At 43.5% G+C, this 230686-nt stretch carries 186 protein-coding genes, 4 tRNA genes and 1 other RNA gene (2 of these 191 cut by a window edge); 119 read left to right on the forward strand and 72 right to left on the reverse strand.

Annotated elements, in window-relative coordinates; translation table 11 throughout:
• Together JMX93_RS07380 and JMX93_RS07385 are read right to left on the reverse strand one after the other, a co-directional pair.
• On the reverse strand, positions 1-187 hold the start of the coding sequence (locus tag JMX93_RS07380) for a pirin family protein (RefSeq protein ID WP_499204347.1). It extends 782 nt beyond the left edge of the window; 187 of the gene's 969 nt are visible here — the first part of the coding sequence; the start codon lies at positions 185-187; the stop codon falls past the left edge of the window.
• A gap of 240 nt (positions 188-427) precedes the next feature.
• Positions 428-1729, reverse strand: a complete 1302-nt coding sequence (locus tag JMX93_RS07385; protein WP_499204348.1) for a BaiN/RdsA family NAD(P)/FAD-dependent oxidoreductase — start codon at positions 1727-1729, stop codon at positions 428-430.
• 505 nt (positions 1730-2234) lie between these two features.
• Between JMX93_RS07385 and acs the strand changes: the two genes are divergently transcribed.
• The 6 genes from acs (at position 2235) to pgsA (ending at position 8151) form a co-directional block, all read left to right on the forward strand.
• Positions 2235-4196 carry an acetate--CoA ligase gene (gene acs, locus JMX93_RS07390; RefSeq protein WP_499204349.1) on the forward strand — a complete coding sequence of 654 codons (1962 nt, stop codon included), beginning with the start codon at positions 2235-2237 and terminating at the stop codon, positions 4194-4196.
• 226 nt (positions 4197-4422) lie between these two features.
• A complete protein-coding gene (locus tag JMX93_RS07395; protein WP_499204350.1) occupies positions 4423-5601 on the forward strand; it encodes an NAD(P)/FAD-dependent oxidoreductase in 1179 nt (392 codons plus the stop codon).
• A 149-nt stretch (positions 5602-5750) separates the two neighbouring features.
• A complete protein-coding gene (locus JMX93_RS07400; protein WP_499204351.1) occupies positions 5751-5963 on the forward strand; it encodes an MgtC/SapB family protein in 213 nt (70 codons plus the stop codon).
• Positions 5964-6176: 213 nt separating this feature from the next.
• Complete coding sequence (locus JMX93_RS07405) at positions 6177-6428, forward strand: hypothetical protein (RefSeq protein ID WP_443511407.1); 252 nt, start codon at positions 6177-6179, stop codon at positions 6426-6428.
• 133 nt (positions 6429-6561) lie between these two features.
• Positions 6562-6798 (forward strand): hypothetical protein, encoded by a 237-nt coding sequence (locus JMX93_RS07410; protein WP_227685773.1) that lies wholly within the window; start codon positions 6562-6564, stop codon positions 6796-6798.
• 672 nt (positions 6799-7470) lie between these two features.
• Positions 7471-8151, forward strand: a complete 681-nt coding sequence (pgsA, locus tag JMX93_RS07415; RefSeq protein WP_193011837.1) for a CDP-diacylglycerol--glycerol-3-phosphate 3-phosphatidyltransferase — start codon at positions 7471-7473, stop codon at positions 8149-8151.
• A gap of 92 nt (positions 8152-8243) precedes the next feature.
• On the opposite strand, the gene JMX93_RS07420 is transcribed toward pgsA, so the two are convergent.
• The gene (locus JMX93_RS07420) at positions 8244-8738 is read right to left on the reverse strand and encodes a pyridoxamine 5'-phosphate oxidase family protein (RefSeq protein WP_499204352.1); all 495 of its coding nucleotides are present in this window, start codon (positions 8736-8738) and stop codon (positions 8244-8246) included.
• Between the two features lie 446 nt (positions 8739-9184).
• On the opposite strand from JMX93_RS07420, the gene purL reads away from it, so the two are divergent.
• Positions 9185-13183 (forward strand): phosphoribosylformylglycinamidine synthase, encoded by a 3999-nt coding sequence (gene purL, locus JMX93_RS07425; protein WP_193011840.1) that lies wholly within the window; start codon positions 9185-9187, stop codon positions 13181-13183.
• A 78-nt stretch (positions 13184-13261) separates the two neighbouring features.
• Here purL and JMX93_RS07430 read toward each other — a convergent pair whose 3' ends face one another.
• The 6 genes from JMX93_RS07430 to JMX93_RS07455 form a co-directional block, all read right to left on the reverse strand.
• Positions 13262-13906, reverse strand: coding sequence for a DUF2799 domain-containing protein (locus tag JMX93_RS07430; protein WP_499204353.1), 645 nt, complete (start codon positions 13904-13906; stop codon positions 13262-13264).
• 437 nt (positions 13907-14343) lie between these two features.
• Positions 14344-15075: a WG repeat-containing protein gene (locus JMX93_RS07435; RefSeq protein ID WP_499204354.1), complete on the reverse strand. Its 732-nt coding sequence runs from the start codon at positions 15073-15075 to the stop codon at positions 14344-14346.
• 441 nt (positions 15076-15516) lie between these two features.
• Positions 15517-16542, reverse strand: a complete 1026-nt coding sequence (gene tdh, locus JMX93_RS07440) for an L-threonine 3-dehydrogenase (protein ID WP_193012263.1) — start codon at positions 16540-16542, stop codon at positions 15517-15519.
• Positions 16543-16777: 235 nt separating this feature from the next.
• A complete protein-coding gene (kbl, locus tag JMX93_RS07445; protein ID WP_499204355.1) occupies positions 16778-17968 on the reverse strand; it encodes a glycine C-acetyltransferase in 1191 nt (396 codons plus the stop codon).
• Positions 17969-18046: 78 nt separating this feature from the next.
• Complete coding sequence (locus tag JMX93_RS07450; RefSeq protein ID WP_287045458.1) at positions 18047-18802, reverse strand: pyridoxine 5'-phosphate synthase; 756 nt, start codon at positions 18800-18802, stop codon at positions 18047-18049.
• A gap of 74 nt (positions 18803-18876) precedes the next feature.
• Positions 18877-19752: an N-acetylmuramoyl-L-alanine amidase gene (locus JMX93_RS07455; protein WP_499204356.1), complete on the reverse strand. Its 876-nt coding sequence runs from the start codon at positions 19750-19752 to the stop codon at positions 18877-18879.
• Positions 19753-19856: 104 nt separating this feature from the next.
• Between JMX93_RS07455 and JMX93_RS07460 the strand changes: the two genes are divergently transcribed.
• Positions 19857-20285, forward strand: coding sequence for a hypothetical protein (locus JMX93_RS07460; protein ID WP_499204357.1), 429 nt, complete (start codon positions 19857-19859; stop codon positions 20283-20285).
• A 26-nt stretch (positions 20286-20311) separates the two neighbouring features.
• On the opposite strand, the gene JMX93_RS07465 is transcribed toward JMX93_RS07460, so the two are convergent.
• The 6 genes from JMX93_RS07465 to JMX93_RS07490 all read right to left on the reverse strand — a co-directional run bounded on the left by JMX93_RS07465 (position 20312) and on the right by JMX93_RS07490 (position 27061).
• Positions 20312-20776, reverse strand: coding sequence for a hypothetical protein (locus JMX93_RS07465; RefSeq protein WP_193012050.1), 465 nt, complete (start codon positions 20774-20776; stop codon positions 20312-20314).
• A gap of 6 nt (positions 20777-20782) precedes the next feature.
• On the reverse strand, positions 20783-21538 hold the full coding sequence (locus JMX93_RS07470; protein ID WP_499204358.1) for an MOSC domain-containing protein: 756 nt from the start codon (positions 21536-21538) through the stop codon (positions 20783-20785).
• A gap of 198 nt (positions 21539-21736) precedes the next feature.
• A complete protein-coding gene (gene rsfS / locus JMX93_RS07475; RefSeq protein WP_193012054.1) occupies positions 21737-22150 on the reverse strand; it encodes a ribosome silencing factor in 414 nt (137 codons plus the stop codon).
• A 131-nt stretch (positions 22151-22281) separates the two neighbouring features.
• A complete protein-coding gene (locus JMX93_RS07480) occupies positions 22282-23199 on the reverse strand; it encodes a nicotinate-nicotinamide nucleotide adenylyltransferase (protein WP_193012055.1) in 918 nt (305 codons plus the stop codon).
• 283 nt (positions 23200-23482) lie between these two features.
• Positions 23483-25639 (reverse strand): phosphate acetyltransferase, encoded by a 2157-nt coding sequence (gene pta, locus JMX93_RS07485; RefSeq protein WP_193012057.1) that lies wholly within the window; start codon positions 25637-25639, stop codon positions 23483-23485.
• Positions 25640-25828: 189 nt separating this feature from the next.
• Positions 25829-27061, reverse strand: a complete 1233-nt coding sequence (locus JMX93_RS07490) for an acetate/propionate family kinase (protein WP_193012059.1) — start codon at positions 27059-27061, stop codon at positions 25829-25831.
• Positions 27062-27735: 674 nt separating this feature from the next.
• Here JMX93_RS07490 and lptM point away from each other — a divergent pair.
• The 4 genes from lptM (at position 27736) to JMX93_RS07510 (ending at position 31674) form a co-directional block, all read left to right on the forward strand.
• Positions 27736-28026, forward strand: coding sequence for an LPS translocon maturation chaperone LptM (lptM, locus tag JMX93_RS07495; RefSeq protein WP_443214930.1), 291 nt, complete (start codon positions 27736-27738; stop codon positions 28024-28026).
• Between the two features lie 93 nt (positions 28027-28119).
• Entirely contained in the window at positions 28120-29475 is a 1356-nt protein-coding gene (gene lysA, locus JMX93_RS07500; RefSeq protein ID WP_499204359.1) for a diaminopimelate decarboxylase, read from the forward strand.
• 262 nt (positions 29476-29737) lie between these two features.
• Positions 29738-30625, forward strand: a complete 888-nt coding sequence (dapF, locus tag JMX93_RS07505) for a diaminopimelate epimerase (RefSeq protein ID WP_198332221.1) — start codon at positions 29738-29740, stop codon at positions 30623-30625.
• A 14-nt stretch (positions 30626-30639) separates the two neighbouring features.
• On the forward strand, positions 30640-31674 hold the full coding sequence (locus JMX93_RS07510) for a tyrosine recombinase XerC (RefSeq protein WP_499204360.1): 1035 nt from the start codon (positions 30640-30642) through the stop codon (positions 31672-31674).
• 55 nt (positions 31675-31729) lie between these two features.
• Here the strand turns inward: JMX93_RS07510 and JMX93_RS07515 are convergent, their stop codons facing one another.
• Positions 31730-32629 (reverse strand): nitrilase-related carbon-nitrogen hydrolase, encoded by a 900-nt coding sequence (locus tag JMX93_RS07515; protein ID WP_193011311.1) that lies wholly within the window; start codon positions 32627-32629, stop codon positions 31730-31732.
• A 313-nt stretch (positions 32630-32942) separates the two neighbouring features.
• Here JMX93_RS07515 and JMX93_RS07520 point away from each other — a divergent pair, with 313 nt between their 5' ends.
• On the forward strand, positions 32943-34598 hold the full coding sequence (locus JMX93_RS07520; RefSeq protein WP_443557525.1) for an RNA polymerase factor sigma-54: 1656 nt from the start codon (positions 32943-32945) through the stop codon (positions 34596-34598).
• Positions 34599-35026: 428 nt separating this feature from the next.
• Positions 35027-35395: a ribosome hibernation-promoting factor, HPF/YfiA family gene (hpf, locus tag JMX93_RS07525; protein ID WP_045443369.1), complete on the forward strand. Its 369-nt coding sequence runs from the start codon at positions 35027-35029 to the stop codon at positions 35393-35395.
• Between the two features lie 223 nt (positions 35396-35618).
• Here hpf and thiS read toward each other — a convergent pair whose 3' ends face one another.
• From thiS to JMX93_RS07545, 4 genes are all read right to left on the reverse strand, one after another.
• On the reverse strand, positions 35619-35819 hold the full coding sequence (thiS, locus tag JMX93_RS07530; RefSeq protein WP_193011308.1) for a sulfur carrier protein ThiS: 201 nt from the start codon (positions 35817-35819) through the stop codon (positions 35619-35621).
• Positions 35820-35894: 75 nt separating this feature from the next.
• A complete protein-coding gene (locus tag JMX93_RS07535; RefSeq protein ID WP_443214925.1) occupies positions 35895-36272 on the reverse strand; it encodes a DUF423 domain-containing protein in 378 nt (125 codons plus the stop codon).
• A 63-nt stretch (positions 36273-36335) separates the two neighbouring features.
• Positions 36336-37199 carry an RNA polymerase sigma factor RpoH gene (rpoH, locus tag JMX93_RS07540; protein WP_198332296.1) on the reverse strand — a complete coding sequence of 288 codons (864 nt, stop codon included), beginning with the start codon at positions 37197-37199 and terminating at the stop codon, positions 36336-36338.
• Between the two features lie 241 nt (positions 37200-37440).
• Positions 37441-37899, reverse strand: coding sequence for a sulfurtransferase TusA family protein (locus tag JMX93_RS07545; protein WP_443214924.1), 459 nt, complete (start codon positions 37897-37899; stop codon positions 37441-37443).
• A 490-nt stretch (positions 37900-38389) separates the two neighbouring features.
• On the opposite strand from JMX93_RS07545, the gene JMX93_RS07550 reads away from it, so the two are divergent.
• The gene (locus JMX93_RS07550) at positions 38390-40057 is read left to right on the forward strand and encodes a M48 family metalloprotease (RefSeq protein ID WP_499204361.1); all 1668 of its coding nucleotides are present in this window, start codon (positions 38390-38392) and stop codon (positions 40055-40057) included.
• A gap of 47 nt (positions 40058-40104) precedes the next feature.
• Here JMX93_RS07550 and JMX93_RS07555 read toward each other — a convergent pair whose 3' ends face one another.
• On the reverse strand, positions 40105-40554 hold the full coding sequence (locus JMX93_RS07555) for a GatB/YqeY domain-containing protein (protein ID WP_193011303.1): 450 nt from the start codon (positions 40552-40554) through the stop codon (positions 40105-40107).
• A 144-nt stretch (positions 40555-40698) separates the two neighbouring features.
• Entirely contained in the window at positions 40699-40914 is a 216-nt protein-coding gene (gene rpsU, locus JMX93_RS07560; protein WP_010195908.1) for a 30S ribosomal protein S21, read from the reverse strand.
• Between the two features lie 409 nt (positions 40915-41323).
• On the opposite strand from rpsU, the gene JMX93_RS07565 reads away from it, so the two are divergent.
• The 4 genes from JMX93_RS07565 (at position 41324) to crcB (ending at position 43920) form a co-directional block, all read left to right on the forward strand.
• The gene (locus tag JMX93_RS07565; RefSeq protein ID WP_443214923.1) at positions 41324-41701 is read left to right on the forward strand and encodes a hypothetical protein; all 378 of its coding nucleotides are present in this window, start codon (positions 41324-41326) and stop codon (positions 41699-41701) included.
• 84 nt (positions 41702-41785) lie between these two features.
• Positions 41786-42274, forward strand: a complete 489-nt coding sequence (locus JMX93_RS07570; RefSeq protein WP_499204362.1) for a c-type cytochrome — start codon at positions 41786-41788, stop codon at positions 42272-42274.
• 159 nt (positions 42275-42433) lie between these two features.
• Complete coding sequence (gene tsaD / locus JMX93_RS07575; protein WP_499204363.1) at positions 42434-43492, forward strand: tRNA (adenosine(37)-N6)-threonylcarbamoyltransferase complex transferase subunit TsaD; 1059 nt, start codon at positions 42434-42436, stop codon at positions 43490-43492.
• 56 nt (positions 43493-43548) lie between these two features.
• Entirely contained in the window at positions 43549-43920 is a 372-nt protein-coding gene (crcB, locus tag JMX93_RS07580; RefSeq protein ID WP_443557513.1) for a fluoride efflux transporter CrcB, read from the forward strand.
• Between the two features lie 83 nt (positions 43921-44003).
• Here crcB and JMX93_RS07585 read toward each other — a convergent pair whose 3' ends face one another.
• The 4 genes from JMX93_RS07585 to potA form a co-directional block, all read right to left on the reverse strand.
• A complete protein-coding gene (locus JMX93_RS07585; protein ID WP_193011298.1) occupies positions 44004-44894 on the reverse strand; it encodes a LysR family transcriptional regulator in 891 nt (296 codons plus the stop codon).
• A gap of 93 nt (positions 44895-44987) precedes the next feature.
• Positions 44988-45818 carry a spermidine/putrescine ABC transporter permease PotC gene (potC, locus tag JMX93_RS07590; RefSeq protein ID WP_443518554.1) on the reverse strand — a complete coding sequence of 277 codons (831 nt, stop codon included), beginning with the start codon at positions 45816-45818 and terminating at the stop codon, positions 44988-44990.
• The gene (gene potB, locus JMX93_RS07595; RefSeq protein WP_193011296.1) at positions 45818-46696 is read right to left on the reverse strand and encodes a spermidine/putrescine ABC transporter permease PotB; all 879 of its coding nucleotides are present in this window, start codon (positions 46694-46696) and stop codon (positions 45818-45820) included. The genes potC and potB overlap by 1 nt, the downstream gene beginning before the upstream one ends.
• Positions 46696-47958, reverse strand: coding sequence for a spermidine/putrescine ABC transporter ATP-binding protein PotA (potA, locus tag JMX93_RS07600; protein ID WP_499204364.1), 1263 nt, complete (start codon positions 47956-47958; stop codon positions 46696-46698). The genes potB and potA overlap by 1 nt, the downstream gene beginning before the upstream one ends.
• A gap of 405 nt (positions 47959-48363) precedes the next feature.
• Between potA and JMX93_RS07605 the strand changes: the two genes are divergently transcribed.
• Both JMX93_RS07605 and gloA read left to right on the forward strand, forming a co-directional pair.
• Positions 48364-49002 (forward strand): carbonic anhydrase, encoded by a 639-nt coding sequence (locus tag JMX93_RS07605; protein WP_193011294.1) that lies wholly within the window; start codon positions 48364-48366, stop codon positions 49000-49002.
• A gap of 151 nt (positions 49003-49153) precedes the next feature.
• Entirely contained in the window at positions 49154-49735 is a 582-nt protein-coding gene (gloA, locus tag JMX93_RS07610; RefSeq protein WP_314885370.1) for a lactoylglutathione lyase, read from the forward strand.
• Positions 49736-49931: 196 nt separating this feature from the next.
• Here the strand turns inward: gloA and JMX93_RS07615 are convergent, their stop codons facing one another.
• The 3 genes from JMX93_RS07615 to ribA all read right to left on the reverse strand — a co-directional run bounded on the left by JMX93_RS07615 (position 49932) and on the right by ribA (position 52479).
• On the reverse strand, positions 49932-50402 hold the full coding sequence (locus JMX93_RS07615) for a c-type cytochrome (RefSeq protein ID WP_426137716.1): 471 nt from the start codon (positions 50400-50402) through the stop codon (positions 49932-49934).
• Positions 50403-50781: 379 nt separating this feature from the next.
• A complete protein-coding gene (gene hemF / locus JMX93_RS07620) occupies positions 50782-51777 on the reverse strand; it encodes an oxygen-dependent coproporphyrinogen oxidase (protein WP_443214915.1) in 996 nt (331 codons plus the stop codon).
• A gap of 30 nt (positions 51778-51807) precedes the next feature.
• On the reverse strand, positions 51808-52479 hold the full coding sequence (gene ribA, locus JMX93_RS07625) for a GTP cyclohydrolase II (protein ID WP_193011290.1): 672 nt from the start codon (positions 52477-52479) through the stop codon (positions 51808-51810).
• A gap of 552 nt (positions 52480-53031) precedes the next feature.
• On the opposite strand from ribA, the gene dxs reads away from it, so the two are divergent.
• On the forward strand, positions 53032-55089 hold the full coding sequence (gene dxs, locus JMX93_RS07630; protein WP_499204365.1) for a 1-deoxy-D-xylulose-5-phosphate synthase: 2058 nt from the start codon (positions 53032-53034) through the stop codon (positions 55087-55089).
• A gap of 347 nt (positions 55090-55436) precedes the next feature.
• Entirely contained in the window at positions 55437-56264 is an 828-nt protein-coding gene (locus JMX93_RS07635) for an inositol monophosphatase family protein (RefSeq protein ID WP_193011288.1), read from the forward strand.
• 58 nt (positions 56265-56322) lie between these two features.
• Here the strand turns inward: JMX93_RS07635 and JMX93_RS07640 are convergent, their stop codons facing one another.
• Both JMX93_RS07640 and JMX93_RS07645 read right to left on the reverse strand, forming a co-directional pair.
• Positions 56323-57762, reverse strand: coding sequence for a WS/DGAT/MGAT family O-acyltransferase (locus JMX93_RS07640; RefSeq protein ID WP_499204366.1), 1440 nt, complete (start codon positions 57760-57762; stop codon positions 56323-56325).
• A gap of 118 nt (positions 57763-57880) precedes the next feature.
• The gene (locus JMX93_RS07645) at positions 57881-58705 is read right to left on the reverse strand and encodes a thiazole synthase (RefSeq protein ID WP_198332200.1); all 825 of its coding nucleotides are present in this window, start codon (positions 58703-58705) and stop codon (positions 57881-57883) included.
• Between the two features lie 161 nt (positions 58706-58866).
• On the opposite strand from JMX93_RS07645, the gene gspE reads away from it, so the two are divergent.
• Entirely contained in the window at positions 58867-60420 is a 1554-nt protein-coding gene (gene gspE / locus JMX93_RS07650; RefSeq protein WP_499204367.1) for a type II secretion system ATPase GspE, read from the forward strand.
• Positions 60421-60580: 160 nt separating this feature from the next.
• Here gspE and JMX93_RS07655 read toward each other — a convergent pair whose 3' ends face one another.
• Both JMX93_RS07655 and JMX93_RS07660 read right to left on the reverse strand, forming a co-directional pair.
• Entirely contained in the window at positions 60581-61069 is a 489-nt protein-coding gene (locus JMX93_RS07655) for a RidA family protein (RefSeq protein ID WP_499204368.1), read from the reverse strand.
• A 120-nt stretch (positions 61070-61189) separates the two neighbouring features.
• Positions 61190-61891 (reverse strand): DUF4442 domain-containing protein, encoded by a 702-nt coding sequence (locus JMX93_RS07660; protein ID WP_443557492.1) that lies wholly within the window; start codon positions 61889-61891, stop codon positions 61190-61192.
• Between the two features lie 345 nt (positions 61892-62236).
• Between JMX93_RS07660 and JMX93_RS07665 the strand changes: the two genes are divergently transcribed.
• From JMX93_RS07665 to JMX93_RS07770, 22 genes are all read left to right on the forward strand, one after another.
• Positions 62237-63697 (forward strand): McrB family protein, encoded by a 1461-nt coding sequence (locus JMX93_RS07665; RefSeq protein WP_499204369.1) that lies wholly within the window; start codon positions 62237-62239, stop codon positions 63695-63697.
• 12 nt (positions 63698-63709) lie between these two features.
• Complete coding sequence (locus tag JMX93_RS07670; RefSeq protein WP_499204370.1) at positions 63710-65293, forward strand: McrC family protein; 1584 nt, start codon at positions 63710-63712, stop codon at positions 65291-65293.
• A gap of 243 nt (positions 65294-65536) precedes the next feature.
• Positions 65537-65613: transfer RNA gene (locus JMX93_RS07675), tRNA-Pro, on the forward strand.
• A gap of 96 nt (positions 65614-65709) precedes the next feature.
• Positions 65710-65786 (forward strand) — tRNA-Arg (locus JMX93_RS07680).
• Positions 65787-65825: 39 nt separating this feature from the next.
• Positions 65826-65901, forward strand: a tRNA-His gene (locus JMX93_RS07685).
• 504 nt (positions 65902-66405) lie between these two features.
• Positions 66406-67341: an AraC family transcriptional regulator gene (locus JMX93_RS07690; RefSeq protein WP_443214906.1), complete on the forward strand. Its 936-nt coding sequence runs from the start codon at positions 66406-66408 to the stop codon at positions 67339-67341.
• A gap of 291 nt (positions 67342-67632) precedes the next feature.
• Entirely contained in the window at positions 67633-68688 is a 1056-nt protein-coding gene (locus JMX93_RS07695; protein WP_193011281.1) for a hypothetical protein, read from the forward strand.
• An 81-nt stretch (positions 68689-68769) separates the two neighbouring features.
• The gene (gspF, locus tag JMX93_RS07700) at positions 68770-69972 is read left to right on the forward strand and encodes a type II secretion system inner membrane protein GspF (RefSeq protein ID WP_443510409.1); all 1203 of its coding nucleotides are present in this window, start codon (positions 68770-68772) and stop codon (positions 69970-69972) included.
• Between the two features lie 470 nt (positions 69973-70442).
• A complete protein-coding gene (gene gspG, locus JMX93_RS07705) occupies positions 70443-70910 on the forward strand; it encodes a type II secretion system major pseudopilin GspG (protein WP_443214943.1) in 468 nt (155 codons plus the stop codon).
• A 280-nt stretch (positions 70911-71190) separates the two neighbouring features.
• The gene (locus JMX93_RS07710; RefSeq protein WP_499204371.1) at positions 71191-71754 is read left to right on the forward strand and encodes a protein-disulfide reductase DsbD domain-containing protein; all 564 of its coding nucleotides are present in this window, start codon (positions 71191-71193) and stop codon (positions 71752-71754) included.
• A gap of 67 nt (positions 71755-71821) precedes the next feature.
• Complete coding sequence (locus JMX93_RS07715; protein WP_499204372.1) at positions 71822-73993, forward strand: cytochrome c biogenesis protein CcdA; 2172 nt, start codon at positions 71822-71824, stop codon at positions 73991-73993.
• 359 nt (positions 73994-74352) lie between these two features.
• Positions 74353-75780: a phospholipase A gene (locus tag JMX93_RS07720; RefSeq protein WP_499204373.1), complete on the forward strand. Its 1428-nt coding sequence runs from the start codon at positions 74353-74355 to the stop codon at positions 75778-75780.
• 27 nt (positions 75781-75807) lie between these two features.
• Positions 75808-76659, forward strand: a complete 852-nt coding sequence (locus JMX93_RS07725) for a ComF family protein (protein ID WP_499204374.1) — start codon at positions 75808-75810, stop codon at positions 76657-76659.
• 378 nt (positions 76660-77037) lie between these two features.
• On the forward strand, positions 77038-77523 hold the full coding sequence (locus JMX93_RS07730) for a GspH/FimT family pseudopilin (protein WP_499204375.1): 486 nt from the start codon (positions 77038-77040) through the stop codon (positions 77521-77523).
• A complete protein-coding gene (gene pilV, locus JMX93_RS07735; protein WP_443214900.1) occupies positions 77517-78212 on the forward strand; it encodes a type IV pilus modification protein PilV in 696 nt (231 codons plus the stop codon). The genes JMX93_RS07730 and pilV overlap by 7 nt, the downstream gene beginning before the upstream one ends.
• The gene (locus tag JMX93_RS07740; RefSeq protein WP_443214899.1) at positions 78212-79153 is read left to right on the forward strand and encodes a PilW family protein; all 942 of its coding nucleotides are present in this window, start codon (positions 78212-78214) and stop codon (positions 79151-79153) included. The genes pilV and JMX93_RS07740 overlap by 1 nt, the downstream gene beginning before the upstream one ends.
• 28 nt (positions 79154-79181) lie before the next feature.
• Positions 79182-80012, forward strand: a complete 831-nt coding sequence (locus tag JMX93_RS07745) for a PilX N-terminal domain-containing pilus assembly protein (protein ID WP_499204376.1) — start codon at positions 79182-79184, stop codon at positions 80010-80012.
• 109 nt (positions 80013-80121) lie between these two features.
• Complete coding sequence (locus tag JMX93_RS07750; protein ID WP_499204377.1) at positions 80122-84075, forward strand: pilus assembly protein; 3954 nt, start codon at positions 80122-80124, stop codon at positions 84073-84075.
• A gap of 107 nt (positions 84076-84182) precedes the next feature.
• Complete coding sequence (locus tag JMX93_RS07755) at positions 84183-84764, forward strand: type IV pilin protein (protein ID WP_499204378.1); 582 nt, start codon at positions 84183-84185, stop codon at positions 84762-84764.
• Positions 84764-85219, forward strand: coding sequence for a type IV pilin protein (locus JMX93_RS07760; protein WP_499204379.1), 456 nt, complete (start codon positions 84764-84766; stop codon positions 85217-85219). Before JMX93_RS07755 ends, JMX93_RS07760 begins: the two co-directional genes overlap by 1 nt.
• 319 nt (positions 85220-85538) lie before the next feature.
• Complete coding sequence (locus JMX93_RS07765; protein WP_499204380.1) at positions 85539-86000, forward strand: pilin; 462 nt, start codon at positions 85539-85541, stop codon at positions 85998-86000.
• Positions 86001-86166: 166 nt separating this feature from the next.
• Positions 86167-86685: a pilin gene (locus JMX93_RS07770; RefSeq protein WP_499204381.1), complete on the forward strand. Its 519-nt coding sequence runs from the start codon at positions 86167-86169 to the stop codon at positions 86683-86685.
• A gap of 104 nt (positions 86686-86789) precedes the next feature.
• On the opposite strand, the gene fdxA is transcribed toward JMX93_RS07770, so the two are convergent.
• Both fdxA and mutS read right to left on the reverse strand, forming a co-directional pair.
• Positions 86790-87113 carry a ferredoxin FdxA gene (gene fdxA / locus JMX93_RS07775; protein WP_011279554.1) on the reverse strand — a complete coding sequence of 108 codons (324 nt, stop codon included), beginning with the start codon at positions 87111-87113 and terminating at the stop codon, positions 86790-86792.
• Between the two features lie 206 nt (positions 87114-87319).
• Positions 87320-90469: a DNA mismatch repair protein MutS gene (gene mutS, locus JMX93_RS07780; protein ID WP_499204382.1), complete on the reverse strand. Its 3150-nt coding sequence runs from the start codon at positions 90467-90469 to the stop codon at positions 87320-87322.
• A 507-nt stretch (positions 90470-90976) separates the two neighbouring features.
• Here mutS and secA point away from each other — a divergent pair.
• Entirely contained in the window at positions 90977-93742 is a 2766-nt protein-coding gene (secA, locus tag JMX93_RS07785; protein WP_499204383.1) for a preprotein translocase subunit SecA, read from the forward strand.
• A gap of 234 nt (positions 93743-93976) precedes the next feature.
• Entirely contained in the window at positions 93977-94510 is a 534-nt protein-coding gene (locus tag JMX93_RS07790) for a hypothetical protein (RefSeq protein ID WP_193011269.1), read from the forward strand.
• Positions 94511-94582: 72 nt separating this feature from the next.
• Here the strand turns inward: JMX93_RS07790 and JMX93_RS07795 are convergent, their stop codons facing one another.
• The 5 genes from JMX93_RS07795 to JMX93_RS07815 form a co-directional block, all read right to left on the reverse strand.
• Positions 94583-95227 carry a YsnF/AvaK domain-containing protein gene (locus JMX93_RS07795; protein ID WP_499204384.1) on the reverse strand — a complete coding sequence of 215 codons (645 nt, stop codon included), beginning with the start codon at positions 95225-95227 and terminating at the stop codon, positions 94583-94585.
• Positions 95228-95478: 251 nt separating this feature from the next.
• A complete protein-coding gene (locus tag JMX93_RS07800) occupies positions 95479-96327 on the reverse strand; it encodes a DUF2382 domain-containing protein (protein WP_443214890.1) in 849 nt (282 codons plus the stop codon).
• 424 nt (positions 96328-96751) lie between these two features.
• Entirely contained in the window at positions 96752-97933 is a 1182-nt protein-coding gene (locus tag JMX93_RS07805; protein ID WP_499204385.1) for a thiolase family protein, read from the reverse strand.
• Positions 97934-98029: 96 nt separating this feature from the next.
• On the reverse strand, positions 98030-99388 hold the full coding sequence (locus JMX93_RS07810) for a homoserine dehydrogenase (protein WP_198332560.1): 1359 nt from the start codon (positions 99386-99388) through the stop codon (positions 98030-98032).
• A gap of 269 nt (positions 99389-99657) precedes the next feature.
• On the reverse strand, positions 99658-100512 hold the full coding sequence (locus JMX93_RS07815) for a DsbC family protein (RefSeq protein WP_499204386.1): 855 nt from the start codon (positions 100510-100512) through the stop codon (positions 99658-99660).
• Between the two features lie 400 nt (positions 100513-100912).
• Here JMX93_RS07815 and JMX93_RS07820 point away from each other — a divergent pair, with 400 nt between their 5' ends.
• Positions 100913-101842, forward strand: coding sequence for a DUF808 domain-containing protein (locus tag JMX93_RS07820; protein WP_499204387.1), 930 nt, complete (start codon positions 100913-100915; stop codon positions 101840-101842).
• A 104-nt stretch (positions 101843-101946) separates the two neighbouring features.
• On the opposite strand, the gene JMX93_RS07825 is transcribed toward JMX93_RS07820, so the two are convergent.
• A complete protein-coding gene (locus tag JMX93_RS07825; protein WP_499204388.1) occupies positions 101947-106224 on the reverse strand; it encodes an Rne/Rng family ribonuclease in 4278 nt (1425 codons plus the stop codon).
• Between the two features lie 1215 nt (positions 106225-107439).
• On the opposite strand from JMX93_RS07825, the gene JMX93_RS07830 reads away from it, so the two are divergent.
• Together JMX93_RS07830 and JMX93_RS07835 are read left to right on the forward strand one after the other, a co-directional pair.
• Positions 107440-108450, forward strand: a complete 1011-nt coding sequence (locus JMX93_RS07830) for an RluA family pseudouridine synthase (RefSeq protein WP_193011261.1) — start codon at positions 107440-107442, stop codon at positions 108448-108450.
• A gap of 126 nt (positions 108451-108576) precedes the next feature.
• Entirely contained in the window at positions 108577-109290 is a 714-nt protein-coding gene (locus JMX93_RS07835; RefSeq protein WP_499204389.1) for an HAD family hydrolase, read from the forward strand.
• Positions 109291-109424: 134 nt separating this feature from the next.
• On the opposite strand, the gene yihA is transcribed toward JMX93_RS07835, so the two are convergent.
• Positions 109425-110210 (reverse strand): ribosome biogenesis GTP-binding protein YihA/YsxC, encoded by a 786-nt coding sequence (gene yihA / locus JMX93_RS07840; protein WP_198332555.1) that lies wholly within the window; start codon positions 110208-110210, stop codon positions 109425-109427.
• Between the two features lie 496 nt (positions 110211-110706).
• On the opposite strand from yihA, the gene JMX93_RS07845 reads away from it, so the two are divergent.
• The 4 genes from JMX93_RS07845 to JMX93_RS07860 all read left to right on the forward strand — a co-directional run bounded on the left by JMX93_RS07845 (position 110707) and on the right by JMX93_RS07860 (position 113898).
• Positions 110707-110958: a c-type cytochrome gene (locus JMX93_RS07845; protein WP_443214882.1), complete on the forward strand. Its 252-nt coding sequence runs from the start codon at positions 110707-110709 to the stop codon at positions 110956-110958.
• 328 nt (positions 110959-111286) lie between these two features.
• Positions 111287-111955: a c-type cytochrome gene (locus tag JMX93_RS07850; RefSeq protein ID WP_443214881.1), complete on the forward strand. Its 669-nt coding sequence runs from the start codon at positions 111287-111289 to the stop codon at positions 111953-111955.
• 432 nt (positions 111956-112387) lie between these two features.
• Positions 112388-113530, forward strand: coding sequence for a hypothetical protein (locus JMX93_RS07855; protein WP_443214880.1), 1143 nt, complete (start codon positions 112388-112390; stop codon positions 113528-113530).
• A complete protein-coding gene (locus JMX93_RS07860) occupies positions 113518-113898 on the forward strand; it encodes an RnfH family protein (RefSeq protein WP_287045562.1) in 381 nt (126 codons plus the stop codon). The genes JMX93_RS07855 and JMX93_RS07860 overlap by 13 nt, the downstream gene beginning before the upstream one ends.
• Positions 113899-113942: 44 nt before the next feature.
• On the opposite strand, the gene JMX93_RS07865 is transcribed toward JMX93_RS07860, so the two are convergent.
• Positions 113943-114362: an outer membrane protein assembly factor BamE gene (locus JMX93_RS07865; protein ID WP_193011255.1), complete on the reverse strand. Its 420-nt coding sequence runs from the start codon at positions 114360-114362 to the stop codon at positions 113943-113945.
• A 327-nt stretch (positions 114363-114689) separates the two neighbouring features.
• On the opposite strand from JMX93_RS07865, the gene fur reads away from it, so the two are divergent.
• On the forward strand, positions 114690-115124 hold the full coding sequence (gene fur, locus JMX93_RS07870; protein ID WP_193011254.1) for a ferric iron uptake transcriptional regulator: 435 nt from the start codon (positions 114690-114692) through the stop codon (positions 115122-115124).
• A 148-nt stretch (positions 115125-115272) separates the two neighbouring features.
• Here fur and JMX93_RS07875 read toward each other — a convergent pair whose 3' ends face one another.
• Both JMX93_RS07875 and JMX93_RS07880 read right to left on the reverse strand, forming a co-directional pair.
• A complete protein-coding gene (locus tag JMX93_RS07875) occupies positions 115273-116394 on the reverse strand; it encodes a PilT/PilU family type 4a pilus ATPase (protein ID WP_193011253.1) in 1122 nt (373 codons plus the stop codon).
• Between the two features lie 171 nt (positions 116395-116565).
• Positions 116566-117621, reverse strand: coding sequence for a type IV pilus twitching motility protein PilT (locus JMX93_RS07880; protein WP_045443495.1), 1056 nt, complete (start codon positions 117619-117621; stop codon positions 116566-116568).
• A gap of 382 nt (positions 117622-118003) precedes the next feature.
• On the opposite strand from JMX93_RS07880, the gene JMX93_RS07885 reads away from it, so the two are divergent.
• Positions 118004-118720 carry a YggS family pyridoxal phosphate-dependent enzyme gene (locus JMX93_RS07885; protein ID WP_443517907.1) on the forward strand — a complete coding sequence of 239 codons (717 nt, stop codon included), beginning with the start codon at positions 118004-118006 and terminating at the stop codon, positions 118718-118720.
• Between the two features lie 97 nt (positions 118721-118817).
• Here JMX93_RS07885 and paeA read toward each other — a convergent pair whose 3' ends face one another.
• Together paeA and JMX93_RS07895 are read right to left on the reverse strand one after the other, a co-directional pair.
• Positions 118818-120092 (reverse strand): polyamine export protein PaeA, encoded by a 1275-nt coding sequence (paeA, locus tag JMX93_RS07890; RefSeq protein ID WP_193011250.1) that lies wholly within the window; start codon positions 120090-120092, stop codon positions 118818-118820.
• A 249-nt stretch (positions 120093-120341) separates the two neighbouring features.
• Positions 120342-122033, reverse strand: a complete 1692-nt coding sequence (locus JMX93_RS07895) for an NAD+ synthase (protein ID WP_443517909.1) — start codon at positions 122031-122033, stop codon at positions 120342-120344.
• A gap of 849 nt (positions 122034-122882) precedes the next feature.
• Here JMX93_RS07895 and JMX93_RS07900 point away from each other — a divergent pair.
• The 3 genes from JMX93_RS07900 (at position 122883) to epmA (ending at position 126281) form a co-directional block, all read left to right on the forward strand.
• The gene (locus JMX93_RS07900) at positions 122883-124010 is read left to right on the forward strand and encodes an AI-2E family transporter (RefSeq protein ID WP_193011248.1); all 1128 of its coding nucleotides are present in this window, start codon (positions 122883-122885) and stop codon (positions 124008-124010) included.
• Positions 124011-124070: 60 nt separating this feature from the next.
• Positions 124071-125183, forward strand: a complete 1113-nt coding sequence (locus JMX93_RS07905) for a 4-phosphoerythronate dehydrogenase (protein ID WP_499204459.1) — start codon at positions 124071-124073, stop codon at positions 125181-125183.
• A 72-nt stretch (positions 125184-125255) separates the two neighbouring features.
• Positions 125256-126281 (forward strand): EF-P lysine aminoacylase EpmA, encoded by a 1026-nt coding sequence (gene epmA / locus JMX93_RS07910; RefSeq protein ID WP_443517911.1) that lies wholly within the window; start codon positions 125256-125258, stop codon positions 126279-126281.
• Positions 126282-126418: 137 nt separating this feature from the next.
• Here epmA and JMX93_RS07915 read toward each other — a convergent pair whose 3' ends face one another.
• The 6 genes from JMX93_RS07915 to JMX93_RS07940 form a co-directional block, all read right to left on the reverse strand.
• Complete coding sequence (locus JMX93_RS07915) at positions 126419-127057, reverse strand: NAD(P)H-binding protein (RefSeq protein ID WP_193011246.1); 639 nt, start codon at positions 127055-127057, stop codon at positions 126419-126421.
• 174 nt (positions 127058-127231) lie between these two features.
• Positions 127232-127681: a YaiI/YqxD family protein gene (locus tag JMX93_RS07920; RefSeq protein ID WP_087813938.1), complete on the reverse strand. Its 450-nt coding sequence runs from the start codon at positions 127679-127681 to the stop codon at positions 127232-127234.
• A complete protein-coding gene (locus JMX93_RS07925) occupies positions 127681-129033 on the reverse strand; it encodes a 5-(carboxyamino)imidazole ribonucleotide synthase (RefSeq protein ID WP_443517913.1) in 1353 nt (450 codons plus the stop codon). The genes JMX93_RS07920 and JMX93_RS07925 overlap by 1 nt, the downstream gene beginning before the upstream one ends.
• A gap of 188 nt (positions 129034-129221) precedes the next feature.
• Positions 129222-129782 carry a 5-(carboxyamino)imidazole ribonucleotide mutase gene (purE, locus tag JMX93_RS07930; protein ID WP_193011244.1) on the reverse strand — a complete coding sequence of 187 codons (561 nt, stop codon included), beginning with the start codon at positions 129780-129782 and terminating at the stop codon, positions 129222-129224.
• A gap of 99 nt (positions 129783-129881) precedes the next feature.
• Positions 129882-130847: a metallophosphoesterase gene (locus tag JMX93_RS07935; RefSeq protein WP_443517914.1), complete on the reverse strand. Its 966-nt coding sequence runs from the start codon at positions 130845-130847 to the stop codon at positions 129882-129884.
• 144 nt (positions 130848-130991) lie between these two features.
• A complete protein-coding gene (locus tag JMX93_RS07940; protein ID WP_193011242.1) occupies positions 130992-131600 on the reverse strand; it encodes a rhomboid family intramembrane serine protease in 609 nt (202 codons plus the stop codon).
• Between the two features lie 370 nt (positions 131601-131970).
• On the opposite strand from JMX93_RS07940, the gene JMX93_RS07945 reads away from it, so the two are divergent.
• On the forward strand, positions 131971-133566 hold the full coding sequence (locus JMX93_RS07945) for a hypothetical protein (RefSeq protein WP_499204390.1): 1596 nt from the start codon (positions 131971-131973) through the stop codon (positions 133564-133566).
• A 462-nt stretch (positions 133567-134028) separates the two neighbouring features.
• The gene (locus tag JMX93_RS07950) at positions 134029-135624 is read left to right on the forward strand and encodes an OmpA family protein (protein ID WP_443517916.1); all 1596 of its coding nucleotides are present in this window, start codon (positions 134029-134031) and stop codon (positions 135622-135624) included.
• An 82-nt stretch (positions 135625-135706) separates the two neighbouring features.
• Here JMX93_RS07950 and nagZ read toward each other — a convergent pair whose 3' ends face one another.
• Positions 135707-136792, reverse strand: a complete 1086-nt coding sequence (gene nagZ / locus JMX93_RS07955; RefSeq protein WP_499204391.1) for a beta-N-acetylhexosaminidase — start codon at positions 136790-136792, stop codon at positions 135707-135709.
• Between the two features lie 517 nt (positions 136793-137309).
• Between nagZ and JMX93_RS07960 the strand changes: the two genes are divergently transcribed.
• Entirely contained in the window at positions 137310-139520 is a 2211-nt protein-coding gene (locus tag JMX93_RS07960; protein WP_443517918.1) for a carboxy terminal-processing peptidase, read from the forward strand.
• Positions 139521-140088: 568 nt separating this feature from the next.
• Here the strand turns inward: JMX93_RS07960 and JMX93_RS07965 are convergent.
• Positions 140089-140574, reverse strand: coding sequence for an FKBP-type peptidyl-prolyl cis-trans isomerase (locus JMX93_RS07965; protein ID WP_193012469.1), 486 nt, complete (start codon positions 140572-140574; stop codon positions 140089-140091).
• Positions 140575-140907: 333 nt separating this feature from the next.
• On the opposite strand from JMX93_RS07965, the gene JMX93_RS07970 reads away from it, so the two are divergent.
• Positions 140908-142926, forward strand: coding sequence for a M61 family metallopeptidase (locus JMX93_RS07970; protein WP_443517986.1), 2019 nt, complete (start codon positions 140908-140910; stop codon positions 142924-142926).
• A 169-nt stretch (positions 142927-143095) separates the two neighbouring features.
• Here JMX93_RS07970 and copM read toward each other — a convergent pair whose 3' ends face one another.
• Positions 143096-143914: a CopM family metallochaperone gene (copM, locus tag JMX93_RS07975; protein ID WP_443517919.1), complete on the reverse strand. Its 819-nt coding sequence runs from the start codon at positions 143912-143914 to the stop codon at positions 143096-143098.
• Between the two features lie 203 nt (positions 143915-144117).
• Positions 144118-144735, reverse strand: coding sequence for a pseudouridine synthase (locus JMX93_RS07980; RefSeq protein WP_198332536.1), 618 nt, complete (start codon positions 144733-144735; stop codon positions 144118-144120).
• Between the two features lie 572 nt (positions 144736-145307).
• On the opposite strand from JMX93_RS07980, the gene icd reads away from it, so the two are divergent.
• Positions 145308-146567 carry an NADP-dependent isocitrate dehydrogenase gene (gene icd, locus JMX93_RS07985; RefSeq protein WP_443517920.1) on the forward strand — a complete coding sequence of 420 codons (1260 nt, stop codon included), beginning with the start codon at positions 145308-145310 and terminating at the stop codon, positions 146565-146567.
• Between the two features lie 331 nt (positions 146568-146898).
• Here the strand turns inward: icd and JMX93_RS07990 are convergent, their stop codons facing one another.
• Positions 146899-149118, reverse strand: coding sequence for an NADP-dependent isocitrate dehydrogenase (locus tag JMX93_RS07990; RefSeq protein ID WP_198332534.1), 2220 nt, complete (start codon positions 149116-149118; stop codon positions 146899-146901).
• 736 nt (positions 149119-149854) lie between these two features.
• Here JMX93_RS07990 and JMX93_RS07995 point away from each other — a divergent pair.
• The 5 genes from JMX93_RS07995 (at position 149855) to JMX93_RS08015 (ending at position 154952) form a co-directional block, all read left to right on the forward strand.
• Positions 149855-151153, forward strand: coding sequence for a GNAT family N-acetyltransferase (locus JMX93_RS07995; protein WP_198332533.1), 1299 nt, complete (start codon positions 149855-149857; stop codon positions 151151-151153).
• A 63-nt stretch (positions 151154-151216) separates the two neighbouring features.
• Positions 151217-151735 carry a chorismate--pyruvate lyase family protein gene (locus JMX93_RS08000; protein ID WP_443517921.1) on the forward strand — a complete coding sequence of 173 codons (519 nt, stop codon included), beginning with the start codon at positions 151217-151219 and terminating at the stop codon, positions 151733-151735.
• 430 nt (positions 151736-152165) lie between these two features.
• Positions 152166-153422 (forward strand): serine hydroxymethyltransferase, encoded by a 1257-nt coding sequence (glyA, locus tag JMX93_RS08005; protein ID WP_193012461.1) that lies wholly within the window; start codon positions 152166-152168, stop codon positions 153420-153422.
• A 90-nt stretch (positions 153423-153512) separates the two neighbouring features.
• Positions 153513-154253, forward strand: a complete 741-nt coding sequence (locus JMX93_RS08010) for a type 1 glutamine amidotransferase (RefSeq protein WP_499204392.1) — start codon at positions 153513-153515, stop codon at positions 154251-154253.
• A 240-nt stretch (positions 154254-154493) separates the two neighbouring features.
• Complete coding sequence (locus JMX93_RS08015; protein WP_198332530.1) at positions 154494-154952, forward strand: hypothetical protein; 459 nt, start codon at positions 154494-154496, stop codon at positions 154950-154952.
• A gap of 124 nt (positions 154953-155076) precedes the next feature.
• Here JMX93_RS08015 and JMX93_RS08020 read toward each other — a convergent pair whose 3' ends face one another.
• The 5 genes from JMX93_RS08020 to JMX93_RS08040 all read right to left on the reverse strand — a co-directional run bounded on the left by JMX93_RS08020 (position 155077) and on the right by JMX93_RS08040 (position 159561).
• Positions 155077-155325 carry a DUF2164 domain-containing protein gene (locus tag JMX93_RS08020; RefSeq protein ID WP_499204393.1) on the reverse strand — a complete coding sequence of 83 codons (249 nt, stop codon included), beginning with the start codon at positions 155323-155325 and terminating at the stop codon, positions 155077-155079.
• A 142-nt stretch (positions 155326-155467) separates the two neighbouring features.
• Positions 155468-156742: a sodium/glutamate symporter gene (gltS, locus tag JMX93_RS08025; RefSeq protein WP_193012457.1), complete on the reverse strand. Its 1275-nt coding sequence runs from the start codon at positions 156740-156742 to the stop codon at positions 155468-155470.
• A gap of 89 nt (positions 156743-156831) precedes the next feature.
• Positions 156832-157200, reverse strand: coding sequence for a barstar family protein (locus tag JMX93_RS08030; RefSeq protein ID WP_499204394.1), 369 nt, complete (start codon positions 157198-157200; stop codon positions 156832-156834).
• A gap of 1 nt (position 157201) precedes the next feature.
• Positions 157202-158077, reverse strand: coding sequence for a ribonuclease domain-containing protein (locus tag JMX93_RS08035; RefSeq protein WP_499204395.1), 876 nt, complete (start codon positions 158075-158077; stop codon positions 157202-157204).
• Between the two features lie 182 nt (positions 158078-158259).
• The gene (locus tag JMX93_RS08040; protein ID WP_499204396.1) at positions 158260-159561 is read right to left on the reverse strand and encodes a glutamate-5-semialdehyde dehydrogenase; all 1302 of its coding nucleotides are present in this window, start codon (positions 159559-159561) and stop codon (positions 158260-158262) included.
• Between the two features lie 455 nt (positions 159562-160016).
• Here JMX93_RS08040 and JMX93_RS08045 point away from each other — a divergent pair, with 455 nt between their 5' ends.
• From JMX93_RS08045 to JMX93_RS08090, 10 genes are all read left to right on the forward strand, one after another.
• A complete protein-coding gene (locus tag JMX93_RS08045; protein ID WP_499204397.1) occupies positions 160017-160340 on the forward strand; it encodes a hypothetical protein in 324 nt (107 codons plus the stop codon).
• 441 nt (positions 160341-160781) lie between these two features.
• Complete coding sequence (locus JMX93_RS08050; RefSeq protein ID WP_193012452.1) at positions 160782-161579, forward strand: ABC transporter ATP-binding protein; 798 nt, start codon at positions 160782-160784, stop codon at positions 161577-161579.
• 311 nt (positions 161580-161890) lie between these two features.
• Entirely contained in the window at positions 161891-162691 is an 801-nt protein-coding gene (locus JMX93_RS08055) for a transporter substrate-binding domain-containing protein (protein ID WP_193012451.1), read from the forward strand.
• Positions 162692-162723: 32 nt separating this feature from the next.
• On the forward strand, positions 162724-163650 hold the full coding sequence (locus JMX93_RS08060; RefSeq protein ID WP_499204398.1) for a transporter substrate-binding domain-containing protein: 927 nt from the start codon (positions 162724-162726) through the stop codon (positions 163648-163650).
• A gap of 103 nt (positions 163651-163753) precedes the next feature.
• Positions 163754-164665, forward strand: coding sequence for an ABC transporter substrate-binding protein (locus JMX93_RS08065; protein ID WP_499204399.1), 912 nt, complete (start codon positions 163754-163756; stop codon positions 164663-164665).
• Between the two features lie 458 nt (positions 164666-165123).
• On the forward strand, positions 165124-165858 hold the full coding sequence (locus JMX93_RS08070; RefSeq protein WP_193007751.1) for an ABC transporter permease: 735 nt from the start codon (positions 165124-165126) through the stop codon (positions 165856-165858).
• Between the two features lie 12 nt (positions 165859-165870).
• Complete coding sequence (locus JMX93_RS08075) at positions 165871-166596, forward strand: ABC transporter permease (protein WP_193007750.1); 726 nt, start codon at positions 165871-165873, stop codon at positions 166594-166596.
• Between the two features lie 200 nt (positions 166597-166796).
• Positions 166797-167513 (forward strand): fumarylacetoacetate hydrolase family protein, encoded by a 717-nt coding sequence (locus JMX93_RS08080; RefSeq protein ID WP_499204400.1) that lies wholly within the window; start codon positions 166797-166799, stop codon positions 167511-167513.
• Positions 167514-167766: 253 nt separating this feature from the next.
• Positions 167767-169968, forward strand: coding sequence for a PhoX family protein (locus JMX93_RS08085; RefSeq protein ID WP_499204401.1), 2202 nt, complete (start codon positions 167767-167769; stop codon positions 169966-169968).
• A gap of 227 nt (positions 169969-170195) precedes the next feature.
• On the forward strand, positions 170196-171665 hold the full coding sequence (locus JMX93_RS08090) for an esterase/lipase family protein (protein WP_443214861.1): 1470 nt from the start codon (positions 170196-170198) through the stop codon (positions 171663-171665).
• Positions 171666-171780: 115 nt separating this feature from the next.
• On the opposite strand, the gene hslO is transcribed toward JMX93_RS08090, so the two are convergent.
• Positions 171781-172761: an Hsp33 family molecular chaperone HslO gene (gene hslO / locus JMX93_RS08095; RefSeq protein WP_443214860.1), complete on the reverse strand. Its 981-nt coding sequence runs from the start codon at positions 172759-172761 to the stop codon at positions 171781-171783.
• Between the two features lie 562 nt (positions 172762-173323).
• Between hslO and JMX93_RS08100 the strand changes: the two genes are divergently transcribed.
• The 13 genes from JMX93_RS08100 to JMX93_RS08160 all read left to right on the forward strand — a co-directional run bounded on the left by JMX93_RS08100 (position 173324) and on the right by JMX93_RS08160 (position 190017).
• Positions 173324-174319 (forward strand): glutamate/aspartate ABC transporter substrate-binding protein, encoded by a 996-nt coding sequence (locus JMX93_RS08100; protein ID WP_193012443.1) that lies wholly within the window; start codon positions 173324-173326, stop codon positions 174317-174319.
• 95 nt (positions 174320-174414) lie between these two features.
• Positions 174415-175161: an amino acid ABC transporter permease gene (locus JMX93_RS08105; protein WP_193012442.1), complete on the forward strand. Its 747-nt coding sequence runs from the start codon at positions 174415-174417 to the stop codon at positions 175159-175161.
• Entirely contained in the window at positions 175158-175829 is a 672-nt protein-coding gene (locus tag JMX93_RS08110) for an ABC transporter permease subunit (RefSeq protein WP_193012441.1), read from the forward strand. Before JMX93_RS08105 ends, JMX93_RS08110 begins: the two co-directional genes overlap by 4 nt.
• 183 nt (positions 175830-176012) lie before the next feature.
• The gene (locus JMX93_RS08115) at positions 176013-176744 is read left to right on the forward strand and encodes an amino acid ABC transporter ATP-binding protein (protein WP_193012473.1); all 732 of its coding nucleotides are present in this window, start codon (positions 176013-176015) and stop codon (positions 176742-176744) included.
• A 193-nt stretch (positions 176745-176937) separates the two neighbouring features.
• Entirely contained in the window at positions 176938-178173 is a 1236-nt protein-coding gene (locus JMX93_RS08120) for an FAD-dependent oxidoreductase (RefSeq protein ID WP_499204402.1), read from the forward strand.
• 300 nt (positions 178174-178473) lie between these two features.
• Positions 178474-180246, forward strand: a complete 1773-nt coding sequence (locus JMX93_RS08125) for an AMP-binding protein (RefSeq protein WP_499204403.1) — start codon at positions 178474-178476, stop codon at positions 180244-180246.
• A gap of 278 nt (positions 180247-180524) precedes the next feature.
• Positions 180525-182303, forward strand: coding sequence for an AMP-binding protein (locus JMX93_RS08130; protein WP_499204404.1), 1779 nt, complete (start codon positions 180525-180527; stop codon positions 182301-182303).
• 129 nt (positions 182304-182432) lie between these two features.
• A complete protein-coding gene (locus JMX93_RS08135) occupies positions 182433-184043 on the forward strand; it encodes a carboxyl transferase domain-containing protein (RefSeq protein WP_499204405.1) in 1611 nt (536 codons plus the stop codon).
• Positions 184044-184217: 174 nt separating this feature from the next.
• Positions 184218-185036, forward strand: a complete 819-nt coding sequence (locus JMX93_RS08140; protein WP_499204406.1) for an enoyl-CoA hydratase/isomerase family protein — start codon at positions 184218-184220, stop codon at positions 185034-185036.
• 77 nt (positions 185037-185113) lie between these two features.
• A complete protein-coding gene (locus JMX93_RS08145; RefSeq protein ID WP_499204407.1) occupies positions 185114-187213 on the forward strand; it encodes an acetyl/propionyl/methylcrotonyl-CoA carboxylase subunit alpha in 2100 nt (699 codons plus the stop codon).
• Positions 187214-187228: 15 nt separating this feature from the next.
• Entirely contained in the window at positions 187229-188149 is a 921-nt protein-coding gene (locus JMX93_RS08150; protein WP_499204408.1) for a hydroxymethylglutaryl-CoA lyase, read from the forward strand.
• A 42-nt stretch (positions 188150-188191) separates the two neighbouring features.
• On the forward strand, positions 188192-189379 hold the full coding sequence (locus tag JMX93_RS08155; protein WP_499204409.1) for an isovaleryl-CoA dehydrogenase: 1188 nt from the start codon (positions 188192-188194) through the stop codon (positions 189377-189379).
• A gap of 125 nt (positions 189380-189504) precedes the next feature.
• Positions 189505-190017, forward strand: a complete 513-nt coding sequence (locus JMX93_RS08160) for an energy transducer TonB (RefSeq protein WP_499204410.1) — start codon at positions 189505-189507, stop codon at positions 190015-190017.
• Positions 190018-190124: 107 nt separating this feature from the next.
• Here JMX93_RS08160 and JMX93_RS08165 read toward each other — a convergent pair whose 3' ends face one another.
• Both JMX93_RS08165 and JMX93_RS08170 read right to left on the reverse strand, forming a co-directional pair.
• Positions 190125-190853, reverse strand: coding sequence for a pantothenate kinase (locus JMX93_RS08165; RefSeq protein WP_045453617.1), 729 nt, complete (start codon positions 190851-190853; stop codon positions 190125-190127).
• A 37-nt stretch (positions 190854-190890) separates the two neighbouring features.
• A complete protein-coding gene (locus tag JMX93_RS08170) occupies positions 190891-191859 on the reverse strand; it encodes a biotin--[acetyl-CoA-carboxylase] ligase (protein WP_499204411.1) in 969 nt (322 codons plus the stop codon).
• A gap of 196 nt (positions 191860-192055) precedes the next feature.
• On the opposite strand from JMX93_RS08170, the gene JMX93_RS08175 reads away from it, so the two are divergent.
• The 7 genes from JMX93_RS08175 (at position 192056) to JMX93_RS08205 (ending at position 204171) form a co-directional block, all read left to right on the forward strand.
• Positions 192056-192859, forward strand: a complete 804-nt coding sequence (locus JMX93_RS08175; RefSeq protein ID WP_499204460.1) for a sulfite exporter TauE/SafE family protein — start codon at positions 192056-192058, stop codon at positions 192857-192859.
• Between the two features lie 38 nt (positions 192860-192897).
• Entirely contained in the window at positions 192898-193833 is a 936-nt protein-coding gene (locus JMX93_RS08180) for an abortive infection family protein (RefSeq protein WP_499204412.1), read from the forward strand.
• A 124-nt stretch (positions 193834-193957) separates the two neighbouring features.
• The gene (locus tag JMX93_RS08185) at positions 193958-197887 is read left to right on the forward strand and encodes an AAA family ATPase (protein WP_499204413.1); all 3930 of its coding nucleotides are present in this window, start codon (positions 193958-193960) and stop codon (positions 197885-197887) included.
• Positions 197888-198090: 203 nt separating this feature from the next.
• Positions 198091-199107, forward strand: coding sequence for a cell division protein ZipA (locus tag JMX93_RS08190; RefSeq protein ID WP_499204414.1), 1017 nt, complete (start codon positions 198091-198093; stop codon positions 199105-199107).
• A gap of 242 nt (positions 199108-199349) precedes the next feature.
• A complete protein-coding gene (gene ligA / locus JMX93_RS08195) occupies positions 199350-201425 on the forward strand; it encodes an NAD-dependent DNA ligase LigA (RefSeq protein WP_499204415.1) in 2076 nt (691 codons plus the stop codon).
• Between the two features lie 3 nt (positions 201426-201428).
• Positions 201429-203078, forward strand: coding sequence for a hypothetical protein (locus JMX93_RS08200; protein WP_193013248.1), 1650 nt, complete (start codon positions 201429-201431; stop codon positions 203076-203078).
• A 232-nt stretch (positions 203079-203310) separates the two neighbouring features.
• Positions 203311-204171 (forward strand): MauE/DoxX family redox-associated membrane protein, encoded by an 861-nt coding sequence (locus JMX93_RS08205; RefSeq protein ID WP_226914700.1) that lies wholly within the window; start codon positions 203311-203313, stop codon positions 204169-204171.
• 36 nt (positions 204172-204207) lie between these two features.
• On the opposite strand, the gene JMX93_RS08210 is transcribed toward JMX93_RS08205, so the two are convergent.
• From JMX93_RS08210 to JMX93_RS08230, 5 genes are all read right to left on the reverse strand, one after another.
• Complete coding sequence (locus JMX93_RS08210; RefSeq protein ID WP_226914698.1) at positions 204208-204771, reverse strand: hypothetical protein; 564 nt, start codon at positions 204769-204771, stop codon at positions 204208-204210.
• Between the two features lie 239 nt (positions 204772-205010).
• Positions 205011-205424 carry a hypothetical protein gene (locus JMX93_RS08215; protein ID WP_193013247.1) on the reverse strand — a complete coding sequence of 138 codons (414 nt, stop codon included), beginning with the start codon at positions 205422-205424 and terminating at the stop codon, positions 205011-205013.
• Between the two features lie 337 nt (positions 205425-205761).
• Complete coding sequence (locus tag JMX93_RS08220; RefSeq protein ID WP_193013246.1) at positions 205762-208221, reverse strand: YgiQ family radical SAM protein; 2460 nt, start codon at positions 208219-208221, stop codon at positions 205762-205764.
• A 220-nt stretch (positions 208222-208441) separates the two neighbouring features.
• Entirely contained in the window at positions 208442-209242 is an 801-nt protein-coding gene (locus JMX93_RS08225) for a YidX family protein (RefSeq protein WP_499204416.1), read from the reverse strand.
• Between the two features lie 144 nt (positions 209243-209386).
• Positions 209387-209854: an Lrp/AsnC family transcriptional regulator gene (locus JMX93_RS08230; protein WP_193013245.1), complete on the reverse strand. Its 468-nt coding sequence runs from the start codon at positions 209852-209854 to the stop codon at positions 209387-209389.
• A 263-nt stretch (positions 209855-210117) separates the two neighbouring features.
• Here JMX93_RS08230 and rarD point away from each other — a divergent pair, with 263 nt between their 5' ends.
• On the forward strand, positions 210118-211140 hold the full coding sequence (gene rarD / locus JMX93_RS08235) for an EamA family transporter RarD (protein ID WP_499204417.1): 1023 nt from the start codon (positions 210118-210120) through the stop codon (positions 211138-211140).
• Positions 211141-211242: 102 nt separating this feature from the next.
• Here rarD and smpB read toward each other — a convergent pair whose 3' ends face one another.
• Positions 211243-211719 (reverse strand): SsrA-binding protein SmpB, encoded by a 477-nt coding sequence (smpB, locus tag JMX93_RS08240; RefSeq protein WP_193013243.1) that lies wholly within the window; start codon positions 211717-211719, stop codon positions 211243-211245.
• A gap of 358 nt (positions 211720-212077) precedes the next feature.
• Here smpB and coaD point away from each other — a divergent pair, with 358 nt between their 5' ends.
• From coaD to recO, 18 genes are all read left to right on the forward strand, one after another.
• Positions 212078-212596 (forward strand): pantetheine-phosphate adenylyltransferase, encoded by a 519-nt coding sequence (gene coaD / locus JMX93_RS08245; RefSeq protein WP_060490411.1) that lies wholly within the window; start codon positions 212078-212080, stop codon positions 212594-212596.
• Between the two features lie 105 nt (positions 212597-212701).
• The gene (locus JMX93_RS08250) at positions 212702-212950 is read left to right on the forward strand and encodes a YfhL family 4Fe-4S dicluster ferredoxin (RefSeq protein ID WP_021814308.1); all 249 of its coding nucleotides are present in this window, start codon (positions 212702-212704) and stop codon (positions 212948-212950) included.
• A 53-nt stretch (positions 212951-213003) separates the two neighbouring features.
• Complete coding sequence (gene bioA, locus JMX93_RS08255) at positions 213004-214314, forward strand: adenosylmethionine--8-amino-7-oxononanoate transaminase (protein WP_499204418.1); 1311 nt, start codon at positions 213004-213006, stop codon at positions 214312-214314.
• A gap of 20 nt (positions 214315-214334) precedes the next feature.
• On the forward strand, positions 214335-215060 hold the full coding sequence (gene bioD, locus JMX93_RS08260; protein ID WP_499204419.1) for a dethiobiotin synthase: 726 nt from the start codon (positions 214335-214337) through the stop codon (positions 215058-215060).
• A gap of 49 nt (positions 215061-215109) precedes the next feature.
• An RNA gene (gene rnpB, locus JMX93_RS08265) (RNase P RNA component class A) lies at positions 215110-215493 on the forward strand.
• A 161-nt stretch (positions 215494-215654) separates the two neighbouring features.
• Positions 215655-215731, forward strand: a tRNA-Met gene (locus tag JMX93_RS08270).
• A 222-nt stretch (positions 215732-215953) separates the two neighbouring features.
• Entirely contained in the window at positions 215954-216766 is an 813-nt protein-coding gene (locus JMX93_RS08275) for an ABC transporter permease (RefSeq protein ID WP_499204420.1), read from the forward strand.
• A gap of 40 nt (positions 216767-216806) precedes the next feature.
• Positions 216807-217478, forward strand: a complete 672-nt coding sequence (locus JMX93_RS08280; RefSeq protein WP_443548238.1) for an ABC transporter ATP-binding protein — start codon at positions 216807-216809, stop codon at positions 217476-217478.
• Positions 217456-218562, forward strand: coding sequence for a KpsE/RkpR family capsule polysaccharide export protein (locus tag JMX93_RS08285; protein ID WP_499204421.1), 1107 nt, complete (start codon positions 217456-217458; stop codon positions 218560-218562). Before JMX93_RS08280 ends, JMX93_RS08285 begins: the two co-directional genes overlap by 23 nt.
• A 55-nt stretch (positions 218563-218617) precedes the next feature.
• Entirely contained in the window at positions 218618-220399 is a 1782-nt protein-coding gene (locus tag JMX93_RS08290; protein WP_193013238.1) for a polysaccharide biosynthesis/export family protein, read from the forward strand.
• A gap of 81 nt (positions 220400-220480) precedes the next feature.
• Positions 220481-223063, forward strand: a complete 2583-nt coding sequence (locus tag JMX93_RS08295; RefSeq protein ID WP_499204422.1) for a capsule polysaccharide biogenesis protein — start codon at positions 220481-220483, stop codon at positions 223061-223063.
• 160 nt (positions 223064-223223) lie between these two features.
• Positions 223224-224468 carry a capsule polysaccharide biogenesis protein gene (locus JMX93_RS08300; RefSeq protein WP_499204423.1) on the forward strand — a complete coding sequence of 415 codons (1245 nt, stop codon included), beginning with the start codon at positions 223224-223226 and terminating at the stop codon, positions 224466-224468.
• 362 nt (positions 224469-224830) lie between these two features.
• Positions 224831-226627 carry a translation elongation factor 4 gene (lepA, locus tag JMX93_RS08305; protein ID WP_193013235.1) on the forward strand — a complete coding sequence of 599 codons (1797 nt, stop codon included), beginning with the start codon at positions 224831-224833 and terminating at the stop codon, positions 226625-226627.
• A gap of 106 nt (positions 226628-226733) precedes the next feature.
• Positions 226734-227636: a signal peptidase I gene (lepB, locus tag JMX93_RS08310; RefSeq protein WP_193013234.1), complete on the forward strand. Its 903-nt coding sequence runs from the start codon at positions 226734-226736 to the stop codon at positions 227634-227636.
• A 145-nt stretch (positions 227637-227781) separates the two neighbouring features.
• Positions 227782-228174 (forward strand): DUF4845 domain-containing protein, encoded by a 393-nt coding sequence (locus JMX93_RS08315; protein ID WP_499204424.1) that lies wholly within the window; start codon positions 227782-227784, stop codon positions 228172-228174.
• A gap of 119 nt (positions 228175-228293) precedes the next feature.
• On the forward strand, positions 228294-229091 hold the full coding sequence (gene rnc / locus JMX93_RS08320) for a ribonuclease III (RefSeq protein WP_198332493.1): 798 nt from the start codon (positions 228294-228296) through the stop codon (positions 229089-229091).
• Positions 229092-229356: 265 nt separating this feature from the next.
• Positions 229357-230409 carry a GTPase Era gene (era, locus tag JMX93_RS08325; RefSeq protein WP_406947314.1) on the forward strand — a complete coding sequence of 351 codons (1053 nt, stop codon included), beginning with the start codon at positions 229357-229359 and terminating at the stop codon, positions 230407-230409.
• Positions 230410-230465: 56 nt separating this feature from the next.
• Positions 230466-230686: the 5' portion of a DNA repair protein RecO gene (gene recO, locus JMX93_RS08330; protein ID WP_499204425.1), read on the forward strand. The gene runs 562 nt beyond the window's last position; the window shows 221 of its 783 coding nt (coding positions 1-221); the start codon lies at positions 230466-230468; its stop codon lies off the right edge, out of view.

A 230686-nucleotide genomic window follows, 5' to 3' on the forward strand; every position in this document is an offset into this window, starting at 1 on the left:
GTGTTTTATAATTAGGGTTCGGGTCAAAGGTCGTTGGTGTGCCGTAATCAAACAATAAAAACGGGTCGGTATGGCTATAGTTAAAATCAGGGCTATCATCAAGGTGATTGATTAAGGTTTTTACATAAAAGCCGTCACCTACCCAATGCGGTGCTTTATCACCATGAATATTCTTGATTGGACGCATTTGTTACCTCATAAGACAAAACATATTTTTGTAATAAAAAATTTCTGTTAAGTTATTCTACATTTATAGCTATCTATATTGTGTTTATTTTAATAGTTATCAAGAGCTAATGTGGATAAAAGGCAACTTAAGTTGAATAAAAATAGTGACATCCTAGGGCGTGTTTAACATTCGACCATGACACTGCCGATAAACACTGTTTATTATGAAACAATGCTACATTGTTAGTATTAAATGAGGCTAAACCACTTCACCGCAGACAAAGCCACTGGCCCATGCCCATTGGAAGTTATAGCCGCCAAGCCAACCAGTAACATCCAGCACTTCGCCGATAAAGTATAAGCCATCTTGCAAATTGCTTTGCATAGTCTTTGAGGAGACCTCATCAGTTTTTACGCCGCCACGTGTTACCTCGGCGGTACGATAGCCTTCTGTACCAGAGGGTTTGAGCTGCCAGCCATTCAAAGTCGCGCCAAGCTCCGTCAGCCGCTCATCTTTAATATTGGCAAGTTCGGTGTCTTTGATATCGTCCCACAAGTGCGTTTGTAGTGCTGCCAGTAGTTTTTTTGGTAGTGCATTGTCCGTGTTTTCTGCCAAGACAGTGCGGATCAGTTGCCGTGGATGTGATTTTTTGTGTGCAAGCAAAATATCGGTGACATCTACCTCGGGTAGCAGGTTAATATTGATGGTCTCGCCAGTGTGCCAATAGTTCGATAGCTGTAGCATAGCGGGGCCAGAGAGGCCGCGATGGGTAAACAGCATAGGCAATTTAAAAGAGATGCGTTCATTGCTGGCGATGACCGGCAAACTAATACCAGCCAAAGCGCGGATAAGCTCACCAGTTTTATCAGTAAAGGTAAAAGGCACTAAGCTGGCATCGGTTGCGATCAGCGTGTGTCCAAATTGCTGCGCCAATTCATATCCTAAACCGCTGGCTCCCATCGTTGGAATAGACAGTCCGCCAGTAGCGACCACGAGCGACTCACAGCGGTAGCCTGTTTGCGGCAGTGTGGTTTGATTTTCGGATTCTTTTCTCTCTTGCTTTTCTTTTTTACTAAGCTGCTTGGTGGTCAGTAGTTCAAATCTGGCATTCTTGTCGTTTTCAACAGCCTGTACACTGTCAATCTGCACATTCAGCTTTACTTGTACGCCAGCTGCCGTACATTCTGCGAGGAGCATGGTCAAAATATCTTGCGCTGAATCATCACAAAATAGCTGACCGTGTTCGCGCTCATGGTAAGGGATTTTATGTGCTGCCACCATACCAATAAACTCCCAACTGGGATAACGACTGAGCGCTGATTTACAGAAATGTTGATTGGCACCGATAAAGTGCTCAGGCTCGACATAGTAATTGGTAAAGTTGCAACGTCCACCACCTGACATGAGGATTTTTTTGCCCGCCTTATTGGCATGGTCTAATACCAGTACGCGGCGACCACGGCGACCCGCTGTGAGCGCACAGTATAGCCCTGACGCGCCAGCGCCGATGATGATGACATCATAGTGGGTGTATTGTGATGCATTGCGGTGATTGCTCATGGTAGTCTCATAAAATAATAGGTTTAAAAACCAGCCACCAAATCCGTCATCGAATCAACAACGCCGATTGCTTATCTTTATAGCAGCAGGTCAATAAGAGGGTTTGGTGAAGGGTGTATTTTGGCGTCGTATCTAGCGTATAGCTATTGTCCATATTTCATACAAGGTTACAAGGATTAAATGTCATATCATTATCTGATATCTGGACGGTGATGCCTTTATTTATGCCAAAATAAAAACATCTTTTAAATGAGCCAATAGCAAGAGTAAATGCGAATCGATGCAAAACTGCTCCTCGTTAATACATTATATTATGGGTGAGCAAGTATACCGCTGTATAGGCATATTGTTATGAATGGCTGTTGATACCTTGCAACCGTTCTGCTTATTTGTCAAACTAACCGTGAGTGTCACACATTATGGACGATGACTCTTATCACCTGTACATGCCGTCGTTTTCGACAGTTATGCATGCAGGTCATAATAATTAAAAAGGACAACGACGATGACTCAAAAATCATTCCCCATTGCGGCCGAATTTATCGCTGCTGCCAATACCACCGCTGAACAATACCGCGAAGATTACGAGAAATCCATCGAATCACCTGAGGCCAATGCTGCCTTTTGGGCGAAGCGTGCCGAGCTGATCGATTGGATAAAAAAACCAACCAAAATTAGCGACGTTAATTATGATTTGGATGATTTTCGCATAAAATGGTTCGAGGACGGCGAATTGAATATCTCTGTCAATTGTCTCGACCGCCATGTCAAAAAAAATCCTTACAAGCCTGCCATCATTTGGGAGGGCGATCATCCTTCGCTGCACAAAATCATCTCCTTTAAAGAGCTGTATGAAGCGGTCTGTCGCTTGGGTAATTCCATGCGTAAGCTTGGGGTCAAAAAAGGCGATCGCGTGACCCTATATATGCCGATGATACCTGAGGCAATGATAGCGATGCTGGCATGTACGCGTATTGGCGCTGTGCATTCCGTGGTCTTTGGTGGATTCTCTGCGGAGAGCTTGGGCAATCGCCTGATAGACAGTCGCTCAAAACTCATCATTACCGCTGATGAAGGCGTACGCGGTAATAAGCATACACCGCTCAAAGCCAACGTCGATCGGGCGCTAGATATGGATGGTACTGATAGCGTGACCAACGTCATTGTCGTCCACCGTACGGGCAACTCCGTCCCCATGAGTGGTCGCCGTGATGTTTGGTATCACAACTTGGTCGATGGTGAATCAGTGCATTGCGAGCCTGAAGTCATGAATGCCGAAGACCCGCTATTTTTATTATACACCTCTGGTTCCACTGGCAAGCCTAAAGGCGTGTTGCATACCACTGGTGGCTATATCACTTATGCGCTCTCTACTTTTCGAGATGTGTTCGATATCAAAGACGATGACGTCTACTGGTGTACTGCGGACGTAGGCTGGATCACAGGTCATACCTATGCAACCTACGCGCCGCTTGCCAACGGTACAACGACGGTGATGTTCGAGGGTGTACCAGAATATCCCACATGGGCACGTATCGGTCATATCATTGATAAGCATGATGTGACCATTCTGTATACTGCACCGACGGCTATTCGAGCAATGATGAAGGAGGGTGATGCCTTTGTTCGGGAGTCTGATCGTTCAAGTTTGCGACTACTTGGCACCGTTGGCGAGCCGATCAACCCAGAAGCATGGGACTGGTATTACAATGTCGTCGGCGGCGGCAAGTGTCCGATTGTAGATACTTGGTGGCAAACTGAAACAGGCGGTATCCTCATGGCACCGATACCAGGCACGGTCGCACTCAAGCCGGGTGCAGCGATGAACCCTTTGTACGGTATTAAACCAGAGATTGTTGATAGTGACGGCACCATGCTAGAGGGCTCTGCTGAAGGAAACTTGGCAATTAACAGCAGTTGGCCGGGGCAAATGCGTACCATTTATAATGACCATGAGCGTTTTTTAAAGACGTATTTTAGTGAGTATCCCGGTTATTATTTCACTGGTGATGGAGCGCAGCGTGACGAAGATGGACATTACTGGATCACGGGTCGCGTCGATGATGTGCTTAATGTTGCAGGGCATCGTCTGGGAACAGCAGAGATTGAGAGCGCCGTGGTCGCGCATCCTGCGACAGCGGAGGCCGCCATTGTTGGTATGCCACACGAGATTCGCGGCATGGGCGTTTGTGCCTTTATCATTTTGAAATCGGGTGAAAAAGAGACAGAGGCGCTAAAGGCTGAGCTGAATCGACATGTTCGCGCTGAGATTGGCCCGATTGCCAATTTGGATGCTATTCATATCGTGGAGGCACTACCCAAAACCCGCTCGGGCAAAATCATGCGCCGTATTTTACGTAACCTTGCAGCAGGTCAGTATGTTGGTTTGGGTGATTTGTCTACTCTTGCAGACAGTTCGGTGATTAATCAGCTGGTTGAGGTAGTCAAAGCTGCGCGAGGAGAGTAGGCTAAATTATCGATAATGAGATATTGTTAAAAGCACGTTCAGTAAATAGAAGATTAGCGTTCAGAAAAGCCATGTTATTAAAGCTAGCATGGCTTTTTTACGCAGACGATATTGATATCAGCAGACTTTAAAGATTGAATATCTTCTATAATCCTATTATTTAAAATACCCCTGCCATTGTCATCACTCCCTTTTTATCGCACATTATATAAGGCCTGCTGTCATTATGACCAATCACTCTTTGCACGCTGTCACTACACAATCACCAAAAATCGCTATCATTGGTGGTGGTTTGACGGGACTGTTTACCGCCACGTTATTAGAGCGCGCCTTTGCTCAGAACATAGCACAAGATCGTGCGCAAACACACTTACCGCAAATTACTGTCTTTGAAAAGTCACGTAGCGTAGGGCGTTTAGCCACTCGTTATCGTACTGATAGCTACACTGGCAAAAACTGGCAATGGGCATTTGGGGCGCAGTTCTTTACGGCTAAGACGGCAAGTTTTAAGCAATTCATTACGCTTTGGTTAGACACGGGATTGCTACAGCCATGGTGTGCGCAGGTGATCGATTTAACACCAGCGAATAATGATACTCAATTGCCTGATATTCATATCAAAGAGCAATGGAACACCGCGCAAGCCCGCTATATCAGTACGCCAAAAATGACCAGTTGGGGACGTACATTGGCCGATGAGTTGCAGTACAGCACCATCAAATTTAAAACCCGCGTTGCACCGTTGGTGCAATATGATAATGCTCTAGCGGAAAAGGTTGATAAAAAAACTGAGCTATTTGACGAGACTGGCGCGAGTCTAGGTCACTTTGACTGGGTGATATGCACCGCGCCAAATGCTCAGGCAATAGAGCTAATGGCAGAGAGCGGCTTTGCTGAGCAAGCCAAGATTTCTGAGCCAAAAATGCTGGCTTGTTATACGCTGATGTTAGGGTGGAACAGTGCAGATCAGTTACCTGAATCGTTGAGTAATGACCGTCAATCAGTATGGGACGTGGCTTATCTGAATGACTCTATGCTCGATAGAATATTTATCGAACATCAAAAGCTAGCTCATGCAGATTTATTACCCAGTCTTACTATCCATGCGCGCAATGACTGGTCAGAGCAGCATGTCGATGATGATATGGAGATGATAAAAGCACAATTATTGCAGGCCGCACTGCAAGCATTGAGTTGGAGCGATGACAATGCCCCTAGCCAAATAGATTGCCATCGCTGGCGTTATGCCGCCACTGTTACTGATAGCGACAAAGAAGCAGTAGGTATTTTAATAGATGAGTCTCATCAGTGGATTGTCAGTGGTGATTGGTGCGGACAAGGCAATATTGAAAGTTGCTATCAAATGGCACAACAGACGGTTGAGGCAATCAACAAAGTAAAATAAGTACGAAGGGTAAAATAAGTGCGAGAGTTTGCTTAGCGACTGACTCTATCCAAAACTGGACTTCAAGGGCGTTTTCTTAATATGAAAAGGTGGTAAATGATGTTTGGATTCGACATAGACTTAGAGCTGATGGCTTAGCACTTTTCCAGTTGGGTATCGCCTTTCTATTGTCATTGCCGATTGCCCTAAACCGTGAAATGAAAGACAACGAAGCGGGGCTGAGAACATTTCCATTGGTGACCATTGCTTCATGCGCGTTTATGTTAGTCGGTATGGATATCTATGATGCTGCTGGCGAAGCGAGAATCATGTATGCCATCATCACAGGCATGGGGTTTATCGGTGGCATATGGTCGTTATGAGATTGCCATTATATTGTCGACCGTTGGTTTTTTGATTTTGCAATTCTCAGAGCCGTTTAAAGTTAAGAAAAATTAAGTAATGAATACAACGCGCCGATGAATCTATACATACACTTGAATGCTAAAGTGAGGTTGAACTTATACTATCAGGAAGTGCTATGTCTATATGATAGGGTCAGAGAGTTATAACTTATTGAAAATAAAGGGTAGTTTATGAGTGCTAGATTAAGTGGCAGTGTGCTGACTTGTGCCATGCTCGCACGAGGAGATAAGCAGGTTTTATGTGCTGTGAGTAACGAGAGCGATGATCAGGCGATGGCTATGATTGATAGTGCTGAATTCGATTCACTAAGGCACATTGTTTCCTTTAATAATGGTAAGTTTTTCTGTAAAGAAGGGATCGCATGGCAATGCGCCATCCCAGTTAAAAAAACTGAGCTTGTCTATAGCGATATAAAATTGTAACTGATTATTAATAAAACTTTGTATGGTAGTTTTACGGTTGAAACCAAAAATAATGCTATCCAAATCTATAAGAAACAGTTATATTCACATATTATGATATATAAAATAGTACGTGGTTTTAAAGGTGGATATAGTGCTTAGAGGAAGTGAACTGACACGTGCGATGCTTGAGCATGGTTATCAAGAGATTTGGTGTGCAGTAGATGATAGTAGCGACGAAGAGGCGATGAGAGATCAGAATGACAATGATTTTACCGCCCAGATCGTGTCTTATCATAACAACAAATTCTATTGTACTGCTGGTACCGCATGGTTATGCGCTGTACCAATTAAGATAACGGCGATGACGCTGAGTGATGTACGGCTTTGAATATATTTGTTTGTATTATTAAGCCACTGACGCTACATAATTTGTACCAGTAAAAACCCACCATAAGGTGGGTTTTTACTTGGAGGCTACCGACTATCATCATGTTCACCTGATGATCGGATTGTTTGAGTTTTTGCATTTATATATGAATATTTATCTAGAAATGGATTGTAGGCAAAAAAAAGCCCACGGAGGAGGAGCCGTGGGCTGAGGAAAACTAGTCATGTAGCACTCATTGCTGGCACTACAGGGACAGCGGTGGTGACTTATTGTTATTCTGCGTTTTTCTACTGTATTTAATAAGATTGGGGTAGTCGCGACTCATTCAAGTAATAAATATATTCACTTACATATTTAAGTGTACAAGTGTTTTATTACAATCGCCATCATAACCCAATTGACCGCTGTTTGGCTATTTTGGTTACATGACATTACGTTTAGAGCAGATAGACGAGAAGGCTAAATCTATATTATTGTTTTGAATAAAGGTTTTTCTTTAATGCCTCTATGCCTAATAAGGATCAATGCTATTAATAGGTCGCAATCATTTATAAATGATGGGTAAATTCGAATATCACTGATAACTGAATAGCCAAAGAGATGGCATGACGACTTGCACGAAAAATGCTAAGCTATCTACCATTATTAAGTCTATATGAAACTGGGTTTGCCATGACTGAGAATACGCATTTGCATACGCAGGAGCCGCCAAGCACGCAAAATACCAAGAGTATTTTTAACTTGCCTAACAATCTTACTATCGCGCGGATCTTAATGATTCCGCTATTTGTCGCGATTGCTTATTGGCCACCTGCGATGGGGATTGGCATGCCTGCCATCTCAGATAATGTGATTGCGCGGGTCGGCATGAGCGAGTTTAGTGATAGCTTGTTACGCCATTTACTCTTGACCAGCGTTTTTATCATTGCGGCGATTACGGATTGGCTTGATGGTTATTTTGCCCGTAAGCTCAATGTGACGTCAGCTTTTGGGCGCTTCTTAGACCCTGTTGCTGATAAATTGATGGTTGCAGCCGCACTTATTATCTTGGTGCAATGGCATCCTAATATCATTATGGCAATCGCCGCGATTGTGATTATTTCGCGTGAAATTGCAGTGTCAGCGCTGCGTGAGTGGATGGCAGAACTGGGCAAAAGCACCAGCGTCGCAGTATCCTATGTCGGTAAGCTAAAAACGACGTTTCAAATGGTGGCGATTACCGTGCTACTGCTCAACTGGCAATCGCTTGAAACCATCGGCTATGTATTGATGGTTGCCGCTGTTATTTTGACGTTATGGTCAATGATGATTTATCTAAGAGCTGCTTGGCCGTACTTAAAGCAAAGCGGCTAAATCTACAATACAACACACTTTATAATAAATAAAAACGCCAGTCGCATTAGCCACTGGCGTTTTTGTATTTTGCTATTTATGGCTTATATAGCTTATAGCGTCACTGAGTTGTTTTCACCCAAGTTAGTCGCTTTTTTACCGTCCATTACGGCAGCAGTGGTCATTTTGAATATATTAACCACTGAGTTACCGCTTAACCAGTACTCGGCACCATGTGGCACGACTTTGATTAGCTGTACGTTTGGATCTTCTTTACCTTGCTCATAGAACGCATTGTAGATTGGTGACCATAGCTCATCTAGCTTCTCTTGGTCTTCTACCAATTCTGCCTTACCGTTGATTGAGACATAGTCTTTCGCGTCTTGACTGACATAAGCCAAGTTTACTTGTGGGTCTTTTTCGATATCACTAACGGTTTCAGTGCTCTTATCACCGATGAACCAAATCTCTTTTGCACCAATGCTTGTCTCGCTCGTCGTCATTGGGCAGGCATGGAGATGGCCCTCATGCGTACGAGTCGTCATCATGGCAAATTTTACTTCTTTTACCAGTGCTTGTACTTTATCGATATGGTCTTGTCTACTCATAGAGGATTTCCTTTTCTTTATAATGTTTGAATGATAGTGCTTAAATAGTTGAGTGCTTATAGTAGTAGTTTTTATTCGAGCTAAACGTATTCGAGGTATTAGAAATAATCGTCGCCCTAACAACTGCAAATAGAATACCGAGTTGTGACCCTACATTTATATAGGTACCCAGTAATGCGATGTGAGTGTTTGTAAGGAGTATAAGGGTTAGGTAAAAATTGTGACGCTAGGTATTTAGGGGGCTATTTTGTCAGTACATGTTTAAAACTGTGACCAATAGACCTTAGTGCAAGCTTGTCATTTAACAAATATCCAGTAGCGGCACAGCGCAAGTTATCAGCAATTTATCTTGGTTTAGACCTGCTTATTATAGGTCTTCTTGTTATAATACCCAGACCATTTACTTAGCATGGCAGAGATGCCTTGATCTTACGGATTATGCCTTTATGATGACCATCGCCGGACAACCGTTTCTTACCGATTTTCAGACGCAGCAACTCATCAGTCAGTTCCAGCAAAAAACCGAGCTAAATGTTAGTCAAATAAGTACTCAGCAAGTCTATGTGCTATCACGCGAATTGAGCGGTGATGAGCATAAAAAAGCGCTAGATTTACTGGCGGTTGACGCATCAACAACGCTAGATGCGCCGCAAGACAACCAACGACAAGTCATTGTTAGTCCGCGTTTTGGTACGATATCGCCATGGGCAAGTAAAGCGACTGATATCTTTAATAACTGTGAAATCAAAATCAATCGCGTTGAGCGTGTCGTTGTTTATACATTGACCATTGATAGTGAATCAGGCGAAAAACTACCAGTAGACGCTGAGCAGTTGTTGTTTGACCGTATGACCCAAAGCTTGGTTTATGACTTGAGCGATGTCAGCAAATTGTTTGACGATCAAGCGCCAGCATCACTGAATCATATCGATGTGATCGGGCAAGGCCAGTCAGCGCTAGAGTCTGCCAATACCGAGTTCGGCTTTGCGTTATCCAGCGAAGATATTGACTATCTAATGAATGCGTACGTCAATGAGTTGAAACGCAATCCAACGGACGTTGAGCTGATGATGTTTGCACAGGCAAACTCAGAGCATTGCCGTCATAAGATCTTTAATGCTCAGTGGACAGTTGATGGCGAAGTACAGCCAAAATCATTGTTTCAAATGATCAAAAACACCTACCAGTCGAATCCCCAAGGTATCTTGTCAGCCTATAAAGACAACGCCGCTGTGATGGCTGGGTCTGATGGTATGCGTTTTTACCCTATCCCAACGGACGCGATGGATGCCAATTCAATCCATCCTTATGGATTTCATCAAGAAAACATCGATATCTTGATGAAAGTTGAGACGCACAATCACCCAACGGCAATCGCCCCGTATTCAGGTGCGGCGACTGGTTCTGGCGGTGAGATTCGTGATGAAGGTGCGACTGGTCGTGGCGGTAAGCCAAAAGCGGGTCTAGCAGGTTTTCATGTATCGCATCTACATATCCCAGAGCTTAGCGAGAAATGGGAGCAGTCAGGTCAGCTGAGCACGCAAGCGTATGGTACGCCAGACCGTATGGCAACCAGCCTTGAGATTATGACCGAAGCGCCATTAGGCAGTGCCAACTTCTCAAATGAATTTGGTCGTCCAAACCTATGCGGTTACTTCCGTAGCTTTCAGCTAGATACCTCTGCGGCAAAAGACGGTAGCGAGATGCGCGGCTATCATAAGCCAATTATGCTGGCAGGTGGTTACGGCAACATTAAACGCAATCTCATTGAAAAAAATGCGATTAGAAAAGGCGATTTGCTCATCGTCCTTGGTGGCCCTGCGATGCAAATCGGTCTGGGCGGTGGTGCCGCATCGTCAGTCGATAGTGGCGAGCTTGACGAAGGTTTGGATTTTGCCTCAGTTCAGCGCGATAACGCTGAGATGGAGCGTCGTTGCCAAGAAGTTCTCGATCGCTGCTGGGCTCTAGCGGGTAATGATGTCGATGTGAGCAATAATAGTAAAGACGGCAACCCAATTGTCTCACTACATGATGTAGGGGCAGGCGGTCTGTCTAATGCGATGCCAGAGCTAGTCAATGACCATGAAATGGGCGCGCATCTGAACTTGCGTAAGATTCCATCGTTAGAAGCGGGCATGTCGCCAATGGCCATCTGGTCAAACGAAGCGCAAGAGCGTTATGTGCTCGCGATTCGCCCAGAGAGCAAAGATCAGTTCGATGCGATCTGTGCCCGTGAGCGCTGCCCATATGCCATCTTGGGTGAGGCGACGGATATCCGTCAGCTAATCGTTGATGATGAGCTGTTGACTGAGCAACCAGTAGATATGCCTATGCAAGTCCTGCTAGGTGGTACACCAAAAATGCAGCGCAGCTTTGAGCGTTCTGAGCGCACGTTGCCAGCATTAGAGCTTGGCGAAGTTAACTTAGCCGAGTCAATTACCGATGTATTGCGTCACCCAACCGTCGCTAGCAAATCGTTCTTGATTAGCATTGGTGACCGTTCTATCACGGGTATGGTCGTGCGTGATCAGTATGTGGGTCGCTATCAAGTGCCTGTATCAGATTGTGCAGTGACGGCGTCAGGCTTAGTGGCGCTAGATGGTCAACCAATGACTGGCGAGGCCATGAGTGTCGGCGAGCGTACACCTGTTGCGCTGATTAGTCCAAAAGCCTCTGCACGTCTGGCAGTCGGTGAAGCAATTACTAACATCGCTGGTGCGCGTATCGCTCAGTTGTCTGATATCACCATGTCAGCGAACTGGATGGCAGCGTGTGGTGATGATGCGGAAGATGCGGCACTCTTCGATGCGGTACACGCAATCGGCGAAGAGCTATGCCCAGCACTCGGTATCGCCATCCCAGTCGGTAAAGACTCGCTATCGATGCGTGCTAATTGGACTGACAACGAGAATGGTGAAAATCAAGACAAATCAGTCGTGTCGCCAATGAGCTTAGTCGTGACGGCATTTGCCCCTGTCGTTGACGTGGCAAAAACGCTAACGCCTGAGCTTATCAATGGCGACAGCGCGTTTTACCGTATTGACTTGTCCAAAGGCAAGCTACGTCTAGGCGGTTCAATCCTTGCGCAAACGCTTAGCCAATTGGGTAATGACTGCCCAGATCTAGCGCAGCCAAGCGATTTGATCGACTTCTTTAACTTTATCCAAGCGGGTAATGAGCAAGGCGTCATCAGCGCGTATCACGATATCGGTGATGGCGGCCTACTTGCGACCATCGCAGAGATGCAGTTCACCAGTCGTCAAGGTGTCAAACTGTCATTGACTGATGACAACTTACTCGGTCAGCTGTTCAGTGAAGAGCTGGGTGCGGTCATTCAAGTCTTACCAGAAAACGTCGCCGCTCTCATGCAATTGGCAGAAGAATTTAACGTCAGCGATATGCTCAGCCTCGTCGGTCAGAGCTCTGAAGAAGACAGCCTACTAATCCAAACGCCAACGCTAATGGGTGACGATACCCTACGCTTTAGCCGTACTGAATTGCAGCAAGCATGGACGCAGGTTAGCTATCAAATCGCGCGTCGCCGTGATAACCCAGCGTGCGTACAGCAAGAGTATGACTTGATTGCTGATGCGAGCCATAAAGGTTTAATCGCTGCGCCAAACTTTGATTTGAATCAAAAGGTCGAAGAGCCGTATTTAGCCAGTCGTGAGAATAAACCAAGAGTCGCAATCCTCCGCGAGCAAGGCGTCAATGGTCAGACAGAGATGGCAGCAGGCTTTACGCAAGCGGGCTTTGAAGCGGTCGATGTCCACATGAGTGATCTACTGAGCGGTCGCATCAATCTACGTGACTTCGATGGTTTGGTCGCTTGTGGTGGCTTTAGTTATGGTGATGTACTCGGCGCTGGCTCTGGCTGGGCGAACTCTATCTTGTTCCATGACGAGTTACGCATGCAGTTTGTGCGCTTCTTTGCCCGTCCTGATACCTTTAGTTTGGGTGTCTGTAACGGTTGTCAGATGATGGCACAGTTAAAAGACCTGATCCCAGGTGCAGAAAACTTCCCACGCTTCATCGCTAACAAATCCGCTCGATTTGAAGGGCGTACGGTCAATGTCAAAATCGAGCGTACCAAGTCAATTCTGTTCAAAGGTATGCAAGACAGCATCTTGCCAATCGCGGTGGCGCATGGTGAAGGCTATGCCACGCTAGACAATACAGAAATCGACGGTATGGCAAACCATGGTCAGCTCGCCATGCGTTATGTCGATAGCCAAGGTCATCCAACCGAGACTTATCCGCTCAATCCAAACGGTTCGCTCGGCGGTGTCACAGGTCTATGTAGCACTGATGGTCGCGTCACTATCATGATGCCGCATCCTGAGCGTAACCTAAAAGCGTATAACCACAGCTGGAAACCAGAAGAGTGGGACGAGGACGGCGCGTGGATGCGTATGTTCCGTAACGCTCGTGCTTGGTTTAGATAGGCTAAGTTCGTTTAGAGCATTATTGTAAGCATAAAAAAAGGTGGGCGTAATGCTCACCTTTTTTGTGTTTTACAAAAACTAAGGTTTGGAAAGGTTTTCTATTTCTTGTTGTAAAATTTGAATCTCATTTTTACTAGAAGCGATATAACCTTCTACATAGTCAATAGAAACTTCATAGTATCTTTTTTCAGGTGTCAATTTATTTAAACGCTCAATTTCTTCTATATTACGTGTGATATCCTTTTTAATCTTATCTATTTTTCCTTGATAGAAAAACACTTTTAAACCTTTTTTTTGTCCTACTGGGCAGTAGTTCTCTATTTTTTCGAATATACTGTAGATTTCAATGAGTCGACCTGTTTCATCCGTAACATAATTTGGCGTATCTTGAATACCAAATTGATATAGATTTTCAGAGACACAGATCTTTTCTATCACTCCTTTTTGATAACCTGTCTTCCATTGCTCTTCATAATTATCAGCAATTTTGGCATCATGGTATTCACAGGTAGAATGCTGACTAACGATAGAATAATCATAAGGTTTTATACCGACAGAATAGCCTTCTTGAAACCAAAAATTTGGGTCTTTACATTGCTTAGAGGCTTTAAGTCTATTTGTAAATTCCTCAAAAGTAGCTTGAGTCAGTATCTTTAACCAATATACTTGTTCACAACCTGTTAAAACCAAAACTGATAGTAAAGCAATAATTATAATTTTCATGTTTTACCTGAGTATCAGTATTTAATATAAAAAATTTAAAGAACTTATGTTTATAAAATAGTGCAGTATGGTCATAGGTTTTTAAAGTAAGGATGTTAATTTTGCTTTCCGCTACTATCTAAAACTGGTTTAAATTCTGCTTAGTATTCACCAGCAAGTTAAATTCAGATTGCAAAACCTAGTAATTTTGAGCTAAGAATGACGTAAAGAAGTAAGGTGATTCAGTGATAGAGTAAATTATCACCAGTGTGTCAGATTAAAACGCTCTACAACTTCTGAAAGGGTTATGTAGGGGGATAATTCGAATAATATAAATAAGCTTAATAATGATAAGTATAACTATTTTGAACCTTATGAAAAATTTGTAATTTAATGATTTTTAAGATATTTTAAAAATCATTTATATTTACAACTGTTAAGCAATAATGTTTAGAATACTAATAATCATATTTAACGAATTGTCCTTGTTTATCTATGTAAAATGTTTTATCGTTTTGAGTAACGTTAGCGTAGCCATTAGAAAAGTCCCATGCGTAATCATACTCTATAGGTATAGCGATTTTCCCCGTTTTATCAATAAATCCATATTTGCCATCTAGCGCAACCAATGCTAAACCATCTGTAAATGATGTAACGAGATCATATTTAGGTTTAGCTAACACGTTGCCATTTGATTCTACGAAACCAAACTTGCCATCCTTACTGACTCGAGCCACACCGTCTAAAAAATCGCTTCCACTGTCGTACTCTGCTTTTACAATTGATTTTCCGCTCTTATCAATATAACCAAGCTTATTGTCTAGATTTACTCGAGCAAAACCTGCCGAGAAAGGGTAAATAAATTTGAATTGAGGCTCAACAACAAGATTACCTTCTTTGTTGATAAGGCCCACCTTAATGCCGTCAATAGAAACACTTGCTAAACCTTCTGAGAAGCTTGAAGCATATTTGTATTTGAGTGGGATAATGAGTTCACCATCTTTATTTACAAAACCATACTTATTATCTTTAATTACAGCTGCAAGCCCATCCTTCAAACAATCAACCTCTTCACTTTCGTAACCTTTAATTGAGGGTTTTTCACAAATATCAGTACTATATGCTATTTGAGTAAACAAAATTGAAAATAAAACGATACTTATTTTAGAAAGAAATAACTTATTGTTCACTGAAGTCTCTTTTAATGTATATATGGAATAGATTTTTGATAAAGCTACAAAGAAAATTTTCTTTTGTCACAATTTAAACATAAAAAAGGTTCTGAGTCGATAAAGAAAAACAATTGTTTTTCTTTTTAGGTAGTTCACCTAATTCTCAATACTATTATTTTTCCCTTCTACCGAAGTCTCCACCAGCAATTCATGAATCTTAGCACTTTCTTTTAAGACAACGCATCATACGCATAGACTATTTTTCCTCTTCCTTCCTTGCGCTTGATTATCTTTTTCTTCTAGATATCTTTGCAGATGATCTTGTTCGGAATTACTCATCGTTTCTCTATCTTATCACTTCTTAATATCCAAAAAAAACGGCACTGAAATCAGCGCCGTTTTACGAGTTGTGATAATTTAAAAGCTAGCCACGACTTCTTAAATACTGAATCGCCAAAATCAATCCCAGCTTAAAATCACCTTACCGCATTGCCCACTTTCCATGATATCGAAGCCTTCTTGAAAGTCATCAATGTGCATGCGATGGGTAATGATTGGTGTCAAATCAATACCGCTAATCAGCATCTGCTCCATCTGATACCACGTCTCCCACATCTCACGCCCATAAATACCCTTTAGGGTTAATGCCTTAAAGATAATCTTGCTCCAATCCACCGTGGTGGTGTTCGGCAAAATGCCTAAGAGCGCAATTTTAGAGCCGTTATACATATTACTAATCATCGAATCAAACGCCTGAGGCGAGCCTGACATCTCAAGCCCAATATCAAAGCCGTGCATTTTCAAGGTATCGATAGCGCCTTCGATGGTTTCCCCTTTGGCTGGGTTGATGGTCATCGTCGCTCCCATTTTTTTGGCAAGCTCTAGGCGATAATCGCTGATATCACTGACCACAATATTACGCGCCCCTGCAAATCGGCAAATTGCCGTTGCCATTGACCCAATCAGCCCTGCACCCGTAATCAGCACATCTTCACCAAGTACCGGAAAGGATAAGGCGGTATGCGTGGCATTGCCAAAGGGGTCCATAATGGCGGCCATCTCATCGCTGATACGCTCATCGAGTTTGATGACATTATCGGCAGGTATCACCAAATATTCGGCAAACGCGCCATCGCGATCAACGCCCACGCCTATGGTGTTTTCGCACACATGCAGCTTACCACGGCGGCAGTTGCGGCAATGCCCACAAGCGATATGGCCTTCGCCTGTGACGCGGTCACCCACTTCCAGATGCTTGACGCCATCGCCCATTTCACTAATGACACCGACGTATTCATGTCCGATAATCATCGGCGTCTTGATAGTGTTTTGTGACCATTCATCCCACTTATAAATGTGTAAATCTGTCCCACAAATGGCGGTTTTTTTAATTTTAATTTTTACGTCATTAATGCCGACGGTCGGTTCTGGCACGTCTTGCATCCAGATGCCTTTTTTGTCATGGGCTTTAACCAGTGCTTTCATATTTTTCTCTTATTTGGCTATGTTGCATTTTATTGTTGAATCTAGGGCGTGTCTTCATTTTAAAAATGGTAATAAAAATGAGATAAATTGCCGTCAAACAAGGAAAATAGTGTCGATAATATCGAGATATTAACCAGCTATTTGACACAGTTTGGCAAAATTTAGCCATTTTTAGCCCATTTAGATGACCATCGATTGAATTGAAGACATGCCCTAGATAAATACCGAATGACGCTTAATCAATCACTTTCATTTGCTTGGCGACTTTGATAAAGGCGGCGATACACTGATCTAGCTGCTCGCGAGTATGGGCGGCAGAAAGCTGGACACGAATGCGAGCCTCGTCTTTGGGGACGACAGGGTAGAAGAAGCCAATCACATAAATGCCTTCTTCAAGCAGCGCCTCGGCCATTTGTTGTGAGACATTGGCGTCATAAAGCATCACTGCACAAATTGCCGATTCGGTGGGCTTGATATCGAAGCCCGCATCTTGCATTTGCTTCACAAAATAGGCGGTATTTTCATGCAGTTTGTCTTGTAGGGTATTGTCTTGCGCTAGCATCTCAAACACTTTTAACCCAGCGGCTGCTATCATGGGCGGAATGGAGTTTGAAAACAGATACGGGCGTGAGCGTTGACGCAGCATCTCAACCATTTCCTTTTTACCCGTTGTAAAGCCGCCAATCGCCCCGCCAAATGCCTTGCCCAAGGTACCCGTGATCAGCTCAATATCACCCCGTAGATCAAACAATTCAGTCACGCCGCCACCAGTGCGACCGACGACGCCTGCTGAATGACACTCGTCAATCATGACCATGGCATCGTACTTTTGTGCCAACGCATAAATCTCATCCATCGGCGCCACATTACCATCCATTGAAAAAACGGCATCAGTGACAATTAAACGAAAACGCTGTGCTTGTGCCGCTTGCAGCTGAGTTTCTAAATCTTGCATATCCGCATTGGCGTAGCGATAACGTACGGCTTTACATAGGCGCACACCATCGATGATTGAGGCATGGTTTAACGAATCAGAAATAATGGCATCATCGCTGGTCAGCAGTGGCTCAAAGACACCGCCATTGGCGTCGAAACAGGCCGCATAAAGAATCGTATCTTCGGTATTAAAAAACTTAGAAATTGCGGCCTCTAATTGCTTATGCAAATCTTGCGTACCACAAATAAAACGTACCGATGACATGCCATAACCTGAGTCTTCAATGGCTTGGGTAGCCGCCTTTTTAATCTCAGGATGGTCAGACAATCCAAGGTAATTATTGGCGCAGAAGTTAAGCATTTCACGGCCGTCGGCGATCGTGATGAGCGCATCTTGCGGAGAGGTGATGACGCGCTCGTTTTTATACAGGCCTGCCGCGCGGATATCGCTGATTTCTTGTTGTAAATGCTTCTGAAAGGCTTGATACATAAAGATTCCTTTTTTACTATTATTGGCGTTTGCTTAGGGTTTTTTGATAGGACCAAATTATTTGCTCATTGATGTGGGTTAAGCACAGATGTCTAAATACTGACGCACCACATTATCCATGCCTTGCTCTAGGGATTCAATCGTAAACGCATGACCGATAGATACCTCAGCGATATGACCAAGACTGAGTAACTCGGCTAAATTCTCTAAATTCAAATCATGACCGGCATTGACGCGAATGCCGTTGTTACTGGCGAGGTTGATACAGTCGCTAAAGCGTTGCTTGACCTCATCGAAATTTATATTGTCATCGCTCTTACCATTACCATTACTGTAGGCGCGCGCCCATTCTTCGGTATACATCTCGATCGTTTGCACGTCGCTATCGATGACCGCTTTGATTTGCTCGATATTAGGATCGATAAATACCGCGCAGCGTGTGCCAAAACCTTGCAGCTCATGACTCAACGCTGACAGCATGTCTTTATGCTTAATGATATCGAAACCATGATCGGAGGTCAGTTGGTCTTCGCTGTCGGGTACGAGGGTGCATTGATGCGGTTTGACTTCGCGAATCAGGGATAAAAACTGCTCGTTCGGGTTGCCCTCGATATTGAACTCGATGTCTTTATAATCTTTTAAAAACGCACTGATATCATAGACATCTTGGTATCTGATATGACGCTCATCAGGTCGCGGATGCACGGTGAAGCCTTTGACACCCAGATTAACAAGCTTTTTCACAAAGTACAGCAGATTGGGATAATCTGTGCCGCGAGAGTTTCTGATTAAGGCGAGTTTGTTTAAATTGACACTAAACAAGGTGCTCATCATATTTCCTTTTTCATTGTTGTTATGGATAGATTGTTGGTTGTTGGTTGTTGGTTGTTAATGGCTAATACCTAATTTTAGTAGAAGTCATCCCGACCTGCATACTTCATATTGAGCGCCTGCAGTATCACATAGGTCTCTGCATCCATATTACCCGTTGGATTAAGCGGCCTGAAATGCAACTGAAACGCATAGATGGCATCACGGCTGGGCTTGTCCCACGTATCAGTGTCATTGATTGGATAGCCATATTTGCGAAAGGCTTGCTTGATCTCCTGCACGCTTGGCGCGACCAAGGTACGCCGATTCATAATTTCTTGCTTGTCTGCCTCATCATACCAAGCGCCGATACCATACTCTTTATACAGTCGCTCCCACGGGAATTTGGCACCCGGGTCGATCTTGCGCGAGGGTGCCATGTCCGCATGACCGATGATGTTTTTTGGCGAGATATCATAGCGCGTGGCGATATCTTGCACCAGCTCTGCAACTTTCTTAATCTGCAATTCATCAAATGCCACATAATGATCATAAGGATGGTAATCCATATTGCCATTCTTTAGCGCGTCTCGATATTCAGGTTTAATTCCTGCGTTGACGATTTCGATACCGATAGAGGTATCGTTGAGGATAGTTCTACCTGAAAAGCCACCGTCGCCTGCATGCCACGCGCGCTCAGACTCTGGCACTAAGTTATAAATTTTATCATCGTCACTGTCCAAGACCAGATAGTGCGCGCTCACATTGCCCGTGGTCAATGTTTTGATTGAGCGCTCATTGTCTGAGACCGTATAGTGCAGGACGATGGTTTTGATGCGCTGGCTTTTGCCAGTCGATTGATAGGTGTCGCTGTCGACGCTGTAGTTTTTGGTCGTTGCCACTGGTGAGGTCGTGGTCACACAGCCAATCAAAGGCAGGGCTAAGCCAAGTGCTAAGAAGATGTTTTTTATCATGAAATGCTCTGTTTAGGAATGATAATATAAAATACGCTATAGTTTCTTATATTAAATTTGATAGCTATAAGATTATCTTTTAATTTAGTGAACTGGATTCAATTATGTCTATAAGTATAGAGAGCTTAGATTGCTGGGATTTAACTTGGTTTGCTTCTGATAAGGAAGGTAAATTAGCCGTATTCTTTAGCAATGGTACGACCTCGGTTTTGGTCAATAATATTCTAAAAGAGCAAAATTATGAGAACTGTTATGACTATTTTAACCGTCTAGAAGACAATGGTAGCATTGGTAGTTTTTGTATAGAACAGCAAGATGTATTTGTTAATAATACTAATCTTGAGGAATTTATTTTTTATACAAAAAAAGGGCTATATGTATATGATACTGATGATTTAACTCAGCCATATTATAGTTTAGTAGCTAAGCCTTCTGTCCCATTGCTAGTGAGCAATATTGATAAAAAAATGGTTAAAATTATCGAAAATTATCAATATGTTTTTTTAGATTCTATTAGAATTGAGCCTGTTTAAAGATAGAATAATAAACAGTTCTATTGTCACGGCTCATAGAAGGTTACTACAGGATAAAAACTTTCCCCTACAATCTCAACTATGAAATGTCTATTAGGATATTTTTTCATCAGATGATACTCCCAATTATGCTTTATAAGCTCTGCCACATTCATTATTGTTTCATTACTAGATCTATCAGCTGTATTAAAGAAAACATCGTCTACCATTAATCTGTTCATACTTTCCTGAGCTTCAACTTTGCTAGCCATGTTTGGCAAACCTTTATCATACATCTCACTGATTTCTTTCTCGTAGATACCTTCGATATTGAGTAAAATAATTCCTTTATATTCAAAAGTAATTGGCAACAAGATTGTTGATATTATCTCTATATCTTCAGGATAAATTTCTAAATTAATATAATTCCAAATATCAGTAGGCATATCGGAAGGGGAATTTTCAATCCAATTTACCCATTTTTTAAACTTCCAATTACTTATGTTTTTCATTGTCTTTTAACCTTTATAGATCTTCTTCCTAAGCATTACTTTCCAACTCTCTTCCAAGCACTCGATCGATAGCCATGGCTCAATAATCTCGGCGTCAAACTTTGCTTTTGAATTAGATAACTGCCAGAGTTTCTCTAACGTGGCAAATGGATAGGGACGTTTGACTAAGTAAACTGGCAAATCAGCGTTCATCATCCCATCACGCACCACTTGAAAATACCAGCCTGAGATACCTTGCTTGCTGACCCATGCCGCAATATTGGGCACTTTGGTAAACTGACCAATCTGATCGTTGATTTTGTAGCAGGGGCGGCGCGGTTGAACGATGCGTAGCTGAACGCTATCACCATCATTACTAGTGTCTTGTCCGTTTTCAAAATGTCCACCATATTGAAAAACGTCACCAATGCAAACCGTAGATTCGGTCATTTCTGGTAAACCGTTGACAGCTTCGGTCGTGAGGTTTTTGCCCAATGTACCGACGCGTACCTTTAGACTAAACGCTGCATTGATTTTTTCATAAGTGGCAGTTGGCAATTGATGCACGGCTTTGAGTGGGCCACCATGATGCTTACGATCGGCTTGCTCATCGGTGGTCAAACCCATAAAGTTGACGATGACGGGCGCTGAAATGGGCGCTTTGTCAATGGCGCTCATCTCTTCGCGAGTGAATGGCATTGCTTTGCCCGCGCGGACACATACTAAGTTGGCCACATGCAAGGGTAAGTTAAGTTCAGAATTTGAGCTGTGAGTAGCAGACATGGGCGATCCTTAGTAGTAGGCGAGCGCAGAACAGATTTTGAGCAGACGTAGTGATAAGGATGATAGCAATCTATCCAACCATTATCTATTCTAATGGGTACTTATCGTTGTAGATACCAGCAAATTATAGGCATAAAAAAAGACCAGAATAGTGATTCTGGTCTTTTTGGTCTGACAAGATCATTGTACGCAACAATCTTATTTGTTTTTATTGCGGCGACCAGCGGTTTTCTTTTCACGCGGTACAGCGACTAGCTCAGCCAATTGCTCAGGTGATGACCATAGGCCTTCTAAGTCGTAGAACTCACGGGCTTGTGGCGTCATTACATGCACGACGACCGCACCCAGATCAATCAATGTCCAGTCAGAGTCTATACCGCCTTCGCGACCAAGTGGCATAAAGCCCGCTTGCTTCGCTTCAGCGCCGACACTGTCAGCCATCGCGCGTACATGACGCTTAGAGGTACCGTCAGCGATAACGATGCGTTCGGTTACGTCAGTCAAATCTTCTACATTCATTACAGTGATGTTCTTCGCTTTCATATCGTCTAGAGCAGTCTCAACAACGGCTAAGCATTCTTTTAAGCGTTCTTCAGTCATGGTGTTGGTCATAAATTTTGATCTCTTGAATCGTCAATATTAAAAATAAAAAGGTAAAACGTCAATTTGTCTTATCCGACTCATCATATGTCGTCAGTCACGCATAGAGACAGGATAGGCAAAATGACAAAGATAAGGCGATTTTAACGGAATTGAGCAGCAGAATATAGCTGATGGGCGATAATATATTGATAAACAGCAGGATTTAGCCATTTAGCTAATGGATTGGGTGCAGTATCGCCTATGATATCATTTATTGGTGCTACAGATGTCATTTGCCTTGCAGCTGCGGGTATTATATTCGATCGATTTTCTGTTGGCTGCAACTGTTGGCGTATCTGTGTACTGGATATCGTGGCGATAGGACGCGAGTCTATATAAATGTGGCCTTGATGGGGGTTTTTCAAGAGACGGCTATCGGTCAGTGCTTGAGGCATAGGCTTTAATAAGTCAATAGGCGCATCGATGAGGAGAGGTTGCAGCTGTTCGGGCAACTGAGATTGTGAGTGAGTGTGCAAAACAGATAAATCCTGAGTCATTACCCCTTTATCAATAAAATTTTTATTCATATCAAAGATATTTTTATTCATATCAAAGTTGTTGTCACGATTAAAAATCCATAGACTGACGTAATCCGTAAGCTCTAAGCCATTTTTCCATTTGCTCAAACTCAGCGCGCTATCCATACCGATGATGAATATTAAACTGTCATGCGGATAACGTTGGCGCAACGTGCGTACACTATCGATGGTATAAACAGGCGGTGTTTGCCAGAGCTCAAGCTCACTAATTTGTAGCGGTGTATTCAGTGTTGCAAGCTTCAACATGGCCAGACGGTGTTTAGGGTCTGTACTTTTTTCTTTAAAGGGTGAGCGCGCATTAGGCAATAGTGACACGTGCAGCGCGCGCTGTTGCTGCTTGGCTATCGGTAGCAAATGCTGATAAACAGTCATCGCCATTTGTAGATGACCGTTATGTACAGGGTCAAATGAGCCGCCAAGATAAGCGCGAATGGCTGGCGCAGGTATATTTTCTTGAGGGTTTTTGCTGGTATTTGGCATAAATAAGTGCGTAAAAATGGATAAGATGCACGTTATCGTTGATGCATTTCACCCTTTTTTCAGCTGGCCTTTTTTAGGTTAAATGCTTCGATGATAGCGCTATTGTAGAGGGCAAGCGGGCATCTGTCATTAAAAGCACTGAAATACTAGGTGAAATGAGTACTTAATTATCCGTTATGAAAAATTTTCTAAAAAGTCATTTATAAACATAGCCAATAAAAAACCGACCATCATTTTGATAGTCGGTTACTTATAGCGCGGTGATTCATAGATTTTAACGCAATTAAATCGCGTCGCTATCGGCTTGAATAGCGGTAAGGGCGATGGTATAGATAATATCATCGACTAAGGCGCCACGAGACAAATCGTTTACTGGCTTATTTAGACCTTGCAGCATCGGGCCAACACTGACAACATTGGCACTACGTTGTACGGCTTTATAAGTGGTGTTGCCAGTATTGAGGTCTGGGAAAATAAAGACGTTTGCTTGCCCAGCAACAGGTGAGTCAGGCGCTTTTTGCTTGCCGACGCTCATGACAGAAGCGGCGTCATACTGTAGCGGTCCATCGACTTTTAGGTGTGGTGCACGTTCGCGGACGATTTGGGTCGCACGGGTGACTTTTTCGACATCCGCGCCAGTTCCTGATGAGCCTGTAGAATAGCTAATCATCGCGACTTTTGGATCGATACCAAAGGCGGCGGCAGACTGTGCTGATTGAATGGCAATTTCTGCTAGCTCTTCGGCATTCGGATCAGGATTGATGGCGCAGTCACCGTAGACAACCACTTGCTCAGGCAGCAGCATAAAAAATACTGACGACACAAGCGAGTATTGCGGTGCAGTCTTAATCAACTGAAACGCTGGACGGACGGTGTTGGCGGTGGTATGAATCGCGCCAGAAACTAGGCCGTCGACTTCGTCCATCTGTAGCATGGTTGTGCCTAGATATACGGTATCTTTTAAATATTCAGCAGCGACATCTGCACCAGTTTTGCCTTTACGGCGTTCGACCACTGCGGCGATATATTTGCTCATATCAAGCGTGTCAGGGTCGATGATTTCTAGACCTTCTGGCAACACTAAGTCGCGGTTCTTGGCGACTTGCTCGACATCAGAACGCTTAGCGAGCAGTACACAATTGGCAATACCACGGCTTTGACAGATACAAGCTGCTTCAACCGTACGTGGCTCAGAGCCCTCTGGTAGTACGATGCGTTTTTTGGCGTTTTGCGCTTTTTTAACCACTTGATGACGGAATGCAGACGGTGAGAGGCGCGGCTCATGATTTTGACTAAAATAGTCTTTGATCCAGCTAAGATCTAAATGGGCGGCGACATAACGAGCCACTTCTTCCGCACGCTCGGTATCATCGCTTGGAATCTCCGAGCTCATATGCATGAGGCTTTGTACGGTCTCATAGCTGTCGCTTTCGACACTCATGACAGGGATGCCTGTTTTGAGGGCAGATTGCCATAGCTCAGCGACTGTTGCACTCGGCTCGACGCCACCGGTTAATACCAATCCTGCCAGCGGGATACCATTGATACAAGCCAGTCCAGCCGCCAATAATAAATCATCACGGTCACCTGGGACGACGATAAGAGTGCCACGTTTAAACACCTCATCGACGCGTGCAACCGAGCGTGCGGTTAGGCTAATGCGGTTAATACGGCGTGACTTAGCTTCACCGACATTGAGCCATTTGGCATCAAGCTCAGTGGCGATATCCCACGTACGAGGCACCGACAGTGAATCACTGAATGGCACCACTCCGATTAAGCGAAACTGTTCGGTATTAAAATGTGGTGATAGACGTTGGACTTCTTGCATAAAGCCGTCATCCAAACTCACAACCGCTTCACCAGGGGCAACGATTTGATTTTCTAAGGTACTTTGCGTATTTGGCAAGTCATGTATACGCATCAAGATGCAGCCAAGTGTCCGATCACTTACCATGCCGCCAAACTCGCGGGCATGGACGTCAAGCTTGTCGGCCAGATAGGCAGGTTTACTGGTATCAGCAGTGCTGACAAAAACGATTTTGGCATCTAGCGCATGGGCAATTGCACGGTTGATTTGTGAGGCATAAGAAGTCTCAGTCGTTGGTACCAAGCCTTCGCAAATGACCACATCATAGTCATCGCCAAGGGTGTGATAATTGACGACCACTTCTTCCATTAAGTCATCAAGGTTGCCATCACCCAGCATGCGCTCGACGCGCTGGCGACTGATAGATTTAGGTGGGTTTAAGCCAAAAGCATGCATGGTTAAAGCGCTTGAGCTGTCTAAGCTGCGCTGCTTATCCAAGGTGTCGTCTTGCAAAAACGGCTTCATAAAGCCCGCTTTGATACCGTTGTAATCAAAAGCACGGATCAATCCAAGTGCTGCTGATGTCACGCCGATACCACGGCTAATGGGAACAAGTAAAATGGTTTGCATAAAGTATCCTACGGTTTATTATATTTTTAAAGCTCACTTCATCCTTGCTGGAATGAGTAAAACGTCGCGCTTCTCACCATATGCTTTTTATAAGAAGCGCTGTGCAGAAAAAACAACTCAAGACATATAATGAATAAAAGCTCATAAAACGACTAGAAGCTGATAAGCAACTTATAAAAAGTGTTGAGCTTAGAGTAAGCCCAATGCTTCACGTGTTTCTTGGGCAATGCGGCACTCTTCATCGGTTGGCACAACCCACAGCTCGATGCTGCTATCGTCTGCGTGGAAGCTGCCTTCGCTACCACCAAACAAGCTCGCATTTTTGTCAGCGTCTACTTTGATGCCAAAATGACGCATCACTTCTAAGATACTGGTACGGGTGGTGACTGAGTTTTCGCCGATACCACCCGTAAAGACAATGCCTGTGAATTCTGGCAGCGCGCAGCTTAAGCTGGCAAGATATTTACCGACGCGGTAACAGAACATCTCGATAGCGAGTTTGGCATCTGCGTGACCTTCGTTCGCCGCTTGTTCGACCGTACGTAAATCATTAGACAATCCTGAGACACCCAATAGACCACTTTCATTATTGAGCATGGCATCAATTTCTTCCAAGCTCATACCGAGCTGGCGCTTTAGGTGTATGTGTAGACTTGGGTCAACATCACCACTACGCGTACCCATCATGAGTCCCTCAAGCGGGGTTAGACCCATACTGGTATCGAAACTTTTGCCGTCATAAACGGCAGTTGCCGAGCAGCCATTACCCAGATGCGCTGTAAGCCAGCCATGTGGGCCTTTAGACTCAGTAATTTCACTGGCGCGCTCTGAGACATAGGCATGAGACGTACCATGAAAGCCATAACGGCGGATTTTATGTTCTTCGTACAGGGCTTTTGGTAGTGGGTAGCGAAAAGCAACGGGTGGCATGGTTTGGTGAAAGGCTGTATCAAAGACGACTACTTGAGGAATATCAGGATAAATCGCCTGTACCGCTTCGATACCTAAAGCATGAGCAGGGTTATGTAGGGGCGCGAGTATTTTTAAGCGTTTTACTTCGTCCAGTACATGCTCGTCGACACGAACCGCTTCAGAATACTCGCGGCCACCATGAACCACGCGATGACCAACGGCGATGAAATGATACTGTTCTAATAGCTCAAGAATTTTTTGTAGTGCTAACTGATGACGACCACCTGAGATAGAGATTTCCAGCTTATCACCATTTAATGTCGTGTGTTTGATACGAGCAGTATCGAGTCCTAAGTTTTCGGCCAAACCGGTGATACGAATAGAATTGTCTTCGCTAATCAGCGCGTATTTGATAGAAGAGGAACCGCAGTTGAGGACTAAAGTGGGATTGATTAGGTTTGATGTTTCGGTATTTTTGTCATCAAAAGTGGTGGTTAGGCTGGCGCTCATACTCTGTCCTTAGATTGTATTTTGTAAATGGTGACTCATCACAGACGAGTACCGGTTGAATAAACAAAAACCAGCCGCATCCATGCCGACATAGGTCAAGCAAGTATATTGCTGATTCTGGTCACTCTTGGGCTGGCACTATTGATAAGTGCTTGTTGAGTCGCATACTAGCGCCTCAACACAGTCGCAAGGTCTGAACATAATGTACCATAGTTTTATGGCTATACCACGATAACTATAAGGGTTAAATAGACAAAATGTCGTATATACAATACAAATGTACACTGAGTGTGGCTAGTGTTTGTCGGCTACTACAGCGAAATGTAATAGGTAATAATAAATTGTAAGCAAATTTGTCCAAGTAAATATAAGAGGCTATTTAACTATGATAGCGATACATTAAGACCATTAGTATCAACGCACGCTCAGTAAATGGCAGTCGCACAGCCTAGTAAAGCTTAGTAAAACCAAACCCGATCAAATTTATTGGGTATGGATATTCAGTATGCACACAGCATTATGTAATAATGCTATTATTCAAAGCAGTCATATTGTCATTTTTTAGCGATGGTGGTAGCTTTTATTTAGCTTTCTATAGGATTTGACCTATCGCTTTTATGACTCGTTCTTTTTATCATCCTCATGCCATTGCAAAGTTACAGGTCCTCTATTCTATGTTTACTATCAACCGCTTTTCAAAAACTGAGCACGCTAATGTCGCTGGTCTTGGCCACCGTGTTATCTCCACTTTTATCATCAGTGGGGTGGTTATGATGGGTTTGACGGGTTGCGGACAAAAAGGCAATCTGTACCTCACCGACGCTAGCAGCCAGACGGTTCAAGGAGCTACGGATACGGATAGCGCTGGCATACTGAGTAGTAGCCGCTCTACACAAGATGATAGTCATCAAGGAATGGATGAATTTAAGCTACCAGAACCCAGTGAAGACCCTAATGATTATTGATTTTGATTAAAAACTTAATGCCGTCAACGAGATTTCGGTGTGCACCCTAAGATTTTTTTAACTTTGTAACCTGATGAAATTAGAGATGTTTATATGAGTCATTCTGAGCAACAAATTGGCGAATCCGTCACGACCCAAACTGAACAAGGCTTGTATGTTAATCCTCAAGCTTTAACTGCCCATTTACCCGCGCTGCATTACCGCGATGGTGCATTGTATATGGAGCAGGTGAGTATTGATGACGTGGTTAAGCACTACGATACGCCGTGCTATGTCTACTCAAAACAAGCCATTTTGGATGTCTATCAAGCTTATACTGATAGTTTTGACAGTTTAACGCACCAGATTTGTTATGCCGTAAAAGCCAATTCTAATCTTGCGGTACTTGGTGTATTGGCGCAAGCAGGGGCAGGTTTTGACATCGTCTCTCGTGGCGAGTTGATGCGCGTATTGGCGGCAGGTGGTGACGCTTCACGTGTGGTGTTCTCAGGCGTGGGCAAGACTCATAGCGATATCGAATACGCCCTGACTCAAGGTATTGGTTGTTTTAACGTCGAGTCAATCAGCGAGCTGACTTTGATTAATGATGTGGCACAGAAATTGAATAAACCTGCGCCAATTTCACTACGGGTCAATCCTGATGTCGACGCCAAGACTCACCCGTATATTTCAACAGGCTTAAAAGACAATAAATTTGGTATCACTCACGAAGATGCGGTGGCCGTCTATGAGCAAGCGGCGCAATTATCGCATATCGATATCGTCGGTATTGACTGTCATATTGGCTCACAGTTGACAGAAGTTGAGCCATTTGTCGCGGCATTGGATAAAGTGATTGAGCTGATACACAACCTACGTGATAAAGGTATCGAGCTGCGTCATATCGATTTAGGCGGTGGTCTGGGTGTGCGTTATATTGATGAGACACCAGTATCTATCGATGAGTTTGCCCAAGCTTTATTACCGAAACTTAGCGAGCTTGGCTTAACGGTATTCTTTGAGCCGGGTCGAAGTGTCGTGGCAAATGCTGGGGTGTTATTGACCCAAGTCGATGTACTCAAACCAACTGAGCATAAGAATTTTGCCATTGTAGACGCGGCAATGAATGACTTGATTCGTCCGGCATTATATCAAGCTGAAATGGCCGTGATTCCTAGTGTCTTACCGGAGAATGGCATCGATACTGACGGCACGCAGCCATGGGATATTGTTGGCGCTATTTGCGAAACTGGTGATTTTTTAGCGAAAGACCGTTTATTATCGCTCGCAGCAGGCGATGTTTTAGCAATCACAGGCGCTGGTGCGTATGGCTTTACCATGAGTAGCAATTATAATTCACGCCCGCGTGCTAGTGAGGTAATGGTAGCCGATGATAGCCATCAACTGATTCGCAAACGTGAAACCATTGAAGCGCTATATGCAGACGAATTATTGTGGCAAGGTAAATAAATCGGTGACCAAGAGATTTAGCCATTTTTAGCCCATTTAGACGCTTTTGTTCAGATTGAGGACATGCGCTAGATAAAAAGCCCATTGTCTTTATGACGATGGGCTTTTTTATGGCATGCTCTAATACAAGATATCAGTTTGGTTGTACAAGATGGATTTAGCATCATGTTAACTTAATATTTGATAGCGGTGATAGTTATGATTGTATCTGACAGCGTGCTAATATAAGGCATACATAAAAATAGGATAGGATAACAAGGATATGCTAATAGAATTTACGAAGATGCATGGTCTGGGCAATGATTTTATGGTCATCGATTTGGTGACCCAGCGCTTAGAGTTAACCAAGGATTTGGTACAACTATTGGGTGACCGTCATTTGGGTATTGGCTTTGATCAACTGCTTGTCGTTGAGCCACCGATGCGTCCTGACGTTGATTTTAGTTATCGCATTTTTAATGCTGATGGGTCAGAGGTTGAGCAGTGTGGTAATGGCGCGCGCTGTTTTGCCCGTTTTGTGCAAGCACGTAAACTGTCATTTAAACAGCGCCTGCGCGTTGAGACGGCGAGCGGCATCATTTCATTGACTACTGATCGTTATGGCTGGGTCGAAGTCGATATGGGTAAGCCTAAGTTTGAACCAAGCGAGATTCCTTTTACCCCTAAAGCCACGACCAAAATTCAAAACGCCTATCATCTCGATGTAAATGGCACTCCTGTACAGCTTTATGTTGCCAATATGGGTAACCCGCATGCGGTTATCAAAGTTGATGACGTGCTCGATGCCGACGTTGAAACTTTAGGCAAAGCCATCGAATCGCATCCCGCCTTTCCCGACCGCGTCAATGTCGGCTTTATGCAAGTGATGAACCAGCGTCATATTCGTCTGCGTGTCTACGAGCGCGGTGTCGGTGAGACCCAAGCTTGTGGTACAGGTGCTTGTGCAGCAGTGGCCATCGGTATCCGTGAAGGCTGGCTCGATGAAGGCGAAGACGTGCGCGCGCAGCTTTATGGTGGCAGTATGATCATCAAATGGCAGCCGGGTTATTCAGTGATGATGACCGGTCCGACCGCCTTTGTTTACGAAGGCGTATTTAGCCCAGATGGTCTGATGGCGCAAGCGGGCATCAAGCCCAATCCAGAAGGATAATGGATAATAGGGCTATGTCCAATAAAAACAATCAGACGATAGAGCCTACATCAGATTCTGAGTCAAAATCATGGCTATCAGTCGAGCACGCCGCCGCTATAGAGTCGGATGCCGCGTTACGTGATTTGTTAGCGCCAGTGCATCGTTGGTTAAACATGCTGTCAGTGCGCAACCATTCACCGCATACGTTGACCGCTTATTTTGCAGGACTGAACCAATTGGCGCTGTTTTTACGTGGGAAACGCCTGACGTGGACGCGCTGCGATAAACGCCAATTAGCCCAGCACATTAGTCAACGCTTGGATGAAGATAAACTGGCACTTGCCAGCGTCCAGCAAGAGCTGTCAGCCATTCGTCATTTTTATGGTTGGCTGATAGAAGAAGATTTAGCACGTATTAATCCAACGACCGGCTATCAGCTTAAACGTAGTCCTCGACCGCTGCCGTCTATCGCTGATGTGGATTTGCTCACTCAGCTGCTTGACCAAGAGATGCCTGACACACCCGAACAAGCGCGCCTATGGCTACGTGATAAAGCGATGTTTGAATTGCTTTATAGCAGCGGTCTGCGCGTAGGTGAGTTGGTCGCGTTGGATATGGCTGATGTGGATTTGTCAGACCTGCGCGTGCGCGTGACAGGTAAAGGCAATAAAACGCGTTTGGTGCCATTAGGTGTCAAGGCAGCAGAAGCGATTAGCCGTTATCTACCGCATCGTAATCTGTGGGTGGAGCAAATGGACAGCGCACTATTTATTAGTGAAAAACTAGGTACACGTTTATCAACACGGGCAGTGCAGCAGCGTCTTAAAGTTGCGGCTACGCGTGCTGGCATCGCACAAAATATGTATCCGCATCTATTGCGTCATTGTTTTGCCTCGCACATGCTATCGGGTAGTGGTGATTTGCGCGCGGTGCAAGAAATGCTTGGGCATAGTGATATCAGTACCACGCAAATTTATACCCATGTCGATTTTGCTAAACTCACGCAAGTCTATGATCGCGCCCATCCGCGTGCGACTCATACACGGACTGAAAAAAATACCAACTAACACTCAATACTCAATACTCAATACTCAATACTTAATATTCAGTATTGAAACTGACTTACGCCAAACGATGACAGTCAAAAATGGGCATTTTTTGGCGGCCTTGCTGTTGAGTCTGTTTATCCAATGATGCCAATACCATGGCATAATCTTGGTTTTTTTCGTTACCCGTGGTTTTATCTAGTGCACTCGCATCATAGCTGTTAATAATCGTGCCATCAAAAGCCGTGATGGTGGTATGTCCCCACGTTTGACGGATATCACCGTTTTTATAAACATGGTCGCCGCCTTGTGCTGCGCCAATGACCATGCACTGACTGTCTAAAGCACGTGCGCGAAGTAACAGCGACCAGTGTGCTTGACCCGTTAAATAAGTAAATGCCGATGGCGCACTTAATAGATCAGCGCCTGCTTGGCGTAAGCGCTGTACCAATGCGGGAAAACGCAAATCAAAACACACCATCATGCCCAGTTGATAGGCAGCATTATTACTCTCTAACGCTGCAATCACAGTTTGTGTGCCGGGCTCAAAAGTGGCTGCTTCATTATAGCTGCCTTGTTTATCTGCTACCGTCGCCGTGAATAGATGAATTTTGTCATAGCGTGCCACTTGTGTGCCATCAGGGGCAAATAGCTGACTGACTTGGCGCAGTCTGCCATCAGGAACGATAACGCCATCAGGGCGATAAAAGCAGGGCAGTGAGCCTGCTAGCACATAGACACCGTAAGTACTGGCATAGTTTGCTATCGTCGCTGATAGCGCATCAAAACGCTCTGCGGTGGCAAATTGCTCGCCCATGCTACAGCAATTTTCTGGTAAGACGACAAGATGGGCACCTTGATGACTGGCATCGCTGATGGCAGCTTTTATAGCTGCTAGGTTTTTTTCGATGTCTTGCTGGCTATTCATTTGAATCGCAGCAGTGATAAGGTGCGGTTTATTTACTTGGTCATTCATCGTATTATTCTCGGTTAATGTTAAGAGTGGTTCAATTGGCTCGAAGGTTTAGTGTCATTTACCTTGTATTTTTTATATAGCCTTATTATGATCAACAAGATTTGGTTGTTTATTCTTTAGTGGTTCATGCTAAAACGGTCAAATTTATAGGGTTTTATAAGTAGAGAGTAATAAGCGTATTGGGCCGTCTATAAATTATCATAGCAAAATTGCCACGAAAAATGCTATCGTCATGTCCTGATAACGTTAAATCGCTACTTTAAGTGGCAACATATATAGACTATCACCAGTATCGGAGTGTAATAAGCCACCCATGAGTATGTCTTTCGGATTGGCGACCACGCTGAGCACCTCACAAAAACTGACCCCGCAAATGCAGCAAGCCATTAAATTGCTGCAACTCTCTAGTCTTGAGCTTGCGCAAGAAGTTCAGGCCAAGCTGGATAGTAATCCATTGCTTGAACGTATTGAGGATGATGAAGATGAGTACGAGTATGGCAGCGGCGATAGAGTAGATGAGTCATTGACACTTGATAGCTGGAACCAGAGTACTGGTACTGATTCATTTAGTGCAACCTCTGAGAGTAATAGCCACAACTCTGAAAGTGATGAGGATTTTAGTGATAGCTTAGATAAATTACAGCAAGCCAGTATAGATGGTGACGCGGTAGACCATTATTCGATGGACAGCGATGATGATAGTCGTTTTGAAACCAGTAGTTATGCGTCTGCCGCGACAAGCCTAGGTAGTCGTTCAAATCAGGGAGATGACGATGATTTTGATAGTTATCAAGGCGGCACTTCCGCCACTATACAAGATCACGTACGCTGGCAGCTGAACTTTAAGCATCTTTCAGAAGCGGACATGTTGATCGCAACCTATCTGATAGATTCTATGGATGACATGGGTTTTGTGCGGCTTGATATTGATGAGCTGTTGCAAAGCTTCGATACCATGGCAAGTTTTTATCAATGGGACGAATCTGTTGAGCACGATGAAGTCATGGCCGTCCTACGTATTATTCAATCTTGCGATCCGCTGGGTGTGGGTGCGCGAAATCTCAGTGAATGCCTAGCGATTCAGTTATCCAAGCTCGATGCGAATACTGACTATCTAAAAGAAGCGCAAGCATTATTGTCAGCCAGCGAGCATTTGGTGAGCAATAACATCAAAGCGCTGACTGAGCGGACTGGACTCGCGCCTGAACAGATTACCCCCGCACTTAACTTGCTACGCACCTTGAATCCGTCACCTGGTTTGTTATTCCAAAGTAGCCAGCCTGATTATATGCAATCTTCAGAAAGCTATGATATTCCAGATGTGTTGGTTACGCCTATACGTCGTCATCATAGTCGTACGAGTTCAGAAACATCGGCGCAAGAGGACAGCTGGTATGTGCGCCTCAATCCTGACACCATGCCAAAGCTAAGAGTCAATCAAGAATATGCCAACTTGGTGAAGCGCGGTGATGACAGTCCCGACAATCAATATCTGCGTGAGAACCTCACCGATGCGAGATTGTTTATTCGTAGTATTGAAGAGCGCAATCAAAACCTATTAAAAGTAGCGACCAGTATTGTGCGTTATCAGCAAGAGTTTTTGCAGCATGGCGCGACTGCCATGCAACCGCTCATCTTAAAAGCCATTGCTGAAGAAGTTGATTTGCATGAATCTACCGTCTCGCGTCTAACCACCAGTAAAACAATTTTGACACCGCAGGGATTGTTTTCACTCAAGCATTTCTTTTCATCTCACGTCAGTAGTACCGACGGCGATATTTCATCAACGGCCATTAGCGCCATGATTAAGCAACTAGTAGCCAATGAAGATGCCAAAAAGCCATTATCTGACAGTCGCATAAAAGATTGTTTATTCTCCGAAGGTATCGATATCGCCAGAAGAACCGTGGCCAAATATCGTGAAGCAATGAATATTGGTTCGTCTACTCAGCGTAAACAGAAGTATTAAATGTCACAATTCAATGAGTTAGCAGAAGGGTAATGCTGTTGTTAGTATGTTTTTTAGAAGATATAAAAAATAAAATTTTTTGATTATATAGAAACATTGAGGAAACAACCGTTTTTATTACATTTAATTACAATTTACTGTCTTGCTACTATTCGATATTCATGACAAATTAGAGTCATACCAACAACGAAATCCAAGTGTCGATCTAGCGTATTTACTTATATCATTAGTCAAAATGACGACACAAGGACACGTTCAATTTTTGCTAACAGTATCGATTATTAAAGGCGCTGATTAATAAAGACACACCATTCATTGTTGGTAAGGCAGGGTGAAAAAGCAGGAATGCTGGCTCATCTGTTGATTTTAAGTAACAACGCAAGCAACAACGTAGGCAACAATGTAAGTCATAATAAAAGGACAATAATATGAATGTTTCTATCAGTGGTCACCATATCAGTGTTACCGACGCTATGAACGCAGCTGTTCAAGAAAAACTTGATAAAATTGGTCGTCATTTTGATCAAATACAAAGTATTCAAGTCATTTTATCATTAGATAACAGCGGTGCTATAAAGAGCCATAAGGCTGAAGCGATTATGCGAGTCTCGGGTAAAGAGATGTTTGTCCAAGCGCTTGACGATGATATGTATAAAGCCATTAACGAGATGGCAGACAAACTCGATAGACAAGTACGCAAGTACAAAACCAAGTTGGAGAGCAAAAAGACTCAGGGTGCTGGGCGTGATGGACGCTATGAAGAGCTGATGACAGACGATGCTGCTCCAGCAGTTTAATGTTATAGAGTTTAGGATATTTAAAGGTTAATGATTACTGGCTGATGAAATAATAAATAGTATAAATAGCCGCATTTTTAGATATCTCTAAATGACATTGCCTAAAACGGAAAAAGACCTCGAACGCTTGCTACGTTGAGGTCTTTTTTATGAGCAGTTATTTCTTTTAAACTTATTTTTAAACACATTTATTTTCAAATCAACAGCTCATCATTTTAGCTAATTAGCCACCACCGACCGCTTGTACCACTTCGATATTCATACCTTCAGTGATACTTAATTGGGCAAGCTCACTCTTTGGAATCAGCTCGCCATCGACTTCTACTGCGTAACGACCTTGGCTAAGGCCAAGCTCATTGATAACCAATTGCACAGTCTGATGGGTAGTCTGTAATTTCTTACCATTCACGATAATGGTACTCATAAAGTATACTCCCTAATGATTTTAGATCCTTCTATGCGTACTAGAGTGTAGCTTACTTATTGTCTGTTCGACTGACTATTTTGCGACCAAATTGTTCATCTTGAATGCTGAAACCGCTAACCATAGCCAACCTGCAATCATTAGCACACCGCCGATAGGGGTAATCGCGCCGAACCAAAGTGGTGCACCAAGTGTCATTGCATATAGGCTACCAGAAAATATTATAACGCCAATTTGTAATAGCCATGCGGTGGTTTGCGTGAGATATTTTAGGCGAATTAATAGACCAACCATTAATAAACCCAGCGCATGTATAAATAAATATAATGTTGCAGTATGCCACCATTCGAGTTGTTGCGAACTGGCGATATTTTTTAAGCCATGCGCCCCAAATGCTCCTAAAGCGACGGCAATGGCCATATTGATCGCCGCAATACCTATCCAATTTAACATGACAAACTCGTATTATTTAAAAACTACCGCTGTTGAAAGACAAGTACTATTGACAGGTAATCGCTACTGAATATCATCTGGCAAAATAACGCTATCAATGGTCATTGCCTCACGGATTTTGTCCATGGCATTTTTTTCGATTTGGCGTACGCGTTCTGCTGAGATAGAGTAGACGGCTGCCAATTCGTGTAAGGTTGATTTCTGCTCAGAGAGCCAGCGCTGCTCCACGATATCGCGTGAGCGCTCATCAAGGGTATCCATTGCCGCGATCAATGCAGATGAATTGTTTTCTTCCCAATCTTCCTCCTCTAATTGCTCGGCAGGATCGATACCATCTTCTAAAAATAGCTGCGGTGCATAACGTCCATCGTCATCATCGCTAGATTGCGCTTCAAACGAGGCGTCATAAGAGGTAAGCCGCGACTCCATTTCTAACACTTGCTTGCGTGTGACATTTAAGTCCTTAGCAATGGCATCAGCCTCTTCTAGTGTTAGCTGATTGTTGGTTTTTTTGAGACTACGCAAGTTAAAGAACAGCTTGCGGTGTGCTTTAGTGGTCGCAACTTTGACAATGCGCCAGTTACGAATCACAAATTCATGGATTTCTGCTTTAATCCAATGCACGGCAAAAGAAACCAAGCGCACACCTTTGTTGGGGTCGAAGCGTTTTACCGCCTTCATTAGCCCCAGATTGCCTTCCTGAATTAAATCTGCTTGCGGTAGGCCATAGCCTGAGTAGCTGCGGGCAATGTGAATCACAAAACGCAGGTGCGACATCACGAGCAGACGCGCCGCTTCCACATCACCTTCATCATAATAGCGATGTGCCAGCTCTTGCTCTTGAATCGGTGTCAAAATTGGGATTTGGTGCACAGTATTGATATAGGCACCCAAATTGACTCCAGGCGCTGACAAATGAGTCGGCATCGCTGGCACTAAGTCACGGGTGCTAGTCTCGCCTAAGGCACTGGCATCATAAGGTGGACGTTGTGCGGCAGCTTTTAATGCGGCATCACGTGCTTCGTTTTTTATAGGAGCTGCTTCATCTTTTTTATTCGTTTTTGCAGTATCAGTAGAATTATTAGCCATATTCTTGACCTTGATTAAATAGTGACGCAAAGAGTCAGATAAAAATCTTTATAGTTGTAATTGTAAAGGATAGCGACGCTTAGTTGCTATCAGTTTTGGTAATGATGAAGTGATATATTGTATCGAAACGCTGTGCTGATAAGCTATCCTCTGATGGCTGGCCAGTAATGCTACTAACGATTAATCGCAATTGATTTGCAGCATCTGCTTGCTGGCTTTGTCGACAAAAAGCTGTGATATCCGCTTGTGAGTTGGCATCAGTTGCGACCACGTATAACGACTCGCCAGCTGCGACGTCACGTAATGCCACTTTGGTTTTTAACAGCGGCATTGGACAAGAAAGTCCGCGGCCATCGACGAAACGCTTGATATGAACGATAGGCTGCGTTTCATTCGCTTTATCATCTGTATGAACAGTATGCGCTGGTAACAAGTCTAACAGGTTGTTGATGTCTTGCTGTTCAGTATCAGGAAAATTTGCTGATAAGCTTATAGAGTAAGGTGCATATACGGTGGTTGACTGACTATCAGCAGACATAAAATAAACCTTATAAATATTTGGGTTCGTACTAGGGCGTGTTAAACATTCGCAAATTCGCACTGACGGTGATTGTTATTCATAAACGACACTTGGCAGTGATCAGGCCCTATAGTCATGAAATGCCATTATACCAAATAGCCCGTGTGCAATTGCAGTTGAATATAGTCAACGCCACATTCGGTTCATTAGAATCACATGTAGTCTGTGCAAGATAATTTGGATACAAGGAAGGCGAGCAAAAGGACTATAAATAGTAGACTGAGCGCGCCTGAGACCATATCTATTTTATATGGGATTGGCTGAAGCCATGTTGCACAATAGTGACGGACAGCTGAGTTATTGGTAGTCGAATACAGACTAGAATTGACCTTATATCAGCAAGCTCGTATAGTCGAGAAGACGTTGTCATTACTCACTTGAGGATACGCCCTTGCCCCAGTTTAATAGGTCCCACTCTAATAGGCAGTTGATGCTTGATAGAGCACTTATGAATCAGTTGAATACCTATGTGATCGCCCATTATTCGCAAGGGATCAAGTCGCCCGTGTGCCCGCGAAAACAGAGCGGTTTTTCTATTGCAGTGTCGAGCACGCTTAGAGTGGGAATGTCAGCTGTCTTATTGGCACTGACGACAGCGGCCAATAGCAGTTATGGCAATAGTAGCAATAGCCAAGCGATGGCATCCAATTATAACTCATGGCAAGCCACCGGCTCAGAAGAGCTAGATTTGCCCAACTTGCGCGGACAAGGCTTGAGCTTCGCTGAGCAATATCAAAACAAACTGCTCGGCGAATGGTCGTTACGGAACGTCAATGGTCGCATCAAAATGGAGCATGATCCTTGGATTCAAGAAACGGTCAAAGACATGACTTGGCGTCTCAATGCGCAAGCAAGGCAACAAGCGCCCATGGGTTTGGTTATCATTGATAATCCAAGTATCAATGCCTTTGCAGCACCAGGCGGTGTTATTGGTCTCAATACAGGGACGATATTGGCCGCTAGTAGTATGGATGAGCTTGCCAGTGTAGTGGCTCATGAAGTTGCTCACATCAGTCAGCGCCATTACGAGAGTGGTGCTGATGAGCGCAAAAAAGCCTTGCTGATGCAGATAGGCGGTATGCTGGCGGCGATTGCAGCCTCAGCAGTCGATGGTGATGCCGCGGCGGCAGTCATGATGGGCAGCCAAACTGCAACGATGAATAGCAGCATGGCGTTTAGTCGAAATAATGAGCGCGAGGCCGATCGGGTGGGCATGCAAATCATGACCCAAGCGGGCTATGACCCAAGGGCGATGCCGCGATTTTTTGCCACGATGAATCAACGCAGCCAGCTCAATCAAATTGAAAATCGGTTTTTACCAAGCTTTGTACGCTCGCATCCATTGAGTAATGAGCGCTTAAGTGAAGCACAAAGTCGAGCCCAGCATTATCCTTCATTGTCACTAAACCAGCAGCAGCGACATCAGGCTTTATTTGATTTGCTCTACTGGCGTGTTCAGAGTACAGGTAAACATGCCTCAGAGACAGTGCTAATGACGGCTGCTAAAAATAGCGTAGGAGCCAAATTGGCTCTGATGAATTGGTATGGCGAACAGCAACGCTTTACAGAGGCAAGCGAGGTGCTGGCTGAGATTAATCGATTAACGCCTACGCAGCGTCAAAATTTAGAGCCTTTGCTATCGATTACTCATAGCCAAATTCTAACGGAACAGAATAAATGGTCACAAGCAGCCGACGTATTAGCCAGCCAGCAGCGCCTGTATCCTGAGCGTCGTGACCTGCGTCTTTATTTAGCAGAAGCGCTCACCAATAGCAATCAGCCAATCAAAGCCCAAGCCTTGCTCAAACCCCTGACCGAGCAGCAGCCAAGCGATCGTTATGCGTGGCAAAGCTTGCAATTGGCCAATGAAAAACTGGCAAAAACGACCGATTCTGCGTCCCTGAAAAATATTGCCACCATTAACGCGCTACGCTATCGCAGTCATGACCAGCTGTGGAGTAGTCGTTACGAAAGTGCATTGACGTCGCTCACGCAAGCCAAACAATTGACGGAAAAACTACAAACCACGGCCCAAGCCAGTAGCGCCCGTCCATTACTTGCCAATATTAATGCAGAAATTAAAGCAGTAAAAACCGCCAAAGACTTTGAGCCTTAGGCGGTTATAGTTACGATGTTTTCATTAGCTTTCGATGACACTATGTACTAGCCTTGCAGCGCATCTTTTACTAGCTTAGAGATAAGAGCGGGGTCTGCGCGTCCTGCGGTTTTGTTCTTTAATACACCCATCACACTGCCCATATCACGCATAGACGTTGCGCCTTGTGCAGCGACTTCTGCATTGACCAAGGCCGCAAGTTCAGCATCATCCATTTGTTTTGGCATAAACTCATTGATGATATCAATTTCAAACTGCTCTTTGGTTGCCAGATCATCGCGACCGTTTTCGGTAAAAATAGTCAATGACTCATGGCGTTGTTTGAGCTGTTTTTGCAATATCTCTAATACTTGCGCATCATCAAGCTCTATTTGACGGTCAATCTCAATTTGCTTGATAACTGCTTGCACGTTGCGTAAGACTTTAACGCGTTCAAGCTCACGCGCTTTCATAGAAACTTTGACATTGTCTGATAAAGTTTGTTTAAGTTGGCTCATTGTTATTATCCTTATTTGTTAAGAGGTATTTATTCAAATTTTTAAGCAATAATAATAAAAATTGTAGCATAAAAAACGCCACTGATATCAATGGATAACAGTGGCGTTAATGTAGCACTTGTACTTAGCTAATCGACTTATCGATTAGTACATACGAGTAGTACGAATAGTTTCGCGTTGTAATTTTTTCTTATAACGCTTTACGGCAGCAGCTTTTTTACGCTTACGTACTTGCGTTGGTTTTTCATAAAACTCACGCTTACGTACGTCTGATAATACGCCAGCTTTTTCACAAGCACGCTTGAAACGACGGATAGCGATGTCGACTGGTTCGTTTTCTTTAACCTTAACTGCAGGCATGAAGACTCCTCGATTAGGATGAGATATAAGGGCATTAGTTTGGCTGTGTATTAGTATTTAGCCGTAATATCTCAAGATTACAGGCATCAGCTCAAACTAGGATAATCTTGCGCACGAGCACAAGGGCAGGTATTTTAATAAAAAATAGCAATAAAGTCAATGATTTTAGCACATTAATCCATATTTATCATTAAGTTGCAAGGTACAAAGCGGAGAGATAGTTAGAAAAGTGGTTAGGATGCATGTTTTTGCTCCAGCTTCAATGAACCTATAAATACAAAGTATAAAATTACTATAAATAAAAAACCCTACTGTCTATAACGGTTTGGCTGGAGTTTATGCTATGATAATTTGCATATAATAGTCAGCATATTAACCATTTTATGTGCATTTTATTGAGGATGTTGGAATGAAAAAAACAGTATTGAACACGGTTTTGAGCACGGCACTTATCATGGCTTTGGGTGTTAGCGTGAGCGCTTGTGGTGGCGGGGAAGAGCATGAAGTATTGGCAAAAGATCGCGTTGATGAAGCCGCTGAACTTGCGCTTAAAAACGGACCGCCAGCCGAAGAGATGGAGTTCCCAGAAACGGCTCCAGCCCCAGTAACTGAAGCTGCTGGCAGCGTAGATGGCGCTGCAACTGCTGAAGCAGGTACGACTGCTACGGATATGCCAGATGCAACGGCCAATGCGGATACTGATGTGGCTGTCGCTGATAGTGCAGAGATGCCAGCTGCTGATGCGGCGGCAACGCCTACTGCTGACGCTGAACCAGCTACGAACTAATAACGGTTTGTGTTTTGATACGTTTTAAATTTATGCGCTGTCATAAACAGTCATCAACATGAAATATCGAATAGAGGTGTGACCATGATGAATAAACGGCAGCGTATGAATAAACTGACCTTATCTGCAATCAGTTTGAGTGCGCTATTATCAATAACTGCTTGTAGTGGTGATAATGCAGCGGTTGAAGAGCCTGCAAATGTCAATAAACCTGCCGATACAACTGTAGTGGTAGAAGACACACCTATAGTCGAACCTGTGGCAGATGCCGAGACGACGGTCATTGAAGACGAGCCAGTGCAGGAACTCTCTGCTGAGCCAGAAGTGTTGGCTGCGGATGCAGGTGCCAAGCTCTATGAGACCAACTGTAAGGTTTGTCATGAAGGAGGGCTGCTGAACGCGCCGAAATATGGTGATAAAGCCGCATGGGAGCCGCGTCTAGCTAAAGGCACAGATACGCTGCACATGCATTCGGCAAAAGGCTTTAATAAGATGCCAGCCCAAGCCACTGATAAGGTCAGTGAAGCCCAAGTTTACGCGGCTGTAGATTACATGATTGAAGCAGTTAGTTGATACGGTATATTAAGATATATTGACCATTGAAATTTGTTAAACTGACCGTCATTGTGACTGACAATGGCGGTTTTTTTATGCACGTTTTTTGGCACGCCCTAAAAGATGGCAACGTTGTAAAAAATAATACGCAGACCAAAGTATGATAAAGGCAAAAATATGAAAGTATTGGGTTTAGAGACTTCTTGTGATGAGACAGGTCTGGCGATTTTTGACAGTGAGCAGATGAATAGTGACAATCAAGGGCTGGTTGGACAAGTCCTGTATTCACAAATAGAGCTGCACGCACTGTATGGCGGCGTTGTGCCTGAGCTTGCCAGCCGCGATCATATTCGTAAGTTGGTGCCTTTGCTTAATGAGTTGCTAGAGCAGTGTAATGTAAAGAAAAGCGAGATTGATGCCATTGCTTATACCAAGGGACCCGGACTCATTGGCGCTTTGATGACGGGCGCATTATTTGGGCGCAGTTTGGCGTATGGTTTGGATATTCCTGCCATTGGTATCCATCATATGGAAGGACATCTGCTAGCACCGCTGATGGGTGCCAACCCGCCAGCCTTTCCTTTTGTCTCGTTATTGGTATCTGGTGGTCATACATTACTCATCGCCGCACGTGGTGTTGGGCAATATGAAATATTGGGTGAGTCGATTGATGATGCAGCAGGTGAATGCTTTGATAAAGCCGCCAAAATGCTAGGTTTGCCTTATCCTGGTGGTCCCAATATTGCCAAATTGGCTGAAACAGGCAATCCGACTGCTTACAATTTGCCAAGACCCATGCTACATCGCGGATTAGATTTTTCTTTTAGCGGGATGAAAACGGCCGTGCATAACCTTATTAAAGATACAGATGGTTCAGGAGGCTCAGGGAATAGCTCTGATAGCGATCCACAAGTTCGCGCTGATATCGCCGCCAGCTTTCAGCATGCAGTCGTTGATACGCTGGTGAAAAAATGCGTCAAAGCACTTAAGCAAGTAGAAATGAGCCGATTGGTAATTGCGGGCGGTGTTAGTGCCAACACTCATTTACGTGAAACCTTGGAGAGTGAGCTTGCTAAAATAAATGCCACTGTGCATTATGCGCCGCCTGCGTTATGTACTGATAATGGGGCGATGATTGCTTATGCCGGTTATGAGCGCCTGCAAGCAGGACAGTCTGATGATTTGGCGGTGAGCTGTGTGCCGCGTTGGCCGATGACTGAGCTACCAGCAGTGTAAAGATGGCTTTGCTCAATACTATATCCGTTAACCTTCATTAAACCTAAGGATGAGCTATGCAGTGGCTTGCTATTGGACTAGGGGCTGCAATAGGTGCTTGCCTGCGGGCATGGTTGGCTCGCTTTAATCCGCTACACAGTTGGATACCACTGGGCACGCTCGGTGCCAATCTCTTAGGCGGTTTTTTGATAGGACTGGCATTGGTATGGTTTGAACGCGTGGGCAGCAGTTTATCGCCCAATGTCAGACTATTTGTGATTACCGGTTTTTTGGGCGGATTGACCACTTTTAGTACTTTTAGTGCAGAAGTTTTTACCTTTATCAACGCTGGTAAGTTATTAGCAGGTTTGGGATTGGTCGGGCTACATGTGGGATTGACGTTACTAGCAACTGCTATCGGATTTTACTTTTTTAAGCTGGTTTTATGAAAATGTAGATTATGAAAGTATAGATAAAGACATAAGACTCAGGCACGTTGACTATTTACCACGCCTCACTGTTAAACAAACCACTACAACGGTTTGACTATCCCTTCTAATAAACTCGCAAATCCTTGCATATAAGCAGTATCTTGACTCGATGTGCGCGTCGCAGCATAGAGCTGACAATACACGCCTGTACCCAATGGACGCGAGACGACCCAGCCTTTTTTCTCATATTCAGCGACTACCCAATCAGGTAACGCTGCCACACCGCGTTCACTAGCAACCAACTGAATCAGCATCGCCGTCAATTCTGTGGTACGAATGCTATCAAAGCTCACCTGTGCTGGCGTCATAAAGTTGGCAATAATATCGAGGCGCTTGGCTTCCACTGGATACGCAATCAGAGTTTCATTGGTCAAATCATCCGGCTCAATAAATTTCTGCGCCGCCAAATCATGCGTTGGTGATAGCACCAAGCGACTTTCATATTCAAATAAGGGCTGATAACTGATACCGTCTATCGGTAAATCGCTGGTGGTAATGAGTAAATCAATATCACCTTCCATCAATAAGTGGTGTGGTTCTGGCTCAAAGCCTGTCGCAAAGTCCAGCTCCACATCAGACCACTCACGGCGGTAATGATTGAGTATCGGCATTAGCCAATCGAAGCAACTGTGACATTCAGAGGCTAGCCGTAATCTACCCGCTTGACCATGGGCCAAGCGCTTAAGGTTGGATTTGGTGCGAGTCACTTGTGGCATGATGCTATCTGCCAATGCCAGTACCGTTTTACCTGCTGGCGTAAAAGTGAGCGGGCGTGTTCGGCGATTGACCAAGCTGATATCGTAATAATTTTCCAGCTCTTTTAACTGATGTGAGACTGCAGACGCCGTGACGTGCAACTCATCGGCCGCCGCTGCCAGTGAACCATGTGCTCGCAGCGCGGTTAAGGTATTGAGATGACGAAGCTCTAACATAAGACAACCTAACTGCTAAGATGAGAAAAATTCATTATAATCGATATAGCGCTGAATTTCATTCAAATTAAGTGTTTAATCGGCGATGCACAGTTAGCGTCGACGTAATAATAGCTGCGAAATAATGACCAATATCAGCGAGGCAACCAATAAAATGGTACCAATGGCATTGACCTCTGGTTTGAGTCCTACCCGTACCATCGAATAAATTCGTAGCGGTAAAATCTCATAACTAGGGCCGGTGACAAAGGTAGAAACCACCACATCATCTAGCGATAAGGTAAAGGCCAGTAGCCATCCTGCCATCACTGCAGGCAGAATGACGGGAATAAGCACCGTACGTACCATCGTTGATTCATTGGCACCCAAGTCGCGTGCAGCTTCCATCAAGCGTTCATCGAGACTGCTTAATCGTGCAAACACCGTGATGACTACAAACGGTAAGCAAAAAGTAATATGCGCTAATAACAGCGAGACAAAGCCTAATTGCAATCCTATCAATAAGAATAATGCTAATAATGAAATAGCGAGCACAATTTCAGGTGACATCATCAATACGAATAACAGCCCATTTAGTAAGCCTTTACCGCGAAAGTTATATCGATGTAGCGCGAGGGCGGTCAGTGTCCCTATCAAAGTTGAGACGGTGGCTGCGACCAATCCTAATACAATAGAATGCCAAAACGCATCGAGCATCGCTTGGTTATTCAACAGCGACTCATACCACTTTAAGCTAAAGCCGCCCCAGTTATAGCCGATTTTGGATTTATTAAATGACATGACGACTAGGACGATAATTGGCAAATACAGCATGGTATAAATGAGGCCAAGATAGCCTTTAGCCGCGATGCTGCCAATCTTAATAGACGCTCTTTTTTTAGTCGTCGAGCTATTCAGTTGATGATTCAGTGAACTATCAGACATTAGGCCACCTCATTAAAGTCAGTCTTGCCAATGCGGCGACTACTGGCACGGTAGGCGAGTAATAGTACCGCCATTGCTAATGTCAATAACACGCTGGCGGCTGCTCCAAATGGCCAATCACGCGCATCCAAGAACTGGTTTTTGATGATATTACCGACCAATAAATTGCGTGAACCGCCCAAAATATCTGCGACGTAAAACATACCCATCGCCGGCAGCAGAACCAATAATACCCCTGAGATAATGCCAGGCGTCGTCAATGGTAATACGATATGCCAAAAAGTCTGGGCTTTCGACGCGCCTAAATCCTGTGAGGCGAGTAGCATGTCATTGCGCAAATCGGTAAATACGGCGTATAACGGCAACACCATAAATGGGAATAATAAATACGTCAAACCAGCAATCACCGCCCCTTGCGTATATAAAATATCGATAGGAGCATCGATGACACCTATCGCCAGTAGGGATTTATTAATCAAGCCGTTATTGGCAAACAGTAACTTGAGTGCATAAGTACGCACAAGAGAGTTGGTCCAAAATGGTAGGATTAACAGCATCATGAGCAGCGGCTGCCAACGCGTTTTGGCTTTGGATATCAGCCAGGCAAAAGGGTAGCCAAGTAACAAACAGATGATGGTCGTGATGCCTGCCATCCATAACGAATGAATAAATACACCGAAATATAGCGGGTCAATCATACGTATATAGCTGTCGATGCTGACAGGCAAGCTAATAAAAGCACTGCTATCGCGGGTCAAAAAACTGACAGCGATGACCAAGATATTTGGTAATAACGCAAATATCAGTAACCAACCCCAAATCAGCCATAGCGTTGCGGTACGAAAAGGACTTTTGCTGCCTAAGCTAGGACGTGCCATCAGCTAATATCCTTTTGAGCCGGTAAATTGGCAGATTGACGATTTGCCTCATCATCAAGCGTACCGTCTTCTGGTAGTACCCACTCCCAGCCATCGACCCACGAGACTTTGACGCCTTCATTTAACTTGTAATCAAAGCTTGGGTCATCCTCATCAAAAAATTCGGAGGCCTTAATAATATGACCGTTTGTTAATTCAATGATGGAATCTAAGGTGCTGCCTTTATAGTTGCTTTCAATCACTCGCCCGAGTAAGCCACCATGTTCTTTATCATTGGGGTCATAAATACGTAAATCTTCGGGACGTAGCAATAAATTGACGATATCGCCCACTTGTACATCGTTAGCAAAATTAGGACGGCGTAGATTGCGTAAGGTAGTCGGGCCATCTTGCGCTTGTGCTTCACAAACTTCGACTTCGATACGGCCATTGGTCACGCGACCGTCGCGATCTGGTTGCTCAGGGTAAACGCCTCTGACTTCCGCTTTAAACAAATTGGTCTCACCGATAAACTTGGCGGTAAATAAATTCGCGGGCGTTTCATAAATCTCAATAGGCGTACCGATTTGCTGAAACGTGCCGTCTTTCATCACTGCAATACGATCCGACATCGATAGCGCTTCCTCTTGATCGTGGGTGACAAAGACAAAAGTGATGCCAAGCTCTCGTTGCAGCCGTTTAAGCTCAGATTGCATTTGTAAACGCAGCTTATGATCGAGCGCAGATAGTGGCTCATCAAGTAGCAACAGTTTAGGACGATTGATGACCGCCCGTGCAATGGCGACACGCTGCTGCTGACCACCAGACAAGTCTTGTGGTCTGCGGTTGGCTAAATGCTCCAGCTGTACCATGGCCAGCATCTCACGCACGCGGGCTTTTATCTCATCTTTTGGTACTTTCTTGAGTTTGAGCCCATAAGCGACATTTTGCGCGACACTCATATGCGGAAACAAGGCGTACTGCTGAAACACTGTGTTCACGGGACGTTTATCCGCTGGCAAGCCTGCCATCTGCACGCCGTCTAGATAAATTGCTCCAGAATTTGGCTGCTCAAAACCGGCGATTAGGCGCAGTAATGTTGTTTTACCACAGCCTGATGGGCCAAGCAGCGTTAAAAACTCACCGTGCTTGATGTCAAGATTGATGTCTTTTAATACTTCAGTTTGATCATAGGTTTTTTTTAGACCAGTCAGTTGCAATAGTACCTTGTCATCGGGAGATGACACAGAGGTTCTGTGCGTATTGGGCGGTGAATTGGTCATAATGTTTGTTCCTACGTGTCCGACATCGCAGTACAGCTATTTATTTAGGACACTGTCGTCAAGGTGATTTGATATGGGTATCAGCGATGGGTACAAACCCAGTCTGGTGGCCGCGTATTATAACAAACCCTTGATATAAATTAGTGCAAGTTCGTTATAAGTTACGCGAGTCGTATCGTCATGGCAGCGATAGCTACTTCTATATTTCTAGTGATACAGGCTTTTGTATAATGACATTTAAACAAAATTTTTTATCATTTTTTGGCTTTTATTCCTATACAATTACTTTGTGGCCGACAAATATAATGAGCCTGATAGGTTAGTAGCCATTCGAAAATCTATGTTTGAATACATGTATGTAAAGCTGTTTATAACTCTTATATTATTGATAATAAAGGATATCTGATGCCTACCGATATACGTCCAACAACAGGTCAAGAAGCGCTTGAGCTTTTAAAAGAAGGCAATATGCGCTATATAGATAGCCTGACCACCACTGACCCAACGATGCAAAGACGACCTGAGTTGGTTAAGGATCAAGATCCATTGGCCATTATTCTGGGTTGCTCGGATGCACGTGTACCCGTTGAGATTGTATTTGATCAAGGCTTGGGTGATTTGTTCGTTATTCGAGTCGCGGGCAATGTCGTTGCCCCTTCACAGATTGGCTCGATTGAATTTGCAGCCGAAAAGTTCGGTACGAAGTTGGTGGTCGTGCTTGGGCACTCACATTGCGGCGCGGTCACGGCTTGTGTCGAGACGCTGATCAATCCTGAGAAAAATTACTCGCCCAATTTGCAGTCGATTGTCGATCGTATTCGCCCAAGCGTCTATAACTTGCATGAGCTTGCAACTGCCAATGGTCAAGACGTCGATGCAGACGAGTTGGTGGATCGTTCTATCCGTGCCAATGTACGCATGTCAGTTAGCCAGCTCAAACATGGCTCACGGGCGTTAGAGGACTTAACCAATAGTGGTCAATTGCTGGTCGTTGGTGCGGAGTATGATTTAGAGACGGGCAAGGTACGTTTCTTAGACAGCTAATTCATCGGTTAAATGGGTCGTGGTAAGTGTGCGCTCTTACAAAACCCTCTCAATGCTTTCGCAATTTTTTATTATGATAAAAGGGTCAAGCGCGTAAAAATATTCACGCGCTTGTTTTTAAACTCTCTATTTTGTCAATATTAGGATAATTATGTCTATATTAAATACTGGCTCAGCCACCGATAATAATAACGAATCACTTATCGCGCAGCCGCCGAGTAGCGTAAATACTGATGGTGTTCAGCCTATCTCAGCACAGACGACAGGTTTTACTTTTAACCACACCATGCTACGGGTAAAAGATCCTGTCAAGTCGTTAGCGTTTTATACTGGTGTCCTTGGTATGACTTTGCTGGCGGTAAAAAAATTCCCTGATATGGGTTTTGATTTGTATTTTTTAGCCAAACTGACCGAAAGCGAGCGCGACAATTTGCCTGCGGGTGATGATTTGGAAATCTTTGCATTCCGTCAACGCGGTATCTTAGAATTGACCCATAATTATGGTACCGAAACGAAGGCTGACTTTAGCTATCATGATGGTAATGGTGAGCCACAAGGGTTTGGACATATCTGCTTTAGTGTACCTAGTCTCGCTGAATCGGTTGCTTGGTTTGATAAAAATAATGTCGAATTCAAAAAACGTCCAGAAGATGGCAGTATGAGAAACGTTGCCTTTATCAAAGATGTTGATGGCTACTGGATTGAAATTGTACAAGCAGATTTAATGGGCTAGCTTTACCCGCTGATAAGCCTATATGTCAGTTGGTCCAGTCAAATAATCAATTAATCGAGTGGATGTTACAGCTGCGACAGAATAATTTACTTAGCGCGTGATTTTAAAGAACAGTCTTTAACACAATATTTTCGAAATAAAAATCCGCCATATCAAATGACATGGCGGATTTTTTATGGCATCAATTTAGCAAGATTTAGTCAGTTTTGGCTTTAAAATCAGTATGACATGATTTACAGCTGGCACCAACTTGACCAAAGGCTGGTTTGACATCGTCGATGCTAGTGGCTGTTTGTGCAGCAGCGTTCAGCTCAGCAGTGACTTTTTGGAAGTTTTCTGCTTCTGCACGGAAACCATCGGCATTCGACCAAACGGCATCAGTGGCATTACCAACGGCTTCTTTATTTTCAAAGTGACTCCAAGGCGTAGCAGCGTTTTCTGCTAAAAATGCAGCTTGCTCTTTGAATACGGCGGCATCAAAAGTATCAGGTGCTTTCATCATATCACCCATGACGCCCATCGCATCACCATAGCTTTTCATACTATCTTGACGGGCTTTTACGTCAGGGTCAGTGGCAGTGCTACACGCCGTTAGACCTAAGGCGGCTGCCATCAATGTGATACCAAAGATAGATTTTAATGATTGGTTGGTATGAACCTGTGCCATGTGAATTACTCCTGTAAAATTGGCTAGTAGTAGGCGCGCTTATAAACGCTGGCTTTACATACTGTTTTTAAATAACAGCCTTTAAAGGCTTCTTCTAAACACTGCTTTTGAATAAAGCGTATTGTTATAAAAATTACTCCATGATCTTTTGGAAACGCATTCGCTTCTAAAAGATTTTTCCAACAATAGTTCTTATTGTAACGGTTATCTATGCAGTGGTCGTAAATTTAGTTGTTATATCATCGTAATTTTTGAGTCAGTGATCGTCGTTCATATCAATTTGCGCTCATATAAAAAGGTCAGCGTTGATAGCCGACCTTCTTGATATTCTCTAAAGGCAAGCTAGTAGATGCCTTTGTCTTTATTATATTCACACAAACTATAGAGTCAACCAATCGCGTGGTTTTAGATAAAAATCGGTCAATGCAAACTCAGGCGAACCTTCAGTCGGCTCAAAACGATAATGCCAGCTAGCAAGCGGTGGCATGCTGACTAAGATGGACTCGATACGACCATTACTTTGTAGTCCAAATAGAGTGCCGCGATCATAAACAAGGTTATACTCAACATAGCGACCACGGCGATAAAGCTGAAATTCGCGCTGTGCTTCGGTATAAGGGGCATTTTTACGCTGCTCAAAGATGGGTATGATACCGTCAAGATAACCGTTGCCGACCGCCTTCATAAAACTAAAGCAGGTTTCAAAGTCCCAGCCGCGACTTTCCGTATTGACATCATCATAGAATAAGCCGCCGATACCGCGCTGCTCATCACGATGACGTAAGTGGAAATACTCATCACACCATTGCTTAAAATCAGGGTAGACGCTGTCACCAAAAGGCGCGCACAGATCATGACAGACTTGATGCCAATGCACGCAATCAGCGAGTACGGGATAAAATGGCGTCAAATCAAAACCACCACCAAACCACCAAATAGGGTCTTCGCCCTCAGCTTCAGCAACGAACAAACGCACATTGGCATGGCTGGTTGGGACGTTAGGGTTTTTGGGATGGACAACCAATGAGACGCCCATGGCTTGGGCTTTACGACCAGCGATATGGGGATGACGTGCAGTGGCTGAAGCAGGCAAGTTATGTACGTGAATATGACTGAACATCACACCTGCTTTTTCAATCACGTCACCATCTGCTAGGACACACGAGCGACCACCGCCGCCTTCAGGGCGTTCCCAGTCATCAGGAACAAAGGTTGCATTACCGCCACCATCGCGCTCTTGCGCTTCTAAGGCTTGACAGATACGAGCCTGCAAATCGACCAAAAATTCACGCACACGCATGATGTCGTCATTGGCTGGCGTTGTTAATTCTGCCGCTGGCAGATTTGGAAGGTTATCACTATTTGGAATACTCATAAAATATCTATTTATTTAGTGTATTGATGTCTATTTATTAAGGTGTAACGCGGTATTGAAATCTTTGTCTAATAAATGCCCCATGCGGTCACGCTTGGTCGCTAAATATTCAGCATTCATATCGTTCACCCCAACCAATAAAGGCACGCGTTCCACGACATTAATACCGTGCTCGGTTAGATAAGCCACTTTGTCTGGATTATTGGTGATGAGTCTGACGGCGTCAACACCAATATGAGCAAGCATCGGCCCGCACATATCATAAATGCGCGCATCAGCGGGTAAGCCCAACATGAGGTTGGCATCTAAAGTATCATGACCTTGGTCTTGCAGGGCGTAAGCGCGAATCTTATTGGTCAGGCCAATACCGCGACCTTCTTGGCGTAAGTATAATATAGCCCCGCAGCCAGTCTCTTGTATTGCTTGCATCGCCGTGTTGAGCTGCGGCCCACAGTCACATTTTAATGAGCCAAAAGCATCGCCCGTTAAGCACTCTGAATGAATGCGAATCAATGGAATGGTTTTTTCTGCTCGCGTGGTGTCCGTTTGACTCGGTGAGCTATCCGCCGTATGTTGATCGACGACAGGTAGACCGACAGTCAGCATCACATGTTCTTGACCTTCGTCGTTTTCGAAGATATGAATATCAAACTCGCCGTGACGAGTAGGTAGTTTGGCACTAGTAATAAATTGATATGACATTAATGTCCTGCATAAGCCGATAAGCGTGGCGGTAGAGGGTCTTTTTTAACCATATTAAAACAGCGATGACATCCTAGCTGTATGATGAAAGTAGGATGATGCCAGTATAATCCGTTTGTAAATAGTGCATGCTGATTGTCTTTTTTATAAAAACACACAAAGTTCACAAACGACGCACGATGATTAAAGCGACAATTAAAAATAAATGCTATTATGCCATACTATTTTGACGGATACAGTGACAAGTCTTTGCCCTTACATTACTATGTCGTCACTAACATCCGATATTGATGCAGAATAATCAGGCATAATATTACCCCTTGTTATGAAAGCGTCAGAGCAATGTTCCATCGCTGTCTATGACGGTAGCGTATGTGCTATTCGGCGGCGCGCAGCTATTTATATGTTGATATAAAGGCTGCCTGAATAAATTTATGAACAGTTATATGGTCGATTACATCAATAATGGTGTAGATATTATTGACGTCACTTAGTTAGCATTATGCGCTAAGAGGCTGTCTTGTCAGCAGATTGGTAGGTATCGTACGGTTTATGCAGCAGTCACCTCATTTCCCACAGTCTCAGTCCGTATCTATGCCAGCTGTCGATTCTGCTGCCCAGCTGTCGAATCTACAGCAGACTTATACTGTGATTCCACGCGTCCGTCCTGATACGCCTTTGCTGGATAGCATTGCAGCGCCAGCTGATCTTAATACACTGACAACCGCTCAACTTATCACGTTGGCTGATGAGCTGCGGCTATTTCTATTGTATTCAGCAGGTCAAAGCGGTGGGCATTTTGGTGCTAATTTGGGCGTGGTTGAATTGACCATTGCGCTGCATTACTTACTAGATACGCCGCAAGATCAAATCGTTTGGGACGTGGGTCATCAAGCCTATGCTCATAAAGTCTTGACGGGTCGCCGTGATCAGTTGGCGACGATCCGCTCGAAAGATGGCTTGACTGCTTTTCCTGAGCGTGCAGAATCCGTTTACGATACTTTTGGCGTTGGTCACTCATCGACTTCAATCTCAGCTGGTTTAGGCATGAGCTTAGCACTGCGTTATCAAGGTCGCACGCAAACCGTTGCTTGTATCATTGGTGATGGTGCAATGACCGGCGGTATGGCATTTGAAGCGATGAATGATGCGGTGCAACAAGATGCGGATTTATTGGTCATTTTAAATGACAACGATATGTCGATTTCTTGTTCTATCGGTGGTTTTTCACGGCATTTAGCGATGCTGTGGGAGTCAGGGTATCAGGTCGATATCTCTGATGCAGGCGAGCCAGTGCTCTGTCAGCGCCCTGATATGCAAGGCTTTGATCGCCGTAAGCGTCACAAAGAGATGCGCGATGTGCCGCAGTTAGAAGACAATTTATTTAAAGCGATTGGTTTTACCTATTTTGGTCCGTTTGATGGTCATAATATCCCTGAGCTACTGCGGGTATTGTCACTTGCCAAGCAGATGAAAGGCCCTGTTTTAGTCCATATTTATACCACCAAAGGCAAAGGTTTTGCACCAGCTGAATTAGACCCAGTTGGCTATCATGCTATCAGCAAGCTTCCTGTCGACGTCAAGAATGATACTCAGGCTGTCGCCACAGAAAAATCAGTGTCCAACACCAAACCTGCGTTAAAATACTCGCAAGTATTTGGGCAATTCTTATGTGATAAGGCCGCTGAAGACGATAAGCTGCTTGCCATCACACCTGCCATGGAAGAAGGCTCGGGGATGATTGATTTTGCCCGTCAATTTCCAGAGCGTTTTTTTGATGTAGCCATCGCTGAGCAACACGCCGTCACATTGGCTGCTGGGATGGCAACCCAAGGCGTTAAACCGGTTGTGGCGATTTATTCGACGTTTTTGCAACGGGGCTACGATCAGCTGATTCATGATGTGGCTTTGCAAAATCTTGATGTGATGTTCGCTATTGATCGTGCTGGCCTAGTCGGTGAAGACGGTGCAACGCATGCAGGCGTATTCGATTTTGCTTTTTTACGCTGCGTGCCCAATATGCTGATTGCCGCGCCGAAAGATGAAAACGAATGCTACCATTTACTCAATACGTGCTATGAATATCAAGGCTGCACGGCAGTACGCTATCCGCGCGGTGTTGGTACTGGTGCAGTTATCTCATCGCCGGCACAGACTTATAACATTGGCGAGGCAGTGGTAGAGTCGGTATTAGGTAGTGATGATGCGCCTAAAAAGTTGGCGCTACTAGCATTTGGTACCATGGTTGCGACGGCTCAGCAAGCGGCCGAAAGCTTGATTGACAATGATATAGAATCAGGCTGTCAGGTACATGTCATTAATATGCGCTGGGTAAAACCTTTAGACACTGAATTATTAGAAAAGCTGTTAGAGCAAGGTGTTACACACATCGCGACCCTAGAAGAGCATATGATTATGGGCGGCGCGGGCAGTGCGGTAAATGAGTATTTGCTTAACGAATCGCCAGCCTTTAAAAATAACCGCCCCGCCATTATTAATATCGGTATTCCAGATCGCTTTGTCGCCCATGGCTCACAAGCGGAGCAAATGGCTGATTGTGGTTTAGATGTTAAAGGTGTGGTAAGGCAGCTGAAACAGTTGCTATCGTAAGTTATATCTTTAAAAATTTTTTAAGTTTTTTAGCTGTCATTTGGACAGAGTGTTGGTTAAATAGATAAAAGCTCGATCGATAGAGCGAACGCCTACTTAGTCGTAGGTGCTGACTTTTTTACAACTTACGCAGTTTGTGATGACCACCAAAATTTGGGTTGGTTTAGCGAACGTCATGGTTTTTTTCGTTTTTTATCGAACAATTTTAGTATAATGCGGTCATCGCTTTTAAATGGCGCATTTTTTTAATCGTATAAATACAGTGTGATGCGGCGGCTGATTGGCATGTTGTGGGCACAGAGTTAGTCTTATTTTTTATATTCATTCATCAAGCAAATAGGTTATTTATGGAACCCATGGTCGTCATCGCAGCACGTACTGCTGAAAAAGTTGGTAAAGAGATTTTATATGCGCATCAAAACCGCCACAAAATCGAGTTGGATATTGAGTCAAAAGGGCTTGATGGATTGGTTACGCGTATTGATCGCTTCAGCGAAGAGCTGACGATTGAAACCCTAAAAGCCAGCTATCCAAATCATTCGTACTTGGGTGAAGAGTTTGGTATGCAAGAAGGTCGCGGTGAAGATGCGGATTGGTGCTGGATTATTGATCCGCTAGATGGCACCAAAAACTTCGTGCATGGTGTGCCGCAGTTTTGTGTGTCTATCGCTGTGCAGCATAAAGGCGTGACCCAACATGGTGTGATCTATGATCCTGTCCGTGATGAGATGTTCTCTGCTAGTCGTGGTAAAGGCGCACGTTTAAACCAACGCCGTATCAATGTTAGTGAGCGCAAAACCATTGACGGTGGTTTATTTACTACTGGTCATCCGCTTGAGCGTAAACGTAATGGTGAAGTCATTTCTTATGCCAAGCAGCATTTTGAAAGCTTGCAAAAGATCTCTGAAGCAGGCGGTCAAGTGCGTCGTTTAGGCTCAGCTGCGCTTGATTTATGCTATGTTGCTGCAGGTCGTTTTGACGGTTATTTTGAGATGTCTATCAAGCCTTGGGATATCGCAGCAGGTGAGCTTATCGTGACCGAAGCACGTGGTGTGGTGGTTGACCATACAGGCGCGCACAACTCGATGACTTCAGGCTCTATTTTTGCTTGTAACGTTAAGTTATTGAAGCCATTGATGCAAGTGGTTGTCCCAACATGGGGTGACGTGTTTTAGGCAACACCTAAGCTAAGCATAATCAGTGAGACAACTTAACACTAAAAAGCTGGTTCCGTTATGGAGCCAGCTTTTTTGTTTTATCATTTCCTTTATAGCCACCTCTATCTTCAACCGTAATGCCTTGGAACTTAAGCGCTTTACTGGTGGCTTCCAACAGTTGTAACTCTTCTTCAATAAGCGTAAGCATTTCTTGTACATGCGGTAGTGCTTTACTACAAGCAGTAATCCCAAATTCAATCTTATCTAAATAACTAGCAAGGGTAATGTTCATCGCTTGACCGTTGAATACGATAGACGCAGGGTACAACGATTGCAAACGAGCGCCATTCCAATATAGAGGTTTTTCAGAACCAGGAACATTAGAAATAATCAGGTTAAATGCCTGTTTTTTGGGAAACAGTCCAGTCAATAAATTAACGCCTTCCCAGGCATATGAGACGATACTATAGTTGATTACTTGTGCTTGGTTCATACGCCGAAAGCGGCGTTTGCCATTATTCATACTGCGATGAATCAGTTTGATACGGCTCAATGGATCGTCTAAATGCGTACCCAAATTGGCCAGTACAAAGGATAGTTGATTGCCTGCCACACTATCATCCGTACGCAGCGACATCGGTACAAAAGCAATGAGAGGTTTGCTAGGTAAAGCATCTAAAGATATGAGATAGCGACGAATGGCACCAGAACATACAGCAAGCACCACATCGTTTTTACTAATATTCAGTCGCTCAGCAATATCGTTAAAACGCTGAATATCATAAGACTGTGCGGCTATGCGCCGTGATGCTGAGATGCGTTTATTGAGCACACTCATCGGCGCATCAAAGGTACCGACATAGCTGTCATCGCCATAATTCTTCAAATTATCCAGCAGTTCGGTAAATACAGGCTTAATGGTAGATATTTGCTCTTTGATGATGCGTAATGCGGAGCGCTCTTTGGGTAAAATCGCATCGACTTGATTACGATGGCGTGCCATTAACGACCAAATTGGTAGCGTTACGGGTTCTGTCGGTGATTGTGATAAAGACTTTTTGACAAGGCGCATGGCAGCAATGCCATCAACCAACGAATGGTGAATTTTGAAATATAGGGCAAAACGCTCAGGGCCGCCTTCGTTTTCTGGTTGAATACCTTCAATAACATGACATTCCCACAGCGGCATGGCACGATCTAACAGCCGACCATGCTCTCTTGAAACATACATCAACAACTCGCGAACCCGTGCAGGCTTCGGTAAAGCAACATGATGCAAGTGATGTTCAACATCGAAGTTTTTGTCTTTTTTCCAAAATGCCAAATGCTCAAGCACTTGGTTAAAAGGAAAGGTAGGCGACACATCAGAATCTTGCATCTGTTTGACCAATTGACAAACAAAACCGCTATCCGAATTTTCTGGCAATTCGAATAAGAATAGACCTCCAACATGCATGGGCTGTTTACGCGACTCAAGAAGTAAAAACAACTGGTCGACTGCTGTGAGAAGCCGCATAATAAATCCTTTTATGACAATAAGTTGAGTAAGTATAACTTCACTTTTTTTCTTATTATTTTATAGCTGACTTTTTATGAAATGCTATTAACTCAATCATTGTTATTAAATTTAATAGCTATTGAAAAAAGTACCCTGTTTGTGGTGAGCTGGCAGTCGCCATTTTGCGCATTGGCATACGACCCGCCAAAAATGCCTCTCGTCCCGCCCAGATGGCATGTTTCATGGCATGAGCCATCATGACTGGATTTTGCGCATTGGCAATCGCTGAATTCATCAGTACGCCATCACAGCCAAGCTCCATAGCCAGCGCTGCATCAGAGGCCGTACCAACGCCTGCATCAACCAATACGGGTACTTTGGCATTTTCGATAATCAGACTGAGGGTGTGACGATTCAGTAAACCAAGACCTGAACCAATCAAGCTCCCAAGTGGCATAATCGCCACACAGCCCATACTTTCTAATTCTTGAGCGACGATAGGGTCGTCTGAGGTATAAACCATCACCTCAAAACCATCATCAATTAATACTTTGGCTGCTTTTAGCGTTTCCATCACATTCGGATAAAGTGTTTTTTCATCGCCCAATACTTCAAGCTTAACCAGATTATGCCCGCCTAACAGCTCGCGAGCAAGCTTACAGGTACGAATGGCAGTCTCGGCATCGAAACAACCGGCAGTGTTGGGCAAAATAGTATATTTATCGGGGGAAATCACATCAAGTAGATTGGGCTCACTGCTGTTTTGTCCAATATTGGTACGACGAATAGCAACAGTGACAATCTCTGCTGCCGAAGCACCAATGGCGGCGCCCGTTTCAGTCATATCCTTATACTTACCTGTGCCGACCAACAGTCGAGAAGAAAAGGTACGACTCCCTACCGTAAAAGTATCTTGTAAAAGGGGAGTCGGATGAGTAGCAGTGCTAGTGTTCTCTGACATAACTGAAAATCCTAATGGCGAGTAAAACAAAATGCTATTATAACAAAATCATGCAATCTTACTTGTAGTGTTTTTCGGTTTAGCCAGTTAAGCATAATACGTTTGCCACGCTTTGACACGAGTTTCTTTCTGAGTTTATCTTTATTTATCAGGTCGCCTTTATGATGCAACTGCCGTACAGTTTTGCGAAACGCCATCAGATTTTGGTCATCCTTGCCATGGATCCTGAGCTGCCAGCAACTTTGGTGCTAACCAAGGCCACGCCATTATCAGCGATTAATGAGGCAGTGCGATTTTTACAGCAGCAAGGTGTACGCGGTATACCCACTTATGAAAGCATCAACTCCGATGACTTTGAAAAGCGCATGAATGCCGCTTATGCAGGCAATACTGGTGAGTCGCAGCATATTGCCGCTGGACTCGAAGACCATCCCGATCTTGATAGTTTGGCAGATAGTGTCCCTGAAACTGAAGATCTGATGGATCAACAAGACGATGCGCCTATCATTCGTCTCATCAATGCGTTGTTGTCCGAAGCGATACGTTTAAATGCCTCAGATATCCATATTGAAACCTTTGAAAAACGTTTGGTCGTCCGCTTTCGTGTCGACGGTGAATTAAAAGAAATCATTACGCCAAAACGCCAATTAGCGCCATTATTGGTGTCACGTATTAAAGTCATGGCCAAGCTCGATATCGCCGAAAAGCGTGTGCCACAAGATGGACGTATCAGTTTAAGGCTAGCAGGCCGTGAGGTTGATGTGCGGGTATCGACATTGCCATCGAGCTTTGGTGAGCGCGTGGTCATGCGACTGCTTGACAAGCAAGCTGGTCGCTTGAATATGACGTATTTAGGGCTGTCTGATAACGATTATACTGAGCTAAAACGCTTGATTCATCGCCCACATGGCATTATTTTGGTGACAGGACCGACAGGTTCAGGTAAAACCACGACGCTATATTCAGCACTGACCGACCTCAATGACCAAACCCGCAATATCTTGACCGCTGAAGATCCGATTGAGTTTCAGCTCGATGGCATTGGACAAACGCAGGTTAATAATAAAGTCGATATGACTTTTGCCAAAAGTTTGCGTGCGATGTTACGCCAAGATCCAGATGTGGTCATGGTTGGTGAGATTCGCGATTTAGAAACGGCAGAAATTGCCGTACAGGCCTCTTTGACAGGGCATTTGGTATTGTCAACTTTGCACACCAACACCGCCATTGGTGCCGTCACGCGTCTGCAAGATATGGGCGTTGAGCCATTTTTATTGTCGTCATCGCTGATTGGTGTCGTCGCCCAGCGCTTGGTACGTACTTTATGTACGCATTGTCATGGTTGGCAAGTGGCTGATAGCGAACAGGCTAAATTATTCACTGAGATTGGTATTGTGCCAGTTTCAGAGAATGGCGCTAAAGTTTTGACAAGTAAACCTATCAATCTACCCAAACCAGTTGGCTGTGATAAATGCAATCAGTCAGGATTTAAAGGGCGGACGGCAATATATGAAGTGGTGCCCGTTGATGATACCTTGCGCCGTATGATTCATAGTAATACCGCTGAGTATGAGCTAGAGGAGTACGCACGTCAGCAGACACCGTCGATTCGTGCGGATGGGCTACATAAAGTCATTGCGGGTCGTACAACGCTAGAAGAGGTGCTACGCGTGACGAAAGAGAGCGCCTTAGTTGATGACACGATACTTGTATAAAATGCCTAGAATACATTGGTGATGGTTTAATCTACCTCAGATAAAAGGTCTGCATAGCAGGTAAAAAAATAACTGGCTATGGTAGCCAGTTATTTGATGCTCATCTTTTACTGCTTTCAATGCTTCAGTGCTCTTAATACTTTAACGTGTTACGTCGTGATTATTTTGCAGCGATGCATTCAACTTCAACACTGGCACCTGCTGCCAATTCAGCTACGCCAAAGGCTGAACGTACCGGATAAGGTTTGGCCAATTCTGCTTTATAGACTTTATTAAAATCGTCAAAGTCATCCATGTCTGTCAGCATCGCCATACATTTGACGATGTCTGATTTTTGATAGCCGTATTTTAACAAGGTTGCATTAATATTATCCAATGCTTGTTTGGCTTCGGCTTTAACACCACCTTTCACCAATTTGCCACCTTTAAAACCAATTTGTCCAGACATATATAGCGTATCGCCCACACGTACTGCTTCTGAAAAAGGATAATTGCCACCATCACCAAGAAACACAGGGCTAGATTTAGTTATATTTGTGGTATTTGACGTTGGCGCAGCATTAGCTGTCATGGTAAGACCTAGTGAGCACGCGCTCACTAGCAAAGCCTTAGTTAAATGGGCGGTCAATTTATGGGTAATCTTGGACATCGTTGTCTCCTTATTATAAGTTTATTTTTTACGATTTTTCTAAATGCGCTATACAAATTTAACAAACATAATGTCCCATCAAACTAGATGGCACATTATGCCTTACGTATTCTTAACCAGTTATTGGTCGTTTTGCTTGGTTGCGGCTTCGGTTTTAGATTCAGTGTCAGATTCTAGCGGCTTTTCGCTGGTTTTGCCTTGACGGCGTGCTTCTAATTCAGACTTAGGTATCCAAGCCCATGTCATCTCAACCACGATAGGGTCACGATCACTGTCAGACTCACGGTCATGAATGACGCACGGAATCACCATTTCACCTTTTGGTGTATTTAGGATATCTAAGCGCTGCTCATCCGATAAAGACGCCACTGCTGCAATTTGGCCCTTTTTAATCGGGCGATAAAAATTAACTGAGTACGATTTAATTAATAGTACGCGGTCAGAGGGTAGGTTTAAACCCAAAATAAAACCGGTCGCTGTTTCGGCAAGTAACGTAATGGCGACCGCATGAATAGAGCCAATATGATTTTGCACTGCTTTGGTGTTATTTAAGCTCACGATGACTTGGTTGGGTTCGACCGTTTCATAATAGACGCCCGTTGTGCCTACATATGGAACCACTTTACCAAAGGCTTTGGATAAAATGCTCGAGCGTGCGCTGGCAGGTAAGTATTTGGTAATAGATAACAGCTTGGTGAATTGATTGCTGATTGGCTTGAGCGTGCTGTTAGGTTTTTCGACGGGCGATCTTGTGCTGTCAGAGGCTTTGGCTGGCAATTTATTGGTTAGCTTGCTAGGGAGTTTTTTTAATAATCCTGACATACAAAATTCCTTAATGTAGATAGATTAAATGGCGCTTTGGGTGTTATATATTTCATCATAGCAGCTGATAGGATGTCTATTGTGTAAGCTGCCATGCTCACTATGGTACATTAACTGTCGTCTGCCTACTATTATTAGCATGAACTGTTGCGCTTATAAAATAGTACTAACGTAACGACATTTTGGGTGCTAAGAATACTGTTTATCAAAGCAATATCGTATCACTCAGATGCTTTGATAAACAGTGCTGCTGGATGCGATAGAGATAGCCACGTTATAATGATGAGATTTTAGCGTACCTTATTGATTATTTTTTTATTTCCTTTTTCTATGCTGGATGAAGCTATGCCTGACACGTCAATTCATGTGCCGACCAATATCATTTATACAGGCGTTGCTGGTACGGGGAAAACCTATCGACTGTTACAAATTGCTAAGCGGTATACCGATTATCTGCCGAGAGCCGATGAGGCAGATTTGTTAGGGCAGCTATTGCAAGAGCTTAGCTGGCGTGAAATCGTATGCTTGGTACTTTTGGATTTTCAATCTAAACACCAAGACTTGGTAAAAGTGCCTGAAATCGTCAATCATGCGTTTTTTGTCGCGAAAGCGGCGCAGAATGCACGTGAGAAAGGCTTAAGAAATACTGCGTGGGGAACGCTACAAGCGCATAGCCCTATAGACTCGAAGACCGTTAATGTTAAAAACCGTGCCAGCCAAGCCTATTTTGATAAAGACGAGGGCGGTGCGTGGTATTTGGTGCCAGAAAGCCTTGAGTTATTAACAGAGCTATCGCAGCAACTTGCCGAATTTCAGCAAGCGCAGCGTGATAACAGTGTCAACCAAAGCCAATCTAACCCAAATCAAGGTTTTAGCCAGCAGCGTTTTATCATGGTCAGCTTCCATCAAGCGTATGGCTATGAGGAGTTTGTCGAAGGCATTCGTCCTGTCATGGCAGCGTCCGATCATACAACGAGTAGCTCGTCTCAAATGAGTTACGCTATTCAAGATGGTGCATTTTTAAAACTGTGTCAACGGGCGGCAAATGATCCAGAGCAACGTTACGCCATCTTAATTGATGAGATCAATCGCGCCAACGTGTCACGAGTATTTGGTGAGCTACTTAGTTTAATTGAGCCAGACAAACGGGTTGGCATGGCAAACGCGATGACCGTTCATTTGGCCTATTCTGGACGGGCTTTTAGCATCCCTGCCAACGTCGATATTTATGCCACGATGAACACCCAAGATCATTCTTTAGCACCACTTGATATGGCATTACGTCGGCGCTTTCGTTTTATCGATTGTCCACCGCATCCCGAGTTATTACCGATGATTCATGTACCCCAAAACTCAGAAACTGACAGTCCAGCAGCAACGATAGATTTGGCAAAGCTATTAACCGGTTTGAATAATCGCATTATTCAAACATTGGGAATGGAAGCGCAATTGGGTCATGCTTTTTTATGGTCAGTGACTGATTTTGAACAATTGCAAGCGGTATTGATTGAACAAATCATTCCGCAGTTAATGCAAGTGACTGGCGGGCAAGAGGGTGCTTTGCAATATATTTTTAGAGATGAGCAGCAACCACTGCGAGCGCAGTTTATTCATGATAGCCACGCATCGATCAATAACAGTGTAAATGACCAAGTGAATGCTAATAGTCAAAATCAGCCGTTTACTGGTCAAAACGCATTTTTCGGTCAGTCTATGAGCACCGCTGGCTATAAGATAAATACCGACCTCATCGCGGGGGTAGGCGAGTTTGCCAAACCCGCTGTCTATCAACGTTTATATCCATAAGGGTGCTCAGCGTTGCTAAATAGAAGCTTCAATCATAAAAGCATAGCCCATAATATTAACAGTGCCGACGTTAACGCGCTTGATGCCAATACCATCACTGTGTTTGAACACCAGCGTCTGACAGCGCATGATTTCTTACAGGTGTCTGATTTTCATTGGTTGATGGCGCAAGAGTTTGCGGTATTTAGCATTAAGCGCAGACAAGGACAGTGGCAGTTAAAAGTAGGGCATTATATAGGGGTTATTTTACTGCCCAGCGGCATGACGCTTGAGATATTACCCAAACTAGCGGCAAACACGTCTAGAGACCAAGTCCCGCAGCAACCATGCCTTTCACATAATGCCAGTCATCACCTTGATATCAGGCAAACTCGCCAATGGGTGCAGGACATGCTATCGGATTTGACCAACAGCAGTCATTCCAAAAACAAGCTACCCAATACAAAAAATCTAGGCCAATTTAGCAGCCAACTTGCGGCGCTATCGATAGCTGTACTGCCATTATCAGATTGGCTTATCACGCAGTTTTTGCAGCGGCTCGCTCATTATCGACCAAGCAAGCACTATCAGACGCAGGTTGATAATCAAGCAGCGTTACAAGGTCGACTCCTTATCAAAGAGCAATTGCGCCGCAACAGTATGCAGCCGCATAAGTTTGTCTGTGAGAGCAGTATACTGAGCCAAGACATGCTAGGTAATCGGTTAATTAAGAGTACGTTGATTTTGCTGACGCCTTTATTTTTTCAATCAACGTTATCGGAAGCAGATGCGCCTAAATTTTTGCAGGCTTGGCAGCGAGTAGCTGCGTTGAGTTATCAAGAGCTGACACAGTTAGAGTCGATATACAAGCAAGCAAAGCGTCAGTTAGCCATTCAACCGCTTCGAGCGCCGCAACTACAAGCTGCTCAGCAGTTGTTAGATATGGCTTATTGGTTACTACGACAGTCCAATGTGGCAACAGGTAATGGTATTGCTCCAAATAAACCATTTAAGCAAAATCTGTCCTCTCCGTGTTTATGCTTGCTGATTGATATGAATCAAGCCTTTGAGCAATGGGCAAGCCTGCGCATTGCCTCGATGTTTCAGCAAGTGAGTCAACAATATCAGCCGTTATATCAAGCGCAAAGTATCTGGCTAACGGATGCAGAAGGGCGCGCATGTCTGTCTATACGGCCTGACTTGCTGATATATAAAACTGATGCTGATGATAATTGTCAAAATCAGAGTGGCACTGCGGTCATCGAAGCTAGAGGAAAAGGTCACTATAGCCATGTCATCGATATTAAATGGAAGCATTTATCGCAGACAGCTAGCATTAGTGCCAGTGATGCTTATCAATTGATGAGTTATGCTCAGGCCTATCAAGCAGGGCAGGTGTGGCTGGTTTATCCAGTACAAGATAATGAGCGGTTGCCAGTTGCGCTCAGCCAACAAGTGCATGATTATAAAAAAACTGATGGCCCTAACAATTATGATAATAGCCATAATGCTGCTGATGATGAGAAAGTGAGTCCTGCGCCATTGTGGCTTGTACCATTCAATGTTCTTACTGGTACGATAAACGGCGGCTTGCTTCCTGATTGGAATAGAGTATAATGAGCGCTGTCGATGAGTAAGTAGCACTTAGCATCGTGGAGAAAAGGATTTGTCATCGTGGTTTTTATGATAAATGAGCGTTTTTTAAATAATTTAGCAGTTTTTTTAAATTAATTAAAAATAGGTGTTGACACCATCGGCTTTTCCCCTTAATATGTGCACCTCGATAGCAAGGAACGTTAACAAGTTAGTTGCATTTCCAATAACGAGTTAATCAACAAACTATCGTGATAATAGAAATTTCGGAGTGTGGCGCAGTTTGGTAGCGCATCTGGTTTGGGACCAGAGGGTCGTAGGTTCGAATCCTATCACTCCGACCATCTATTTTTAAGAGCCTTACAGGCTTTTTTTTATGTATAATGGTTTAGTTTCTGATATATTTAAAACTTGCTTTAGTATATAAAAGTCCTCTAAGAGCGCCTGTAGCTCAGCTGGATAGAGCATCTCCCTTCTAAGGAGGTGGCCGCAGGTTCGAATCCTGCCAGGCGCACCATTTAGCCTGCAAATCTTGCCTCATCAGGCAATAGTTATGGCGGTTGTAGCTCAGTTGGTAGAGCCCCGGGTTGTGATCTCGGTTGTCGTGGGTTCGAGTCCCATCAGTCGCCCCATATTTTATTCTGCATTATCCTCTTCTTGATTTACCTCATTATAAAAACCTTATTATAAATAATAATACTTGCCATTTTTGGCTTTTTTTTGTGTCTGTATGATTGGTTTTGACCTATCTTATCCCCTGCAATTAAAATTTGTAGACTTATCAGCCCTTTGATTGTCTATCGATTTACTGGCCTTTTGTCTCATTTATTTTTATTATGGTTTTTTTCTAAAAGCTGGCTATCTCCGTACGTGCTTTGTTATTCTTTAACCGCCTTTATGTAGCATAACGAATGCAATACTTTTAGTGACGCATCATGAGAAGATCTTAAAGCCAGTTGACACATTAGGCGTTCCACTAAGAAATGATCCATTGAAAATGATACGAGTGTTAAGAAAGTCAAAAGTCAGTTAAAAAATATATTGAATAGATTAAGTAAGCCTAGGAGCATAGTAGGAATGTAATTGTTTATCTAAGATGCGCTGCTATGGATCTTATATTATTGAGGAAGTGATTGATGGACGCATTGAGCGTATTGCTACAAAACGTGCATTTGTTTGAAACTAAGTATTATCGTTTGAATGGGGCTGGTAATTGGTCTTATTCCATCACTAGGCAAGATACGATTTTGTTTTATTTAGTGATGTCTGGGAGCTTTTGCATTGATGTCGGCCATGGCCTGCGACAGGCGCATGCTGGCGATATGATTATGATTCCCAGTGCCCATAAGCATGTGAGCTATGCCTTAGATCATAATGGTGACGATGCGCTACCGTTAGATGAGTTGCTGACCAATTGTAAGGAACATACGCTTGATATCGATGGTAATGGTGATCCTAACTCGTCTTTGATATTGATTGAATGCAAGTACGATAAAGAGATGATACGTCCTTTATTGTCTGTGCTGCCTCCGATTTTGCCTGAAATAAATGATGAATCTGATGGTAGGTTTGAAGTTATTGATGTCGAGATTAAATTACTGACTTTAGAGGCCGAGCGTGAGCGCATGGGCAAGACCGCGGTTATCAATCATTGGGCAAGTATTATGATGATTGAATGTTTGCGGGTTTATATTGAAAGTTTGCCTGAGGCCACAGAAAATTGGCTAAAAGCCATGAAAGACCCGTTTTTGACCAAGGCGTTAGCAGCGATGCATCAAGCCCCTAATCAAAACTGGACCATTCATAAGCTGGCTGAAGTCGCAGGAATGTCACGCTCAAGCTTTGCGCAGCGCTTTAAAGATACGGTTGGTATGCCGCCATTAACCTATCTAATTGATTATCGCTTGCGCTTGGCTGCCCGATATCTACGCTTGCAGCAAAACAGTATCGGCCGTATCAGTGAGTTGGTCGGCTATGCGTCAGACTCAACTTTTAGTCAAGCATTTAAGCGCATTTATGGCGTATCACCAAAAGTCTACCGCCAACAATATCAAAAACAAAACATCGCTTAGCGTATCGTTAACACGCCAAAAAAGCGTTAAGGTTGCCATTAGGCCCTTAACGCTTTTTTGTTTTTTAATGGTGAAGTATGAGACTTTTATGAAGATATTTCGTCTATTGTTGACAGGTGTTGATAGGGACTATTTTGACGATGGACAGCTGACAATGTGCTTGTGTTCAGGTACTATGGAATAATGAGTCATCTAGGCGCAAACGCTTATTTTTAGCGTAAGATATGTCACTGTATGGTGGTCAGATCGTTTGTTCTAAATGATATTTATTTTTGCTGCTGATGGTATGTTATGACTGAACCGACCGCAAAGCTACGCGCAGGAGCCAATAGCCAACAAGGCTCAGCTGTGTCCGCTAAAAAACAAAGCATTAAGAATCCAAACAACGTCAAACGGGGTCAAAAAGACAAGGCGGGTGCAATACCTGACAAAGCCATGTTATTGTCACTGTTTACGCTGCCAGATATTGAAGAGGCGGTCGTTAAAGAGGCAATAGTCAAAGCTGAGGCTGATGAGTTGTCTAACACTAATACCAATATGCAACCGCCTACTGCTAGCGAGACCAATATTGCCGAGCAGCGTGTGGCACTGTACCGTATCCAACATGAGCGTACGCGATTGTTATATATGGCATCCGCTGCCACGCGACCTACTTATTTGGTACAAACGCTCAAATTACAATTCGCCGAACATCAGCAATACTTGCTGGCACAGCAGCTTGATAAACGCGGCTTGATGGATACCGATGGAGTAGAGCGTCTTTGGCAGCAGCTGCATGTGGTCGATGACATCATCGCTGATATTGTCCGTCATATGCCAGCTCAGCAGCCAGCAGGTTGGCAGTTGACCACTCAGGATGGACGAAACCCGCTATGCTTTGCTACTGTTGGCAAATTAAAGAACAGTAAGCCTATTCGTGATCAAGGCAGTCTAAATAGCTATGTACTTGGGCACTTTGGCGTGAGTAGTTTTACCTATGACCGTGGCTACTATATTGGTCATGTGGTTGGCTACTTATTTAGCTGCTATTTTTGCGCGCATCTGTCTATCAGTTATGGCGTTACGGCGCTTGGTCCGCAGGTCGTGAGTGACTATGAATACGCCAGTCTAGAGACGCCGCATATGGTGAGATTGCTACAAGGTTTGGATGGTTATTGCAAAAAACGTATTTATCAATTGGCGGTTATCTGTGCACGATTGAGTGTGTTTGCCAGTGATAAGCGTATCGAGAGAATGCTCATTGCTGAGGTCAATGATTTCGATAAAAAACTACAGCAGCAGCATTTAGATGTTTTGTTATTACAAGGTTTGATGCCAGACAGTAGCGACTCCACGCCGCTTTTTTAAGCCATTAAGTCTCAATAGCCCACTTTTCTGAGCCCTTATCTATCACCTTTTCTCATTGACTACCTTAGGATATTCGCTGCTATGCCCGCTTATCACTATAAAGCGTTAGATGACCATGGCAGTGTGCAAAAAGGCTTACTCGAAGGCGATTCTGCGCGACAAGTTCGTCAGCAGCTGCGTGATAAACAATGGACGCCCGTTGAAGTCAGTGCTGTCAATGATAGACAAAACCAGAATAAAAACCGCTATAAAAAACCGTCTGCTTACGAGTTGGCATTGCTGACCCGTCAACTATCGGTGTTACTGGCAGCCGGTATTCCACTTGAAGAAACGCTTGCTGCTGTCGCCAAACAATCACCAAAAACCCACATCAAATCTCTCATGCTTGCCGTGCGCTCGCATGTGCTAGAGGGTTTGAGCTTAGCGCGAGCGTTACAGCAAGCCGCCAGTTTCCCACCACTATATATCGCTACCATTGCGGCAGGAGAAAAGTCAGGTCACTTGGATTTAATTCTTAACCAGTTGGCAGATTACACCGAAAACCGCTTTGCATTGCAAAAGAAAATTCAAGGCGCAATGGTCTATCCGATTGTGCTGATGGTGATGGCAATTGGCGTGATTATGGGCTTGATGAGTTTTGTGGTGCCCAAAATTGTCAAAGTGTTTGAGCAGTCCGAGCAAGCGCTACCTCTCATTACCCAAATTGTCCTTAGCTTATCCAACCTCATTACTCAGTGGTGGTGGCTGATGCTGCTAGTATTGGCCGGAACGGCGTTTTTGTTTTATCGCTTTGCCCAAACCCAAGCGGGTAAGTTAGCGATAGACAGCATCGTGCTAAGACTACCGATATTGGCGCGGCTATCCAAAGGGCTTAATGCAGCACGTTTTGCCAGTACATTGGCGATATTGGTACGCTCGGGGGTGCCTTTGATTGAGGCACTGCATATTGGTGCGGCGGTGACGACCAATTTACACATTCAAAAAACCATCATCACTGCGGCTGATAGGGTGACAGAAGGCTCAAGTTTATCGAGTCAATTAGAAAAGTCCATATACTTTCCGCCGATGATGGTACAAATGATTAAAAGTGGTGAAAACTCAGGCGAGCTTGAAAACATGCTCAGCCGCGCCGCTAACATGCAGGAAGCAGAAGCCACCAACTTTATCAGTACCTTGTTGTCGCTACTTGAGCCGTTGATGCTAGTGCTGATGGGTGTGGTGGTGATGATTATCGTGATGGCAGTGATGCTGCCAATCGTAAATATGAATGATTTGGCAGGGTAATGAGCGCTTAAATTCTCTGAGCCTGTGTGCCTCCCGCTCACATTTCTATTGTAGCCATCTTACTAAATCTTGCGCTAGCTTTCTTAAGATTTGCTTACTGTTGTAGATTGTTGACTGAGTCACGTTTTTACTATGGTAAGACCAGCCATCAAGCTATAGTAAGCATCAGTCAAAAGTTATCCTTATCAATGTTAATCAACGAGTCCTAACTAATATTGATGCTTATAAAAGTCAAGGTTCATAACAATATACTGGCGGCGCTGGATAAAAATAAAATCATGGTTTATAGTGATAATCAGTTCAGTGTTCATTAATACGCTGATCATTAATGTTACTTGAACGCCACTTTTACTATTTACATCACCCTGATGCCAAAAGCGATGACAAAAGCGATGACTATAATTGACAAAATTCAAGTAAATACCATGCCAACAAGTGCTATGAATGACGACCAGTTTCAGGCAAGTAATATGAGTGCCAACAAGCCAGCTCCTACGAGAGCCAGTCAGCCACTGCGTATGCGTAATAACCAGTCTGGATTTACCCTCATCGAGATTATGGTCGTGATTGTAATCTTGGCAATTCTTGCAGGCTTAGTTGTCCCGAAAGTGGTGGGGCAAAGTGATAAGGCTCGCGTTAAGACCACTGAAACAGCACTTGCTACAGTATCTAACGCCCTTGATATGTATAAAGTTGATAATTCGCGCTACCCGACTACCGCTCAAGGTCTAGAAGCACTTACCACACCGCCAGCAGAGGCCAAAAACTACCCAGACGGTGGTTATATTAAAGGTGGCTACCCAACAGATGGCTGGGAAAACGAGATGCAATATGTCGCTCCAGGCAGTGAAGGTCGTCCTTATGATTTATTCTCGCTAGGTGCAGATGGCCAGCAAGGCGGCGAAGGTCAAGATGCTGATATTTATGCCCAATTATAAGCATTAGCCTGATGAGTAATGAAAATATGGGTCGCTAGCTATTTTTTAATCAATAGCATGTTTATTGGTTAAGACGGCTCTAATGTTCTCTAAATATCAACCAATAAGGCATTATTGGTTGATATTTTTTATCAGTCAGTAAATTGAGTAGCACTCCATAGGTGGCATTTCATAGGTAGTATCAGGCCATCCATTTTTCCACTATAAAGCTGTACGTTTGATACCAGTCATATCGCCCCGATCATTTGTCATTAAAAGCAGCCAGCAGAGGTCATTATTCATGTTCACAAACCTACCCAATTCACAAGCAGTCACCACAAAAAAACGAGTCTCTAAGTTGCCTCACGCACTTGCAATCATGAGTACTTCATTGATGATAGGGTTGTCGATGGCATCTATGAGCGCTCAAGCTGCAGGTTTGGGCGAGTTATTTGCTAATAATGGTGCCGCCCAATCTAAGTTTTTGCCTGTCGATAAAGCGTTTCAAGTTATTAGCAGCACCACAGCCACCTCTAAGGGCACGCGCTTATCTATTAATTTTGATATTACGCCAGGTCATTATGTCTATAAAGATCAGCTTACTCTCAGTTTTCCTAAAGGCGTGAGTGCAACCCCCTTTACTTTTAGTCAGTCGCCGGTCTCCATTGACGACCCAACCTTTGGTAAGGTTCCCGTTTTTACCCAAAAAAATATGGTAGCAACCACGATGCTGACCACCAACAATGGTAAAGGCGCAAAAAATGCACCGATTATAATTGGCTGGCAAGGCTGTGCGAAAGCTGGGCTGTGCTATCCACCAGAGAAAATTAAAACCACGGTTGATATCGCGGTGACACGCAAATAGACCGCCAGCCGATCGACTCAAATATTGGTAATAAATAGAATATTAGGTAATAAATAGGTAGCTCTTCATGTCCATCAAGACAATAGCAAAAAAACCATCGCTAATAGTACATCGCTCGTCCAAAAAGTCTTATCTATTAGCCTTAGCTGTCTCTAGTAGCTCGTTGTTTACAGGGCTTGTACCGACTGGACTGACGGGATTGGTCGCTACAGGATTGACCGCGACCTCTATGACCACGCAAGCGGCTGGGCTCGGTGATTTATTTAGTAGTGATAAAAGTACTGGTCAAACGAAATTTTTGCCAGTGGACAAAGCTTTTCAAGTCAGTCATAGCAGTCAATCGACCAATAATGGTACGCGCTTGGCTATTAATTTTGACATTACGCCTGAGCATTATGTTTATAAAGACCAAATCAAACTGACACTGCCATCTGGTGTGACGGCTGCGCCTTTTACCTTTAGTCAAAAGCCAGTTTCAATCGATGACCCAACATTTGGGCAAGTACTGGTATTTGACCAAGCGAATATGGTGGCTACGACGACCTTGAGCAGTAGTAGTGGTAAAAGCGTGAACGACGCTGCCGTGGTGATTGGTTGGCAAGGTTGCGCCAAAGCAGGACTATGCTATCCACCTGAAAAAATTAAAACGACGATTGATATCGCTGCTGCCACGCCACAGATTGCAGGAAATAGCGCCAGCACTGCTACTCAAGAGTCTGCTAATAGTAGTCTGACGGATAATGAAAACACCGCCGCCGCAAATGTGACGGATGCCGACAGTCTGGTAGCAGAACAAGCGCTGACTGATGAGGTGGTTGATTATGCGTTGTTGGATGATGAGGCTTTAGATGGAGAGCTTGGCGCCACCAATACGATTTCTGGTGCAGATGAACAAGGAATAGATGGCACTGCGACAGGTGAGGTCTCTGCGACAACCAACAATACCGTTGTTGGAGGTAATGCCACTGATAGCGATCCTTTTGGTTTGGCTTCTCATCCTTGGTTGGCATTGGTATTATTGTTTTTAGCAGGGCTGGGTTTGGCATTGACACCATGCGTACTCCCGATGTTACCGATTGTCGCCAATATCGTTGCGCGTGAGAAAAACCCAACGGTGAAACGTGGTGTTATTCTCACCACCAGTTACGCCATTGGTGTGGCGACAGCTTATGGTATTTTGGGTGCGGTCATCGCTGTGTTTGGTGAGTCATTAGGCATTATCGGCTGGTTACAAAACCCCATTATCTTGATTGGTTTTGCTATCGTTTTTGTATTATTAGCACTCTATATGCTGGGTTTGTTTAGCATCCGCTTACCGAGATTTATTAGCAGTAAAATGCAGGGCTTGAGCCAAGCAGGAGATAGCAAACTTGGTAGTACGGGCGGTAGTTTAATCGCTGGTTTTTTATCTGCGCTCGTAGTATCGCCTTGCGTTTCTGCGCCATTATTTGGTGCGCTGCTTGCCGTATCGACGATTGGTAGTCCACTACTTGGTTTTGCGGCTTTATTTATGCTGGGTTTTGGTTTATCTGCACCGCTTATCTTAATTGGTGCCACCCAAGGTAAAATTATGCCGAAGGCTGGTGAATGGATGAACTGGGTCAAGCAAGGTTTTGCCTTATTACTCTTTGCCGTTGCTTTATTATTAATTGAGCGCGTCTTTATCTCGCCTGTGATGCTGATGGTATGGGCGTTATGGTTTATGGTTGTAGCGATGTGGGCGTGGAGTTGGTTGGGTAAAGGTCGTATGCTGACCCAAGCATTAGGGTTAATCGCCGGTATTTGGGCCACTTGTTTAATCATCGGCGCGGCATTGGGTAACGATGATAGCTTACATCCGCTGGCATCTTTGAGTGCTGCTCCGATGATGCAGACGACGATTGGTCAATCAGCCATGAGTAATACAACAGATAAAACCGTCACGACGCTGACTGAGTTAGATGCAATTATCGCCGCCAACCCTAAAGTGCTTGTCGATGTCACTGCTGAATGGTGTATTGAGTGCCGTATTATGGATAAAAACTTATTTCATAATCGTCCCGCACAGATGCAGGATTGGCAGCTGGTGAGACTGGATATCACAGAAACCACTGACGATTCTAAAGCAATCTTAGCGCGCTATAAATTGTTCGGTCCGCCAGCATTGCTGTATTATCAAGACGGTCAATTGACCAATCAACAGGTAGGCGAAATTGGTCGTTCAGAGTTTGAACAAACATTGACGATGCTTAATAACTGATACTTAATAAAACGAGTAAGTCTTTTCTAAAGGCTTAACAATATAAAAGAGCCAATGTACTATTCATACAGTACGTTGGCTCTTTTATTTTTACCAACGGTTATCTGTCATCCTGACGCTAAGCATTTGGTTTAGCATTGGTTATTCATATTTACATTGGTATAGTGCAGCGATAACGCTAGTATAGTGCACATATTTTCATTACAATAAAGCAACAATGCTGAAGGCGCATTACTCATCGTAATTGCCGACTTCTATGTCTGAATGTCATTGCGCTTATTTTAGCGATGATGCTAATAGTCATACTCATTATCTCATATACTCTGCTGGCGATAATGTCAGTTAGACAAAGGACACTTATGTTTTCCCATATCACTGCAAAGCGCCGAACTGTGCCCCTTATTACCACGCGCCAAAATATTTTACTTCAGACGAAAAAGCATTATTTGAATATTGCTGTTGGTCTAGCGCTAACCTGCTTTACCGTGCAAGTCCAAGCTGCCGATAAAACTCAGAGCTATAATGAGTTACCAGTACCGGAGGCGGCGTTTGAGTATGAAGACTATCAGGTGTCACAGGATGCCAATACAGCTGCGCAAGATCGCCAAGTAGTCAGTAAAGAATTTATCGCTCAGCAAGCGAAATTATTTTTTGAATGTACCCAGGTACAGACCAGTGCTGCGCGTTTGGCTTGCTTTGATAAAGTCGCTGAAGAAGGTAAAACACCGACTTACACCACGACCAAGCAGCCAGTAGATTTGGCAAAAACATTTCAAAGTACACTTTCAGGCAATCCGCAAGTGGTCTTTGTAGAAGAGAAATCTACCATTGCTGGTGCGAATACCACAGCGACTGGTTCAGCCGAGAACGGGCCTACTACGACAGAAAGTCTAGGCACAGTTGGGCTAACGCAAAGAGAAGCACAAGTTTTAGAAAATATTGGAGTCACGCAGACCGACATCGAAAAATATACCCCACTCAGCTTGTCTTATGACCTCGATAAAAATAGTGAGCGTGGAACTTGGACCGTCAGACCATACCGTCCGACCTACGTATTACCACTATTTTATACCTTTGATCCCAACTTAAACCCACGCACACCGTCGCAAGATGTAGAGTCGTTTGATTCTAATGATATACGTGAAACGGAGCTGAAGTTTCAGATATCTTTGAAGACCAAAGTCGCCGAAGACTTATTTGATAGCAGTGCTGACTTATGGTTTGGTTATACGCAAGAGTCACATTGGCAAGTTTACAACGAAGACAACTCGCGACCATTCCGTGCCACCGACTATCAGCCTGAGATATTTTTGACTCAGCCAGTGACGGCAGACTTGCCTTTTGGTGGTCGTCTTCGTATGCTTGGCGCTGGTGCCATTCATCACTCTAATGGACAAGATGACCCGTTATCACGTTCATGGAATCGTGCTTACCTGATGGCGGGGGCAGAGTGGGGCAAGCTATCGGTCGTACCGCGTATTTGGGCTCGAGTCAATAATGAGAGCAGCAGCAGTGAAGACAATCCTGATATTGAAGACTACATGGGTTACGGTGATGTCAAATTCTCATATGACCTGCCTGATCAACAAAGCCTAAGTGGCACTTTGCGCTACAATCCAAGCACCAATAAAGGTGCAGCACAACTTGACTATATTTATCCATTAACTGAAAACGTCAATGGTTATGTGCAATTGTTCCAAGGTTATGGCGAGTCAATCATTGATTATAACCACGAAAACACTTCTATTGGTTTCGGTATCGTACTGAATGATTGGAAAGGTTTTTAGTAGAAATATAGACGATTACGGTTATTTATGTGGCGCTTAGCTCCTTATCAAACTGGACTATGGCTGGCAGAGTATATGGATATACGCTGTCAGTTATGCCGTGTTTATCGCAGCACCTCACAATCTCAGCTATCCCGAAATTATTCCTCATCAAATATCAGCAGTTCATCAACGGCTGACCCCATACCCCACTCCCTAAAAACCCTGCCAAATGATCATTCATTTTTTGCTAATGTTCGGCAGCGCCTCAATGAACATTTTAACAGCGGATTGCTTTGCTCACATTGTCATGACAGTATCGCGTGGCTGCCGAAACCCTTCAATGTTGACATTGCGGCTGGTATTGCGCTACCTATACAAACGGCGACTTATTATGAGTATCCACTGCGTCAAGCTATCAGAGCCTTTAAGCATCATGAAGACATGACCAAATTGCCTTTATTGTTGCATGCTATACGCCAGCTACCACGCCCTCATGGTTGTCATCATGATAATAGCGTGATTGTCGCCATGCCAACAACCGAGCAACGACTGGTCAAACGCGGCTTCGATCCTGTCAGTATTTTATCCGCGCAATTGTCTAAGCATTGGCAGATACCTTTATGGCATGGTGTAACGCGTATTGATGACACTGTTAGTCAGCAAGGGCTTACACGTGCTGAGCGCCTGAGTAATCTAGATAATGCTTTTGCGTTAATCGAAAAGCCTCCTGTGAAACGTTTATTATTGTTTGATGATGTCGCGACCACAGGCGCTAGTTTGCAAGCATTGGGCCGTACACTACTTATCCCGTCTGAAACAGTCACAGTGGCAGATAATCAAGCCAATCATAAATACCATCTTTCTGCCTATGCTTTGGCGCATGGAAATCAGTCTTAAAAGCCGTTCCTCTCTACTGAAAACCACTAATATGTTGCTAATATGTTGCCTTAACGCTATATTATTAAATTAATATATGTCTATTTGTTATTAATTCTCAATATATTGTGCTTATCACTCAATAGAAGCGCTCATAAATTGCTCATAAAATGATAGTTACTAAATAGCTTGCATAACTGCTATGGCTATTATTATTGCTATGCAAAACTTTTGTTAAATATTATGGAACAAAAATTGCAAGATTTTGATTGAATAACTATAAAAAAGACTGGCAAAAATGATATGAAAATATGAATTCATTGTTGATATTTTTGGTTCAGTATTGGTATTAGACAAAAATAGTTATTATAAAATTGCCGTTATAAATAGGGATTTGATGTGAACGCATCTACAAATAATCTACCACGTAAGCTACGAGCAACCAGCTCAGGATTTACCCTGATTGAATTGATGGTAACGATTGCTGTGCTTGCCATTATTGTCGGTATTGCAGCGCCTAGTATTACGAGCCAGCTTGCCAATCAGCGAGTCAAATCGACAACAGCTACGCTTGCTAATGCGTTGAAAGAAGCAAAAAACGAAAGTTTGCTTCGTCGTCAACCTATTACTTTAAGCTATAACGATAGTAGTAATCCCAAAGTGATAAATATTACTGATGCAGATTCGGTGATAATAGCAAGCTACCGTTACGATAGTAAGAGCATTATTAAATCTTCTAAAACTAGTATTGATTTTGAACCTAGTAAGCGTGTTGATGCGGCAGTTACCTACACTATATGTGATGCAAATACATCGACTATACCCAAAAAGGTTAATGTCAGTAAACTTGCTAATATCGATATTAAGACGGGAGTGTCATGCTAACAAATAAAATAACTCATCAGCGTGGTGTTGGTTTGATAGAGGTGTTAGTCGCCGTATTATTGCTATCTGTTGCAGTATTAGGCTTCAGTGCACTACAAGTACGAGCCATCAGTGCAACAGATGAAAGTCTTGTACGAACGAAGTCTTTAACTGTGGTTCGTAACTTGGCTGAAGTGATGCGTGCTTATCCTGAGGCCTATGTTACTGGTAGCGGTACAACTTTCACTAGTTCTGCTTCAGACGTTTCGGGTGCAATACCAACTATACAAGCTGTCATGAGTAGCCCAGCCACCAATACGGTCACTGTCTCTAGCAAAAAAACCAAAGCGGATGGGACGATTGTTACGGATACCAAAACGATTTCGATTTTAGCTTCGGGTGCCAACTGTCTTTCCACAGAAGTTGAAACAGTCAGTGGCAAAAAGATACCAAAACAGCCCTGTAGTATAGATCAGCTTGCTGCTCGAGATGCATTGATGGTCAAAAAAATAGCGGCTGACGAAGAGATTAAGCTTGCGATTACGACATGCCCAGGTACATCAGCAGCAGCTATTCAACAGCAGATGTGTATCGTTACTGCATGGAACGATACAAAGGCTATTATGAGTGATAGCGATACAAAGGCTTGCGCGACAAATAATGGGGTATATAAAACTGGCAGTCACTGTTTGATATCGGAGGCTTACTAATGATTGAGAAAAACCAAACAAGTCATCATCAGCTTAACCGTTATTCAGCAGCTATATCAGGCTTCACGCTTATTGAGCTTATGATTTCTTTAGTACTGGGCCTACTCATCTCCGCTGCAGTCATGCAAGTGTATTTAATCAATACCCGTACCATCACAGTGCAGCAGAGTGCATCAGAAGTGCAAGATAGCACTATTTTTGCCATGCAAGCATTGGAAGATCATATTCGAATTACTAACTTAGGTAATCCTATTACTAGTATTAATGATAAAACCAATCACGGTGGTGTGGTTTTAACGAAAAGTAATTTAGGCAGTGCTAATACTACTGAGGTTAAATATTTTACGGCTAGCACTGGCAGTACAAATTGGACAGGGTTATCTAATATAGACAGCGTTGGCAGTGATCAACTGACCATCCAATATAAAAATATCACTCCAAATTTATTATACGATTGTGAAGGAACTGAAGTGGCAGCCAACAGCAACGATTGGGTTGTTGAACGTTATTTCATACGTTCATCTGGCAATATAACAGGGGAGCTCGCTCTAGCTTGTGATGCCGGACGCGTTGATGATACTGGTATTGTTACTTCTGCTTTCACTGGCGATGGTGAGATTGTCGTACCCACGATCGAACAATTTAAGGTGCTACTAGGTACTCAGACAGGTGTCGATGAATTAACTTACCTGCCAGCTAAGACATACTTAGAGTTGACAGATAAACCGTCGATTACCACTGTTAAGATAGGTGTTATTGTCCGCAGTGACACGCCTTTAATCGCAGATGCTGATAAAGAAACATTTACCCTTCTTGGTAAAGAGCAAACATTGAAGGCTGACAGTACACGTAAGAAATACTATCGCCGTAGTTATGAGTCAACCGTTTTGTTACGTAATGCTCGTGTCATGGCTTTGACGGGCGTCTCTGCTAGTAAATAGTTGTGCATCATCATAAGAAGAGAATAATATGTCAAATACTCAGCAGTCTTATTATCCAAAAGTGTCTTTGTCCAGTCAACAAGGCGCAGTATTGATCGTGGTATTACTGTTTTTAGTATTGATCATATTAGCGGGCGTTATCGCTGTTAAGCAAAGTACGACTGACCTGCGGCTAGCTACCAGTGATCAAATCAATACCTTGCTATTACAGTCAGCAGATAACGCCAATCAGAATATTGAACAAAGTATCAATGGCAGTAGTAGTGCCAGTATTTATGACGATATGCTGTCGCGTAGTGGCCCGTTTGGGCATTTCATCTTAGATACCAGTAGCACCAACCACGAATATATTTTTTGTTTCCGTCCTCGCAGTCGGTTTTTTGATATTAATAAGACAACCATTACCGTACCTGGTGGGGGTAATATACTAGGCGCTGGCAAAGGCTATTGTAACCCTGCTAAATCTGCCGATTATGTTAGCGAGCGTAATGCGAGCATGACCCAAGTAAATATATCACTGACACCACCAAGTGCTAGTAATGAAGCATTTGGTAGTTATACGATTGGTCAAGACAGTGGCACCATTTCTAGTCAAGCGTTTATGTTTGATATTAACAGCACTTCTGTACTACCTGCTTATGCTGATCCAAAGGTAGATGGTAAAGATTGTTTTGAGCAGACCAGTAAAGTCGATAGCGTTAGCAATAAAGACAACACTATTGGTGGTTGCATGATAAAAGCTGGTGTTCCCAGTAAAGTCTTGTATGAAAAGGCTAATGTAGAGAATAAATCAGAGCGTACACAGTGTGTTGACTTTGGTAAAGGCAGTGGTTTACGTTGTACGCTTCCTTCTACCTAATACTCGTAACTAACAACCATTTTATAGACAAAAAATCTGTGCAGCTGACCATCGAGATATGATTGACATGGGGTTAGCAAATTGAATTGACACATATAAGGAATAGGTCATGCAACATGTATATAGCAAAAGGTCTAACCGACAGTCATGGCCTATCAAAGCTCTAGCGGTAGCAGTAGTCATAGGACTGACTGGTACGATGACCCAAGCCGCTACTGTCAATAGAAAGCCGATAGGTGACTTGGAGATTTATGCACCAGCCAAACCAGGTACCGCGACCATTTTTATGATGTTGGATACCTCAGGTAGTATGGGTGATAGTTTCATAGAAGACGATTATGGAAGCTCGTATCGAAATTGTCGTACCAGTTCCGTGAGTTCAGAAAAAATCAATGCGGTTATCTATAAGCGTAAGCTTGATCCATCTGCTGAAGACGGATTACTTCGAGATGTAGATGGTAATACGGTCAAAGACTTCCAAAATAAATACGCGACTATCAGTTTCACGCCTAGTGGCTGTACTCCTTCTCGTAATCCGACAAGGTATTCTAGATTGGTGCGTCTACAAATAGCCCTTATTGAATTGTTAGCAGATGATGTTTATAAATCAGATAATAGCTTAAAAGACACTGGTTCATTAGCAGACGACTATGAAATAGGCTTAGGTAACTATAGTTATAAAGGGGATGGACGCTCAGGCGTGGTTGTTGTACCAACTAAAGCACTGACAGCTGAACAACGTGCCAAATTAATTGAAGCTACGAAAGATTTACAGGCAACTGGTGGCACACCAACCTCGCACGCTCTAGCAGAATCTGGTGCTTATATGATGGGTACAGTGACAGCACCTGCCATAAAAGTAGTTGGAGAAAGAAGGTCTAGTGGTTGGTTTAGTTATGATTATCGCCAATGTATTTCAAACCGTACGTCTTTTTCCTTTGACAGTAACATAGGTAGTAGTGTGTATGCTTGCGCAAATTGGAGCGGTTGGTTTAATTCAAGCTCAGTCATTCCAAGCTATGATACGCTCCGTAATAATATTTACTATTCAGGAGGTAGTCCAGATAGTGGCTTTGTTAATTCAGTAGAGACAGCCAAAAAACAAGATGAGAATAGTTATATATCCCCTTTAAATCCAAAAGAATGTAGTGGAAATGGTATCTATCTATTAACAGATGGTGAGCCGAATGGTAGTAGTAACAGTAGGTCGAAAACATTAATGAATACCTCATTATTAGGTGCTACATCACCATTGTCAGTTAGTAGTTGCAACGGTCTATCTGGTGGCAGCAGCGACGGTGCTTGGGGATGTATGGCTGATTATGCAGAAATATTACGTAACCCAGCCAATAACCCTCTTGGGTTGCCGATAAAAACGGCCACTGTCGGTTTTGGTAAAGCCTTTGATGGACTGACCGGCAAACGCTCTATCGTTATCGATGGAAAAACGAAAGAAGTGACAGACTGTGATAGTGGTAAAAATGTAAACGCAAATACCAAGAATTTATGTAAGCTTGGTGAGCGTAAAGGTGACAATGAAGTCAAAACCTTTGGTGATGGCGGTTTTTATTATACCGAAGAGTCAGCAGATATTGCTGCCAGTATTGTTGATTTTGCCTCAGGCTTGGTACAGATAATTAATACGGCACCTTCAGGTACTATTACTATTCCAGAGGATCCTTATCGCGCTGCAAACCAGCTACCCTATGCCTATCTACCGATGCTCGATCCTAGTATTGCTTCAGCAGCCAGTATTTGGAGAGGCAACCTCAAGAAGTATGAGCTAAATAAAGGCACGCTATTCGGTAATAGCAGCAAACTGCTGTACAAAGATGTCGCAGGTAACCTCGATGAAAAAACTCAAGATCTATGGCAAACTGCTGATTTCAAAGTAGAAGGCAGTATAGCCAACAATAATATTACCGCTGGTGGTGTTTATGCGCAATTGCGTACACCAAGCTCAAGCCTTGGTAGTGTTCGTAGCCTTTATGTTGAGGACTATACTTCGAGCGGTAATACCACACCGATTTTACGTAAATTGAGTGTGGATAGTAGCGGTAAGCCACAAGGGTTTGACAAGCTAATAGATACAGTAGCGTACAGTCAGCTGAATCAACGTCGCTTACTGAGCTTTTTAGGTTTTACCAGTGTATTGACCAACGATGGACAGCCCACTTCCCAAACAGAGGTAAAAAAATTAGTACTGACTCGTCCAACGAATGAAACCAAAATTTTGGGCGGTGTGGTACATTCTAAGCCTGAAGCGATCTCTTATAGCGCTACTTTAGATGATAATGGGCGTATCACTGATACCCGTGATGACTATGTTTTATTTGGTTCTATGGATGGTGCCTTGCATTTGGTGGATGCTGATGATGGCAAAGAAGAAGTGGCTATCATCCCGAGGTCTATGTTGATTGCACAACCAGAAGCGTTAGTAGATGGTTCGATTAGAGATCGAGTGGGCGAACCTTACTTTGGCGTTGATGCACCGTGGTTGGTGACAACGGATTACAACTTTGATTTGCCTGGAAAGCAGGTAAGAGTAGAAGAGGTAGCAGGTGAGAAAGGTATGTTTGCCTATGGCGGTCTCAGAATGGGCGGTGAGGCTTTTTACGGGATGAATATTAGTAAAAAATCTGAACCAGAAATGCTGTTTACTATTACTAAAGCAGGACTGAGTTCAACCACGGCTGCTAAATCTAACACTGTCGGTTTTGAGCGTTTAGGTCAAATTTGGAACAAACCAACATCAGCCAAAATTCGTATGAGTAAGGATGCTGACCCTATCAATGTATTAGTGTTTGGTGGTGGTTATGATATGAAATACGAAGACGATAGCTATGTACCAACAGCTAGTGCGCCTGCGAAAGGTAATGCTATCTATATGATTAACGCCCAAACAGGTGAGCTGATATGGTCGACCAGTGGTGAGTCAGGCGGTACAAAGAATATCAAAACAGATAAGATGATCAATAGTATGGTCGGTGGTATCACCGTGCTTGATAGAGACAATGATGGTCTTATGGATCATTTATATGCAGCCGACTTAGGCGGACAAGTATTCCGTGCTGATTTTGAGAATGCCCGTCCTGAAAAATATGGTTTTACTGAAGTGGCTAGTTTCTCAAATAAGCGCATTACACGAGTGCTTAATGCCGCGCCTAGCACTGAAGCATTTAAAAAATATGCGTATCGTTTCTATGATCGCCCCATCGTTAGTTTTTATCGTAATGAAGGCATTAGTGGGCAAACCATTGCTAATAACGGCAAGCTCTTTGCGTTAGTCAACGTTATCTCAGGTAATCGTAGTGCACCTTTATCTACTTTGCGTAACAATAATGACTACGCCAATCGTGTCTACGGCATCATTGACACTGATATTACCAACGCTGATTTATACAAAAGTGGATTTACGCCTGTGACGCAAAATCTAACAGAAGGTGAACTGGTTAACTTAGCGACTACCCTTGGCGCTTCTCCTTCTGAAGCACAGAAAAATGCTGCCAAGGTAAATATGATCAAAGGAAGTAAACAGGGTTGGTATTATCCGTTGACGAGATTCGATGGATACAACAACGTTAGGCATAATAAAGGCGTTGGTGATAGTGCAGTCATTAACAACTTGCTATATACCACGGTTTATAATCCAGATAAGCAATACGGTACAGTGGCTAGTTGTGCAGCTAAGATATCGGGTGGCTCAGAGCGTCAGTTATACTGCCTACCTTATGGTGTTTGTATGGATAGCACTTCAGTATCAGGAACGGGTGGCTATATACCTGCTGGTCAGGGTATTCAGGAATTGACCCTTGGCGCATACGACAAGGACAATACAGACGTCAAAATATTGATAGGTACAACGACCATTACTGATCGTATAGAAGCAGCTAATCGTGCAGGATACGGTTTGGATGGTATAAAAAACGATAGCAATATCAAAGATCTGTATCCAGGAGAGACGAGTCGTCCTACACAGGCAACAGGTGATGGCACGGCTGCTGAGTTTTTATTCAATGAGCGCTATACTCTACAACCGCGAGCCTGGTATGAAAGAAAGTAACAGCGTTAGTAGTGTAGCGATAAATGTATACATAAGCTTGCCAAGTAATACCCTTAGAGTCATTAAAAGTAAATGACTCTACTCGCACTCATAACAGGACACCGCGTATGACCAAGTCGCCCATCAATAAGACAGTAAGTACGGCAGCGCATGGCGGTGTGCGAGGCTTTACGCTTATAGAGCTGATGATTGTCATTTTTATTATCAGTATACTGGCTGCCATCGCTGTTCCAAGCTATCGTCAATATGCCATCTTGAATGCTGAGCGTGATGTGCAAGCAAAAATGTTGCAGACACAGATAGAGCTTGAGCGCTGGCGTTCGAGAGCGTTGAGCTACCAAGGTTTTAGACCACAAGTCATTAGTAATAATACAGCGGCTTATCGCTATGATGAAAATGATAATAAGACTATCTATGTACCAGACGGTAGTGATGCAAGCAATTATCGCTATAAAATTTCGCTGGTTGACGGTGGTGACACGAGTAAATCTCTTGTGACAACTAGCTCAGCTGGTAGTGTGGATAGCATTACTGGTCGCCGATGGAAAATGTTAGCCACACCGAATAGTTCGGGCGTTACAAAAGGCGCCAATTATATCGTATTGACCAGTACAGGTCTGCATTGTCAAAATATCAGTAGTATTGATATTGCAGCGACTGACTGTGGTGCTGGACAGGAGACGTGGTAATGCTAGCAAATTTTAATAAATGTCATCCATTATGGAAAAGTAAACTAATGCATCAGCGTGGCTTTACGTTGGTAGAAGTCATGATTGTGGTTGCTATCATCGGTGTATTGGCGGCAATTGCCTATCCTAGATATCAGCAATACGTTATCAAAACTAAACGTACTGACATGATGAGTGAAATGCACAATATTGCATCACAGATTCAAAGTCGTAAATTAGTACAAGGTAGCTACAGCAATGCTTTAGTGACGGGACTGGGTGGTGATTATCCCAAGCAAGGCAATGCGCTCTATACCATCAGCTTTACCCCCAATCCGCTCACTTCCGAGTGGCGCATCATTGCCACGCCAAAATCGGGCAGTCAAATGTCTAATGATGGAACGCTCAGTCTCAATTATCAAAATAATAAGTGTCGAGGCAGCGTCTGTGGGACTGGAGATGATTGGAATGACTAGAAAAATATCTCTATATCTAAATAAAGCTGACAAAAATTGTCAATAAGACTTACCTTTCACTACCTATAATAGGTAAACTGACAATTTTCAGTAGCTTAAGCGTAACATTAACTGTCAGTTACTATTAGAGTCATCATTTGTTATGCAAAAATAGTAATAATAATCGAGTACTTAGCACGCATGTACATTATAGCCATTAGTTTTGGCACGTTATATGCAACATCTATTATAAGAGAAACAAACATATTATATTACTAAAGATAAAATGCGCCTGTATCAACAACAGCCACTTATCTTTATATACCCTAAAGGAGTTCATATGAACACTGCTCAAAAAGGTTTTACCTTAATCGAACTAATGATCGTTGTTGCTATTATCGGTATCTTGGCTGCGATCGCAATTCCTCAGTATCAGAACTATATCGCTAAGTCACAAGTATCACGTGTGGTTGCTGAAACTGGCGCACTTAAAACTGCTTATGAAACTTGCTTGAATGATGGCAAAGTGGCGGCTGGCGCTTGTGACCTTGGCTTCACTGGTTCAAATCTTTTTGATCTATCTGAACCTGCGGTTACAGCTGCAGATACACCGGTTACAGATGCAGTAACCAACGCTACTATACTTTCGTCCACAGGTACGATTGAAGGTACGTTTGCTGGTTCAGCATCTGCAGCATTAACAGATACACCGACTACAGTTGTTTGGTCACGTAGTGATTTGGGTACTTGGACTTGTGCATTCGATGGTGATGATAAATATGCAGCAGCAGGTTGCCCATAATATTTAGTTACTTGTTGTTTGAAGCTTGTATAGTTTAGACAGTTATAAAAAAGCCAAGCATATTGCTTGGCTTTTTTGTGTCTGCTATTTATTATTATATAGATGTCATTAATGGCATACGCTGTGCACCATAGAGAGTATCCTTATTCACTGTGATATCAACGCCATGACTACCGATAAATGCCTAAAAAAGACTCAAAATCGTCACTCCCTGACCCAAACAGGTTTTACTTTGATTGAGCTAATGATCGTTGTCGCTATCATAGGTATATTAGCAGCGATTGCCATCCCGCAGTATCAGATTTATATTGGTAAGACTCAAGCGACTAGACTGGTCAATGAGCTAGGACAATTGCGTCTGACGGTAGAAGAATGTGTACAGACAGGTAGAACAGTAATTGGCTTAGGTACGGACGATTGTGATCCACGCGCGTCAGGCTCGAACCTGATCATAGGCAGCTCACAAGTGGGTGTGGTATTACCCAATAATATGGGTGTAGCACAGCTGAGTAATCCGCTGACACCGACTTCTAGTATAATTGCCACGGTATCGACACAAGTGAACCCCAGACTGGCAGGTAAAAAAATAAAATGGCTACGTACCAGTGCAGGCTCGTGGAGCTGTAGTAGTAATATAGAGGTTCTTTATTTGCCTAACTCATGTAATTATGATGCGAGCTTATAGAACTGTTTCTGTTCAATAAAAAACCACCTAGCAGCCCTTTTTAATTAATGGCTATTAGGTGGTTTTTTATTATCTCAATACCTTGAGTGGTTGTTAAGTCTTAGCTACTTCTCTAAATACTGAATCTTACCTTCCACTCCATCCCACTTAGCCGCTTCTGGCATTTGCTCTTTCATTTCGGTGATGTTTGGCCATTTTTGTGCCAGCTCTTCGTTTAGCTGAGTAAACATCTCTTGCCCTTTTGGCACTTCATCTTCTGAGAAGATCGCATTGGCAGGGCATTCAGGCTCGCATAGCGCGCAGTCGATGCACTCGTCAGGATCGATGACGAGGAAGTTCGGGCCTTCATAAAAGCAGTCCACAGGACAGACTTCCACACAGTCGGTGTATTTGCAAAGAATGCAGTTATCTGTAACGACAAAGGTCATAGTGAGGTCTACCTGTTATTGGATTGGCTGATATAGTCGATCCCTTTTAAAAGAGTTACTGTGCTCACCGTGCTTGACGTATTATTGATACATCTGCACTTGGTTGCCTTGATCTTCTTTTAAATTGAATCAACTATAAGGGCTACATAGAATAGTTGGAAAATAAGGCATATTTTAACGCCTTTATGGCTAATTGACAATTCCCTTTAGTGACTAATGATTTTCTTCAAATGATAGAGTAAATCATGCGCTTGTTTTGGCGTTAGGTTGTCAGGGTTTATTGCGTTTAGCTCATCCTGTAAGCTAAACAGCTGATTTTGCTGTGGAATATCAGTCATTATTTGAGATTGATTGGTACGGCTTATATGAGCTTTCTCTGTTTCAGGACCATTAATAGGATCGCATTTATCATTTACTGACTTAGTTAATTCATTTTTGTCATCAAGAGTTCTCACGTTTTCTATTTTAATAGGGTCTAATTTTAAGTTATCGGCTAAGTAACGCTTGGCATCATCAAGTACTTGGGTAGGAATCCCTGCCATTTTTGCCACATGCAGACCAAAACTAGAGCTTGCGGCACCGTCTTTGATTTGATGCAGTAGTAGCAGTTGACCATCGATTTCACTAGCGGCGACATGGACGTTGCGGATGAGTTTGTCATTGCTTCCACTACTTTCTTTATAGCTTTCCGCTAATTCTGTCAGCTCAAAGTAGTGAGTGGCAAATAATGTCAGGCAGCCAATCTCTAGCAGCCGATTGACGCAAGCATGAGCAATGGCCAAACCATCAGTGGTCGCTGTGCCGCGTCCGACTTCATCCATCAGTACCAACGATTTATTGGTTGCTTGATTGAGAATATTGGCAGTTTCAATCATTTCCACCATAAAGGTCGATTTGCCGCCCGCCAAATCATCAGCCGAGCCAATACGGGTAAAGATACGGTCGATATCACCAATATGCGCACGCGCTGCTGGCACAAAGCTACCGCAATGGGCGAGTAGAACAATCAGCGCGGTTTGACGCATATAGGTTGATTTACCACCCATATTAGGGCCGGTAATCATCAGCAGTCTTTCAAAGTGTTCATCACTGCCTAGTGCACAATCATTAGCGACAAAATGGCTGCTATGCTTGGCAGGAGTATTGCTGTTAGCATGAACAGGGTGTAGTGCGGCTTCGACAACGACATGGCGACCTGCTTTGATATCGATACTGGTTTGACTGTTATTATTCAAGCCATTTTTTGAGTGACTGTTTTCTAAGCCCCTATCTAAGTCACTATTATCTTTTGAGTCATTACTCATGACTGGGCGCTGCCAGTTATAAGTAGTCGCAAGCTTCGCCCAATTACTGAGCACATCTATTTGGGCGATAGCAGCGCTTAGTTGTTGTAACTCCGCTAAATGGCTACTAAGTTCAGTTAAGAGTTCGTGATACAGTTGTTTTTCACGAGTCAATGCTAAGCTTTGCGCGCTTAGATATTCAGTTTCGACTGTTTTTAGCTCGTCAGTGATAAATCGCTCACTGCTTTTCAGCGTTTGCCGACGGATAAAATGTGCCGGTGCATTCTTTGCCTGCATCTTAGGCAGTTCAAAATAAAAGCCGCTAACCTTATTAAATCCCACTTTTAGACTGGGTAATTGGCTCTCTTGACGCGCGCGTTCTACCATCTCATCCAATGTCACTTGGATATTGTCATGTAGATGAGTCAGGCGATCAAACTCAGCATCAAAATCTGCGGCTAGCATGCCACCATCACGAATATGCGCGGGCGGTTCTGCGATAATGGCTCGTTCAATCAGCTCAGCCACTGTCTGTACGGCAGGTAACTGTGCAGGCAATTGCTGCATCAACATCGGTAACAGTCCTGCCTGCTCATGGCTAATACCTGCATTCGTCAGTAGAGTCGTAAGCTGGGCGCTACTAGCAATACCATCAGCAAGTTTACGCAGGTCACGAGGTTTAGCACTCATTAGTCCAATACGGCTACTAATACGTTCCATATCCCCGATGGCGTTTAAGGTTTCGCGCAAGCTGGTAACTAATGAGATATTTCCCGAGCTTTGCTCAGACTGTTTATCAGTATTTAACAAACTGGTTATCGCATTTAGGCGTAAATTAATGCGCGAATGCTGACGCAGTGGGCGTTTCATTTGCTGCACGAGTAGTCGCTTGCCCATTGGCGTTTGACAATGGTTAAGTACGGATATTAAGGAAGTACCGCTACTACTGACTGGACTAAATAGCTCAAGATTTTGCTGACTATTGGCATCAATAATTAAATAATCGTCACTGTACTCAACAATAAGCTGATTAAGCTGTGGCACGTGCCGCTGCTGAGTTTGCCGCGCATAGTGTATTAGCGCCGCACAGCTAGATTGGGCAAGAAGTGCGTCATTGATTCCTAGTCCATCAAGGCGTTGCACGTCAAACTGCTGGCAAAGGGTTGCGCTAGCATGCTCACGGTGAAAGTCATTGGCCGCCACTTCGATAATAGGACAGTCGAGATTTTGACGTAGCCACAGCGTCCAATCTTCGCCGATACTACGGTCGTTAAGTGCTTCGCTAATAATACATTCGCTGGGCGCAAAGCGTGCCAGTACCGTGAGCATTTGGGCTTGCAAACTTTCAATATCATCATGGCTGTTATTATAGCTGACACTTAGTGTTTGCGTCGTTAGTGTTCCAGCAGCTAAATCCATTTGGCTAATGGCAGCTTGTACAGGTTGTTTGCTGTTCGATTTAGGTATCGCGATATCAATGGCGACCACAGTTGGTGTATGATTTGGCGCAATTAAAGCATCATCAGTAATCGTCCCTGCGGTCAGGGTTTTAACCACTTCACGGCGCATAATACTGCCAGCAGAAGATTTGCTTTTATCTTTTTTCTGCTTATCGCCCATCGTCGGAGCATTGGACAGATTACTTGTATTGCTAGTGGCTGATTCGTCGATTTGCTCACACACAACGACAGTTTGCCCAGCAGCTATCAACCTTGCCATGTAGCTATCGGCCGCATGAAAAGGAACACCTGCCATGGCAATGGTGTTGCCTGCTTTATCCGTACCACGGCGAGTCAAGGTGATGTCTAATATTTGTGCCGCGCGCTTGGCATCATCAAAAAATAACTCATAAAAATCACCCATGCGGTACAGCAGTAGCGCTTGTGGATAGTTGGCTTTCATGGTTAGATATTGCACCATCATTGGCGTATGGTCTGCCAAGTGATAAACGACATCGCCTACCATCAACTGATCGGAGGTCAAAGGTGCAGCGGTCTGTTGTTTTGATATTGCGTACTTTGACGGAGTAGGTTTTGCGGCGTTAAGGTTTTGAGCGGATGGTTTAGCGGTCATGCAGAGTCTCTTATAATGCTTAAATGAGTTTTTTAGTAAGCTGGCGTTAAATGAACAACGGTATATACATATCAGCGCAAAAAAATAGATGAGAAAAACACTCGCTTATGAGTGGGTGATTTATGGAATTCTGGTTGATTTTTACCAAAATAGCTTTATTAAAGGGTCATCATAGCGCGCAAATTTAGCAGTCAAAAAACTAAGAAGTGTGAAAGTGTCAGTGTCATTTTAGCACGTCCTGCTGTGCTTTTACGTCGGTAAATATCTACTCGCTGCCCTTGTATCCATCGGCGTCATAACCATATATAATGACGTCACACTTAATTGGGCGATACTTCATTAGGCGACACTTCATTAGGCAGTACCTTATTAATCAGTGTTTTGTTAAGAGGTGCTTTGTTAACAAAAGGTACTGAGTCAGATGATGACTGTAATGACAAGGCGGCAGCGGGCTAAGCCTTGGCTAATGCGCACTAATTATCGAATATTTCCATAGGTCAAAAAATTATGTTATCAAAGATTATAGGCAGTGTGGTTGGCACTAAAAACGAGCGCGAATTAAAACGTATGCGCAAAGTGGTCAGCAAAATCAACGCACAAGAGGCTGCGGTACAGGCCCTATCTGATGAGCAATTACAACAAAAAACTGAAGAGTTTAAAGCACGCCACCAAAATGGTGAAAGCTTAGATGCATTACTACCAGAAGCGTTTGCAGTCTGCCGTGAAGCGTCATTACGCGTCAATGGTATGCGTCATTATGATGTGCAGCTGATCGGTGGTATCACCTTGCACGAAGGCAAAATCGCTGAGATGAAAACGGGTGAAGGTAAAACCCTAATGGGTACTTTGGCCATGTACCTCAATGCCATCAGTGGCAAAGGCGTCCATCTGGTTACAGTTAACGATTATTTGGCAGCGCGTGATGCTGAATTGAACCGTCCATTATTTGGCTTTTTGGGCATGACCGTTGGTGTTATTTATTCACAGCAGCCGCCACAAGAAAAAATCGACGCTTATCAAGCGGATATCACTTACGGTACCAATAACGAATACGGCTTTGATTATCTGCGCGATAATATGGTTTTTAGTTTAAAAGAGAAAAAGCAGCGCCCACTAAACTTCTGTATTATCGATGAAATTGACTCTATTTTAATCGACGAGGCTCGTACGCCGCTGATTATTTCAGGTCAAGCCGAAGATTCTTCACGTATGTACGCGCTGATTAATACCATTATCCCTGTGCTGATTCGCTCAAAAGATGAAGAAGCCAATAAGAATAACGAAGAAGAAGACTTCTGGATTGATGAAAAGAATCGCCAGATTGAGATTAGTGAAAAAGGCTATGAGAAAATTGAGCGCTTCTTAATCGAAGTTGGTGAGCTTGGCGAAAATGAAAGTTTATACAGTCCAAGCCGTTTGCCACTGCTCGCACACGTGCAAGCGGCCATTCGTGCCCATCATGTGTTTGTCAAAAACGTCCATTACATCGTCGATGATAGCGAAGTGGTCATCGTTGATGAAAATACGGGTCGTACCATGCCCGGCCGCCGCTGGTCAGAAGGGTTACATCAAGCGGTAGAAGCCAAGGAAAACGTCGAGATTCAAGCCGAGAACCAAACGCTGGCAACGACGACCTTCCAGAACTATTTCAGGCTCTATGAAAAGCTATCAGGAATGACGGGTACGGCTGATACTGAAGCGGCAGAATTTAAATCAACGTATGACTTAGACGTCATCGTCATTCCAACGCATGAGCCGATTGCGCGTATCGATATGGATGACCAGATTTTCTTAACCAAGCTTGGCAAATACAAAGGCATCATCCGCGAAATCAAAGAGATTCAAGCCAAAGGCGCGCCAGTATTGGTGGGTACAGCGACCATTGAAGCCAGTGAAGAGTTGTCTTATTTGCTGGATCAAGAAGGCGTGAAGCATAATGTGCTAAATGCCAAGCAGCATGAGCGTGAAGCTGAGATTATCGCACAGGCAGGTAGCCCAAAATCAGTCACTATCGCCACTAACATGGCAGGCCGTGGTACTGATATTATCCTTGGTGGTAACTGGCAATCGTTTATTGAAGATCCAGAATCCGTCAGTCCTGAAGAAATGCAGCGCCTAAAAGCGCAGTGGCAGGTTAAGCATGACCAAGTGGTAGCGGCTGGCGGTCTACACATTGTTGGCTCAGAGCGTCATGAATCGCGCCGTATTGATAACCAGTTGCGTGGTCGTGCTGGCCGTCAGGGTGACCCTGGGATGTCGCGTTTCTTTTTATCGCTTGAAGATGACTTGATGCGTATCTTTGCCGGTGACCGCGTTGTCAATATGATGCGTGCCATGGGTCTTAAAGAAGATGAAGCCATTGAGCATAAAATGGTCTCAAAATCGATTGAAAATGCCCAAGGTAAAGTAGAAAGCCGCGATTTTGATGCGCGTAAAAATCTGTTGAAATATGATGACGTCGCCAATGAGCAGCGTAAAGTGATCTATGGTCAGCGCGATGATTTGCTCGATGATATGGACTTATTAGCAGCCATCGAAGTGATGCATAACGAAGTCTATAACGCCATGATTAACCAGTTTATTCCGCCAGGTTCTATCGATGACCAATGGAATATTGATGGCTTAGAAGACGAGCTTGAAAATGAATTTAAGATTACCATGCCTATCAATGATTGGCTTGATGAAGATCGCCGCTTAGATGAAGAAGGCTTACGTGCCAAAATTATCCAAACAGCTATCGATCGCTATCACAGTCGCCGTGAGCAGATGGGTGAAAAAGATGCTGCTCAGCTTGAGCGTCACTTTATGCTGCAAAGTTTAGACAAGCATTGGAAAGAGCATTTGACCCAAATGGATCAGCTACGTAAAGGGATTCATCTGCGCGGTTATGCACAGAAAAACCCTGAGCAAGAGTATAAGCGTGAATCATTTGAGCTGTTCCAAATGATGCTTGGCGCAATTAAATCTGAGACAGTTCAAGATTTATCACGTGTGCATATTCCGACCAAAGAAGAGCTAGAAGCGCTAGAAATACAGCAGCGTGAGAATGCTGCTCATATGCAAATGCAGTTCGAGCATAATGATATTGATAATATGGATAGTGGTGCTGACAAAGCCGCCGCGCAAAATCGCAACCTTGCTGGTAGTGCTATGGTAGGTAGTGGCAGTAATGCCAATGAGGCAGACCCATACGCTGGTATGAATATCAGTCGTAACGCCCCATGCCCTTGTGGTTCAGGCCTTAAGTACAAGCAATGTCATGGTAAAATATAGCAGCCATAAGCGAATACAGAAAAGCCCTTATCTACTTTAGATAAGGGCTTTTCTGTATTTGCTCGCTTTCTTTTTCTCTCATTTATTTTGAACCGACTATATTATGTTTAGATAGTGAAGTTAACTTTTCACAAATGCATTGGCTATATTTTGTATTGATTGCTTACAAATTCAACATAGGCGTGAATTTATGGACACGCTATAGTGTTTAACATATTTATTTGGGAGAGTGTTATGACTATAGAATTATTAAAACAGTTGCGTACCTCTGTGGCGCTGACTGGCCTACTTGCTGGCGTCCTGACGATTAGTGCTTGTCAGCAACAGTCTGAGACAGAGGCGGGTATAGATGATGGTGCCCATACCGAAGAAACGGTTCCAATGTCAGCTGAACCTGCTGAGCCCAATGAGGTGGTTGTCGATACAGCGGATGCATCGCTTAGTGAAGTACAGGATGATACCGTAGCTTCCGTCAATAGTGGCGTCAATCAAATAGCTTATCTGTGCTCACCTGAGCTAAAAGTTAACGCAACTTATAAAGAAGATGCCAAGCAAGTGGTCATCGCGACAGATACGGGTACTGTGACATTAAGTAAAACCAATGAAGCCAGTAATCCAGAAGTGTTTGAAGTAGCAACAGCTCTTGATGGCAGTGAGGGTTTTACCCAGTGGCGTGTAGCACATGAAGCGCGTGAGACTGGTGTGATGCGTACAGCAGGTGCAGATGCCGCGAATGTCAGCACTTACGAATGTAAGAAAACCTCGTAACAAGTAAGCAATCACGAAAAAAGCAACGTCATCGTTGCTTTTTTTATGCCTAGTTTTGAAGAGTCAGCAAAATTATTTATCAGGAGTGGTGCTAGACTCATGTGCTAAAAATCCCTCTTCCTTCACATCTAATTCTTCATGCTTAAGCTCTACTTGGATACTATCTGTATGGGTATGAGTAGTCTTATTGATATCGATTTCTTGGATAGCATAAGTGTCTTTAGTAATGGTAGCCACTTGACGTGATAAGACAATTTCAATAGGTTCATCACCAATTTCGATCTGTTTACCATTTACGGTAACGACCGCCTTGCTATCTAACGATGGCTCAACATGACGCAAGATATCTTGTTCGTCATAATTACCTGATAATAAGTCCTGACTTTTCGCATCGTGGTATTCAGTGCGAATAGTAATATATTCTTCTACCAACTCAATGGGCACATCAATGGTTTTAGTACGAGCGTGCTTGGTCACCGTTACTTTACCAACATCTAAACGCTCTTTATTGACGACAGGACGCTCTTCTAATAACTCCAAGTGTCCAACATTGTGATTGATACTGTCTATATCATTACTTTTTAAACTGTTACTTCCTATATCATCCACTTGGTTTATTGAAGGATTCTGGTTATTTGATGCTATTTTCTTGTCATGTATGCTCTCTTGTAGAAAGCTGTCTTTCTGGATGCTGTCGTCGTGATTGGTAGTCATCATAATATCCTTATAGTTATAAAATAATGGTTATAAAATATTTAAAAGTCATTTTTGCATATTTTGCCACGTTAGCTTTATCATCTATCACTAAGTATTTTTAATTCTCATAAGTAAAAAAAGACCAGAGACATGCTCTGGTCTTAGTTCACTAAGTAAAAATACCTAGCTGCTTATTACTGTCATGTGTTGCTTGGTATTATTCTATTTAACTTCTTTTAAATAACAGCCAAACAGGATGACGGTTTAGCGTATTACATACCACGAGCACGGCGTACGTCTTCAGCAGTAATACCATCACGGTCAACGATGTTGCCTTCGCGGTCTACTACGTTACCATCGCCATCAATATCTAATTCTTCACGCTGGATGGTCTCAACGATAGTCTCGGTATGACGTTCAGTAGTTTTACCGACGTTTACTTCTTCAGCTACGTAGGTTTCTTTACCAACACGTGCACGTTCCGCTTCTAGTTCAACCTCAATGGTTTGATTACCATCAATATCACCGATATGACGGTCTGTCGGACGATCTACATGGGAGCGCTGGATATTAGCATGTTCTTCTTCTAGTTCAACATCGACATTGCGTTCTTCGGTCACTACATGTTTGCCGACCTTAACCAAACCTGCCACGATGCGATCTTTATTGACAGTCAGACGTTCTTCTAGCAACTCTAGGGTATTTGGCGCGTTATAGTCATGGTCTGCAATCTCCATACGCTCTGCAACTGGAACGCTATCAGCGACAAAGGCTTGACGATCTTTTTGATATTGGTCTTTATAGCTATATTGATAATCGTGGTCATATACTTCCATGGCATCAACTTGCGCCTTGGTCAAGCTATCAAAGAATACATCATCACCAACGATACGTGCCAAACCGGCGGGTACCAATACTTCCTTTGAGCTGAACCAGCCACCAACATCAACAATTAAATAACGAATACGACCAGTAGTATCTTCTACTAAAGCGCCCTCAATTTTGCCGATTTTTTCTTCATTGACGCCATAAGCAGTTTTGCCTGTTGGGTCATAATAGTCATCACCGATTAAATCTTTATGGGTGGCTTGGATATCTTTTAAACGAATTAGTTGGCTCATTGTTGTCTTCCTTTTTTATGAGTTAGTCATTATTAGTTATTTTAAAAACAGTATTTATTTTGAAGATATTAAATTTTTTACTAAAAGTATTCTTATAATAAAATGTGTAGCGAGCCATGTGAGTAGCCTCTACATCGACTTGTTAGTAATCCTAACATCATGATTTTCTATGAGATATATGAACAAGGTAGCAAAGTGTGCGCTTGAAGTAATTGCGTGTAATAGGCTGTAAGTGGCATAACATAGCTGGGGTATAAATGAACGCGTTTTTACAGAGAGCAATATTTGATGTGCTTTAAGAGGTAATAAACACAAAAAAACCGCATAGCAATAAGCAATGCGGTTTTTTGATATTAAGAAAGTTAATAATAAATAAAATTATATATTCATTTTGAGCTTGCTAAATACTTAAAATAATCAATTATTAAGCAAGTTCAATAGCCACAGCAACGGCTTCACCGCCTCCAATACAAAGTGTCGCAACGCCTTTTTTGCCGCCAGTACGCTTGAGAGAGTTGATAAGCGTGATCAAGATACGAGCACCTGAACAGCCTACTGGATGACCGAGTGCACAAGCGCCGCCTTCGACGTTTACTTTAGCATGGTCGATTTTTAGCTCGTCCATCGCCGCCATGGTCACCATCGCAAACGCTTCGTTAATTTCCCACAGGTCAACATCAGCGACTGACCAGCCAGCACTGGTCAATACTTTTTCAATCGCGCCAATCGGAGCAATGGTAAATTCGCTTGGATGACGAGAGTTTGATGCGGTCGCAATGATACGCGCTTGATAATCAAGACCTTCAGCTTTTGCTTGTGATTCTTTCATGACCACAACCGCCGCCGCGCCGTCGGAGATTGAGCTGGCGTTTGCTGCTGTGATAGTGCCATCTTTGGCAAAGGCTGGGCGTAGAGTAGGGATACGCTCAGCATTGGCAAGCGCTGGTTGCTCATCGGTATCGACGGTTTGCTTACCTTTACGGGTTTTAAAAGTCACTGGTGCGATTTCGTCTTTAAAGTGATCGTCTTTGATAGCAGTGAGCGCACGATTTAGTGATTCGATAGCAAACTCATCCATTTGCTCACGGGTATAACCTTTTTCATCGGCCATTTCTTGAGCAAACATACCCATCAGTTTGCCAGTTTCAGCATCTTCTAAACCGTCTAAGAACATGTGATCTTTGACTTCTTTATGTCCCATACGATAGCCGCTACGTGACCCTGGCATGATGTATGGCGCATTGGTCATCGATTCCATGCCACCAGCGACTGCCACATTGAAACTACCAGCCTTGATGCCGTCATGTGCTTGCATGACTGCTTTTAGCCCTGAACCACAAAGCTTGTTAATAGTGACAGCGCCAGTCGCATCAGATAAACCCGCATTACGCATCGCTTGACGTGCAGGGCCTTGACCTAAGCCTGCGGTCAAGATACAGCCCATAATGACTTCGTCAATACTATCGACTGCCACACCTGAGCGTTCGACAGCGGCTTTAATAGCAGCACCGCCAAGTTCAGTTGCGCTCATATCTTTTAGTGCGCCTTGGAAGCCGCCCATTGGGGTACGTGCGCCGTTTAAAATTACAATTGCATCATTTGACATCGTTATTATTCCTTTTTACGTATTTTAAATGAGTTTGTTTGAATTAAAACCAAACGCCGACTAAATAGCATCTATCAGACTCAATAACTGCGTGCTTTATGCTAGCTCATCTAAGCGAATGCGTACTACTTTATCAGTAATGGTATTTAATTTTTCAATTTTTTCGATGGCTAGATTCATCTGACTTTCGACCACGGGCAGTGTCAAGATAATGACGGGAACTTGACCAACTTTGTGCGCAGGTTTTTGTAAAATCGCGTCGATATTGATACCAGCATCGCTTAGGATACGAGTAATATCTGCCAACACACCAGGGCTGTCATAAGCGTGTACGCGCAAATAATAACCCGTAATCATCTGCTCAGCGCGCAATATGGGCGTGTCTGATAGCTGCTCAGGGATAAATGCTAAATGCGGTACATGGTGGCCATGGTTGTTTTGATTACTGTTGCTTTCATCGTTACTGTCTTTGCTACCTAGAACACGAACTAAGTCCATCACATCGGCCATTACCGCAGAAGCGGTTGCCCCAGCCCCAGCGCCATCGCCGCAATATAATGTCTGTCCAAGTGGATGAGAATTGACCAACACCGCATTTTTCACACCATTGACGTTGGCCAGTAACGCATCCTGCGGAATTAGCGTTGGGTGCACGCGTAGTTCGATACCAGAAGCCTCATCATTGCCTTGACCATCACGGCGTACGGCAAAGCCCAAATGCTTGATGCGGTAGCCAAGCTCTTCAGCATAGTTGACGTCTTGCAAGGTGATACCAGTGATGCCTTCACAGTAGACCTTGTCAAATTGCAGCGGAATACCAAAGGCGATAGAGGCGAGTAGTGCCAGTTTATGAGCCGCATCAATACCTTCGACATCAAAAGTTGGGTCTGCTTCTGCATAACCCAATTCCTGTGCTTCACTGAGCACGTCGGCAAACGGGCGACCTTTATCACGCATTTCAGTCATGATAAAGTTGCCAGTACCGTTGATGATGCCAGCCAGCCAATCAATTTTATTGGCAGCGAGTGCTTCGCGCATTACCTTAATGATGGGGATACCGCCTGCGACTGCTGCTTCATAAGCAACATGGACATTATTCTCTTCAGCGAACGCAAAAATCTCATTGCCGTGTTCAGCCAATAGCGCCTTGTTTGCAGTCACCACATGCTTACCATTTTTGATGGCGTGCATGATGACATCTTTTGCTAACGTAGTACCGCCAATCACCTCGATCACGATATCGACATCGTCGCTTGCAGCAGTTGCCATCAAGTCACTGTTTTGCATAATATTGGGATCAATATCATCACGATGACGGCGCGTACCAACTTCGGTAATGATAATGTCGCGTCCGCTACGGCGTTTTAGCTCATTTAAGTTGTCATTGATTAGATTGATCACGCCCGTTCCGACGGTGCCCAGACCAAGTATCGCTAGTTTGATGGAATTACTCACAGTATCCTCAAGAGGTTAAATATAATGACAATGATAACGCTGTCACAGCGTCAAATGCGCATGTGATACTAGCTGTAGTATTTGCATGCATTTTGACAGTCGCAGCTTTATCGATTGCTCATTATAGTTGAATAAAAAATACTCAAATAAAAAGTATGCTGCTGATTTTTCATAGCGCTTTATCGTATCATACCGACAAGCAGTTGTGACGTCTACACAATGTCGCCATCGTCATAGATATCACAAACGCTCAAAACATATAATGAACTCTAGCTAGCGCCGACGGCTTGAGCCAACTGCGCCGCAGGTAGATAGCCACCTACTTGCTGTCCTGCTTCAGTAAAGATAGCGGGAGTACCACGCACACCAAGTTTTGCACCCAATGCCATGTGTTCTTGTACCGGGTTGGCACAGCTAGGGGCTTGTACATTAGCTCCCATTTTTCCTTGATCCATTGCCGCCTTGCGATCTTCACTACACCAAATGGCTTCCATTTTTGGTACCGATTCCTGACTGCGCGGCCATGCCAAATAACGTACTTCGATACCACGTGCATTGATATCACCCATCTCTTCATGCAATTTACGACAATAGCCACAGTCTGCATCGGTAAAGGCATAGACCACTGACTTCGTTTCACCTATTGCTGGATAAATAACCATGTCTTTTTTATCGACGGCTTTTAGTGCTTCTTGTGCGGTACTAGCAACTAAGGCCGCACTGATATCAACGGGCGCAGCCTCGCCAACAGCAATAATCTGACCTTGGATAATGTGTTTGCCAGACTTATCGGTGAAGAAAGAAGGCAGCCCTTCCGCCGTGACCCAATAAATACCATCCATATCTGTTGGTACGGCTGAAATGATATTTTCTTCAATGCCTGACGTATTTAAATTCGCCTGTAACGCCTTTACCACAGCAGCGTCGCTCTCAGCAGATGCTTTACTTGTACTGGTTTTCGCATCGCTACTATTGACGATACTGGTGTTACTGGTCGCATCGGCTGCATTGTTTGAGCAGCCAGCAGCAATCACAACAAGCAGTGCACTCATCATAAAACGAGATAAATTATTTCGAGAAAAGCGGTTAGGGGCAAAGGTGTTTTTTGCAATTGGGAGTGACATATGGGTGTCCTGTAGGCATCGTGCCTAATCATGAAGTCGTTTTAAGAAAAATGATACTGAATTTCTAGATAAAGTAATACGTATCAATACTGTCTTAAAGGGTTAAAATTGAAGGACTTTTTACAATTTACAATTATAAAAGGGAGGTGATAATGTCGCCTATATTAACATATTTATGGTAAATAACAGCCAGAGGCTATATAGCGAGATAAGGTGGTAATAATAGCAGTAGGAATAAGCATTAATTCAAAAAACAAGATACATTTGTACTATTTAATATCGATGCTCGTCCTTGTAGGCTACCGCTAATAACATGATTTTTATAAAAATTCATATAAAGTTATTGATATCAATTATTTTTTTAATCCTTTATTTCAACAAATTTTGCTAAGGAGCACACATGGCAGGTGCCAGTTTATTAACCCTACTTGATGATATCAGTGTGATATTGGATGATGTTTCCGTCATGACCAAAGTCGCTGCCAAAAAAACCGCAGGCGTATTGGGCGATGATTTGGCGCTCAACGCAGAGCAGGTCACAGGTGTTAAAGCCAATCGTGAGCTGCCAGTAGTTTGGGCAGTCGCCAAAGGCTCATTTGTTAATAAACTTATACTAGTACCAGCGGCACTCTTGATTAGTTCCGTTTATCCCCCACTGGTCACTTTTTTATTAATGTGTGGCGGTTTGTTTTTGGTTTATGAGGGCGCTGAGAAAGTCATTCATCGATTTTGGCCACATGCTTTGCCACACGATGAGGAGCAAAATGCACGTCGGCAAGCCAATGCTGATGAGACTATAGATTTGGTCGCTTTTGAAAAAGAAAAAATTAAAGGTGCAGTGCGTACAGATTTTATTCTGTCAGCTGAGATTATCGTGATTGCCTTGGGATCAACGGCAAGTGCTACTTTATTAGAACGAAGCTTGGTGCTTTCTATTTTAGCCATCGGTATTACTATTGGTATTTATGGCTTGGTTGCTGGTATCGTGAAGATAGACGATGCAGGTCTGCATTTAATGGAACAAGAAGGGGCGTTCAAGCAAAAATTAGGCAAGCTGATGTTTGCGGCTGCACCCAAACTCATGAAGTTTTTATCTATCGCTGGCACCTTGGCGATGTTTTTAGTAGGGGGTGGTATCTTAGTACACGGTATTGGCTTCTTACATCATGGAGTGGAGGATATCGCTGATTTAACGGGTATTTTTGAAAGCTTAACGACGACCATATTAAATGGCATCATTGGCTTTATCATTGGTGCTGCGGTCGTTGCTATCTTTACAGTTATTGGAAAAATTAGTGGAAAGGACGACAAAGCGTCATCTGCCCACTAAGCCAATTAAATACGCTTGAGCTTTATATTGCTTGTGATTTTATTTTATAAAAAAGCCCCAAAGTTGCTGACAACTTTGGGGCTTTTGCATTGGGCATTAAACGATTAGCTTTCGCTATCTGAGTCGTCAGCCTCTAGCTTTTCAGCTTGTGTAGGCTTTTTATGCTCCGTTTTAGGCTTACGGCTACGTGCTTTTGGTACTTTTGGCGTGGTCAAATTAAACATGCCAGTCTGTGGCAGCAGTTGTTCAGCCACATTTTCAATCATGTTTTTATAACTGGCTATCGTGGTTTTTGACTTAGCAGCCTGACTGTCATCTTTGCCCGCTTCTTTGGTAGGTTGCTCTACCTTAGGTTCATCTGCGGGCTTAATATTTTCAATGTTAGCCTCTTCAACGTTAGCAGCTTCGCTATCGTCACTTGGCACATCAGTCTTTTCAGCTACTACGCTGTCAGCAATATCAGTGCCTTCATTCAACGGCTCGTTAGTTGCTTCTACAAGTGCTTGCTCTGCTTCTAGTAACTGTTCGCTGTCCGCACTAACAGCATGTGCTTGAGCTTGGTTGGAGAGAGCGTTTGCCTCAACATCATGAGCATCCACATTGTTATCATCATGTTCAATAACCGTTTGCTCAGTATCAGTCGCCTTTTCAGTAGGTAGACTCAACATTGCGGGCTCCTGATAACTAGGATGTTGGCCACGTGGATCGTTGCTAGCACGCTTACCAATGGCGCGTGGTTCAACATCCGTTTTACCTTGTGTTGCCGCAAACTGACTGACTGCTTGTGTCATTGTTTCAAAGCGCGTTAGGTAATCTGCCGCTAATGGCTGATAGCCATAGTTGCTAAAGTCAAAATTGCTGTCCTCAACTTTAGTATCAGCAGTCGGTGTGATATTCGTCTCAACGTTAGCTGGTTTTGCTTGCTGCGTATGTGCTTCGATAGCAGCAATAAAGCAACTGATGACACCGTCATTTTTTAAACGACTCTCTGCATCTGTTAAGGATTTACGAATAAAATCACCAACGGTTCCGCGAATAGCTGATGGGCTTGCCACTGCTGATTCAACTACTTGAGATTGTTGAGTGACTTGCGCTTGCTGACTACGAACGACACGTGGGTCATTGCTAGCCTGACCGAACTTCTCAGCAGTCACATAGCGTTTGGCAAACAATGCTTCGTGCGTTAACGCCAGTGCTGAGTTGGTCTTATCACTTGCGTTGTGACTGTCATTGTCATTGTCATTGGCTTGAACCTTCTTAGCTTCTTCAGACTTACCGGTATCATCAGTAGTATTGTCTTTCTGATGCTGCGACGTCACTGGGGCTTGCTCTACCTCAGTAGTTACTGGCTTTGGACTAGCTGATTGACTGTCCATGTTGCTAGTCGAGGTTGATTGCACTTCTACAGGCTCTTTTTTGTTTTCAGCAACTGGCTCATGTATAGGTGTATCGTTCTGTACCTCAGCTTTAGTAGCATCACCTTTGTCATTATTAACCTGACGCTCTGGTGTTTCTACCGTGCTTTTTTTCTCGTCACTTTTCTTATCAGCGTTCTGAGCACTGGTGTTCTGCTTGTCAGTGTTCTGCTCATTGCTACTATGTTTATTAGCAGGCTGTTGAGCAGTGCGATCTTTTGAGTGCTCATTTTTTGCCGTGTCATGTGCTGAGCTCTGCTTTTCGCTAGACTGAGATTTTGTCTGTGAAGACTTACTGTCATCTAGAGACAAGTGCACGACTTCGGGTGATTTCAGCTCAACGGGTGCTTCATTGACTTGTAGCACGACTTCATTAGGATCTTGATTTCGGCGCGTGTTCGATTGATTTTTGCGGCCGTTCGTACCGGTCGTCGCCTGCTGATTGGGTTGCTTAGTATTTTCAGCTGTTAGTGTCTCACCGCGCTCTAACTTGCCACGTGAGCCGCGTTGGCTATGCGATTTACGCTTTGCGCGAGTTTGCTCATCTGCTGTATTACTGTCTTTATCATCAGCATCATTGCGCTCGTTTGCGTTGTGGCTGCTATCTTGACGACTGCTGTTTTGCTGGTTACTATCTTGACGGTTGTTGCGGTTGCGATCATTCGTGCGTCTGGCATCCTGCTGACGTTTATTTTGATTGTCAGCCTGCTTGTCATCAGTGTTATTTGCCGTATTATTTGAGGCGTTGTTTTCGCTATCGCCGTTTATCTCATTGCTAGACTCTTCTGTCTGATCTTTTCTTTGACGCGGCTTAGATGATCTAGACTTACGCGGCTTACGTCTTCTTCTGTCTTCGTTATTGCTTTCATCAGTGTCGCTGTCATTATTACGGCGTGCTTGCTGACGATTGCCATTGCTATCTGACTGCTGGCTGTCACTCTTTTGCTCATTATTTTGTTGATTCGGCTGCTCACTGCTTGAGGCAGTATTGTTCAACGCATTGCTATCAACTTGACCAAATGAACCCAAGCTTTGCGCGCCAGTGTTTACTAGCGCTTCAATTGCTTCAGCGGCATCTCGGCTACTAACGCTAGGCGTGGTTGTGGCTTGCGGTGCCTGAGCAAATAGGTTCGATAACCAAGCAACGGCTTGTGGTTGAGCAGTGGTCTCGACCTTTTGTGTCTGCGGTGCTACTGGAGCAGCAACGCTAGCGGTTTTGCTGGCTTGCGGTGCCTGCGCAGGTGAAACGTCATTGGTATTTTTATGATTACGACGATCATTACTATGATTGACTGTATCATTTTGCGCTTGCGTAGCTGTGCTTTGCTGCGCATTTGAGCGGCTGTCTTGCTTATTATTACTGTCACCTGACGGTTTACGAGGCTGGCGAGTAGGCTGCTGTTCAGGGCGTTCTTTTTCAGCAGTTTGCCAGTCAACATTGTAGCCAAGATCGCTGTGCTCTTGTTCTTGAGCATCAGTGATACGCTCATAGCTTGATGGGGCAAAGCCATCACGGTTAAAGTGAAGCTTAAAGTTTGGCGATTCTAAATGGGCATGCGGCAAAATAGTGATACGAGTACCACTGTCTTGCTCAAGATAAACCAAGCTATCACGCTTTTCATTCAGCAGGAATGCTGCGATGTCTGTCGGAACTTCTGCTTGTACCTCACCTTGGCGCTCTTTAAGGGCAATTTGTTCAATTTGGCGCATGATTGATAGCGACAATGAGCGCAAATCACGAATCATGCCATTGCCATGGCAGCGTGGGCAAATATAACCAGTTGACTCTTCTAGCGACGGACGCAGACGCTGACGGCTCATTTCCATCAAACCAAACTTAGAAATATCACCAAATTGGACACGTGCACGGTCATATTTGGTGGCATCAATCAGACGTTTTTCTACTTCTTTTTGGTGTTTGTTGTCATTCATATCAATAAAATCAATGACAATCAAGCCACCCATATCACGCAAACGTAGCTGACGAGCAATTTCATCAGCTGCTTCCAAGTTGGTATGGTAAGCAGTCTCAGCAACGTCTGAACCTTTGGTCGACTTGGCTGAGTTGATATCAATAGAGACCAGTGCTTCAGTTTGGTCAATAACGATTGAACCACCTGATGGCAGACGCACTTCGCGCTGATAAGCAGTTTCTATTTGCTTTTCGATATTAAAGCGTGAAAACATCGGCTCATAATCGGTATATTTGCGTAGCTTTTCTGCTTGCTTTGGCATAACCGCATCGATAAAGCCTGCCGCTTCAATATAAGCGTTTTCGTTATCAATCCAAATCTCAGCAATGTCATCACGTAGATAATCACGAACGGCGCGGGTCACGACGCCTGCTTCTTGGTGAACCAAGCGCGGTGACGGATATTTTTGGTTTTGTTCTTGAATGGCTTGCCAGATATTAAGCAAATGGTTTAAATCATGCTGCAAGTCTTCTTGAGTTTTGCCAATACCCGCAGTACGAATAATGACGCTCATACCTTTTGGCAAATCAAGATTGCTTAGCATACGCTTCATGTCTTCACGCAGCTTGCCTGAGATTTGACGTGAGATACCGCCACCACGAGGGTTATTTGGCATTAATACCAGATAGCGACCAGCTAATGAGACATAAGTTGATAGGGCAGCGCCTTTGTTACCGCGCTCTTCTTTTTCGACTTGGACGATTAATTCGTCGCCTTCTTTGATCAGCTTTTTGATGTTTTCGTCACGTGGATTGCCGCTGAGGTATTCAGCAGAGATTTCACGAATCGGTAAAAACCCTTGGCGCTGTGAGCCATATTCAACAAATACAGCTTCGAGCGAGGGCTCGACACGGGTTACATGACCTTTATAGATATTAGATTTTTTTTGTTCACGAGTACGGTTTTCTAAATCGAAATCGTAAAGATGGTTGCCTTTACATAAGGCGACACGAATTTCTTCGTTTTGAGTAGCGTTGATCAAAATGCGTTTCATATTTGTATCCTATGAGTACGCATAACAACGACGAGACGGGCTTTAGAGCGTAATGGCAAGTATGGCTAACATTTAAATTAGCATGAGCAGATTTTAATTAACAATAGAACGTAAATCATGGGTTAAATAAAGCACTTGGGCTTTGTCAATGGCTTGTTTTTTACCTAAAGTCGGTTAGCAATGCTAACGTAAATATAAAATCTATAGGGTGTAAGGCTATCTATTTATATCCTATTATTGATAGGCTTGGTTCAAATATCGATGCGTCAGCATACGGTTCACTTTTATTATCAGTAAGCTCTATTGGTAGTCATGCCAGCTTACTTTGTAAGAGTAGGCGAGGGGCAGTGACGGGATTCAAGATACTGATATTAAAAAGGCGTTGTGCTGCTGCCATTCATCCATCAAAGTCTAGCAATAATATCGCTGTTATAAGTTCCACTATATGAAATGGCAATATTTAGCAATTATTTATTTAGGTAAAGCAATTGGTCACTCTTTATTTATCGTTCTTTCTGGTATAACGTCAATAATATCTTGGGTGTTTTAAGATTAGGTGTCGCGGCTTCGGTTATCAGCGGGGCGTACTTGGCAAACAGAATAAATGACCAAACTATCAGTATGGTGCTGTATTCATATCTTTTTATCGTTATCTGTTTGACCACCAATACTTAGGCAGCTATCGATATACTCCTCGATCCTAATGCTAAACAACCCATACTTGCTCAACTACGCTTGCGTAAAGGACCATCAGATAATTAGTCATTAAATAATGAATAATTATCAAATAAAGTCGTTGTCATGCAGGTTGTGAGTCAATGTAGTGTCATTATCAGTCAATAAACGGGCATTTAGCCAAATTTATCAACGCTGAATTGATGAACACAAAGGTATTTAGTGTCACTATTTATTCTATGATACTGAGTAAAGTCAGTACGATACTTTCATTTTACAATCTACAATTTATGGGGGCATATCTATAAATATCTACAGGTGATATTTCTAAACAGATACTGCGCCCTAAAATCCGATGAAACGTACAATGTTGGCAGGGTATACCGCTAATACCTTTTTTACTAAAAAGTCGTAAAAACGATAATGCGCTATCTAGAACAATAATGATTATTGCTGCAGCCTCTGCTTAATTGTCGCTCAACATGCTAAACTATAGCAAATCTTTCTGTAAATACCTAACTAAAAATGACGAACCCAAAAATGACTGATGACGCACCTACCCATGAAGCCCCTGCTATTTTTAATAGTAAAACACGCCCGCAAAGCGCTGACGATGAAATCAGCAACTTTGGTAAGGTTAATTATCTTGAAGTAACCCGCCATCAACACGATCAGCGCTTGGATAACTTTTTGTTGAACCGTTTAAAAGGGTTGCCAAAGCCGCATATCTATAAAATGATTCGCTCAGATGAAGTACGCGTCAACAACAAACGTTGCAAGGCACACGATAGAGTACAACGTGAAGACGTGGTACGTATCGCGCCAGTGGTACTCGCTACCCGCGAAAAGCCAATCATCAGCACCGAGTTTGCTAAAAGCTTATTGGCACGCGTAGTTTATGAAGACGAAGGTATGCTAGTGTTGAATAAGCCTTCTGGTATTGCCGTTCATGGTGGCAGTGGCTTGGACTTTGGTGTTATCGAAGCCATGCGTGAAGTGACAGGTAAAAAATACCTAGAGCTGGTACATCGCATCGATAAAGACACCTCCGGCTTGTTGATGATTTCTAAAAAACGCTCTGCGCTAAAAGCCTTGCAGCAGCATCTGGTCGATAAAACCATCCAGAAGCACTACCTATGTATCGCCAAAGGTCAGCCGGCATTAAATGAGCAACGTATCGATGCGTCATTGCTACGCTATACGCTGGCTAGTGGTGAGCGCCGCGTCAAAGTGGATGCGCAAGATCCACAAGCGAAAGAAAGCCAGACAGATATTGTCGTTCATGGTCGTTTTACGATTGCCGATCAGCCAGTTAGCCTAATTGAAGCCAAACCACTGACGGGTCGCACCCATCAAATCCGTGTGCATTTGGCTCACATTGGTCACGCTATCTTGGGGGATGATAAATATAATGTGCATGATAAATCAGGCGTTCATCGTTTATGCTTACACGCGTGGCGTTTAGACATTCCAGGCTATGAAACTATTACCGCACCACTACCAGAAGATATGGCAGACTGGTTGCCAGAGCAAATCAAATTGCCTGAATAAGTCGCCAAATAACATTTTTAAGTATCAATTTTAAACGTCACGAACGCTTATTTTTCCTAATAAGTTGCCGTGACGTTTTCATATCTGTATCTACCATTTATTATTGCTATTCGCTAAGGTCTATTTATGAGTGAACAATCTGTCGCTAGTATCTCTACCGCTGCCAAAAGAAATCAGTTATCAGCCAGTCATCGCTTAGCAGATAAGACGCTGATTATTTTTGATTGGGATGGGACGCTGATGGACTCAATCGGCTTAATCGTTGAGTCGATGCATGTGGCAGGGCAGGCGCATGGGTTTGAAACGACTGATAAAGCCGTACAAGACATTATTGGACTGAGCTTAATGAATGGTATTGAGATTCTCTATCCGCAAGCAAATGAGTCACAGAAACTGGCTATTCAGCAAAGCTATGCAGACCACTATATTGCCAATAGTCACCGTACGCCGCTTTTTGCGCCGATAGAAGGTATGTTGCAGACATTACAAGCGCAAGGTAAAAGTCTCGCGGTTGCAACCGGTAAAAAACGAAAGGGCTTAGACCGCGTATTAGATGCTTCAGATAGTCACCATTATTTTGTGATGACCCGCTGTGCCGATGAGGCAGGCTCAAAACCTGATCCGCAGATGCTGAATGATATTTTAGATTATACTGAGCAGCAAATTGCTAATGCTGTTTTTATCGGTGATAGTATCTACGATATTCAAATGGCAACACAACTTGGCATGACCAGCATTGCGGTGAATTATGGTACTGCATCACAAGCAGAGCTCGCCGCGCAGCAACCCACTTATCAGGTTGATACCCCGCAGGCGTTGGCTGAGCTACTATGCGCTTAAATGAAAAGTACTTAAAAAAAGTACTTAAAAAAAGTACTTAAAAAAGTGCTTAAATAAAAATATTTTTAAATGATCATAAAAAAAGGGTTTATCGATAATAACGATAAACCCTTTTTGATTGAAGACTATGATATCTATTTGTTCTCTTTTTGAGAATATTCGTTTTGAGCGCTTTCCTTTTCAATGCTATCTTTTTCAATCGCATCTTCCAACTCAGCGCCTTCTAGTAATGCAAAAGAGGACTCAATAATTTTGTCTGCATCGAGCTGATACTCATACCAGTTGCCCATTACACCAGCCAATTCATCAAGACCTTCTTTTCTTAGTGCTGAAAATAGCTGAATGCTACAGTTCAATCCCAGTTGTTTCAGTCTTTTACGAGTATTCAGTAAGGCATTTTTAGATGCGCCATATTTCAGTTTATCTGCTTTGGTTAGCAAGATATGAACGGGTAGCTCACCATCTTGTGCCCAACGTAGCATTTGCTCATCAAAGAACTTCAAGGGATGACGAATGTCAGTCATGAGCACCAAACCTGCCAAGCTTGAGCGCGATACCAAGTATTCTTCTAGCTCAACCTGCCATTCTTTTTTCATCTCAAGCGGTACGGCTGCATAGCCATAACCTGGCAAATCTACCAAACGTCTATCAGCATCACCAATACTAAAAAAGTTAATCATCTGCGTACGACCAGGTGTTTTGGAAGAGCGTGCCAGTTGGCGCTGGTTGGTCAATGCATTAATAGCCGAAGATTTACCTGCGTTTGAGCGTCCTGCAAAGGCAACTTCTAAGCCCATATCGGGTGGGCAGAGACGAAAAGTAGGCGCTGACATCATAAACTCAGTTTGCTGAATTTTTTGACGAGATTTAGTGTTGAACAATGCATGTTCGGCGGCGACATCAGTAAACGGGGTACTCATAAATGGCTCATTAATCTTTAAGAAATTGGATACGGTTGTAAAATTTTAATCAACTGGTTGTCGAGAAGACGGTGCATTAGACAAAAAAGCTGTACGAAATTATTCATCATAACTTTCAATGTTTATTGGTCATAAATACAGTCGTTTCAAGTCATCGACTATTCTATACTATTACTTATCTTACTTATTGAAATAACTATGATTAGCATCATATAAATGACAGAATACCATTAAAATAACCCATCGTTAGAGCAAGTTATCGACTTTATTCATGCGTTACCAAAGCCAAACTATATTTATCTATATTTATACGACATACATTGTTACAATATTTAATAAGATATACTGAACGAACGACGTTTAACAGCAAGATTGATTAAACGAGAGAAGCATCAAAAGGAGGTGTTCTATGGTTTCAATCAATGCACTTTTCAGCCAGATCTACCGATTTTTAATAGGTAGCGGAGCGGTATCACTGCTAATAAGTAGTGTCATCATGACTAGCGCTAATGCTGCTGATATTGCAACCAGCTATGATAACTCATGTGCCGCCTGTCACGATAGTGGGGCGCTGAACGCCATCAAAAAAGGTGATAGTGCCAAATGGCAACAGCTTATAAAACAAAAAAGCATGCCGACCCTGATTAATTCCGTCAAAAGTGGTATGACACAGATGCCAGCTGGTGGTCTTTGTAACAGTTGTAGTGACGATGATTATCGCAAGTTGATTGAGTACATGAGTAAATGAGACGCTGACCGATAAAGTAAAACAGTATAAAACAACTTAAAAAAGCGCTGGGTTTTTTAACCTTTACGTGCTTTTTGTTTTTTGTCAGCATACGGGCTTATGTGTTAGAAAAACTGATGGATGTGACGATTAAGTAGGCAAATGCTACAAAGTCTTGCTATAATAATCGAAAATAAACCCTGATGTTAGTAAGTACTTTCAGACTGCTTGTGGCCAAGACCTTAAAACATATACCTACCTAACCAATAGTAAGGTGGTTTATACGAGGTATCTTATCAGTGCAATCACTCTAAATAATGCTTACGCCGAGCTAGTAGGATTTGTATCAATGAAAAAGTTAATCGCTGCTGCCAGCTTATGCGTTGCAAGTTTCAGCGTACAAGCTGCTATTATTGTTCCTGAGTACGACGTCAATGCCGGTAAGCAAATTGCAGAAACGGTTTGTGCGGCTTGTCATGGTGTTGATGGTGTCAGCATTGTCCCTGCGCAGCCGAATTTGGGTGGCCAAAACGTAAAATACCTTTACAAACAGTTGGTCAACTTTAAAGCTGGCTATCGCAAGAACGGCATTATGCAATCGCAAGTTGCAAACTTATCGCAGCAAGACCTAGCCAATGTGGCCGGTTATTATGCTAGCCAAGCGCCTTGGGGCGTTGGATTTGGTAATCCTGCGACCAACCAAGAAGCCACTAAGCTATTCTTGGGTGGTGATAAGTCACGTGGCGTTATTGGCTGTGCCGGTTGTCATGGGCCAGACGCTGCAGGTAACACTTGGGCGGCATTTCCAAAATTAGGCGGACAGCATGCTCAGTACATTGCTACTCAGCTAAAACTCTTCCGTGCTGCTGGACGTGTTGATGATATTGATAGCGATGATCAAAAACGAGTCAATGATGCCGCGAAAGAAGGCGAAATGGGTATGATGCAGACAGTCGCGTCGAAACTATCTGATCGTGATATTCGTATCTTGTCAGACTATATCAGTGCTATTCACTAATTCGTTGGTGTCAGTTACGAGTACGTAACTAAGACTACTGAGCGCTCGACTATATATTCGTTATTATTTCATTCTTAAACCCCGATTTCGGGGTTTTTTTATAACTGTTCATCCCTTATATTATAGAGACCATATAGTCATTCCATTATAAAAGAGTTGCCGCATTAACCTCGCTTGAAGTATTGGACGTATATTTGCTTCTGGTTACCTTGTGCTTCTTTTAAATTGAATCGACTATATAAAATAAAACTGCTTACAGAGGCCTATCGTTGCTCTGTATCATGATAAATTATCGTTATTCACTTTATACCAAACCCACAGAGTATGATTAGCTGTGTCAAACTTGTTTCGTCTACAATGTATAGTACTGACACTCGTTTTCCTAGCTATTCTCATTTTTGTGAAAGGTATTAGATCGTTTGGATTTAGATTATGATGATCCGTTATGCTTCTTATTTTATCGCGGCACTGCTACCGTTACTGCTATTTCGTTGGTTTGCACCAGCATCCATTGGTGAGATCGACTTTTGGCTACTCTGGCTATTGGCAATGGTATTGGTATCTTTGCCCGTTGTTTATGCGGAAATTGCTTTAGCCTATCGTAGTGTCGATGCGCCATTAGCAGGGATGCAAAAACTCACTCGCGAAGCGGATGCCAGTCCAATATGGCGTAGTTTTGGTTGGCTCGCCGCGCTGGTCTCTGTTATGATCGCAGCGTTAGTTATCTCAGGCGCGAGCACAGGTGTTTTAGCTGCATTGACGGAGCTTAATAGTGCTCCTGCTATACCAAGCTTTGCGATCGCTGCGGGCCTGATGGTCATTGCTGTTTTACTGAGTTTATTGGGCGTTGCACCATTACCGATTGGCTTGGGGTTAATGGTGATAGGTTTGTTGCTGGGCGTGGCAAATGGCCTACCCAATATTGACTTTGCGATGACTGATATCAGCTTAAATGAATGGGCACGTGCAGTCGCGTTAGCGTTGGTTAGTGTGGGTGCAGGTACAGGTTTATACTGGTTTGGTCAAAATTTGGTAACCAACCAAGTGGCAACAGCGGTAGACACGGACAATATCAATGCGCAAAAACCTGCTCGCAGTCGTGCGACGAGTGAGTATCGTGCAACCAAATTGGTGCTCCCGATTTGGATATTACAATTGATCGTTGGGGTCGTTGCTTTATCTACTAGTGGCATGGCGCTGCCACCAATTGGACAGCTATCGTATTGGATAGGGGTGTTATTTGTCGCCAGCTATTTGCTGCATTATAGTACCCAGCAATTAGCGCACAAGTTTGGACTGCTGGTCAGTGTAGTATTGACCTTTGTCTTGGCGCTTTTGTTAGTCGTTATCGTACCAACTGTTTGGCTGGTCGGACTCTTAGTGATTATTAGCAGCATAGCGGTATTATTTCTGTCTATCTTTGCGGGTTGGCAGATGAAAATTAGTCACCTACGTAAGTCATTAAATTTTGGCAATGAAGCGTTTTATAACTTATGGCGAATAGCGATTCGTTTGATTGTGCCACTAGCACTGTTATTGGCATTGATAGGTTGGGTGATGCAGTGGTTGAGTTAACTGCTAATGGCGTTCAATCTGATAATAATTGTGCGCCGTCATCTGAGCAGACCATGCCAATGACTGTTTATTTGGCATATGCCGAAGATGCAAAGCGTCAGCATTATTTAACCCTACAAGTTAATCATGAAACGAGTTTGTATGCGGCGCTGATGCAGGCAGGATGGCTGGTAAAATTTCCAGCGTTAGCACGTTGGTGTGAGCAAGTGGTAGACATTACCACGCCAACGGCGAAGCGTTGGCATGTGGGTATTTATGCACAAAAACAGCCGCTTAGCTATCGCTTGCAGCCTTTTGATCGTATCGAAGTATATCGCAGCTTAAGCGCTGATCCTATGTCTCAGCGCAAGAGTAAATCTCGAGTTTAAGCGATGTTCATCCATCTATCATCAAAGCCAATTGACGCTCTTGATTATGATGCAGGTAGGCTTTCAATACCTTCAATACGATTGACCAAACCATTATCATCAAAGTAGATAATTAAGTGCTGGCTGGCATTTTTGACATCAGCGATACCCTTGCGGCTACCTTCTGTCCCTGCTTGATAATCATAAATATAATCCCAGCGCTTAGGTTCTAATGTGTCTCTAATAGCTGGGCTACCAAGGATATAAAGGACTTGGTTTTGATTCATACCCAATTGCAGTTTTTGCGCTTGTGCTTGAGTGATGGCAGTGCCTTGTGGCAAATCAATCTTATAAACACTCAATAATGAGCAGCCAGACATAGCGACAGTAGCGCTAAGCATACTGGTGATGACAATCTTGCGTAATACGCTTGCAGGGCTTAACGGACGAAAAGTTAATGTCTTTATCATGGTAAGATGACTCATAAGAAATGAATTAGGTGCAGCCAGAAGTTGTTAATGCTAGTCTGGCCGACAATCTTGGACAAATGATACGTCATTTACTTGCAATTTCCTACCACTTACGACATTATTTACCAAATGCTACCTGAGTCATATTATTATTTATATTTTAAATTCATAGGCTTGCGTTAGTATTGTTATAGAAAATAACAGGCTTGGAAATGAGGCTAAATCAGCCAGTCAGCTGTTATTAAAATGTTTCATATACTATAAAAAATAATCATTAACGATTGTTTATCTCATATTTTTGGTTCTTTATTTGCTAAGACTGTCACAGTCAGAAGGGATATTATGGCTTCTTTTACCAATCAAGATTTACGTAAAGCGGGATTAAAAGTCACGTTACCTCGCATCAAGATTTTAGAGCTGCTGGAGAGTGCAGAGTTGCATCATATGAGTGCTGAAGAGGTTTATAAGGCACTGATAGAACAAGGTGAGGATGTGGGTTTAGCGACTGTTTACCGAGTGCTCACGCAGTTTGAGCAAGCTGGAATCGTTGAGCGCCATAATTTTGAAAATAATTTGTCCGTGTTCGAGATTACCCAAGAAGGGCATCATGACCATCTGGTTTGTGATGTTTGTGGCAAGATTATAGAATTTCATAACGAAGTCATCGAAGAAGAGCAACTTAAAGTCGCAGAAAAGCACGGATTTAAGTTATCAGGTCATTCATTGGTGCTATACGGTATTTGTAATGACCAAGCGTGTCAGGATAGTATCAAGTAACTTTTTTGGTTAGTGAGCATGCTCTGTATTTGATATTATTTTTAGTGCCTTATCGTCATGTATAAAATAAGAAAGCCCTCATATTAATATGAGGGCTTTCTTAGAAATTTTTCTGGCAAAAATAAATAATAATGCTCAAAAGCCGTACTTAACTGATATCTAATGATAAGTTATCCGCACCTTCATCCAGATTGGCTGTGCCATTTTTACTGCTAAGTTTGATTTTGAGACGCAAATCATTAGGAGAGTCAGCATGAAGAATCGCTTCTTTATACGTGATTTCTCCTTGTTCATATAAGTCAAAAAGCGCCTGATCAAAGGTTTGCATGCCACTATCCCGCGATCGTGTCATGACATCTTTGATTTCATGAACCTCGCCTTTACGGATATAGTCACTAATCAGCTGTGAATTTAACAAAATTTCGATAGCCGCACGGCGTCCTTTACCATCAGGGGTTGGAATGAGCTGCTGCGCAATAATGGCTTGCAAGTTGAGCGACAAATCCATGAATAACTGATTGTGGCGACTGGTTTCAAAAAAGTGAATAATACGGTCAATCGCTTGGTTGGCGTTGTTGGCGTGCAAGGTCGCAAATACCAAATGCCCTGTTTCTGCATATTGAATGGCGTAGCTCATTACCTCACGGTTACGAATCTCACCAATCAAGATAACATCAGGTGCTTGGCGCAAAGTGTTTTTTAGCCCTGCCTCAAATGAATGGGTATCGATACCAACTTCACGCTGGGTAATAATACAACCACGATGTTTATGGACAAACTCGATAGGATCTTCGATGGTAATGATGTGACCATGCGAGTTTTGATTACGATGCCCGATCATAGAAGCAAGGGTCGTCGATTTACCCGTACCTGTTGCACCCACTAGCAGAATGATACCGCGTTTTTTCATTGCCAGCTCTTTTAGCGATGGCGGCAAACGCAGCTCCTCGACAGTCGGAATTTTATTCTCAATTTTCCGTAAAATCATCCCTGCCATATCACGCTGTATAAAGGCACTGACACGAAAACGTGCTTGCTGTGCTTCATCAGCAATAGCAAATTGGCACTCGTTGGTTTCTTCAAACTCTTTTTGCTGGTTTGGTGTCATGACGCCTTTGACCAGTCGCATGGTTTGCTCAGCAGTTAAAGGCGTTTTACCGACAGGTAAAATTTTGCCATTTACTTTCATGGAGGGCGCTACATCAGCGGTAATAAAAAGGTCCGAGCCATTTTTATTGATCATTAACTGCAATAGTTTATCAATGTCCATATCGTACCTGCATTCGATGTAAATCGATTAAAAAAGTATTTAAAATCATGTTTTAAAAATCGCTAATAATAACCAGTAGCAATAAAAGTAGGGCATATCATGACTCATGAATGTTTGTATTATTGACTCACACATCAGTCATTATAAGGCAGTGACGCACGATTAATAATATTACAAAAATGCCTCAGGCTGTTTGGCGTAAGGGCGGGCTACGTCTTTACTAATGGTGCCTTTTGCTACTAAGTTTTTGAGCGTTTGATCCAGAGTAATCATACCTTCACCCGCACCTGTTTGGATAGCAGAGTACATTTGAGCGATTTTATTCTCACGTATCAAGTTACGGATAGCGGGTGTGCCGAGCATGATTTCATGTGCTGCTACACGTCCGCCTGCTTGACGACGCAAAAGCGTTTGTGAGATAACGGCTTGTAGTGACTCTGATAGCATTGCTCGAATCATGTCTTTTTCTGCGGCGGGGAATACATCAATGACACGGTCAATGGTTTTAGCGGCTGAACTGGTGTGTAGGGTGCCAAATACTAAGTGACCAGTCTCTGCTGCTGTCAATGCTAATCGAATGGTCTCAAGGTCACGTAGCTCACCGACCAAAATCACATCGGGATCCTCACGTAGCGCAGAGCGCAATGCAGGCTCGAAACCCAAGGTGTCACGATGTACTTCACGCTGGTTAATCAGACTTTTCTTGGAGTCGTGGACAAATTCAATCGGATCTTCAATGGTCAAAATATGTTCTTTACGGCTTTCATTGATATAGTCAATCATGGCAGCCAGCGTTGTTGATTTACCCGAACCAGTTGGGCCTGTGACCAACACCACGCCACGCTTAAAGTCTGACACACGTTTAAACACATCACCCATGCCGAGGTCTTCCATTGTCAAAACTTTGGAAGGAATAGTACGAAATACAGCACCTGCACCGCGATTTTGATTGAATGCATTTACCCGAAAACGTGCTAGGTTAGGAATCTCAAAAGAGAAATCCGTCTCATAAAATTCTTCAAAGTCAGCACGCTGTTTATCGTTCATGATGTCATAAATAAGCTGATGCACAACCTGATGAGTCATCTCTGGCATATTAATACGAGTCATTTCACCATCAACACGTATCATTGCTGGCATACCGGCTGAAATATGTAAATCCGATGCTTTATGCTTAACCGTGAAGCGTAGCAAGTCTTCGATACTTAAATTGTTTTTTTCAGCCATAATCGGATATTCCTATCAATCAATAAGGGTAGGACAAAAGAGCAAAAAAGGGGAGTGATTACCAATCGATAAACGATCTAATTAAAGTCGGTCACGTCAATAAAGGAGTAGCGACAGTCTTTACCATTACTATTATATTCAGTAGCATATGTTAAACCATGTAACAATATAATAACAAGACTACTGACAATTAACCATCTACTACCGCAAGAAAATGTAAAATTAGTCATTATGAGTGTCGATTTAAGATTGATGCTTATCGAGTTTTTCTACATTAAAAGACACTTATAAAAAGTTTAACCATAATTAATAAAAGCCCATTATAGAAGTCATGAAAAGTGACTGATTAAAAAATGGATTCAATTATTCTCGTGAGTAATATATGAAAGAAATAGAAAATAACAGTGATAGCCAAAATCTTATTGCGAGCTGGCAGCAAGTTAGCAAGCAAATGACTCAAGCGTGTGAGCGTGCCGCACGACAAGCGGATAGTGTGACGCTACTGGCAGTTTCCAAGACCAAACCTGCCGATATGATTGCTACTTTGGCTCAGCAAGGACAGCAGCACTTTGGTGAAAATTATCTGCAAGAAGCCATCGAAAAAATCGATACGCTAAAACGACAGCCAGAAACTAAAGACATTATTTGGCACTATATTGGTAGTATACAGCGCAATAAGACCCGCGATATTGCTGAGCATTTCGATTGGGTGCAAACGGTTGAGCGTGACATTATTGCTAAGCGTTTAAATGACCAGCGTCCAGCTGAGCTGCCACCATTGAATGTCTTGATTCAGTTGAATATGGATAACGAAGAAAGCAAATCAGGCTGCCTGCCAGCACAGCTGCCGGAGTTAATAACTGCCATCAAGGGCTATGACAGGTTACAGCTGCGTGGTTTGATGATTATTCCTGCTAAGGTAGGTACGGATGCTTTTACCCGAACCAAGCAGTTGTTTGATGAGATTAAAGAAACTCATGCAGAGCTAAATGCTTGGGATACCCTAAGCATGGGCATGAGCGGTGATATGACAGAGGCGATAGCCAACGGTTCGACGATGGTGCGCGTTGGTACCGCCATATTTGGTACACGATCTTAACTTTTTATTTATTAGATATATCATCCCTCAGATTACGAAGATAAAAATAAAAATGCTTTGATTGATGACACGTTCTAGATTAACTCAGTGCTGCTTATTAGACAGTTTCATCAAGTTTGGTCACCAGCATCTGAGTTATTTTGAGGTTGTCAGTCGCGATAATTTCAAATCGATAATTGGCATACTCGATAGTATCGGTTTTCTTTGGGATTTTGCGTAGCATGTACATCATGAAGCCACTAATGGTTTCATAGTTCTGACTGCGTGGCAGATTGACAATATCTAAAGCGCGTACAACGTCTTCGATAGGAGTCATTCCATCGATTAGCCATGAGTTATCAGTACGTTGAACAATTGGCTGCTCCTCCAAGGTTACAAGCTCCCCCATGACGATACTCATCACATCCTTAAGCGTGATAACACCCACTACCAAGCCATACTCATTCACGATGACGGCAAAGTCAGCGCCTGTAGACTTAAACATCTCTAACACTTCAAACAAGGACAAGGTATCAGGAACGAAGAGTGCAGGTTTTAATAGCGCTTTGTCTGTTAAGCTGACCTCTTGCTGATTAAGAACCAATGCCAAAAAGCTACGTGATTCTACATAACCAATAATATGCTCTAAGTCATCATCCTGACAGACCAAAAACTTATTATGTGGCTGTTCAATCATCACTTCAACGACTTTTTCAGTGCTCGTTTTGGTATCAAAATAAACGATATTTTCACGTGGATTCATCACTGACGTTACTGTGCGCTCTTGCATGTCAAAGATATTTTCTATCAGATGATGTTCTTGTTTTTTGAGCACACCAGCTTCAGCACCTGCATCCATGACGGCATAAATATCTTCTGGCGTCATATCGTCCTGCCGTATGGTTGAAATACCCAGTAATTCAAAGATGAGATTTGCTGCACCATCAAATATCCAAATCACTGGTTTGAATATAAAGATCAATAGCATCATTGGTCGTACGAGGCGTACCGCGATCACTTCAGTGTTTGACATCGCCAATCGTCTGGGCATCAAATCAGCGAGCAGAGAAAACAAACTGGTGATCAGGACAAATGATATGACGGATGACACTGCTTCATTCTTCACCAAAAGCTCTAGATAAGGGCTGATAGCTGACTCACCTACCGCACCAGCCGAGATAGCAACGGCGTTTAAAACCACCTGCACGACAGTAATAAAACTGCCAGGGTGCTCTTGCATTTTAAGGACGTCAAATGCGCGGACATCCCCTTCTTTTGCCATGATTTGTAGCTTGATTTTGCGACCAGCAGCGATGGCAATCTCGGCAGCGGATACAAAGGCGCTTAGGGCAAGCAATAACAGAAGAAAGATACTAGCAGTTAGCAAACTCATGACATACTCGGTAAAAAAATATAAGGATTAAAATAATTGGAATTAAAGAATGAATGGGTTGGAAATACAAAAAAGAAAGTGGTTTTTATAACAGCTTGGCGCTAAAAATTGGTTTATAAAAACTAAAAAAGCTGGGTAAGCACCCAGCTAATCGTCAATAAATTTGAGTTTTTATAAAAGTATTAAGCTAGCCGTGTTGCTCGCGTTCTACATAATAAAAGTAGGGCAAGCAAAGCTGGTTAATCTAATTTAGCCTTTTACTGACCATTTATTCACTAATGGATAACGGCGTTCACGTCCAAAGGCTTTGTGGCTAATTTTGGTGCCAATTGGCGCTTGTAAACGCTTATATTCACTATTGTCTACCATCTTGATGACTTTTGCGACCATTTCAGCCTCAAAGCCTTTATTAACAATGTCTTGATAGCCCATATCTTCATCGATGTATGACATTAAGATGCCATCTAACACATCATAGTCAGGCAAGCTGTCTTGGTCTTTTTGGTCTGGGCGTAACTCAGCAGATGGCGGGCGAGTGATGACGCGCTCAGGGATGACAGGGGTGTCTTCCAAGCGGTTGCGATAGCTGGCTAATTTATAAACCTGCGACTTATAAACGTCTTTTAGCACATCAAAGCCGCCTGCCATATCACCATATAATGTCGAATAGCCAACGGCCAACTCAGACTTATTACCAGTGGTAATGACTAAATGCCCAAACTTGTTGGACAATGCCATCAATACCACACCGCGTGCACGCGCCTGAATATTTTCTTCAGTAGTGTCTGCTGGGGATTTGTTAAATAGTGGGGCTAGAGTATGACGAATGCCTTCAACCGCATCAAAAATAGGACAAACCGTATAAGAAACGTTTAAGCGGCGTGCCTGTGCTTGGGCATCTTCTAGACTGATTTGAGAAGTATATTCATAAGGCATCATCACTGCATATACCTTGTCAGCGCCCAAGGCATCAACCGCGATACATAGCGTCAATGCTGAATCAATACCACCTGATAACCCAACAATGATACCAGTGAATCCTGAATGGTTGACGTAGTCGCGCAGGCCAACGACCAATGCTTGATACATCTCTGACTCACGGCTCAGCGTTAATGGCGCTTTAGATTGACTGTCGAACTTGGCCGTTTTGACATCTAACGTGGCTAGTAATAGCTGATTCATGAAACGCGGTGCTTCGTGTGCAACGCTACCGTCAGCTTGTATCGCCATAGAACCACCGTCAAACACCAAGTCGTCTTGACCGCCAACGGCGTTGACATACACAATAGGCAAATTATTTTCACGGCTACGCTTGGCCAGCATCGTTTTACGATTGTCTTGTTTTTCGATCTCAAAAGGTGAGGCATTCAAGCTAACAATCAGATCAGCACCTTGCTTTTTAAGCTCGGCAATAGGGCCTTTTTCCCACAGGTCTTCACAGATGAGCAGACCGATAGTGATGCCTTTATAGTCAAATAAAACTTGATTACGACCTTTATCAAAATAACGACGCTCATCAAATACGCCATAATTTGGCAAGATTTGCTTATGATAAAAGCCTTTTTGATGACCATTATGCAAGATAGCAGCTGAGTTGAAAGTACCATGATGGTCGACATGTGGGTAACCGACAATCATCACGATGTCATCGATATCACTTAAAGTAGACAAGGCGCTTTTGATGCGGCCAGATAAGCTTGGGCGTAATAATAAATCTTGCGGTGGGTAACCTAATAAAGCAAGTTCTGGGAAAATAATGACATCTGCACCTTGCTCGCGAGCTTGCAATGCGAGTGTACGCATTTTTTCGGCATTGGTAGTGATATCACCAACCAAAAAATGCGACTGGGCCAATGCAAAAGTAACCGTTTCTTGGATTTTATTGGTCTTACGGACCTCAGTTGAGGGAGTTATATTGGGATTATCATTGTCTTTTGACATTGTTATTGTTCCTATCGATATATGGTTTAAAATTTGGTGGGTCATTATTGATTTAAAATAAAATCAAAGTAAGTCCGAAATTTACTCAAAATAGCACTCTGTCATATCGAATTCTAATAGTGAACCGAGATGATGAGCTTACATCATGCATAAGCCTTTATGATGATGCATATCAGCGCTTGCTTACGCATCATATTCAACGTTGTAACGCCGCTCTAAAGGTTGGATCTTATGATAGTCTATAGAATGACGATAAAAGAGGGTTGTGACATATCGTTTGAAAAATGCTATATCTGTATAACGATTCAAATAGATAATAACAAACGGGCTTAATGCTATTGAAAAGCTTAAAATAATTGCTTTAGTATAACATCAATTGTCGCTACAAATAGAACGCGCCAGTGAATTACCTTGCAACAGCCCTGTTTACAGCGTGAATATAAAACAGGCTTTTAGTTCATTGTTTTTACATGTTAAATCCATGTATGACCTTCTATCTATTAGTGTCATCATCTAGTAAGCTTGTATAGAGAAAGTTGTAAGTAAAGATTACAACATAGCGTTATATCATTGTCGTATTTTGCTGCATAATAAGCCATGATAATCGCTTGATATTTATCTTGCTTTAGCCAAAACTATCGTCCGTAATTATGTTACGGTATGCTACGATTTGACGCTCTCAAAGCAGGTTTTACTGGCACTGATTGTTTACACCCCTCGCTAATGGGTACCGCTTATGGATAGGGTCTTTTTATGGGCACAGTCTGTGAGTTGATATTCATCACACATTTATAAACTTGCCAGCAAAGTCATGATAGATCTTTGCTGTCCGCTCTTGGTTTATACGCTATGATTGAAAACTGGACAAAAGAATTTATTATTCAGCGCTTACTGGCCATTACTTTATTGGTGGTGCTGTTCGTATTGTGTTTTCAAGTGGTACAGTTTTTTATTGTACCGGCACTATGGGCGGCAATTTTAGCGTATGTTACTTTTCCTATTTATAACTTTTTTTATGAAAAAGTAAAACTGAGTCCTAATTTTAGCGCCGCTATTATGACGGTGAGTATCTCCTTAATGATAGGTGTGCCACTGGTTATCGGTGTTTTTATTCTACAACAAGAAGCTTTGAGCCTAATCAGCAACTTGATTTATCGTATCAAAGTTGGCTATTTAGATGTGCCTGATTCTATCAAAGACTTACCTGTTATCGGCCAGCAAGTTAAAGATGTGCTGTGGAGAATTAATAAAAACCCAGAAGGGACGCTAGAAGCGTTTCGCATTTGGGTACAGTCACATTTATATTATGGCAAAGTCGCATTTGATGTGTTGTTTAGCGGTCTTGCCAAGTTAGGTATGGCGCTGATGACGTTGTTTTTCTTTTATCGTGATGGTACCAGTTTGGTTCGCCAGATCCGTCAAGCACTGCGTAATATCATTGGTAATCGCATTGATGGTTATATTGATTCTGTGGGTACGACCACGCGTGCGGTGGTTTATGGTATTGGTTTGACGGCATTGGCACAAGCACTGCTCGCAGGTGTGGGTTACTACTTCGCTGGTGCACCAAGTCCTATCTTATTAACTATCGTAACCTTTATTATCGCCCTGATTCCGTTTGGTACACCATTTGTGTGGGGTGGTGTATCCATTTGGTTGTTAAGCCAAGGCCATACCGTAGAAGGAATTGGCTTGGCGCTATGGGGTACCTTGGTTATCAGCTGGGTTGACAATCTCATCCGTCCTATTGTGATTAGTGGTGCGACCAAAATCCCTTTTATTATTATTTTTATTGGTGTATTAGGTGGCCTAACGGCTTTTGGCTTTGTTGGTTTATTCATCGGTCCTGTGGTACTAGCCATCGGATTGGCGGTATGGCGAGAATGGATATCGCAGCATAAAAATGAGATATTTGCCCCGCAGGATTTGGTATTGTCTGACGATCAACCGTTGCCACCAGTAAATGAACCAGAGTAGAGATACATAGTCATGTTAAATGATAGTGCTGCAAACGCTATGAAAAATAGAGCGAACCCTATTGACAATATTACTATCGTGGCCGATAGCAATATCGCTAGCTTGAATGCGTTTTTTAATGCTTCAATGCTTGGGCAGGTATCTGAGCAGACGGTCAATATCATTACCATCGCTGGACGTGATATCAATGCGCAATTGCTCGCAGAATTACAACCTGATGTGCTGTTGATACGCTCGGTGACGCCAGTAGGAGAGGCACTGCTGGCCAATAACAACAGCGTAAAATTTGTTGGTTCGGCGACTATCGGTACCGATCATGTCGATCAAGACTATTTGGCAGCGCGCAATATCACTTTCGCCAATGCGGCTGGATGTAGTAAGCATTCTGTCGCGCAGTATGTATTGACAGCGATTTTGACGTTGCGTCCGCAATATTGGCAGCAAACGATGCCGCCAGTCACCTTAGGTATCATAGGTCTTGGTAATATTGGCAGCACGCTTGCTCAGTATGCTATTGATTTGGGCTGGCAGGTACTAGTTTATGATCCACTATTGCCTGCATCGAATATGAATAATGCCAGCCTTGAGCAAGTGCTGAGCCAAAGCGATGCAGTGAGCTTGCATGTGCCTTTAACCGACAAAAAAGATGGTACGCACCCTAGTGGTAGTGATTATCCAACAAAGCATCTTATTGATGCAAATACGTTAGCAATGATGCCTGCGCATACCTTGCTGATTAACAGTGCGCGCGGACCAGTCATTAATGCGTGTGATTTAGAAGTAGATATTGAGCACACAGATCGCCAAGTAGTGCTTGACGTGTTTGAGTTTGAACCAGAGATTTCTGAGCGCTTATTGTCCAAACTGGCTATCGCTACCCCGCATATCGCAGGTTATACGGTCGAAGGAAAACTGCGTGGTACGCAAATCATCTATGATGCGCTCTGTGAAAAATTGGCAGTGGCACCCGTTCAGTCCATGCATAGTTTACTGCCGCTCAATATGTTTTTATGGTCTGAACTAAAAATGTATCCAGACAGACTGATTAAGTTTTATGACATCATGCACGATGATGCTTTACTAAGAAGCAAGCTGGCTGACGGTCAAGTAAAGGGTGCTGACTTTGATCAGTTGCGCCGAGATTATCGCTTACGCCGCGAATGGCAGTGGTAAAAGTTAGGCAGTCTTAAAATCTAAAGTAGTATCTCAAAACTTATTTTTATCCTTAAATTGCAGTAAATAATAATGATCCCAGCAAGTAACTCTTCTTCTAAATCCAGCTATGCGCCGACCATGACCTTGGCAATGGCTCAGCAGCGTGCGCAATTGATGAGCACCATTCGTCAGTTTTTCGCCACGCATCAAGTGCTTGAAGTTCAAACACCGCTATTATCGCAGGCTGGCAATACCGATACTTTCTTACAATCAGTCGCCGCACAAGTGACTTACCAAGATAAACCCTGTACTTATTATTTGCATACCTCGCCTGAGTTTGCCATGAAGCGTTTACTTGCCAGCTGGCAAGTGCCCATCTATCAAATTTGCTCCGTATTTCGAGATAACGAAATAGGCGTACGCCATAATATCGAATTTACCATGCTTGAGTGGTATCAGCCGAATTATAGTCTGGATGATATGGCGGCTGAGCTGAGTGAATTATTAGCGGCGCTTTATGGGCATTCAGTGGTGATGAGTCATTACCGCTATGTTGATGCATTTATGGATTTTGTCGGCATACATCCACTGACAGCTAGCCTCGATTCCTTGCAAGCGGTGGCAGAAGATAAGGGGTTGACAGGTTTTGATTTTAATAGCGACTTGGATAACACAGAAGATGGCGAAGCAGATATTCGTCAAAGCTGGTTGGATTTGCTGTTTAGTCATGCGGTCGAGCCAAACTTAGGTCACGACTTACCGACCTTGATTATAGAATATCCGCCTGCGACGGCTGCACTGGCAAAAACAGCTGTGGATAAAGAGGGCAATACAGTCGCCAAACGCTTTGAGCTATATATCAATGGCATTGAGATTGCCAACGCTTATGATGAGCTGGCAGATGGACAGGCGTTAAGAGAACGGTTTGAGCGAGACAATCAACTGCGTAAGCGTCATAACCTGCCCCAAATGCCAATCGATGAGCATTTATTAGCAGCGTCTGATGCTTTAATTCCTTGTAGCGGTATCGCCGTTGGTATCGATAGATTACTCATGGTGATCACAGGCGAGAATAGCTTAGAGGATGTGATTTCGTTTCCAAGCGGTTTGGCTTAGTGTTTTGGAAAGTCTGAACAGAATCGTTTATTTGGCAACCCCTCATAAAACTAAGCTCATCATCAAAAATCGAGTAAGCCTATAAGACTTACTCGATTTTTTGTTGGTCTAAGTGCTATAAATTATCGTTTTATTTATTATAACTGTGCAATAGCCTCATCAATCGCAGTCTCACCGTTATGCATACTAAAGACTTTCTTGATGGTATTATCGGCATTTAGGACAGCTGCCAAAGTAGTAGCCACATCGGCAATTGAGTTTTCACCAGCATTATCATCGTTGACAGTGATTTTACCAGTTGCTTCGCGCTCTTTTAGCGCCCCTGCTTGAACGATGGTGTAGTCAAGGCTACTGTTATTAATCAACCACTGATCTGCGTAATGCTTGCAGATATAGTATTCTTTTAGGTCAGCAATACCAGCATTGTCCCATTTACTGGTGTCTAATGAAAAGACGGTGCTGAGCATGATATAGCGTTTAATACCTTTATCTTCTACAGCTTGCATGGTCTTGACCGCCCCGTGTAAATCTACTTCTAAGACGTCTTTGCCGCCAGACCCTGCAACGAAATAAACAGTGTCAATATCTCGATCAATTTGCTTTTGTATAGCCTCTTTTTCGGCGGTGATATCTAAATCTAGCTGGCTATAATTGTCATCGTTAAACAATTTTTCTTTTTGGCGTGTCGTGCCAATAACTTGATGGTTATCCGCTAATAGCTGCTTAACCAAATCCGTTCCCACTCGACCACTTGCACCAATTACTAAAATTTTCATTGTCATTCCTATTCTTATATACGTTATCGTTGTTGTAAAAACTGAATATAGCGTATCAAGAAAAAACGGCACACTTCGTTATGAAGCGTGCCGATTGCATAGTGTTTGGTTATGGAGTGTATACGGTTTGCAAAGTGGGTAAGATCAAAAAACTAAAAACAAAGCATTTGAAAGCTAGCGTACCAACTTGTTTAATCCATCAGCAAAGGCTTTTTTATCACGATCGCCATAAGGTTTTTGACCACTCATTTCTTGTAACTCGAGCACGCCAGTACCGCGCATGGTATCCATAAAATCACGCATATTGAGCTTTTGCTTGATATTATTTTTGTCGTAGACCATGCCGCGAGAGGTCAAGACCATACCACCTTTGTCCAAAATGTCATTGGCCAAAGGAATGTCGCTGGTAATAGCCAGATCACCTGGCTGTATTTGCTCAACGATATAGTCATCGGCTTTATCGAACCCTGATGGCACCACTGTCATGACAAGTAGTGGTGACTTACGCAGTTTAATCGGCTGATTGGCGACGAATATTGCCATGGTTTGTGTGCGTTCAGCGGTTTTGATAATCAAATCTTTGGCAATCAATGGCACCGAATCGGCATCTACCCAAATTTGCATTATTTCTTAACCTTTTCTGTTTTTGCCTTAGCGTCGATAGCCTTACTGATTTTGCTGTCTTCAATGCGGACTTCTGTACTCTCTAAAATGTCGTCATTGTCAGTAGTGGTTAGACTATCTGACGCTTTTGGCTGGCTATCAATCGAAGAGGGCTTTTTCTCAAGTCCCATTTTATTGGGCAGCGTAGCGATGAGCTTGGCTAAAGCAGGCTCTAAATCGGCAACATCATTGGGCATCAATGTAATATGCGCAATTTTGCGGTCGTCACGTTCTGCTTTATGGTAGCTATGATAGTGTGCACCATCAATATTTAGCACGGCGCTGATATCTGGATATTGACCCAAGACATTGAGCATAATCGCTGGGTGAACGTTGTCGGTATCACCTAATGGCAGATTGACGACGGCGCGAATATGGTTTTCGAACTGGCTGGTGACAGCGCCTTCAATGCTCCAGTGCCCAGAGTTATGTACACGCGGCGCAATTTCATTAGCGAGTAGTGTGTCATGACCACGCGCATCTTTGGTCACAAAGAGCTCAAGTGCCATCACACCAACATAGTCTAAATGATTCATGATCTTGGTGATGGCATCGGTTGCTTGTTTGAATAAATGACTGGTGCCAACGGCAGGCGCTTGGGTCTTGGCTAAAATACCATTATGATGATGGTTTTCGACCAAATCGTAGCAACGAACCTGACCATTTTGTGCGCGTGCGGCGATAATAGAAAGCTCGCGGCTAAAGTTAATAAAACCTTCTGCAATCAAAGGTGCAGGCGTTGGCGTTAGTGAACCCTTACCCGTAACTGCATCTTTAAGATCTTGCCATGCTGCCTTGATATCACTGTCTTGTCTAATCACAAACTGACCTTTGCCATCATAACCGCCACGGCTGGTTTTTAGGACGATAGGTAGTCCTAATTCATGACAGGCTTGCTGCAATTCAGCTTCAGAGTTGACAGCCATAAAGGGTACGGTGGCAATATCAAGCGAATTGAACATTTGCTTTTCTTTTAAGCGATCTTGAGCGATATCAAGCGCAATCAATGGCGGAAACATGCCTTGTTTGCTACCTGATTTTGACAAATCAGTAAGCTGTTCGACTGTCGCAGTCGGTGTGTTTTCAAACTCTAAGGTAAAAACATCTGCTGCTGCGATGAAGTCTGCTAACTGATCGCTATGAAATACACGACCGTATAAGCCAGCAGGGCAGTCAGTGCTGTCTTCTAAAAACACGCATTGGTAGCCTAGTGGCATCGCTGCTTCGGCAAGCATCATACCAAGCTGACCACCGCCTAAAATACCGATGGTACGAATGGTTTGGGTAACAGGGTAAGCGTTCGCTGTAGTCATGGCAGGCTCTTTGAGTTAAAAGTGAATAATGTTTTTGGTGTATTAAAATGCAAAAAGTCATCTATTAAAATAGGAAAAGGTGCACTACATGCACCTTATATTAAGTAAAACCCATCTAAAAAAATATCAAGTAAATAGCGTCTATATCTAAATAACGGGATTCAAAAACCGTTATCAAAAACATGCAATTAGGTATTGATAATACCTGGCGTTGGGCTGGCAAGGATGGTATCAGTTTGCGTTTGGCGCAGATTATCAAGCTTAGTCGCAATCGTCTCATCATGCAACGCCAATACCTGAATCGCAAGCAGAGCAGCATTGTAAGCGCCTGCTGAGCCAATGGCTAATGTGCCAACTGCGACGCCTTTAGGCATCTGTACGATAGATAATAAGCTGTCCCAACCGCTGAGCATAGAAGACTTTACAGGGACGCCAAACACAGGTAGCGGCGTTTGGCTAGCACACATGCCAGGCAGATGTGCGGCACCGCCAGCGCCTGCGATGATAACTTGTAGACCGTTATCTTTTGCATTTTTTGCATAGTCAAACAATCTATCAGGGGTACGGTGTGCTGACACTACTTCACAATCAAAAGCGATATCAAAGTCTGCGAGCAATTGCGCTGCCGCACTCATGGTAGCCCAATCAGATTGTGATCCCATAATAATGCCAACTTTTGGCTGACCAGTAGGGGAGGTGATAGGGCTGTTTTGATCCATCGTGTTAACAGTAGCTGTTGTGGTGCTCATGCTTTGATATCCTCAAAAAGACCATCATACAAAAGTTTTGTTGCCTTCGTAAAGCCAAGTTTAATTTTTAATAACAAAGCGGGAGCAATAGCACCAATTTTATGGATTGGTGTTTGCCGATTTATCATGGCGATATTGGACAAAGTTACTGGCTTTTAGTGGCAGTGGCTGCTCAGTATCAAGCTGATAACAAGTCAGATAGCCACTGTCTACCGCCGCTGAATAATCAGTGCAGGCAACTTGTGGACTCAACGGCTCAGGCGCGCCAGTTAGCCAATAATGACCGACAAATACCGCTTTATTCGTTTTCAGAGCGAAATCAATATTTTCAGCCAATACCTCTTTTGGAATCTGAGCCAATGCTGATGCAGGTGCGCGTGCCACCTCATAAAGACGGCGCTTATTAAGCCCGTCAAGCCACCAGCGCACTCGCACGCGCTTGCGCTCAGTGCCTTCTTTATCGATCATGATCATGCCATCGGGTAGTGCTGTTTCCACGCCTTTTAATACTCGCTCTAGCGCATCAAATGGCGCCGTATTTTCTTTAGCAGTGGCGACTAGACCGTGCGGTGTTAAGCGGTTATCGTCAGTCAATAACGGTTGAAGTACCGCCATACTATCGACATCCCAGCAGGCATGAACAAAACAAGCATACTTGGTTTCAATCCATAGGGGGAGCTCATATAACCGATTAAGCCAATATTGATGACGCTCTGAGCCAAAGGCTACTTCGGCTAAAAATGCGGCATGTTGGCGGGTATGGATGTCATTGTGCGAACGCAGATATTGGCTAGAGTTATCAGGGTCAAGTGTGGCAAAAGTCAGGGCATTATATTCATGATTACCCATTACTGCATCCGCCACGTTAGCATCTAGCATGGCAAAAACAATCTCCAGGGTAGCCAATTGCTGTGGTCCTCGGTCAATTAGATCACCGATAAATAACGCTCGATGCCCTGCTGGTGGTACAAAGTACATACCATTATGAACATAACCTAGCTGCTTTAATAAACCAACTAACTTGTCTGCGTAGCCGTGAATATCACCGATAACATCTATCATCATAATAATTATCAAATTCTTAAATAGTTTGTTAAGTATAAGTTTGCGCAAAACACAAAGCGACATTACTCATCGCTAAATGACGTGAACTACCATCATAAACCGAGTTCTGTTTTCAGTTTTTATTGCTGAGTTTTATCATTAAGCTTATAACCCAGGTGATAAGAGCGCATTGATAAAATGTGGTAGGACTTGCGGTTCTAAAATAATCGTGGCAATAACCCCAAACGCGCCGCCCCACATATGCGCCATATGATTGATATTAGAGCCGCCCCGTTTATCCGCATAGATACTATAAGCGATATAAGCGACGGCGAATAGTATCGCAGGTATAGGAATAATCGCGAATAGGTAGATTTTCTCCCACGGTGCCAGCAAAATAAAAGCAAACAAGACGGCTGATACACCGCCTGATGCGCCAAGGCTTAAATAGCTCGCATTGTTTTTATTCTTGAGGTAGCTTGGAATCATCGCAATAATAATGGCCAATACGTAAAAAACCACGAAACCATAACCAAATAAGAACGGCTGATATAGTCCCTCAATAGCACGACCAAAAAAGTATAACGTAAACATATTGAAGAGCAAGTGCATACTATCGGCATGAATAAAGCCATGCGTGACAAAACGGTCCCACTGACCATTACTTACCGCTGGTGGATAAAAAATGAGTCGATTAAATACTGTTTTGTTTTGCCATGCCACTAAGCTGACAATAACGGTGATAATAATGATAAGGGTCGTATGATTGAACAAAGGAAAATCCTTAGGCTGCGCCTGATATGTGATGAATGACAATGTTCAAAGCCTAACCATTATGGCTGAGTGCAAACTAAATTTATAGGACTGACAATCAATTATTAAGTATTAGCTACTTATAATAAAGTAATACTAACAGTAGTTATGACAATGCAAAAACTTATTATGTGACAAAACAGTGCATTTATATGCTTTTATAGTGAATAATATAGCAGGCTGTCAGGCAAATTGAGTAATGCTTCGTATCTTGACGGTAATGGCGGGCTAAATGAGAGCAGTATCTAAGAATACAGACGCTAACGACAAATAAAACAAACATTTCATGCGTTGGCAAATTTAAAATAAGCGCCGAAAGAGGCAGTAATCTATGAGTATTATCGACCAATTAGAAAAGACCGTAACGCCAGCTGTCATAGGTGAGCGCAACAGTCATGATAGTGTGGCTTACATCAGCTTATTGGAGCAGTTTTATGCCATCTTGGCATCACGTCTCGCCTTGCCGCAAGTGTACTCACAATTTATCCGCGCCGAGCAAGTGATGGTTGATAGAGTCACAGAAAGTCCACTGTTCGAACAGCTGTGGCTAGATAAAGGCATACAGCAGCTCATGATCCGAGAACTGGCTGCCACGCATCATATTGATGAGTCTACTACGTCACAGCTGCTTATCAATGCCGCGCCATTGGCTTATCGTGAGCTAAAAGTATTGGCCAATGGCCAGTTTTTGCCAGCGTTCTTGCAGGGAGAGCAGGCGGCACTGCGTCAGTACTTACCGATATGGTCAGCACCTATTATTACTGCTCCTCAAAACATCAATAGCGAATCAGAAGTACACCCAAGCATCGCAGCAGATATTGATAGCGTACAAGCGCATGATACGTCTTTGGATGGTCGGCAAAATTCTCATATAGATACCAGCACGATGACCGCAGCGACAGCCGCTTATAGGAAAAATGCTGACACAGTAGATAAAACTGATATCGGAAATACTGATGTAGAAAGTATGAAGATAGGCGATACTGACGCCATTCATGCCAATCCGTCAGCGCATCATTTGGCAGAAAACAGTAGTATGAAGCAAGAAAAAGTACGCACTCGCAATCAGCGCAATGATTTACTGGTACGGGTGGTTTTATTAATCATAGCCATTGCCGCGATGGGGCTTGCTGCTTGGGCAATATTAATCAGACCGAACAACGCGCCACCTGTAGAAGCGGTTGCCGCAGCGCCTGTTGTGGTAGCGCCAACGCCCGAACCAGTAGCGCAGGTGATGACTCCTATTGAGCTAATCGTGGGCGTAGATAACAGCGGTAGTCTGTATACCTGTAGTGCTACCATCGGCAATGCAGTGCTGCAAAGTACCTTGCAACAAGCGCTCAATACCAGCTTTGGTGAGCAGGCGAGTATTTGCGAATTGACAGTACAGACTGGGGTTGCCAGTAGTATTGCCAACTTACCCGAGGAAGTACTGCCCAATGTCTTGACGATGATGAGGTCTACGCCATTTGCACGCCTACATTTGCAGAATGACCGTCTTATGTTAGAAGCGCCAGATAGTACGCTATTGCAACGATTGGTTACGGATATACGTACTCTGGTACCTGCTATGGTCATCGATAGTACTGCACCGCTACCGCTGCCTGAAAATAACAATGCCAATGCAATGAATAATATGAATAATCAGTTTGAAAATGATGGGGCTACCAACAATCAGTATGCTAATGACTATAACAACGGTGGGTCTGGAGAATTTCAAGCAGCAGATGATGATGCAGGCGATCGTATTGCCCCTAATTCTGCACCCAACGATAACAATGCCAACAATGTTCGCAATATTCCCAATAATATCCCTAACAACGCACCAGTGAATAACAGACCATCGGGCCCCATCTCAGAATCGGAGGTAGATGATATGGCCAGCACACTCATTGTCGCTGAACCTGCACAAGTAAGGAATAAATGATGGGATAATAGGATTATTTAGCGATTATCCCATCATTTATTCAGTGGGATAACTGATTAAATAAGGATGGCGGGATAAGTGTCTTATGTCACCATTTTTTCTATCAATACCCAATGAAAAGTATCTAAAAACTATAAAACATCTGAAAAAACGATTTATTTTCTTCATATATGCATAGTTTTTACTGCTTCCTTTATCGTTTATCAACGGATGAATGAGTAATCACTTGCCATGTTTATGGTTACGTGTGACATCTGAAATATTACCTAACGTATCATTTGCACAACAACGTGTTGATTGTTAACACTGACTTAATACTTTTATAATGATGAAAATTGAATATCGCCAAGATGGCTTTAACTGTCATGGTTCTTATTCCATATCATTATTTTATCTGGCATTTTTTTGAGTATTTTAATTATATAAATCGATAGTAATAGGTATTAATAGGAGAATTGTATTATGGATATTATCAGTCATTTGACGCGGACAGTCAGCCCAGCAGTGTTGGAGGATGATCATAGTCCAGCTAAAAAAGGTCTGCTTGAGCAGTTCTACGCTATTTTTGCCGCTCGCTTAGCGGACAACGATACTTACAATCGTTTTGCAAATGAGAATATCACTCGTGATGATCAAGATTTTTATGACCGTGTATGGAGCGATGATTCGCAACGTGATCAAATCGCTCGTGAGCTGGCAGGCAAGCATAATGTCGATGCAACGTCTTCGCGCGGATTGATAGCGATGGCAGCCCCACTTGCTTTTTACGAAATTAAAAGCTTGGCAGGTACCACACCAGTGCCGCAGTTCCTAAGTGATAATCTTGATAGTTATCAGCGTTATATCCCTGCCTGGGCAAGTGCAGTTTTGCCTGTCAGTGTATTGGCGTCGACACCTGCTGCTGGAGCGCACATCTCTGATACGGTTAGTACTGCACCATTGCAACGTGAAGAAGAGCAACAAGGCAGCTTTATGAAAGCATTGCTTCCAATTATTGGCCTCATTATCTTAGGGGCATTGGCTTGGGCTTTACTTCGTGGTTGCCAAGAAAACCCTGAGCCTGTCGCCACACCGGTGGCTACTGCTCAACAAGCAGTGCAGGGAGATGGTCAGTTGGCAGTGGCAGGTGATATCGAGCCGGCATCATTGCGCATTGCGACTGGTGAAAACGGAGCATTATATGCCTGCCGTATGAATGTGGGCGACGAGACCTTGCAGAGCAATGTAATGAATGCGTTGACCAGTGCATTTGGTGATGAAGCCAATAAGTGCCGTGCTGATGTCGATGATAATTTCGCAGTAGATATGCCGGCGGTGGCTCAGCTAGCCACTATTTTACCTATTGTCAAAAATGTACCAAACGCCAGCATGGTTATCAAAGGCGATGTGATCACTGTCAATGCACCTGACGCCGCGGCATTAGATAAGCTAGTGGCTGACTTACAAGCAGCTGCTCCTGCGATGACTATACAAGCCGAAGGACCGTTGGATTTGCAGGGTGAGATTGATAATAGTTTGGCGGCTGCCGATGTTGCTATGACCAATCTTGGTAAAAACCCAGATCCACGTGATGTGGCTCGTGCGTTAAGTATTCAGGTGATCAACTTTGAAGTGGATGAGGCGGTTATTCCTGATGTCAATAAAGAACTGCTTGACCGCGCTGCCAAGATTATCACTGAAGTGCCAAACATGAAGTTGATGATTATCGGTCATACCGACAGTCAAGCATCAGACTCTTACAACCTAGAATTATCTCGTGATCGCGCTGAATCAGTGAAAGAGTATTTGGTCTCTCAAGGTGTGGATGCTAGTAAATTGACGACTAAAGGTATGGGTGAATCAGAGCCTATCGCTGATAATTCAACCGAGCAAGGTCGCTTCCGTAATCGCCGTATTGAGTTTATAGTCAATGACGAGATGGCCAGTGCAAACGATGGCATGACTATTAGTAATAATGCCCTTGACCCAGACTTAAACCCTCTGGATAGCAACAACGACGACTTATTACCTGATGGTGATGATACCACTCAAGGTACGGCAGTAGATCCTACCAATTAATGTACAACAGCTTGATTGAGAAGTTATTCATTCAAAAAAACCGCATCTTATAAAGGTGCGGTTTTTTATTTTGTTAAGGCTATTATTTATAGGCGGTCGGATCTTTTGATTCAGTAGCGCTGCGAGTCGTTTGCACCTCAGATTGAGGATTAAAAAAGGTCTGAGTCACGTTTTGCTTTGCCTGTTGCCAATAGTCAAATTGTTGACAAGTAGATTCCAGATCACCTTGCCATGTTGGTATCTTTCCGCACATCGTTTTGATACGGTTTTGATTGGGATAAGGCAGCTCTTGTGCAGTTTCTGCGGCTTCATGGGCGGCGACACGATCATTACAAACCAGTGCAATATCACAACCTGCTTCAATCGCTGCCTTCACACGTGCGCTGACATCGCCCGCTGCTTGAGCACCGGCCATACATAGATCATCGGAGAATAAAACCCCATCAAAATTGAGCTGATCCCGTATGATGTCCTTGAGCCAAATTTTAGAAAAACCTGCTGGCTTATCATCGACTTGCGAAAAAATAACATGGGCAGGCATCAAGCCATCAAGCCACGGTAGCGTTTGGGCAAAAGGCTGCATATCGCTATTGATGATTTCATCTAAGCTACGTGTATCGATGGCTTCTGATACATGCGAATCAGGCGCAATGGCACCATGACCAGGGAAGTGTTTGCCAGTAGTCGCCATACCTGCGGCCTTCATACCGCGCATAAACTGAGTCGCCAGCGCAATGATCGCTTGCGGCTCTTGATGAAAGCTACGATCCCCAATGACTTGGCTGATGCCATCTCTGTCAAGTACTGGCGCAAAACTAAGATCAATGCCCACGGCCAACACTTCTGTTGCCATTAGATAGCCACAATCGTAAGCACAGCTCAGCGCATGGCTAGGGTCTTGATTAAATAATTCCCCAAGCCTGCCCATGGCGGGTAGTGGGGTAAAGCCATTGCGCAGTCGTGCGACTCGTCCACCTTCTTGGTCAACGCCGATTAATATGTCAGGGTTGTGATAACGTATGTCGTCACACAACGCGCGTACTTGTGCGGCATCTGCAACGTTTCGGGCAAATAAAATCACCCCACCCACTTGTGCCTGTTTGATTAAGCTGACATCTTCTGCGGTCAGTGCGGTACTATCGATATCAATCATTAAAACGCCGTACATAGCGTAATCCTTATGGTGTTATATATTGTTATATGATCGGTTCAGCTGCAAACAAATAAATGATGATAATTGGCATTGTGCAGCTATTATCAAAACTGCTTTATTATGACAGTTATTAGTAAATGAGCATAATGTGGCAGATGAATAGATTCAAATCAATTCGTAAATAGGCATTGAATCGTCAATAAACGGCCCAAATAATGATGAATAATAAATGTAATAGAAAGTTTGGTATGTGCAGGCGTAGCGTGTAAGATTGCTTATACAGTTTGAGACAGTCCGATATTTATGTACATGATAATATTGAGTGATTTTTAACAATATATTAGCAAACAGCAAGGGAAGTTAGCGACCATGATTCTTCAGAAACTATCATTGAATAAATATTCGATTGATAATGGTCAACAAACATATCGTAAATTAAAGATTAAGCATTCATGGGCAGCGACCGAACCAACCACTTTTGATTTTTATCAAACAAATAATATTATTAACGCAAAATAACTAGGTACATATGATGAAAAAACAACCAGCACAGTGGTTACTCAGTGCAGCGTCAGTGGGCATCGCCGGTATTATTCTTACCCAGAGTTATGGGACAGCAATGGCCGACACCAATACTGAAGGCTTCGTACAAACTCCCGAACAAAAAGTCACCACTCGCCAAGTAGCCGCATTGCTGGATCGTAGCCACTATTTAAATCAGCCGCTAGATAGCAAAATGGGCAGCGAGATCTTGTCCATGTATATCGATAGCCTTGACCCAAACCATACCTTGTTTTTACAATCTGATGTGGATGAATTTAAGAAAAAATACGCCGATGAATTTGGGGCTCGTCTCAAGCGTGGCGATTTGTCTGCAGGGGTAGATGTTTTTGAGCGTTATCGCAAACGCTCAAACGAGTATTTTGCGATGGCGAGCAAGATGCTAAAAACGAATCTTGATTTGACGGGTGATGACACTATCGTGCTCGACCGTGAAAAACTCCCCCATTTTAAAACCAAAAAAGAGCAGCGTGATTATTGGGCGCGTCAGCTTAAGTTTCAGCTGATGAGTATTACCTTGGGTCAAGAAGATGAAAAAGCCAAAGAGCAAGTATTCCTGAGCAATCCAGATATTACTCGTGGACAAGATTTGGTACGCAACGACCAACGTACACCAAGCGAGATTTTACAAAATCGTTTATCGCGACAGCAAGAGCAGTTTAAGCGTCTCACAAATGATGAGATTATGGAAACTATCTTAAATACGGCGATGCTGACTTACGATCCGCACAGTAATTATTACGCACCGATTCAAGCCAACGAATTGCAAATTCAATCTAGTTTACAATTAGAAGGCATTGGTGTTTCTATTCGCCCAGACCGTAAAAACCCAGATTATACCCGCATCGTGACCTTAGTCGATGGTGGTCCAGCAGCCAAATCTGGTCAGATTAAACCTAACGATTTGATTATCGGTATCGCCAAAGATGGCGAGAACATGACAGACGTGGTTGGCTGGTCAACGCGTGAGATTGTGAGCTTGATTCGCGGTAAACGTGGCACATCAGTGACCATCAAAGTGCGTCAGCCAAATACCCCTGATGCCAGTGCCCGTAACGTGACGGTGGTTCGTGACATTATTCAACAAGAAGAGTCAGGAGTTACCCAGCGTGTGGTAGAAGTACAGCGTCCTGATATCGATAAAACGCCAAAACGCATCGGTGTACTTGAGATTCCAAGCTTTTATCTGAACTATCGTGCTCGTCGTAATGGTGAGGATTACCGCAGCGTCAGTATCGATACCGAAAAAGCGTTGAAAGAGTTGAATAAAGAAAATATTGATGGCCTCGTGGTTGATTTGCGCAATAATCCAGGTGGTTCATTGGATGAAGTGGCAAAAATGCTTGGCTTCTTTATCAAGAGCGGACCAATGGTGCAAATTCGTGACAATCGCGGCAATATCCAAGTCTACCGTGACGATGATGGCGGCGAGCAACTTTATGATGGTAAAGTGGTCGTTATTACCAACCTAGCATCTGCTTCAGCCAGTGAGATATTTGCCGCGGCTATTCAAGATTACGGTCGTGGTCTAGTGGTTGGTAGTACAACAACGGGTAAAGGTTCAGCCCAGATTCAACTCGATAATTTGGCATTGGGTTCAGCCACTTTAACGCAGCGTAAATTCTATCGCATCACTGGTGGTAGTACACAGAATAAAGGTGTGGTACCTGATGTAGAGTTGGTCAATATCTATGATGATGCCACTTTTGGCGAACGTGCGCAGAAAAATGCGTTACCTTGGGATACCATCAAAACTGCGCCTTACAAGCCTGAAGGTAAGTTCACCGACGATACGCTAGCGACACTTAACCAGCAGTCTAAAATTCGTCAGGAGCAAAACCCACAGTTTGTTTATCTATCAGCGCTAAACAACATTCGCGATATGGAAGATGAGAAAAAACCAGTTCCTTTGGATATCAATAGCCGCCGAGCTAAGATGCAGTTGATTGAAAAGCGTTCATTAGAAGCTGAAAACAAACGTCTTATTGCAACGGGTGAGCGCCCTTATGCCAATTGGAACACCTATCAAGCGGCAATGGATGCAAAATTTGAAGAGCGCAGTCGCATGAAAGCCAAGGAGCGCCCAGAGCTACCTGAAGACGAAGCCTTCATCAATGAAGCGGCCTATATTATGCTGAGCGCTGAACCTAAAGCATTGCTAAGCCCTGAAGAGAAGCTATAAACAGTCAATACTATAGCCAAAACCGCTGTTGATAAAATCCATGTAAGCATATGCTTACATGGATTGACGTTTATACCTCTTACTAACCATGAGGCAATCTGCGATTATAACTGTACGGCACGATTGAACGAAACGGTTCATTGATACTAGGGATTGGTATCTCAAATGTCGCATCAGGGATAGGTGGTTTGCTGATTAGGGATGATAAGGCTGGATGCCTGTCAGTTATAAGATACTCCGGGATTAGGTATCATGTAACGATAACATGGATGGTTAGTGATAAAAGCCGCATAACGCTTGTCGTTATGCGGCTTTGTTACGTCTGCCATATAGTAATTGATAAATGCGACTAACTAATAGCTTCTAATAGATAAATCAATAACAGTGAATAGTTTATAAGCCTATCAGGCTGCTCAATATAAACTGAAAACATCAATGTTTCTAGAAAATGGTTTTTATAAATGATAGACATAAAAAAAGGTCAGTAGACAAAGCCACTGACCTTTTTTATTAAATAGTGGTCTTAATAAAGACTACCATTTAACATCTCACTATACTCTAGAAGAGATTAGTGCTCAACGCCACCAGCGCCATGGACATGACCATGGTTTAGCTCGTCTTCAGTTGCTGCACGTACTTCTTGGATTTCAACATCAAACGTCAAACGCTTACCAGCCAATGGATGGTTTGCATCAACAGTCACTTCTTTGTCGTTTACAGCAGTCACAGTAACTAGCATTACTTGGCCGCCAGCTTCTGACTGAAACTGCATACCAGGCTGGATATCGTCAACGCCTTGGAAGTTATCACGTGGTACATGTTGTACCGCTTGCTCTTGATATTCGCCGTAGCCATCAGCAGGTTCAACAACAGCATTCACTTGTTCGCCAGCAGATTTACCTTCTAGCTGTTGCTCAAGGCCTGGAATGATGTTGCTATGGCCATGCAAATACGCAAGTGGTTGACCTTCTGGTGATTGGTCAAGAATGTTGCCTTCGTCGTCTTTTAGTGTGTAATTGAATTTGACGGCAGTGTCTTTTGCGATAGTAGTCATAAGTTATCCTAAATATATCTATGTAAAAAATTAAATACGGTTGCAATAAACCTAAAAAATCCAATCAGCAAGCCAAATAGCCACGTCATTAGTCAATTATCATCAGTTTATTAAAGTAACTTTAGCAGTTAGCATCTTTAATTGAGATGGCTCATATAACTTTCAAGGTAAAAACAATAAAAAATGCTATTTTATACTGATAAATGGTGTTTTTTATGAAAATAAACACGGTTTTTTGCAGTTTGAAGGCGGAAAATGGATATTCAGGGTTTGCCAGTTGCGTTTTTGGACAAGGGCTTCTACCATAATGATAAAAATAAGGATAAAAAGACCATGACTTCATTTGCCAATAATTTACGCAATCAGCTATCAGATGCCAATAAAATCAACGATCATCATAAATCAAAAGCGGATATCATTTATCGACTCAATTTCGAGCGTTTTTTTGAACACTTGGTTGATGTGTCGCTCAATTTTACGGCAGAGAATGATGCACCTCAACTTTGGCTGCCAGCGTGGATACCCGGTAGTTATCTGATGCGTGAGTTTGCGCGCAACATTACCGCGGTGCATTATCAGGTGTTAGACAGCCAAATCATGGATGACAATACTCACGAGACTTATCGTGCGCATAAAATAGATAAAAACACGTGGCAATTACCAAAAGCTAAGGCAGGGCAAGCCGTTAGCGTCCATTATGAAGTCTACTGCTATGACTTATCGGTACGTACTGCCTATGTCGATCAGCAGCGTTTGTATGGGAATTTCACCTCGTTGGCATTGGCTGTTGAAGGGCAAGAACATCGAGCTGTACAAGCTAGCTTAGTAGTGCCAGCAGCATTTTTAGCAGGTAAAAATGAGAGTCGGCTGCTATTGGCATGTGGTTTGGAGTCTACGCATCTACGTCTTGATGGGCAGCATAGCTACGGATTACAAGCAGGCAGTTATCACGAGTTGATAGATTACCCGTTTGAGATTGCAGAGCAGGATAAGTTTGACTTTATTATTCAAGACAAGATGCATCAGACGCTACACCATCGTTTTTATCTGTCAGGTAAGCACAGCGCCAATATGGGCAGGCTACAGCAGGATGTCACTCAGATCTGTCAGTGCTATCTAGATTGGTTAGGCGATGCGCCATTTAATGATTATACGTTTATGACCTTTGCCAGTGGTCAGGATTATGGTGGACTTGAGCATATCAATTCGACCAGTCTCATTACGCCGCGCCGAGACTTGCCAAGTCTTGATGAGCCAAAAATACCAAGCACCGATTATCAGCGATTTTTGGGTTTATGCAGCCATGAGTATTTTCATTCGTGGTGGGTCAAAACGGTACGCCCAGATGTTATGTTGGATGTCGATTTGCGCCGCGAGGCATTTACACCACTGCTATGGGTATTTGAGGGATTTACTTCGTATATCGATGACTTTATGTTGCAAGCGTCGGGCGTGATTGATAAGCCAAGCTATCTCAAGCTACTGGCTGAGCAAATTAATCGTTACTATCAAACGGCTGGCCGCGCGTATCAAAGCGTTGCAGAGTCGAGCTTTGATGCGTGGATTAAGCTATACCGTAACGATGAAAATACAGGTAATGCTGGTATCAGTTATTACAACAAAGGCGCATTAGTGGCATTATGCTTGGATTTGACGCTGCTCCAAAAGAGCAATGGTCGCTATCGTCTGTTTGATGTGGTCAAGGCTTTTTATACTCAAGCCAAGCAAAACGACAATAAACGCATTGGTATTAATAGTGCTGACATGGGTACAGTCATTGGGCAGTTCATGCCCATAGAGGATTGGGAAGACTTTGAGTATCGTTATGTCAATGGTGTTGAAGAGTTGCCAATCGAAGCGCTGCTGGCGGCAAACGGTATTAACATGCATAGCAATAGCAAAGAGACGGCTGACAAGCATATGCCTTGGGGCATGCGCTGTACTGAGACGCCCGCTGGACTCAAAGTTAATCGTGTGACACGTGCTAGTGTCGCTGCTAGAGCGGGTATTTCAGCGAACGATGTCATTGTGGCGCTTGACGGTATCAAAGCTGACAGTAAACAGTTGGCATTGCTGAGTAATGTTGAGCGCGATATTGAGTGTCATCTTTTTCGCCGCGATGAATTGATGCGTGTCAATGTACTGCCTAAGGCGGCTATTGAGGGGCAACAGCAAGACAGTACCGATAGTAATGTCAATGAGGTTAATAGAGCTACGAATAAAGCATACCCGTATAAAGTGAGCTTGCACGTAGCAAAAGAAAATCAATCGTCAGGAGTCAGTGATAACGCTTCTCCAGCCGATGCGGGCTGGCAAGCATGGCTCAATGCGATAGAGCGTTATCAGAGTTAAATACATTAATGTGAACGTATTTGGTCTAACTATTCTGTCCAATAATTGGCTAAAAATAAAAGCCTTTGCCAAATACTATTATTTGGCAAAGGCTTTGTGTAATAGTTATCAGTCTTTTTTGAGGTTTGTTAAAAATTAACAGGTAAGTCAGTGTCTAATAATTCAACATCTAAGAAGCAGATTGCTCAGATTGCTGATGATTATCCGCTTCATTTGCGCCCTGTGTCTCTTTAGTGTTTTTATCGGTATTAGCGTCTGCAATCCATTGTTGCATACGCGCAATCTCAATCTGTTGGCTATCGATGATATCTTGTGCTAATTGACGCATCTCTTCGTCAGTGCCATATTTCATCTGAATTTTTGCCATCTCTACTGCGCCAATATGATGCGGTAGCATACCACGTGCAAATGCCATGTCAGGCACAGGATCGGCGATACCCAATACCATCTCGCCATTTAAGACATCCATGCTTCTGGCATACGACTGCTGCATCGCTTCGGTATTGGGTTTAGGTTTGGCGGTATCAGGGTGGCTGGCAAGCCATTTATTCAAAATATCGATTTCAGCTTGCTGAGCGGTGATAATCTCTTGCGCCAATTGACGCATCTCTTCATCAGTGCCATATTTCAGCTGGATTTTTGCCATTTCTACTGCACCGCGATGGTGTCCAAGCATCGCTTTAGCAAAGGCCGTATCGGGGTCGTTGTAACCCATACCGATCATCATCTCATCATGCATTCTAGTCATTGACCTTGTATAGTCTCGCAGCACATCGGTCATCTGGCTCTCATCTGCGACATCTTCATCTTTTATGAGGTCATCGTTGACTTCATTTTCGTTTTGACTATCAGTGATGTCAGTGACGGGTGGAGTAACGGTTTCGCCAGAACTTGCCTCGTTATCTTCTGTTGTCGGCTGACAGGCGCTCAGTACCAGCACAGCAGAAATGCTGGTGGCCAACAAGATCCAACGACGAGAAGCAAGCATAACATATCCCTATAATAAAAAATAAAATGATAAGTGGATGAGACTTATGATACCTAAATAATGGTGTACTGAAGCTTAGCAGATAAACCTTGCTCGTTCGAGACGCGATGTTTAGTAAGTCGTAATTGGTTTTAATTGTTATTAAAGCCAATTAGTAGGGCGTATCCTCATTTTAAAAAGGTTGATAAAAATGAGGATGCGTTCTAATAATCAGAAATGCCTAATTGCTGGCAACGCTCACTGTTTAAGTGAATGCGCACAAACTCACCAACTGCTAAGTCACCCAATTCGAACCCTGCTACCGACCAGCGTATCAAACGCAGACAAGGCAGTCCAACCTGCGCCGTCATACGTCTGACTTGGCGATTCTTACCTTCATAAATCGTTAGCATCAGCCATGAGTCTGGCACACTTTTACGCTCACGTATCGGTGGATTACGCGGCCAAAGTGGCATGGGTAATGTCTCTTCACTGACGTGTTTGATATTGGCAGGCAGGGTCTTACCATCTTTGAGAATCACGCCACTTCGAAGCTTATTAAGTTGTTCAGTAGTAGGAACTCCTTCCACTTGCACTAAATAAGTTTTACCCTGTTTGCGCCCCGCGTTGGCTTTTGGTGGATGGGTAATCGCTTTGTTGACTCGTCCATCATCGGTCAAAATCAGCAAGCCTTCTGAGGTGGCATCGAGCCTACCTGCGACTCGTAAAGACTTATCGGTAAAATACTGCGATAGGGTGGTGTGATCATTGTTGCTGTCATCACGAAACTGACTTTGCACCCCATAAGGTTTATTGAATAAAATCAGACTAGAGGTCGACATAAAATGGTGTTTCCTGGATTTGAATCATTCTTTTTTGCGTATTTTGAGGCTAGGGCATGTCCTCAATTCAATCGATTAACCTTTAAATGGGCTAAAAATGGCTAAATTTTGCCAAACATCGTCAAATAGCTTATCAATATCTCGATATTATTTGCGCTACTTTCCTTGTTTGACGGCAATTTATCTCATTTTTATCAGCATTTTTAGAATGAGGACACGCCCTAATAAAACGTTATTTTTTTAAATCAACTCTATAAGCTGTAAATTTGTTGATTTTATATAAATTATCTTTGTCATTTTGCTTGTTATTATAACAGTCTGTGTGGATGCTATTTTGCTAAAGGGATTTTTACAGTATCGTTAAGGCAATAAATAATTATTTAGTGAGTCGCTATTTTACTTATTAATTTTTTAAGTCATTTATTAGCATATCGCAACTTATCTATTGCTCAGAGTTTTTAGTTTAGCTAACCCGCGTTTAAAGCGGTATAAATAATCATAATATAATGGTTAGCATAACAGAATGCCAATGATGCTTGCGATATCTAACATACAACCAAGGAGTTCTATTCATGTCTTATGAGAAGGTTATCGTCCCAAGAGACGGAGAAAAGGTTACCGTAAACGCTGATCTGTCGCTAAATGTCCCCAATCATCCTATCATTCCGTTTGTTGAAGGTGATGGTATCGGTGTGGATATCACGCCTGTCATGATAAAAGTGGTCAATGCAGCAGTAGACAAAGCTTATCATGGCAAAAAATCTATCATTTGGATGGAGGCTTATCTCGGTGAAAAAGCCGCTAAAATATACGATGGTGACTATTTACCAAGCGAGACGCTAGAGATTTTAAAAGACTATGTCATCAGTATCAAAGGGCCTTTAACCACACCAGTTGGCGGTGGTTTTCGCTCGTTGAATGTGGCGGTACGTCAAGAGCTTGACCTCTATGTCTGTCAGCGCCCAGTTCGCTGGTTTGAAGGTGTGCCAAGTCCTGTTCAACATCCTGAGCTGACAGATATGGTCATTTTCCGTGAAAACTCAGAAGATATCTATGCAGGTATCGAATGGAAAGCGGGCAGTGAGGATGCTAAGAAAATCATTAAGTTCTTAAAGGAAGAGATGGGCGTTACGAAGATCCGCTTCGATGATGATTGCGGTATCGGTATCAAGCCAGTATCCAAAGAAGGCTCGCAACGTCTAGTGCGTAAGGCCATTCAGCATGCTATCGATAATGATTTGCCCAGTGTGACCTTGGTACACAAAGGTAATATCATGAAGTTTACCGAAGGGGCATTTAAGGATTGGGGCTATGAGCTGGCTGCAGAACGTTTTGATGCAGAATTATTGGATGGTGGCCCTTGGATGACGATCAAAAATCCAAAAACAGGCAATGATATTATTATCAAAGACGTTATCGCTGATGCCTTTTTACAGCAAATCCTGATGCGTCCTGCGGATTATTCCGTTGTTGCGACACTAAACCTCAATGGGGATTATATCTCAGATGCCCTAGCAGCCGAGGTAGGTGGTATTGGTATCGCACCGGGCGCTAACAAAGGCGGCGCAATTGCGGTTTATGAGGCAACTCATGGCACAGCACCTAAATATGCGGGTCAGAATAAAGTAAATCCTGGCTCATTGATTTTATCCGCTGAGATGATGTTACGAGACATGGGCTGGACAGAAGCAGCTGATCTGATTATCAGTGGTATCCAAGGTGCGATTGCAAATAAAACGGTCACTTATGACTTTGAGCGTCTCATGCCAGATGCTATCTTGCTCAGTACTTCTGAGTTTGGTAAAGCGGTTATCAAGCACATGGATGCCTAAAGATGATATATAGCTGAATTAGCATTTATCAGCACTTTATAGTATTAATAAATGTATTGATATTAATAAAAGTATCAATGAAAATATCAATGTCAAAAAACCATCTATAGTCATGTAGGTGGTTTTTTATTAGTAGTTTTTTGCTGTTTATAAGTGGCATTTTAAAAGTAATATCTTCTGTTTAAAGTAATACTTTCTGTTTAATGATAAAAAAACACCGCTTAAGTCTGAGACCTAAGCGGTGTTTTTATTTTGCCTAAACTGGATTCAAAAGTCTTTATAGATAAAGAAAATTAAGCCCAGTTATCTGCTACGTCGGCACATTACTCAATTACAATGAGGCTAATGCTTCATTGAACAAGGTGCTTGGACGCATGACTTGCTCTGCCAGTTTTTCATCAGCTAAGTAGTAACCTTTGATATCAACAGACTTGCCTTGAGCTTCATTTAGCTCTTTGACGATAGCAGCTTCATTGCTCTCAAGATTTTGTGCAAGCGGCGTAAATTGTGCTTTTAGATCAGCGTCTTGGTCTTGTGCCGCCAGTTCTTGAGCCCAGTACATCGCCAGATAGAAGTGACTACCGCGGTTATCGATCTCACCAGTTTTACGTGAAGGGCCTTTATCATTTAACAGCAGTTTTTCTGTTGCCGTATCCAGCGTATCTGCCAATATTTGGGCTTTGGCATTGTCGTCATGAGTGGCCAGATGCTCTAAAGAGACGGTTAAGGCCAAGAATTCACCCAATGAATCCCAACGTAAATGGTTCTCTTCTAGTAACTGTTGAACGTGCTTAGGTGCAGAACCACCCGCGCCTGTTTCAAACAAACCGCCGCCTTTCATTAATGGTACTACTGACAACATTTTAGCACTTGTGCCAAGCTCTAGGATTGGGAACAAATCCGTTAGGTAATCACGTAAAATATTACCGGTCGCAGAGATGGTATCAAGACCACGGGCAACGCGCTCTAGCGTATAACGCATGGCGCGAACCTGTGACATGATTTCAATGTGCAGGCCTTCGGTGTCGTACTCTTTTAGGTAGGTTTCGACCTTCTTGATTAGCTCGTTTTCGTGTGGGCGGTAAGGGTCTAGCCAAAAGATAACTGGTGTATCTGATTCACGCGCACGGCGCACGGCAAGTTTCACCCAATCTTGGATAGGTTCATCTTTGACTTGGCACATGCGCCAGATGTCACCTTTTTCAACAAACTGCTCAAGCAACACTTCATCAGTTTCTTCGTCAACAATACGAGCCATACCCGAATCGCTCGCTTCGAACGTTTTGTCATGTGAGCCGTATTCTTCTGCTTTTTGTGCCATCAAACCAACGTTAGGCACGGTACCCATCGTAGTTGGATCAAAATTGCCATGCCATTTACAGAAGTTAATCATTTCTTGATAGATACGGGCAAAAGTAGACTCAGGCATAACCGCTTTACAATCATACATTTTGCCATCAGCCCCCCACATTTTGCCGCCTGAACGAATCATCGCAGGCATAGACGCATCAACAATCACGTCACTTGGTGAATGGAAGTTGGTGATACCTTTTGATGAATCAACCATCGCTAGGCGTGGGCGATGCTCTTGACAGGCATGTAAGTCTTGCTCAATTTCTTCACGTTTAGAGGCAGGAAGGGTAGAGATTTTGTCGTATAAATCGGCCATACCGTTATTGACGTTGATGCCTAGCTCGTCAAAGAAAGCGCCATGCTTGTTGAAAGCATCTTTATAATAGGTTTTAACAGCATGCCCGAACACGATAGGATGCGATACTTTCATCATGGTGGCTTTTACATGCAATGAAAACAAGATACCGGCTTCGCGGCAGTCTTCCATTTCGCGCTCATAAAAATCAAGCAATGATTTTTTGCTCATAAACATCAAGTCGATGACTTCTTTATCCAGCAATGAAATGCCTGTTTTGAAGACATTAATAGTGCCATCTTCAGCCACGCGCTCCATACGTACGGTACGCGCTTTATCCAAGGTGATAGATTGCTCACCAGCATAGAAATCACCGCTGTGCATGTGTGATACGTGTGTCTGTGACCATTGCTTCCATTCACCCATAGAGTGTGGATGCTTGCGTGCATAGTTTTTAACCGCTTTTGGCGCGCGGCGGTCTGAGTTGCCTTCACGCAATACTGGGTTAACAGAACTGCCCAAGCTTTTGCCATAACGCTTACGGATCTCTTCTTCTTCTTCTGTCTTAGGATCCTCTGGAAAGTCAGGGATAGCGTAGCCTTTGCTTTGCAACTCTTTGATACAAGCTTTTAGCTGCTGAACAGAAGCACTGATATTAGGCAGTTTAATGATATTGGTGTCTGGATCTTGAGTCAGACGACCCAGCTCAGCTAGATTATCAGGAACACGCTGCTCTTCCGTTAAATAATCTGGGAACTCAGCCAACACACGGGCAGCAACAGAGATATCACTGGTTTCAACTTCGATGCCTGCTGTTTGAGTAAAAGCTTTTACTATCGGCAAAAATGATAAGGTTGCTAGCGCTGGTGCTTCGTCAGTTTTTGTATAAATAATTTTTGACATTTGGTGGACATTCCTTTTGGTTGTAATTAATAATAAGGCTCAAATATAAATTAATAATTCCATGCAGCTCTTACGTAATAATGGACCATGCAATGATACTAAATAGTTTATCGCTAATTTTTTATAGGCAGTCTCTTGGAGACCATCGAGTCTGCTTAGGATTTTTCTGTCGCTAAGCGGGCAGTTTGACTGTCTTGTCTGAACGACCTGCTCATCTGAATGACTTGAAAATAGAGTGCGGACGCTACATTATAGTTAACTGATTATAAATCTGATACGATGTCAATATCGCATAATGAACTATGTGTAGTGTTTTCGGTTGTTTCTAATATGTCTTAATTACATTAAGCTATTAAGAGCCTTATTCTACCAGTCATCTGAAAAAATTTCATCCTTTCTATACAAACACTGCCCGCTAATATTCGTCGTAAAACGATTCCTAATACCGTCATTATTCAAAAAACTGCCAGTCACATCATAGTTATGAGTCATGACTAAGCAATTTTCAATCCTCTTTTAGAAATGAGATGATAAACAAAATCATCTATAAGACTATAGATGACTTTACTGTGATAATAACTATTATCGAGAGCGCATCTTTATCGGTTTTACTCGTCTCATCTGAAAGCTATGAGAGCATAATTGTGACAGAGGATGAGTAGAATTTTGCTAAGCTAGTCGTATACGAAACAAAGTATAAAAAACTACGCCCATAGAAAAATAAATAGTGAGCATTATGAGTTTACAATATGCATTACTCAATGATACCAGCTGGCAGAGTCAAACAGACTGGCAAACGCCCGATACTCCTTTTATGTCATTTGCTTTTTGGCAAGCGCTTGCCGATACGGGCGCGATTGGAGAGCAGGCAGGTTGGCTACCGATATTTATTTTGGTTCATCGTGTCGACGATGACGCTGAGGATACTGCACTACACCCTGTCGCGGTGATGCCAGTATTTATAAAAGGTCATCATCGCGGTGAGTTTGTTTTTGATCATTCATGGGCAGAAGCCTACGCGCGTTATGGTGTGGATTATTATCCAAGGCTGGTCACCAGCGTGCCCTATACACCGATTACGGGTCAGCGGCTATGGTTGGCAAAAGGTGAGACATTAACCACCGATATTATAAAGGCAGCTATCGCGGGCGTCGACGATATTGCTCAGCAAGTGGGTGCCTCAAGCTGGCATGGATTATTCGTCACGCCTGAGCTGGCTACGATTGCGACGGCATCTATGCCTAATGATATTGAGATAGCACATTTGCTAGCAGTTCAGGACAATGGTTTAGAATCACCCGCGCTTGATATGCCCATACTAGAACGACAAGGCTGTCAGTTCTTATGGCAAAATAAAGACTTGCTACAAGACTGCCAACCGTTTGCTGATTTTGAAGCATTCTTAGCGACGCTAAAAGCCAAAAAACGCAAAACTATCCGTGCTGAGCGTCGTAAGGTTGCTGAGCAAGGCATCATATGCCAACGTAAATGCGGTGATGCCATTACCGATGAGGACTGGAAAGCCTTTTATCATTGTTATGTGATGACGTATGCAGTACGTGGACAACAGCCTTATTTAACGATAGATTTTTTTATGATACTGGCAGCGACTATGTCTGAGCACTTAATGCTCGCACAAGCGCTAGATGGCTCTGGAGAAATCATCGCTAGTAGCTTGTTCTTATACGATGATCGCCATAGCGAAAATGCCACTCTTTACGGTCGCTATTGGGGGGCACTGGGTGAGTACGATAGCTTACACTTTGAGCTGTGCTATTATCAAGGTATTGAGTTTGCCATCGAGCAAGGGTTAATATATTTTGATCCAGGTACGCAAGGGGAACATAAGCTGGTTCGTGGCTTTATCCCAACGAAAACGCACTCTATCCACCGTATTTATGACCCACGTTTTGTACCAGCTATCGCCAGTTTTTGCGCCCAAGACCGTGAGCATATGGCGCAGTATCGTCAGCAAGCGTTTGAGGCATTACCCTTTAATGCAGATAATATGCCAGACTTTGATACCAATACTTAGGGGCTGTTTTACACGCCTAACGCTCGTTTTTCTTTTTTATTATTTCACTATTAGCCGTTAACTATGTCCAGCACTCAAGTCTTTTGTCCTACCCATTTATCTCCTCCTAGTGAGCTACTCTCGTGGCTCAATGTCGCAGGCTCTCTCACGGCCGTGTTAGAGGTAAAAGCAGGGCAGCCCTTGCGCGTGGAGCGTAGCTTTGAAGGTTACCGGTTACTGTCATTGGCACAAAAAAAACAGTTGAATATCACAGGTGCCATGCTGAATCGTCCCATGCTAGCATGGGTGCGTGAAGCGCAGCTATATGGAAATGACGCACGCCCGTGGGTGGCCGCGCAAAGTATCTTTCCGTTACCCAGTCTCAAAGGTCACGCCCGCCGTCTGCAGCAGCTCAAAGCCACGCCCATCGGTTACGTATTGTTTAAACGCAGTCGCACCTTGCCCCATCAGCGCTTTATCCAGCGGACAAGTGAGGGCTGGCAACGGCAAACACGTTATGATTGGTATGGTCGCCAGCTGCTGATCAGCGAAACTTTCTTGCCGGCATTTGTCACTACTGACAGTCAAATACCCGTTAAGTAGGCAGTCAATAGATAGATATCACTAATAATTTACTGACCAAAAACATGCTAGGCGAAGTCTGGTATCGGTAAACTGTTTATTTTATTGGCTATTTATCTGCGTTATATCACCATTTAATTTACTCAGCTTTCAGTGAGGTTTTTTTGCGCTCACCGCACAAATTTTCATGTTACACTTAATGTTTAGCGATGATTTTGATGCCAACGCGTATCGAGTTTATTGCCGAATTGGACAAGTTAATAACAGGCCAATTGCCTCTGCTTACTCCTACTTATCTTTGCTAATAGACTCAATTCACAATAATGGTCATACCATAAAACTGAGCGTAGAAGTACCGACGGTACTTTGAGCGACGTTGACACAGTAATCGTTTTATTGTGGGCAGCCTATAAGCTTCTTTTCAATGACAGTCACTACCTAGGACATCACTATGTTTAAAGATATTTCTATCAAAGATTTTGATCCAGTACTTGCTGAAGCGATGGCTGCAGAAAGCGTTCGTCAAGAAAACCATATTGAATTGATTGCGTCTGAAAACTACTGCTCGCAAGCAGTGATGGAAGCGCAAGGCACAGATCTAACCAACAAATATGCTGAAGGCTATCCTGGTAAGCGTTACTATGGTGGTTGTGAGCATGTTGATGTTGTTGAGCAATTGGCCATTGATCGTGCAAAAGAGTTGTTTGGTGCTGAGTACGTCAACGTCCAGCCACACTCAGGTAGTCAAGCAAACTCTGCCGTATTTTTAGCTTTACTTGAAGCAAATGACACCGTACTAGGCATGAGCTTAGACGCTGGTGGTCACTTGACTCATGGCGCACACATCAACTTCTCAGGTCTGAACTACAATGCTGTACAGTACGGATTGGTAGATGGTACTGGTCTTATCGATTATGACCAAGTAGACAGCTTGGCGCGTGAGCACAAGCCAAAAATGATCATTGCTGGTTTTTCAGCGTATTCACAAGTGGTTGATTGGCAGCGTTTCCGTGACATCGCGGATGAAGTCGGCGCGTATTTATTGGTCGATATGGCACACGTAGCTGGTCTGGTCGCTGGTGGTGTTTACCCAAGCCCAGTACCTTTCGCTGATGTGGTCACAACTACCACGCATAAAACCCTACGTGGCCCACGTTCAGGTATGATTTTGGCGCGTGATGAAGTACTTGCCAAAAAACTAAACTCTGCCGTATTCCCAGGCAACCAAGGTGGCCCGTTGATGCATGTCATCGCGGCAAAAGCAGTTTGCTTTAAAGAAGCGTTAGAAGACAACTTCAAAACCTATCAGCAGCAAGTCGTGAAAAACGCACAAGCAATGGCAAAAGTCATCCAAGAGCGCGGCTATGAAATCATCTCTGGTGGTACTGAAAACCATCTCATGCTGATCAGCCTAGTGAAGCAAGAAATGACCGGTAAAGAAGCGGATAAATGGCTTGGTGATGCACATATCACTGTGAACAAAAACGCCGTGCCAAATGATCCAAAATCACCATTCGTAACGTCTGGTATTCGTATCGGTACGCCAGCGATTACTACTCGCGGCTTCAACGAAGCGCAAGCGGCCGATTTGGCAGGTTGGATCTGTGACGTGTTAGACAGCCGCGGTGACGAAGCCGTAGCAACTGAAGTACGCGGTAAAGTAGAAGCAATCTGCAAAGAGTTACCAGTTTACGAAAAAAACCAGTAAGTATTAACTGACTCTTTTTGAGAGCTGTATAACAAAAACCGCTTAGCTTTTGCTAGGCGGTTTTTATTTTTTTAATAAAAGGATAATTTGATGGTGCTACGAATTCATGCTCTTTACCATGTTGATTTTGAAGAGCTCAGCCATATCAAGCAGTGGGCAGATAATCGAGGCCATAGTATTACGGTCACACGTTTTTATAAAAATGAGCCATTACCCGCGCAAGACAGTTTTGATTGGTTAGTCGTTATGGGTGGACCAATGAGCATTCATGATGAAAGTGACTTTCAGTGGCTAGCTGATGAAAAAGCCTTCATTCAGCAAAGTATTAATGACGGAAAAACCGTGATTGGTGTTTGCTTGGGTGCACAACTGATTGCAGATAGTTTGGGGGCGAAAGTTGCGCCATCAGGCATAAAAGAGGTTGGCTGGCTGCCCATTCAATTGACCGAACAGGGGCTTGCGCATCCGCTGCTAGCAGATTTGCCAAAGAATGAATTCACTGTATTTCATTGGCATGGCGATGGTTTTGAATGTCCCAAAGGCGCGACGCCAATTGCAACGTCACATACTTGGGCCAATCAAGGTTTTATTTATCAAACGCCAAAGCATAAAGAATTAGGTACGTGGGTACTGGGCTGGCAATGTCATTTTGAAGTGACTAACAAGAGTATGGTAGATATGGTGTCGCATGGACAGACGTATATACAAGAAGCGATGATTGATCATCCTGAGTCTGTGCAAGCGGCTGATGAGATCCTAGCGCTAGGGGACACGTATATTGTAGATAACAATGTATGGCTATCTACAATGCTAGATAAACTGGCCAAATAATTCAGTGAAACGCGATTAATAATCTGTAGCAGGTGAAAATCCAGTATAAAGAAAAGCGCTAAAATGACAGATGAGCAAACCAGTCAAGATTGTGAGTTTTACTTATCTTACTTACATAATACTCGCTATTGATTACTTAACCTGCGGCCTATCTTTTATACAATCTCATTGAACTGAAGAAAGAACCATTTAGCGTCTGCTAGGTGGTTTTTATTTTTAATAACAGATAAGGAGAATACGATGTCTATTTCTACATCTATGTCATTTTGTTTTTGTAGTGTTCGTGAGGAAAATTTAGCAAGTATGCTCGATGGTGGTATTACGCTGGATGAGCTAAGAGAAAATTGCGACAATCAATACTTGGATGTGAAACAAGCATCTTTTGAACATTATACGGAAGAGTTGATAGAGCTGTTGGGAGAGGGGCATTACGCCTTGTGCGATCTGTTATTTTTGGCAGACAACAGCACGCCTCTGCATGAGCAGCATGACGGACTATTATATGATGTGGCAGTCGTACCTAAGATTGTCAAAGCGTTTGCAGCGACAGACTTAAAAAAATTGGTACATGATATCGGTTACCACGAAGCAGATAGCCAAGAAGGTTTGAATGCGTTTCTTGAGAATTTAAATCATGTTCATGAGTTATTTGAGTTTGCAGAAGAGAACAAGCTCAATGTGATTGGGTTTACGCTTTAGTATATAAAAATTTGCTTTAAGTATTTGTTACTTGAAGTATTTTAAAACTTGAGCGTCTTAGTTTGATGTGAAAAACTGCTTAGCATTTGCTAGGCGGTTTTTTGTGCGTCGCTTAAGATGATTGCTAATCTTTCTTCAACGCATGACTGTCTTCTAATATACCCATAAACCTCTCATATAGCCAAGGTTCAGCATCATCGATGGCTTGGTTATATATTTTAGAGCCGATCAAGTCCACCATAAAATCGAATAAGAACTTGGCAGGCAAATTACCGATATCCAAATCAAACTCTTCGCTCATATAATCTCTTAAACTATCTAACAGCGCTTCTTCCTCTTCCTTCGATAACTTGATAAGTTTGTCTTTACTCATATCACTCTCTCAATACTAGGTAATGACCTAGGTTAGTTCAATCATACTTTTATAGGAAGGTTGAATAACCAATAAAAAAGGCTGGATTACGATAGCGTAGCCCAGCCTTATTCAGGTTAATTCGACTTTATTGCTTATCAAATCACATAAACGGCAGTTTAGTAAATATCTGCAAGATCGTCGCGTTGACGATATCGACAAAGAATGCACCAACCATTGGCACAATCAAAAACGCCTTAGGTGAAGGCAGATAGCGATCCGTGACCGCCTGCATATTGGCAATCGCCGTTGGAGTTGCACCCATACCGAAACCACAATGTCCGGCTGACAAGACCGCTGCATCGTAGTCTTTACCCATTACTTTAAAGGTTATGAAATAGACATAAACAATCATGATGACCGTCTGTACCAGCAAGATAACCAATACAGGGCCTGCTAGATCAGTCAACTGCCATAGCTTTAAGGATAGCAGCGCCATGGCTAAGAATAGACTCAAAGAAGCGTTACCGAATACATCGATAGAGCGATCAAACATATCAAAATTAAAGATAGTGGTTAAGACATTACGAATAATCACACCACCTGCCAACGCCCAAACGAAAGTAGGTAGCTCAAACCATGTGCCTTGGGCAACAAGTGTCATGACATCAGCGAAGGCCAACGCTGCTGCGAATAATGCCAAGGTTTCGATAGTAGATGAGGCGGTGATAAAGCGCATGCTATCAGGTCTTTCGAAAATTTCTTTATTGCTACTCGCTGAATCTTCATCATGTTTGGTGCTATACAACGACTGCGCCCCAGCGACTTTTTCGATGTCACTAGGATTGGGATTGGCGGGCGTTGGTTTTAATCCCAACTTTTGAATCAGGCGACGGGCCACAGGACCGCCAATGATACCACCAGCGACTAAGCCATAGGTGGCAACGGCGATACCAAGTGTCGTTGCACCGACCACACCGTAATCCTGCTCCAAGGTGATACCCCAAGCGCCTGCCGTACCGTGACCACCAGTCAGGGCGATAGAACCTGTTACTAACCCAAGCAGTGGATCAAGTCCCAACGCGCTTGCCATGGCCACACCGACGACATCTTGCAAGACGATGAAGACTGATACAACGATGGTAAAAATCAACAATGGCGTACCACCAGCTTTGAGTCTGCTAAAATCAGCACTCAAGCCAATAGAGGCAAAAAACATCAGCATGGTAGCCGTTTGTAATCCTTGATGAAAGTTAAAACTATATCCCCAAATGATATTTAGAACATAGACAACTATTGCCGCGACCAAACCACCAGCAACAGGCTCTGGAATGTTAAAATCTTCTAAGAATTTAATTCTCTTGACCAAAAAGCGCCCAAGCAGTAGCACTAGAGTGGCTAATATCAGCGTGTAATAGCCGTTTAGGGTAATTTCCATATATTAATCCTTTCTATAAAAATAAATTAACCTGAATGCGAGATAAATATGGTTTTATCTCGCATTCAGGTTTGTGTGATGATTGGCGACTAGGCATCATCCACGGACGGCATAATAACCCATAATTGTGGCTTACCAAAATCTCTGTAGGCATCTTCAATGATGCTTTTAAAGACATTAAAATCTTCGGTGTTTATTTTTTTCACCGCTGTTAGATCCAGCATTAGATGAGTCACTTCGCTATCCGTTAAGCAGTCCCATGCACTATCCCAGTTATGTGAAAAATAGCTGGGAAAATCACAGGCATTGGCTAAGTTTGTTAATAATGTGGTTTTATTAAGTATGTCGTTTATAGGTATGTTAACAGCCTGAGCGGGCATGCTAGCATTTAGTGCTGTAGCGTTTTGGTTACTGTTTTGGTCAACACTCAGGTTCATATAGTGGATGGCTTTACTCATATTATTTTACGTCCAGTCTGCGAAAGCTATCATAGTGATCAACGGTTAAGTAATACACGGTCGGTGGATGGCCACCTGTGACGATACGCCGTGCGCCGCGATGAGATACGCCAGGGGTAGGCACAGTATATTCGCGGTAGTAGCCTTGCGACTGCGTGGGTAATCTGCCCTCACGATTATAAAATGTTGTGCCATCCTTATGCGGATAAGGAAAAGGACCGCCTCGTTGGATAAGAGCAATGGTATTGTCTATCTGAGCATCGCCCGTGACGCCGCCTGTATTTTCTGGCTGCATCTCGGATGAGGTTTGTGATGTCGTTGTTAAACCAGTACTATCGGTCAAAAACCCAGATGATAAATCCCCAAAGAAATAAACAGCGACAGCAATAAGGGCAATCAAACTAAATAGGGTAGAGCCTAAGCTTCTCTTGTTTTGATTGCCGCTCTGATGATGGCGATTGTCGCTCTGATGATGGCGATTGTCGCTCTGATGATGGCGATTGTCGCTCTGATGATGGCGATTGTCGCTCTGATGATGGCGATTGTCGCTCTGATGATGGCGATTGTCGCGGGTGGTGTGTCGCGAGTTTTTTTTATTATCAATAGAGTGGTTTCGGCTATCAGTATTTGAACGGTGATGCGTTATATTTGAGTCTGGAGTGGCTAAAATACTCAATTCATTGGAAGTGACTTCAGTGGCCCGTAGTTGGTTTTTATCATTACGCTTACTATTAAAGCAGACGCTTTGACCGACGGTTATTGGCTGTGATAATCGCACTTTACTCACATGAAAAAACACGTCTTCACTTTGATTGTCCACATCGATAAAGCCATAGCCTTTATCTGAATTCCAGTGCTTGATTTTACCACTCTGCATAAGCCCACTTTCCTATAGCATGTTTTTGTTATCTTGCCGCAAGACTTCTACCATACGCCATGGTTTTGATGCCGCATATATAACATATTTGACACTACTAAAAAACGCCAGCAATTGAGCTGGCGTTTTTTGTGGATTATACGTTAAATTAGAGAATGAATGATAGGCTAAGCGGTAAGACGTTAAGCGCGAGTCTCACCATGACCATACACGATCCATTTTTGTGAGGTCAGACCTTCAAGTCCTACTGGGCCACGAGCGTGGATTTTATCGGTCGAGATGCCAATCTCAGCACCCAATCCATACTCAAAGCCATCGGCAAAACGGCTAGAGGCGTTAATCATAACGCTCGCCGAGTCGACTTCACGGATGAAACGTTGCGACTTGGTATAGTTGTCGGTAATGATAACGTCAGTATGATGGCTGCCATGAGTATTGATATGTTCAATGGCTTCGTCAATACCTGACAAGACTTTTACCGCTAAGATAGGCGCTAAATATTCGGTATCCCAATCCTCAGCAGTGGCTGCAGACAAATGACCAGCAAGCTTAGCATTATCATTTAAGATAGCTTGCGACTTGTCATCAAGGCGCAACTGCATCGCATCATCAGCGGCGATGATGGCTTCAGCAATCTTTGGTAAGAGCTCATTGGCGACTGATTCATCGACCAATAGCGTCTCCATGGTATTACACGTACCGTAGCGATGGGTTTTTGCATTGACGCTGACTTTGATGGCGATTTCGGCATCCGCATCACTATCGATAAAGGTATGGCAGTTACCATCTAAATGCTTGATGACAGGAACGCGAGCATCGCGGCTGATACGCTCAATCAACCCTTTGCCACCGCGTGGAACGATGACATCGACATAATCTGTCATGGTGATAAGCTCACCGACAGCAGCACGATCCGTCGTTTGTAATACCTGCACGCTGTGCTCAGATAGCCCGACTTTTTGTAGACCTTCCAAGATACACTTGGCAATCGCTTGGTTGGATTCAAACGCTTCAGAGCCGCCGCGCAAGATAATAGCGTTGCCTGATTTTAGCGCCAATGAAGCAGCTTCTAAAGTCACGTTAGGGCGCGACTCATAAATCATGCCAACCACGCCGAGTGGCACCCGCATTTTCCCCAAATGAATCCCTGATGGCTGATAGGTCATGTCAGTGACTTCGCCGATAGGATCTGGTAATGAGGCGACGTCTTTTAACCCTTGGAGCATGCCGTCAAAGCGGGCATCATTTAGCTCTAAGCGATCCAGTAAGGCTGCCTCTAAATCGTTGTTTTGTCCATTATCCATATCGATTTTATTGGCCGCTAAAATATCTGATTTGGCATCTTTTAACACATCATGAATTGCCATTAATGCTGAGTTTTTGTCACCAGTGTTTGCTGCAGCCAGCACACGCGAAGCTGCTCGTGCTTGTTTGCCGACAGATTGCATATAGGCAGTAACGTCTGTGGTATTCGATTGACTCATAAATTATTTTCCTTATGGTTATAAATGTTTTAAACAAATGAAAGCGCCCAAAAAGGCGAAAGTGTGGCAAAAAGATGATTTAGATACCTGTGAGGTATTATGCTATTTAACATAGAGGAGATTGAGGCGATAGTAAAGATGATTTTGTGAACAGCGCCTGTTTTACATAGCGTTTATGCGCATTATCGTCGCCTCATTTTACTGATTTTACCTTTACTTAGTCCTTGCCACTTCATGATACAGGTATCGTTTTAGATAAAGGGAAAACACATTTTTGCGGTTACGTGCCTTTAACAGAACTGCGCTGTAACTACTAAGGTAGCGATAATTAATCATACGTATAGTAGGGCTTAATACTGTAAGAGAAAGCAATTAAGATACAGACATTAATGTATGAATGGCTGCTGATAAAGCAAATATCAATTCAATAAATTAAATAACAATGGAGAATAAAAATGGCCATTAGCAATGACAATGCCGAAAACACCATGCGTAAGAACTGGTTGACAGTTGGTTTGGTCGCCGCCGCATTGACATTGGGTGCTTGCGGTAAAAAAGATGAAGCCCCTATGGAAACCGCCTCAGCCGTTGATGCACAAACAGCAGTAGAGGAAGAGGCTACTGGCGTTGCGATAGCAGGCGCTGGCGATGATATTGCAGTTGCTAGCGCCAATGATGGCATGGCAGTGGGTAATAATGACGATGTAGCGGTGGCAACAGCAGATGACGCAGAAGTGCTGGATGGCACTGAGAGCGAAGAACATGTCTCGACGTATTAAGTCGCTACTGGGAATAATACTTAATAGTATTTTTGATTAACTTGCTATGTATATTGCGACTGCTGGCGTGATTAAACGGTTGTCACAAATGGATGATATAAGACGATAAAATTGGATAATCAGATAAAACAACGCCCAGTACACGAAAGTGATAAAATAAGGCTCAGTGCTGTAAATACAGTCTGGGCTTTTTTATGTTAGCTATTTAATGGTGTATTTGTATTTATTTACCACTTATTAAGTATTGATTGATGGGCTGGTTCAATACAGGATTTGCCTTTTTGTTGTGTAATAAGAGACAATGTGTCATTTTTTCTCTTTATGTCACGAATCATCGCCTTATCACGATAATGCTATGATCAATGCTGATATTATCTACGCCGCTATTTTTTTTATTTTTATTCGTGTTTTCACTCATATTTATTGGAAGTCTGCTAAACCATGCTTGATATTGCAAAAGATCCGACTCGGCCTATCGCCCTAGACCTACAAGACATCCATAAAAGCTACGGCTCATTAGCAGTGCTAAAAGGGGTGTCTCTTACCGCATACGACGGTGATGTTATCTCTATTTTGGGTTCATCAGGCTCAGGTAAATCTACCTTGTTGCGCTGCATTAATTTGCTCGAAAAGCCCAATCAAGGTCGTATTATTATCGGTAATGATGAGCTGATGCTCAAGCCTGCTAAGTCAGGTGAGCTGCAAGCGGTCGATATCAAGCAATTGGAAAACTTGCGCGCGCGCGTGGGTTTTGTTTTCCAAAACTTTAACTTATGGCCGCATAAAACGATCTTGCAAAACATCATCGAAGGGCCGACGCAGGTTTTAAAGATTAAAAAAGATCAAGCGATCAGTGATGCAGAAAAACTGCTCGATAAAGTTGGTCTGCTTGATAAGAAAGACGCGTATCCAGCGAATTTGTCTGGCGGACAGCGTCAGCGTGTGGCGATTGCCCGTGCGCTTGCCATGCAGCCACAGGTGCTGCTGTTCGATGAGCCCACCTCAGCCTTAGATCCTGAGCTGGTCAATGAAGTGCTCGCCGTCATGCGTGAGTTGGCAGAAGAGGGGCGCACCATGCTTATTGTCACCCATGAGATGCGTTTTGCGAGAGAAGTATCAAGCAAAGTGGTGTTCTTGCATCAAGGCGTGATTGAAGAGATTGGCACGCCCGAGCAAGTTTTTGATAATCCTACCTCTGAGCGTGTCAAAGACTTTATGGCATCGCATCGTCAGAACTAGCCTTGTATTCAGCGTCATTTATATATTCAAACATGGGGTGGTAATATTCTTACCATCCTATCGTCGTTTTATCTTAAGCATAAAATTACTGCTTAGTAAGCAGCGTTGACTGTTTATTACTCGTTAATAACAGTCGGTATGTAAAATGTTTGTTTTTGATATTTTACTCAGGTATTATCAGAAGGTTTACAGGTGGTCAGTAATGACGGCTGCTTGTGTATTCTGCTATCTATATTGCTTGTCTGGCAGGGACGTCAGAGAACAAAATATCAGAACCCTACATTAAAAACCCATCAGAATTTAAGGAATGTATGATGTCGAATTCTCGCCTATTGTGGTCATCGATGACCGTTACCGCCGCATTGATGCTGAGCGCCTGTAGTCAACCGGCTAATGAAACCACTGATAGCAACACTGACGCCACTGCAGCAGAAACGGCTGGCAAGACCATTCGTATCGCGACCGAAGGTGCTTACCCTCCTTTTAACTACACCAATGCTGATGGCAGCTTGGCAGGCTACGATATTGACGTTGCCAATGCTTTATGTAAACAGATGCAAGCCAAATGTGAAATCGTCGCTCAAGATTGGGATGGCATTATTCCAGGTCTCTTGGCACAAAAATATGATGCAGTGATCGCTGGTATGTCTATTACGCCTGAGCGTCAAGAAAAAGTCGACTTTACCGAGCCTTACTTTGCCAATACGATGGTTTGGCTGACCGACACAAAAGGTGGCTTTGATCCTATGGCGATCAAAGATTTGACACTTGGTGGTCAACGTTCAACTACGCCTGGCGCTTATTTACAAGATAACTATGAAGGCAAAGACGGCAACACCGTGCAGTTGTATGACAATTATGACAATGCTTATCTGGATCTAAAGTCTGGTCGTAGCGATGCGGTATTGGCAGAAAAAGTCTCTGCCAAATCATGGTTAGCAGACAACCCTGAAGGCTTTGGTATCGTTGGTGACGAAATCGACAATGACGATAATATTGCCATTGCTGTTCGTAAAGGTGACCCACTCAGAGACGACTTTAATAAAGCACTCAGCGAAATCCGTAGTAACGGTGAGCTGGCACGTCTTGAGCAAGCGAACTTTGGTCAATAATCTTCTGATTGAAAAATGAAGGAATAGCAAACATGACAATATCAATGACATCATCATTAAAAACCAAGGCGCTTTGGCTTGCGCCATTAAGTGCCGCGATGCTTATGCTGGCCGGTTGTAATAATAGCGCAACGCCTGAAGATGGGGCGGCAGCTGACAGCACAGCTGATGCACCTATGAACATAAAAATTGCTACCGAATCAAGCTATAAGCCATTCAGTTATACCGATGCTGATGGCAAATTAATTGGTTATGAGATTGAGCTGGTCGATGCTCTATGTGCACAAATGAAAGCAAAGTGCGAAGTCATCTCCCAAGATTGGGACGGTCTGATCCCTGGTCTAAATGCCCAAAAATTCGATGCAATTATCGCGGGTATGTCAATCACGCCTGAGCGTAAAGAAGTGGTTGAATTTACTGACCCGTACTTTCACACTGGCATTATCTTAATTGGTAAAAAAGGTGATGACATTAGCATAGATGCATTAAAAGGTCAGCCAATTGCCTCACAGCGCTCAACCGTTGCTTCACAGTACTTGCAGGATGAACATGCAGATGCTGATATCAAGCTCTATGACACCCAAGATAATGCATATCTGGATCTGACTTCAGGTCGCGTGCGGGCGATGATGTCCGATAAAGTTACTGGCCTTGATTGGCTAAAAACTGATGCTGGTAAAGACTATGAAGTAAAAGGACAAGAAATTAGCACTGATGAAGATGCCATGGGTATCGCACTTCGTAAAGGCGATCCATTGGTCGCTAAGTTCAATAAAGCATTGGCTGAGTTAAAAGAAAACGGTACTTATGACCAAATCACAGGCAGCTATTTCGGCACCAGCACCACCGCTGCCGCGCAAAAAGCATTGGCAACCACCGACGCAAAAGAAGTGATGGTGGTTGAGGGCGATGATGCTGTTGAAGTGAAAGAAGAACCAGCTGAAGCGGCGACTAACTAATATCATAGTTCATCTCTGTGCTCGGCTGATATGGCTGTCACGTATGGCGATATTCACTCATAGAGATGAGTGTTATTTTTATTCACAAACCCCAAGGATGATCATGAACAACCATTTTGACCAACACCGTGCAATCGCGAACGCATCTGTCATCAATGGCATCAAGGCGCGACGTTTTTCACCGCCTTTGGTTGCGCTGACGGCGCTTTTAACCTTAGCAGGGTGTAGCAATGGTCAAAATGATGCAAATGATAATAACAGCCCAGACGCAGCTGAGACAGCAGCGACGGGTGAGGTGTTACGCATTGGTACCGAGGGCGCTTACGCCCCCTTTAACTATACCAATGCGGATGGCACACTTGGCGGTTTCGATGTTGATATTGCCAACGCTATCTGTGCCGATATGCAGGTGACGTGTGAAATTACAGCGCAAGATTGGGACGGTATTATCCCCGGTCTTAAAGCGGGTAAGTATGATGCGATTGTGGCCGCTATGTCGGTGACTCCTGAGCGTGAGCAACAAGTCAGTTTTACAGAGCCGTACTTTAGCAATACCTTGGTGTTTTTGGCCAAAAAAGACAGTAGCTTCGATCCTAGCAATAGCGATGATATCAATGCGCATTCCATTGCCGCTCAGCGCTCGACCATTTCTTCGCAGTGGTTAGAAAACGCTTATCCAAATGCTGATATGAAGCTTTATGATACGCTAAGTAATGCGTTTTTGGATTTGGGCTCAAATCGGGTCGATGCGATGGTGTCTGATAAGCTGCCAGCGCTAGAGTGGCTTGGCTCCACCTCAGGCAGTCAGTATGCGCTTAAAGGTCAAGAGATAGACATCAATGATAATTTTGCCATCGCGGTGCGTCCGGGCGATGCATTACAAGCAAAAATTAATAAGTCATTGGTCAATATTAAAGCAGATGGCACTTACGATAAAATCAATCAAAAATATTTTGCGATTCCAGCGTCAAGCTCAACGGCCATGACTGATTCGACAGAAAAACCTGCTGAATAAGCCTTAGGGCGTGTTCAGAATGCTTACATCATAACCGTTAGAATGATGATGTCTAGTAGGTTAAGTTGGATTCCGCTTTATAGAAAGGGTATTGCTTTAATAGCGGTATCCTTTTTTTATTTTTTATAAAAAATAGTTTGGTCTTATAATGTTGACTGTTCGGTTTGTAAAAATATGACTGATTTAATGCATTTTTAAGAAGATAAGGGGCTATTTAAGCACTGCTTTTACGTGTGAGTATTAACATAGCTGGCAGCGAATATGATAAAATCAGCGCTCATTTCTACTGTGTCAATTTCCGCCGCAATAACTGTATTGATTTGACGTCCATCTATGACGCAAAATACCAAGGTCTATTTGGTATAAAATACGTTTATTAGCAGCGCTCAGCTATTGATGCTGATTCTTTTAACTCATATTTTGCAAATTGCTAATATAAAGAGACTGAGTGGATAATTGTGTTTGATTTACAAGGATTTGGCGCGCTACTACTGAGCGGCGCTACCGTCACCATCAAGCTTGCCATGACCAGTTTAGTCATCGGCATGGCTTTAGGGCTGCTCGGTGCCACAGCTAAGCTGTCCAACGTCTGGCTGCTGCGTAAAATTGCGACTGTGTATACGGCGACAATGCGCGGTATTCCAGAGTTGCTATTGGTACTGTTCATCTATTACGGTGGCTCTATGCTGCTGATGACGATTCTCAAAAAATTCGGCTATAACGAATATGTTGAGATCAGTGCCTTTTGGGGTGGCGTGATGGCGTTGTCTATCGCGTTTGGCGCTTATGCGACTGAAATTTTTCGCATGTCAATCCAAGAGATTCCGATAGGGCAGAGAGAAGCGGCGCAAGCGATTGGTATGCGCCCTTTTCAGACGTTTTATCGAATTACCTTGCCGCAAGTTTGGCAGATTGCGTTGCCAGGATTGGGTAATTTGTTTTTGGTGTTGCTCAAAGATACTGCATTGGTATCGGTCGTGGGTCTCAAAGACATCATGTATCAGGCATCACGTGCCGCCCAATCAACGCAGCAGCCATTCACCTTTTATATGGCAGCAGCGATTATTTATCTGGGTTTAACCATGTTGATTACTGGTTTTATGATGTGGCTCGAATGGCGCGCCAATCCAGCGGCGCGCTATGCTAAAAAGCTGAGCCGTCAGTCAACCCACCGTCAATCGACCATAGGGTAGAGGAGAGATACTATGGATTGGAATTGGCAGGTTATTTTTGACAATATCCCTGAATTACTTAACGGGGCAGTATTGACCGTGCAGCTGGTTGTTGTCTCGGGTATTATCGGTTTGTTTTTTGGTTTGGTTTTAGCGCAGTTGCGCTTGTCAAAGAACTGGCTGGTACAGATATTACCATTTGCTTATATCTTTTTCTTCCGTGGCACGCCGCTACTGGTACAGATATTTTTGATTTATTATGGTCTAGGACAGTTTGAAGCTGTCCGCAATTCGTTCTTATGGGAACCTGTACTCAGTCAGGCGTATTGGTGTGCCATCATTGCCTTTACCATGAATACCAGTGCTTATTTGGCAGAAATCATTCGCGGTGCCATTCAGACCATTCCTGTTGGTGAGCTTGAAGCAGCTGATGCCATCGGTATGTCCAAATGGCAGAAACTCACGCGTATTACCTTACCTCGTGCTTTTGGTATTGTCATTCCAGCCTACAGCAATGAAGTGATCTTTATGCTAAAAGGCAGTGCGCTAGCGTCAACCATCGCTTTGATGGATATCACGGGTGTCGCCCGTACGATTAGTGCGCGCACTTATACCTTGATGGAGCTGTTCTTTGCTGCTGGTATTATTTATCTCTTATTGTCATGGGTGATTTTATTTAGCTTTAGATTGTTTGAAAAAAGAATGAATCGTCATGCAAGCTATGTACCGCCTGATGTAATGACCAACACCATACCTTAATGGTTTGGCTCAAAATAATGCTAAAAAATCAATGAAATAGCGGGTTAATATCTTAATATTAACCTGCTATTCTTTTGTTTAACTACCATTTATCTCATTTTTATGACTATGTTTAAAATGAAGATAAGCCCTAGAAAAATAGCGACAGATAGTGCAGTATGTATGACCAACCTATCAATAATCTGCTGTGAGTGCCTAGTATGAGCCAATCACCCCATATGTCCTTAATCAATGCGATTGCTGCCAGCGTCAATGATGACGCGAGCATCGCCACTGTTAATGATAGCGTACGTGCATCCATCGGCAAGGTGGTCTGTGTCGGCCGTAATTATGCGGAACACGCCCGCGAGCTTGGCAATGAGATACCAAAATCGCCCATCTTATTTATGAAGCCAATATCGTCAGTGGTCAGTGTGCGTCATGATATTGTCCGCCCCAATCCTGAGATATATGGTGATACTCATTATGAAGCTGAGCTTTGTATTCAACTGTCAGCAGATTTGTCTGATGCTAACGTTGAGCAAGCGAGGCAAGCGATTGGTGGCGTGACCTTGGGACTTGATTTGACCTTACGTGACTTGCAAAGTAAGCTGAAGGAAAAAGGTCATCCATGGGAGCGTGCTAAGTGTTTCGATGGTGCCTGTGTGCTTGCTGATTGGGTTGATCCGCAAGCGTTTGGTGATTTTAGCCATGTCGAATATCAGCTTTATATTAATGATGAGCTTAAGCAAGATGGCGATAGTGCCATGATGTTATTTCCAGTTTATGAATTACTGGCAGAGATTAGCCATGCCTTTAGCTTACAAGCAGGTGACGTGATTATGACTGGTACGCCAAGCGGCGTTGGTATATTACAAGCAGGTGATGCGTTAAAATTGAAGCTCGGTGCCCATGAATGGCAGGCGCAGGTTCGATAAGTTACTGTAGCAAAACTATCTTATCAGTCGTCAAATGCAGCGACGCTATCAAAAAATCCCAAGTTAACACTTGGGATTTTTTTCGTTTTATAAGGTGCTTACAAAGTGCTGTCATGAGACTGTCATCTATGTTTCAACGTCCTGTCATAAACTCTCAGTAGACTTAAGCGGAATTCGTATTTTGATGGCGGTAACTATAAAGCCGCTAGCAACTCTTTTCTGCCAATCCAGCCTAACAGCAAGGTGACTGATAATGACATTATTGAATAATAAACAACCACTTGCCCATGAAATCGTTGAAGATTCTAATCCGACCGACAATATCGATTTTCAAACCATTATTAGTCGTCGTTTAAACCGTCGTAGTATCCTCAAAGGTGGCACAGGATTGACAGCGGCAGCATTTTTTGGGGCGCTACCTCTGGTTGGCTGTAGCGATGACGATGACAGTAGCCCTATCAAGAATGCTGATAATAACGCGGCTATCCCTGCACAGGGCGATCTCAAACGTCCTGAGGCTTTGAAGTTTACGGCAGTGGCGCATTCAACTGCCGAGACGATGACGGTAGCAGAAGGTTATAAAGCAGAAATGATATTGCCACTTGGCACACCGCTTATGCTTGGGATTGAAGATTGGAAGGATAACCGTGAGCAGTCGGCCGAGTCATTCGAATGGCGCATGGGTGATAATCATGATGGCATGTGGTTCTTTGGTAAAAAGGGCGGTGCATATGATGCCAAAGCGGCAGAGAATGGGCTACTGGTGATGAATCATGAATATGTAAACAGTAGTGAGCTGAGTCCGTTTGGCTATCATGTGATCCAAGATAACAACGCCGCGCCCATCTTTCAAAATCGTCGCCTCGCGAGTGATGTACGCCGAGAAGTCAATTGCCATGGGGTAGCGGTGGTTGAGATGAAACGCCGCGCTGATGGCATGGGCTATGAGATGGTGCCTGATTCGAAATATAATCGCCGTCTCACAAGTAGTAGTACGGCGCAGTTGACAGGGCCAGTTGCGGGTTCTGATTTGGTCAAGACTAAGTTTGATCCGACAGGCTTTCAGACTCGCGGCATCAATAATAACTGCGGTGCAGGTTTGTCACCTTGGGGCACCTATCTGACCACCGAAGAGAACTTTTTAGGAGTATTCGCCCGTGGGCAAGATGCTAGCCGATTGAGTGCGGGGCATAACTATGGTCGTGAGCGCTACGGTGCAACAGAGGACTTCCCAGGCTGGGAGTATCTGTGGCACACACCTGAAGCCAAAGATGCCAAGATAGCCGATGAGTTTTCGCGCTGGGATATGACCGCTGTTGGTACGAGTGCTGCTGACGATTATCGTAATGGCTTTAATACCTTTGGTTATATCACCGAAATTGATCCATTTGACCAAAACTCTACGCCACAAAAACGTACGGCTATGGGTCGATTCGCTCATGAGAATTGCGCCTATGCGCCCGTTGAACAAGGCAAGCCGGTGGTCTTTTATATGGGTGATGATGCTCGGGGCGAATATATTTATAAGTTTGTCTCCAAAGCCACATGGTCAAATAGTGATATCGGTGGTGGCTTAAAAGCGGGTGATAAGTATTTGAATGATGGCACGCTCTACGTTGCTATCTTTAATGAAGATGGTAGCGGTGAATGGAAAGCACTCGTCCATAGTCAAAATGGACTGGATATTTCCAATACGGTATTGCCTTTTAATGGACAAGATGAGGTTTTAGTCTTTGCTCGTGCCGCAGCGGATGCGGTCGGCGCAACCAAGATGGATCGTCCAGAATGGGTGTCGGTTAGCCCTATGACGGGTGAGGTGTACGTCACATTGACCAATAATAAATATCGCGGCGTACGTGAGGATCAACCAGTGTCAGCCTCTAATCCGCGTAGCTATCAGGCAGGTGGAAAAGCAGCAGGTAATGACAACGGTCATATCATTCGCTGGGCAGAAGCAGGTGGCGATCATGCGGCCATGAGTTTTGAGTGGGATATTTATCTGTTTGCCACGCCTTATGATCTGGCCGCAGAAAATTTGTCACAGTTAAATGATAGCAATGATTTGTCTTCTCCCGATGGTTTGTACTTTGATCCACGTGGCGTATTGTGGATTCAGACCGATGACGGCGCTTATACCGATACCACCAGCTGTATGTTGCTGGCGGCGCTGCCGGGTAAAGTCAGTGATGGGACAGCCATAACGACCTCAGCAGGACAACAAACACGAGTTGGGATGCCTGCTAGTAATGACAATATCAAACGTTTTTTTGTCGGTCCTGAAGGCTGTGAAGTAACAGGTATTACCATGGCTCCTGACTTTAAAACTTTATTTATCAATATTCAGCATCCGGGTAATACTTGGGGCGCTGTTGCTGGAGGCAGTACGCCGCGCTCAGCGACCGTGATGATTACTCGCGAAGATGGCGATGTCATACTGGCAGAGTCATTTGTCTAGTTAACTATTTTCAGGGTCATTGATACGTCTTGCTCAATACAAAACCCCAAGTCATGGCTTGGGGTTTTGTGTTTTGGATAATAATTGCTAGTGTGCAAGCCTTGATGTTAAAAGAGTGTATGCTCTTTTGACAATAAAGATACTTTATAGTTAAATCATTCTCTTCTGTTTATAGCAATTACAGGATAGTATGGAAAACTTCTTTAACTGCTTGATATGTCAACATTATGCTCAGTCCAAAACCTTTAGAAACCATTCATGACTTATTTGCCACCACTCGGCGCCCAACTGCTATTGAGTCGGATACTGATGAAGGGTTTCAGGGTGACGTCTATGAAGAGTTGGCGAAACTCGACTATATTTATGTCGATGAGCTGACAGCAGAAACGGTAGATAACAGCTATAGCAAACCGCATCAGCCCATTACTTTGGTTGATTTTTTTGAAGGCTTGGCTCAGTTGGCAACGATGGGCGTGGTGGAAGTTACTGATATTGTAGAGGCTATCCATCGTGAGATTCTGCTACGTCCTTTAGGGCGGTTTAATAAAGGCAATATTGAGCACTGGCAGCGCGGTATCACGGGGCGGATTTATGGCACAGTGCGTTATACGATGCAATTGGTGGGCAATAATCTTGCCTCAGGGCTGCGTCTTTATAACACTGTTTCTCGGCCCAAAAAAGTACAACCTTTGCCTAAAAACTTACGTCGCTTGGTCAATATTTTAAATGGCGTCATGGGCGATCACCTTATCACTCATCACAATCCATTAGCAGTGTCGATGGTGCTATACGATAAATATAATCGTGTGCAAAGTAGCGCGCTGTCAGGGCGCGTTATTATCTTATGCCATGGGCTTTGTATGAGCCACTTGAGCTGGCAGGTATCTGGAGAAAGTAACTTGGGTGAAGCGTTGGTCAGTCACCTGCCAAAAGCGACCGTTCTGTATTTAAATTATAATACCGGTCGGCGTATTTCTAGCAATGGACGTAGCTTTGCAAAAGTCTTGCAAGATTTGGTTGAGAATAATCCAGACGTTACTCAGATAGATTTAATCGGTCATAGTATGGGCGGTTTGTTGAGTCGTAGTGCGCTGTTTTATGGCAAAGAGCAAGGTTTTAGCTGGGTCAAACGCGTGGGCAACCTCGTCACCTTAGGCTCGCCGCATCATGGTGCAAGCTTGGAGCAAATTGGACATTTTGTTCAAGATAAAATTGCTAAGCTGCCTTTTGCAGGATCATTGGCTAAACTGGGTGACTTGCGTAGCGCCGGTATTATTGATTTACGTTATGGCAGTATTCGCGATGCTGACTGGGAGTCCGCCGAAGGGCGCAGCGTGCTGCCAGCAGAGTTTCGTCATCCCACGCATTTGCCGTTACATGTGAATACCTATTTAGTGGCGGCAGCTTTGATTGAAACGCATTATGAATCTAAGACCACAAGTTTGCTTGGGGACGGGTTGGTTTCAGTAGAGTCAGCACTCGGCGAATATACTGAAGAGCATACGCTGTCAGTACCAGAGGGACATAAGGCAATTTTTTATGGGGTCAATCACATGAATTTAATCTACAGCGATAGAGTACATGAGCAAATTATTGCTTGGCTATTGGATAACCGACTAGGTGATGCCCATGATGCAAAGTATGGGCTGAATCCTCGTATCTATTCTTACCCAGAAGTGGATGAAGTAGTCAATTAAGCATTCTCGAAACCATTTATATCGCCATTCATAAACTTGAGCCATAACATAAAAAACCCCCAAGCATCATACTTGAGGGTTTTTCTATTACTAAGCGAACCAAATTAAATTCTAATCACTCAGAAAATATCGTGGTCACATCGTCTTTATTAAATTTATACATCTCGCCACAAAATCCGCAATCCATCTCAAAGTTACCGCCTTGCTCATCAATGATGTCTAAGACTTCTGCTTCACCGATTTGCTCAATGGCCATCTCACACTTCTCGCGTGAGCAGGTGCAACCAAATGATAAAGCAACAGGGTCGGGCGCGACGACTTTTTCTTCATGATATAAGCGATAAAGGATTTCGTTGGCATCAAGCGTAGTCAACTCTTCAGCTTTCACTGTCCGCGTCAAAACGCTCAGACGTGTCCATAAGTCATCGTCAATACCCGCATCTTGGTTTTGCTCGACTTCATAGGTTTCTTCAGCGGTACGAGGAAGCATTTGTACCAACATTCCACCCGCTTGCAGACCATCAGACGCCAAATTAATCAAGGTTGGAATCTGCGCCGATTGTTTTTGGTAGTGGGCTAAGCAGTCTGCCAAATTGTCATGGCTGCGCTCGACGATGCCTTGATAGGGTTCGCCGCCTTCAGGCTGAATGTTAATAAATAACACGCCTTGACCCATCGCACCCAATTCAGCAAATGCCTCTTTGGCATGAGTCATATTTTCCCACGCCTGCACTTGCTCATCAGTCTCAGCCTTCCAGCTGGCAAGGGCACGGATGATACCGTCTTGATCGCATTCTGCCATTGCCCAGTTTAGCAGGCTATCGCTGTCTGATGATTGCAATTGAATGGACAGATGACCATCGATTTTGACTGTGCCGATAAGCAAACTGGCGGCTGTCAGCATTTCACCCAATAAGCGCTTAATCGCTTCAGGATAAGGCTTTTGGGCAATCGTGCTGGCATAGCTGCGTGATAGGCGCACCACATCACCGCGCACGGGCGAGTCTTCAATAAAGAAACGCTGACGTACGTCATTGTCACTATGGTTGCCAGCGTTTTGGCTGTCCGTATTGGGGACTTGGATATCTTGTGTCATAGGTCATTGGTAGTATTAAGAAGTTGTAAACTTTATGGGGATTCATCGTGATTTATCAATTGCCTGTTAGATAATGTTTAACAGATTAAAGCTATTTATTGATAGTTAGGGCGTGTCCTCAATTCAATAGATTACTTTCTAAATGGGCTAAAAATGGCTAAATTTTGCCAAACATCGTCAAATAGCTTATGAATATCTCGATATTATTTGCGCTGCTTTCCTTGTTTGACGGCAATTTATCTCATTTTTATCACCATTTTTAAAATGAGGACACGCCCTAATGGTCAGTAGGCATCTTTAAAATAGTGATACGTTTAACTGATTATCTCGCCTATTTTATTGGATAGTTATGACGGTAATAAACCCGATATCCTTAAAATATAGCCTTCATTAAAAAAAACTTACCCACACCCGCTAATTTGTTGTACAGTAACATTAAGTTGCATTGTGATAAATAACAGCAACAACCGCATGAATGCGTGGCAATAAGGTCAATGAATAAGACCTGTGTCATCCAAGCATTCATTCAATCTTGTGATAATGTGATAAAAGGATGTATCTCATGAGTTATGTATCTTCTAGGTCTTTTTCTAAACCTTTGACTCTGGCAGCTTTTATGGCGCTAGGTCTAGCAGGGTGTAATAATAGCAGTCAAACCACTACTGATGCGGCATCAACAGATGGTGCAGCGACGACAGACGCCTCGGCAAGTACCAACGGTACCCTACAAAAAATCAAAGATTCGGGTACTATCGTGGTTGGTCACCGCGACTCTTCTATTCCATTTTCTTATATCGCTGACGACCCAAATCAGCCGATTGGCTATGCGCACGATTTAGAAATGAAAGTCGTCGAAGCGGTTAAGCAAAAGCTAAACATGCCAGACCTTAACGTCCGTTATAACCTTATTACCTCACAAACCCGTATTCCCTTGGTACAAAACGGTACGGTCGACTTTGAATGTGGTTCAACCACCAATAACGAAGAGCGTCAAAAACAAGTCGCCTTCTCTAACGGTTTCTTTGAAATTGGTACGCGCTTATTGACCAAAAAAGACTCTGGTATTCAAGATTTCGAAGACTTAAAAGGTAAGACCTTAGTCACCACCGCAGGAACGACCTCAGAGCGTTATATTCGTCAATACAATGATGATAACAAAATGGATATGAATATCATTTCAGCAAAAGACCACGGCGAAGCATTTTTGATGTTAGAAAATGGTCGTGCTGACGCCTTTATGATGGATGATGTACTACTTGCTGGCGAAAAAGCCAAAGCAAAAAATCCTGATGAGTGGGTCATCGTCGGTACGCCACAATCGTTTGAGATTTATGGCTGTATGATGCGTAAAGATGATCCTGAATTCAAAGCCGTGGTTGATGAAGCACTGACCAATGTCTTTAGCTCAGGCGAAATCAATAGCATTTATGACAAGTGGTTCTTGAACCCAATCCCACCAAAAAACGTCAATCTAAACTTTGAGATGTCTGACAACTTAAAAGCCTTGATTGCCAGTCCGCATGATAGTGCTCAGCCGAAAGTTGCGACTGCACAGTAATCATTGTCCTGCAACATAGCTTGTTTACGCGTTCAGACTGATATCGACGTCAATCTGACGCGTAGGATTTTCAGTCGCTGCTCGGAGAGGCAACCATGAATTATAGCTGGAACTGGGGTGTGCTCTTTGAGCAGACTGGTATCGGTAATGAGCTTTACATCCATTGGATGATTACTGGTCTTGGCTGGCTACTATTGATTGGTAGTATCGCATGGGCCATCGCTATGGTCGTAGGTACTATCTTTGGTATCATGCGCACTTTGCCCAATAAGACCGCTCGTGCCATTGGCACCGCTTATGTGACGTTTTTTCGTAATATCCCACTGCTTGTCCAGTTGTTTTTTTGGTTTTATATTGCACCTGGCTGGCTCACGCCCACCATTCAAGAATGGTGGTATAAGGATTTATCTCCCAACACTTCAGCCATGCTATCAGCCAGTATCGGTCTTGGCTTATTTACCGCCGCTCGTATCGTCGAACAGGTGCGTACGGGTATCGAGTCGTTGCCCGAAGGTCAGATTAATGCTGCTTATGCACTGGGCTTTAGCATTCCGCAAGTCTATAAAGAAGTATTGCTCCCGCAGGCTTTTCGTATCATTTTGCCACCGCTCAGCTCTGAGCTGACCAACTGCTTTAAAAATGCCTCCGTTGCCTCATTAGTGGGGGTGATGGAGCTGATTAGTCAGACAAAAACCATCAGTGAATACACCCAAAACAGCATCGAGATTTATACCTACGCAACGATTATTTATTTAGTATTTAATTTATCGTTGATTGCTATTATGGGGTTAATTGAGCGCAAACTGCGTGTGCCTGGGCTCATTGTAGGAGGTCAGAAATGAGTATGATGACCGAATTGGCAACAGCCTATCCTGGTTTGATGGGCGGTATGATTACCACCTTAAAAGTACTGTTTTTGGCGATTATTGGTGGTATTAGCTTAGGAACGGTATTGGCATTGATGCGCTTGTCTGGTATCAAAGCGCTTGAGATTCCAGCGAAGTTATACGTCAATTATTTTCGTTCTGTACCGTTACTACTGGTACTACTGTGGTTTTATTTTGCTGTACCGATGATTTACTTTTGGGTAGCGGGTAAGTATTTACAGCTCGACGCCGCTTTTGCGTCTTGCGTGGTTGCCTTTATGATGTTCGAGGCCGCTTACTTCTCAGAAGTGGTACGTGCTGGTATTCAGTCGATTGGCAGCGGGCAGGTCAATGCCGCCAAAGCGCTTGGCATGACGTATGGACAGACCATGCGTCTGGTCATTTTGCCACAAGCCTTCCGTAAAATGCTGCCACTGATCTTGCAGCAGTGTATTATTTTATTCCAAGATACGACGTTGGTTTTCGCTATTGGTTTGACAGACTTTTTCCGCGCAGCCTACGTCCGTGGTGAGCTGATGGGTCTGCTTACGCCTTACATTTTGGGTGCTGGTGCAGTGTATTTTATCATCAGTGTAAGTGCCTCCGTGGGCGTACAACAATTGCAGAAGCGTTTGCGATTTTAATAGATATTTATCTTGGCTTGCGCTTTTTGAGTGTTGAGGCTTTGGTTTAGCAGTTGATTTAACTTTTCTTAAATGACGATTTATCGAAAACAATGTGGTTAGGAGCCAGTGATGAGCAAAGCTGATACATACTTAAATGCCTTTGGCGGACTGGTCACCAACAATGGTCATGCTAGTGATGAGATGGTCATTCAAATGTCCGATGTCAGCAAATGGTATGGGGATTTTCAAGTATTAAGTGATTGTACGGCGCATGTACATAAAGGTGATGTCGTCGTCGTGTGCGGGCCATCGGGCAGTGGTAAGTCAACCTTGATTAAAACGGTCAATGGACTGGAGCCTTTTCAAGAAGGTGGAATCATGGTGAATGGTATCTCAGTTGGTGCGGTAAAAACCAATTTGCCAAAATTACGCAGCCGTGTCGGCATGGTATTTCAGCATTTTGAATTGTTTCCGCATTTGACCATCATTGATAATTTGACAGTGGCACAGATCAAAGTATTGGGGCGCAAAGAGAGTGAAGCCAAGCAAAAGGCGATGGCGTATTTGGACCGCGTCGGTCTGACGGTACAAGCGGCGAAATATCCAGCGGAGCTATCGGGCGGTCAGCAGCAGCGCGTCGCGATTGCTCGTGCACTGGCTATGGATCCTGTGGCGATGCTGTTTGATGAGCCAACCTCAGCGCTCGATCCTGAGATGATTCAAGAGGTGCTCGATGTGATGGTCGAGCTGACTCGTGATGGCATGACTATGATGTGTGTGACCCATGAAATGGGTTTTGCTAGTCAGGTCGCCAACCGTATTATCTTTATGGATGAAGGGCACATCGTCGAAAACTGTAGTAAAGACGAGTTCTTTGAAGGCGCAAAAAGTGACCGCGCGCAACTGTTCTTATCGAAGATTTTGAATCATTAAAAATCTCTACTGCGTTATTTGAATTATTTATAAATAGCAGATCTAAAAAGCGTCTATTAATAGGCGCTTTTTTGTGGGAGTTGATTTATACCTTCAATTTGGATGCATATGTGAGTGCATGCCTGTTTACTGATACAATGGCTGCCATTCTTTTTAATAATTAAAACGATTCCTTATTTATAGTGGAGCTAATATGAGCGTAGACAATCTATCTGTAGCATCGGCAACCTCATCAAAAGATGGCATCGTCATTATTGGCGCAGGCTTGGCGGGTTGGCACGTGATTGATGCGATTCGTGCGAAAGATAAAGACATCCCGATTACCCTTATCACGGCTGATGATGGCGATCGTTATCACAAGCCAATGCTAACCATGGCGATTAGCCAAAAAAAACGCGCCGCAGACTTGGTACGGGCGACTGGCGCTGATGCAGCAGAAGCGGCACAAGTGACACTACTTGCCAATACGCAAGTAACGGACATTGACCCTGTGGCTCAAACGGTACAGCTTATCTCAGCGCTGCGCTCAGATCCGGTGTATACCAATTATGCCACCATCAGTTATGAGAAATTAGTACTGGCGATGGGTGCTCATCCTATTTTTCCACAAAGCTTACCAGAAGATTTGGTGTGGCATGTTAACCATATTGAGCGCTTTAGTCAGCTACAAGAAAAACTGGCTGAGGGCAGTCAGCACATTGCCATTGTTGGTGCAGGTATGGTTGGCACGGAAATCGCTGAAGACTTATTAAAAGCGGGTCATCAAGTGACCTTGATTGATTTGAACGATGCGCCACTATCACAGATGCTACCAGCCAAAGCGACGGCACGTATTGCGCAAGCAGTGAAGTCGCAGGGGATTAACTTTTTAGGCAGCACACAAGTCATGGACGTTATTCGAAATAACGATGGCAAGTTGCAAGTCAGTTATGAGTCGTTAGCATCAGCGACAGACAGTGCCACTGCTGAGCCAATCGAACCACTCATCGTTGATCATGTGATTGCCAGTACCGGTCTGACGGTTGATGATAAATTACCGACAGCAGCAGGGGTGGAATTCAATCGTCGTACTGGTATCGTGGTTGATGCAACGACATTGCGCACCGATACCTCACATATTTATGCCATTGGTGACTGTATGTCTATCAACGGTGTCGCATGTCGCTATGTCGCTCCACTACGGGCGCAGGCTGCGACCATCGCTGATGATATCCTAGGTCACGAGCATAGCGGCTATGATCATAAGCCGCCGATGATTCGTCTAAAAAACAAAGCGATCTCTGTGATGGTGACGGGTGTACCGCAAGCGTCTGGTAATTGGCAAGTTAAAACTGAAAGTGATGAGGAGCTTATCATGGACTTGCTCGATGATAATCATGAAACGAGTGCAACAGTAACGATTAAAGCACCTGTCATGCCTAAAGCTTAACTATTAAAAAACTCTAAATCATAGCCAGCGCTGCAAACCTAATGCAGCGCTGGCTTTTTTATGTCTATCGCAGCTTTTGTATTAATCATGAATTTAATAAGATGGTGCAGCAATAGTAATCGATACGTACTGTATCAATATTATTGACAGGCTTTCATTTAAGAGGCTATATTGGTGAGGGCTTGATTTAATTATAGGCTATGCTGACAAAGAATATTCAAGGAAGAATATGGTATTTACCTTTGTAATCTATTACCGCTCTGATAAAAAATAATGAACAGCAAAACGAAAGGATTCGTTATGACTCAAGTTTCTGACTTCGACAGTACTACTAAAGACAGTATTCTCAATAATATCCCCAAAGTTAAGATGGGCGCGCGTTCAGAAAATGCACCACTCACCCAAAGCCATGATAAAGGCCCTGATGTGCCGCTGATTGAGGCGACCATCGGTGATTTCTTTGATGCTATTGTCTCCAAATACCCTGAGCGTGAAGCCTTAATTTCTCGCCATCAAAACATCCGATTGACCTACCGTGATTTACAGGAAAAAGTTAATCAGCTGGCAAGTGCCATGATTGAGATGGGGCTCGAGATTGGCGATCGCATTGGTATCTGGTCACACAATAATGCTGAATGGCTAATGATGCAATTAGCGACTGCAAAAATCGGCGTTATCCTTGTCAATATCAATCCTGCCTACCGTACCTTTGAGCTGCAATATGCGCTGAATAAGCTAGGCTGTTCGGCATTGGTATTGATGCGTCATTTCAAAAGCAGTGATTACGCGCAAATGATTCATGAGCTATGTCCTGAAATTTATCATAAGAACTATCAGCAACTTGACTTGGTTGAGATTCCGACGATTGAGCGTATCATTTGGATTGATGAATCAGGAAGCGATGAGAGTTTTAATTTTATGCAAAAGTTCTCTGCTTGGATGGCAGAGGGACATGCTAACGATCCACGTGTTGCAGAGCGCCAAGCCCAACTTAAAAACACCGACGCTATCAGTGTACAGTTTACTAGTGGGACGACTGGCACCCCAAAAGGCGCAACCTTAACGCATCGTAATATCTTGAATAATGGCTATTTTATGGGTGAGGGAATGAGGCTGACGGAAGAGGATAAGCTATGTATCCCATTGCCACTCTATCACTGCTTTGGCATGGTAGGTGGTAATCTCGCCATCTTGACCCATGGTGGTTGCGCGGTTTATCCCAACGATGGTTTCGATCCGCTAACGGTATTACAAACGGTGGAAGAAGAAAAATGCACAGCTCTGCTTGGTGTACCGACGATGTTTATCGCTGAGCTTGATCATCCAGACTTCGATAGCTTTGATTTATCCAGCTTGCGCACCGGTATCATGGGCGGCTCAAGCTGTCCGATTGAGATCATGCGCCGTGTCATGGATAAGATGCACATGAGCGAGGTCACCATTGCTTATGGCATGACCGAGACCAGTCCCGCCTCCTGTCAGACCAGCTCGAAAACGCCGCTTGAAAAGAGAGTCTCTACAGTAGGGATGGTGCTGCCAGCGCTTGAGGTCAAAATCGTCGATACTGAAACTGGTGATGTCGTCCCGATAGGAGGGACGGGTGAATTACTCACTTATGGCTATGCCGTGATGAAAGGTTATTGGGGTAGCCACTTTAAAACGCGTACTGCCATTCAAGATGGCTGGATGCATACGGGTGACCTTGCGACTATGGATGAAGATGGTTATATCACTGTGGTTGGACGTAGCAAAGATATGATTATTCGTGGCGGGGAAAATATCTATCCAGTAGAAGTCGAGAACTATCTATACCGTCATCCTAAGATTCGTGATGTACAAATTGTTGGCGTTCCTGATAAAAAGTATGGTGAAGTATTGGCGGCATGGATTATTGCAAAAGAGCCAGATAGCTTAAACGAAGAAGAGATAAGGCAGTTTTGTCGTGAACATATTGCTCATTATAAAGTGCCGACCTATTTCCGCTTCGTGACTGAATACCCAATGACCATCACTGGAAAAATTCAGAAGTATAAAATCGTCGAAAAAATGATAGAGGAGTTAGGTCTAGAGTGATTTGAAACTACTAATTACTGGAAAAGCCAGCTTTTTACTATTATGTTATAAGGCTGGTTTTTTTAATTTAAGCCAGACAAAAGACGCGTCGTTTAGTCATTACGGATGAATTCATCTTATGATTTTATTTTAAATGATACATATTGTATTACTATTATTGACAGCCTTCGATTTAAGACGGTATAGTAGCTAACGCTAGTCAAGACCTGTTCAAGGAAGAATGAATCGGTGACAGGCGATTAATCAGCACCATAAAAAGTAAAACGAAAGGACTCGTTATGACTCAAAATTATAATTTCGATGCGACTCACGTTGATTTCGATATTATTTTAAATAATATCCCTAGTATCAATATGGGCGCACGCTCAGCAAATGCGCCGCTTTCCCAAAGCTATGATAAAGGTCCTGATGTGCCGCTGATTGAAGCGACAATCGGCGACTTTTTTGATGCTATTGTGTCCAAATATCCTGAGCGTGAAGCGCTGGTCGTCTGTCATCAAAACATCCGCTGGACATATCGTGAGCTACAGCATCAGGTCAATCAGCTAGCCAGTAGTATGATTGAGATGGGGCTTGAGATTGGCGATCGCATCGGTATCTGGTCACATAACAATGCTGAATGGCTGCTCATGCAACTAGCAACCGCAAAAGTCGGCGTCATCCTCGTCAATATCAATCCTGCCTACCGTACCTTTGAGCTGCAATATGCCTTAAATAAACTCGGCTGCTCAGCACTGGTGCTCATGCGTCATTTTAAGACCAGTGACTACGCCAGCCTGATCCGTGAGCTCTGTCCTGAGATTTATCATAAAGACTATACCCAGCTTGATTTGGTTGAGATTCCAACGATCGAGCGTATCATTTGGATTGATGAACCAGAGTCGGATGAGACCTTTGGTTTCATGCAAAAATTCTCTGCGTGGATGGCGGAAGGCGACGCCAACGATCCACGCGTTGCTGAGCGTCAAGCCCAGCTCAAAAATACTGATGCCATCAACGTGCAGTTCACCAGTGGTACGACAGGCACGCCAAAAGGCGCAACGCTCAGCCATCGCAATATTTTGAATAACGGTTATTTCATCGGTGAGGCCATGAATCTCACAGAAGCCGACAGATTGTGTATTCCAGTACCGCTGTATCATTGCTTTGGTATGGTGCTTGGTAATCTCGCAATTCTGACGCACGGCGGCTGTATCGTATATCCAAACGACGGTTTTGAGCCGTTGACGGTATTAAAGGCCGTTGAAGAAGAGAAATGTACTGGTCTACATGGCGTGCCCACGATGTTTATCGCCGAGCTTGATCATCCTGAATTTGAAAACTTTGATTTATCCGCTTTGCGTACGGGCATCATGGCAGGCTCTAGCTGTCCGATTGAAGTCATGCGCCGTGTCATCGACAAGATGCACATGAGTGAAGTCACTATCGCCTATGGTATGACAGAGACCAGTCCAGTGTCTTGCCAGACCAATGAGCATACGCCATTGGATAAACAAGTCTCGACCGTAGGATTGGTACAGCCTGCGCTTGAGGTCAAGGTCATCGATACCGAGACAGGTGAGATTGCGCCTATCGGGGAGACTGGCGAGCTACTCACACGGGGTTATTCAGTGATGAAAGGCTACTGGGGCAGCCGCTTTAAAACGCGTGAAGCCATCCAAGATGGCTGGATGCATACGGGCGATTTGGCAACGATGGACGAAGACGGCTATGTGAAAATCGTTGGTCGTAGTAAAGACATGGTGATTCGCGGTGGCGAAAACATCTATCCAGTAGAAATCGAAAACTACCTTTATCGTCATCCAAAAATTCGCGATGTGCAAATCGTGGGGATACCCGATGAGCGTTACGGGGAGGTGCTGGCGGCGTGGATTATTCCTAAAGAGCCGGGCTGCTTGACCGAAGAAGAGGTCCGTGAATTCTGCAGTGAACATATCGCTCATTATAAAGTGCCTGCTTACTATCGCTTTGTCACTGAGTATCCAATGACCATCACGGGCAAGATTCAAAAATATAAAATCATTGAGCGAATGAAAGAAGAGTTGGGTTTGGCGTAAGCTGACTTATCAGCTCTAAAACACTAAAGATGAACTATGTGAGTCATACTTAAAAAATAGCAGTTGGCATCATTCATATAAAAAGCTACTCGCATTTACGTATCTATGTACTAAAGAAAAAGGGATATCATGAGCGCTATCATAACCAGTAAACTGAGTCCAAACTCAAGCGACTTTCAGCAAAACAGTGCGGCGATGCAAGAGATCGTCGATGATTTGTATGTGCACCTGCGCAAAGTCGCCCAAGGTGGCTCAGAGCGCGCACGTGCCAAGCATCTAGCACGTGGCAAGTTGCTACCACGTGAGCGTGTCGAGCGTTTGCTTGATGTGGGTACGCCATTTTTGGAAGTAGCACCGATGGCCGCTCATGATATGTATGGCGAAGAGATTCCAGCGGCTGGCGTGATTGCGGGTATCGGCCGTATCAATGGTATCGAGTGTATGATTGTCTGTAATGATGCCACGGTAAAAGGCGGCACGTACTACCCAATGACAGTCAAAAAGCATCTACGCGCCCAAGAAATTGCACAAGAAAATCATCTACCGTGCGTTTATCTAGTCGATTCAGGTGGTGCGAACTTACCGAACCAAGATGACGTATTTCCCGATAAAGAGCATTTCGGCCGTATCTTTTTTAATCAAGCCAACCTCAGTGCGGCAGGTATTCCGCAGATTGCTGTGGTCATGGGTAGCTGTACGGCTGGTGGTGCGTATGTGCCGGCCATGAGCGATGAATCTATCATTGTCAAAGAGCAAGGCACGATATTTTTGGGTGGTCCGCCACTGGTCAAAGCAGCAACCGGCGAAGAAGTGACCGCAGAGGATTTGGGCGGCGGTGATGTCCATACGCGGCTATCAGGCGTGGTCGATCACTTAGCGCAAAACGACACGCATGCGTTATCAATCGCGCGTAATATTGTCAGTCATTTGAATCGCCCTGCTAAATACATTCCCAATCAAATCACACCGCGACCGCCACGTTATGATGCCAAAGAGCTATACGGCGTGATTCCAACAGACAAGCGTAAGCCATTTGACATTAAAGAAATCATCGCGCGTATCGTTGATGACAGTGCGTTTGATGAGTTCAAAGCGCGCTTTGGCACGACGCTGGTGTGCGGGTTTGCCCATATCGAAGGGATGCCTGTGGGTATCATTGCTAATAACGGCATTCTATTTAGCGAGTCTGCGCAAAAAGGCACGCACTTCATTGAGCTGTGCTGTAAGCGCAAAATTCCATTGGTATTTCTCCAGAACATCACAGGCTTTATGGTTGGACGTAAATACGAAAACGAAGGTATTGCCCGTCATGGTGCCAAGATGGTGATGGCAGTTGCCAATGCCAAAGTACCAAAATTCACCGTCATCGTTGGTGGTTCGTTCGGCGCTGGCAACTACGGTATGTGTGGTCGCGCTTATAGTCCTCGTTTCTTATGGATGTGGCCAAATGCGCGTATCTCTGTCATGGGCGGTGAGCAAGCAGCCTCAGTATTGGCAACGGTCAAACGTGATAATTTTGATCGCAAGGGGGAGGCGTGGAGTGAGGAAGACGAAGCGGCCTTTAAAGCGCCAATCCGTGAGATGTATGAAGCGCAAGGCCATCCGTATTATGCCACCGCGCGCATGTGGGATGATGGCGTGATTGACCCTGCTGATACCCGTCATGTATTGGCATTGGGACTGAGCGCCGCTTATAACGCGCCGATTGAAGAGACAGCTTTTGGTGTCTTTAGAATGTAAGCGTTCTAAGGTCCGCTCGTAATAAGAGAGTAGTGCGACAATTTTTTAAATACGATTCTACCGCGACATCGGGTTTTGACATCTTACTTTCTTATATGAGCATTATGATGGACGACCCAAACGTTGGGCTAAATATTTACATACGCATATATAAATAGGAACATAGAGAAAGTTATGAAAGAAGCGAAATTAAAAAATACTGATAATTATAAAAGCCTGCTGGTCAGCGTTGAACAGCATGTGGCGACGGTGACATTGAACCGTCCTGAGATACGTAATGCCTTTAATGATGAAATGATTGCCGAGCTGACAGAGGCTTTCACTGTGCTTGGTGCTGACGATGACGTACGTGTAATTGTATTAGCCGCTGCTGGCAAGGCATTTTGTGCGGGCGCTGATCTTAATTGGATGCGCGCCATGGCGGACTATAGCTATGAGGAAAATCTAGCGGATGCGGATAAATTGGCGCAAATGCTCAAGACGATTTCTGAATGCCCCAAGCCCACCATTGCAGCAATACAAGGCGATGTCTATGCAGGTGGTATGGGGTTAGTTGCCGTTTGTGATGTAGCCATCGCCGTGAAAATTGCAAACTTTTGCCTCAGCGAAGTGCATTTGGGATTGGCGCCTGCAACCATCAGTCCTTATGTCATCCGAGCATTAGGTGCGAGAGCATCGCAGCGTTATCTCTTAAGTGCCGAGGTGTTTGATGCCAAAAAAGCACGTCAGCTTGGCTTTATTCATGAGCGCGTGAGCGAAGAGTGGCTAGATGATGAGGTAGCGACACTTTGTGCCAAAATGGTCAAAAACAGTCCCGATGCGGTCAAAACCTGCAAGCAGCTATTACATGACATAGTAGGCACGCCCATTACTGATGAGTTGATTGCCGATACGGTCAAAGGCATCGCTGATATTCGCTCATCAAAGCAGGGCAAAGAGGGCGTGCAAGCATTCTTGCAAAAGCGTAAGCCTGATTGGCTGACAGCAGACTAACTAGCAGCAGAATAATGATAGATAAATGAAAAAATAGACAAGACGTCAAATAACAACGACAAGACACAGGGATAGTTATGTTTTCTAAAATTCTAATCGCCAACCGTGGTGAAATTGCTTGCCGAGTGGCCGCGACTGCTAAGCGTCTTGGCATCAGTACCGTCGCTGTTTATTCTGATGCTGATCGTAGCGCCAAGCATGTGGCTGTCTGTGATGAAGCGATTTATTTGGGTGGTTCGGCACCGAAAGACAGTTATTTAAAAGGCGATGCTATTATTGCTATCGCTAAGCAGACGGGCGCTGAGGCCATCCATCCGGGCTATGGATTCTTAAGTGAAAACGCTGATTTTGCACAGGCGTGCCAAGATGCTGGTTTGGTCTTTATCGGACCGTCTGCTGATGCGATTCGCGCCATGGGCGGCAAATCTGAGTCTAAGCGTTTGATGGAGGCCGCTGGCGTGCCGCTGATACCGGGCTACCATGGTGACAATCAAGATGCAGAATTTTTGCAGCAGCAGGCAGATGCTATTGGCTATCCAGTATTGATCAAAGCGAGTGCAGGCGGCGGCGGTAAAGGCATGCGTATCGTTGAGCAAAGCAGCGATTTTATTGACTTATTAGACTCGTGTCGCCGTGAAGCAATTACCAGTTTTGGTAATGATCAGGTGTTGATCGAAAAATATGCGCTAAAACCACGCCATATTGAAATCCAAGTATTCGGTGATACGCACGGCAATTATGTGCATCTGTTTGAGCGTGATTGCTCAGTACAGCGTCGCCATCAAAAAGTACTAGAAGAAGCGCCAGCACCGGGCGTCGATGATGCGATGCGTCAGGCAATGGGCACAGCGGCAATCGAAGCGGCTCGTGCTGTCGATTACGTGGGTGCAGGTACAGTTGAGTTTATCGTTGAGCAGCGTGAAGACTCTATGAATTTTTATTTCATGGAAATGAATACGCGCTTGCAAGTTGAGCATCCTGTTAGTGAAGCGATTACTGGTGTCGATTTGGTTGAGTGGCAGCTGTTGGTTGCTGCGGGTCAGCCATTGCCAAAAACACAAGATGATTTGGCTATCAACGGTCATGCAATTGAAGCGCGTATCTGTGCTGAAAACCCTGACAATAACTTCTTGCCAGCGACAGGGACTTTGTTTACCTATCAAAAGCCTGAGCACAGTACGTTCAACATTACCGATGTGCGTATCGATGATGGCGTACGTGAGGGTGATGTGATCAGTCCTTTTTACGACTCCATGATTGCCAAACTTATCGTTCATGCGCCTACGCGCGAGCAAGCGCTAGCGAGACTAGATCGTGCATTGGCACAGACGCGTATCGTTGGTCTGCCAAATAACGTGGCATTTTTGCGTTATATTTTAAATACCGATTCATTTAGCAACGCCAATCTCGATACGGCGCTGATAGAGCGCGAGCAGGATAAGCTTTTTGATCAGCATCCGCTTGGATTATCTACGCTTGTGGTGACAGCTATTACGCAGCAGCTTGCGAGTGAAGCGACCATGCAGGGTTCAGATCCATTCAACAAGCCGACGGGTTTCCGTGCTTATAGCGACTATACCCGCTCATTTAGCTTGGTTTATGATGAGCAGTCATATATTGCTCGTATCAGCAATTGGCACAATGCGAGTTGTTCTGACAGTAAAAAAGGTAGCAAAAATCTCAGTCATTTTACCCTTATCATTGGCAAAGAAACGCCGAATGAGCAGGATGATAGCAATATCAATGTAGCTGCCCAAACCGAAACGGTTTATGAAGGTCAAGTGAGTTATGACAGCAGTGACGCGCATAACCATACCTTGTGGTTAGAAGGTGCACGTATCAGTGCCCAAAGCTGGGTACATAATGAGACGGTCTATGTGTTCACAGATAGCGGACGCGATGAGATTACGCTTGTTGATGTGATGGCACATGTGGGTGAGGACACGGCAGCGGTCGGCAGCTTGAAGTCACCGATGCCAGGGCAAGTAGTTGCCTTTAAAGTTGCTGTAGGCGACACGGTCAAAAAAGGTGAGCCACTTGCCGTCATCGAGGCCATGAAAATTGAACATACCATTACCGCGCCAACAGATGGCGTGGTGGCAGAGTTGTTATTTGTAGCAGGCGACTTGGTCGCTGATGGTGATGAGCTATTGCGCATCGATAGTGAAAGCGAATAGAAAAGGACAATAAGCATGAGCCACTCATATCCAAGCCATGTCACCATCGTTGACGTCAGTCCACGTGATGGACTGCAAAACGAATCCATGACGGTACCTACGGCTATCAAGCAAACCTTAATCAACGATTTAATTGACGCAGGGATTAAAAAACTTGAGGCGACCAGTTTTGTCTCGCCAAAGTGGGTGCCACAAATGGGCGATAACAGCGCATTGCTTGATGCGCTAGCACCGACGCGACATACGGATGTTTGTTACTCGGTACTCGTACCCAATATGCGTGGTTTTGAAAATGCTATCTTGCATCGCCCTGATGAAATCGTCATTTTTGGCTCAGCCAGCGAAACCTTTAGTCAAAAAAATATTAACTGTAGTATTGATGAGAGTATTGAACGTTTTGCGCCCGTTGCCGCGGCAGCAAAAGCACAAGGTATCAAAGTACGCGGCGTTATCTCTTGTACCGTTGGTTGTCCTTACGAGGGAGAGATTGACCCTAGCCAAGTAGCCTACGTCACCAAGCGGTTGGTTGAGATTGGTTCAGAGCAGATTGGTATTGCTGATACGATTGGTGTGGGTACACCCCTCAAAGTGCAGCGCGCCCTACAAGCAGCGCTTGAATACGCTGATATCACTATGCTGTCAGGTCACTTTCATGATACTTACGGTCAAGCACTCAGCAATACCTTGGCGGCATTACAAATGGGTGTCAGCGAGTTTGATACTTCGGTGGCGGGTTTAGGTGGTTGTCCGTATGCCAAAGGCGCAACGGGTAATGTCGCGACTGAAGATGTGGTCTATATGCTGCATGGTATGGGTATCAGCACGGGTATCGATTTGGATAAATTGGTCGTGGCAGGCGAACGTATTAGTGCGTTTTTAAAGCGCCCGAACGGCTCAAATGTGGCAAGGGCTTTGATTAATAAGCGTCAGTCTTAAAAAATTATTGCAAAAATTAGATACTAAAAACAAGGAATGGTTATGAGTTTACCTGGATTGAACTTTCAGCTTGGCGAAGATATTGACGCGCTACGTGATGTCGTACAGCAATTTGCGGCAAAAGAGATTGCCCCACGTGCTGCCGAAATTGATAGTAGCGATGAGTTCCCAATGGATTTGTGGCAAAAGATGGGTGACCTCGGTCTACATGGCATTACCGTTCCCGAAGAATACGGTGGCTCTAACATGGGCTACGTCGCCCACATGGTCGCGATGGAAGAGATTAGCCGTGCGTCAGCATCGGTAGCGCTTAGCTATGGTGCGCACTCTAACTTGTGTATCAATCAAATCAAACGCAACGGCTCTGAGGCACAAAAACAAAATTATTTGCCAAAGCTGATCAGTGGCGAGTTCATCGGTGCCTTGGCAATGAGTGAGACGGGTGCTGGCTCAGATGTCGTCAGCATGAAGCTCAAAGCTGAAGAAAAAGATGGTAGCTATGTGTTGAACGGCAGCAAAATGTGGATTACTAACGGCCCTGATGCGGATGTGATGGTGGTTTATGCTAAGACCAATCCTGAAATGGGTGCCAAAGGTATGACCGCCTTTATCGTTGAAAAAGGTATGGAAGGTTTTGGCACGGCACAAAAGCTCGATAAGCTTGGCATGCGTGGTAGTCATACGGGTGAGATGACCTTTAACAATGTGACCGTACCAAGCGAAAATATTTTGGGCGGTCTCAATGAAGGCGTTAAGGTATTGATGAGTGGGCTGGATTACGAGCGTGCGGTATTGGCCGCAGGTCCTATCGGTATCATGCAGGCGGTAATGGACAATGTTGTGCCTTATATTCATGATCGTAAGCAATTTGGTCAAGCTATTGGTGAGTTTCAGCTAATCCAAGGCAAAGTTGCTGATATGTATACGATACTGCAAGCAGGCCGCAGCTTTTTATATACCGTGGGCAAAAACCTCGATATGCTGGACGCGCGCGGTGCTGGTCATAGCCGAGAAGTACGTAAAGACTGTGCCAGTGTGATCTTGTGGTGTGCCGAAAAAGCCACATGGATGGCAGGCGAGGGCATTCAAATATTTGGCGGTAACGGCTACACCAACGAGTATCCACTTGGTCGCTACTGGCGTGATGCTAAACTATATGAAATTGGCGCGGGTACCAGTGAAATCCGCCGTATGCTAGTCGGTCGTGAGCTGTTTAACGAGACCAAATAATCCTAATGGGTATAAATGATTAGTTAACTTTTATCGAATAATTTTATTCTAATATCTAAAAATGTGCTACGTTATATGTCTCATAGCGTGGCACTTTTTAATGACTGAAATAAAAGACTTTTATCATGATTCGTAAATTACATATCAAGCCAGCCTTTAATACAGTTTCTACCTTTTTCACCAATATAAAACCTATCGGTGTCTATGGCCTGTTAGTTACTTTGTTTGCATTATTCACGATGACAGCGAGTATCACGCCTGCACAAGCAGAGCTGGTTGATTTGTCTAGTCCTGAACCCATTATTCAGTTCTCTATTCGAGATGCTAGCTGGCTGAGACCGCCAAGATTCGATCGTGCTATTCGTCATACTTCTATAGATAAATATTTAATTCATTGTTCATATGACGAAGAAGGCGCTGTTATCAAACCTTGTGATAGAAAGGATTTAACAATGATTTTTTCATTGTATGTTGATAAAGAAGGTAATATCAAAGATATAAAGTTGATTGAGAGTAGCGGTCTAAAAGAAGTAGATAGTTTTTTTGCAAAGCAGATTTATAAAGCTCGACTTAAACCTTTTTCGAGAAAAGGACAGGCAGTAGAAGGTAACGTTACATTACCGATTGAATTTAAATAGCTGTAGAATAGTAAGAAAAATTAAGTGGATTTAAACCAAAAAAGCAGTACGCCTCACACGTACTGCTTTTTTATTTTCAAGGTAAAAGCATTTATTGAGTATTACGACTACGACTGCTTGGTATGATCAAAATAGCGTGCCAAGCCATTTAACAATAAATCATCACGTAGGCGCACCGGACGGTTGACGTGCTGCGAGATAATAGCTGCATCACCACCCGTCATGATGACTTCAAAGTTGGGATGGCGATGGCTAATCTCATTGATGGCACCGACGATAGAGAGCAAGATACCGCGATGTACCGCGTCTTGTGTGGTCATGCCTTGACCAACACTATCAAAGGTGCCATTGGATATGGTAATTTGCTTAGTGCCTGAAAATAGTGATTCACGTTGCAGATAAATACTGGGGAAAATATAACCGCCCAAATGCTCAGCATGATCAATCAAGTCAATGGTCACTGCTGTGCCACAGCCAATCACGCACTGACGTTTTTTCTTATCCACGGCGCCCAGCATCTGTAGCCAACGATCACAGCCAAGCTGTTCGTCATTATAAGCACTCTTCATCAAAGCATGCGCTGCATCGACATGGACAAACTCAAACGGAATATTCAGACGACCTAACGTCTCTGACACTTTAACATTCAAATCGTCGCCCAGCACCGATGAGATACCAATAAAATCAGGCGCGTAACGCTCGAAGCGATCGGTCAAACCCATCAGTAGTTCGGCAGGCGCTTGCAAATGTTGCTTGGCATCATGCGCGACTATTTGTCCGATATCATCGGTGAGCCAGTATTTTAGACGGGTGTTGCCAAGATCTAACCAGAGCATAAAAATCCCTTTATATCGTGCCCATTGGGTCTTTGATTTAAGCCTTATCAATAACGTCGATGCGTCCGGTAAAAAGCGCAGAAATCTTACCGTTATCTTGACGCAATTGCAAACATCCATGTGTATCAAGACCACAAGCATAACCTGTGATGCTATCTGTTTTACCGTTATGCTCTTGAGTAACGTGCAAGCGTAATCCTGCCAGTGCATCCATCGAATCAAACTGTTTTAAAAAGCTGTCCAAATTATAGCTTTGACCAGTGGGCTTCTCTAATCCTAGGTGCTCAAAGCGTGTCATAGCGGCTAGCAGTGCTTTACTCATTTGTTGGTAAAGTATTTTTAGGCTTGGTAGGCTCACAATATCTGTCTCTGATTTTAGCCTCTCATAAATATCCTGTAGGCTAATCGCTTGATAACTCATGCCTTCGCAAGTTTTTGTAGTAAGTTTGGGCGTTGCCTGTACATTAAGTCCTACGCCCATCACCACGCCGACCAATTTGCCCGCTTGGGTAACAGGCTCAATCAAAATACCCGCAAGTTTATTAAAAGGTAGAGTCTGTGCTGCCAGTTTAGGCTCATTTAACACTGAGTCAGATGGCGGTTGATAGAAGCCCAAATCATTGGCCCATTTTACGCCGATTGGCGTCAATCCTTGCGCGCGCAATTGCTCATTTAATATTTGAATAACGGGCATTTTTGCCAGTTCAACGCCGATGATTAATGACAGTAAACCGCTAATCGGCAGATGAACAGGATGATATAACGACAGATAGACATTGCCGCGTGGTGATTGCCACGAGCGCCCGTGTTGTCCACGACCTGCGCTTTGGGTTTCAGCGGTCAGTAGATGCATCTCCGCAGCATTTAACGTGCCATTTTGCACGTCTGCTATCAGCTCGCTATTGGTAGAGGCACTGTTGACAAGGTGACGATGGTTCAGCTCTGGTAAATGATGAAGCTCTAATGAGTCGGATGGGTTGTCAGAAAAATTGGAAAATGGCAGCATAAGTTTCGTCGATGTGGTTAATATAGCGTGGATAATCTTTGTTATACTGGGCGATTGTCATGAGATTTTCACGATTAGACAATACCAAATAAACAGCATAAAGGTCGAGTTGTGATTTGGCAAATGCGATAGGCAAGTGATTATAAAACTAAAGAATTTTTATAAAAATTAAGTGCGATAAAGGACTGATTCGATGATGTTATATGTATGGTTTGTGATTGCAGGCGCGTTTGCGGGTGTCAGTGCAGGTCTATTTGGTGTGGGCGGCGGCATGATTATCGTACCAGCATTGGTTTGGATTTTTACCGCTTATGATTTTTCGCCAGAAGTGGTGACTCATTTGGCGATTGGTACGTCACTGGCGACCATCGTTGTGACCTCGATCAGCTCATTGACTGCGCATAATAAGCGTGGCGGCGTGCGTTGGGAAGTTTGGCGCAAAATGGCACTCGGCTTGGTCATCGGTAGTTTGGTGGGAGCCGGTATTGCCGATATGATTGACGGTAAAGTACTGCAAGCCATCATCGGTATCGGCGCGTTATTGGTCGCTTTAAAAATGCTGTTTTTATCCAATAAAGAGCAGCTGGGCAAACCGCTACCGTCAGCTGGCGTACAGTTCGGTGCGGGCACGGGCATTGGAATGGCGTCGTCTATTTTTGGGATTGGCGGTGGCAGCTTAACCGTACCGTTTTTAAATTGGGCAGGGTTACCGATGAAGCAGTCGGTCGGTACGTCTGCCGCTTGTGGATTGCCGATTGCATTGGCTGGTGCAGCAGGGTTTGCATGGTTCGGGCAAGATGTGGTCAATCTGCCTGAGGGCGCGATAGGCTTTGTGCATATCACAGGTTTTTTATGTATTTCTGTCGCGAGCTTTGCGATGGCAAAAGTCGGTGCCAAGCTTGCGCACCAATTGCCTGCGCTAACGCTTAAGCGCGCCTTTGGAGTATTGTTATTATTTGCAGGCGGGCAGCTGTTGTTAAGTGGGATTGGGGTGATTTAGGTTTTAATTGTAAAGTGTCTAACTTTAAGGAATAAGAAATGGCAATACACGATTTATATTTTAAACGACAAAAGCAGTTACGTGGTGAGTATCCTGATATCTATCAATACGAAGAGTTACCAGAAACACTGAAAATTCAGATAATACATATTTGGAAAGAAACGATAGGCGAAGATTATCCACGCAATACTGGATATTCTAGTAGTTTAAATCGTAAGTATTTGCAAAAGTGCCATAATATCCTATGTAAGGAGTTGGGTACCTTTAAACTCAATAGAGATGATAGAGATAATGAAATGCATATCATCTACTTTAGCAGTATCTCTCAATATTTTTTAACAGAGCAAGATGTTGAAAAAGCGTTAAGTATTATCGAGTTAATGGTAAAAATCACAAAGCTTTTTGCTGAAAATTGTCGAACCAACATAAATGTTAACAACGTTATATCTGAACTAAATCAAAGATTCCGTGAACATGCGGTAGGTTACCAATACGAAAGCGATCAAATCGTTAGAGTAGACTCTGAATTTATCCATGCTGAGGCTGTTAAACCAGCATTGCAACTACTCAGTAATCCAACGTATAAAGGTGCACAACAAGAATTTCTAAAAGCACATGAACACTATCGTCATGAAAGGTATAGCGAAGCCTTAATCGACTGTCTTAAAGCGTATGAAAGCACATTGAAAATTATTCTAGATAAAAATAAATGGGAGTACAGTCCTAATACAACCGCTGACGAGCTTACAGGTCGACTCATGCAGTCAGGGTTAGTTCCTGAGTTTTGGCAACAGTACTTTAAGTCCTTGAAAAATACTTTAACTTCAGGTGTTCCTACTGCTCGTAATAAATTGGCAGGTCATGGTGCAGCAAATGAAGTTAGAGAAATACCTGAGTATTTAGTTAGCTATATCCTTCATATGACAGCATCTACGATTGTATTTTTAATTAAAGCCGAAGAAGTATTAGATTAAATTTAATTATGAGTGACAATAATGTCACTCTAACTTTCCTATTTTTAAAACCCACAAACCCTAAAAACCCACCACAATTTCAGGTAGAATAGCCGCCTGTTTTCGCCATATTTACTGATTCTTCATGCGTCTAAAATCTCTAAAGCTGGCAGGCTTTAAATCCTTTGCCAATCCAACGACTTTTACCTTTCGTCATGGTATCACCGCCATTGTCGGGCCGAATGGCTGTGGCAAATCCAACGTCATTGATGCCATTCGTTGGGTGCTAGGCGAAACCTCAGCTAAGCAGTTACGTGGCGGGGCGATGAGTGATGTTATCTTTGCTGGTACGCAAGATAAAGCCGCCAAAAGTGTCGCCAGTGTCGAGCTGACCTTTGAGCATACCCAAGACGAGCATACTGGCATTCGCCATGAGTTTAATCTTTATCAAGAGCTGTCTGTCCGCCGTCAGGTCAATAAAGAAGGGCGCTCGGATTATTTTATCAATGGCACGCGCTGTCGTCGCCGTGATGTGGTCGATGTGTTTTTGGGAACTGGGCTTGGCGCGCGCAGTTATGCCGTCATCGAGCAGGGCATGATTGGGCGTATTGTCGAGTCTAGCCCCATGCAACTACGTGAGTTTATCGAAGAGGCGGCAGGGGTTTCACGCTATCAAGCGCGCCGTGAAGAAACGCAAAAGAAGTTAGAGAAAACTAAAGATAATTTAGCACGTCTACATGATATGCAAAGCGAGCTGGTCAGCCAACAAAAACGCCTGTCTAAACAAGCCGCTAGTGCTGAGCGTTACGAAGCGTTAGCGTTGTCGCTTGCTGATATCAAACAGCAGCTTGCCATTCAGCAGCTCTATCAAGCCAAGCATACTCAGCAGCAGCAAAAAATAGCGCATGAGCGTAGCACCACTGAAGTATCAACCTTACAAGCCAATTATGACACGCTAAAAGCCAAGCAAGATAAGCTTGCCGCCCGTATCAATCAAGAGCAATGGCTAAAAGACGATGCTCAAAGTATCCATTATCAACAGCAGCTAAGCTATCAACAAGCAGAGCATCAATTAGGCGATGCCAAGTCACAGCTGACCACTACCGCGCAGCAGCTTGCCAGTTTGGATCAACAACGTAAGCAAGCAGTCGATGAGATAAATCGCTTGAAGGCTGAGCAAGCCGAACAGCAGACGGTGCTAGAAGCATTGCGTCCACAGCTCAATGAATTAACGAATAAACGTGAAGCGCATAAACGCAACGAGCAACCATTACAGCGCGCCTACCATGACGCGCAAAACCAGCTATCAAGGCTGCAAGACACTGCGCGCTCGCTTGAACAGCAGCAAGCGATTAATAGCCAAGCACAAAAACGTCAGCAGCAAAACCATGATAAATGGCAGCGCCGCCAGCAAAATTGGCAGCATTTATGGCAGCAACTACAACAGTCGTTATCACCAATTCAAAGTGCTGATTTGCAAGATAATACTGATGCGAAACATTTGCAGCAGACGTTAGCGGCGCAAGTCGCTGAGCTAAACAAACAATTGCAGCAGATTGAACGCCAACAAGACAGCGTCGATGAGCGACTGTCTGAGCTACAACCGCAAGCGCATGATTTACAGCAGCGTTTAAATACGCAGCAGCGCGAGTTGAGCGAGAATGAGAAGCGCCACGCGGTATTGGCAGGTGAGTATGATACCCTGCACCAGATATTGCATCCTAAGCCGACACCAAAATCGCAACCGCCTGTTCATGCAAAAACTGCTGATATTAAAAGTGATTTAGGAAGCGACTATAACCAATTAACCATTATCACCTTGCGTGAACAGATTGAACTAAGCGAAAAAGGTCAGGAGCACGCAGAGCTGCTTGATAGCGTGTTGGCGTTATGGTTAGACAGCCATGTATTAATCTCAAATCAAACGAACCAGTCAAGCATCGATAACGCTAACGATGATTCTGAGAAACTGCATAGCTTATGGCAAGCGCTTGAGCATGAGTTAAAAGATTTATTTGTTTATCAAAATGCGCAAACCAATACAGTGGACAAGTTATCAATCAAAACAGAAGCAGGTAACAGCTTATGGCTATCTGCTCAGACAAATGATACAGATTCAACGCCATTTATCAGTGCTTTGCCAGATAACTTGGTTGATAAAATATTGCCTTTATCACAGCTAATTAGCGCACCGAATTTAACGCTTTGGCAACAGTGTTATTTATATATTGCGCAATCTCAAACGACTAATCAGCATGATTTTGAGGCGCTTACCGACATCTTAAAAGTATTGCCATTGTCAGCCATTTTACTAACGACTGACGGCTGGATTATTAGTCGTCAGGGCACGATAAATCTCAGTAAGTTTGTTGGTGCGCAAGATAGGGAAAATGAGAGCAATAACCAGTTCCTCACGCAACGTTTGCAACAGCGCAGTCGTTTGCAAGCGTTAGAAGCATTGCTGGATGAATTTGAAAGTAAAATACAAGACCAACAGAAGACCATTGCTAATAACCAGCGTACCTATGATGCGCTGACAGTCAGCTTAGAAGAGACTCGTGCGCAAGCTGAGCAGTTAACCCGCGATAAGCATCAATATCAGCAAAAACTCACCAGCCAGCGCGCCAACGCTGAGCGCTTACAAGCGGACAGCCAACGCCTAGATGCTGAAAAAGCTACCCTTGAACAAGAGCAACAGGAGCTGGTGCAAGAGCAGCAAGCGCTCAATCATGAGCAGCAGCACCTCCAAAGCGAGATAGCGGCACTGACGCCACAGATATCGGATGCTCGTGCGGAAACTCAGCAATTACAAGCTGAGCGCAATGAGCTAAGTCGTACCCGTCAAGCGGATGATGATGCTTGGCAAGCATTGCAACTTCGTATTCAACAAAGTGAGATGCGTTTAGAGCATAGTGTTAGTAGTTTTGTTCGTGCGACCGAACAGCATGACAAGTCGCTACAAAGCGAGCAAAGTCTAACGGCACGTCTTGAGCAGCAGCAAAATAAACTACCAGCACTACAAGCCGCATTACAAACAGCACAGACCACGCGCGATGAGCAGCAGGCAGTATTGACGACACGCGAGACAGCATTAACGGTGCTTAAGCAAGAGTACAGTCAGCAGCAGGTAGAGCTAGATAGCTTGCAAAACACACTGCAAACTCAGCAAAGTGCGCTTGCCAATCACTCGACCGAGCTGGCACTAAGCGCTGCAAAATTAGAGGATGCTAGTAGTCATACGCAAGAAGCACTAGAGGCTTACCATAAAGTGAGTCATAAATATAAAGCGCCATCGGAAATATCGCATCATCAGCAAATAATGAGCGTCTCAAATTTGCTAGCAGATTTTATCGCCCATGATCGCCGTGTGCGCCCAGACAAAATCGCTGAGCTTGAGTCTGAGCGCGCGCAGCTTGAGCAGCAGCTAAGCAAAATTGGCGCAGTTAACTTGGCAGCGGTGGCAGAGTTGGCAGAAGTTAATGAGCGCTTAGAGCCACTCGCGCAGCAGACAACAGATATTGCTGCCAGCATGCAGACGTTGACGGAGGCGATTGCATCAATTGATGAGACCACCAAGACCCTATTTATGCAGACGCTCGATGCGGTCAATACTGAGCTTGCCAATTTATTTGCTAAAGTATTTGGTGGCGGGCAAGCCAGTTTAACGCTCAATACTGACGATATGCCTGTCAATGCGCCAAAATCAGAACAGTGGCGGGCAGGGCTAACGTTAATGGCACAGCCAAAAGGCAAACGTAATAGTCGTCTTGCCGTGCTTTCAGGCGGCGAAAAGACGCTTACTGCATTGAGTTTGATTTTTGCGATATTTAAGCAGCATCCTGCCCCATTTTGTGTACTAGATGAAGTTGATGCGCCACTTGATGACGCCAACGTCGCCCGTTTTACCAGCCTCATTCATGAATTAGCAGACGATTTACAGTTTATTTTTATTAGCCATAATAAATTGACGATGCAGATTGCCGATGAGTTAAAAGGCGTCACCATGCCAAGCGCGGGCATTTCTACCTTGGTCAGCGTCTCACTCGACGAAGCAGCACGTTACCTTTCTGATTAAGAGCAGCCCAGTAATAAAATAATTGATAACTGGCAGCCATTGCTAGTGGTATAGTTAGGGCTGAGGTCATAAGGTCACGCAATTGTGTCAGCCTCAGGGTAAACGATGACTATATGGTGACGATATTAATTAGCCATGCTAGACTATTGCCATTCATTCCCTCTTATGTATTCCCTTTTGTCATATATTAGGATGTATTTCTCATGACCGCTATTCAGTTTATATTGATTGCCATTGCCGCATTTATCGTGCTTGCAGGGCTATTTATGGTCATTCGTAGCTTTAAGCGCCGCAAAAATGCTGAAGCGGTAGCGGTCAATTATGATAAAAACGGTATTCCTATCATACCGCGTCATGAACGCAATATCGTCGATCAGCCAGACTTGGACGATACGGTCGCTGGCGAAACAAGCATCACCCCTGATCGCAGTTATCTAAATGCGGTGGTCGAAGACGAGCCTTTGACCCAATCTCATACCAATGTCGATGCGCAGCTAACAGCTGAGCACGCAGATGTTAATGATGCCGATAGTAACACAATAGATAATGCCGACTATGTGCGCTGGCAAGAAGAGCAACAGCGTGCTGACAACAGCGAGTTTGTAGAAGCCGCTGAGCAGATGCATGTCGAGCAAGAGCAGGATGCATTTTCAAGCTTAATGTCCGCAACTGACAGCTTGATGCCTTCTATTGATACCGCAGACGAGCCAAGCTTCGATAATAACAGTCCGATACTCGATCAGCATCTCTCTGAGCCAGTAGATGAAGCGCAAAACGGTCCATTAATCAATGCCAAAGACAATATTAATATCACCATTTTGCCGCATCAATATCGCGACCGTCCAGCCGCGATTATCCGTGGTCGTGATTTATTGGCGTTAATTGATAAGTATGGTCTGCGCTATGGCGCGATGAATATGTTCCATCGCTATGAGCAAAAAGATGGCACGGGTATGCTATGGTTTAGCATGATGGGTATCACCGATAGCGGTATCGCGCCATTTGATCCGCATAGTGTCGCGACCAATACCTATAATGGTGTGGTGGTATTTTTGTCTTTGCCGCATCCACAAGCGCTGCGTAGCTTCGATAGTATGATGAGTATTGCTTATATGATGGCAAGTGACTTGGACGCCATTATGCTCGATGAAGAGAACGAACCAATCACCCCTGAATACAAACAGCAATTGCGTAACCAAGTTCGCGATTATGAAGGTTAGTTCTAACTGATTAATAAAAGCTGATTCATATTAGCAGTATTAAAAAAGGCAAATAGCGATTGACGTTATTTGCCTTTTTTAGTTCTTGGTTTATGAGTTTTTTATTAGCCTGATTTTCTATAAATTTGGTTTTCAACAGAATCGGTTTTCAACAGAATTAGTTTTCTACAAAATGATATCCGAGTATCCTGCAAACTTGTTATCATATCGGCATCTTGAATCGCAAAGAAAAGACACCGACTATGACTGACCCTATCTCACCGCTTACCTCTAAAAATATCGATACTGCACAATCTACAGACAGTGATAATGCTATCGTCACCCAAATGCGCACGTTTATCGATGCCCTTAAGCAGCATAATTATGCCTATTATGTGCTTGATAATCCCATTTTAGAAGACAGCGAATACGATCAGTTACGCCGCTCTTTATTGGAGCTTGAAGAACAATATCCAGATTTGGTACAGCCAGATAGCCCAATCAATCAAGTTGGCGACATGCCGCTATCTGCTTTTACTCAAGTCATCCATGATATTCCCATGCTCTCGCTCGGTAACGTCTTTGATTATGACGAGTTACATGGCTTTATGCGCCGCGTGAATGATCGTCTCAATGATGCGCAGAAAAACCCTGAATACGAGATGGAGCTAAAGCTAGATGGCTTGGCGGTGTCACTCAAATATGTTTATGGTAAGTTTGTCCAAGCGGTGACACGCGGTGATGGGCAAACCGGGGAGGACATCACTCAAAATGCCAAAACCATTCGCAATTTGCCACTTTGGCTCGTTGCTGCAAGTGAGATTCCGTTATTAGAAGTGCGCGGTGAAGTGCTGATGCCGAAAGCGGGCTTTGAGCGTTTGAATCGCCTTGCTGAAGAAAAGGGCGACAAAACTTTTGCCAATCCACGCAATGCTGCTGCTGGAAGTTTACGTCAGCTTGACCCTGCCATTGCCGCCAGCCGTCCGCTCGCATTTTACTGTTATTCAGTCAATCAAGGGCTACCTGAGCATATCAAAACCCAATCAGCAGCGCTCGCTTGGTTAAAAACCATTGGCTTTACCGTGAGTGCAGTCGAGGTGGTACAAAATCCACGTGAGGCTCAAGCTTATTATGAATCGATAAAGGAGACACGTGGCGAGCTGCCGTTTGAGATTGATGGCATGGTCATCAAGGTCAATAGCTTGGCGTTGCAGCAGCAGCTTGGTTTTTTATCACGTGAGCCGCGCTGGGCAACCGCTTATAAATTCCCTGCCGAAACTGTCATGACACGCTTGCACGCTATCGAATGGCAAGTAGGACGCACGGGCGCGATTACGCCTGTTGGTAAATTAGAACCTGTGAAAGTCGGCGGCGTCACGGTCAGCAATGTCACCTTGCATAACTTTGGTGAAATTCAGCGCTTGGATGTGCGTGCAGGCGATATGGTCAGCGTCCACCGTGCAGGCGATGTGATTCCTAAAGTGACCCGTGTTTGGACAGATCAACGTCCAGAAAATTCTGAACCCGTTAAGTTGCCATCGACCTGCCCAGTATGCGACTCGCCTGTGGTGTTGCCCAAAGATGAAGCGTTGGCGCGTTGCACTGGTGGGCTATTTTGTCCCGCGCAGCAGGTTGAGGCGCTCATCCACTTTGTCTCGCGTCGGGCAATGGATATCGATGGCTTAGGCGCAAGTTGGTTGATTAGCTTTTTTGAACATGGCTTGGTGAAGACAGTCGCTGATATCTATCAATTGCACAATCATCAAGACGAGCTGATTACGCTTGAGAAGCTGGGCGAAAAATCGGTACAAAACATCCTTAGTGCTATCGAAGCCAGTAAGCATACGACATTGGCTCGCTTTATCTATGCGCTGGGTATTCGCGGTGTCGGTGAGACGACGGCGCAGAATTTGGCGCAGCAATTTGGCGACCTCGATAGCCTGATGGCTGCTGATATCGATAAGCTACTGCAAACGCCTGACGTGGGCGCGATCACCGCTGAACTTGCTTATAAATTCTTCCGCGCACCGCATAATATCGAAGTCATCACTGCACTGCGCGAGGCAGGCGTGCACTGGGATAAGGTTGAGCAAGTAGTGTCAGAGGGATTGCCACTCGATGGGCAAACGTGGGTCATTACGGGCGCACTTGATAGCATGGCGCGTGATGAAGCCAAAGCCAAATTACAAGCACTGGGTGCAAAAGTCTCAGGCAGTATCTCGGCAAAAACGACTGCGCTACTGGCAGGTGATAAAGCTGGCTCGAAAATGGCAAAAGCGGAAAAACTGGGCGTTAAGGTAGTGGGCGAGGAAGAGTTTTTGGCGATGGTTGGGGAGTAGGATATGAATATTGATAATTTGAAAGACTTGGATGATAAGACTCGAAAGTTAATTGAGGAGCTGCAGAAAGTTACTCGTGAAAAAGATGGTGACAGAGCATTTTCGAATGCACAGTTAGTAATATTCACTTCTAGCGTTTATAGTAAACAATGCTACATAGGGTTTGAGGCTTTAAGAAGAATAGAAGAAACCGATAATAAAATAGATTACGATTTAGCAAGACTAAATATAGCAGTTACTCAGTACTATTCTTATGAAAATAATATTGATAAAGCATCTGAGATATTAATAGACATGGCTAATAAAAGAAATTTTAAAGCTTTGGATATAGTTGTTTTTCGATTTGGAAAAAAATATATAAAAGAAAAGTGTTATAAAAAGGCAATTGAGTTGTTAGAGGTTATAAAAACATCACATCCTTATGAGGTTAGTTGCTATATTAAGATATGTAAACTACTAGATGATAAATCTACTAATAGTATTGGAGATAGTTATCTACAAGTATTCAATAAGATACAAGAAATAGTAAGAATATTAACAATAAATTTTACAAATTCAGATGATGAAAAACAAAATCATGAAAGAAAGCTAGCTCATTATACTAGCACCGATGTGGCAAATATTTTATTAAATAATAAAAATGAGGAAAAAATAGCTGGTAGCTTACGCCTTAATACAATAAGTAACATGAATGATCCTAGTGAAGGACAGCTGCTTGGAGCTTTCTTAAATGATGTAAAAGATACATCATACGTTATGCCTGAGTTTGACGAAAATAGTCATGCCTTTTTTAGTTGTTTTACTTTCAACCATGATAGTCTCAATCAATTTCGATTGTACGGCAAAAAAGACTATCAAGAAGCTTCTGGTGTAAGCTTGGTATTTAAGAAGAGTTTTTTTGAAAGTAAAAGTATAAGTGGTTTATCATTTTTATCTATGCATAAATATACAAAAGTTGTATTAAATGATGAAAAATATAAAAATGAATCAGATATTTTGGTCTCTAACCAAAAAAATAGTAAAAATTCTGATAGTTTAGTTATTGGTAAACAACCCATTATGCGATGTGTTTATATAGATCCGGAAAGTGGATATATACAATTAGCACAGCGTAATAAACTTACTTTCTATAGAGAGATTTTTGAAGATAAGAAAATAGAAAATGTCTGTATAAAACAAAAAGAAATTCTTCAAAAAAAGGCAAAGGAAAACTGGGGTAAGTATCAATCCGATATGAAAAAAAAGACGATTGATTTTGAAAATTGTTTCACTAGCCTGAAAAAAGACTATAGTAAATTAATTATCAAAAAGAAAAGTATTGAGAAAAATAACCTAGATGTTATGAAAGACTATGAAACATTATTGGATGAAATTATCTTGCCATTGAGATACCTTATAAAGCACTCGGCTTTTCAAGAAGAGCAAGAGTGCCGCATGATATACATTACAACACTAGCTGACCATAAAGTGCAGATGGACTTCGGAAAATTTCTGTACATCGAGTATGAATCAGAAGTAAAAGCGCACTTAGATAAAATCTATATCGCACCTGCTGCGGCTCAGTATAAACCTTACTTAGCAAAATTACTTTGTGATACAAACATAAGAATTGAACTCTCAAACAATCCTTTCCGCTTACCTACCAGCCACTAAAATCAAGAGCGTGCTTTACACCAGTGCACGCCATCTATCTTTGTCCTTCGTACCTTCTTTAGTTAAACCGTACTTTAAGGACAACTCACCAAAACCCGCCACTTATCATTAAACCTAACAAAGTTAACAAGACTGACTCAGATCGCCCTTACCGATGCTTATAAGATAATAGTCATAGTCATAAGAAAAACTATTATCAAGCAGCGAATAAGCAAAACGTAAGGAGCGCGTTATGGCAGACAATACCAATCATCAGTTTGAGTCCGACACTATAGACGACAGTCACAGCCCGCAAGTACAGCATCTTATCGATACCCTACAAGGCGAACATATCGGCAAAGAAGGCGGGCAGTCTGCCATCATTTTTCGTATGGTGATGCCAGACCACCTATGTCCGTTTGGCCTCAAGTCAATCGATGCGCTCAAGCACGCAGGCTATGACATCATTGATCGCCATATCACGACCCAAGATGAGAATACATTGGTCAAAGACACGCTCGGGGTCAAGACCACGCCGCAGACCTTTATTGATGGCAAGCGTGTTGGCGGTAATGATGATCTGCAAGTATTTTTGGGCAATCACGAACCTGAGACAGACGACGACACCACTTACGCGCCGATTATTGCGATATTTGCTGTTACCGCACTCATGACACTGGCATTATGCTGGGCATTTGCCGTCAGCATCTTGTCGATGCAAGCGCTTATGTGGTTTGTCGCGCTGTCCATGTGTGTATTGGCGATTAAAAAGCTTGAGGATTTGGAAGGGTTTACGACTGGGTTTTTGGGCTATGATTTACTCGCACGCCGTGTGGTACGCTATGCCTATGTGTATCCGTTTTTAGAAGCGCTTGCCGGTATCGCTATGCTTGCCGATCAGCCTTGGCTCAATCCGATTGCAGGCCTAGTTGCCTTTATTATCGGTTTGATCGGCGGGGTATCGGTTATTAAAGCCGTCTATATCGATAAGCGCGAGCTAAAATGTGCCTGCGTGGGCGGCGATAGTAACGTGCCACTGGGCGCGATTTCTTTAACCGAAAACGTCATGATGTTCGGTATGGGTGGTTATATGCTGATTCGCGCTTTATTATAATCAAATGGTTTGATGATGCGTAACAAATACATCGAGCTACTCCGCCATCTCACCATGCACCTTCGCTTCACTTTTCTTACCATCAGGCTTGATTTCAATTGGTAATACCAATCCTTTCGCAAAGTCATCGGACAGTACATAATCATAGCTACTGGCAGCGATATCAGGTGTGGTATGAATGATAAGTTTCATATCATTACCATCGGTTAGCTCATGCGAGACATAGCTTTCACTGAGCTGATCCAAGGCTTTCGATAGTGCTTCATTGCTCGCCATGCCTACCGTTAGATTATGCTGAGCCGTAGCATTATCTACCTTGAAATACTCTGCATAATCACGGACATTTTGGCTATCAAGCGCAAACGGATATTGATAATTGGCAGGATCAGCGGGCTTTTCACCGCTCGCCATGACAGACCAGTCGATAGTCTTAGTGGCTGTCGTTGAGGAGTCTGCGGTCGCCACCGCTGGCTCAGAAGCTTGAGCAGCCATTTCAGCACTGTTGTCGCAGCCTGCCAGTGCCCACAGGCTAGCAGTAGCAATTATCATCATATTTATTAGGCGCTTAGCCATCGACGTATCCTCAGTATTATTAATCATAAATAATGTCCTATCAGTGCTATTTTGACAGGTTTCTTGATGCTTCTCTAGACAAAAGCAGCAAACCGTTTATTCTAATTAATACTTGACCTGAATCTGTGGTTTTGGTGCCAGTTTTTATACAGACATTCAGAGTAATATTGCTTAATCAACACGCAAAAAAAACAGCCACCCTATGATGACTGTCTTGTATATGCCGCTGCTTTTTTACGACTGGCACACTGTTTATAGCTAGCTAATTAGATTTGGCAGTTTACTTGATATTCTGTACCGTTTGCCCATTTGATGGCAAAAATACCTTTGTCACCTTTCATGTGCCATGCATAGACAGCTTCTGGGTTTGACTCATTAACGTAGCTTGCGGTATCACCTTGCACGTCACCATTTAAGATGATTGGTTGCTCAGCCCATTTTACTTTAGGCAAGGTCGCATTGAGCATCACTTGTTTTTTATTGATAGATTGTTTAGCCATGATGGTGCTGTCGTCAGTACAGGTATAAGGTGCTGGTGCCATACGATCATAAGCGGCATCGGTGACGCTTTCTGATGCAGGCGTGTTTGATGCATTTGGCGTAGTAGGAGCCGTGGTCGCACAAGCACTTAATAGGGCAAGGGTAGGTAGAGCAACAGCAAATTTAGTTAGGGTGTTCATGGCATTCTCCAAATATGTAAAAATCATAATGTATTTATTTTTAACAATGCGTTAAGCATATAGCGCATATGGTAACGAAAACAGCGCTTGAAGAATGTTAGAAATTGTTTGTTACGTGTTCATTAAGTTACTTAATCACTGACTAATGTAACGCTTCATTTGGCGCATTTTAGTCGGTATTTAAGCATCAATGATCAATTAATTAAGAAATAAGGCGATTCAAATGACAAAGCGCCTATCGACCTTTTGATCGATAGACGCTTTTTTTAATGAGCTTAAATAAGTGTTTGTCACTCATTTAGGCATCTGCATTTAGCAATGAGACACAGCGCTTTAACTACTTGGTTTTACGTGGTGGCAGACCAGTATGTTGCGTTTGGAAATTGCCTTTGCTCACGCGCTTCTTGGTATTTTTGCTGACCGTATTTTGACCCGCAGTGCCTTTAGCTGATGAGCTATTGGCTGACGAATTATTATTACGCTTCACCGAGTCATTACCCAAGCGGCTGTTCTTTTTACGTGCTGATTGATAGCTGTCTTGTGCCGCATCGCGCCCTTCTAAACTGGCGTTAAACGGCGGGATTAAGCAGCCACGGTTTTTACCAATCAAATCACCACGACCCATATCTTGCAGGGCTTTACGCAACATGACCCAGTTTTTTGGATCATGATAACGTAGGAATGCTTTGTGTAATTTACGTTGTTTACCAGATTTGACGATATCCATGTCACCTTCATCACGGCTGATCTTATGCAGTGGATCTTTATGCGTGTGATACATGGTGGTCGCTGTCGCCATCGGGCTAGGATAAAACGCTTGCACTTGGTCAGCGCGGTAGCCATGGCTTTTTAGCCATAGTGCAAGGTTCATCATATCCTCGTCTTTAGTGCCTGGATGCGCGGCAATAAAGTAAGGAATCAGATACTGCTCTTTGCCAGCTTCTTGGCTGTACTGTTCAAACATGGCTTTGAATTTATCATAGCTGCCCATGCCCGGCTTCATCATTTTCGATAAGACGTTTTCTTCTGAATGTTCAGGCGCAATTTTTAGATAACCACCGACATGATGGCTGACCAATTCTTTGACGTATTCTGGATCTTTTACCGCCAAGTCATAACGCAAGCCAGAGGCTATGAGAATCTTTTTCACGCCTTTGATATCACGGGCTTTGCGATACAGCTTGGTCAAATTACTGTGATCGGTAATTAGGTTTTCGCAGACGTCAGGATAGACACAAGAAGGCTTACGGCAGTTCTTTTCAATGGTTTCGTCTTTACAGTTTAGACGATACATATTGGCTGTTGGTCCACCAAGGTCGGATATCACCCCAGTGAAGTTCGGTGCGGTATCACGAATGGCTTCGACTTCACGTAGGATAGACTCTTCTGAGCGGTTTTGGATAATGCGTCCTTCGTGCTCAGTGATTGAGCAAAAAGTACAACCACCAAAGCAGCCGCGCATGATATTCACAGAAAACTTAATCATGTCATAAGCAGGGATGCGTGCATCGCCATAGCTTGGATGCGGCAAACGTGCGTACGGCAAGTCAAACACATAATCCATCTCTTCAGTCGAGAGTGGAATCGGTGGCGGATTGAGCCAGACATCGATGGAGGTGTGTGAGTTACCAGCACCGCTACTATGACGTTGCACAAGGGCGCGGGCATTACCCGGATTGGTCTCAAGATGTAAGATACGGCTGGCATGAGCATATAAAACAGGGTCAGATTTGACGTGCTCATAATCAGGCAGACGAATGACCGTCTTTTCACGTGGTGGCATTTTTAGTTTATGCTTACGCGCCGTCATTGGCTTATCAAAACCACGCATTTGCACCACTTGCGTCTCTTCGTCAACTTGCTCAGCATTTAGAATTTTATTGGCAACTGGTTCAGACACAAATCCTGGATATTGCCCTGCCATTCCCGACATGGCTTGCCCAACTGGTGAATCACTAGGCTTGTCTTGCTCGATTGAGCATTGATCCACGTCTTCGGTCATCACATACGGATTGATAATTGGGTCAACACGGCCAACGGTATCGACGTCATTACTAGCGACTTCAGTCATATCGTCTTGCCAATGGCGGCGCGTTGGTGTCAATAGATATGACGTGCCACGCAATTTGCTCATTTGCTCAAAGCTATAGCCTTTTGATAAGCCATGTACCACATCGACGATGGCACGTTCAGCATTACCGTACAATAAAACATCGGCACGGGCATCCATCAAAATACTACGGCGGACTTTATCCGACCAGTAATCATAATGAGCGATACGGCGCAGACTGCCTTCGATACCGCCTAGGATAATTGGCACATCAGGATAAGCTTCGCGGCAGCGCTGGCTATAGACGATAGCGGCGCGGTCAGGGCGCTTATTTGCCACATTGCCCGGCGAGTACGCATCATCGCTACGAATCTTGCGATCGGCGGTATAGCGGTTGATCATGCTGTCCATGTTGCCTGCGGTCACGCCATAAGCATAGACAGGTTTGCCCAATTCCATAAAGGCATCTTTGCTCTTCCAATCTGGCTGAGCAATGATACCCACACGAAAGCCTTGTGACTCTAGTAAACGACCGATAATCGCCATGCCAAAGCTTGGATGATCGACATAAGCATCGCCTGAAATGATGATGACATCACAGGCATCCCAGCCCAAATCGTCCATCTCTTTGCGGCTCATTGGCAAATAAGGCGCAGGCTCATAGCAGCTCGCCCAATGTTTGTCGTAGTCGTAAAGTGGTTTGGTGCCTTGTTTGAAGGCGGTGCGGGCGATGGTATCGGCAGACATGAGCGGACCTGTTAATTAGAAAAATGGCACTAAAAAAAGCCGTTATTCATTAAAAATATTAACGGCTAATTTAAAAGCGCTCATTTTAACATGAATTACGCTCATGATGTGATAAACGATTAGCGATAAGTTATTGATAGTTTAAGTAATCTATGAATAAAAAGGCTTCTAGGAACTAATAATTTTTTTGTTCTAAATCATCGTTTATAGTAAGGATTTACTACTCTAATAATTGAAAAGGGAAAGTAACCACGTCAAAAGCTAAGGCAAAGGGTAATAAGACCAATTTTTGCGCCGTATTTGCGCCACGACGAGACACTTGGTTTTGCTGGCTTTGTGTATAAAAACTGACCGTATAAGGTTTGCTCAAGGCGCGATAATTCGACTGAATCATGCTTAGATTACTGACTTGCGGATAGATAGCACCTTTCACAGGAACACTAAAGCAAAAGCGCTGAGCATTGATACGCTGGTCGCTGTCTGATGTGCACTCGCGGCCATTATTTTGTAAAAAGAATTGATAGTCAGAGCGTTTAAATTCATCTTTTAATTTAGCATAAGATAGCTTCATCTCACCCTGAAAATAGCCGTCGTTATTGGGTACATAAAAACTCATGTCGTTATCGACGTGGATGTTTTTTGGCGTTAAGTTGGTCAATAAACCCACCATCTCCGTTCCGCCTTGAGTCAGCACATAGCTATTTTTTTCACCAACGATAACCATGGTCGCATTTGGCATTTTTGGCAATGCTTGTGCAGGACGACCAAAAGCCACGATTTGATCTTCCGACAAAACACTTTTAGTTGTCGTTGTGCTGACATGACTGTTACTGTCTAATAATGAGCTGGTGGCACATCCTGAGCTGGCGAGCAATGCCGCAAGTGATGCGCCGGTTATCACTGTTTTAAAGCTTAATGTTCTTGGGTTTAGTGTTTTTAGACTGAATGCTTTTAGATTCAATATTTTCACCGCCATGTGATTAAGCTTTTCTTTATTCATAGAACCTGTGTTCTTAATCATGCTAAGGCTTCCTTGTCTATTATGCGATGGACTATTGGCGTGGCATTTATTATTTATTGCCAAACTTTCGTTGATATCGTACCTTGTTTGACCGCGACTTATCTACTCTTAATTAGCTCAATAAACCAATGCTTGTTGAGATTGTTAATCCAATAAAATCTTTGTGCCACTTTTAGTAAAATTCATCACAAATTGGCTTTTAAAGTTGTGCACATTATTCTCATAGGTAAGCAACCCAGTCGTGAATCGATGGTAATCACTCATATTTTTGGCATTGACCATCAACATAAAATCCGCATCACCCGACACCTCATAACAGCTCATCACTTGTGGCTGTGTATTCATCAAGCGCTCAAACCGATGTTGCATCGAGGTATTTGAGCGCGCCATCTCTATCATCACCACGGCAGTCAGTCCGTAGCCCACCTTATTTGGGTCAACGATAGCGACTTGTTTGGTAATGACGCCGTTGCTTATTAATGCTTGAATACGGCGCTGGGCAGTAGCGATGGACACATGCACTTGTTCTGCCACGGTTTTCAATGGCAAAGTCGCATCGTCCTGTAATAAATTTAAAATCGCTTTGTCGATATCATCTAAAACTTGGCTCATAGTGTTCTCTCTTTTAGAAAGCGTTTCATTCACTGGATTTTTTATAATTATTATCACTATAAGTCAAAATTTAAGAAAATATTTAGTTTTAAAGGTTATAAAAGATAAATTTACTTATAAATAGACTTTTATTAGAAATAATATCTCACCACTACTCATTAAAATAGACGCTATTAATCAAGGTTTAACAACCAAAGCTTAGCCATAACAAATAAAAGCTAATAACTGGTTTTCTAATGTCTATTTAAATTTACGGTGCTTTTATGTCTACTTCAATGCTTTCTACTGTCTTCGCAAATACGCTAGCAACCACTGTCTCGCGCTTGCCATTGCCAGCGGTTTGGACGGCGGGTAGCGAACAGCAACGCACATTAATATTGGGCGTAGTTTTAGCGGTGTTGTCGAATTTATTATTTGGCGTACTTTATGCTTATAGCAGCTTTCTAGCGCCATTGTCAGGTACGCAAGTCTTTATCTGGCGGATGCTAGCGATGTGGGTGGCGTTGGTGGGATATTTGCTGGTTAGTGGGCGCTTGGGTTTGCACATCGATAAGCTCAAAGCGCTAGGCACAGTTAAACAATGGGCTTGGTTGTTATTACCAACGCCGATATTCTTAAGCCAGTTTTGGTTATTTATGTGGGCGCCAGTCAACGGGCAGGGCGTACAAACCGCGATGGGTTATTTTTTATTTCCGCTTATGATGGTGGTGTTTGGTTGCGTACTATTCGGTGAAAAGTTAAGCCGCTTACAATGGCTAGCGGTGGCTTTTGCAGCAGTGGGTGTGTGCAGTGAAATCATTCGTACGCAAAGTGTCTCTTGGGCAACGCTTTGGGTCTGCGGCACCTATCCTATTTATTACATTTTACGCCGTCTGCAAGGGATTGGCGCGGTCACTGGATTATTGGTTGATTTAACGATATTCGCGCCATTTGCTGTGGCCTATTTATGTCTATTTGCGCCGAGTAGTTTAAGCTTAGTGAGCGGTTCTGGCTTTTTTATCCTGATGCTGGCAGGACTCGGTGTCATGAGCGTGCTTGCGATGAAAACCAACGTTGATGCCAGTCAGATGCTGCCAGTAAACGTCTATGGCATGATGAGCTATTTGGAGCCTGCATTATTATTCATATTGGCAATCACCGTATTAGGCAACCCGTTTGAATCGGCGATGATTTATAGCTATGGTTTGATTTGGCTGGGTATCGCTTGTCTGATTATGCATGGTATACGTCAATTACGCAGTGCTCATAAACAATCAAAAACGACAAAGATTGCGCCAGTTGTTTGAGGGTTGATAAGTAAAATAGATTGAACAAATAAAAAACGGACGATTCAGCATAAAGTTGAGTCGTCCGTTTTTTAAAGATTAAAAATCTTTCTAAAGCGATGTTTAATCTAAATGCTGTTTAAAGCCACGCTGCTTATCACGTTCCCAATCACGGTCTTTAAGCGTTTTGCGTTTGTCATGCTGTTTTTTACCCAGTGCCAAGCCAATTTGACATTTCACCAGCGAGTTTTTCCAATAGCAGGATAATGGTACACAGGCATAGCCTTTTTGGTTGACTGCGCCCATTAATTTCTCGATTTCGCGACGATTGAGCAGCAGTTTACGGGTACGGATACTATCAGGACTGACATGCGTCGAGCTGGATAGCAGCGGCTGAATATGCGCGCCAAATAGGAATGCTTCATTATTACGGAAGATAATATAAGCTTCAGTGATGGTCATTTTACCCGCGCGAATGGCCTTGACTTCCCAGCCTTGTAACGCCAATCCTGCCTCAAACGTTTCTTCAATAAAGTACTCATGACGAGCCTTTTTATTGGCACAAATTTGATTGTCCGGTTTTTTTGATTTTTTTGACATAATTTCTCCATAAGGACTGCCTAAAAATACAAAGTCCTTATCTGACTAGTCCTACTGATTCCTCATCCTAACTCAATAAATGGCATTGTCTTTTATTTGGTTTATAAAATGGATGAGTCGAACCGCCTATTGTAGCAAAGCCTCTAACAAAAATGTAAGTCGGCTATTAGGACAAATGTAGCCAATATAGCCGAAGTCATTTAAGGTGGGTACACAGCAATCGAGCGCAAACAGAAGACTGAGTACATTAAGTGAGGTTAAGGCGGTAACTATTTACAAATGCATCGACGATAAGTATTAAGTTTGAGCAAAATTTGCTAGCATATAGCCTACTATTACTGACCCTATTAGCCACGCTATGAGCCACTCTACTTCTGCTAACTCCTCAAAGCTGCACACCAGAATTTTATATCCTGGTACCTTTGATCCTATTACCAATGGTCATGTGGACTTGGTCACACGCGCCACCAAACTGTTTGATGAGGTTGTTATTGCGGTTGCCTCAGGACATCACAAAAAGCCTTTATTTAACTTTGAGGAGCGCGTCGCCTTAGTTGAGACGGTATTTGCTGACTTGCCGCAAGTATCCGTTGTGGGTTTTGAAGGTCTACTCGTTGATTTTATGCGTGAAAAAAATGCTACTGCTGTCTTACGAGGTCTGCGCGCTATGTCAGATTTTGAGTATGAATTTCAACTCGCTAATATGAACCGTGAGCTTGATGAAAATTTTGAAGCGGTGTTTTTGACGCCGTCGCAAAATTATTCCTTTATCTCATCAACCATGATTCGAGAAATCGCCAAGCTCGGCGGTGATGTGACTAAATTTGTCCCGCCATGTGTCTCACAAGCGTTTGCTGAAAAACTCAATCTTAAATAGCCAAATACCTGCTGACAATCAAGGTGTATTGAACATTCAACTACGCATCGAAATAGGCAAAGTGCTCAGTTTCGATTGCTATCAGTAAAATATAAGGAACAGTTTATGGCGTTATTAATTACTGATGAATGCATCAACTGTGATGTGTGCGAGCCTGCTTGCCCAAACGAAGCCATCTCAGAAGGTGATGATATCTATGTCATCGACCCTGATTTATGCACGGAATGCGTCGGTCATTTTGATGAGCCACAATGCGTGGTTATTTGTCCGGTTGATTGTATTCCTCATGACCCTAACCACGTCGAAACCGAAAGCGATTTGTTGTCCAAATACAAACGCATTACGGGTCAATAAGTGGCTCGCACTATTGATAATATTGGGGTTCAAAGCGCTTTAGGGACAATGTAATGACGATAAATTCAAACCATATAACAAGCGACTTTGATCAGCAACATCTTTGGCATCCGTATGCCAGCCTGCCACCCCTTTATCCTAATATCGTAATTGATCGTGCTGAAGGTATTTATATCATTACCGAAGATGGCACGCGCCTTATTGATGGCATGTCGTCATGGTGGGCGAGCGTTCATGGCTACAATCATCCAGAGTTAAATAATGCGCTTACCAATCAATTGGGTAAAATGGCGCATGTTATGTTTGGTGGTTTGACCCATCAGCCCGCGATAGATTTGGGTAAAAGACTGCTCGACATTGTGCCTGCTGGACTCGATGCGATATTTTATGCTGATAGTGGCAGTATCGCGGTAGAAGTCGCTCTCAAGATGGCATTGCAGTATCAAATTGCTGCCCAATATCCGCAAAAGTGCCAATTTGCCTCGAGCCATTCTGGTTATTATGGTGATACGTGGCATGCGATGAGTGTTTGTGATCCTATCAATGGTATGCACAGCTTATATGGCAAACAATTACCGATGCAGCATTTCGTTGCTGCACCGCCGACAGGCTTTGAGCGTGATTTAACCCAAAGTGAGTGTGAGGCATTAACTGAATTTTTTGTTAAAAATAGCGATCAGCTTGCGGGTTTCATTATCGAGCCAATTATCCAAGGCGCGGGCGGCATGCGCTTTTATAGTCCTCAGTATTTGCAACTATTACGACAGCTGTGTGATGAGCATGAGGTGCTGCTGATTGCGGATGAAATCGCCACTGGTTTTGGGCGTAGTGGTAAGTTATTTGCTTGTGAGCATGCCAAGATCAGCCCTGATATCATGACAATTGGCAAAGCATTGACGGGCGGCTATATGACCTTTGCCGCAACCCTATGTACGCGTCATATTGCCGATACCATTAGCCAAAGTGCTTATCCAGCCCTCATGCATGGCCCTACATTTATGGGTAATCCACTGGCATGTGCCGTCGCTTGTGCGTCGATTGATTTGATTTTGTCTTATGATATCGAAACACGCACGGCAAATATGCAATCTGTAATGGAAGAGCAGCTTGCGCCAGCGGCAATGTTAGAAGGTGTCACTGAGGTACGCTGTTTGGGTGCGGTAGCCGTTATTGAGCTGGATAATGCCGTTGATATGCCTACTTTTCAAACGTTGCTCATTGATAATGGCATTTGGGTTAGACCTTTTGGTAAGTTGGTCTACATCATGCCGCCTTATATCATCACTGATGACGAGCTTGAGACTTTATGCCAAGCGCTATTAAAAGTGGTGCGCGCTTATTTATCCAGTCAAGTGCAAGTTTAAAGATAAGGAAAAGTTAAATCATGAGTGTTTTATTTGTTTCAGGCATCGATACTGATATTGGCAAAACATATGCCACTGGAATGATTGCTAAAGCCCTAATGCAAAAAGGCATCAAGGTCATCACCCAAAAGCTGGTGCAGACGGGCGTGGCAATCAATCCTGATAACGGCGATATGAACATTGCCGACGATATTATTATCCATCGTCAGCTGATGAACCTTCCGTTGCAACCTTGCGACCTTGATTTTACCACTTGTCCTTACCGCTATGAAAAACCAGCGTCACCGCATTTATCTGCCGCGCTTGCAAAAGATATCTTAAATCCCAATTTAATTACTGACGCGACCAAAGCGTTACAGGCGGATTATGAGGTAGTGTTATTAGAGGGGGCGGGCGGCTTGATGGTGCCGATCACTGAGCAATTATTAACCTTAGATTATATTGCTGATAAAGGGTATCCAGTTATCCTTGTGACTTCTGGTCGCTTGGGCAGTATTAACCATACTTTGCTTAGTTTGCAGGCAATAAAACTTCGCGGTTTAGAAGTTCATAGTGTGATTTATAACCATATTCATGATAATGCTGCTCAGACGGATACGGAGATAGCCGCTAGTACGATAGAATTTTTGCAAAACTATTTAGCTGAGCATTATCCAACAGCGCATTGGTTATCCTTATCTGTGCAAGATGATTTGCATCAAGTCGCAATGAGTTTGCCCAATACTTTTATCGATAAGCTAAAATAAGTCAAAATTTCGTTCCCTATGTCGATACTATTTTGCTATACTAGCGCGCTTGGTAGACTAGGCAATCGCCGCTGCACACTGGCAACAGACTGAGCAGGGGAGGAAAGTCCGGGCTACATAGGGCAGCGTGCCAGCTAACGGCTGGGCAGGGTAACTTGACGACCAGTGCAGCAGAGAGTAGACCGCCTTTGGCTTATATGATTATCGCAAGATACTCATGTCATCGGTAAGGGTGAAAGGGTGCGGTAAGAGCGCACCGCGTGGCTGGCAACAGTTCACGGCATGGTAAACTCCACGCGTAGCAAGACCAAATAGGCATCGGCATGGCGCGGCCCGCGTTCGATGCGGGTAGGTTGCTTGAGCGTACGAGCGATTGTACGCCTAGAGGAATGATTGTCCACGACAGAACCCGGCTTATCGGTTTACCAATTTTTTTAGTTGTTTTTAAAAATACATTTCTCTAAATGTATAGCAGTACAAGTTTGGTGTTGTAATATTTGCAGTTAATTTGAATTTAATTCAGTTTTTTTGCAAAAAAAGCCAATTAGGGGTTGACGCAAGTCACTCATATCGGCATAATACCGAGCCTTAAATGGCGATGTAGCTCAGCTGGTTAGAGCGCATGACTCATAATCGTGAGGTCAAGAGTTCAAGTCTCTTCATCGCCACCATTTATATCTAGAAAGCCAATCCTTTGAGATTGGTTTTTTTTTGCCTGAAATAAGTGGCTGAAGAATAAGTGATGTGGTTCAATGCAGACAGTAAGGTATTATAATTACCTACTGATTTCTTGCTAAACCATAGGTTTATCTGTTTAGGTACAGATTAATTGTTGTAACTTATGTCCCGCTTACTTATCATAGGGGCTGTTTTCGGTAAAGTCCTGTAACGCCATGTCTGTACAACTACCTCCTTATCGTCCTATTAAGCACCGCAGTGGTCTGAAAGTCATGGGTGCAGCCTTTCACGCATTGCTGATGCGTGAGTTGCAAACGCGCTTTGGTGGTTATCGCTTGGGCTATCTTTGGGCGCCATTAGAAATCATTTTTCAAATGATGATATTTCTAGTGATTTTTGGCGTGATTATTGAACGTGCATTACCAGGAATGAGTTTTCCATTGTTTTTGGTTGCTGGAATGGTGCCGTTTCGTATGTTTCAGACTATTGCAACTAGAGCGTTAGGGGCTGTTGAGGCCAATCAAGGACTTTTGATGTACCGTTCAATACGGCACATTGATGTCATTATTGCCAGATCAGCTTTAGAGCTAATTATTTATTTTATAACTTTTGTTATATTGTTGATTGGTTTGGCTTTCTTTAATGATTATGCCAGTTTAGAACATCTACATATTGTATTATTCTGCTGGATAACGCTGTTTATGTTCAGCTTTGGTGTTGCTTTAATTATGATGATTATTGGTTATTATGGTGGTGAAATTACCAAAGTAATTACGATTATCTTTACTATATTGTATTTTGCTTCAGGCATTATTTATCCCATCCATATTGTCCCAGAGCCATACTTCAGTTATTTACTCTATAATCCTTTTATCCATAATATTGAGTTGATACGACACGCTTTAGCACCTAATTATCCAGCTTATCATATTGATATAGCATATTTTTTAAAGTGGACAGTTGCAGTAAATTTCTTGGGTCTGCTTATGTATAAAGCGGTAGAAAGAGACTTAATACGTTCTAAATAAATCATAAATTGTGATACCAGTTTTAACTTAGGGCAAACAGATGATTGAGATTAAAAATGTTTCTAAGTCATTTATGACCAAACAGGGTCGGCATTATCTATTTAAAGACCTAAATCTGACCATTGGTGATAAAAAAAGTGTGGGTTTACTCGGTCGTAATGGGGCAGGAAAATCAACTTTGCTGCGTATTATTTGCGGACTAGATAAGCCCGATCACGGAGAGATTATCACCGACTCGACGATTTCTTGGCCAGTAGGGGTAGGCGGCGGTTTCCAAGGTAGTTTGACTGGTCGTCAAAACGTTCGTTTTGTTTGCCGTCTCTATTCAAGCGGTCCTTATATTGACGAAAAAATTCGTTTTGTTGAAGAGTTTGCAGATATCGGTAATTATTTCGATATGCCGGTAAAAAGCTATTCATCAGGGATGAAGTCGCGCTTAACGTTTGGCTTAAGCTTGGCCTTCGATTTTGATTATTATATGCTCGATGAAGCAGGCGCTGTTGGTGATGCTGCTTTTCGTAAGCGTAGTGAAGAGATTTTGGCCGCGCGCCGTGAACAAGCAGGATTTTTAATCGTATCACATAACATCGGTGATATTAAGCGTAATTGCGATATTGGTATTGTGCTAATGGATCAAACAGCACACGTCTTTGAAGACACAACAGAAGCGATTGAGGTATATGAAGAGCATGTCCATAAAGCGAAAAAATAAGATAATTGACTTCTCGCTGTTTATTGGCTTGGTGGTCCTTCCTTGGGCGTTGGTGATCTTTTATGTCATGACCATTGCTCATCCGCGGTTTGTCTCGACGGCTGATGTGGTAGTCAAACAAGTCAGTGATACCAGTGTGCCCTCTGGCGTTGGACTGTCTGCCTTGTTGGGTGTAAATAGTACCAGTAAAGAAGATGCGACTTATCTGACCGAGTATATTCTATCTAATGATATGGTGAAGCGCCTTGATAATAAGTTCAAGTTCCGCGAAGCTTATCATGTCGATGGCTCAGATCCACTCAATGAGATTGAGCCTGATGCCACCCAAGAAGAGTTACTTGAGTACTTTAAAAGACGCGTGCACATCAATCTTGATGAACAAAGCTCTGTGCTGTCAGTATCGACAGAAGCCTTTGATCCAAAATATGCTTTTGAGCTGAATAAAACGATCCTGAATGAATCTGAGCAGTTCGTTAACCGTATTTCACAAGAGGTGGCTCGTGATCAGCTGGTATTTGCTGAGACCCAATTAGATGAATCACAAGATCGCCTAAATGATGCCAAAGAGCAGCTATTAAAGTATCAAAACGAAAATGAGATCTATGATCCACAATCCAATGCTCAAATTGTGAATCAGCTGATTGGTAGCTTGCAAGCGCAATTAAGCTCATTACGTACCGAAGAGCGTCAATTACTCAGCTATCTCAATCCAGATGCACCGCAAGTGGTGTCATTAAGAAGTCAGATTAAAGCGGTTGAGGAGCAAATCAATCAAGAGCAAACCAAGCTGACATCACCGAATACCACCAAGTTGAACCGTCAAGCGGTACAGTTTGAGACTATCAAGGCAGATGTTGATTTCGCTACTGAGCTCTATAAATTGTCGTTATCTTCACTTGAGAAGGCACGTTTAGAAGCCTTTAAAAAGATGAAAAATTTGATTGTTATTTCAACACCTTATGAGGCTGAAGAAGCAACTTATCCACGCCGTGCTTATATTATTTGGACATCGTTGGCTTTACTTTTGATGCTTTATGGATTTGTGCGCCTAGTGATGGCGGTTGTCCGTGATCATCGTAGCTAGTTTTAACACACCAGATATCAGTAATGATCGATAGATCAGCAAAGGAATACCACTCATGAATATGAAACCACGTCCTATTGTGACAGTGATAAAAGTGTTAAGTTTGGCTATGGCAGCCAGTAGTGTGCCCGCGCTAGCAGCAGGCAGTTATGCTGATCAAATATCAGGATCTAGCTTTGGCACCAGCAACAATAGCATGAGTCAAGACCAAAACCGCAATAACATCAATGTCTCAACGCAGGCATTTGCAGGTGGTGTATCAGGACAGGCGACCCCGCAAGAAGCGGTTAATGCCTCAAGTTTGCCAAGTCAGTCGGTCATCAATACCACGCGCCCTTATCAAGACATCAACACGCAAGACATGATGTTTGGCGAGCAGCTATTCCGTGGAGCATTTTCGACCACCTCTGGCTCTACCTTTAATGACAGTTACGTGATCAACCCTGGTGATAACGTCCAAGTACGGATGTGGGGCGCTTATCAATATGCTGCTACCATGACCGTCGACCCACAAGGCAACATTTTCTTGCCAAATATCGGTCCAGTACGTGTCTCAGGTGTACAAAATGGCAGTCTGCAAAATGTGGTAAAAAGCGCTGTCAGTCGTATTTATCGCTCGAATGTTGGCGTTTATGCCTCATTAGAGCAAGCACAGCCAGTGAAAGTATTTGTAACAGGTTTCGTCAAGCAACCAGGCTATTACGGCGGTTTAGCAGCAGACTCGGTATTGTCTTATCTGGATAGAGCGGGCGGTGTTGATCCGACTCGTGGTAGTTATATTGATATTCAAATTAAGCGTAATGGTCAAATGCTACAGCAAGTCAATCTGTATGATTTTTTACTAGCAGGTAAATTACAAGCATTCTCATTTCGTGATGGCGATGTGATTACGGTCGCGCCGCAGAAAAAAACCTTTGAAGTAGGCGGTCAAGTCCAAAACGAATATACCTTTGAATTTGATGTGAACGATCTGACCATTGGTGATGTATTGCAAGTGGCCAATCCAGCAGCGAATGCCACCAACGTTAGTATCACTCGCAGTGCAGGACGTGCACAGACGGCGGAATATTACTCGTTGGCAGAAGCCCAAAACGTGCCTGTTTATAATGGTGATCAGATGGTAGTTACCTCCGATCGCTATGCGGGCACAATCGCGGTGCAAGTAAAAGGTGCGCATACGGGTAATGGTGCCATGGTTGTACCATATGGCGCTCGTTTAAAGGACATCGTGCCGCAACTACAGCCAAGCCCACTCGCTAAACTTACTCATTTGACCATTTATCGTGAGTCTGTTGCTGAGCAACAAAAACGCATGATTAATGAGTCGCTCGATCGCCTAGAAGAGCTGACGCTTGCTACGCAGTCGACCACTCGTGAGGAAGCAGCACTGCGTCAAGATGATGCAGCTTTGGTCAAGCAGTTTGTCGCCAAAGCGCGTAATGTTAAGACGACTGGTCAAATTGTTGTCGTACCGAATTCGTGGCAGGATATTATCTTACAGCAGGGTGATATTATTGAGATACCTGCGCAAACTTCAGTCATTACCGTTAATGGTCAAGTACGAGCACAAGGCGCGTTGACCTTTAACCCAGATTATACCGTTGGTGATTATGTTGCCAATTCAGGCGGTTTCTCTGACAACGCTGACGTTAAAGAAATTTTGGTTATTCATCAAAATGGGGCTAGTGAAGTGGTCAATACTGCTTATCGTATCCAGCAAGGTGATGAAATTATGGTATTACCAAAAGTCAAAACCAAGCGCGTAGAAATCGCTCGCGGCTTATCGCAAATTGTTTATCAGTTGGCAATTGCTGCTAAAGTGGTTCTCGATTTATAACCTTTACTGAAAAGTTGTATAACAAGAGAACAAGTCATCTGCATAAATTGATGCAAAAGTATAATAGATAAGGGTGTAGAAATGGCAAAAAGCGCAGCAGATGATGTCAAGGCGGCAGTGACTTCTCACTCTGATAATGCGCTGCTTTTGCCATTATCCCAATACCAATTACCAACGCATTTGGCGGTCATTGGTAAGGGTATGCGTCAAAACAATGTACTGTTGTCTCAAGTATTGCAAGCAGATATTCAGCGTTGGTATCTGTGGTCAGGTCTACAACAAAGTATCAATGCTCGTAAAACACCCTTACTGTCTGCACTGCCACTACCGAACGTTGTAAAAAATCAGATCACTCATTTGTCCAATTCCTCTCTCTCTTTTCAGCAACCCGATGCCTTTATCGGCTGGGGTCGTAAAAAAAGTTATCAACGGGCCAACAAAGTGGCTACTCGGCAAAACCTAACGACGTTGAGTATCGAAGATGGTTTTTTGCGCTCATTAGATTCTGGTATTAGTAGTCGTCATGGCTTGAGTGTGGTTGTCGATGACCTTGGTATTTACTTTGATATGACGCATAACTCACGCCTTGAGCAGCTGATTATTGAGCGTACCAAAAACGCTACCACGCCTAATTATTACGAAATAGATGACGCGCGTGCGCGGCAATTGATGGCACGTATTTGTAATGAACAGCTCAGTAAATATAACGCAGTGATCGATTGTCCATCATTGGATAAATTGATAAGTGAAGACGGCGTTAATACAACAACAGATTCCTTGAAATCGCATGTTTTATTGATTGACCAAGTGGTTGGTGATGCCTCTATCAAGGGTGCTGGCGCGAATAAACGTCAGTTTAAGAAGCTGTTAAAATCTGCTTGTCGTAATCATCCTCATGCTCATATTTGGATAAAGGCACATCCTGCATCAAAATCGGGATACCTGACCCGTTTAAAACTACCTAAGCATGTTCGGCTATTAACTCAAGCACTCAATCCTATCCAGCTATTAGAGCAAGTTGACCATGTTTATACGGTCAGCTCACATATGGGCTTTGAAGCGTTGATGTTAGGTAAAGCAGTACATTGCTTCGGGGTCAACTGGTATAGTGGCTGGGGCCTGACTGATGACAGCGGTGCACCCAAAAACCTGCTTAAAGCGGTTGAGAAACGTCGTCAAAAACTTGCCAGCAAACTGCTAGAGTCTAGAGGAAATTCAAATCCTGCATTATTTCCTACATCATTTGCTAAAAAAACATCTGCGACGTTAGAAACGTTATTTTATAGCGCTTATATTGATTATAGTCGCTATGTAGATCCAGCCACCAAACAAGCCTGTGATATTGATACAGCGATAGAGTGGCTAGTGACTAATCGATATTGGCAAGCGCGTCTTGAAGGTGATTTAACGGTATATGAATTTAGTCGCTGGAAATTACCATTTGTAAAAGCCTTTACGAATCTACCGCGTACGACATTATTTATTAAACCCAAGCCACGTCTTAAGAATTTACTGCATCCTGATCATTTTCGTGTTGATTATCAGCAGCCTCTATTAGTGTGGGGTTTGGCTAAACGGCAACAAGTACAAAATAAATTACAGCGTAAGCTTGAGAAACAGCCGCATTTATCCATACCGTCTATATACTGTATGGAAGATGGGTTTATCCGTTCAAATGGTTTGGGCGCGACGTTGTTAGCACCGTTGTCGGTCGTCATAGACAAGCAAGGTATTTATTATGATGCGACCCAGCCTTCAGACTTAGAGACACAGCTACGTCATTGTCAGGCATTGCAGCCACAGCAAAGTATCCGTGTAAAAAAACTGCAAGATAAACTGCTGAATCAGCGGGTGAGTAAATACAATGTTGGGGCTGAGGTCGACAGTGCTAATAACCAACGTACTTCGTGGATGCATGCTGCAAAAACATCTGGAAAGTCTCGTATTCTTATTATCGGTCAAGTCGAAGATGATTTATCGGTGCAGTACTGCGGTTCAACGATCAAAACCAACAGCGGCTTGATTGAGCGTGTATGCCAAAACAATCCTGAGGCTTATCTTATTTATAAGCCGCATCCCGACGTTGAAGCAGGACTAAGGGCAGGTAAGGTTAGCGCGGAGTTTTTACGGCAGGTTAGTGCCGTCGCCTATGATACTGCGATGCCTGATTGTTTAGAGTGTGTCGACGAAGTACATACGATTAGTTCATTGACTGGCTTTGAGGCGTTGCTGCGTGGTTTAGACGTTACTTGCTACGGCCTACCATTTTATGCTGGTTGGGGATTAACGATAGATATTGATGCCCAATTATCGCCGAAAGCTGACTATTTAGAGAGACGAAAACGAGAGACTGCATTAACGCTTGAGCAATTATTATATTGTGCGCTTATTCGCTATCCCTTATATCGTTTGCCTAATGGCTATGGGCTTGCACAAGTAGAGCAGGTGATTGACTATTTATACCCTCCTAAAAGCTCCTCTTTGCTTAAAGATATTCATAATGTAGAATCTCAAGCCAAAATATCTAACCATGTAAATAGCTCAGTTAACCATGCGACTTCAATTTTATTAGCTCTACCTGCAAAGTTTAAACGCCAAGCGACTACTCGTTTTATGCAGCAGCGTCATCAATGGCAGCAGCGCCTGCGTCAACTATCTCGTTAGTTTGCTCTAAAATTGTGCCGTAAATCCACTGCGACAAGTATGGGCTTTTTCGGTATAATCAGTGATGATTGATGTGTATTCACACGGCTTAACATTCAAATTGTTTAATAAATACTCTCGCTTTTATCCTTCATCTTCTCATTAATGGTAATTCAATACTATGGCAGCTTCGATGTCTCACTTGCTTACTCATCGACACGTCTTGCTGTTACAAGGAAAGATGGGCGGATTCTTCAATCGTTTTTCGACATTTCTGCAAACTCAAGATATTAAGGTCAGCAAAATTAACTTTAATGCAGGTGATGCATTCTTTTATCGTCATGATAATACGTATGAATATACCGATACGTTAGCGCAGTTCTCTTCTTGGTTGCAGGCTTTCATTAAAGAAAATGGCATTGATGCGATTGTCTGTTTTGGGGATTGTCGTCCGCATCACACCCAAGCTGCCTGTGTCAGTGAGCAGTTGGGTATCTCTTTTTTTGTATTTGAAGAAGGCTACTTGCGTCCCGATTACATTACATTGCAAGAATATGGCATTAATGGCTATTCGCGCTTAAATACGGCAGATATCAAAGCGCTCAAAAAAGCCAATGATAAACCACTGTATACCCACAATCGTTTTTATCGTTTGAGTATCGCTGCTATTGTCTATTATGTTATCGCTTGGATTTACAAAAGCCGCTATCCGCACTATTCGCATTATCGTGGTATGACAGCATGGCAAGAGGCGATAGCTTGGCTTAAAGCACCATGGCGTAAACTGCGTGGGTATTTACCTGATAAGCGATTGCAAAATAAGCTGACAAAACAACAAAGCAATAATTATTTTTTGATTAGCTTGCAAGTGCATAATGACTCGCAGATTACGCATCATAGTGACTATCGCGATGTGGTGCAATTTATTGATGAGTCTATTACAAGCTTTGCAGAGTATGCTGATAAGAAGCAATTACTGGTCTTTAAACATCATCCATTAGATCGTGGTCATCGAGATTATCGCGAGCTAGTATCTAGCTTGGCCAGACGCTATCAAGTGGCTGATCGTGTGTTTTATGGTTGTGATATGCACCTGCCAACCTTGATGAAATATAGCATTGGGATGGTAACTATCAATAGCACGACGGGTTTGCAATCGGTCTATCATAAAAAACCCACCAAGATTATGGGCCGCGCGATTTATGATACGCCTAAACTGATAGATCAAAAACCACTGAATGAGTTTTGGCAACAACCTAACCACCCAGACAATGAGTTTTATCTTAGATTTCGTGAATATTTGATAGAGCAAACTCAGTTAAATGGTGCTTTTTACGGTAAGTCGCCATGGATATATAAATATTTGCATCACGCCGGACGTGAGTGCATAGAGAACGATCTATCCAAAACCAATACCCCTCAGTAGATTATTAACTTTTAATATTAAATTAGTATGAGTCCTGTCGAAGTGAATAAGGTGCTAATAAGCAGCTCGCTTTCTATCTGTACAGTTATCCGCTCGTAACTTCATTTGTAAATCATCCCTCTGCTAATAAAATCGCCTTACTTTATAGTAGAAAACTGCTAGAATACTCTTTCATGCCTGCGCGTAAGAGTTAGCGTCCTGAGCGGTTGATTAGAGATGACAGTATTGGCGAATAGGCTTATTCTAATTGTTTTCTCTTCTTATTTTCCCCTTAGCGATGGACAGCTATTTTAGCGATTGCGCCTGACAGCATTTATTTCTTAATTTTATTATTCTATCACCCTTAATTTAGTAGGCGCTTTGTGACTGCATTAGCAAATATTCGTAACTTTTCAATCATTGCCCACATTGATCATGGCAAGTCGACACTTGCTGATCGTTTTATTCAAATGTGCGGTGCCTTGCAAGATCGCGAGATGCAGGCGCAAGTACTTGACTCCATGGATATTGAGCGTGAGCGCGGTATCACCATTAAAGCGCAGTCGGTAACCTTATTCTACGATCATCCTAATGGTGAGCGCTATCAGCTCAACTTTATTGATACCCCAGGACACGTCGATTTCTCTTATGAAGTGTCGCGTTCATTAGCAGCTTGTGAAGGGGCACTATTGGTCGTTGATGCGGCGCAAGGAGTGGAAGCTCAGTCCGTTGCCAACTGCTATACTGCCGTTGATCAAGGCCTAGAAGTCATGGCGGTCTTAAATAAGATTGATTTGCCACAAGTCGAGCCAGAACGCGTCATTCAAGAGATTGAAGACATCATTGGGATTGACGCTGTTGATGCACCACGAGTCTCTGCTAAGTCGGGTTTGGGCGTCGATAAACTACTTGAGGCATTGGTTGAGTTTATCCCTGCACCGACTGGTGATCGTGAGGCACCCCTACAAGCATTGATTATTGACTCTTGGTTTGATAATTATCTGGGCGTTGTGTCTTTAGTTCGGGTACGTGAAGGCACTATCCGAAAAGGTGATAAACTTTATATAAAATCAACCAAAGAAGCGCATTTAGTTGGTTCGATTGGTGTCTTTACGCCTAAGCCTGTAGATACGGGTATCTTGGAAGCGGGTGAAGTCGGTTTTATTATTGCTGGCATCAAAGATATCGCTGGCGCGCCAGTGGGTGATACGATTACTCATGCTAAAACGCCCGATGTTGAGCGTATCCCTGGATTTAAACAGATTACGCCACAAGTTTATGCGGGTATGTTTCCTGTTGAATCTACAGATTTTGAAAAATTTCGTGAAGCGCTGCAAAAGCTGCAAATTAACGATGCTTCGCTATTTTTTGAGCCAGATACTTCTGATGCGTTGGGCTTTGGTTTCCGCTGTGGCTTCCTTGGTATGCTGCACATGGAGATTATCCAAGAGCGTTTAGAGCGCGAGTATGACTTGGATTTGATTACCACTGCGCCGTCAGTTATCTATGAGATTGTAAAAAAAGATGGCAGCATCATCTATGTCGATAATCCATCAAGATTGCCTGAGCCGAATAACATTGAAGAGTTCCGTGAGCCAATTGCCCGTTGTCAGATTTTAGTACCGCAAGATTATCTTGGTAATGTGATGACGCTGTGTATTGAGCGCCGCGGTGTACAGGTTGATATGCGTTTTATGGGTCGTCAAGTACAGCTGATATTTGATATTCCAATGGGCGAGGTTGTCATGGATTTCTTTGACCGTCTAAAATCTGTCTCTCGTGGCTTTGCTTCGCTTGATTACAATTTTGAGCGTTACCAAGTCGATAAATTGGTTAAAGTAGACGTGCTAATTAATGGCGATAAAGTTGATGCACTCGCCATGATTGTTCATGAAACCCAATCACGCTACCGTGGTAATGCGTTGGTTACTAAGATGAAAGAGTTGATTCCGCGTCAGATGTTTGATGTAGCGATTCAGGCGGCGATTGGTAGTCAAATTATTGGTCGTAGTACGGTGAAAGCCATGCGTAAAGATGTCTTGGCTAAGTGCTATGGCGGTGATGTGTCGCGTAAGAAAAAGTTATTGTCTAAGCAAAAAGCGGGCAAAAAACGTATGAAGCAAGTCGGTAATGTGGAAATTCCACAAGAAGCTTTCTTAGCGGTATTGCAGGTTGAGTAAGTCATTATTAAATGACTGGTCATCGATAGTTTTGTTAGTGTAATTAGTAGCGCAGTTGATAGAGTATAGATAGCCAGATAAGTCGCTCGTTAATAGGCAATTGAGTATGGATTTTGATTTTAATTTAATTTTAGTACCATTAACCATTGGTTTGGGTATTATTTGGCTATTAGATAAGCTGGCACTCAAGCAGCGTAAAACTCGCGGGCGTGGTCAAGAAAGTTTGCTAGTACGCTGGGCTTACGATTTTTTCCCTGTATTGGCAGTAGTATTAATAGTACGCTCATTTTTAATTGAGCCTTTTAATATCCCTTCATCTTCTATGGTGCCGACATTATATACGGGCGATTTTATTGCGGTTAATAAGTATGCCTATGGGGTACGACTGCCGCTAACGTATAATAAAGTGCTGGATACGGGCGAGCCTGAACATGGTGATGTGGCTGTATTTCGCTATCCTGAAAACCCAAGTATTTATTATATCAAGCGTGTTATTGGTTTGCCTGGCGATACCGTTAGTTATGATCAAGGGGTACTTTCTATCAATGATGTTCCAGTTGATACTAAGCCTGTTGAGTTTGCGGCAAACCCTGAGTTGATCTCACAGCTTTATCTACCAGGACAAATTGGCCCAGGACAAGTGCTCACAGAAGAAAGTGCGGCAGCGATGGGTCAGCAAGAAGAGGGTGAGGCAAAATACTTTCAGGAAACACAAGGTGAAAACAAGCATCTTGTTCGTTACTTAAATGGTATGAATAGCTCTCAATATGCACCATTTTTGCAGCAGCAATCACCAGAGGTGGTTAGTTCAGCAGGTACCAAATGGCGTATTAGCGTTCCAGAGGGTCAGTATTTTGTGATGGGTGACAACCGTGATCGCAGTGCTGATGGCCGGTTTTGGGGATTCGTTCCTGATGAAAATTTAGCGGGTAAGGCCGTTTATATCTGGATGCATAAGCCACCTGGACTTAATTTACCAACCTTTGAACGTAATGGTACTATTAATTAAGACTATGTAATTAAGATTATGTGACACTCTATTGGTTGATTTATCGATAATAGTTTTATGCTAATATTGTTGCTATCTAATAAACGGCTACCTAATATTCTGGTAGCTCCTAAAAATAGTTGTTTACCAGTAGAGGGATATCATAGTGCAGCAATTATCTGGAATCGCCACGCAGCGTGGTGCTAGTGTAACAAGTATCGTTTTAATTATTCTCGTTTTAGGCGTTGCTGCCAAACTGATGGTTGCCATCGTACCTGCTCAGATTGGTGATTATCAATTGACCAAGACTTTAAGCGCACAGCTCAAAGAGGCAAATAATAATAATGAGACGGCCAAGCAGTTTGTCGAACGTGTTAATAGACAGTTATCTATCAATGCTGACTATGATACTCAGGCAGAAGACGTATTTACTTTTACTGATAAAAAGACGGGACAATTGGCTATCCGTAAACAATATGAAGTCACCAAAAACTTCTTTGGTAATGTTGATATCGTCAATCGCTTCGAAGGTGATATCGATATGGCAACAGCAGAGTAACCAAAGAGAATATTAGACCATTCTTAAATTTTTAACATCTGAATGTCTTTATAACGTTCATCAATCAATACTATTACTAACCAAATCAGTAAAACAGAAGGGATAACCACAAGCCACGCATGAAACCAATTTCGCAGCATTCCCAAGCGCTTCCTACTCCTCAACAAAATAGCACGTCTGTCGACACGCTGATTGTTAGCTCAGAATTTATTCAGCGGTTAGCCGTATTAACACGCAAGCTAGGCTATGTGTTCAAAGATTTGAGTCTCCCAAAACTTGCGTTGACACACCGCTCATTTGATAGCAAAAAAAATTATGAGCGTTTAGAGTTTTTAGGAGACGCTCTATTAGGGATGATTGTGGGTGAGGCTTTATATCATCGCTATCCTAGCCAAAATGAGGGGCGCTTAACTCGTATGCGTGCCACCTTGGTACGTCAAGAGTCATTGGTTATTATTGCGCAAAACTTAGAGCTCTCCAATCATCTCATATTGGGAATAGGTGAGCGTAAAGGTGGTGGTCGCAATCGCGCTTCTATATTGGCTGATGCTGTGGAGTCTTTGATTGGTGCTATTTATTTAGACAGCCAAGATTTGGATATTACTCGCGACTGTGTGCTCTCATGGTATGGTGATTTGATCGATAACGTGAATGACCAAAAAGCCTTAAAAGATGCCAAGAGTCGGTTGCAAGAGTGGCTACAATCCAAACAGTTTGATCTGCCACATTATGAGCTGATGGAAACCCGTGGTAATGCGCCGCATCAAATTTTTGTTGTACGTTGCCATGTTAACATCAATAACTGTGCTGATATTACTGAATCTGGTGAGAGCCGCCGTATCGCTGAACAAAAAGCAGCAGAACTAATGATTAACCAATTGCACAAACTGCCAAGCTCAGCCAAAAAGCGCTCCTAACTAGTATTAACCCATGTGCCACAAGTACAAATTCCATTGATAGTATATGTTGAGTGATGTTTTAAAAATCGTTTATTTGAGTTAGCGTAAACGTCACACATTTCAAAACCCCAAATATTTCCCAGTCGATGATGGTTCTGCTTTTTTAGTGTTGATACAGTCAATACATGATTAAGCACCATTTGACTGAGTATAAATTCTATAGGATTAACCTATGAGCAATCGTACTGATTTGCCATCCAATAATGAAGATAATGCCAAAGATATGACCGAAAACACAGAGTTGAATCAAAACCAAGATACTACTAATGAGGGTATCGATCAATCAGAAGATATTAGCGTAGACAACGATATGGCAATTGAAGAGTTCTTTGCCCCTAGCGGTCATGCAGATATTGCTGATGATTTTAAAGCGGGTTATGTCGCGATCGTTGGACGTCCAAACGTTGGCAAATCGACTTTGATGAATCACTTATTGGGTCAAAAGCTTTCTATTACGTCACGTAAGCCGCAAACGACTCGTCACCGTATCCACGGTATTTTGTCAAATCATGAGATGCAGGCGGTATTTGTTGACACGCCAGGTATTCATCGCAATGAAGTACGTGCTATTAACGAACGTATGAATAAAGCTGCGGTATCTGCCTTGGTAGATGTTGATTTGGTGTTATTTGTTGTTGATTCAGATCAATGGCGTGATGATGATTTGCTAGTGCTGCAAAAGCTTGGTGACACCAATTTAAATGTGGTATTGGTCATTAATAAATCTGATACCTTAAAGGATAAAGGCAGCGTGTTGCCGCTGATTGAGACGTTTAATGACAGTTTTGATTTTGCTGATATCGTACCAGTATCGGCCTTAAAAAACCAAAACCTAGATCGTCTACAAGAAGTGATTGCTTCACACCTGCCTATTGCTGCCCCTATCTATGATACCGAGCAAATTACTGACCGCTCAGAAAGATTTTTGGCCAGTGAGATTATCCGCGAAAAAATCATGCGTAGCGCCGGTGACGAAGTGCCATATGACTTAACCGTACAGATTGATGCGTTTAAAGATGAGCCTGCGCACACTGACCCAAAAACTGGTCGTCCACGTAAAGCCTGTACTTTCATCGATGCGACTATTTATGTCGAACGTAGTGGTCAAAAAGCCATTGTGATTGGTGATAAGGGTCAGCGCATCAAACAAGTGGGTATGGATGCTCGTAAAGATATGGAACAACTTTTTGATAAAAAAATCATGCTAACGCTATGGGTGAAAGTCAAGCGTGGTTGGTCTGATGATGAACGTGCACTAACCAGCTTAGGATATTGATTAAAGAATAGCGCTTTAATCACTTTTCTATATGCTCGATGCTGAGGTAATAAGAAATGCGCAATGAAGCGTTAGTCGGTTATTTATTGCATCAGCGCCCTTATCAAGAAAAGCGCGCCTTATACTATCTGTTTTCTCAGCAACATGGCGTGATACATGGTATTGGGAAAAAAGGCGCGCCATTGTTCATGCCATTGCAGCTCTTTGCCACTGGTAAACGCGATTTAAAAACGTTTAGTCAGATTAATATTGCATCGCCACACACAACTCAAACAAG

The organism is Psychrobacter muriicola 2pS (assembly GCF_904846535.1).
In the GTDB taxonomy this organism is placed as follows: domain Bacteria; phylum Pseudomonadota; class Gammaproteobacteria; order Pseudomonadales; family Moraxellaceae; genus Psychrobacter; species Psychrobacter aquimaris.

What these genes read in the sequence shown, in the direction of transcription:
- coaD (WP_060490411.1), top strand. Translation starts at nt 212,078, where the DNA reads ATGAGCCACTCTACTTCTGCTAACTCCTCAAAGCTGCACACCAGAATT.
- gspE (WP_499204367.1), top strand. Translation starts at nt 58,867, where the DNA reads ATGATGCAACTGCCGTACAGTTTTGCGAAACGCCATCAGATTTTGGTC.
- JMX93_RS08100 (WP_193012443.1), top strand. Translation starts at nt 173,324, where the DNA reads ATGAGTTATGTATCTTCTAGGTCTTTTTCTAAACCTTTGACTCTGGCA.
- JMX93_RS07915 (WP_193011246.1), bottom strand. Translation starts at nt 127,057, where the DNA reads ATGAAAATTTTAGTAATTGGTGCAAGTGGTCGAGTGGGAACGGATTTG.
- rsfS (WP_193012054.1), bottom strand. Translation starts at nt 22,150, where the DNA reads ATGACCAACACCATGACTGAAGAACGCTTAAAAGAATGCTTAGCCGTT.
- fdxA (WP_011279554.1), bottom strand. Translation starts at nt 87,113, where the DNA reads ATGACCTTTGTCGTTACAGATAACTGCATTCTTTGCAAATACACCGAC.
- yihA (WP_198332555.1), bottom strand. Translation starts at nt 110,210, where the DNA reads ATGAGTACCCCGTTTACTGATGTCGCCGCCGAACATGCATTGTTCAAC.
- bioD (WP_499204419.1), top strand. Translation starts at nt 214,335, where the DNA reads ATGAGTGTTTTATTTGTTTCAGGCATCGATACTGATATTGGCAAAACA.
- JMX93_RS07510 (WP_499204360.1), top strand. Translation starts at nt 30,640, where the DNA reads ATGTCCAATAAAAACAATCAGACGATAGAGCCTACATCAGATTCTGAG.
- JMX93_RS07895 (WP_443517909.1), bottom strand. Translation starts at nt 122,033, where the DNA reads ATGTCAAAAGACAATGATAATCCCAATATAACTCCCTCAACTGAGGTC.
- JMX93_RS07970 (WP_443517986.1), top strand. Translation starts at nt 140,908, where the DNA reads ATGACTTCATTTGCCAATAATTTACGCAATCAGCTATCAGATGCCAAT.
- JMX93_RS08225 (WP_499204416.1), bottom strand. Translation starts at nt 209,242, where the DNA reads ATGATTAAGAACACAGGTTCTATGAATAAAGAAAAGCTTAATCACATG.
- JMX93_RS07405 (WP_443511407.1), top strand. Translation starts at nt 6,177, where the DNA reads ATGAGTGCTAGATTAAGTGGCAGTGTGCTGACTTGTGCCATGCTCGCA.
- potC (WP_443518554.1), bottom strand. Translation starts at nt 45,818, where the DNA reads ATGTCTGATAGTTCACTGAATCATCAACTGAATAGCTCGACGACTAAA.
- hemF (WP_443214915.1), bottom strand. Translation starts at nt 51,777, where the DNA reads ATGAGTATTCCAAATAGTGATAACCTTCCAAATCTGCCAGCGGCAGAA.
- JMX93_RS08280 (WP_443548238.1), top strand. Translation starts at nt 216,807, where the DNA reads ATGATTGAGATTAAAAATGTTTCTAAGTCATTTATGACCAAACAGGGT.
- potB (WP_193011296.1), bottom strand. Translation starts at nt 46,696, where the DNA reads ATGGCACGTCCTAGCTTAGGCAGCAAAAGTCCTTTTCGTACCGCAACG.
- JMX93_RS08120 (WP_499204402.1), top strand. Translation starts at nt 176,938, where the DNA reads ATGAGCGTAGACAATCTATCTGTAGCATCGGCAACCTCATCAAAAGAT.
- JMX93_RS08215 (WP_193013247.1), bottom strand. Translation starts at nt 205,424, where the DNA reads ATGAACACCCTAACTAAATTTGCTGTTGCTCTACCTACCCTTGCCCTA.
- JMX93_RS07420 (WP_499204352.1), bottom strand. Translation starts at nt 8,738, where the DNA reads ATGAGTAGACAAGACCATATCGATAAAGTACAAGCACTGGTAAAAGAA.
- JMX93_RS07710 (WP_499204371.1), top strand. Translation starts at nt 71,191, where the DNA reads ATGTTCACAAACCTACCCAATTCACAAGCAGTCACCACAAAAAAACGA.
- nagZ (WP_499204391.1), bottom strand. Translation starts at nt 136,792, where the DNA reads ATGTACGGCGTTTTAATGATTGATATCGATAGTACCGCACTGACCGCA.
- JMX93_RS08140 (WP_499204406.1), top strand. Translation starts at nt 184,218, where the DNA reads ATGAAAGAAGCGAAATTAAAAAATACTGATAATTATAAAAGCCTGCTG.
- JMX93_RS07805 (WP_499204385.1), bottom strand. Translation starts at nt 97,933, where the DNA reads ATGTCAAATGATGCAATTGTAATTTTAAACGGCGCACGTACCCCAATG.
- JMX93_RS08300 (WP_499204423.1), top strand. Translation starts at nt 223,224, where the DNA reads ATGGCAGCTTCGATGTCTCACTTGCTTACTCATCGACACGTCTTGCTG.
- JMX93_RS08015 (WP_198332530.1), top strand. Translation starts at nt 154,494, where the DNA reads ATGTCTATTTCTACATCTATGTCATTTTGTTTTTGTAGTGTTCGTGAG.
- JMX93_RS07740 (WP_443214899.1), top strand. Translation starts at nt 78,212, where the DNA reads ATGATTGAGAAAAACCAAACAAGTCATCATCAGCTTAACCGTTATTCA.
- JMX93_RS08115 (WP_193012473.1), top strand. Translation starts at nt 176,013, where the DNA reads ATGGTCATTCAAATGTCCGATGTCAGCAAATGGTATGGGGATTTTCAA.
- JMX93_RS07645 (WP_198332200.1), bottom strand. Translation starts at nt 58,705, where the DNA reads ATGTCAGAGAACACTAGCACTGCTACTCATCCGACTCCCCTTTTACAA.
- JMX93_RS07960 (WP_443517918.1), top strand. Translation starts at nt 137,310, where the DNA reads ATGAAAAAACAACCAGCACAGTGGTTACTCAGTGCAGCGTCAGTGGGC.
- JMX93_RS07470 (WP_499204358.1), bottom strand. Translation starts at nt 21,538, where the DNA reads ATGTCTGCTACTCACAGCTCAAATTCTGAACTTAACTTACCCTTGCAT.
- JMX93_RS07770 (WP_499204381.1), top strand. Translation starts at nt 86,167, where the DNA reads ATGACTACCGATAAATGCCTAAAAAAGACTCAAAATCGTCACTCCCTG.
- potA (WP_499204364.1), bottom strand. Translation starts at nt 47,958, where the DNA reads ATGACCAATTCACCGCCCAATACGCACAGAACCTCTGTGTCATCTCCC.
- JMX93_RS08250 (WP_021814308.1), top strand. Translation starts at nt 212,702, where the DNA reads ATGGCGTTATTAATTACTGATGAATGCATCAACTGTGATGTGTGCGAG.
- JMX93_RS07920 (WP_087813938.1), bottom strand. Translation starts at nt 127,681, where the DNA reads ATGCAAATTTGGGTAGATGCCGATTCGGTGCCATTGATTGCCAAAGAT.
- JMX93_RS08230 (WP_193013245.1), bottom strand. Translation starts at nt 209,854, where the DNA reads ATGAGCCAAGTTTTAGATGATATCGACAAAGCGATTTTAAATTTATTA.
- rarD (WP_499204417.1), top strand. Translation starts at nt 210,118, where the DNA reads ATGTCTACTTCAATGCTTTCTACTGTCTTCGCAAATACGCTAGCAACC.
- JMX93_RS07490 (WP_193012059.1), bottom strand. Translation starts at nt 27,061, where the DNA reads ATGAGCGCCAGCCTAACCACCACTTTTGATGACAAAAATACCGAAACA.
- JMX93_RS08185 (WP_499204413.1), top strand. Translation starts at nt 193,958, where the DNA reads ATGCGTCTAAAATCTCTAAAGCTGGCAGGCTTTAAATCCTTTGCCAAT.
- JMX93_RS08020 (WP_499204393.1), bottom strand. Translation starts at nt 155,325, where the DNA reads ATGAGTAAAGACAAACTTATCAAGTTATCGAAGGAAGAGGAAGAAGCG.
- JMX93_RS07690 (WP_443214906.1), top strand. Translation starts at nt 66,406, where the DNA reads ATGGACGCATTGAGCGTATTGCTACAAAACGTGCATTTGTTTGAAACT.
- tdh (WP_193012263.1), bottom strand. Translation starts at nt 16,542, where the DNA reads ATGAAAGCACTGGTTAAAGCCCATGACAAAAAAGGCATCTGGATGCAA.
- dapF (WP_198332221.1), top strand. Translation starts at nt 29,738, where the DNA reads ATGCTAATAGAATTTACGAAGATGCATGGTCTGGGCAATGATTTTATG.
- gloA (WP_314885370.1), top strand. Translation starts at nt 49,154, where the DNA reads ATGTCTATATTAAATACTGGCTCAGCCACCGATAATAATAACGAATCA.
- JMX93_RS07430 (WP_499204353.1), bottom strand. Translation starts at nt 13,906, where the DNA reads ATGAAAATTATAATTATTGCTTTACTATCAGTTTTGGTTTTAACAGGT.
- JMX93_RS08160 (WP_499204410.1), top strand. Translation starts at nt 189,505, where the DNA reads ATGATTCGTAAATTACATATCAAGCCAGCCTTTAATACAGTTTCTACC.
- JMX93_RS07880 (WP_045443495.1), bottom strand. Translation starts at nt 117,621, where the DNA reads ATGGCTGAAAAAAACAATTTAAGTATCGAAGACTTGCTACGCTTCACG.
- lysA (WP_499204359.1), top strand. Translation starts at nt 28,120, where the DNA reads ATGAGTCATTCTGAGCAACAAATTGGCGAATCCGTCACGACCCAAACT.
- JMX93_RS08155 (WP_499204409.1), top strand. Translation starts at nt 188,192, where the DNA reads ATGAGTTTACCTGGATTGAACTTTCAGCTTGGCGAAGATATTGACGCG.
- tsaD (WP_499204363.1), top strand. Translation starts at nt 42,434, where the DNA reads ATGAAAGTATTGGGTTTAGAGACTTCTTGTGATGAGACAGGTCTGGCG.
- JMX93_RS07565 (WP_443214923.1), top strand. Translation starts at nt 41,324, where the DNA reads ATGAAAAAAACAGTATTGAACACGGTTTTGAGCACGGCACTTATCATG.
- purL (WP_193011840.1), top strand. Translation starts at nt 9,185, where the DNA reads ATGATGACCATCGCCGGACAACCGTTTCTTACCGATTTTCAGACGCAG.
- hpf (WP_045443369.1), top strand. Translation starts at nt 35,027, where the DNA reads ATGAATGTTTCTATCAGTGGTCACCATATCAGTGTTACCGACGCTATG.
- ribA (WP_193011290.1), bottom strand. Translation starts at nt 52,479, where the DNA reads ATGTCATATCAATTTATTACTAGTGCCAAACTACCTACTCGTCACGGC.
- pta (WP_193012057.1), bottom strand. Translation starts at nt 25,639, where the DNA reads ATGCAAACCATTTTACTTGTTCCCATTAGCCGTGGTATCGGCGTGACA.
- JMX93_RS08220 (WP_193013246.1), bottom strand. Translation starts at nt 208,221, where the DNA reads ATGTCTGCCGATACCATCGCCCGCACCGCCTTCAAACAAGGCACCAAA.
- JMX93_RS07695 (WP_193011281.1), top strand. Translation starts at nt 67,633, where the DNA reads ATGACTGAACCGACCGCAAAGCTACGCGCAGGAGCCAATAGCCAACAA.
- JMX93_RS07655 (WP_499204368.1), bottom strand. Translation starts at nt 61,069, where the DNA reads ATGTCCAAGATTACCCATAAATTGACCGCCCATTTAACTAAGGCTTTG.
- JMX93_RS08110 (WP_193012441.1), top strand. Translation starts at nt 175,158, where the DNA reads ATGAGTATGATGACCGAATTGGCAACAGCCTATCCTGGTTTGATGGGC.
- lepB (WP_193013234.1), top strand. Translation starts at nt 226,734, where the DNA reads ATGGATTTTGATTTTAATTTAATTTTAGTACCATTAACCATTGGTTTG.
- pgsA (WP_193011837.1), top strand. Translation starts at nt 7,471, where the DNA reads ATGACTGAGAATACGCATTTGCATACGCAGGAGCCGCCAAGCACGCAA.
- JMX93_RS07480 (WP_193012055.1), bottom strand. Translation starts at nt 23,199, where the DNA reads ATGCCAAATACCAGCAAAAACCCTCAAGAAAATATACCTGCGCCAGCC.
- bioA (WP_499204418.1), top strand. Translation starts at nt 213,004, where the DNA reads ATGACGATAAATTCAAACCATATAACAAGCGACTTTGATCAGCAACAT.
- JMX93_RS07385 (WP_499204348.1), bottom strand. Translation starts at nt 1,729, where the DNA reads ATGAGCAATCACCGCAATGCATCACAATACACCCACTATGATGTCATC.
- JMX93_RS08050 (WP_193012452.1), top strand. Translation starts at nt 160,782, where the DNA reads ATGCTTGATATTGCAAAAGATCCGACTCGGCCTATCGCCCTAGACCTA.
- JMX93_RS07745 (WP_499204376.1), top strand. Translation starts at nt 79,182, where the DNA reads ATGTCAAATACTCAGCAGTCTTATTATCCAAAAGTGTCTTTGTCCAGT.
- JMX93_RS08080 (WP_499204400.1), top strand. Translation starts at nt 166,797, where the DNA reads ATGAGCCAATCACCCCATATGTCCTTAATCAATGCGATTGCTGCCAGC.
- JMX93_RS07460 (WP_499204357.1), top strand. Translation starts at nt 19,857, where the DNA reads ATGTCTATAAGTATAGAGAGCTTAGATTGCTGGGATTTAACTTGGTTT.
- JMX93_RS08085 (WP_499204401.1), top strand. Translation starts at nt 167,767, where the DNA reads ATGACATTATTGAATAATAAACAACCACTTGCCCATGAAATCGTTGAA.
- JMX93_RS07555 (WP_193011303.1), bottom strand. Translation starts at nt 40,554, where the DNA reads ATGAGCCAACTTAAACAAACTTTATCAGACAATGTCAAAGTTTCTATG.
- smpB (WP_193013243.1), bottom strand. Translation starts at nt 211,719, where the DNA reads ATGTCAAAAAAATCAAAAAAACCGGACAATCAAATTTGTGCCAATAAA.
- dxs (WP_499204365.1), top strand. Translation starts at nt 53,032, where the DNA reads ATGCAGCAGTCACCTCATTTCCCACAGTCTCAGTCCGTATCTATGCCA.
- JMX93_RS08190 (WP_499204414.1), top strand. Translation starts at nt 198,091, where the DNA reads ATGACCGCTATTCAGTTTATATTGATTGCCATTGCCGCATTTATCGTG.
- JMX93_RS08090 (WP_443214861.1), top strand. Translation starts at nt 170,196, where the DNA reads ATGCTCAGTCCAAAACCTTTAGAAACCATTCATGACTTATTTGCCACC.
- JMX93_RS07515 (WP_193011311.1), bottom strand. Translation starts at nt 32,629, where the DNA reads ATGAATGACCAAGTAAATAAACCGCACCTTATCACTGCTGCGATTCAA.
- rpoH (WP_198332296.1), bottom strand. Translation starts at nt 37,199, where the DNA reads ATGCCGACTCATTTGTCAGCGCCTGGAGTCAATTTGGGTGCCTATATC.
- JMX93_RS07790 (WP_193011269.1), top strand. Translation starts at nt 93,977, where the DNA reads ATGACTATAGAATTATTAAAACAGTTGCGTACCTCTGTGGCGCTGACT.
- JMX93_RS08105 (WP_193012442.1), top strand. Translation starts at nt 174,415, where the DNA reads ATGAATTATAGCTGGAACTGGGGTGTGCTCTTTGAGCAGACTGGTATC.
- JMX93_RS07570 (WP_499204362.1), top strand. Translation starts at nt 41,786, where the DNA reads ATGATGAATAAACGGCAGCGTATGAATAAACTGACCTTATCTGCAATC.
- JMX93_RS07830 (WP_193011261.1), top strand. Translation starts at nt 107,440, where the DNA reads ATGACTGATGACGCACCTACCCATGAAGCCCCTGCTATTTTTAATAGT.
- JMX93_RS07950 (WP_443517916.1), top strand. Translation starts at nt 134,029, where the DNA reads ATGGATATTATCAGTCATTTGACGCGGACAGTCAGCCCAGCAGTGTTG.
- JMX93_RS07545 (WP_443214924.1), bottom strand. Translation starts at nt 37,899, where the DNA reads ATGTCTGCTGATAGTCAGTCAACCACCGTATATGCACCTTACTCTATA.
- JMX93_RS07815 (WP_499204386.1), bottom strand. Translation starts at nt 100,512, where the DNA reads ATGTCACTCCCAATTGCAAAAAACACCTTTGCCCCTAACCGCTTTTCT.
- icd (WP_443517920.1), top strand. Translation starts at nt 145,308, where the DNA reads ATGTCTTATGAGAAGGTTATCGTCCCAAGAGACGGAGAAAAGGTTACC.
- JMX93_RS08000 (WP_443517921.1), top strand. Translation starts at nt 151,217, where the DNA reads ATGTCCAGCACTCAAGTCTTTTGTCCTACCCATTTATCTCCTCCTAGT.
- fur (WP_193011254.1), top strand. Translation starts at nt 114,690, where the DNA reads ATGGCTTCTTTTACCAATCAAGATTTACGTAAAGCGGGATTAAAAGTC.
- JMX93_RS07820 (WP_499204387.1), top strand. Translation starts at nt 100,913, where the DNA reads ATGGCAGGTGCCAGTTTATTAACCCTACTTGATGATATCAGTGTGATA.
- JMX93_RS08125 (WP_499204403.1), top strand. Translation starts at nt 178,474, where the DNA reads ATGACTCAAGTTTCTGACTTCGACAGTACTACTAAAGACAGTATTCTC.
- JMX93_RS07765 (WP_499204380.1), top strand. Translation starts at nt 85,539, where the DNA reads ATGAACACTGCTCAAAAAGGTTTTACCTTAATCGAACTAATGATCGTT.
- JMX93_RS07640 (WP_499204366.1), bottom strand. Translation starts at nt 57,762, where the DNA reads ATGCGGCTTCTCACAGCAGTCGACCAGTTGTTTTTACTTCTTGAGTCG.
- JMX93_RS08045 (WP_499204397.1), top strand. Translation starts at nt 160,017, where the DNA reads ATGGCCATTAGCAATGACAATGCCGAAAACACCATGCGTAAGAACTGG.
- JMX93_RS07605 (WP_193011294.1), top strand. Translation starts at nt 48,364, where the DNA reads ATGCCTACCGATATACGTCCAACAACAGGTCAAGAAGCGCTTGAGCTT.
- JMX93_RS07825 (WP_499204388.1), bottom strand. Translation starts at nt 106,224, where the DNA reads ATGAAACGCATTTTGATCAACGCTACTCAAAACGAAGAAATTCGTGTC.
- JMX93_RS08295 (WP_499204422.1), top strand. Translation starts at nt 220,481, where the DNA reads ATGGCAAAAAGCGCAGCAGATGATGTCAAGGCGGCAGTGACTTCTCAC.
- JMX93_RS07855 (WP_443214880.1), top strand. Translation starts at nt 112,388, where the DNA reads ATGATGATCCGTTATGCTTCTTATTTTATCGCGGCACTGCTACCGTTA.
- kbl (WP_499204355.1), bottom strand. Translation starts at nt 17,968, where the DNA reads ATGTATCAAGCCTTTCAGAAGCATTTACAACAAGAAATCAGCGATATC.
- ligA (WP_499204415.1), top strand. Translation starts at nt 199,350, where the DNA reads ATGACTGACCCTATCTCACCGCTTACCTCTAAAAATATCGATACTGCA.
- JMX93_RS08135 (WP_499204405.1), top strand. Translation starts at nt 182,433, where the DNA reads ATGAGCGCTATCATAACCAGTAAACTGAGTCCAAACTCAAGCGACTTT.
- JMX93_RS07665 (WP_499204369.1), top strand. Translation starts at nt 62,237, where the DNA reads ATGCCTGACACGTCAATTCATGTGCCGACCAATATCATTTATACAGGC.
- JMX93_RS08040 (WP_499204396.1), bottom strand. Translation starts at nt 159,561, where the DNA reads ATGAGTCAATCGAATACCACAGACGTTACTGCCTATATGCAATCTGTC.
- JMX93_RS07615 (WP_426137716.1), bottom strand. Translation starts at nt 50,402, where the DNA reads ATGGCACAGGTTCATACCAACCAATCATTAAAATCTATCTTTGGTATC.
- JMX93_RS08035 (WP_499204395.1), bottom strand. Translation starts at nt 158,077, where the DNA reads ATGCAGAGTGGTAAAATCAAGCACTGGAATTCAGATAAAGGCTATGGC.
- JMX93_RS07635 (WP_193011288.1), top strand. Translation starts at nt 55,437, where the DNA reads ATGGAACCCATGGTCGTCATCGCAGCACGTACTGCTGAAAAAGTTGGT.
- JMX93_RS07865 (WP_193011255.1), bottom strand. Translation starts at nt 114,362, where the DNA reads ATGAGTCATCTTACCATGATAAAGACATTAACTTTTCGTCCGTTAAGC.
- JMX93_RS08010 (WP_499204392.1), top strand. Translation starts at nt 153,513, where the DNA reads ATGGTGCTACGAATTCATGCTCTTTACCATGTTGATTTTGAAGAGCTC.
- JMX93_RS08055 (WP_193012451.1), top strand. Translation starts at nt 161,891, where the DNA reads ATGATGTCGAATTCTCGCCTATTGTGGTCATCGATGACCGTTACCGCC.
- rnc (WP_198332493.1), top strand. Translation starts at nt 228,294, where the DNA reads ATGAAACCAATTTCGCAGCATTCCCAAGCGCTTCCTACTCCTCAACAA.
- JMX93_RS08145 (WP_499204407.1), top strand. Translation starts at nt 185,114, where the DNA reads ATGTTTTCTAAAATTCTAATCGCCAACCGTGGTGAAATTGCTTGCCGA.
- JMX93_RS08210 (WP_226914698.1), bottom strand. Translation starts at nt 204,771, where the DNA reads ATGATTAATAATACTGAGGATACGTCGATGGCTAAGCGCCTAATAAAT.
- JMX93_RS07845 (WP_443214882.1), top strand. Translation starts at nt 110,707, where the DNA reads ATGACTAGCGCTAATGCTGCTGATATTGCAACCAGCTATGATAACTCA.
- rpsU (WP_010195908.1), bottom strand. Translation starts at nt 40,914, where the DNA reads ATGCCTGCAGTTAAGGTTAAAGAAAACGAACCAGTCGACATCGCTATC.
- JMX93_RS07720 (WP_499204373.1), top strand. Translation starts at nt 74,353, where the DNA reads ATGTTTTCCCATATCACTGCAAAGCGCCGAACTGTGCCCCTTATTACC.
- JMX93_RS07965 (WP_193012469.1), bottom strand. Translation starts at nt 140,574, where the DNA reads ATGACTACTATCGCAAAAGACACTGCCGTCAAATTCAATTACACACTA.
- copM (WP_443517919.1), bottom strand. Translation starts at nt 143,914, where the DNA reads ATGCTTGCTTCTCGTCGTTGGATCTTGTTGGCCACCAGCATTTCTGCT.
- JMX93_RS08065 (WP_499204399.1), top strand. Translation starts at nt 163,754, where the DNA reads ATGAACAACCATTTTGACCAACACCGTGCAATCGCGAACGCATCTGTC.
- JMX93_RS08285 (WP_499204421.1), top strand. Translation starts at nt 217,456, where the DNA reads ATGTCCATAAAGCGAAAAAATAAGATAATTGACTTCTCGCTGTTTATT.
- era (WP_406947314.1), top strand. Translation starts at nt 229,357, where the DNA reads ATGACCGAAAACACAGAGTTGAATCAAAACCAAGATACTACTAATGAG.
- gspF (WP_443510409.1), top strand. Translation starts at nt 68,770, where the DNA reads ATGCCCGCTTATCACTATAAAGCGTTAGATGACCATGGCAGTGTGCAA.
- secA (WP_499204383.1), top strand. Translation starts at nt 90,977, where the DNA reads ATGTTATCAAAGATTATAGGCAGTGTGGTTGGCACTAAAAACGAGCGC.
- JMX93_RS07520 (WP_443557525.1), top strand. Translation starts at nt 32,943, where the DNA reads ATGAGTATGTCTTTCGGATTGGCGACCACGCTGAGCACCTCACAAAAA.
- JMX93_RS07755 (WP_499204378.1), top strand. Translation starts at nt 84,183, where the DNA reads ATGACCAAGTCGCCCATCAATAAGACAGTAAGTACGGCAGCGCATGGC.
- JMX93_RS07995 (WP_198332533.1), top strand. Translation starts at nt 149,855, where the DNA reads ATGAGTTTACAATATGCATTACTCAATGATACCAGCTGGCAGAGTCAA.
- JMX93_RS08030 (WP_499204394.1), bottom strand. Translation starts at nt 157,200, where the DNA reads ATGAGTAAAGCCATCCACTATATGAACCTGAGTGTTGACCAAAACAGT.
- mutS (WP_499204382.1), bottom strand. Translation starts at nt 90,469, where the DNA reads ATGACCGCTAAACCATCCGCTCAAAACCTTAACGCCGCAAAACCTACT.
- JMX93_RS08165 (WP_045453617.1), bottom strand. Translation starts at nt 190,853, where the DNA reads ATGCTCTGGTTAGATCTTGGCAACACCCGTCTAAAATACTGGCTCACC.
- JMX93_RS08205 (WP_226914700.1), top strand. Translation starts at nt 203,311, where the DNA reads ATGGCAGACAATACCAATCATCAGTTTGAGTCCGACACTATAGACGAC.
- JMX93_RS08170 (WP_499204411.1), bottom strand. Translation starts at nt 191,859, where the DNA reads ATGCTGCCATTTTCCAATTTTTCTGACAACCCATCCGACTCATTAGAG.
- JMX93_RS08290 (WP_193013238.1), top strand. Translation starts at nt 218,618, where the DNA reads ATGAATATGAAACCACGTCCTATTGTGACAGTGATAAAAGTGTTAAGT.
- JMX93_RS07990 (WP_198332534.1), bottom strand. Translation starts at nt 149,118, where the DNA reads ATGTCAAAAATTATTTATACAAAAACTGACGAAGCACCAGCGCTAGCA.
- JMX93_RS07885 (WP_443517907.1), top strand. Translation starts at nt 118,004, where the DNA reads ATGAAAGAAATAGAAAATAACAGTGATAGCCAAAATCTTATTGCGAGC.
- JMX93_RS07725 (WP_499204374.1), top strand. Translation starts at nt 75,808, where the DNA reads ATGTGGCGCTTAGCTCCTTATCAAACTGGACTATGGCTGGCAGAGTAT.
- JMX93_RS07660 (WP_443557492.1), bottom strand. Translation starts at nt 61,891, where the DNA reads ATGTCAGGATTATTAAAAAAACTCCCTAGCAAGCTAACCAATAAATTG.
- JMX93_RS08075 (WP_193007750.1), top strand. Translation starts at nt 165,871, where the DNA reads ATGGATTGGAATTGGCAGGTTATTTTTGACAATATCCCTGAATTACTT.
- gspG (WP_443214943.1), top strand. Translation starts at nt 70,443, where the DNA reads ATGAGTGCCAACAAGCCAGCTCCTACGAGAGCCAGTCAGCCACTGCGT.
- crcB (WP_443557513.1), top strand. Translation starts at nt 43,549, where the DNA reads ATGCAGTGGCTTGCTATTGGACTAGGGGCTGCAATAGGTGCTTGCCTG.
- glyA (WP_193012461.1), top strand. Translation starts at nt 152,166, where the DNA reads ATGTTTAAAGATATTTCTATCAAAGATTTTGATCCAGTACTTGCTGAA.
- JMX93_RS07585 (WP_193011298.1), bottom strand. Translation starts at nt 44,894, where the DNA reads ATGTTAGAGCTTCGTCATCTCAATACCTTAACCGCGCTGCGAGCACAT.
- thiS (WP_193011308.1), bottom strand. Translation starts at nt 35,819, where the DNA reads ATGAGTACCATTATCGTGAATGGTAAGAAATTACAGACTACCCATCAG.
- pilV (WP_443214900.1), top strand. Translation starts at nt 77,517, where the DNA reads ATGCTAACAAATAAAATAACTCATCAGCGTGGTGTTGGTTTGATAGAG.
- JMX93_RS08175 (WP_499204460.1), top strand. Translation starts at nt 192,056, where the DNA reads ATGTTATATGTATGGTTTGTGATTGCAGGCGCGTTTGCGGGTGTCAGT.
- JMX93_RS07535 (WP_443214925.1), bottom strand. Translation starts at nt 36,272, where the DNA reads ATGTTAAATTGGATAGGTATTGCGGCGATCAATATGGCCATTGCCGTC.
- JMX93_RS07795 (WP_499204384.1), bottom strand. Translation starts at nt 95,227, where the DNA reads ATGATGACTACCAATCACGACGACAGCATCCAGAAAGACAGCTTTCTA.
- epmA (WP_443517911.1), top strand. Translation starts at nt 125,256, where the DNA reads ATGATCCCAGCAAGTAACTCTTCTTCTAAATCCAGCTATGCGCCGACC.
- JMX93_RS07800 (WP_443214890.1), bottom strand. Translation starts at nt 96,327, where the DNA reads ATGAGCCAACTAATTCGTTTAAAAGATATCCAAGCCACCCATAAAGAT.
- lptM (WP_443214930.1), top strand. Translation starts at nt 27,736, where the DNA reads ATGTTTACTATCAACCGCTTTTCAAAAACTGAGCACGCTAATGTCGCT.
- JMX93_RS07945 (WP_499204390.1), top strand. Translation starts at nt 131,971, where the DNA reads ATGAGTATTATCGACCAATTAGAAAAGACCGTAACGCCAGCTGTCATA.
- JMX93_RS07980 (WP_198332536.1), bottom strand. Translation starts at nt 144,735, where the DNA reads ATGTCGACCTCTAGTCTGATTTTATTCAATAAACCTTATGGGGTGCAA.
- JMX93_RS08200 (WP_193013248.1), top strand. Translation starts at nt 201,429, where the DNA reads ATGAATATTGATAATTTGAAAGACTTGGATGATAAGACTCGAAAGTTA.
- JMX93_RS07455 (WP_499204356.1), bottom strand. Translation starts at nt 19,752, where the DNA reads ATGATAAAAAACATCTTCTTAGCACTTGGCTTAGCCCTGCCTTTGATT.
- JMX93_RS07715 (WP_499204372.1), top strand. Translation starts at nt 71,822, where the DNA reads ATGTCCATCAAGACAATAGCAAAAAAACCATCGCTAATAGTACATCGC.
- JMX93_RS07900 (WP_193011248.1), top strand. Translation starts at nt 122,883, where the DNA reads ATGATTGAAAACTGGACAAAAGAATTTATTATTCAGCGCTTACTGGCC.
- JMX93_RS07550 (WP_499204361.1), top strand. Translation starts at nt 38,390, where the DNA reads ATGAATCAGTTGAATACCTATGTGATCGCCCATTATTCGCAAGGGATC.
- JMX93_RS08275 (WP_499204420.1), top strand. Translation starts at nt 215,954, where the DNA reads ATGTCTGTACAACTACCTCCTTATCGTCCTATTAAGCACCGCAGTGGT.
- JMX93_RS07850 (WP_443214881.1), top strand. Translation starts at nt 111,287, where the DNA reads ATGAAAAAGTTAATCGCTGCTGCCAGCTTATGCGTTGCAAGTTTCAGC.
- JMX93_RS08180 (WP_499204412.1), top strand. Translation starts at nt 192,898, where the DNA reads ATGGCAATACACGATTTATATTTTAAACGACAAAAGCAGTTACGTGGT.
- JMX93_RS07760 (WP_499204379.1), top strand. Translation starts at nt 84,764, where the DNA reads ATGCTAGCAAATTTTAATAAATGTCATCCATTATGGAAAAGTAAACTA.
- JMX93_RS08130 (WP_499204404.1), top strand. Translation starts at nt 180,525, where the DNA reads ATGACTCAAAATTATAATTTCGATGCGACTCACGTTGATTTCGATATT.
- JMX93_RS07750 (WP_499204377.1), top strand. Translation starts at nt 80,122, where the DNA reads ATGCAACATGTATATAGCAAAAGGTCTAACCGACAGTCATGGCCTATC.
- acs (WP_499204349.1), top strand. Translation starts at nt 2,235, where the DNA reads ATGACTCAAAAATCATTCCCCATTGCGGCCGAATTTATCGCTGCTGCC.
- gltS (WP_193012457.1), bottom strand. Translation starts at nt 156,742, where the DNA reads ATGGAAATTACCCTAAACGGCTATTACACGCTGATATTAGCCACTCTA.
- JMX93_RS07875 (WP_193011253.1), bottom strand. Translation starts at nt 116,394, where the DNA reads ATGGACATTGATAAACTATTGCAGTTAATGATCAATAAAAATGGCTCG.
- purE (WP_193011244.1), bottom strand. Translation starts at nt 129,782, where the DNA reads ATGAGCACCACAACAGCTACTGTTAACACGATGGATCAAAACAGCCCT.
- JMX93_RS07925 (WP_443517913.1), bottom strand. Translation starts at nt 129,033, where the DNA reads ATGACTACAGCGAACGCTTACCCTGTTACCCAAACCATTCGTACCATC.
- hslO (WP_443214860.1), bottom strand. Translation starts at nt 172,761, where the DNA reads ATGACACAAGATATCCAAGTCCCCAATACGGACAGCCAAAACGCTGGC.
- JMX93_RS07450 (WP_287045458.1), bottom strand. Translation starts at nt 18,802, where the DNA reads ATGATGAGCACCTTGTTTAGTGTCAATTTAAACAAACTCGCCTTAATC.
- JMX93_RS07465 (WP_193012050.1), bottom strand. Translation starts at nt 20,776, where the DNA reads ATGAAAAACATAAGTAATTGGAAGTTTAAAAAATGGGTAAATTGGATT.
- JMX93_RS07395 (WP_499204350.1), top strand. Translation starts at nt 4,423, where the DNA reads ATGACCAATCACTCTTTGCACGCTGTCACTACACAATCACCAAAAATC.
- JMX93_RS07935 (WP_443517914.1), bottom strand. Translation starts at nt 130,847, where the DNA reads ATGATGATAGATGTTATCGGTGATATTCACGGCTACGCAGACAAGTTA.
- JMX93_RS08060 (WP_499204398.1), top strand. Translation starts at nt 162,724, where the DNA reads ATGACAATATCAATGACATCATCATTAAAAACCAAGGCGCTTTGGCTT.
- JMX93_RS08150 (WP_499204408.1), top strand. Translation starts at nt 187,229, where the DNA reads ATGAGCCACTCATATCCAAGCCATGTCACCATCGTTGACGTCAGTCCA.
- paeA (WP_193011250.1), bottom strand. Translation starts at nt 120,092, where the DNA reads ATGAGTTTGCTAACTGCTAGTATCTTTCTTCTGTTATTGCTTGCCCTA.
- JMX93_RS07835 (WP_499204389.1), top strand. Translation starts at nt 108,577, where the DNA reads ATGAGTGAACAATCTGTCGCTAGTATCTCTACCGCTGCCAAAAGAAAT.